A 230,686-nucleotide genomic window follows, 5' to 3' on the forward strand; every position below is an offset into this window, starting at 1 on the left:
CTATTATTCATTCGGGTGTTGCCTACCAACCGGATTTTAAAAGATTTTCCGCCTGATTTTATTGACTTTTAACAGAGTTCATGTTAGCTGATGTATTTTATATAATATAATTTTAATTTTAAAATAGCAAATCTAAATACTTAACCTGTTTAGAAAAGGAATTTTTGACCTGTTTATAGAAAAACAGGTCAAAAAAAAGCCTTTACCTTCCAAAATCCCGCTTTAATGTTAAGAAAATTACTTGGTGGCATCAGGTGGTAGATAAATTATTATAATGAACAGGCCCCCTACTTAATTATCTCCATTTGAGGCCCATAATACAACAGGTAACCCATGGCAGTATTATGCTTAATATTACTAATATACCCTTATAAAAACGAGTTTGTTTAGATTCATTTTTCCAAAAAAATCTATATTTATTGTACTTGCCATTATATTTTTTATTAACGAAGTAATAAATTGCAAACATGGATACATAAATCCCCAGCTTTACAATAAGAGGAATCCCCTTGGGATTATAAATATTTAAAGCATGCATAATAACAATATAAACATTTCCTATTATCCCAATTATACTGAATAAAACAAGAATAATTGACCGATTGCCATTCCTTCCATCTTTTTTAAAGTAGAACTGGTTAACTCTGTAATAAATATAATCGTAGAAAAAATTCATAGGGTAATGACCTAATGTATAAAATTTTAATATATCAGCTAACGGCCTCGTGCATGCATAGCCCGTAGCGAAGCAAGAGTTGTGTATGCATTGTGTTGTAGCACGATTTTATTTAAGCTCAAGCTTATCTATTTCTCTTATATCAACCCCAAGTTCGTTAAGTACCCGTTCTATAGTTACTTTTCTGATGCTTTCTATGAACTTCACTATCTCTTGTCGTTGCAAAAGCCTTTCTATAGCTGCTTCTGCCCATACCGACCTGAATATGTATTTGTCATTTACCTTTTGGAAGCTGAATATATCTTCTTCGTCAATATCCATACAGTAGTACTGGAAATTACTGGTTAACCCAGACTTCATCCATTTTACTAATTGTTCAGTAAATTCTACAAGATTCCAATGCACTTCTGAAAAGACAATATCATCTCCGAGTTTGAAATCAAAGCTGCATTCTAAATTGGCAACAGAATCAAGATAGGCATCTCCAAAAAGTTTGTTGTCGCCAAAAGCCCTTTTAAGCTGGCCAATTTCAAATTCTATCATAATTCAATTGTGCTACAACGAACTAGTATAAAAGACGGCGAGGCCGTCGGCCGAAGCTGACTTTTATACTAGTTCGTTGTAGCTGTTATTTTTATTTAACGCTTTTATATAATTTTCAAAGCCCTCTTTGTCTGTAGGCGTTAATTCATTTCTGCTTGGGTAGGAGTGTCCGATAGGCCCAACGAACAAAGGAATTGGCTTGAGCGGCTCCGCACCAACTTCCGTCACTTTTATTTTCTGAGGCTTAAGAACTTGCCTACTTATTGCTATGCTAAAATCAGACCAGCCGTAGATATATTTTGAATCACATTTCTTACAAGTCCACTCTTCTGACACATTTTCCTCTATTCTGTCGATTTTTCTAACTTTGAAGTGCTCTTTAGCCTGCTTGATAAAAATTTCCGTCTCAAAGCAGGAGAAAGAATTACCGTAATCAGTGCAATCAATTGATACAATTTGCCTGAACCTTGGAAAAGCGCAACAGCAGGAGTAAGTTTTGTAAAATGAAATAGCGTTTTTTACTACTTCTGAAAATTCTTTCAGTTTCCCGTCGAAAGGTGCAGTTTCTTTTGCGTGCTCAACATTAATCTTCTCCTGGTTTGATGCAGGTTCGATTTCCGTACCAGTTGCCTTCTTGCCAAAGATTCTATTGAGTAAGTTCATTTTTTCTAATTGCTGCTAACGTCTTGTGTAATCGACGGGCGAGGCCGTCGGCCGAAGGCTGGCGTTTACACCTTGTTGTGGCAAGTTTGTTTTTCTGCAATGCCTGCCTAGTTTTCTTCTTCTATTTCTGTTTTTGGCCTGTTTTGGGAAAAGTAGCCCGAAAAAAGCCTACCAAAGTTTGGGAAAACTCGCTCTTGTTCGTTTTGAGCCGTTTTCTGAAAGTCAGGCCGAATACGCATTTATAGCTGAAGTTTGCTTTAAAGTAGACTTAGGACTTGAAATAACATGAGTACCCCAAATATGATGGATAAAACTTTAATCGCCTTTTTCAAGCTGGCTCCATGAGTTTCCTGCCATTCCAGGTATTTTTCTTTCTTGTCGCTCCCTTGTACATTGGCTTTTCCGTCTGCATATCGGTAGAAGTACCTTGCAATTAATGAAAATGCAACTATTCCTAAAATCGAAGCAATAAGTAATGTTTGATTGTCCACTTTCTTTATTTGATATTTTAGTTATTCAAATTTGCCACAACTACTGTGTATAAGGAGCTGTTCCGGTTATTTACACCTTGAACAGAGCCAAACTTCCGTTTACCTGACCAACGGTGGTCAAATAAACGGAACTGCTCCCCCGAATGTAATATATATCCCTCTCATTGTATTTTCTATTTAGCGGCTATTTTCTCAAAAGCAACCACTAAACAGACAGCCTTACCTTATTGCCTCATACAACACCTCTATTGGGCGCTTCGCATCTCTGCCGATGCAGCCGGGGATTTGTTTGCGGTAGCTGGTGTCAAGGCGGCAAGGAAGACGTTGGCGTGTTGTTGGCAGATGGTAGAAGTCTTAATGGAATTGTGGCTTTTAAAAACCTAAAACTCGTATTAACCATATAAGCAAAGTAGTGCTTCAGGGTTTAGTACTGGAGGGTAGTCAGTATTAGTTACTAAACTGGGCCTAAACTTCCTGATTCTACTCAATGGTGGAATAAAAATCAGTAAATACGCCTTGGATTTCCTGTTTCGTATATAGTAAGTTAAAGAGCCGGCGCTCTTTCATTCTTATTAGGCCTTTCTGAAAGTAACTGCTTGTTTTATGGCTTTAATAAATGGTACTTCCGTTATACTGTATACTTTAGCCGGATACTTAATTTACAGTTATTCTGTAGAATACATTATTTCTTAGGTCTTTTTAGTCTTTTCAGGCTTCTTGGGTGAACAGATAGCTAGTCAACTAAAACCGCTTTCTGGTTCAGGCTTAACTGCTGGTGCTCTTTTATAGCTTAGGCTTCTTTCATTTACTTCTATGCATTCCACCCCAGATTTTTCTTTGAACCTGCCCCAGGTTTTTGAAGCCCTGCCTGACTGCTACCTGGTATTATCCGCAGACTTTGTTATCCAAGGCGTGACGGAAAGCTATCTTACATCAACCTTCACGAGCAGAGAACAGTTAGTAGGTAACTCTTTTTTTGAGGTATTTACCAGTCAGGAGGATCAGCAGGATGCGGCAATTCTCCGGCACCTGAAGCAATCTTTTGATAGGGTACTGAAAACGAAAAAGCCAGATAGCATGCCGGTGCAGCACTTTAACTTAAAAGATCCGGAGAGGCCCAACCTTAAGCTGGAACGTTACTGGAAATCTTTAAACACCCCGGTACTGGATGACAAAGGCGAGGTGCTTTACATTTTACATAGGGTAGAAGATGTTATAAAAATTATCCGGCAAAGCCATAAACTGGAAAACCTGACCAGGCAGGAAGAAGACACCAAAGCAATTGCTAACGAAAGTCAATTGTTGTGGTACATTGGGCAAGAGAAAGTTAAACGGGCTTACGAAAAACTGGAAGAGGAACACCGTAGGTTTAAGGAAGCCCAAGCTCTGGGGCACATCGGCAGCTTTGAGCGAAATTATAGTGAAGAAACCCTTAATTGTTCTGATGAATTTTACCGTATCTACGGTTTAGAACCTCAGAGTGAGGAAATTACAACTGAAAAATTAATTGCCTTTTCGCATCCGGAAGAACGGGAGATTTTGCGGGAACGCATTTGGCAGGCACAAATCTTTCTGGAACCTTTAGAATTAACCCACCGGATAATCTGGCGCAATGGCACCATTCGTTACGTTCACCGGCGGGCCGTTTTAACCCCAGATGCGCAAGGAAAGCCGCTGAAAGTCTACGGAACCATTCAGGATATTACGAGCCAGGTGATGGCTCAGGAAAAAGTCCAGTCAAGCGAAGCCTTGTTACGGAAAGCCGAAGCAATAGGGCAAACAGGTAGTTATGAAGGAGACTTGATTACCAGGAAATTCCGGTTTTCAGATAACATGTACCAGTTACTTGGCCTGCAACTGCAAAGCCTTGTTCCGGACCTGGATTTTATTGATTCTATATCCCATCCGGCAGATGCTGCTCAGGTACGGGAAATAATTGGTAAGGCTGTTCAGTCTAAACATCCTTACCAATACACGCGCAGAATTTACCGGCCAGATGGTGAAATGCGCTACCTTTTAAGTAATGGAAAGGTGGTTTGTGATGAAGCCGGCAATGCCATCAAAATAGTAGGAACGGCCCAGGACATCACTGAAAAGAAACGGGCAGAAGAAGAAATAAAAGAGACTAAAGATTTACTGGAAGCTACCTTTAATGCGTCGCTAAACGGCATAGAAGTTTTCCAGGCGGTGCGAAATGACGCCGGGGAAATAATAGACTTTGAATGGTTACTGGTGAATCATACCACGGAGCGGTACGCCGGCCGAACGGACTTAAGGGGACATAAATGGCTTGCCACTTACCCTGAGCTCAGACAAACCGGCATGTTTCACCAGTGCAGGAAAGTAGTAGAAACCGGGCAAGTTCTGGATTATGAGCACTTTGACCAGTATAAAGATTTTACTGCCTGGTTTCAGACCATGGGGGTGCCGTATAGGGATGGGCTAATTCTTACCTGGACGGACATAACCAACCGGAAAAAAGCGGAAGCAGAACTAACCCAAAAGGCTGAATTACTGCAAACCATTGTAGATACGGCTTTTGGCGGCATGGAGCTATTGGCGGCTATACGGGATCAGGAGGGAAAGATTACTGATTTCCGCTACCTTATGGTTAACACAGTACAGGCCAGGTATGCGAATATATCCAGGGAGAAAATGGTAGGTAATACGGTGCTTGCCTTTTTTCCATCTTTAAAAAGTACTGGGGCGTGGGAGTGTTTACTCCGGGTAATGGAAACCGGTGAACCTATTCAGCAACTGGAAAAATACCATGCCGATGGGCTAGATGGCTGGTTTGAACAACATTACGAGAAAATAAACGATGGTATTCTGGTTTGGAACGTGGATGTAACTCCCATCAAAAAAGCTGAAATTGAACGGCGGGAGAGCGAAGAACGGACCAGGAAATTTATTGATTCCCTGCCTCAGATGGCCTGGACCGCGGCTACAAATGGGGGCAGTACCTACTATAACCAAAAAACCTACGATTATACCGGCCTTACCTTTGAGCAGATGAAGGAGTATGGATGGGACCAAATCTACCAGGAGGCTGAACGAGCCCAGGTAGAACAGGAATGGAAAACAGCCATTGCCTCGGGGAAAGAATACCGGAAACAGTCTCTCATGCGCCGTGGGGATGGCGCCTATCGCTGGCAGTTAGTCATTGCCCAGCCCGTAAAAGACCACGCCGGCAACATTACTTCCTGGGCAGGTACGGTAACAGACATCCACGAAAGGGTTATTGCCGAACAAGAGTTACAAGAGAACAGGCAGCTACTCAAAGCGGTTATAGATGCTTCCATAAACGGTATTCAGGCTTTCAGGGCCATTCGCGATGAAGAAAACCAGCTGATTGATTTCGAGTGGATTCTTACAAACCAGGTAACGGATAACTTCTTACAGAAAAATGATTTGGTGGGGAAGCGATTAACAGATAAATATCCGGGTACGAAGCCAGTTGGAATTTTTGATAAGATGAAGCAAGTGAACAAAACTGGAAAAACCGCTCACTTTGAAGTCTGGTACCCCTATGATGCTTTACACCATTGGTTTCAGTTTATAGTGGTAAAAATGGGAGATGGTGTAGTACTAACTTTTCAGGATATAACAGAACGCAAGAAACTGGAAGAGCAACGCCTGCAGTGGGAACTCCAGAAGCAACAGGAGTTGCTGCATGCCATCTTAGAAACCGAAGAAAGAGAGAAAAAACGGATTGCTGAAAATTTGCATAATGGGTTAGGGCAAGTTCTTTTTGCCGTTAAGATGCAATTAGACCTGCTCAACCCAGAGGAGTCTGTAAAAAGCGCAGCCCAAACAAAGGCCTTCTGGCAAAGAACAGACCAGCTATTGACCAATGCCATTGAACTTACCCAAACCATCTCCCATGAGCTTACCCCAACCGTGCTGGAAACCTTTGGATTATCTGCCGTGCTGGTGGATATATGCAAGCAATTAAGTACTAAAAACCTCAAAGTGCATTGCAAGATTGATTTTAAATCAGTTTTAGAAAAACACCTCCAAACCGCTATTTACCGGATTGTTCAGGAACTGCTGAATAACATTGTGAAACATGCGCATGCTACCCTGGCCTCTATAACCGTGCTGGAAGAAAAAAGTGGTATTCTCATTATAGCCCAGGACAACGGAAAAGGATTTAAGGCAAAGCCACTTCCAAGTAAGGGAATGGGTTTGATAGGTATAGGTGATCGGGTGAAACTACTGAACGGAACGCTAGATATCTATTCTTCCGGTCCCGGAACAACCATCACCATTAAATTGCCCCTTAAAAACAACCATCCTGGCGTCCGTAAAACAGAAGTTGTTTTATAAAATACGTATAAAATAAGAAGAAGAGGATGTAGCAGCACCGTAAATCATTAAAGGCAGAAGGTGAGTAATGAAAGGTACCTTGATCTTACTTATTTCCATGACCAGGAAAATACCCCGTTTAAACGCCTTTTTTCTGCCGGTTCTTTACTGCCCGGTTCTTATGCTTTGTTACTACTTGTGCTTTATTACGTGGTACTTTATCCAGGGTAACTTTCCAGAAAACTTGAAATGATAAAAGTAGCTATCGCTGATAATCACGCACTTGTAAGAGAAGGTTTAAAAACCATGCTGAACAATTCTCCGGACGCCGGTATAAACCTGGTAGACGAAGTAGAATCAGGAACTGATTTGGTGCAGCTTCTTAAACAAGTAGAGGTAGATGTAGTGCTTATGGATATAAGCATGCCAGATATGGATGGTTTACAGGCCACCCGTCAAATAAAGCAGCAGCACCCCTTGGTAAAAGTACTCATTCTCTCCATGCTGGAAGATGAACGGTTTGTAGTGGAAGCCATGCAAGCGGGAGCAAACGGGTACCTGACCAAGACAGTAAGCCGCAAAGAACTGGTTCGGGCAATTCAAATAACGGCTGGGGGCGAGGTCTATATTGGTACGCACATATCCCTAAAGCTACTCGGAAAAATTCCTTTGGAGGATAACAAAATACCAACGCCCGAGGAAAAAACAGAAAGTAATCTTACCAAGCGGGAGTTGGAAGTTCTAAGCCTGATTGCTCAGGGTTATACCACTACCCAAATGGCGGATAAACTTTTCACCAGCAAACGGACCATAGAAAGTCATCGGCAGCATTTGCTTGAAAAAACAAATTCTAAAAATACCGCTTCTCTTATTGCTTACGCAGCCACCCATCATTTACTCAATTAACCAGGCGGGTAATCCTTCCCCCGTATTTCTAATAGGTTATAATGGTTAAGGTTTGGCTTTACGTATAACCCGTAGTCATCCTGTAAATGCTTATCAATGGAAGCTTATTATAAGTTTACCTGATAGGCCTCTGAGTAAAATCCATACTAAAAAGTACCATTTCTGGTGCAAATATCCGTGAATTCCTCCCGGGTTTAAGTGCTTTCTGCCGTTCCTCCGTGTTTTCATAGAGCATAAATCAGTATAACGCTCCCAACTTTTCAAGCGTTTTCTTCCTTATCATCTCCACCTTACTGAATGCATTCTTAAATCAACTATCACCTTAACCCATCTACCTATGAAAGCTTTAGTATTTCACAAACCCAAAGATGTTAGTGTAGATAATGTTGATGACCCAACAATTGAGGAACCAACCGATGCCATTGTTCGCATCACTTCTACAGCCATTTGTGGTTCTGATCTCCACATTTACAACGGCTTTATGCCCCAGCCGCATGATTTAGTTCTTGGCCACGAGTTTATGGGTATTGTGGAAGAAGTAGGCAGCAGTGTGTCCAAATTAAAAAGAGGAGACCGGGTAATTGTTCCATTTCCAATTGGATGCGGGCACTGCATGTTTTGCCAGCATGACTTAGCCACCCACTGTGAAAACTCCAATGATAAAACCTATAGCCAGGATGGTAACCTGGCAAAAGCGCACGGCGGCGGCCAGTTATATGGTTTCACCGCCACCTACGGCGATAAAAACGGCGGCCAGGCGGAATATGCCCGCGTACGTTACGCCGATTACAACCCTAGGATAGTACCAGATGGTATTCCGGACGAAAAAATACTATTCCTGACCGATATATTTTCTACCGGCTGGGCGGCCTGCGAGTGGGCAAACGTGTCGCCGGGCGAAACGGTAGTAGTATTTGGTTGTGGTCCGGTTGGTATAATGGCCCAGAAAGCTGCCTGGCTTCATGGCGCAGGACGGGTAATTGGAGTGGATATTTATGATTACCGGCTGGCGAAAGCCCGCGAAACCGCCGGTTCCGAAACCATTAATGCCCATCAGGTAGACGCGGTTAAAGCCATTGTGGATATGACCGGTGGCTATGGCGCCGACGTTTGTATTGATGCCGTAGGCATGGAAGCAGATAGAACCACGCTGGAAAAAATAGGCAATGTACTGCACGCCGAAAAAGGCAGCGACAAGGTACTGGAAAATTGTATTGACGCCGTACGGCGAGGCGGCAAGGTATCAGTAGTTGGTGCCTATGGCTACCCCTATGACAAATTCCCCGTGCAGAAATGGTGGGAAAAGAACTTTACGCTTCGGGGCGGCCAGGCCTGGGTACAGAAATATATTGACCACCTGATTACCCTGGTAGCCGAAGGCAAAGTAACCCTGGATGACATTATTACGCACAAGGTGCCGCTGAGTGAAGCTGCCCGCATGTACCAGATCTTCAACGATAAAGAAGACAACTGCGTGAAGGTGGTACTTAAACCCTAGGGTTTCCTCCATGGTAGGTGGACTGTAAGCTTAAAGTAAACGAAAAAGCTACTTGAGCTTAGGCAGACTTAGTTTTAGCAGACTTTTCAAAATTTAGCCCGGAAACAGAAGCTTTCCCGAACGTTAGGGAGAGGCGTTGAAATCCAGAAGGTTCAGTTTGCTACCTAAGCAAAGTAGTGCTTCATGGTTTAGTATTGTAAGGTAGTCAGTATTGGTACTAAACTGTTCCCCATATTGTTTTTATACCGTTTTAGCCAAACCAAGTCCAAAACGCCTCATCATAAACCACAACACCATTACACTGTGTAATAAACAGGTTCTAAAGAATTTGTACTTATCGGTTGCCTAATAGGTGTCTTTTTATGGCTTTCCTCTTATTCAAGAAATGTCCCCCTGTAACCCTTCTATCACGCCAGGGTTTGAAATTCACTTCTGCTTAATTCTTTATGCCTAAAAAAACCGCTTATGCTAGCAATGAACTTTCGCGGCCCTTTTCAAATTAGGGCAGACAGCAACCGACCGGAACCAGAGATCAAACATCCCATGGATGCTATTGTCCGGGTCACCCGATCCCTGGTTTGTGGCTCGGACTTGCACCTGTACCACGGGTTAGTGCCCGACACACGGGTGGGGATGACCTTTGGTCATGAATTTACCGGTGTGGTAGAAGCAGTTGGATCAGAGGTAAAAAAACTGAAAGTGGGCGACCATGTATTGGTACCATTTAATATTGCCTGCGGCTCCTGCCCCCATTGCAAACAGGAATTGTTTGGTAACTGCCATGAGGCTAATTCAGAAGCCACCGCCGTAGGGGGCTTTTTTGGCTATGCCCACACGGGGGGAGGGTATGATGGAGGACAGGCCGAATACGTTAGGGTACCGTATGCCGATGTGAGCCCCACCATCATCCCGGAAGGTATGGACCTGGAGAATGCCGTACTCCTGACAGACGTGGTGCCCACCGGCTACCAGGCGGCAGAGCAGGCTGGCATCCAGAAAGGTGATACCGTGGTGGTGTTTGGCGCCGGACCCGTAGGTCTTTTGGCGGCCCGGTTTGCCTGGTTCTTTGGTGCCGGACGAGTTATTGTGATTGATGAATTAGACTACCGCCTGGAGTTTGCCCGCAAATTTGCGTTCGCCGAGTCGTACAACTTCAGAGAAATGAAAGACCCGGTGGTATTCCTGAAAAAAACCACCGATTACTTTGGCGCTGACGTGTGTATTGATGCCGTGGGTTGCGATGCCACCGGCAGTACCCTGCAAAACATTACCGGTAAAGAATTACTGCTGCAGGCAGGTAATGCAACTGCCTTCCATTGGGCTGTTAATGCTGTTAAAAAAGGTGGTATTGTGTCCATCATTGGGGTATACGGGCCGCCCTGGAACCTAGTCCCCCTGGGCAGTATAATGAATAAAGGCATTACCATTCGGGGCAACCAGGCTTCGGTAAAACGGCTGCTTCCCAAGCTGATTGATCATATCATGAGCGGCAGAATCAATCCGAAGGAAATCATTACGCACAGGCTGCCTCTGGAGGAAGTGTCAGATGCCTATCGCATGTTTTCCAAAAAGCTGGACTACATGATCAAACCTGTGTTGATTCCTCCAAGAGCCAACGTTTAAAACCGTTTTACTATGAAGAATGCATTAGAAAACAGAATAGATGAGTTCCAGGACAGGGTTATCGCCAACCGCAATATGGCTGATCTGGCCTTAAATATACCCGGCTGGGGCATGGATGCAGATCCTGAAAATGATCCCACTTACCCCATGAAGCATTATAACGGGGCTGACCACCAACGCCTCAATTATGAAAAGGCGTCCCAGCAGCCACTGGACATGGAGGTCTTTCATTCCATTGAGCGCCCCGGTGTTACGCGTGTCTTCGGTACTTCTACACCCCCGGCAGGCCTGAGTGGTGCAATACGTAGGTATGCCTATAAGTACAGCGAAGCCACCGCCACGCACTGGATGACGCTCATTCTGGCAGACCGGGTAGACGTAATACAGGGAAAAATCAATGACCTGAAACACGGCGTTATTCCCAACCCCTGGAAAGAAAGGGGCTGGAGTGCTGAATGGAAATATAACCGTTCGGCTTTTCTTGGCAGGGCAGCTACTACGGCTTTGCTTATAACTGCAGGTGTCTTATGGTTTAAAAGAAGATCCTTGAATAAGCAACTTCTGGAAAGGAGGTAGTCTATACAGTATCAACTCAAAAGTTGTCACTGGCTGAACAACTTTTGGGTTGATACCTATAGGGTTGAGGTACGCCTGTGTCCTGCAAGACCACTTAAACTGGTGAGCAGAATAGGAGCGACTTTACCTCCATGCTCAAAGCCGACGCTGCTAATTCTATAGGTTCCAATATTCTATACACCTGCCTGCCTTAGCCATTTGCTTATGGAGCGTCCGTGCCAGAACGAAACAGCTAGCCTTTTAGGGAGGATAAACTTCCCACGTTGCACTATTCACTATTTACTGGTCCTTCTTATTAAATCATCTACTAACTGATTTTTACTCATAATAAATTTTAAACCCTATGGCTAATGCATTTAAAACATTTGGTCCGCCTAATTCAAAACAATCTGCCAGGCAGGGGCAAACGAAAAGCTTCACCAATGTAGGTACATCTGGCAGAGTATTATCAGTGTTGGGTGGTGCGGCTTTGGCCTATTACGGTTGGGGCAGAAAGCAATCTCCTCTCGGGAAAAGCTTAGCCACAGTGGGCGGTTACCTGGTACTACGGGGAACTACGGGTTTCTGCCCGTTCAATGAGGTCCTGCACGTAGATACGGCTCATCCTGAAACCCAGGGATTTGAAGTCACTTCCAGCGTTACCATACTTAAACCACGTGAAGAGGTGTACCAATTCTGGCGCCAGCTAGAAAACCTGCCCAGGTTTATGCAATACCTGGAAGATGTGCGGCGAACAGGTCCCCGGCGCTCGCACTGGGTAGCCAAGGTGCCCAAAAATATTATCTACAAAGAGAAGCTCACTACAATAGAATGGGAAGCCGAAATCACACACGAAGAGGAAAATAGCCTGATTGCCTGGCGCTCCCTGCCTGGTTCTGAAGTTGAAAATTCCGGTGAGGTCCGTTTTACAGATGCTCCCGCTAACCGGGGCACCGTGGTGCAAGCTACCATTTCTTACAGACCGCCGGCAGGAGCTGCCGGGCAGCTAGCCGCCAGATTGCTGAATCCGGCCTTTAAGGAACTGGTAAAACAGGACGTTCGCCGGTTTAAGCGTCTGCTGGAAGCAGGAGAAATTCCCACCATAATTGGCCAACCCTCCGGCCGCAAAGAGGAGAACTACTAAAGACACATTTTCTAAAATTTAATAAGTAACCTATGAAAGCCATCTGCTGGGAAGGAATCAATAAAGTGAGTACGGAACGCGTACCAGATCCTACTATTTTGAACCCGCGTGACGCGATTGTGCGCGTTTTTTTATCATCGGTATGCGGCTCAGATTTGCACCTGCTGGGTGGCTATATTCCCGCCATGCGTTCCGGCGATATAATTGGCCATGAGTTTATGGGCGAAATTGTAGAAGTTGGCCCCGAAGTAAAAAACCTAAAGAAAGGCGACCGGGTGGTAGTGTGCTCTGTTTTAGCTTGTGGCGGGTGTGAGTACTGCGATAGGGAGGAGTATTCGTTGTGCGATAATTCCAATGCCGAACCTGAATGGACCGAGAAGGCTTACGGCTACCCCGTAGCAGGCATTTTTGGTTATTCTCACGCTTTGGGAGGTTACGCCGGCAGCCATGCCGAGTATACCCGGGTTCCCTTCGCAGATAATGTGTGTTTTAAAGTACCGGATGGGGTAAGTAACGAATCCGCCTTATTTACCTCAGATGCTTTCCCAACCGGGTATATGGCAGCCGATTTCGCCGGCATTGAACCGGGCGACACCGTGGTGGTATGGGGTTGCGGCGGCGTTGGCCTGATGGCCATGCACAGCGCCTGGTTGCTGGGAGCCGGCCGGGTAATCGCCATTGACCAGTACCCATACCGGCTGGAGCAAGCCCGTCTCAGGGCAAATGCCGAAGTACTGAACTTTAAAGAAGTGGATATGCTGGAAGCTTTGAAACAAATGACCGGGGGCCGTGGACCGGACCGCTGTATAGATTGCGTGGGCATGGAAGCCAACAGCACCGGAATTGAAAAGGTGTATGATTACGCCAAGCAATACGCCCGGCTACAGAGTGATAGGCCTTCCGTGCTCCGGCAGGCAATTATGGCGTGCCGCAAAGGCGGAACGGTATCAATTATAGGGGTGTACGGAGGATTTATAGATAAATTCCCAATGGGACCGGCCATGAACAAAGGCCTGACTTTCCGGATGGGCCAGCAGTTTGGCCAACGGTACATTCCTAAACTACTGGATATTGTAGCCCGCGGAGAAGTAGACCCAGCCTATTTGCTCACCCACAAATTACCACTGGATAAAGGCCAGGAAGGGTATATGATGTTCAAAGAAAAAGCAAACAATAACATGCGTTCGGTGTTTGCCCCGGCCGGATAAAGCAAGTCAGTGTCTTATTCAGGCAAAAAGTAAAAAATGCTTTTATCCCTCATTTGGGGTACTGGTGCCCTTTAGCATTACCACAGAGTTCCTGCCCGCTTTGGGAGCAGGAACTCTATACTACCTGCCATTAGCCAAATCCGGAGAGGAGAAGAAACTAGTGAAGGGCTAATCGGCTGAGTGAAAAAAGGTAAAACAACAAAATCAAGCATAGGAATAGAAAAACAAAGCAGCCGGTTTATTCCTACCGCTATAATAGACCAAAATAAAGGAGCACATTAATACACTGAACCATGACAATGATTACAAAAGGATTACTCGTTCGGTTAGAGGCGAAACATGGCAAAGATGACGAGGTGGAAGATTTTCTTTCTTCGGCCCTGCCAATGGTACGGCAGGAGGCCGGAACAAAAGCCTGGTTTGCCGTTCGTTTTGGCCGGTCTGAATATGGCATCGTCGATTTTTTCCCTGATGAAGCATCCCGTGAGGCACATCTTAACGGGGCAGTTGCCAGCGCCTTACTGCAAAAGGCAGATGCATTATTTGAAACCTCCCCGGCTATCCAGAGAATAGAGGTACTTGCCAGCAAACTACCCTCCCAACCGCCAGCTGAACCTAATACAAAAGGAATATTGCTCACATTTAAAGCCAAAGAGGGCCATGAGCAGGAGGTGGTACAATTTTTAAAAGATGCCCAGCCTTTGGCCATGGCAGAAGAAGAGACTATTGCGTGGTTTGCTATCCGTCTGCCTAATGGTGAGTATGGCATTTTTGATGTTTTCCCTGACAATGGTGCCCGTTTAAAACACCTCACGGGCCGTATTCCCCAGGAATTAACCAAACATGCGCTTACATTGCTTGGCAGTTTCCCGGATATGCATTTGCTTAACGTTACGGCGGAGAATTTTAATCCCTGATTCAATTAAAAGCTACCGGATAGCTTCGGCTGATAACGACTATATCATTCAAATTCCTGAGGCGTAGGACTTCCTTGTTTCTTGTTCGGAGGATTGTCCTCACAAATATGATATAGTAGAAATATAGGTAGTTCCTATCCTTTGAACCGTAGTTTGCCATCTAAAGGCCGGGTAAATACTATAAATTCTAAAGAGCGTGGGTATAAAAAATCAAAGCTTTTTTAATCCGATACCATTGGGTGGTATGTTAACTTAATTTAATTTAACTATGGAAGGAAATGAAACGCTCCGCTGGCTGCAACAGGGGGTGGGAGCCATAATTCTAATGCTGGTTTTGCTGGACGTTTTCCTTACCGTTCTATATGCGCGGATCGGGAGCAGTGTTTTCAGCAACCGGATTGCCAAGTTGGTATGGGGTGTGTTTCGTTTAATTCCAAAACTGTTTGGCCAGCGGGGGAGCGAAGGGTTGCTGACTTTCTGCGGCCCGGCAATTCTTATCACCCTTTTGGGTTTCTGGTCCTTAAGCCTGACCTTAGGCGTAGCGCTAATTATTCATCCGGCGCTGGGTTCTGCTATTAATAACAGCAACGGCGATACGCCCACCGATTTTATTACGGCCCTGTATGCCGCCGGTAATAGCATTTCTATTGTAGGCGCCGACGACCATACCCCGCAAACAAATCCATACCGCCTGTTTTATATTTTCACTTCGCTGGTGGGTATGTCGGTTACTTCCTTAACCCTTACTTATTTAATGCAGGTGTATAATGCCCTGCAGCGGCGCAATGCAAATGGGCTGAAAAGCTACCTGCTCGGCGATGAAACCGGCGATGCTGCCGAATTGATCTGCGGGCTGGGACCTGAAGGTAAATTTGATAACGGCTTAGATAGTCTGGCCGAAATATCTACAGGATTAAGCCAGACCAAGGAAGCACATCATTTTTACCCGGTGCTATTTTTCTTCCGGTTCCGCGAGCCGTATTACTCCGTTTCTAAATCTTTGTTAACCGCCTTCGATACAGCGAGCCTGATTAAGAGCGCTTTAGACGACAAAGAATACAGTACCGTAAAAGAATCGGCGGTGGTGGCCCAGCTTTGGCGGGCAGCCATCCTTCAGGTAACTTCCCTGGAAAATACTTTTCTGCCGGGTGGCGCCCCTGAAGGCAAAAAGGAGCCCGACGCCCAAACGTATGATCGCTGGCGCCGCCGTTATAAGGCTGCTTTAGAACGATTTAAAGAGGCGGGTATTAAAACGATTGCCGATGAGCAGGAAGGGGCGGAAAGATACGTCGCATTACGTTCCCGGTGGGAGCACCACATTACCGCCCTTGCACCCGTAATGGCCTACCGTATGGAAGATATAGATCCCGCGGGTTTCAACCCGGAAAGCGCTGAAGATCGGCAGGAATTCCGGAAACGGGTGTATGCTTTTGATTGAAAGGTAATTTTTTTAATTAAGATTTTCTTAGTTCAATCTTTCTGAGATTGGTGTAATTAAACTGTTCAGCAGCAATTCATTATAACTTTCATTTTCTTCCTGAACAGCTTTCTAAATAAAAATGCCCCTCCATTCATTGTTGAACGGCTTTTTTGTTGCAAGTCCAGATTTCATTGCCTCCCTTTCCGAGGATAGTTTTCTTTTCGTCCAGGATAGAGTTTTTACCTCCTAATTCAAGTTTAAAATGATAGGCCCTGCTGGTCAATTTAATAATGATAAGAGTGGCCTTGATGATAAGGGACACTTTACCTTCCATTATCAAAAAAGAGCATAAGAACGTATTAACCTGTAAAATTTCTATCCATAACATTTCAATTAAAACTACCTAATCATGAGTACACACAGTGAACAATTGGAACATGTATTTTCAGACAATACCTACCAGCTAACCGGGGTAGCGGTATCAAAAGAGGGGCGTGTGTTTACCTGCTATCCGCTATGGCCCGGTCCGCACAAATGGGACGTGGTTGAAATCACCGGGCCTGATACCTGCAGGCCTTACCCAAATGAATATTGGAACAGCTGGAAAGAAGGGGAGGATGGAAAGAATAAATGGGTTTGTGTGCAGGCGGTGTATGTTGATGAGGAGGATTATCTGTGGGTGGTGGACCCGGCCTGCCCCAAAATGGAGCAAGTGTATGACAATAGTTTTAAGCTGGTAAAGTTCAACCTGGCTACCAATACCATAGAAGAAGTCTACCGGTTTGATGGCATACTAAGCGACAAAAGCTATATCAATGATGTGCGGGTAGATACCCGAAGAAAGGTCGCTTATTTAACCAACTCCAACGAAGGTGGAATTGTGGTGGTGAATCTTGAAACGGGAACCATCAGGGAGTTACTGCGCGACCATTATTCAGTGAAACATGACCCTTCCTTTAAGCTGATTGTGGATGGAAAAGAATTCAAAAAGGAGGGGGAACCGGTGCACCTCCAATCAGATGGTATTGCCTTAACACCAGATGGCGAATGGCTGTACTACAAACCCCTTACCGATAATAAATTATACCGTATCAGAACGGAATCTTTGCGGAATGAGGAGCTGCCGGAAGATCAACGGGAGGCTGCGGTAGAAGATCTGGGAACGTTTGCGGTAACAGACGGGATGATCTTTGACAAGAGCGGCAACCTGTACCAGGGAGATTACCAGAACTACAAAATGGTCAAAATAAATCCGGCCCGAAGCCAGGAAGATGTAGTGGCAGACGAAAGACTCATATGGCCTGACAGCTATTCCATTTCACAGGATGGTTATTTATACATCAGCTGCTCCCAGATCAACAAGCAACCCGATTATAACGAAGGCGAAAACAAAAGAACAAGCCCTTATGCCATTTACCGGATGAAGCTGCCTGCCACCTAAAAAGCAGCGAGGCAGTTTTTCTTAACCCATTCCGATCAGTAAGTAGTTGTGCCAGCCTGAAGGATTCCTATGTAGTTTTGTCTTTTAGAACTTCATTACCACTTTCCCAATGGCTTTGCCGCTTTCTAATAATCGGTGTGCTTCTTTCAGGTTTTCGGCGGTTAAGCCTTCCATGGTCATATGAAGGGTTGGCTGTAAGAGGCCCTCATCCAGCAGTTGCGCAATCTTGTTCAGGATGTGGTGCTGCTGTACCATGTCTTCTGTTTGGTACATAGAGCGGGTAAACATCAGCTCCCAATAAAAGCTGACACTCTTTCTTTTTAGCTGATTTAATTTTACAGGCTCTGTCGGGTCACTGATGGAGCCTACCTTTCCAAATGGTTTGATGAGTTCTGCTATGGCCTCCCAATACTGATTCAGGTCTACAAAGTCTACAATGAAGTCTACCTGTTCAAAGCCGATGTTTTTTACCTCATTCACCAGGTTGGTGTGGTTGACGACATGATCTGCGCCCATTTTTTTGCACCAATCAATGGTAACGTCTCTGGATGCGGTGGCAATAACGGTTAACCCCAGCAGCTTTTTAGCCAGTTGAATGGCCACGGAGCCAACACCTCCTGCACCGCCAATAATAAGCATGGTTTTGCCTGCATCTTTCTCTTTACTCAATTGAAAATGGTCAAAGAACAGTTCATAGGCCGTAAGGGAAGTAAGCGGCATAGCGGCAGCTTGTTCCATGCTGATGTTTTTCGGGGCGAACCCTACAATGCGTTCATCCACTAACTGGTACTCCTGGTTAGAGCCTTCTCTGGTAAGGTCTCCTGCATAAAATACCCGGTCACCTTTCTGGAAGAGGGTCACACCGTCGCCGGTAGCCTCTACGGTACCTATCGCATCCCAACCAATGACCTTAGGCGTATCCTGGTGCTTGTCTTTGAGGCTGTTTCTTCTTATTTTATAATCTACCGGGTTCACCGAAATGGCTTCCACCTTTACCAGAATGTCTTTCCCTTTAGCAGTTGGTATTTCTTTTTCAAACTGGAGAAAGCTATCTGCTTCCTCAATGGGTAATGACGTTTTAAATCCAATTGCTTTCATAAAATCTGTTTTTTTGGTTTTAGCTAGTAGTTCTAGAACCTGTTACCGATAAATTCCTGTGAGGTTGTCAGGAATTCTTCTTTCTCCTATCTCTTTCAGTTCTACTTTTCAGGAAGCTTACAGCACCACCCGCTTTTCAATCGCGAGAACCTCCTGCCACTTGCCGTTTTCCGCCACTTCTTTGATTACCCTGTTCCGCTCCAAAAGCAGGCGCGACATGTACTGCTTTAGAAACAGGTAATCTGCCAGCTTGCCCAGCACACCCAAAGGCGAGAAATAATGAAATACATCTGTCATGCGCGTAGCTTCTCCGGGTAAAGCCTCAAACCTGTGCTCATGCCGGAAGCTTTTGAACGCACCGGTGAGCATTCATCTGCAAAGAAATAGGGCCGCTCAAATGCTGTAATGTGGCTGCTCAACCTTTGCCGAATGCCCTAGTGTTTTGCATCCCACGTGACAGAATCTCCTAACTCCATCAAACCCGCTACTACTCCTTTGATGGCTTTCTCTTCCGTTTGTGTCGTAGATAACTGATGCAAATCAACGCTTCTTGCCAAGTCAAAGCAAACAGCGGTTGGGGCTTGGATGAGAGTTTTGAGATTGATGATAGACATTGAAAGTAAGTGACAAGAAACTGTTGCTAATAGTTTTTCTGACCTTAATATTAGGCTTTACCTGTGATAAATTTATTAGCACTACTGCCTTCTATAGGGCTGCATTTAATTTAAACGCAGATTAATCATAGTAGCAATGCATAATCAATTAAGGCAAACTAATTATAGTAGTAGTCCCTATATATAGTCTTGGCTTACAATTCCATTTTGTCCAATTTTATGGTATTATTATATGCGCTTTTGTGAACTTTTAATTTTGTTTATATTACAATGTTGTCAATATTCTTATTCGAAGAAGTTAACTCCTATGCAACCATCTAAGAACCATTCATTAGTAGAAAGCTCTTGGTACATCAAAGTCTTCCAATCAAGAATACCTAACCCATTTAAACAGCTGTCATATGTTTCTAACAGGTGTGCTTTTAATAGATTCTTATCTTTTGAGTGAAGTTTTTTAAACTGATGCTGCATTCCCCTTAATTCTCTGTCTGCCTCATTTGAAAATAATTGATTGATATTATAACCTTCAAAATGACAGCATGCTCTATCGTATATTGTATCGTCCCACCATTCAGGTTTTATTACTTTATATAGAAAACTAAGAGGTTCTGTTTTTTGCAGTTCAGCACTTATCCAGCTTATATTATCTACTTTATCAAAATACGGATGGAATGTTTGATCTTTTTTGTTGGTTGGAAAGCTTATTTTTTTATCTGTGTTACAATCTCTGCAGCTAGGTACTAAATTAGTTGGAGTAATAGAATAACTTGGATATTCGCTTTTTGGTAAAAAATGATCAACTGTTTTAACTGTTCTTATGGAACAATAGGGACAAATATCGTGGGGGGCTGATAATATGATTTCATCATAGAACTCCCTTCCATTTGGCTTATTAAGAATTCTATATTCATAGTAAGATATGATTTTCGCTTTGTTTACCCTTGATGATATTACTTCTTCTCTTGGGATTTCAAATAGTGTGTTATCATCTACTTTTTTTACGTACAAAGCTTCTCTTTCCCTAAGTATATCTACTACGCTATCAATATCCTGAATTACTCCTTTCCTAGTTGTATCAATTTTTAATATTATCAAAATGTCTAATACTTCTTTCTTAGGCTTATCTATTAGCTTCATTACCTCAGTTCTTATCAAAAAACAAACTTCTCAAAATTGCGCGACCTTCAACTCCAAGTTTATGGTTGATGCTCTCTAAGGCTTCTTCATAGGTTTTATTTTGACGCACAAGTTCTCTTAATAAATTATAAAATCCAGATTCGGTTACTTCAAGACCAAAAATATCATTAGTTAATACACCAATATTTTCTCCAAAAGTTTCTAACTTAGGCCTTTCAAATTTTGCCAAGTTACCCTTCCTGGATAATTTTAAAACACAAGAGTTTGGAACTTCTTGAAGTACAATTGGTGAATGGGTAGTCATAATGCTAACAGCATTCCTGCTAGTTAATAATTCAGAGATAGCTCTGATGAATGAGGATAATAAAGGAGGATGTAAATGAGTTTCAGGTTCATCAAAGAAGACAAGGCTTTTCTCTTGCAGTAGTTCTACTAACTTTGTTATAGTGAGTAAAATTATCTTATGACCCGAACTTAATTTAGCAAATTTTTCTTGGATTGGTTTAATATCATTGGAGGTGTAACTATCAATAGTCCCTATAAAGTCCTCATCTTTAAATATAGGATCACTATCTAATTGTTTTATTGCGGCTTTCCATCTAGATTTTTTTGAGGAGCTAATTATTAAACCAAGACTAGAGGTGAATTCATCTGCAAACTTTATATTTCCTTCTGAGTTCCTGGTAACCTCGTTAATTTTTTCAAGGTTTCTTAAACCTATATAATGATATTTTATTTGTGAGGTTACTTGTTTATTGTGAAATTGGAATTCATCAAATGCACTAAAGGTTACACAGATGAGATTTGTAAAGGATTCTGTCTTAATAAGGTCATCAAAAACAAATTTCCCGCTTACATCTATATTGCTATGGTTATTCAATAAACTATCTACCATCCCATTTAAAAGATGTGATTTTCCAACACCATTTCGACCTATGATGATCTGTATATTTGTTGGTGGGTTGTGCTCAGCAATGACTTCAAAAGTTATTTTTGAAGGATTAGTTGTTACTTTATTTTGTGGAAAGTAATAACTAAAACTATAATCGGTAAGTCTCGCACCACCAGTAGCAATGCGTTTATATTGATTTGTAACGGTGCTAAATGGAATGTCCCTTAAAAGTGAGGTAAGTGTTACATCCTCTTTGATAGCTTTTTCATAGATATTTGAATTTAAAGCTATATCATTTAAACCGTTAAGAATTTGGTCCCTTAGCTCATCACCAAGTTTATTCAAATTTTCATAGTAAATATCATCAGTGCCTAATGAAAAATAATTTTCCTCTAATTTTTCAAATTTGTCGTTGATCTTTAATGCCTTTTCTTTATAACCAGTTTTCTGTCCATAGTATGCAATTCTTACTGCTCCAAGTCCTATGCTTTCTCCTACATTATTTACATAACTAATTCCAAATAATGTATAGTAGGAATAATCATTCCAATCATCCCAAGTGAGAATAATTGTATCCTTTGTTTTATCTGGAATATTGCCAAATCTGTTTGTTACTAAAAAGATAATCTTGTTCATTTAAAAGTATTATATAAAACTGGAGTAGCTATTACAACACACACATATATATTAAATTAGTTTCTGTTTTAGGTCTGTTTTGTGAAAATAGATCTAAAACAGAATGTTCCTACCTCAACGCTTGATACAACACCTCAATCGGGTGCATCGCATCCCTTCCGGTGCCGTCGTGGATTTGGTGGCGGCAGCTGGTGCCTGGGGCGGCGATGATCACATCATTTGCCGCCGCCCGCACGGTAGGGAAGAGTACCAGTTCGCCTACTTTCATGGAGACCTCGTAATGCTCGGCTTCATACCCGAAGGAGCCGGCCATGCCGCAGCAACCTGAGGGAATGACTTCCACCTTGTAGTTGGCCGGTAAGCTCAGCATCTGCTGGGTGTACAGCACGCTGGAAAGCGCCTTTTGGTGGCAGTGGCCGTGCAGTTTAATCAGGCGGGCCTCGGTTTTGAAGAGGTTCCGGTCAATGTTCTTGTTCAGGATCTCGCGGGCAATAAACTCATCAAACTGCAGGCAGTGGATGGACATGTGTTTGGCGTCTTCCAACTGGTCTTCGTCTACCAGGTCCAGGTACTCGTCGCGGAAGGAGAGGATACAGCTGGGCTCAATGCCAATGAGCGGGGTTTCCGCCGAGACCAGTTTGTGCAGCATGGCCACGTTCTTCTGGGCCAATTTCTTGGCTTCGCGCACCAATCCTTTAGACAGGTAGGTACGGCCGCTTTCCTCGTGCTCCGGCAGCACCACCTCATAGCCCAGTTTCTCTAGCAGCAGCACCGCTTTAATGCCAATGGGCGTGTCGTTGTAATTGGTGAACTCGTCGCAGAACAGGTACACCTTCTTTTTGGGCGCGGCGCATTCTTTCACCTTCTCTTCCTGGTGCTTCTTGAACCAGCCGCGCAGCGTGGTTTTGTGCAGGAGCGGGAGGGAGCGTTTCGGCGCGAAGCCCACTGCCTTTTTGAAGGCGTTTGCGGTAAAAGAGTTCTTAAACAGCAGGTTGTAAGCACCTGGCAAAAGCGAGGCCAGCTTGTTTGCGTTGTTGAAATTGCTGATCAGGCGCGTGCGGAACGGAATGCCGTTGGCGTCATAGTAGTGCTGCAGGAACTCGGCTTTGAGCTTGGCTACGTCTACGTTAGACGGGCACTCAGACTTACAGCCTTTGCAGGAGAGGCACAGATCCATGGCCTCTTTGATTTCCTCGTGGTCAAAGCGGTTTTCTTTGGTGGAACGGGTCAGAAACTCGCGCACGGTGTTGGCCCGGCCGCGGGTGGTGTCGCGCTCGTGGCGGGTCACCATGTAACTGGGGCACATGGTACCGCCAGTGAGGTGCGTTTTGCGGCAATCGCCCGATCCGTTGCATAGCTCGGCCGCCCGCAGTACGCCGCCCGCATCTTTGAACTTGAACACGGTGTCAAACTCAGGTGTTTCCTGGCCCGCCTCGTAGCGCAGGAAGGTGTTCATAGAGGGCGTGTTCACAATCTTGCCCGGGTTGAAGATGTTGCCCGGGTCCCACACGCGTTTCACTTCCTCCAGCAGTTTGTAGTTCTCCTCGCCAATCATGAACGGGATGAACTCGCCGCGCAAACGGCCGTCGCCGTGCTCACCGCTCAGGGAGCCGCGGTACTTCTTCACTAGCGTGGCTATCTCCGTAGCGATGGACCGGAACAGCTGGTTGCCTTCCTCGGTCTTCAGGTTGATGATGGGGCGGAGGTGCAGCTCCCCGGTTCCGGCGTGGGCGTAGTGCACGCAATACAGGCCATACTGCTCCAGAATGAGGTTGAACTCCCTTATGAACTCTGGCAAATCGTTCACATCCACGGCCGTGTCTTCAATCACCGCCACCGGCTTGGAATCGCCGGGAATGTTCGACAGTAGTCCAAGGCCCGCTTTGCGCAGGTTCCAGACTTTCTTTGTATCAGCACCGGTCACCAGCGGATAGTGGTAACCCAGGTTGTTTTTCTGCAGGTCCTGGATGAGCGCCTGCGCCCGGGATTCCACGTTGGCCAGGGAATGATCAGAGAGTTCCACCACCAGGATGGCCCCGGGATCACCCTGCACGAAGAAGCGGTTCTGGCTCTGCTCAATGTTGGTTTTGGTGCACTCCAGCACGTAATGGTCCATCAGCTCACTCGCGCTGGGATTGTGCAGCAAGGCCACCAGGTTCGCCCTTAACGATTCATCCACGCTCTCGCAGTGCACGCACAGCAGGCCAATTTCGTTGGGCGGAAGAGGATTCACGTGCAGCTTGATCTCCGTTAAGAACGCCAGCGTACCCTCAGAACCGGCAATGAGTTTGCAGAAATTGAAGCGCTCGTCAGTCTCGCTGAAGGGCTCGGTTTCCAGGAGCAGGTCAATGGCGTAGCCGGTATTGCGGCGCTGAATGCTGGGCTTGGGAAACTCGGCCCTAATGTTCTCTTGGGTCTGCGGATGGCTCAGCATGGCTTTGGTGGCCTGGTAAATGCGAGTCTCCAGATCACCCGAGGTATTCTCACCCCGGCATTTCGCCTCAAATTCCTCCCGCGTCAAAACTCCGAATTCGGCCTCAGAACCATCGCTCAGAATGGCTTTTACGCTGATGAGGTGCTCGCGGGCGCTGCCGTACACAATGGAGTTGGAGCCGCAGGAATTGTTGCCCACCATGCCGCCAATCATAGCGCGGTTCGCCGTAGACGTCTCAGGGCCGTAGAACAAGCCGTGCTGCTTCAAAAACATGTTCAGCTCATCCCTAATCACCCCGGGCTGCACGCGCACCCAGTTCTCCTGGGGGTTTACCTCCAGAATCTGGGTAAACGTGCGCGAAACGTCCACCACAATGCCGCTGCCCACCACCTGGCCTGCCAGCGAAGTACCAGCCGTGCGCGGAATCAAAGACGTGCCTTCCAGTTTAGTGAATAAGATGAGGGTTTTGATATCCTGGATGGAGGCCGGAAACGCCACTGCCAACGGTTTCTCGCGGTACGCCGAAGCATCGGTGGCGTACAGCGTCCGGATGGTGTTGTCGTAATGGAGTTCGCCTTCTAATTTATGGGCAAGGTGAAGTAATTTCTCTGGGCTCATGTACTTGGGGCGGTTCCCAGACCTCCGCTGTGGCGGGGCCGGTAAACCGGATAAATATGCTTCTATTGCTCTTTTACTCCTGAAAACGGCCTACGTTTATCTCAAAACCTGAGAAGGCAGATGGATATTGCGCTATCAGAAAGGAGAAGCTCTAATGTAAGGCAGGATGGGGGAAAGTCAAAAAGAGAATTAGGGCCTGCTACTATTTCAAAGGGGAAAATGGCAGCCCGTTTTTAGGCCGATTTCTTCTAAACAAGCCTTAAACAGCCTGGTTTCTATTCACCGGTCATCTCAATTTTAAAATCTTTTCCCGTTGCAGGAGTGCTTTCCATTGGTTTGATTCGGCTACTTCTTTGATCACCTGGTTGCGGGTCAGGAGCAGGCGCGTCATGTACTTTTCCAGAAACAGGGCATCGGCTAACTTCCCCAGGAAGCCCAGGGGTGAGGTATAGTCGAAGGTGTCAGTCATGTGGGTTTCTTCCGCGGTGAGGGCTTCAAAGCGGTGCTCGTGCCATATGCGTTTAAAGGCGCCTTTTACCATTTCGTCTACAAACCGGTGCGGCCTTTCCAGTACCGTGATGCTGCTCGTGAGTTTCTGCCGGACGCCAAAGTGGGTGGCTTCCCAGGTGACGGTCTCGTGCAGGTTAATCAACCCAGACACCACACCGGCCACTGCTTTTTCATCCGTCTGCTGGGTAGAAAGGGTGTGCAGGTCAATGCTCCGGGAGAGGTCAAAGCAGCGGTCTATGGGTGCTTGGATGAGGGTCTGCAGCCGGATGATGGGCATGGCAATGGGGTTACGGGTAGGGCGCTAAGATAAGGCCTGAAAACAAAAAAGCCGTTTCGGGCTGTTCTTCTAAAAACAGGCCCAGAAACGGCTTTCTGCAAATTGGGGGGATATACTACGAAATTAAAATCCTCTTCCGCCACCTGGGTACCCACCACCCGGACGGTTCATGTCATTATTAGGACGAGCGCCGCTACCACCAAACATGCGCAGGTTGTAGTTGAAGCTCAGCATAAAGTAGCGCTGCAACACGGTTGTCTGCACGTCTTCAATGTAGGCGTTGGCAATGTTCCGCTGGATGCTGGTGTTCTCACCCAGAATGTCAAAAGCTGATAACCTGATCTCGGCCTGTCGGTCTTTCAGGAATTTATAGCCTATGCTGCCGTTCCAAAGCATGAAGGTAGGGTCAATTCCTTCAGACAGACCTCCGTTGTACTGGTGGTTCAGCTCAGAAGTCAGGGTGAGGCCTTTCCACAGAATCCAGTTCAGTCTGAATTGGCTGCTCTGGTTGTAGTAGTTGTTGTTCTGCTCCTTGCGCAGAGAATAAGTGGCCTCGTTGTAGGTAGCGTTGGTGGAGATCAGGAAGTCAAAGTTCTCGCTGATGTTTGAGCTGATCACTATCCCGCCGCCCACATTGGCTGTGGTAGTGTTGTTTTCAGCGTCGTCAATGAGACCAGGGGTCTGGTTGTATGTGGCGTTCAGGTTCAGGTTCAGGTTAGACTTGATGAACGGCAGGGGCAAACCATACGTCAGGAAGGAACGCAAAGAGTACTGGCCGTCTAAGTTCACCGGTCTGTTGAGCTGCTGGTTTCCTCTGAGGGTATCGCCGGGAGAAACAACCACTTCGCCTCTTCTGGCGGTGATGGTCTGTCTGCCTATGTAGTTCTGGGCCGTTGAGCCACCCAACACAAAGAAGAAAGAAGAAGACCGGCCCGGGTTGGCAGACGAGTACCGCATGTTGAAGTTATGGTTGAAACTCTGGCCCAGGCCTGGGTTACCCATGCTCCAGATCAGGGAGTTTGACTTGTCAATGGCGCTCTGCAACTGCTCTACGCCTGGGGTCTGGGAACGGCCGTTGTAGAAGAGTCTGATGTTACGGTCCTGGTTGAAGTTGTAACGCACCATGGCAAACGGTAACACATTGTGGTAGTTGTACTCCGGGTTGATAGGGGTAGGGTACATCTGGTCGGTTTGCATGTTCAGGAACTGGTAGCGGGCGTTCAGCATCACCTGGAAATCACGGGTGTTGTAGCGCCAGCCGGTGCCAAACTCCTGGGTCATGGTTCTGTTCTCCACCGTACTGGACTGGCTGGCCAGCAAATTGTCATACACTTCGCTGTTCTCGGCCCGCTCATAGGTGCGCTTGTCACCGTCTGAGTTGCTGTAGTTGGTGGTATAGGTCAGCTGCAATTGCGTGTTTTTGGTAAGCGGCTCGGTGTAGTTCAGGTTGGCGCCCAGGTTCAGGCCTTTGTTGTCCAGCACCGAGATCTGGTCTTGGATCTGGATATCCTCATCGGTCACTGTTTCTGAGTACAGCTCGCTATTGCCTTTGTTCTGGTTGTAGCCCGTGGTCACGTCCAGGCTGATGGTACGGCCTCTTTTAGGGAAGCTGTGACGATAGAGGATGTTGTTGTTGAAGTTCATCCCGTCCAGGTCAGACCCGAAGTTGTTCAGCAGGCTGGTGAAAGGAGATCCGGCCAGGGTAGCGCCCCGGTCAAAGCTGGTGCCGGTGTTGCTCTGGAAGCTCAATCTCGGGCGGATGATGATGGAGTTGGCCGAGTCAATGTTGTAGGTCAACCGCAGGTTGGCGCGGTGGTTCACGTTCTTAGTGTCTGAGTTGCCGTTCTGGCCGTAGGTGCTTTCCTCTGAGCCGTCAATGCCGTACTGGCGGAAAAGGGAGTAGTTGGCCCCGGTATTGGAGTGGTTGAAGAAGTAGCTGCCTTGAACGTCTACTTTCTTGCCCCATTTGTCAAGGTAGTTCAACCCGATGGCGTTGGTACGGGCAATCCCGTTATTGGAGTTCACCAGGAAATCGCCGGTATTGTTACCGCCGCCCCAGCCTACGCCGCCTGGTCCGCCACCGCCACGGGGACCACCGCCGCCGCCACGGTTTCCACCGCCCCGGCTAGAGGCACTGGCTACGCCCACCAGGTCTTCTGAAGAGAAGTTCTGCTCGTTCACGTTGTTGCTCAGACCTACAATGGAAATGCGGCGGTCGCCCTCAAACTGGTTGATGTTTCCGCTGATTCTGTAGCGACCGTCGGTACCGGCACCCGCGCTGATGCGCCCGAAACGGCCGGTTCTGAACTCAGGCTTGGTCACGATGTTGATCGTTTTCTGCTCGTTTCCGTCATTGAAGCCGGTAAACTGCGCCTGGTCGCTCTGGCGGTCAAACACCTGTATTTTGGAGATTACCTCGGCCGGCAGGTTTTTCAGCACCGCGCTGGGGTCTTCCCCGAAAAATTCTTTTCCGTCTACCAGCACACGCTGCACGCGCTCACCCTGGGCCTGCACCTGTCCGTTCTGGATGGTGATACCCGGCATTTTCTGGATGAGGTTTTCGGCGTTGGCATCGCGGTTTACCTTAAAAGCCGCGGAGTTCATCTCGGCGGTATCTTGTTTCTGGATCACGGTAGCGGCCCTCCCTACTACCTCTACCTCGCGCAGGGTAGTGGCACCGGAGGTAAGGGTAAGCGTGCCCAGTTGGATAGGCGCCCCGCTTGCAGTAATGGAACGGTATAAGGTCCCGAAGCCTAGGTAAGAGATCTTCAGCACGAAGCGGCCGTTCTGGATGCCACCCATCTCAAAGCGTCCTTCCACATCGGTAGAGGCGCCTTTGTAGACGGAGGAGTCCTGCGCGTTAAGTAGCGCCACCGTTGCCCCGATTAGCGGCGAGCCTCCGCCCACTGCTTGTCCTCTCAAGGAGGTAGTCTGGCTATATCCTAGAAAAGAGATTAAGATAAATAGAAATAGTAAAGGTATTCTTCTCATTGCCTCATAGTTTCGATTTAGACCATTACCAGAGGACTTGGTTTAATACAGGCAAAAAAAACTGTTTAAAGGCTGTTTTCTCAAAATCAGCCTTTAAACAGTTTTCATGGTTTTTAGATCAGCAGCGTGCGCCTAACTACTTTTTACCCTTTCAAAAAGGCAAGCAGCGGCTGGAGGAAACGGTTGTAGGCCTCTATGTGCGGCAGGTGCCCCACGTTGTCTAGTTCCACCAGTTTGGCATTGGGGATCTTCTTGGCGGTTTCTTTGCCCAGGGCCGGGTAGTTGCCCAGTTTCTCACGGGCGGCGGCCGGCGCGTTGGCTTTGCCCAGGGCGGTGCGGTCGCGCTGCCCGATGATGAGTAGGGTGGGCATCTTGAGCTGGTCAAACTCATAGACCACCGGCTGCGTGAAGATCATGTCATAGGTGAGGGCGGCGTTCCAGGCTACTTTGGGGTAATCGGGTCCGGTGGTCCAGCCGGCCAGCAAGTTCACCCATTTGTCGTACTCAGGTTTCCATTGGCCGCCGTAATAGTTGTCCAGCTGGTATTTCTTAATGCTTTCCTGTGTCTGCTTCAACTCGCCGGCATACCATTTCTCTACGCTCTGATACGGTACCCAGCGCTTCCAGTCCTCCAACCCGATGGGGTTTTCCAGCACCAGTTTTTCGGTTGTTTCAGGGAACATGAGCGCAAAACGGGTGGCCAGCATGCCACCCATGGAGTGGCCCAGCACGGTGACCTTCTGCACGCCCAAGGTATCCAGCAGACCCTTGGTGTTCTGCGCCAGCATCTGGAAGGAGTATTGGATGTTCTGCGGCTTAGACGATTTCCCAAACCCGATTTGGTCTGGAATGATCACGCGGTACCCGTTCTTGGACAGGTCGCGGGCGGTTTGCTCCCAATAGGCGCCGTTGAAGTTCTTGCCGTGGAGCAACAGCACCGTCTTGCCGTTGGCTTTCTGCGGTTTCACATCCATGTAGGCCATCTTAAAAGCCTGCTGCTGCACCTTCACGGGGTGGAAAGCCACAGGAAACGGATACGGGTAATTGGTGAGTTCAGCATCCAGGGGTTGCACCTGGGCGTGTGCGGCAAAGGCACTGGAGAGGAAAAAGGCAATAAATAGTATTCTGAGGGATTTCATGTTCAATTCGATGGCTAAATGCAGGGAAAACGCAAAACAGTTTAGAACATTGTTTTACGAAATGAGGCCCTAAACGCCCACGGCTCCCTGGAAGAAAAATAGAATGTCAACTGTTGCTGGTTATTTGGTCGCCACCCGCCAGATGGTATTGCTGGAGTCATCGGCTACCAGCAGGGAGCCATCCGGTAGTACGGCTAGGCCCACGGGGCGGCCATATACCTCGCTTTTTGCAGAATCAGCAATGAAACCGGTGAGAAAATCTTCGGGCGGGCCGCTGGGCTTCCCGTTCTGGAAAGGGACAAAAACCACTTTATACCCCACCAGGTCAGACCGGTTCCAGGAACCGTGCTGGGCCACAAATGCGCCGCCTCGGTATTTACCCGGAAAAGCAGATTTCTTGTAAAAGGCCAGACCCAAAGAGGCGGTGTGCGCGCCCAGTTGTACCTCGGGCACCAGGGTTTTCTTCACCAGATCGGGGCGCTGTCCTTTCATGCGAGGATCTTCGTTCTGCCCGAAGTAAGCGTAAGGCCACCCGTAAAAGCCGCCTTCTTTCACGCTAGTGAGGTAATCGGGGACCAGTTCATCACCTAGCTCATCGCGCTCGTTCACGGCAGCCCACAGGGTGTTGGAGCCCGGCGCCCAATCAATACCCACCGGGTTACGGAGGCCGCTGGCGTACACCCGCTCCCCGGACCCGTCGGGGTTTATCTCCAGGATGCTGGCGCGCCTTACCTCGTTTTCCATGCCGTTCTCACCGTTATTGGAGCCTGACCCTACCGCAATGTAGATTTTAGAGCCCTTGGGGTGCGCCAACAGGTTGCGGGTCCAGTGGTTGTTATAGCCACCGGCGGGCAGTTCCAGAATTTTTTCGCCTTTGCCAGTGAGCTTCGGTTGGCCGGGTTGGTACGGGAAACGCCATAAGGCATCGGTGTTGGCCACGTAGAAGTAATTGTTGAGCACCAGCATCCCGAAGGGCTGGTTCTGCCTTTGCAGGAAGGTGTACCGCTCCTCGGGTACGCCGTCCTGGTTCGCATCCCGGAAAAGGGTGATCCGGTTTGCACTTTTACCCATGTTCTGGGACATGGCCTGCCCGGTTACCTTGGCGGCAACTTTCTCAGCGCCTTTTTTCTCCGTCTCGGCCTCTGAGACAAATATGTCGCCGTTAGGGCCCACATAGATCCAGCGGGGATTACGCAAGCCATCAGCGAATTTTGTAACGGTGAAGGAAGCGGGCGCCACCGGCGTTTTATCAGCGGGCCAGCCAATCACCTTGCTGTAGTTCTTCACCGATTCGGTGGCATAGGGTTGGGGCAGGGGCTCTCCCGCAGTGGTTGGGGCTGTTTGCGCCTGGGCGGCGTCACTGGCTTTCTCTTCTTTAGAAGAGCTATTGCAGGCGAACATGAGGCCCCCTAGAAGCAAGCAGACTGGTTGTATCCGTATAATTTTCATAGAAGGTAGAGAATTGGTCCGTATTTATTACGGGTATATACGAAGGTGAGAAGAGAAGTTGACCGTGGGCTTTAGGGTGGGCCTCGGGTGTTGGTTTAGAGGCCGTTTTCAGGAAAGTAGTCCCAAAACACCCGCTCCAGGAAAGCGATACAGAAGGGAGCGGGGCCTTTAACAATACTTTAACTTTTCATTAGGTAGGCCTTAACACCTTGGAATTTAGCCTCCGACTACCTTTACCCAAAAAACAACCTACCTATGAAAATCCTGAAATTCACCCTAGCTCTTTTGGCATTGCTTTGCACTTTATCCCCGGCCTGGGCCCAGGAAGGAGTCATTGTTTACGAAGTGAAAATGAACATGCACCGGGCGCTTTCCAAAGAACGGGAAGCGATGAAAGCCATGATTCCGGAGTACAACGTGAGCAAGCAGGCGCTGTATTTCAGCCCCGAGGCTTCTTTGTACAAGCGTCTGGTGGATGAGGAAGAGGAGGCCACCGCCGGCTCAGGAGGCGTCATGATCAGGATGCGGAACGCCAACGGCGAGCTGTACCTGAAACCCGCCGAGGCTAAACGGGTGGCTCTGCGGGAATTCAACGGCAAGAAATACCTGGTGCAGGACAGCTTAGCCATGTTGCCCTGGAAGTTGGTAGAAAAGACCAAAACCGTGGCCGGTTACCCCTGCAAACAAGCCCACTACTTTGACGAGAAGCGCAAGCAAAACGTGGTGGCCTGGTACACCGACAAGATGAGACCTTTCCTAGGGCCAGATTCCTTTGCTTCTCTGCCGGGTGCCGTGCTGGAGGTAGACATCAACGAAGGAGAGCGGGTGATCAAAGCCCTCCAGGTAGACCTGCGGCCCCTCAAGAAAGGCGAACTGGTAGAGCCCACCAAAGGAGAGAAGATCACGGAAAAACAATTCCAGGCCCTAATGAGTGAGCAGATGGAACGCATGCGGCAGAACGGCGGCAACATGATCATTCGGAACTAAACGGCTTCCCACAAAAAAAACTTCCATTCGGTATGAAAAGACTTTTACTTTTTGCCTTCCTGTTGGTAGGCCAGGCGGCGCTTGCCCAAAAGTTTTCCATCAAAGGAAAGATTCTGGATGAAAAAGATAGTCCGCTGCCTTCTGCCACGGTGCTGCTCCTGCAATCCAAAGATTCTACGCTGGTCTCGTTTGCAGCTTCTGATGCGCAGGGTAGTTTTGAGCTCAAAAACCTGAACCTAGGCCCTTACCTGCTCAAGATCACGTTTGTGAGTTACCAGTCTTTTTACAAACCCGTTCAGCCGGAAACCGCCGCAGATGGCGTTCTGGATGTGGGCACCATCAGGATGCAACCCGCCTCCCATGCCCTGGAGGAGGTAGTAGTGAAAGGCGAGCAGGATCCCGTGACCATCAAGAAAGACACGCTGGAATTCAACGCCGGTTCTTTCAAAACGCAGCCCAACGCGGCCGTAGACGAGCTCCTGAAGAAAATGCCGGGCGTGCAGGTAGAAACTGATGGCTCGGTGACGGTGCAGGGCGAGAAGGTGAAGCGCCTGACGGTAGACGGAAAGGAGTTTTTCGGCAATGATCCTAAAATCGCCACCAAAAACCTGCCCGCCGATGCTGTGAGCAAAGTGCAGGTCTACGACAAGAAATCTGACCAGGCGGAGTTCTCGGGCATTGATGACGGGCAGCGGACCAAAACCATCAACCTGAAACTGAAGGAAGACCTCAAGAACAGCCTGTTCGGGAATGCCATGGCGGGGGCAGGACCTGAGGGAAGGTTCCAGAGCAAGTTCAACCTGAACCGGTTCCAGAAGGGAAAACAATTCTCGGTGCTGGGCATGGCCAATAACGTGAACACCCAGGGATTCGGGATTGAAGAGTATCTGGCGTTTTCGGGGGGCATGCAGCAAATGGCTTCGGGGGGGCAGTTCCGGATTGAGATAGGCGGCAATTCAGGGATACCGCTGAACACCGGAACCCGTACCAACGGCCTGATGAGTACCTACGGGGCAGGTTTGAACTTCAACCAGACGCTGGGCAAGAACACCGAAGTCAACGGGAATTATTTTCTTAACCACTTGAACCATAACGTGCGTAGCACCCAGGAACGGGAGGAGGTGCGCCGAACCGGAGACCTGAACTTCTATCAGGTCGGTAACCAGGACAACACCAATACCAACCATCGGCTCAACCTAGCCATCGAACACAAGATCGATTCCGCCAACTCAGTGAAACTGACCACCTCCCTGGGCTTAAACCAAACCCATGCTTTGGGCAGCAGCCAGAGTGAGACCACCACCGCACAGGGCGAGTTCCAGAACCGCAGCACCAGCAGAAGCAATGCCACCGGGGATAGCCAGAACTTGACCGCAAGTCTGTTGTTTCGGCACAAGTTTCCCAAGAAAGGCCGTACGCTATCCCTTACCACCCAGGCCGGCCTGAACAACAACGACAACGAGAACTATCTGAGCGGGGTGAATGAATACGCCAGCTTACCGCGGCAGGAGATAAATCAGCGAAGGGTAAACGAAACCGAGGCTCATACCTACGGCGCCACCCTGAACGCCACCGAACCTCTTGGAAACCGCCGGTACCTGGAGGCTTCCTATCTCTTCCAGCAGAACCACAATGCCTCTGACCAGCAGGTGTATGACCTGGAAGGCGGGAGCCAGACTTTGAACGAGCGCCAGAGCAACCTGTACAACAGTGACTTCGGGTACCACCGGGCGGCAATCAATTTCCGGATCAACCGCGATGCCTTTAGCGTTGCCGTAGGTCCGGGTTTTCAGCGGTCTGAATTGCTTGGTTACGTGCGTCAGAAAGAGAACCGGGCCGTGCGCAAATCGTTCAGCAACGTGTTGCCCACGGCCCGGTTCAACTATGACTTCAGCAACAACAGGAGGGTGGAAGTGAACTACGAGACTTCTATCCAGGAGCCCAGCGTGCGCCAACTGCAGCCCCTGCCCGACAGCAGCAACCTTTTGAACGTGTACGTTGGCAACCCCCACCTGCGGCCCGCCTACCAGCACCAGCTGCGGGTGAACTTCAGTATGTTCAACCCAACCAGCATGATCAGTTTCTTTGCCTTCGGGCTCCTGAACTACACCACCGATGCCATCACCAACGCGGTTACCTATGATGAGAATCTGGTGCGCACCACCCAGCCCGTGAACGTGAAGTACAGCCGCATGTCTACCCTGAACCTGAATCTGGGGTACCCCCTCCGGAAACTCAAGAGCAGATTCAACATTGGGCTGAACCTGCGGGAGCAACAAGGGCTTTCCCTCCTTGATGCCGTGGCCCTAACCGTAGACAACCGCACCTACTCAGGTAACCTTCGCTACGAGTACCGGATAGACCAGAAATTTGACGTGAGCCTGCGCACCGACTTTAGCCTGCAAACCACCAACTACAACGCCGAAACCAGCCAGGACCAGTACTATCTGAACCAGACCTACACCACCGAGACCAACCTGTACCTGCCGCATAAATTCCATCTGAACTCTATCTTTGAATACCAGGTCTACGAGAACGAACAGCTGGGTTTCAGGCAACGTATCCCTTTGTTGAACGCTTCACTAGCCAAACAGATCCTGAAAAACAACAGTGGGGAGCTGCGCCTTACGGCGGTGAACCTGCTAAACCAGAATCTGGGCGTGAACCAAACCACCGGGCCCAACTACGTACAGCGCGAAACCCTCAACTCACTGGGACGGTATTTTCTGGTGCAGTTCTCTTACAGCCTCAACAAGCACCTGAACCCCATGGCCGGCCGAGGCGGCGGCATCAGGATCATGCGGTAGATTTCAGGCAAAACCTGAGCGCCATGATCAGCGGCATTTCCCTGGAGCAAAGTTCTTATGCAAACGTAACCGAAGCATAATCTTGCCTTAACCCCTGGAAGAGAAGCATTTGGTAGGTTTGCTTCATGGAAAAGCTAATCATTCTTTATTCCCTTCTTATCCTGGGGCTGGTAGTTGTACTGCTGGTTTTAACCAATCAGGAAGAGGAGGCAGAGACAGGGGAGCACCTGTCCAGAAACGAAAAGGTACAGAGCGGATTGGTCTGCCTTATCAACCTGATTATCCTGGATCTCAGCTGGCGGGTATTCCCCTGGAAAGAAGCGCAACCCGAAGGAATCTTTGCTTCGGTTTACCTGCTTTTCTTTACCGTGCTGTGTACTTTGTCTTGTGGTTTCCTGCTCTACCACCTCTTCAAGACACGTCTGATTACCGGATTTAAGGAGCCGACCTGATTTGAACAAAGAAGCCCTGCATCATAGCTGCCGGCCCTTTGTGAATTAAATATTTTTATTCAAAACCCTGCTTCCGAAACGGCTATGAATTTAGGTTTAAGGTAAGTTTAAGGGAAACGACTATGAAACCCTAGAATCAGACTTGAGGCGCAAGGCCCGGGCCACCCCAGAAACGGTGAGGTAAAGGAGGGGCGGGTCATGCAATGGACTGATTTTAAGGAATCCGTCCTGGACCAGCATACGGCTAAGGCTCAAGACTTCTTCCAGTGGCAAACTCATTTCCCCGGCAATTTCCTGAGAGAGGGTGGGATGATCTTCAGGGGTAGGTAAGCCCTTCACCTTGGTTAGCAAAGCCGTTAATAAAGCATCCATCCTCTCCATGTGTTGTTGGGCCGAAAATATTCTATGCTAATAGTACACGTGTTCCCGCCAGATGTTTAATCTTTAAGTGTTAAACACATCTTTTTCCGTACATCCCGAAAGCTCTCTGGCTAGCTTCATCGGTTTTCCTTCAAAAAGGTCAGCTCTGAACCAGCTGATCATAGATGGGTTTCACCTGGGAATCCCCGAAGCCGTAAACGCCCTCTTTTTCTGAAAACGCCTTGAAAACCGCCGAAAAGTCTGGTGCCCCCATACCCATGATTTCCCGCATTACCGCCTCTGGCCGACCTGGTTTTCCGTTGGCAGGAAAGCGATCCAAATGCGCCTTCACTACTTCCGGCAGATACTTAAAACAAGGGGAGTTTTGATGGGAGAGGGTTTCCAGTTGAGGTAGATCTTGCTGTTTATAGGCCTCCCAAAGAGCTTTACCCAGGTGTAGATCAGGTTCGCGCACCGGAGTTCGGTGTTCAAAACAATAGACTAGGTCCTGGGGAGTTGCCCCTCCGAAATCATGCCACCGATCGGCTTTCTTCAGGTGCGAGGGGTAAACCAGGTACAAGGTTTTCTTCTGGGGCAAGTCATGGAGCAGCGATAAAAGAAACCACAGATTCACCTGGCAAAACAAATCATAGCCAAACCACAGGTTGAACTCGGCGGGGGAGGTTGCCTCCGTCACTTTCCTGAATTCACTTACCACCCGATCAAAGTATTCCTGGTGAGACCCTTGGAAACGGGCCTCAATGAACCGGGCTCGTGTTTGGTAAAACTCCTCCAGTGTATCGCCTTGAACATCTCCTTCCATCAGGCATTCGCGGGTAACAACTAGTTCGCCCTGAAGCCCCGTGGCGATAAACCGATCCGTGAGAGCATCTCCGTTCAAAATGTGGTAGACCATGGTAAAACAAGATGTAGGTTAATGGCAAGATTCAGGATACTGGCATCCAATTTTGTCAAGCAGCACGAACAGGTTTCCCGTAGCTGAGGGCAGTACCTGTTTTAGGCCTGTTTTTCTAAACCATGCAAAAAGCCCCGTTTCCTTTTTATGCCCTGAGGCTTTAAGCGTTAGCTTAAGATGACTTCAAACCAAAGACTACTGCCCAGATGACGAACAATAGCCTTTGGTTTGAAGTGGAAGCGAACGAAGGTTGTTAGGCTTCGCCCATGATGAGCCCTTCAATGGTGTGGGCCTGCAAAATGGGTTCAAGTGAATCTACCAACCGGTAGGTAAGGTGGTCTTTGACGCTTTGGGGCAGTTTTGCATAAAAGGCACGGGTAATCTGCAGATCATGGCGCTCAGCGTTGATGCCGCCGGGAGCGTCTACGCCCAACACCAGGGCGGGCCTTGATTTATCTGAGTGGTTAGCGGTTCCGCGGTGAATGGTCAGGGCAGAACGGGCCGAGATGTCGCCCATCTGCGGCATTTTGCGTTGGGCCCGTTCCTCGTACCGGGGATAAAGCGACTTAGGCGGGAACATGCCGTGCTCGAAACCTTCAGGCAAATCCCACTGGGTGCCGGGCGCAATCTCAAACGGGCCCATATCTTCGTGCACGTCTACGGTGGTGAGGTTAAAGGCCAGCGAGTTGAGGCGTCTTCCTTTTATGGTGTCCTCCGGGGCAGGGAAGTCCCGGTGCCAGGGTTGGTTCATTGCGCCGGGGTTCGGCACATCGAACCCAATCTCCACTATTTTATAGTTTGGCCCCAGTACGGCTTCGCACACGGCGGTCACCCACGGGTGCGTAACCAGATCAAGAAAGCCTCTGATGTTTTCGGGGTGAATCTCTACGTAGTGGCGTTTGGGGCCTCGGCCCACCGCACCACCGGGCCTTTGCAGGGCATCTTCGTACAGTTTCAGAATGTCCTCGTGGAGTTGCTGTACCCACTCACGGGAGAAAGCTCCCTTGTACCCGATGATCCCCTCGCCGTAAAGGGCGCCCATGATCTGGGCCACGTCAAATTGGCCGGGGGTGGGTGCTTTTACCGGTTCTTGTAAAGTGTCTGATTCATTGCCTTGCGGTTCTTTCCAACTGTTTTCCATGTCTCCCTCTGCGTTTCTTCTACAATTGATTTAGGCTGATGATGTGCTTTTTTCAAACGGCCGTGGAGGTGTTTTGTTTCGGGGGAGTTCCCCTCGGATTAATGGGAAGGCTTTGGGAAGGATAGAAGCAAGGTCCTGAAAACCCAAAAGAGCCTGCCTTCCTTCTTCTGGGTCGTTTTCCGGAAAACAGGCCATAATCGGGTATAAAAAAAGAAGACTCCCATGAGGAGCCTCCTTTTTACCTAATCCTATTACTCTTTATTACTTTTTACTTTTTGATAAACCGCTTGTAGGTGATTTTCCCGTTCTGCTGCAGCGAAAGCCTGTAGAGGCCGGGTGGCAGCGCCTGCACGTTCACCTTGTTGGCCTTCACTTTAGCTTTCAGGATTTCCCGGCCCGTCATGTCCATGACCACTACCTCGCTGCCTTCCAGGTTTCTGGTCTTGGAGAAGGAAAGCTCCCCAGAAGTGGGGTTCGGGAAAAGGTTGACACTGGCTTTGAGTTCAGCGTCTTCTTTCACGCCTAGCGGCGATGGGCTGTAATAGACATTATCAAAGAAGTACTCTACCCCGGCGGCAGGGGCCGTCACCGAAGCTACCATGAACGACTGGTTCACGTTGTTGAGGTTAAAGCCCGAGGTTGCCATGAACCTGGAGAGCGGAATTATGACCGGGTGCCAGTTGCCGTCCCGTGCCAGGCCAAACTGCTCACCGGAGTTAGGTATCTCTACCCAGCTTTCAACTTCTCCGCTTTTGATGCCCACCTTGAAAGTACCGGTAGAGGTGGTTTTCGCGTTGAACCTAAGCGATCCGTTGGCAGCGAACGCAGAGAGGTTCTTGGGTTTGTTCGAGATCCCGAATCCGAACCAACCTTTGTTTCCGGTTTCTTTGACGGCAATGACCTGGGTACCTTCTGCCGCGGTAGGGGCAGGAGAGGTGATCGCCGATAGGGTTCCTTCCCACAGAAACAGTTCGCCATCTCCTTCAAAGCTGAGTTTGGAGGAGGTTGGGGTAGTCTCAGTGTAGATTCCGTAATTGCCCGTGGCCGGAATGGGGTCAGGACCCGTTGAAATATCGTCTCCCGAGTTCTGATACAGCTTGATGTAATCAATATACATCTTGGCCGGCAAGGGAGCCGTAATTCCGGAGGGCGAGGTAATGCCCGGATAGTTGCCGCCCACGGCCAGGTTGAGCAGTAGGAAATGCGGATTATGGAATTCCTCCAGGTCACTGGCAGCGGCCCCGGAGATATTAAAAGCAAAGAATTCTTTATTGTCTACATAGATTTTAATGGACGAGCTGGTCCAAACCATTTTGTAGAGGTGGTAATCGTTGCTCAGGTCAGCGGCATGGTCAAAGTGGGTGCCGTAGTCGGCTTGCTGGTTGTTGTGTTCCCAGTGCACGGCGGCTCCCACGCGCTTGTTCGTGAGCCCTGCCTGAATGGCGGCATTGATGCCCATTTCCAGAATGTCAATCTCTCCGTTCCGGGGCCAACCACCGCCTACGGTACCCAAGGTCCAGAGAGCGGGCCATAAACCGTTCCGAAGATCGGGGACTTTGATTCTGGCTTCCACCGTGCCGTACTTGAACTGCACTTTGCCCTCGGTCTTGAGCCTAGCCGAGGTGAACTGCCGCGTTTGGTAAGCTTCTCTCCGAGCCTCAATGATCAGGTTTCCGTTCTCGATGCGTGCGTTTTCCGGCCGATCGGTGTAGTACTGCAGTTCGTTGTTGCCCCAACCGCAGAGGTTTTTGTTGCAGCCATCGCCTACCTCAAAGCTCCAGTTGTTCGTGTTGATGGCCGGGCCGTTAAAGTTCTCTTCCCAAACCACCGTCTGCGCCTGGGAGGAACCTGAAAGGGCAAGCAGTAAACCTAAAGACCCGAGGGCATTCAGGGATGCGCTTTTCAAATGTAGAGTATAGCGTTTCGCCATGTAAAAGAAATTTAATGTGAGAAATGGGGGACGTTTTCAAGCCTATTCGGCCTTTGAGTTTCCGGGTTCTAAAGTACTTTCTTTGAAAGGGAAAGTGCCTTTATTTAGGTACTACATAACTACATCAAGGTTTAAAAGACTACTACATCAATTCTACATCAGGCAAACTTGTATGCTTAAAATAGGCTTGTCTAAAACAGGAAAGGGTTTTTCCCTGTTTTGACCGTCTTTTAAAGATTTCGGGCATAAAGCCAGTTGGCTATTTTTTTCGGGTAAGGTCCTTTGATAATTAAGGTAGGTTCGAAGACACCTATGTTAAAATACCTTGAATTTTCTAGGCTAAGAGTTGCCGATAAAACCATCCTGAAGAGGAATGAGGTTGGACACATTAGGTACCTGCCGACGGTAAAAAGAGAACCCCGACCTTTTCGGGTCGGGGTTTCAGGTGGGTTGTTTTAGAGCCGATTTCTGAAAAACGGCTGTAAATCGCTAAGTTCTTATAAGACTACTTTGGAGGTATCGGCAACCGCCTGCACGTGCAGGGAATGTTGGTGTATTTCCTGGAAGATGGCTTTCACGAAAACTTCTTCCAACCCCTCGCGTGCGGCGGCTTTCAGGCGGTGTTCCATCAACTGCTCCCAACGGCCGGTCTGCAACAGGTTCATTTTGTTTTCTTTCTTAAGAATACCGATCTGCTTGGCCACGGACGAACGGCGCGCTAATACGTTGATCAACTCGTTGTCCAGGTAATCAATCAGGTTGCGGAGTTCGCTGAGTTCTTCTTCGTTTTGGGTAGCCGTAGAGGTAAGGCGCTCTACCACCAAAGAAGCCAATAGATCTTTTAAGCCTTCTGGAGTTACCTGCTGGGCGGCATCGCTCAGGGCTACGTCTGGGTTGCAGTGGGTTTCAATCATGAGACCGTCTACCTGAAGGTTCAGGGCTTCCTGGCTGATCTGCTGCAGCAGCGAGCGTTTTCCGGCAATGTGGCTGGGGTCACAGATCAACGGAATCTCCGGCAACAGTTTCTTGAACTCGTAGGCCATGTTCCACTTGGGGTGATTTCTGTACGGGCGACTGTCGAACGCCGAGAAGCCCCGGTGGATGGCGGCCAGATCGGTGATCCCGGCGCGGTTCAGGCGCTCTAGGGCACCCAGCCAAAGCTGCAGATCAGGATTTACGGGGTTTTTCACCAGTACGGGTACATCCACACCCTCCAGCGCATCGGCGATTTCCTGCACGGAAAACGGGTTCACCGTGGTGCGGGCACCCACCCACAGAACATCCACGCCTTGTTTCAGGGCATCGTTCACGTGCTCGGCAGTGGCTACTTCACAGGCGGTGAGCAGGCCGGTTTCCTCTTTTACGGTCTTCAGCCACTTCAAACCAACTTTCCCAATTCCCTCAAAAGCTCCCGGACGAGTACGCGGTTTCCAGATTCCGGCGCGGAAGATGGTCACCTCCGGTACCGACTGCAAGCCCCGGGCGGTGGCCAGCATCTGTTCTTCACTTTCAGCGCTGCAAGGGCCAGCAATGATCAAGGGTTGCCCGTCGGCGCGTTTGAAAACGGTTTTAGCGGCTAGGTTTAGGTGCTTCGTACTCATAGGGAAAGTTCGGTTTTGGCCGAGGTTAAGTGTTTGGAAATTCGATTTGTCGCTTCTTCAATCTTCGATTCGGGGAGGCAGAGGGAAATTCTAAGGTATCGTTCGCCCTGGGTCCCGAAAATCTTGCCAGGGGTAAGAAAAACCCCGGCTTCGTAGAGTATCTCGTTTAGGTAAGCTTCTACATCGGTTACCTTGGCAGGCACCCTCGCCCAGACAAACATGCCCACGGCGTTTTTTTGGTAGGAACAACCTAGTAAATCTAACAGTTCATATACTTTCTGGCGCCGCTTGGCATACACCTGGTTGCGGGCTTCATGCCACTCATCAGAATTGGCGAGCGCCTGGATGGCAGCGTGCTGCACCGCCAGAAACATACCCGAGTCCAGGTTGCTTTTCACGCGCAGCACACATTGCAAATAATCCTGACGACCCAGGACCATGCCCACGCGCCAACCCGCCATGTTATGCGATTTGCTCAGGGAGTTGAACTCCAGGCAGCACTCTTTGGCATGGGGCAGGGAAAGCAAACTCAGCGGTTTTTCGTTGGGAAGCACCAGGCTGTAGGGGTTGTCGTTGGCCAGCAGGAACCGATGGTGCATGGCCAGGTGAAATAACTGCTGCAGCACATCAAAATTGGCCGAGGCTCCGGTAGGCATATGCGGGTAGTTCACCCACATCAGCTTCACGTCTCCTCCTTCCAACAGTTTCTCCAGCTCCGCTACGTTGGGGAGCCAGCCATTTTCTTCCTCCAGGGTGTAGTACAGAGGCTCAGCACCTACCAATTTGGCCGCCGCAGCATACGCCGGGTACCCGGGATTTGGGACCAACACTTTGTCGCCGGGGTTCAGAAAGGCCATGGACACGTGGAAGATGCCCTCCTTGGAACCCATCAGGGGAAGGATTTCCTGCTCAGGGTCTAGCTCTACGTTGTAGGTACGCTGGTACCAGTTGGCCATGGCTGCCCGAAGCGGCGCGATGGAGTTGTAGGGTTGGTAGCCATGCACGCCCGGCTTTCGGCTGGTGTTGACCAACGTTTCAATGGTTTCCTCAGACGGAGCCATGTCTGGGTCGCCAATTCCTAGGTTGATGATGTTGCGGCCCTGGGCATTCAAGGCCCGGACCTCGGCCAGTTTGCGGGAGAAGTAGTACTCCTGCACGTGCTCTAATCGTTGGGCGCTGGAGATGATCATACCAATTCTGTTTGGACGATGAGCAAAGGAGAAAGACAGCCATTCAAACGATCCATGGGGAGCGGAGCCACGGCTTTGGGGTAAACCCCCAGCATTTTGTGGGCAGGTGCCACCGCGGTCAGCAAAGCCACGGCTTGATCAATTTCCTGAGTTGTGGTGCCTTCCAGTTCCATCACCCAAACTTCGGCTTGACTTGGGTTAACTTCCGGGATAGGCTGCACCATGGTCAATTCCAGGGTTCCTTTTTCAAGTTCTTCCTGCAGGCTGTCCAGGGATGCTTTCACCACATTGCTGGGCAGGAGTAGGGTAGCTTTGTTTGCTTCCTGGGCAGGTTTCTCGCGGGAAAGCACCACGAAGCGGGTATAGTTTTCCTCGTCGTTGGCTACGTTGTCGTTTAGTACCTCCAGGCAGTACAGTTCAGCGGCCTTGCGGCTTGCAATGGCGGCCACGCCTTTGATCTGGTCTTCCTGTAAAAGGCGGGCGGTATCAGCGGTGTCTGAGGTTTCTTTGGTTTTTACCTCCGGAAGGCTGTTGAGGTAATCGCAGCACTGTAGCAAGGCAATAGGGTGGGACCAGATTTCCTGGATGTCTTCCAGTTTTTGGCCTGGCAAAGCCATCAAGGTTTGGTCTAACAGCAGCCAGCGCTCGGCGGTTACGGAAAGCCCGTGCTGGTCCATCATGCCGTAGTTCGGCAACAAGGGCCCTGCCAGGGAGTTCTGTACGGCCATGACGGCAAAATCCACCAGGCCAGTTTCCAAGGCTTCGCACAACTCGGGGAAGGAGGCGCAGGAAAGCAACTGAAGGTGGGCCGCCGGGAACAATTGTTTCGCGGCAGTTTCATGGAAAGAGGCGGGGCCTCCCTGGATGGCGATTTTTAGGGCTCTGTTCATAACGAAAAAAGCCCCGCTTTAGGCGGGGCTCTGAGGTTTTTCTTATTGTTTCTTAACGCAAAGTCTTACCTGTGGAGCCCCGGCTGAGGTCCATAAAAGTAAAAACCGTAAAAGTAAGAGTTGCGCTGAATCATGGTCTTGCTGTAAGGATGCTCAAACATACACGCTCTTCGTTTCACTTCCAAATGTTTTTATTAAAATTATTTAAAATTAACAGTAAAACACTTGTTAGTTTGAAAAAATTGCGCTATAAGCAAACACTCGTTAGCAAATTTTAATGAAGTGAATAGGTTTTTAAGGGTGTTTTCACCAAAAGGAACCTTAAACCTCTTTATTACTAATCTAAAGCGGCAGGTTGGCGAGACCTTTCCGTTAAGGTTTTTCGCAGGTTCTGGAAGGTCTTTAGCGGACCAATGGCTACAGTGGCGTTCACCATCCAGGCAGGAACCGAGCCCCCGGGGTTCAGTTTAAAGGTATACTCAATTTTAATGTTTCCCTGCGGAAGCGGGTTTATTTCCCAGATTGCTAGAGAGGCGGGAATCCGGACGAAGTCTTTTTTCTCCGGCACGTACCCTTGCACGCTTTTTACTTCAACCCGCGCCAGCTTCTCTTTACTGGCGGGCAGAAATACCGCTTCTACTACCATGTCGCGGTCGGTGAGGGGCCAGGGCATATCGGCTTCGGTGTAGTAGACGAGCCGGTTCTCGCTTTTCCGTTTTACTAAGCGGGTTTTGCGGTTCAGGTACACCCAATCTGAATGGTGCTCCACGTCTTTCAATAATTGCATGAGTTGTATCGCCGTACCCGGCAACTCACAAACTACTTTTATCTCTTTGAACTGATTTTCTTTTGCTTTGCGGGTATAAACCTCAATCCCGTCTTCGTTTTTCTGCAGTTCCCATTTTCCCTGGGCAAACAAAGGGCTTTGGCTCAAGAAACCCAGTACAAAGGCCAGCACTATAAATTTGTTCTTCATTTTATCAACTCTACTTCCTTCTTCCAGGGCGCCTGTTAATGAAGTACTGCTCTTCGCCCATGGTTCACCCTTCAACGCTGAAGAAGCTCAATTATGACAAGCAAGCTATTTTATTTAGGCTTTTAGTCAGGGGTTTACTTTTCAAAGAAGGAAACCGAGCCAGATTCTACATCATAAATACCGCCCAGCACCTTTATCTTTCCTTCCTCCTCTAACCGGGCAATGATGGGGCTTTCGGTTCTGATTTTTTCTAAGGCCAGGTGCACGTTAATCTCGGTGACTTTGGCCAGGAATGCCGGGTTGTTGCTGGTGCGGTCTTCAAGGGTATCGGTTTCCAAGGCAATGGCGGGCTTGATTTTCTCCAGCAATCCCGTCAGGAAACCCATCTCCACGTGGTCACAGGCCCCAATGATGGCTCCGCAGCGGGTGTGCCCCAGGACCAGGATAATTTTGGATCCTACTACCTGAGTGCCGTACTCCATACTGCCCAGAATGTCTTCGTTCAAAACGTTTCCGGCAATCCGGATGCTGAAGATATCACCCAAACCTAAATCGAAGATGAGCTCCGCCGAAGTGCGGGAATCCATGCAACTCAGGATAGTGGCGAAGGGATATTGCCCCTCCTTGGTTTCGTTTACCTGCTGAAGAAGGTTGCGGTTGGCTTTAAGGTTGCTCATGAAACGGGCATTTCCGTCTTTGAGGATCTGGAAGGCCGTGTCAGGCGTCAATAGTTGTTGTGATTCTTTGGATTGCGTGTGCATGAAGGTGGGTTTAAAGCACGCCTTAAGCTAAAAGGTAAAGCCCAATGCTGCTGTGGGCAATTTCCCGGTGTTAAAAAAGGCTTTTAAATTAATGTTTAAACGCGAAGTAAAGGAACTGGGCGCAATCTCCATAAAAGGCAAGCACAGTTCTTCGCTGGGTTGGTTTAAGAATTTAACTTAAAGCCTTTCGTCCATCCTTATACCCCGAGGGCGGGAGGTTTTAAGCTTAGTTTTCTGAAAACTTATGGAAAACGCAAAGATTGAAGAAGAGGGGCTTAAAAGAAAATAAAAAATCAATGAGCCTGTAAGCCGGGTTTTGTCCTCTGCCCGAAGGCAAATGGCTTATCATTTATCTAGGCCCGTCCTCACGGAGGGGCTCCATCAACCTACCCGCTGACATCGGACGAGCAGCCCTTAGCCTCCCCCGAAGGAGAGGCGCTGTCAGCCTATTTGGTCTTTCAACTCCTGAGGTTTACCCAGCCGGACTAGTCACCTAGCCGCTGGTGCGCTCTTACCGCACCTTTTCGCCCTTACCGGCAAGCCGGCGGTTATTTTCTGTGGCACTGGCTGTCACCTGGCCGTCACCCGCCAGGTGCCTTCCCGTTAGGAAGCAGGATGCTCTGCGTTGCCCGGACTTTCCTCCCCGCCCGAAGGCGCAGCGATAAGCCGGCTCACTGATTTCCTGCAAAGATAACGCTTTATGCCCATAAATGGGGTAAAAAGCCAAAAGGATGCTTTTAGGTGCAGGAAGGTAGTGTTTCTTTAAATCCGGATATAGGAAAGAAAAGGTCAATTATTGGGAAGCCAACGTACGTAAAAGAAGGGGGGCAAAAGGAGAATTGCGGCTCCTTGGGTAAAAGGCCAACCAAACCAAAACAATGGCGTGGCAGAACGTAAAGAGGTAAAACAGGAGCGAACTTATGGAAAAGCTTTCGGAAAAGAAGTTAAGGCAACTCATTGATGAAGTAGAAGGGCTGCTGCAGGATGCCGAAGCTCTGGAGAAGGAATATTCCCCGCAGGTAAGCAAAGTGCACCCGGCTTTTCAGGAAGGCGGCCGCAATTTGCTGCACTACCTGGCTTTCCGGAACCATGACAACCGGAAACTGCAGATGCAATTGTCCAGCCTGGGACTTTCCTCCTTAGGTCGGGCCGAAAGCCACGTAAAAGCCTCTTTGCTAGCCGTAAAAAATCAATTACAGCTGCTGAAAGCCCATCTAACCCAGACATCCCCCGAGTTGGCGCCATTTCCCTCCGTAAAAACGCACTTGAAAGAAAACATTTCAGGTTTGTTGGGAGAGGCCTCACCGCACCGAGAAGGGCGCATCATGATAACGTTCTCCGCTGACATTGCCGACGATTACGAGATGGTTCGGGATCTGCTGAAAGGGGGCATGAACTGCGCCCGCATCAACTGTGCCCATGATGATGCCGCCGTCTGGGAAAAAATGGTGCAGCAGATCAGGAAAGCCGAGAAGGAGGTGGGCCGACGGTGCATCATCCTATTTGACCTGATGGGACCCAAACTTCGGACGGGAGTACTGAAACCGGGCCCCAAAGTAGTGCCTATCCATCCTAAAATTGATGAGATAGGAGAGATGGTATCTCCCGCCAAAGTATGGCTGGCGCCAAAAGGAACTCCCGCCCCAGAACCCGTGGATGCCGCTTTGCCGGTTTCGGTCGAATGGCTGGTCCACGCCAAGCCGGGTGCATCCATCACTTTCAAAGATACCCGCCGCCGGAAACGTACCTTCACGGTGGTTCAGGTAAAAGACGGTGGAGCTCTGGTGCATCTGCGGCAATCGGCGTACCTGAGCACGGGTACGGAATTGAAGTGGCAGAACCCGGCAGGAGAAGTGTCTACCGAGACTTTGGGTGATTTGCCCCCCATGATCAGGCCGCTGAACCTGCAAACCGGGCAGGAACTCCTGCTGCACCGCAAAAACATTCCAGGGGAGCCCGCCCGTTTTGACCCTGAAGGTAAAGAGGTAGAACCCGCGCACATTTCCTGCACTTTGCCGGAGGTTTTCCAGCGGGTGAAGAAAGGGGAGCCCATCTTGTTTGATGACGGAGAGATTGAAGGCGTCATTGAAGAGGTCACCCCAGATTACCTGCGCGTAAAGATCACCGCCGCCGATGAGAACGGCAGCAAGCTCCGCCCGGACAAAGGCATCAACCTCCCCGAAAGCGATCTCAAACTGCACCAACTCACCGAGAAAGACCAGGAGGATTTGGCTTTCGTGGTGAAACACGCCGATGTCGTGAACTTGTCCTTTGTGAGTCATCCGGAGATGGTGGAAGAACTGCAGCAGGTGCTGGAAGAGCATCAGGCCGGGCACATCGGCATCATGTTAAAGATAGAAACTAAGGCGGCTTTCCGTCATTTGCCATTGCTGCTGCTTACCTTGATGCGCAAACATCCGGCCGGTATCATGATCGCACGGGGCGATTTGGCGGTAGAACTGGGTTGGAAACGGTTGGCGGAGGTGCAGGAAGAGATCCTTTGGATTGCGGAGGCGGCGCACCTGCCCGTGGTTTGGGCCACCCAGGTACTGGAAAAACTAACCAAAAAAGGCCGCCCATCACGAGCTGAGATCACCGATGCCGCCATGGCCCAACGCGCCGACTGCGTCATGCTGAACAAGGGCCCCTACATCCTGAAATCCTTAGAGGTACTGGATGATATCATGAAACGGATGCAAGAACACCAGTATAAGAAAACGGCCCTGCTACGCATGCTGCAGGTTTCTGAATTGGAAGGGCAACCCAAGGTATAAAGGCAAATCCCAGAAGTACCACAAAGAAGAAGCGGTGTTTAGGGCCTGTTTTCTGATAAACAGTCCCTAAACACCGCTCTTTCTTTAATTAAGAAAACTTACTTGAGCTGGATTCTGGTTGCGCCGTACCCGAATTTCTCTTTGCGGGCGTCTTCGTAGAACTTAATGTGCGGATTTCGGCTCAATACTTTCTGGATTTCCTTTTTTAGGACGCCGTTTCCCGTGCCGTGGATAAAGATGATCTCGTGCATGTTGGCGGCAATGGCCCGGTCCAGGTTATCCTGAAAAATACTCAGTTGATGGCGCAGAATCTCCGAGTTGCTCATCTGCTTGGGATCCTGGTTGGGCAGCAGCTTTTCAATGTGCAGGTCTACCTCGTGGTTGGGCACGGCTACCTTGGTGTTCTCGGCGGTGGCTGCTGATTCGATCAACTGCTCCTGAATCTGGTCTGGGTTCACCAGGGAGGGCTTGGAATCGAGTTGGAAAACGTACCCTTCTTTCTGCAACACGGGGGCGGTTTTCTTGCTTTTGTAAAAGGAAGAAGCCTTGAATTTGAGTTTGCGGGTGACAGGTTCCAGCAACGTGTTAGAGCCGGTTTTATGTTGCAGGTATTGCACCACCAGATCAGGCCACTTCTCGAAATCGTTGAGGTGCAGGTGCGCCACGGGTTTGGTTTTCTTGGGGGGCAGTTTATCGTTGTTTTGGGCACGATAGCCTTTCTCGGTTTCTTCACCATAGGTGAACAGCAGGTCAAACTCAGAGTTGTTCACGATGTGTACGGCCAGCAGCTCGGGAGTCTGGTGCACCAGAGCCACGTAAATACCGGCCACGGCCGTGGAAGGAACCACGGGTGCTTCTTTCTTTTTAACCGGTTCCGGCGCGGGGGCATTCCGGAACATCTGTTCTTCCTCGGGGGCAATGACAACCACTTCACGCCGCATCACTGGAATGGTGAAATCATTGTCAATGGCTACTTCTACTAGGTTGTTGTCCAGGAAGCGGGTGATCACGCCCTGTTCCTTGCCGTGCATCAGGCGCACGCGGTCTCCTATATTCATTTCGGTTTACTTCAGGTTTTGTAAAAACGGGCCATAAATGAGCAGCCCTCCACAAAGATACGCAAAAGGAAAGGGAGGCGGGTAAGCCGTTCAAATTAGGGGCACTCGGCAGCTTTGTAGGTGCAGCCCTCTGACCAATTTCTTCAAAGTGCAAAGGCAACTGACAGGAAAAGGAAACGTTGGAAAACCTACATCAAAACTGATCTTATGGAGTCCTCACCCTTGATCGTGCCCGCTCCCTGGAAATTGACCGGAGACGGTATGGTCTGGCTCTATTCCATTCCCAAGGCTTTCAACCTTCAATACGGATTTTTATCCGATTTTCAGAAAAACACCTATAAAACAGGAGTAGGAGCAGTGATGCTCATGAACTACCAGACTTCAGATGCGGGCCCTTATCAGGAGTTACTGTACATACCGGCCTTGTTCTCGGTACAAGGAAAACTGGCTTTTTCTATCTCCAAAATTTACGTATCCACGGAAAGCAGTGCCCTGAGGGGGCGGCAGAACTGGGGCATTCCTAAAGAAGTGGCGGAGTTCAGTTTTCTGAATTTCAAAGAAGGCACCCGAACGGTGGAGGTTCGCCAGGGAAGTTCTCCGTTCTTTTCGGCGCAGGTGAAGCCCTGGGGGCCGAAGTTTCCTTTTACCACCCGATTATTCCCTCTGAACCGGATTGTACAACAACAGGGAGGCCGGTTCCTGCTCACCCAACCAGAGGCGCATGGAAGGGCGCAACTTGCCTCCCTGGTTAAAATTTATAGTGAATCCTCCTTCTTCCCGCCTGTTCAAAAGGTAAAGCCTTTGGCCACCGTTAGATTAAGTGATTTTCTGATGACTTTTCCGGTACCGGAGGTTGTTTAGGAAGATATCGCAAGTTTGAACTTGCGGTAAGAATGGGGTAGGTATAGTTTGCTGGTAAGTAATTGGTGTTTTAAAGACTGTTTGCCAAAGACTATTTGCAAGAAACACCTTAAAAGTAGAGCGCATGCGCTTTCCAGCCTTTCCTTCTGTTGTACTCCAAGGCCGGTGCGGGAAATTTGAAAATTGACAGCACATAAAACGTACTCTTCAGAAACTTGCTGTGGGTAGGAATGGCTTGCCAGTTCAGGTCCACGCTGAGGTAATACTGCCGGTACGCTTTCAGCCCGATGGCTCTGTTGGCGTCTGCATCATTATAGACCATTTCCTCAGCCCCAAACCCCACCGCGGGGTTGAGCCACTTTGGGAATTTGCTTTGACTGGGAAGGAACTTTGCTAGGTCTACGCTGAACCAGTACGTGTGTCCGTTGTAATCTTTCAGGAACTCCTCGGAGAAACCTTTTCCTAAAACATTGGGGCGCATTGAAGCATAACTAGTACGGTGGAAGGAATATTTAGGTATGATCCGATTCTCGCCCCAGGCAAGTTGTTGCGTAATGACCGCCAGAGAACCGGCGGCATTAGCCGCGATGTCAGACAGAGAAGCGCCGTAGTCTGGGGAGCGGCCGTCAAAGTATTCAATGGGGGTTTGCAGAACGAAGCCCAAGGCTCCACCGTACCAGATTGCTTTTTTCTCGGGCACGCCGGCCTTCCGAAGCAGGTCCACCCCCAGCCGGCTTTCGTGGAAAGCACCCCATAAATGGCCCGCTTTGTCTATCTGCTTCCACTCCCGTGAATCATCAAACCAATGGAAACGTGTCTGTTCTTTTTCCTGGTACCAGGCTTGGTTAAGCAGTGCCAAACCCCCAACGTAGACCGTGGCAACCCCAGCGGCAAGCAAAGGAAGTCGGCGGCTGAAGGGGTTGAGGGTGTCAGGGGCGGCTTGGGTTTCCTGGGGGTTGGTAGCTTGAGCCTGGGTTTCCAAAGAAGAAAAACCTAGGGTACAAACCAGCAGGAGAGGGAAAGCAAGTTGATTCAAAGTTCTGCGCAACACGGGTTAAAAGTACGGAAAGCAAGGGCATTTTACGTGTTTTAAGGAAAATGCATCTTTTTTGGGTTCTTTATTTGGAAATCATCTTCAGGCTCCTACATTTGCAACATGAACAAGACGCAATTCACGCATAACGCCTGGTGGCACACACGTCAAAACTGATGGGTGAACCGCTTGCTGTGCAGAAATGCAGTTAAATACAAGGCTCGGATTCACCCGGGCCTTTGGTGTTTTTAAACCGTTCAGAAGTAAATAAAGAGAAAATGAAAAAGGTAAAGGAAAGCGGAATGATTTGTTGGTGGCACCAATCGGAAGATTCGTGAACAGCAGGCCATTGCCTACCCTAAACTTGCCCAAACTATAAAAGGCTTGCTGTTCATCTCAAACGGCAAGCCTTTTTTTATACGTTTATGAAGACTTATACCCTACAGACGCAATACCGCCAACTCCTCGCCGACACCGTGACGCCGGTAGGCATCTACCTGCAACTGCGCGACAAATACCGTAACTGTCTGCTGCTGGAAAGCTCTGACTACCACGGCCACGAAAACAGCTTCACCTACATCTGCTGCGAACCCATCGCGGAGTTTAAGTTGAAAGACAACGTGCTACGCCGTTCATACCCAGATGGAACCCTAGACGAGCAAGTACTGGAGCAGAAACGGGATGCGGTGAAGTTACTGCAAGCGTACTGTGAAACTTTCAAGACCGGGGCTGGACCTTTCGGGTTTATTCAGAACGGATTGTTTGGGTACATGTCGTTTGAGGCGGTGCAGTATTACGAGCAGGTGGAGATGCGCCAGAAGGAGACGGCGCACGCTGAGTTACCCGAGATCCTGTACCAAGCTTTCCGGTTCGTCATCGCCATTGACCATTTCAAAAACGAGCTCTACATTTTTGAGCACACTTTCGGAAAACAGCCCTCAAACGAAGGATTGGACGAACTGGAGACGCTCATCCGCAACAAGAACTTCCCGGTATTCCATTTCTCCACCGCCGGTGAAGAAGCCACGAACCAAACCGATGAGGAATTCCTGCGCGTCATTGAAGAAGGCAAGCGCCACTGTCACTTGGGTAATGTGTTTCAAATTGTACTTTCCAGGCGGTTCTCCCAAGCTTTCCAGGGCGATGAATTTAACGTGTACCGCGCATTGCGCTCCATTAACCCGTCGCCGTACCTGTTTTACTTTGACTACGGCAACTTCAAGATCTTCGGGTCTTCGCCAGAGGCACAGCTGACCATTAAAAACGACACCGCCACCATTTACCCCATTGCGGGTACGTTCAAGCGTACCGGCAACGATGCCGCCGATGCCGAACTTGCCCAGAAACTCTACGACGACCCCAAGGAGAACTCAGAGCATGTGATGCTGGTAGACTTGGCCCGCAACGACTTAAGCCGTCACGGCGACAACGTGCAGGTGGAGGTGTTTAAAGAGGTGCAGTATTACTCCCATGTAATCCACCTGGTTTCTAAAGTGACCGCCAACCTGCCGCAGGCCCACGGCTCGGTGCAGATGGTAGCAGACACGTTTCCGGCCGGTACTTTGTCGGGGGCTCCCAAGCACCGGGCCCTCACTTTGATTGATGAACTAGAGCCCACCGGCCGGGGTTATTACGGAGGATGCATTGGGTACCTGGGTTTCGGGGGTGATTTCAACCACGCCATCATGATCCGCTCATTCCTGAGTGTGCAGAACAAATTGTACTTCCAGGCCGGGGCCGGGGTGGTAGCCAAATCTGACACCAGAAGCGAACTTAACGAAGTACACCACAAACTTGCCGCCCTTCGCAAAGCCCTTGAGAAAGCAGCAACTATTTAAAGAAGGAAAGGTGTTTCAGGCACGTTTTTAGAAAAGCAGCCCTGAAACACTCACAAGAGAAGACCCAGACAAACGACAAACCCTTTTTACCATGAAAATCCTTGTCTTAGATAATTACGATTCTTTCACCTACAACCTGGTGCAGCTGCTTCGGGAACTAGGCTACGCCGAACAACTGGAAGTATTCCGCAACGATCAGATCACCCTGGAAGAGGTGGAGAAATATGACGTGATTTTACTTTCTCCGGGTCCTGGTGTGCCCAGCGAAGCCGGTATCATGCCCGCTCTCTTGAAAAAATACGCCCCAACCAAGCGCATCATGGGCGTTTGCTTAGGCCACCAAGCCATCGCAGAAGCGTTTGGGGCGGAGTTGTCTAACCTGAAAGAGGTATTCCATGGGGTGTCTTCCACCATGCGGGTGGTCAACAACAATGAGCCCATGTTCAAAGAGTTGCCATCTACCTTCAACGTAGCCCGTTACCATTCCTGGACCGTAGTGCCTGAGTCGGTGCCAAGTGAGTTGAAAATCACGGCGGTAGATGAGAACGGCGAGGTGATGGCGCTGCGCCACAGCCAGTATGACGTGTGTGGTGTGCAGTTTCACCCAGAGTCCATCCTGACGGATTACGGCAAAGACATGCTGCAGAACTGGTTGCTGAACCCTACCAAGCGCGTAAATCAATGGACAACCTTTGCGGCTTCCCTGATCCTATGAAACAGGTGCTGCAACAATTGATTGAACACAAGGCCCTCTCTAAAGATACTGCCAAACAGGTGCTCATCAACATTGGGCGGGGGCAATACAACACCAGCCAGATGGCTGCTTTCATGACCGTCTACCTCATGCGCAACATCACCGTGCATGAGCTGGAGGGTTTCCGGGAAGCCATGTTGGAACTCTGCCTGGTACCAGATTTGGGTACCGACCAGGTGATTGACCTCTGCGGCACGGGCGGCGACGGCAAAGATACCTTCAACATCTCCACGCTGGCTTCCTTTGTAGTGGCCGGGGCCGGGTACAAGGTGGCGAAACACGGCAATAACGGCGTTTCTTCTATCTGCGGCTCGTCAAACGTAATGGCGCACCTGGGCTACACCTTTACAAACGACAGCACGGTTCTTAAGTGCAAACTGGAAGCCGCCAATATTTGCTTTCTACACGCCCCGCTGTTTCACCCGGCCATGAAAGAAGTTGCGCCCATCCGGAAGGACCTAGGCGTAAAAACGTTCTTTAACATGCTGGGACCCATGATCAATCCGGCTAAACCGCATTTTCAGATGGTGGGGGTGTTCAGCCTGGAGTTGCTCCGGTTGTATACTTATCTGTACCAGCAGACCGGTAAACGTTTTGTGTTGCTGCACGCGTTAGACGGTTATGATGAGGTTTCCTTAACAGGACCTTTCAAAATAGTGACGCCGCAGGGCGAGCAGATTCTTCACCCCTCGGACTTAGGATTGCCTACTTACCAGGAAAGCGACTTGGCAGGAGGAGAAACCGTGGAGGAATCTGCGGCTATCTTCATGAACGTACTGGAAGGTCGGGGAACCGCTGCCCAACAGGATGCCGTGGTGGCGAACGCGGGCCTAGGCATTTACTGTGCCGATGAGCGCCTGACTTTACCAGAATCTATCCAGAAAGCCCGCCACTCGCTCAACAACGGCTTAGCCCTAAACTCTTTTCTAACCTTATTAGCGTAACGTCCCATATGTCATCCACCATCTTAGATAAGATCATCGCCCACAAACGCCAGGAAGTTGCCGACCGTAAAAGCTTGGTGCCAACTGCTTTGCTGGAGCGCAGCATTTATTTTTCTTCACAACCCGTGTCGCTCCGTAAATATGTGCAGCGCCCGGACCTGAACGGCATCATTGCCGAGTACAAGCGGAAGTCACCTTCCAAAGGTACCATCAACGCTTATGCTCCAGTGGAGCGCACCTCCATTGGGTACATGCAGGCGGGCGCCTCGGCTCTGTCAATCCTGACCGATGCTACTTTCTTCGGTGGCAAGAACGAGGACCTAACCACCGCGCGCAAATTCAATTTCTGCCCCATACTGCGGAAAGATTTCGTGGTGGAAGAGTACCAGATCCTGGAAGCCAAGTCCATCGGGGCCGATGCCATTTTGTTGATTGCGGGGGTCCTAACAAAAGAGGAAGTCAGCCAGTTGGCTCAGTTTGCACATTCGTTGGGCTTGGAGGTGTTGTTAGAGGTTCATAACCGCGAAGAACTGGAGCGCACCATCACCCCGCACGTAGACCTGATTGGCGTGAACAACCGTAACCTGCACGATTTCTCGGTTGATATCAAAACCTCCGTGGAACTGGCACCCTTTATCCCAAACGATTTTGTGAAAGTATCGGAGAGTGGATTGAGTGAGGCCGCCAGCATTCTGGAACTTCGCCAGCACGGTTATGAAGGCTTCCTGATGGGGGAGACCTTCATGCGCCAGAGTCGCCCGGAGAAAGCTTGCGCCGCATTTGTAGAGGAACTGAAGAAGCTGAATGTCATCAAAAGCCTTTCTTTTTCGGTTTAAGGCCGAATTCTTAAAAAGAGGCCTAAAGCAGTCGAGATTATCTCTTGATAGTTGAATTCATACCAGTCCTAAACGGACAGCCTAAATACAAAAAGAATGCCCTACCAGAACCTTAAGATAAAAGTTTGCGGCATGAAGTACAGCGAGAACATAACCGAGCTCCTGTTTCTTCAGCCAGATTACGTGGGGTTTATCTTTTACGAAAAGTCGCCCCGGTTCATCTCAACACAGGTGGACGTTTTCTCGTCGGTTTTCCCGAAGGGGACCCAAAAAGTAGGGGTGTTCGTGGACGAGGAAGCTTCCGTGATTCTGCAGAAAGTGACCGATCTTGGGTTAGGAATGGTGCAGTTACACGGGCATGAATCGCCAAAGGAGTGCCAGGAATTGAGAGAATCGGGACTCACGGTGATGAAGGCGTTCAGGGTAGGCGCTGGGTTTGACTTCTCGCAATTACAGGAATACGCGCCTAGCTGTGATTATTTCCTGTTTGATGCCAGCGGGGAAAACCCCGGTGGAAATGGGGTTCGGTTTAATTGGGAACTGCTAAAGGAGTACCAATTAGGAGTGCCTTTTTTCCTGAGCGGAGGCATTGACTTGGAGCACATCGCAGAGATAAAGGCCCTGCGTTTGCCTCAGCTGTATGGTTTGGATTTGAACAGCAAGTTTGAAATTCAGCCTGGCCTGAAGGACATCAACCGCCTGAAACAATTTTTTGAAGAGATTAAAGCATAAGCATTGTCATTAAAGGAGTTATAAAACAATTTGCCTGTTTTCTGGCTTCTGGATTTATACGAAATAGGAATGGAATACGGAGTTAATGAACGTGGCTATTATGGCCAATTTGGCGGGGCTTTCATCCCGGAAATGCTTTACCCCAATGTAGAGGAACTGCGGGAAAAGTATCTGACCATCATCCAGGAACCCGAGTTCCAGCAGGAAATGCAGGAGCTGCTCCGCGACTATGTGGGTCGGCCCACGCCGTTGTACCTGGCCAAGCGGCTTTCAGAACGGTACAACACCAAGATTTACCTCAAGCGGGAAGACCTGAACCATACCGGGGCCCACAAAATCAACAACACGGTGGGGCAAATCCTGCTGGCGAAACGTCTGGGCAAGAAACGCATCATCGCTGAGACCGGGGCCGGACAGCACGGCGTGGCCACCGCTACCGTTTGTGCCCTGGCTGGTCTGGAGTGCATTGTGTACATGGGCAAGATAGATACCGAGCGGCAACGACCCAACGTGGAGAAAATGCGCCTGCTGGGAGCTACAGTGGTGCCGGTGACCTCTGGTTCGCAGACGCTGAAAGATGCCACTAACGAGGCCATCCGGGACTGGATCAACCACCCCGAGGACACGCATTACATCATCGGCTCGGTAGTGGGTCCGCACCCGTACCCGGATATGGTGGCCCGTTTTCAGTCCGTTATTTCAGAAGAGATCAGAAAACAGTTGCTGGAGAAGGAAGGACGCGAGTTACCTGATTACGTGGTGGCCTGCGTGGGTGGTGGTTCTAATGCAGCCGGTGCCTTTTACCATTTCCTGGATGAACCTGAAGTGAAACTGATTGCGGTGGAGGCGGCAGGGCTGGGCGTAGACTCCGGCCATTCGGCGGCTACTTCAGTGCTGGGGAAAACCGGTATCATCCACGGAAGTAAAACCCTGCTCATGCAAACCGAAGACGGCCAGATCACCGAGCCTTATTCAATCTCCGCTGGCCTGGATTACCCCGGAGTGGGCCCTCAGCACGCCCATTTGGCGCAGACCGGCCGAGCCCGCTTCATCGCCATCACCGATGCCGATGCCATGGAAGCCCTGCGTGAGTTGAGCCGCCTGGAAGGCATCATTCCGGCCATTGAAAGCTCTCACGCCCTTGCAGCTTTGAAAGAAATCAAGGCTTGTCCCCAGGACGTTGTCGTTCTGAATTTATCTGGCCGCGGCGACAAAGACCTTAATACCATTCTTACTTACTTTGAACAACAAGATGGAGCACAATAGACTCACGCGCCTGTTTCGGGAGAAAAGCGGAAATCTACTCAACATTTACTTTACCGCCGGTTACCCCAAATTAGAAGACACCGTCACTATTCTGGAGGAGCTGGAAGCAGCCGGGGCAGACCTGGTAGAGATTGGAATGCCTTTCTCAGACCCGCTCGCCGATGGTCCCACTATTCAAGCCAGCAATCAGGTAGCACTGGAGAATGGCATGTCCATCAAGATGTTATTGCAACAACTGGCGCAAGTTAGGGAGAAGGTGACGTTACCTATTATCTTGATGGGTTACCTGAACCCGGTGATGCAGTATGGCTTTGAACGTTTCTGCGAAGACGCAGCTAAAGTAGGTGTGGACGGCCTCATCCTTCCTGATTTGCCTTTTGCCGAGTACGAAGAAGAGTACAAGCCCATCCTGGAGAAACACGGCCTCAGCCTCATTTTCCTCATCACGCCCCAGACCTCAGAGGACCGCATCCGGCAGATTGACGCGCTCACCAATTCATTTATTTACATGGTTTCCAGTGCCAGCACTACCGGAAGCCAGGTACAGACATCAGAAGCCCAGGAAGCGTATTTCTCCAAGGTGAAAAATCTGGGTTTGAAGAATCCTTTACTTATCGGGTTTGGGATTAGCGACAAGCCTTCGTTTGAAATGGCCTGCCTTTCGGCCCATGGAGCCATCATTGGTAGTGCTTTTATCAAAGCCTTGCAGCAACCACAGGAGGTGCGCCAAAACGTAAGATCGTTCCTGAAGACGCTCAGGAATTGATGTGAGAGGGAGAAGAGGCTGGCATTTAATCTGGGTAAACCCCTTTGACTTTGCTTTACCGCTTCTTTGAGCTAATCATTTCGCACTACTTAACTTAAAAAGATGCTCATTCAATTACAACAAGATATACGTCCCGAGGACAAAGCGGCCATTGTCAACAAGGCCAAAGAGCTGAAATACAAAACCACCGAAGTGGTGACCCAGGCGGGCCATTACCTGGTAGGCACCGGAAAAGCCGATTTTGATGTGCGCGCCATCGGGCATTTGCAGGGCATCAAAGACATCCACATTGTGTCGGATGATTATCGGCTGGTTTCCAGAAAATGGAAGGTAAACCCCACCGTCATTGATTTCGGAGACGGGCTGAAGGTGCAGGAGGGAGACCTGACCATCATGGCCGGACCCTGCTCCATTGAGAACGAAGACCAAATTGAGAAAACCATCCAGCACCTGGTGTCCCAGAACGTGCGCTTCATGCGCGGAGGCGTGTTCAAGCCGCGTTCCTCGCCGTATTCCTTCCGCGGGTTGGGGTTGGAAGGCCTTAAACTCTTCTATGACATGTGCCGCGCCCACGGCATCAAGATCGTGACCGAGGTGATGCAGGTGTCGCAGATTGCGCCTATGGAGCCGTACACCGATGTTTTCCAGGTGGGAGCCCGCAATACCCAAAACTTCAACCTACTTGATGAACTGGGCAAGGTAGACAAACCAATCCTGCTAAAGCGCGGCATCTCCGGTACCATTGACGAACTGTTGTACTCAGCAGAATACATCTTCTCGGGCGGAAACGAAAAGCTGATGCTTTGCGAACGAGGCATCAGAACCTACGAAACCGCTAGTCGAAACACCCTTGACCTGAACGCCATCCCCATCCTCAAAGAAAAGACGCACTTACCTGTGATTGTGGATCCTTCTCACGGAATCGGAATACGGGAATATGTGGAGCCCATGGCTTTGGCCGCTATCATGGCTGGCGCCGACGGCATCATCTACGAAACCCACGAGAAACCCGAGGAAGCGGCGTCTGATGGGGCGCAAACCCTCAGCTTCAATGAGTCTGAGCGCCTGATTCAAAAGATGAGAAAGACTTTCGCGCTTCGGAAAGAACTGGTGTAAACTGAACTTGGTTGGACCCCATGTTGGGTGGTTGGCATTTATTTTAAGGCCATTTTACAAAAAGTAGCCCAAAAGCAAGCAAAGGGAAGGATGGATTTATCTTGGTCAAATAAATAGCTGCTGCCAATAGTTTATTTATCAAACCTGAAGGAAAAGTTGTTTTCGCCAAGTTGTTGCTTACTTGATGATTACCATCAGATAACCGGAAAGAGAAATAAAACCGAGGTGTTTTGGTGCATCTTTTTTGAAAAAGGTCAGTATATGGTACCAAAGAAGAATGCAGGAAGGAAGAATCAATAAAGCTCTTTCCACTTGTCTTTCACTTAGAAGTTAAATAAGTATAAAATTTCTTGTGAATATTAGAGAGGTTTTATATATTCGAATCAGTTATGAAAACATTTGCCCTATCTCTCATTATTGTCAATTGCCAACCGTACGCGAAACGTACCGGAGCAGGAACGATATGGGCTGATTTCAAATGATCTAAATTAGCGATTAACAAAATCCCATATGAAGCCTGGCTCCGGAAAACGGAACCAGGCTTTTTTTATATACCCAAAGCCATGTATCAGCAACAGTATCATCAGTACAGCATCAGGGAACAACAAACCTGGAACATCTTGTACACCAAACGCGCAGAAGCACTTTCTGCCGTGGTCTCTGCGCCCTTTTGGGAAGGAGTAAACGCACTGGAACTGAAGGCTTATTTTATTCCCGAGTTCCAGAAAGTGAACTTCCACCTGAGGCAGTTCACTGAATGGGAATTGGTGGCAGTAGAAGAGCCCTTGCGGCCCCGGCAGGTGTTGAGCAGATGGGCCAAACAGAAGTTTCCGGCCATCACCTCGTTGCGCCCTCACGCTGACACCGATCTGCGCCTGCAAGGAGGCCAAGACCTGTTCCAGGATGTTTTCGGTCTATTACCCTGGATTTTACAGCCTGAGGTGGCTGATTTTATGCAGCGTTTAGGCCAATTGTCTTTACAGCACAAAGATCCAGCCGCAACAGATTTGTTATGGCGCCTGGCGCAGCACTTGTTGGGCAACGGCCTCCTGCGTGATGCCAGCGGCAATGTGACTTTGTTCGGAGCAAACTTAATCTCCAATGCCCCAGAAGCCGCAAAAGCCTTGAAAAGCGAGAACGCCTGGCACCCCATTGGCTTAGAGGAAATCTTGGCGCAACCTTACAAAACAGGGGAAAAGCCAGAGGTCTATTTTGTTCTGGAAAGCTTCTCAGACTTAACCCGTTTGGTGGAGCAACTGGAGAAAGAAGGCTTACCAGTTGTGGAGATTCCTGCCCACTGGCAAATGATGGCAAGTTAATTTTATAGTTTACCCATAGACCAAAAAAGGTTGGAATTACCGCGCTTCGCTCTTCTTGTAAGAACGGAGGACGGTAATCCCAACCTTTTACTTTTAAACCCTTAAAGGTTTTTTTAAAGAAAGTAATACTAGAGAACGTCTTTCAGCACCTCCCACACGTTGCTGGCAAGGATTTTTTGGCCTGCGGCGGTGGGGTGAACACCATCGGGTTGGTTGAGGGAACGAACTCCACCCACGCCTTCCAGCAGGAATGGCACCAAGGCCATGTTGTTCTCGTTGGCCAGTTCCCTGAAAATCACCCGGAACTCACCTGCGTATTTTCCGCCCATATTAGGAGGGACCTCCATACCGGCCATGACTAGTTTGGCATTTGGGTATTTGGCTTTCACCTTATCTACGATAGCCTGTAGGTTCTTTTTGGTTTCGGAGGGCGGGATCCCGCGGAGTCCATCATTGGCGCCTAATTCCAGCACAAACACATCCACGGGTTGGCGCAAGAGCCAATCGATTCGGTTTTTACCTCCCGCCGAGGTTTCTCCGCTTAAGCCCGCGTTAATGGCTTTGTAGGGTAGATCCAGCGAATCTATTTTTTTCTGGATCAGGGCGGGGAAAGATTCCGAAGGATTCAAGCCATAGCCGGCCGTGAGGCTATTGCCAAAGAAGAGGATGTTTTTCATAGTTTCGGGCGCCTTTTTAGCTGCTTCTTTTTTTGCCTGGGCTTCGTCTTGGGCATCTCCGTTCCCGGAGCAACCCACCGCCAGCAAGGCAAGGAGCAAGAGGTAGATGAATGAATGCTTATACATGGTTAATGGTTTCTTGTTCACCTGCAAAGAAAGTACTTATAACTTGTTTCAGACGTTTGAGGTTTAAACAAAGGAATTTAAATCCTGTTCTGTAATTTTCCGTTGGCTTTAACAGCCGTAAACCAAATTCCTTTAAACCACCAACTTGCCCGTGACTCCTATTCTGCGCATCCAGGACCTGACTAAAACCTATCAAAGTACCGGCCAAACCCTTACGGTATTGGACAACATCAACTTTACGGTGGAGGAAGGCTCCACCGTTGCCTTAGTAGGCCCATCCGGAAGCGGAAAAACCACCTTGCTGGGCCTATGTGCAGGGTTGGATAGGTCTACCTCAGGGCTAGTGGAACTGAACGGCATCCGGCTGGATACCCTCAACGAAGATGCGCGGGCTCAGGTCAGAAACCAGCACGTAGGGTTTATCTTCCAGAACTTCCAGTTGCTGCCCACGCTAACTGCCCTGGAAAACGTGATGGTACCGCTGGAATTGCGGGGCGAAAAGCACATCAAACAACAGGCGTTGGAACTTCTGGGCAAAGTAGGCCTAGCCGATCGGTCGCACCACTATCCGGCCCAACTCTCGGGTGGGGAGCAGCAGCGCGTGTCCCTGGCCCGGGCCTTCTCGAACAAACCCAAGATCCTTTTCGCCGATGAACCCACCGGGAACCTGGATGCCGAGACCAGCGAGAAAGTAGTGAAGCTCATCTTTGACCTGAACCGGGAAGCCGGAACTACCCTGGTTCTGGTGACCCATGATGCGGAACTGGCTACCAGAACCCAGCGCATTCTGCGCATGAAAGGTGGAAAACTGCTCTCAGACGAGTTGACCGGCCTTCCTCAAATGGAGATCCGGAGAGAGGGCAATCTTTAAAAGAGACAGGTTCATTCCCTAAAAGAACTTTCCCTAATACGGCCTTCACCCGAAAAAATCTTATAGTAAATTTCGCTTTGGTTTAAAAAGGTAGGCATTTACAAAAAGCAGCCCCAAAACACCATGAACAAACTCAATTTTCCGTGGCTGATGCAAATGGCCTGGCGCGACAGTCGCCGGAACCGCTCACGGTTGTTTCTTTTCATATCCTCCATCATCCTGGGCATCGCGGCTTTAGTGGCCATTTTCTCGTTTGGCTACAACCTGCGCGCCGATATAGATAACCAAGCCAAGGAAATGATAGGGGCTGATCTGGTGATTACCAGCAACCGGCCCGTAGACCCCAAGATGCTTCCCCTGCTAGATTCCCTAGGCAACCGCCGGTCAAGGGAGCGGAGCTTTGCCTCCATGATCCTGTTCCCTAAAAGCCAGGGCACCCGCCTGGTGCAGATCAGGGCGCTGGAAGGGCAGTTCCCATATTACGGCTCCCTGGAAACGGTACCTGCGGCGGCCGCGCAAAGCTTCCGGAATGGACAACAGGCCCTGGTAGACAAAACCCTCATGCTGCAGTTCGATGCCCGTGTGGGAGATTCCATTAAGGTAGGGGAGGTCACCTTCCAAATTGCCGGTATCCTGAACAAAGCACCCGGGCAGACGGGCATCTCAGCTACTGTGGCCCCGGCGGTCTACATTCCCCTCAGATACTTACCCCAAACCGGTCTGGAGCAGAAGGGCAGTCGCATCAATTACCTGTTCTACTACAAGTTCCCGGCGAAAGAAGATGTCAAAAAGTTGGTGGATCGTTTAGAGCCCCGTTTGGAAAAAGAGGCCCTAAACACCGAAACCATTGAGACCCAGCGCGAGGACATGGGTCGCTCGTTTAAAGACCTGACCAGCTTTTTAGCCTTGGTGGGTTTTATTGCATTGCTGTTAGGAAGCATTGGGGTGGCCAGTGCCATCCACGTGTACATCAGGGAAAAACTACGCTCTATTGCTATTCTGCGGTGCATGGGCGTGAGCGGAACCCAGGCTTTCCTGATTTATCTGATCCAGATCCTGGGCATAGGTTTATTGGGGTCTATCATTGGAGCGGCCCTGGGAACGGTGGTGCAACAGCTTTTGCCCCAGGTGCTGGCTGATCTGCTGCCGGTAGAGATCACCGTAGGTATTTCGTGGCTGGCCATCTTCCAGGGAATTGGGTTAGGACTGATTATTTCGCTTCTCTTCGCTTTGTTACCGCTGGTGAGCATCCGGAACGTGTCACCGTTGAATACGCTGCGCCTTTCGCTGGAGAGCACCAGTCTGTTCAAAGATCCTCTGAAATGGGGCGTGTATGCACTTATTCTGCTGTTCATCTTCGGGTTCACGTATTTGCAGACCGAGAAATGGAAAGAGGCCGCTTATTTCACCTTGGGGGTATTGGTAGGGTTTTTGGTGCTGGCGGGCATAGCTTGGGCATTGATGTGGTCGGTGCGGCGGTTCTTCCCGGAGTCGTTGAGTTATATTTGGCGGCAGGGACTGGCCAACCTTTTCCGGCCCAACAACCAGACCCTCATCCTCATTGTCTCCATTGGGCTGGGCACCGCCTTCATCAGTACGCTGTACTTCGTGCAAACCATTCTGCTTAACCAAGTCACTTTGTCGGCGAGCGAGAACCAGCCCAACATGGTGTTGTTTGATATCCAAGGCGGACAGCGAACGGCAGTTGCCCAACTCACCAAACAGCAAGGCTTGCCGGTGCTGGACGAGGTACCCATCGTGACCATGCGCATTGAGGAAATCAACGGCAGAACGGCTGAGCAGGTAAAGGAAGACAGTACCTTAGGTGTGTCGCCGAGGGCTTTCCAACGCGAAATCAGGTCTACCTTCAGGGGCAAACTTACGGATTCCGAGAAGATCATTGACGGCACCTGGCAGGGGAAAGTAGCTTCGGCACAAGACACCATCTATGTCTCCTTAGATGACCGGTACGCCGAGTGGATCAAGGTGAAAGTAGGTGACGAGATTGTGTTCAACGTGCAGGGCGCGCTCATTCCCACGGTGGTGGGCAGCCTACGAGAAGTGGATTGGAACCGTATTCAGACCAACTTCAGAGTGGTGTTCCCCGAAGGGGTTTTGGAGGCGGCCCCGCAGTTCCATGTGCTCATCACCCGTGTACCTTCTGCCCAAGCTTCTGCTAGATTCCAGCAGGCGGTGGTGCGGCAATTCCCTAACATCTCCATCATTGACCTGGAACTGATCTTAAGCGTAATGGACGAGTTGCTGGACAAGATCGGGTTTGTGATCCGGTTTATGGCGGCGTTCAGCATCATCACGGGCCTGGTGGTGCTCATCTCTTCGGTGCTCATCAGCAAGTACCAGCGCATGCAGGAAAGTGTGCTGCTGCGCACCTTGGGGGCTAACCGGAACCAGATCTTTGCCATCACGGCTCTGGAATACTTCTTTTTAGGCGCACTAGCCGCTGGTACCGGCATAGTCCTGTCATTGGCCGGTAGCTGGGCATTGGCTAAGTTTTCATTCGAGACCAGTTTTACCCCACAAGTTTGGCCGGTGGTCATCCTCTTCCTTTTAATTTCCGGCTTAACCGTGATTATTGGTTTGTTCAACAGCCGGGCGGTAGTAAACCAATCGCCACTGGAAGTGCTTCGCGCCGAGGGATAAAATGATCTAATGTTTAGGGGCTGTATTAAGTAAAGCAGCCCCTAAACACTGAATCTTTGCCAGAGGAAGAACAGACGACTCTTATCCCTTAACCTCGATTGTTTCAGTGATATTTTCTGAAAAAGAGGCTTAAATCAGGTATACCAATTCCCTGCTTCTAAAATTCTTATCCTTTCTTGTGGGCCGGCACGACCACCTGGTACCAGACTTCACTGTTCTTTCCCTGCTTTTTGGTGTAAGCTACCAGCACATTGGCGCTGGCTAATCCAAGAATGACGGGGTGCGTGGCACTGGTGGTATCTGACGTAAGAAAAGTTTGCCGCACTGGTTTCCCAACCGCATTCCTTACCTGTAGCCCGATTCTGGAGGAAAAGTTACCGGAGTTAGGAACTTGCTCGTCCCATACTAAGGCCAATTGATTTTCCCCGAAACTGGTTAATTGCGGATGTTTGGCCGAGGCTAGGCTGCTCACAGCTTCTCGCGGAGCGAAGGGGGTATTTTCCTTTTTATGGCTGTAGAAGACCCCACTTCCACCTCCCATGGTGTACCAGGCGGCGTGCAATCCTTGCTGGTTCCAGGCCAGGGTAGGACCGGTGTGAGGACACCCTTTGATGGCCCAGTTATCTAAACTGATGCGCTCCCGCGGCGCAAACGTTTTTCCATTATCAGAGGATACCAGGTGCATCATGTCCCGTATGCTGTCGTTGAGGATGGCTCGGTACGCGGTGTGCAGTTTTCCGGTCCCGTCCAAGAACAGATCGGTGCGGCAGCATTGGCAGAGTTGCTGGTCAATTACTTTTTCATAGGTGAAGCCCTGGCGCCCCCCAGTGGAGGAGAAGTAAAGCGAGGAACCTTCTTTGGGAGTGTTTTTGCGGGAATCGAGCCAAACCGCGGCAATCTCGCCGGTGGGCAGCACGGCCATGTCAAAGTACCGCTCGTCAATGCTGTTCTCGGCATCCTGGGCTAATTGCTTTGCCGCGGTCCAGGTCTTGCCTCCGTCAAACGATTGGGTGTATTTCACCAGTCCCGCATAGCTGTTCTCAGGGTTGGGGTTCTGGACCGCAAACATGGCCAGGATGTCTCCATTGGGTTTGAAAAGCAATTTAGACAGGTTTTCGTCATGCGGGTAAACGCCCGCGGAGGTTGGAATGGCCGCCGGCTCCCCGAAGCTCCTGCCCCCATCAGTGGAGCGGGCGTACATTAGCAGGTGATTTCCCAAGGTATCCTGGGCCTGCACCCAGCATAGTACCGGGTTCCCTTTGTGGTCAGAAGTCAGGTAAGGGCAGGAGGCTTTCCTTTGCGCCATAGAGATTCTCTTCTCACCCGTCCCTGATTGGGTGGAATTCTGTCGACAACCTATCAGCAGGGAAAAGGAGATGAATAAAAGGAAAGAAGTAAAAAGTAATTTCATGTATAGTTCAAATGAAGTCAGCACTTGGTTTAGGAATAAGATAAATGGTAAAACCGTTTACGGGCTGTTTTATAAAAAGAGGGCCTAAGACTTAGTACATAAATACTTAGGCTGTTTTGTTTTAAGTAGAAGGACAGGTTATTTGCCTGCGTAAGTAAACTGGTAGCCAAGACCTACATTGAAGGTGCGGGGTATCCCTTGGCGGTAGCTTTTGCCATAGGAGTACTTGTCAACCGTGGTAGCGTAGAGTTGATCTGACAGGTTCACGGCATTTACCCAAGCCTCAAATCCTCTGAAAGCATACCCAACTCTGACGTTGAACAGGTCATACCCGTTGTAATATTCGGTGTTGGAAGGATCCATATAGTATTTGCCTACGTGCTGCCACTCCAGGCTCAGCCGCAATCCTTTGGCGAAAGCGGGTTTGTAGGTCACCTCGGCGTTCCCGATGAAGCGGGGGGCGGTAGCCATTTCGTTGCGGGAGTAGTTGGCGCCCATTTCAACGTAGTCAATAAACCAATGTCGGGCGTTGGTGCCCGATACTCTGAATGATAGTTCCTCTACAGGTGAGTATTGAAGGGTGTATTCCACGCCCCGGTGCCGGGTACGGCCTGCATTCTGGTTTTGATAGGTTCCGTCATCCAGCCTTACCGAGATAATTTCATTCGTTCCTTCCATTTGGTAGAAGCTCAGATCCAAATAGGCCTGGTGTTGCAGGAAACTCCACCAGCCGCCCGCCTCATAGCTGCGGTAATCAGAAGATTTGAGGGTGGGGACCTGGACGCCGCGGTACAGGTCTGTGATTTGCGGCGGGGCAAAACCCAGGCTATAGTTGGCGTACACACCTTTGCTTCGGCCTAAGTCATAGGTCAGGCCCAGTTTGGGGGAAAGTTGCTCATAGCCGTTCTTTTCATCTGGGGCTCCGGTGAAGGAGGAAGGTGGCAGGTAATTGTCAAAAGCATAGTCTAAGCGGTCGTACCGCAGGGCTCCCGTCAGTTTCAGGCGATCTATTGGAGAGACCTCAGCTTGCAGGTAGGCAGCGGTGTTAAGCAGGTCCACTTTGTAATGGGTGAGCAGCGAATCTTCTCGAGTGAAGCCCGTGTACGTGCCCTCCTCATTCCGGTCAACGTCAATGAAATGGGCGGTGTAGGTAGCCGGGCTGTAATCTGCACTAAGCCCTGCGGTGAGGCTGGCGTTCAGAAATAAGAAGGCTTTCCGGTGCTGCGCGATAAACCCGTAACTGGAAAAAGCATCATCATTGATCTCGCCCCTCGCTTTCAAAGGATTTTCCCGAACGTCTGAGATGGCATAGAACGGGTTCTGCCCGATGGAGTTCCGGCGTACAAACAAGGTCGCTTGCGTGTGGTTTGCAGAGTCCCAGGCGTGCTCCAGGGTACTCCGCACGCGCAGGGCTTTTACCTGCCGGTAGGTAAAGGTGTGTGGACTGCTGTATTCCTTCTGGAAGAAGCGGGTGCTGTCTAAGCCGCCGGTCTGGTCGGTTTTATAGTCTACCAAAGTGGCCGAAGAAACCAACTTGCTGCGGGGACTAAGGCGATAATCGGCCCGAAGGGTAAAGGCCAGTTTATTAAAGTCGCTGTGGCTGATGATGCCGTCACGCTGGGCCGCATAGTACCCGCCGGCGTAAATGCCCACCTTGCCTACGGTGCCGGAGGCGCTGAAATCGGTGCGACGGTACCCTTGGTTGCTGGTTTCAACCTGGATTTTACCGGTCGGAACCGAAGCAGGGGCTTGAGTAATAAAATTGACGGCCCCGCCGATGGCCTCGCTCCCGTACAACGACGAAGCCGGCCCTCGGATGACCTCAATGTTTTTCAAGGCCGCCATGTTGATTTCAATAAGGGCATTGTGGTTAAAGTCGCCGGAGGTCCGGATGGGAATTCCGTCTTCCAGGTACAGGAAAAGGCTTTTGTACCCGATGGGTTGCCGAATGGCCATGGTGTGCTGTTCATTACCCAGGTTCACCATGTACACGCCGCTCACTTTGTTCATGACCTGGTCCAGGGTGGTGGCTTTGGTCTCATGAAGGACTTGGCTGGAGATGGTGCTAATGGCCACAGGAGCCTCAGTACGAACCTGGGCGGCCCGGCTCGCCGAGACCACTACCTGATTTACCTGATGGGGTGAGGGTTGTAATTGGGCCAACAGGCTGGAACCTGTCACCGGAAGCTGCAAAGCCGTGTACCCCAGGTAGGAGATGAGCACAGATTCAGGTTGGTTTTTGGCCGACAAGGTGAAGCTACCGTCCGGCCCCGATGTGGTGCCCGAGGAACCCTGATTCAGTTGAATGGAGGCGCCCACCAGGGCCTCTTTGGTATACGCATCCACTACCCGGCCTTTCAGAGTAAATTGGCAATGGGCATAGTGCGCCAGCATCAGGAAAAACAGGATGCCGGTAAGTTTCTTTTGCATAGCAAAGGCTTTACAGAATAGAAAAAAGAAGAAATACAGAACCAACCCACAAAAGGTAGGGTACCGTTTACCGCTTCGGCTGGTTAGCCGAAGGTACTTTTATGCTATGCTGCCTTTTGCGGCGGGTGAAAGATAATATAGCGTACACCCGCCGGTATGCCGGCCGTTAGGGAAGAAATCAGGAACGGTTGTTCCTTTAAATAGAGGTGGGTAATGCGGGTAAAGGGCTGGTAAAAAAGGATAAGGTCTGAGCTCTGCTTGGTTTGCTTGTTAGACGAAGGCGTCTCGGTTTGCTCTGCTTTTTTGAGGTTCTTTTTCAGGTAACACTTCCCGTGGCACTGCATTTTGGGCTTCTCCCGGTTAATGCACAGTACTTGGGCGATGTAGCTTTTATTTGCTTGGTAATCAAGAACAATCATCAATTTGCTGAACACCTGGATCAGCATTATGGTCAAAAGCAATATGGTAATACATCTCTTCAAACGGCAAAAGCAAGGCGTAAAGGTAATTACATGACGTCATTAATTCTAATAAAGGTAAGTGCTGGATTTAAGCCCAAAAAGCAAAACAAAACCCTTCAAGAACTCCCTTACCCACAACAAATCCCTAAAAGGAGGTTTGTCCTTTTAAGCCTGATTTCAGAAAAGTAGGTGTAAACCTTACTTGTAACCTAGTACGGAGTTTATTTGAAAAAAGCAGCCTCTAATATTTTAACCCGATTTTCTGGTAAATAAAACTGAGCAGCCACACCGGCCCGATGAGCAGGAACTGAAGGTCTTTGAGAAAGGAGGGTTTCTTTCCCTCAATTTTGTGCCCGATGAATTGCCCCACCCAGGCTACCACAAAAATGAGGAGGCATAAGGCCCAGAGCGGAAGTCGTTGCACCTGGTCTAGTTGATAGACAATCCAGAGGAAGAAGGAGGTGACCAGGATCATGCCCAAGGCTAGGCTAGGCGAAAGGGCCACGTAGTAGATCATGCACAGGAGCACAAACAAGATTCCCCAGTTGAAGATAAATGGAAGGTTCTCCAGAAACGCAGGGACGGGAATGGACCAGATCAAGCCCACCAAACTGATCATGATGGCCGGAACGCAGATCCAGTGGATGAGTTTATTGGTGCCGTTGCGGTGGCTCTCGGCGTACTCGTCAAGCAATTGATGAATGGCAGGCATACCTCTTTTTTACTTCAAGATACAAAATCATACACAGGAAGTAAATAGGGGAAATAACTGGAAAAGGGGTGGTCTATAGTCGGTACCCAAAGAAGGGCAGGAGGTAAACGGAAGTTCTTTTGAGGGAACAAGCCCGGTCAGTTTATCTCCTTATATCCTGCTGCTTCTTAAGGTATTCTTGAATCACAGTTTTAAGGCTGCTTTTAGAAAAAGGGATTGAAAACGACCTCTGTTCTTTAGCGGCCCTGTATTGAACCTGTTTTCTGAAAAGTAAGCTTAAATCGAAAAATTAAAGACCTGATTTTGGTGGAACGGTGTGGTTTTTGCCAACCATAGGCTAATTCCTTACTTTTAGGTGATTTTACATTCCAAGATAACATGAAGAAAACCCCAATAGCTATATCGGCGATTGTACTGGCTTCCCTGCTTGCAGGAAGTTGTACAAAGAAAACCGTCCCCGCCTCTAAGGCTATGATGCCCGGCGAAGCCAGTGTGGTCAAAAACCAGGAACTAGGTCCTGTAAGCCAGGTTTCGCCTCCGCAGGTAATCGCAGGTGATTCCGCCTTCAACTACGTCTCTGAACAGTTTGCCGATCTAAGAATTCTGCGCTACCGGGTGCCGGGGTTCGAAGACCTTTCGGCTAAGCAGAAAGAGTTGCTGTACTACCTGTACGAGGCTGCTTTGTCGGGGAGGGACATCATCTATGACCAGAACTACAAGCATAACCTGCGCATCCGCCGCACCCTGGATGCCCTGGTTCAGAACAAACGCGACCGCTCCACCTCGCCCGACTGGGAGAAGTTCATGGAGTACACCAAGCGCGTGTGGTTCTCCAACGGCATCCATCACCATTACTCGGCTAACAAGATCATGCCCGGGTTCAGCAAGGAGTACCTGGCCGCCTCCATCCGGAAAGTTCCTGCCGCTAATTTGCCTTTAAAGCAAGGAGAGAACGTAGAGGCTTTCATCCAATGGCTCACGCCTATTTTGTTTGACCCCGCTCTAGATGCTAAACAGACAAACAAAGCCGCAGGCCAGGATCTGATCAAAACTTCGGCGGTGAACTTTTACGAAGGCCTAACCCAGAAAGAGGTCGAGGCCTTCTACGCCAAGAAAGACAACAAGAATGACCCGCGTCCCATCTCGCACGGACTCAACTCCAAAGTGGTGAAGGAAAACGGTCAGGTGGTGGAGAAAACCTGGAAAGTTGGCGGCATGTACGGGCCGGCCATTGAACGCATTGTATTCTGGCTTGACAAGGCCGCAACCGTAGCCGAAAACGACCAGCAGCGGCTCGCTCTCCAGAAACTGTCGGAATACTACCGCACCGGCGACCTGAAGGTGTTTGACGAATATAACATTGCCTGGGTTAAAGACACCAACTCCAAAATTGATGTGGTAAACGGTTTCATCGAGGTCTACGATGACCCCATCGGGATTAAAGGGTCTTTTGAATCTGTCGTGTCTTTCCGCGACGAGGAAGCTACCAAGCGCATCAAAGCCATCGGGGACCAAGCCCAGTGGTTCGAGGACAATTCGCCCTTGCTGCCGCAGCACAAGAAAAAGAACGTAGTAGGCATCACCGCTAAAGTGATCACCACCGTGGTGGAAAGCGGCGATGCAGCCCCGGCCACACCTATCGGGATCAACTTGCCCAATGCTAACTGGATCAGAAAGGAGCAAGGTTCTAAATCGGTGAACCTGGGTAACATCGTGCACGCCTACAATGAATCGGCGAACACCGGCGGAAGCGCCTTGGGTGAGTTTGCCTTCAGCCAGGAGGAAATTGACCGCGCCAAGAAGTTCGGCTCCCTGGCCAGTGACCTGCACACCGATATGCACGAGGTAATCGGGCACGCCTCAGGGCAGATCAACCCGGGTGTGGGCACGCCCAAACAGACCCTGAAAAACTACGCCAGCACCATGGAAGAAGGCCGCGCCGATCTAGTGGCCCTGTACTACGTGATGGACCCTAAACTAGTGGAAATAGGCGTGATGCCTTCCCTGGAGGTGGGCAAAGCCGAATACGACGGCTACATCCGGAACGGATTGATGACGCAGCTCTCGCGTCTGGCTCCCGGTGAGAAGATTGAGGAAGACCACATGCGAAACCGCCAGATGGTAGCCGCCTGGGCCTTTGAGAAAGGGAAGAAGGATAACGTCATTGAGCGCGTGACTCGCCAGGGCAAAACCTACTTTAAGATCAACGATTACGCTAAGCTGCGGGAATTATTTGGTCAGTTGCTACGCGAAACCCAGCGCATTACTTCTGAGGGAGACTTCAAGGCTGCTGAGAAACTGGTGGAAACCTACGGAGTGAACGTAGACAAAACCCTGCACCAGGAAGTCTTGCAACGGTATAGCAAACTCAACATTGCCCCGTACCAAGGCTTCATCCAGCCTAAACTTACCCCCGTGGTGAAAGACGGCAAAGTCGTAGATGTGCTGTTGGTATACCCCAACAACTTTACCCAGCAGATGCTGGAATTCGGGGAGATTTACAACCTGTTGCCCCACTATAATTAAGCAAGGCTCTTTAGGCACTAAATTCCTAAAACGGCCCTAAAACAGAAAATGCCTGATCTATCTCAGGCATTTTCTGTTTTAGGGCCGTTTTGTTCAAAAGAATGTTAAAACGTATTTCAGTGGGGTTTCCTATTTTTTTATACCGCTTACGGAAAGATTAACGCACCTTCAATACTTGTTTTCGGGGATGATCTCAGCCAGTAAGACGCGGGAAGTGACCAGTAACTGACCTACATGGCGTTGGGTGTGTTCTGCGGCATGAAAGAGCAACCCGGCTACGGTGGAGGGTACTTGGGCCCGACCTACGCCTCTGGTTTCGTACAGGGTTCCTGGGTCGGTGTTTTTGAGCTGGTTCACGGCCTTGCCTACTTGGTCTCTAAATGCCTGCACTAATTCCTGAACTGAAATTTCTGTCTGGGGTTTTCCTTCTGCCTGAAGGTAGGCCATGGCTTCTGGTGATAATGTTTGGGCGCGGGCGTAGGTGAAGAGCCGGTCCAAAACGCCGGTGAGGTGCTGAAGGTGGAAACCAACGGAGGCTACTCCGGCAGGTTTTTCCCAAAGCAGGTGATCTGGGAACTGGGTGAGGTGTTGGCTAACTTCTTCCTGTGCCTGAAACAACGCATGGGCTACCGGTTGCAAGGGTGCAGGGACATTGGGCAGGGGGCCTCTGAGCCAGACTTCCAGTTTCTTTTCTTTTTCCATATAGGTAGAGGATTTTGGTGTAAAACAGAAATGCCCGACCAAACGGCCGGGCATTTCTTCTATTCAAGGACTCTTACTCCGTTACTGGATGAAGAGACGGAACTCAGCGCGACGGTTTCTCGCACGTCCTGCGTTCGTGGTGTTTGGTGCCACTGGACGCTCTTCCCCGAATCCTTCGGTGATGATACGGTCAGAAGCTACGCCTTTGGTGTTGGTCAGGTAAGACTTAGCGGCATCAGCTCTGCGAACTGAAAGCTCTTGGTTGTACTCGTTTGAACCAATGTGGTCAGCGTGGCCAGAGATACGCAGGTTGTAGTGCGGATATTTAGACAACATGGTTGACATTCTGTCCAGAGTTGGGTAAGAGGTTCTCTTCAGAACGGCTCTGTTGAACTCAAACTCAATCTTAGGAACACGGGCCATGTACGTGCTGTCTTCCACATCTAAGCCTGGGCAACCCATGTTAGCGGCAGTACCAGCAACATCTGGGCAACGGTCTACGTCATCGTTTACACCGTCATTGTCACGGTCAACTACTACTGGGCAACCGCTGGCGTCTACACGAGTACCGGCTGGTGTGTTAGGGCAAGTGTCGTTTTTGTCAGCAACACCGTCACCGTCCGCATCTGGACAGCCTCTGGTAGCTACTGGTCCGGCTTGGTCTGGGCACTCATCTTCTGAGTCACGTACACCATCACCGTCTTTGTCAGGGCATCCTTCCAGGGCAGCAGTACCGGCCTCAGTAGGACACTTGTCTTGGTAATCTGGAACACCGTCACCGTCCCCGTCTAATGGGCAACCTGTTTTGTCAACCTGTACGCCGGCTGGGGTGTCAGGACACTTGTCACGACGATCAGAAACACCGTCACCGTCTGTGTCAGTGGCTTTTCCTAACCCAAAGGTCAAACCAAACTGGTGCTGTAGGTAGCGGTCGTTCAACTCATCCTCTGATGCTGGGTTGGATACCCCGTCCAACATGTTAGTGGTAGGGTAGTTGAGGGTAGTCTGCGCAAACAGGCTAATTCCTTCGGTGATTTTGAAACCGATACCGGCGCCACCAAAGTAGTTCATGCGCAGTTGGCCTTCGTCATACTTGGTTTCACCCACTCCGCCCGGAGAACCAGCGGCGGGTACTGGCAGGTAAGCCTCTACGCTAGCGTAGTGTGCCCCTATACCACCAATCAGGTACGGCTGCAGGAAGGCAGTTTCGCTCAGGATCTTGCCGTTGTTCAACTTAAGTTTCAAACCTAAGTTAGCAGTTCCTACTTCGTTGTCGAATCTTCCGGGACCGAACCCGGTTACGTTGTATGTAACGTTGTTGGCATCCTGCTTCATGTTGAAGTAGTTCAACTGCAAGGCCACATCAAACGAAGGAGAGAGGAAGCGGTTGATACCTAAACCTCCGCCCCAAGACGAGTTGCTCATGTCCCAGATATCATTTCTGATGTTAGTCCGGGCCTGAATCGCGTTGGCGTAAATGGATAACCCCCAAGGCCTGTCTGCCGACTGGGCTATTGTTTCTGATGGAGCAACCATAGACAGCAGCCACGCGCCGAGTACAGAAGCTTTAAGTAGTGTTTTTTTCATAGTTTTAAAGAGTAGTAATATAGTATTCTGCACATATTTACAGGATTTACGCTAAAATGTTGCCTTAAATGAATAAAAAGGAATTTTAATATTAGTTAACACCCAAAAAGTCAGACGTTTAATTTTTACAAAAGTTCTAATTATGCTACTGAGAATGACATATTAAACGGGTACATGGCTTTTAATATAAAAATCGGCATGAAATAATTTTAAGAAAAGATTATAAAAAAAGGAGAGCGGTTGGCTCTCCTTTTTTTATGAATTGCTTTTATCAATTTACACATTGAAACGGAAGTGCATGATGTCACCATCTTGTACCACGTAATCTTTGCCTTCAAGGGCCATTTTACCGGCTTCCTTTATCTTGGTTTCGGTCTTGTATTCCATATAATCTTTGAGCTTGATTACCTCTGCTCTAATGAAGCCCTTCTCAAAGTCGGTGTGGATGACACCGGCCGCCTGAGGTGCTTTCCAGCCTTTCCGTATAGTCCAGGCCCGTACTTCTTTTACTCCGGCGGTGAAATACGTAACAAGGTCCAGTAAAGCATAAGAAGCCCTGATCAGCTGGTTCAAACCAGATTCGGTTAAGCCGTATTCAGCCAGGAACATTTCCTTTTCCTCGGGCTCGGTGAAATCAGCGATCTGCTCCTCAATGGCGGCGGAAATAACCACAACCTGAGCGTTCTCATCTTTCACGTGCTCCTTTAAGGCATCCAGGAACTTGTTCCCCGTCTGGATAGATCCCTCGTCCACGTTGGCCACATAAATTACGGGCTTGATGGTGAGCAACTGCAGGTCTTCTACAGACTCCAGGTCTTCGGGGGTGTAATCCAGGGAGCGGGCGTTCTTACCACTTTCCAGGTGGTCTTTGAAGCGCTGCAAGCTAGCGAATTCCTTTTTGGCCTTAGCATCACCAGACTTGGCGGTACGCTCCACTTTGGCTATTTTCTTGTCAATGGACTCCAGGTCTTTGATCTGAAGCTCGGTGTCAATCACGTCTTTGTCAAACACCGGGTCCACGCCGCCGGCTACGTGCACAATGTTGGGATCGTCAAAGCAGCGTACCACGTGGATGATGGCATCCACTTCCCGGATGTTGGCCAGGAACTTGTTGCCTAACCCTTCGCCTTTACTGGCGCCCTTTACCAGGCCGGCAATGTCAACGAACTCCATTACAGTAGGCAGTACCCGCTCTGGGTGCACCAATTCTTCCAGAATCTGCAGGCGTTCATCTGGAACGGTAATCACGCCCACGTTGGGTTCAATGGTGCAGAAAGGATAATTAGCCGATTCGGCTTTGGCGTTTGACAAGGCATTGAACAGCGTAGATTTACCTACGTTTGGCAAACCCACTATTCCACAACGAAGTCCCATATGATTAAGATTGGTCTAAATTCAAGGTTGATGTTTGTGCCTCCAGTGTAACCTCTTTAAAGCCTTGGGGCTGGTTTTTGGAAGCGGGTGCAAATATACGTAATCCTTAGGGTACTACCGCCTAAATCATCAAAGCCTTCAGATAAGGAGAGAATAGCTCGTTTTTGGGTTAGTTTAAAGCCATGTGGTTTAATTGTAGAGTAGCTTATCAAGGGGTAAAAGGGGAAAAGCTTATTTTAGGGTCGTTTTCTGAAATACACCCACAAAACGCATCCAAAATCGTAAGGTAAAAGCTGAACTGAGTTTGAAGATTCGGAGGTGACACTTATGCCAAGATCTACAAAGCACCCTTCAGCGGCCTCTTAAAGGAAGGAGAAAATGTTGACTATAATGGAAAAGGAGTAGCAGCTCTAATCTCTGACTTACAAAGAAAGCAGCCTCACCGGTAGCTTTGGGATTATAGCCAATTGATTTACCACCTATAAATATTACTACCAAAGAAATAATACAAACCATGGAAAATAGAAAATTAGGAACCAAAGGGTTAACTGTGTCAGCACTGGGATTGGGGTGCATGGGCATGTCTGACTTCTACAGTAACCGCGATGATCAGGAATCAATTGCCACCATCCATCACGCCCTGGACCTGGGTGTCACCTTCCTGGACACCGCCGACATGTACGGGGTAGGTGCCAACGAAGAATTGGTGGGCAAAGCCATCAGATACAAGCGGGACCAGGTGGTACTGGCTACCAAGTTCGGGAACGTGCGGGACGAGAGCGGCGCTTTTCTGGGCATCAACGGAACGCCAGAATACGTGAAGAAAGCCTGTGAAGCCAGCCTGAAACGTTTAGGTGTAGATTACATAGATTTGTATTACCAACACCGGGTAGACAAACAGACACCCATAGAAGAAACCGTAGGTGCCATGGCCGAACTGGTGAAAGAAGGGAAGGTGCGGTACTTAGGCCTGTCAGAAGCCTCGGCGGCGACCCTCGCCAAAGCGCATCAAGTGCATCCCATCAGTGCGCTGCAGACAGAGTATTCGCTTTGGAGCCGCGATGTGGAGGATGAGATTCTGCCCGCTTGCCGTGAGCTAGGCATCGGGTTTGTGCCTTATAGCCCCCTTGGACGTGGGTTCCTGACGGGCCAATTCAAAACTCTGGAAGATATTCCGGAAGACGATTACCGCAGGCATTCGCCCCGCTTTCAAGGGGAGAACTTCCAGAAGAACCTGGACTTGGTACAGAAGATTGAAGACATGGCCAGAAACAAAGGGTGTTCTGCTTCGCAGTTGGCTTTGGCGTGGCTCCTGGCCCAGGGAGAAGAAATCGTCCCAATTCCGGGCACCAAAAGAAGGAAATACTTAGATGAAAACGTAGGGGCTCTTCAAGTGTCCCTGTCTAAGGATGAATTAGCCGACATTGAAGCCATCGCGCCGAAAGGGGTGGCGGCAGGTCTACGCTACGCGGCTCCACAGATGGGCAACTTAAACGTCTAAATTCAGGCCTTTTCGGTTAACACGTAAGAGCCGTTAAGATTATCCTTCCTGAAACAAGAACAGAAGAACAGCCTTGGTGTCTTTGCCGGTCTAACCCTAACAAAACACATAGGCTGCTCTTCTGTTTTAGGTTAAAACACCGTCCCACCAAACGTTTAATTCACCATGCCCGAAGGACCTCAGATGGTTTTCCTGAAAGAACAAGCGGAACAATTTATTGGTCAACTTGTGCTGGAAGTTAAAGGTAAAACGAAGAACGTTCCTTTTGACTTGATCATGGGGCAGGAATTAACCGAGATCAAGACCTTTGGCAAAGAGATTCTTTTTTGCTTTCAAGGAGCTGTAATCCGGGTGCACCTGATGTTTTTCGGAAAATACGCCATAAACGGAGAAGTAAACCGGCCGCTAGAATTAGGGTTTTCTTTTGAAGACGGCGACCTAAACTTTTATGCCTGCGACTGCCGGTTCATCCAGGACGCCTTAAATACAGTGTATGACTGGCGTGCGGATGTGATGAACGAATCCTTCGACCCTGAAAAAGCCTTAGAAAAACTTCAACGACAACCCACCCAGCTTATCTGCGATGCCATCCTGGATCAGAGTATTCTGGCAGGAGTAGGGAATGGAATCAAGAACGAAGTTTTGTTCCGGACCCGCCTGCACCCCGAGAGCCAGGTTGATCACATACCAGAACCGATCTTAAAAAGCCTTATTCAGGAATGTTTCTTGCAAAGCTTCAGATACCTGGACAGCAAACGGGAGGGAACCGTTAAAGAACACTGGCTCGTGTACCAGCAGAAAGAATGCCCCAGAGACCACATTCCTTTACGCAAGGAGAAAATAGGGAAGGGACAGCGGTCAGGATACTTTTGTGAGAAGTGCCAGGTTTTGTATCATCCAGCCATTTTCTAGTTACCTAAGAAGCACTTAAAGATAAAGAAGGTAGAAATCCTTTCAGTAAATGGCCGAAAAACCTAGGAACAACGGTTGGGGATCCTGCGCGACACAAGTTCGCAGCCTGAATTCATTTACCTACGCTACGGGACAAAAGCTTTAAGGCTATTTTGGTGAAAACAGCTTCAAAATGGGTAAGGAATAAAAAAAGCTCACGCGAGGCATGAGCTTGAGGAGAATTGAGGAGGGGTTATTCCCACTTCAGTTCTTCATCCACCGCAGCTTCTGAGGGAGCATGTTCTAAACGCTCAAGTTCCGCCAGTGCCTCTTCAGACAATAACTCACCTTTTACATGGTTAACGGTATCCTGCAACGCTTCCATGAACTTGGCAAAGTCTTCTTTGTACAAGAAAATCTTGTGCTTCTCGTAAGAGTAGTTGTCGTCCTTAAATTTTCTTTTGCTCTCAGTGATTGTAAGATAGTAATCATTGGAGCGGGTTGATTTCACATCAAAGAAATAGGTGCGCTTTCCTGCCCTTACTCTCTGCGAGTAGATTTCTGCTTTGTCGTTGTTCTCTTCCACCATAACTTGAAGGTTCCTTATTTATTTGAAGTAGCCAATTTAAAGCAACAGATTCACATCTAAAAATTTTTAAGATTAAATTTAATAGTTAAATTAGAATGTACTAATGTTTGTTTAGGACAAACTTACATGAGAATAAAACAAATCTTCTTTCTACCGAGTTTACTTCCATGTTCCAGTTCCGGCTGAATAGTACTTCAGAAAGGAAAGCCATCTTCTTTGCTTCGGCTCATAAAAGCATTAAGCCACCACCATTTAACGCGATAATCGTTAGGGACTTACTTCAGGACCTTCCACTTCTCAGATGCACTCGTATGTGTGGGTACATAATCAAGATGATGGCTGCAGCGTTGAGGTATGATAAATGATAACCTGTGCCGGAGATAAGGCTACATTATTTACATTATTGAAGTATTCAGAAAAACGGCTTTGAAATTGGGCATTATAGGAGCCGGAATGGGGCAGGTGAAGCTCACTAGAAAAGAAAAGCAAACGGCACTCGCCCTGACCAAAGCCGAAAACCAAGACACATGAGCAGAATAACCGTTGATTTAGACAATGTCCGGAACATCCAGAACCTTGAGTTTCTGGCCAAGCGGCTGGTAGAAGGGTTTATTACGGGTTTGCATAAGTCACCGTACCATGGATTCTCTGTGGAGTTCTCTGAGCATCGGTTGTACAACTCCGGCGAGAGTACCCGCCACATGGACTGGAAGGTCTTCGCCCGCACCGAAAAGCTCTTTGTCAAAAGGTTCGAAGAGGAGACCAATCTGCGTTGCCAACTGATCCTGGATGTGTCGGGCTCTATGTATTACCCCACAAATAATTATGGGAAGCTTTCCTATGCTGTTTTGAGCGCTGCTGCTTTAGCCACGCTTCTTCAAAAGCAACGCGATGCAGTAGGGCTCACTACTTTCTCTGACCAGATTGAACTACAGACACCCATCAAGTCTACGGGCGCGCATTTGCATACTTTATTGTTAGCCCTGCAGCAGCAATTGCAGAAACCCGCTCCACCGCAGAAGGAAACCCGGTTGGCATCCATGCTGCACCACGTGGCCCAGCAATTACCCAAGCGTTCCCTGGTAGTGCTTTTCAGTGATCTGTTAAGCCAATATGAGCAGCTAGATGAGATTTTCATGGCCTTGCAGCACCTTCGGCACCAACAGCACGAGGTCCTCTTGTTCCATATTACCCACGCTGAAACCGAAGAAGAATTCCATTTTCCAGACAAACCTTACACCTTTCAGGGGCTGGAAAACGGCGAAAAAATCAAAGTGCAGCCTTCTGAGATCAGGGAGGAATATGTCAAAGCCATGCGCCAGTTCAAAAACGAACTAAAGCTGCGCTGCGGCCAATACCGCATTGACTTGGTAACGGTGGATCTGCGTGAACCCCTCGACAAAGTACTTCAAGCCTATTTGGTAAAGCGCCAGAAAGTACGCTAACGGTTCAAGGCCGTTTTCAGGAAAACACCTCCTAAACAGGCTTGCCTCTTAAGCGCACATAACTCAGAACTCAAGACTCAGAACTCTACCCTGGTGCATTGTCCAGTGACTGCCACAGGTAACGGCAAGCCAAGGTGCGATGCGGGCGCCATGGATCAGAGAGGGAGGTCATGCGGGGTTTGGCGGCCTTCATAGGTTCCTCAAACTGGTACAGGCGCTTCATGGCGTTGTAGATACCCAAATCGTCTAAGGGCATAACATCGGGGCGGTTCAAGGCAAACATCAGAATCATCTCGGCGGTCCAGCGGCCAATTCCCTTGATGCGAACCAGTTGGGAAATCAGCGCCTCGTCTGGTAAATGGGCTAACTGATCGTCTTCCAGTTGTCCGGCGGCTTTGTGCTCCGCGATGTTCTGCAGGTAGCTAATCTTCTGGCGCGACAAACCCACTGCCCGCATTTCCTCGGGTGCCATAGAAAGTACTACCTTTGGATCTGGGTAGTTTCCGGGAAACAAGGCCAAAAACCGGGCCTTAATGGTAGCCGCCGCCTTCACTGATAACTGCTGCGAAATGACAGAACTGAACAGTGCCTCGTAAATAGGTCGGGTTACCGTCTGGATTTCGATCTCCGGAGCCTGAAGAACCAATTGGTGCAGCACCGATTCAGCGGTAAAAAGGGAGGCATGTGTAGCGGCCATGTCGTAGCATAAAGTGGCAGTATATTAACGAGTACTCCTACCCAAGACCAAATATAACCTTAAACCGCGTAGATCATCTTCCGGTGGAAAGCAGAATAAAACGAACCACATGAAAATCATTGAATGCCCCCGCGATGCCATGCAAGGCTTGCCCGAGTTTGTTTCAACCGAGTTGAAGGTTTCCTATTTACAGGCTCTGCTGGAAGTGGGGTTTGACTCCCTGGATTTCGGGTCATTTGTATCGCCCAAAGCCATTCCGCAGATGCGCGACACCGCCCAGGTGCTGGATCAACTGGATACTTCCCGTACCCAAACCAAGTTGCTGGCCATTGTGGCCAACGTGCGGGGAGCAGAGCAGGCCGCTGCTTATGAGCAGATTCAGTACATCGGGTTTCCTTTGTCTTTGTCAGAGGAGTTCCAGAAACGCAACACAAACAAAAGCATTGCCGAGGCGCTGGTAGAAGTGGCCCAGATGCAGGACTTGTGCCAGAAACATAACAAGGAGTTGGTTCTCTACTTATCCATGGGGTTCGGGAATCCTTACGGAGAGCCTTGGCAACCGGAACTCGCCGGAGAAATGACCCGGAAACTAGATCCCTTGGGCATCAAGATCATTTCGTTGTCAGACACCATCGGGGTTTCCACGCCTGCTTCCATCCAGGGGCTTTTCTCCACCTTGATTCCCGCTTTCCCGCACATAGAGTTCGGGGCGCACCTGCATACCAACCCTTCCACCTGGCGCGAGAAAGTGGCTGCGGCCTACGAGAGTGGCTGCCGCCGCATGGACGGCGCGTTGCTGGGATACGGCGGGTGCCCTATGGCCAAAGACGACCTGGTAGGCAACATGCCCACCGAGAAAATGCTCTCTTATTTACAGGAGAAAGGCGTACCTTTGAACCTGGACCAGGAGGCGCTTTCCCGGTCATTGGCCCTGGCGTCCCACGTTTTTCATTCGCTTTAACCACATGCCACAACCGGTAGTTGATATTTTCATTCCCTGTTTCATTGACCAGATGTTTCCGCAGACTGCCTGGAACATGGTGAAGTTATTGGAGTCTCTGGACTGTAAGGTTCGCTACAACACAAACCAAACCTGCTGTGGGCAACCCGCCTACAATGCCGGTTTTCAGAAAGAGTGCCGTCAGGTAGCCGATAAATTCCTGGAGGATTTCTCCTCAGACGAAAGCGATTACATCGTAGCACCCTCTGCTTCCTGTGTGGGCATGATCCGGAATGCCTATTCCAACATCTTCGTGACATCCTCCAACTTTGTACGGTACCGGGCCATGGAACGCAAGGTGCTGGAGTTAACCGAGTTTCTGACCGATGTTCTGCAGGTGAAACAAATCCCGGGAGCACGGCTTGACGCTAAAGTCACTTACCATGATTCTTGCAGCGCCTTGCGCGAGTGCGGCATCAAAGAAGGCCCCCGGCGTTTGTTAGGCATGGTGCAAGGCCTGGAACTAACCGAAATGCGCGAAACCGAGACCTGCTGCGGGTTTGGCGGTACGTTTGCCGCCAAGTTTGAGTCCATCTCCGTGGCCATGGCCGAGCAGAAGGTAGAGAACGCCCAGAGCACCGGGGCCGAGTACATTGTTTCCACGGATACCAGTTGCCTTATGCACCTGGATGCCTACAGCAAAAAACAGAACAAGCCTATTAAGGTACTGCACATCGCCGATGTGCTGACAAGCGGTTGGTAAACTCCAGGAAGTTCTTACACTAATAAAGCCGTTGCCGGTTTTAGGGCTGTTTACATAAATCAGCTCTAAAACCGGCAACGGCTTTATTAGTGTTATGGCTATTTAAGGGAGTTTACATAGGCTACCAGGGCGGGTACCAGGGAAGGTGCCAATGGGAGAGTGGGGTTGGCGTACGTTGCCAGATTGGCGTTTCGGTCTGAGGTGGTTTCTTTTAAGACGTGGTTCATGTGGTCAATCTCCACCAGTTTGCTTTTAGGCGCGGCCGAGTTCAGTAAATAGGCTTCCTGCACGCTCACCTGCAAATCCTCCTTCCCCTGTACCAATAGCACCGGTATAGTCATTTTCCCGATCACTTTCTGCGGATCATATTGAAACCAGGATATAAGATACGGCTGCACGCTGGGGCGGAACAAAGAAGTCAGCATGGGGCTCACCTCAGGAACGGCTTTACCTTGCGAAAGTTGGTCTAAGATAGGGAAGGCGGCATCGGTCACTGCTTTGGGTTGCCCCTGAAGTTGCTGCCGAATGATCTTATCGGCCGACTGCCCGGCGCCGGCTACGGAAATAAACCCATCGGCTTTCGCCTGCCGGGCCGCCATCATCCCGATCAGAGAGCCTTCACTGTGGCCCAGGACCACTACTTTGCTGAACCTAGCATCTTGCTTTAACTTTTCTACCCAAGCAGCGGCATCGTGCACGTAGGTGTCAAAACGAAGATCAAACTCAGAAATAGCTGCGTCCTTGCTCTGGGCAATGCCGCGTTTATCGAAGCGCACCGAAGCGATTCCCTGTGCCTGCAACCCTTCGGCCACCATCTTCAGGCTGTTGTTTCTCATGGCGGGGTTGTTACCGTCCCGGTCAGTGGGCCCGGAACCGGAAAGAATCAGCACAACCGGTACCTTGTCGTTTGAAGAGGGCAGGAGTAACGTTCCTTTGAGGGTACCTTTTCCGGTCAATAACTCTATGGCTTCCCCTAAAGCAGGGTTCAAGTTCTGAGCGCTTGCCGAGTTACACAAGAACAGCAATACTAGGAGAAGCCTTAGGTTTTTCATCTGTTTTCAGGAAAAGGTACCCAAAATAGAAACTTAAGCCAGCAGAGGAACGGCCGCAGCCTTCACCCGCTGCACCAAGCCGTCTGAGGCCGGGGCTAACGGAAGTCGCACAAACGGAGCACAAACGCCAGCTTCCTGTAACGCCAGTTTCACCCCTACGGGGTTCGCCTCTTCGTACATCAACGGGTTGATTTTACCGAAGGAACGTTGCAAAGCACCGGCTTCCCGGAAATTCCCTTCCAGCGCCAAACGCGTCATGCGGCTGAACCGCTCCGGAAACGCGTTGGCCAGAACCGAGATGATGCCGTCGCCGCCCACCGAGATCAAGGGAACCGTGTGCATGTCATCGCCGGAAATCACCAGGAACCCGGCCGGTCTTTCCTCCAAAATGGCCATGTACTGCTCCATATTGGCGCTGGCATCCTTCGTCCCGATGATGTTGGGGTGCTGGGCCAACCGAAGGGTAGTGGCCGCCGTCATGTTGATTCCGGTTCTGCCAGGCACGTTGTACAAAATCACCGGCACCGGAGAGGCATCGGCAATGGCGGTGTAGTGCAAGAAAACTCCTTCCTGAGAGGGTTTGTTATAGTAAGGGCACACCGACAAAATTGCGGCAACCCCGGTAAAATCAATCTTTTTAAGCTGCTCCAGTACGTACTGGGTATCATTGCTGCCCAGACCGTATACCAGAGGCTTGCGGCCGGCAATACGTTCCTTAGCGAAAGCCAGGAGCTGGGTTCTTTCTTTGGGCGAGGTGGTCACAGATTCTCCCGTGGTTCCGTTCACCACCAGGTAATCAACCCCGTTGTCAATATTAAAATCAATCAGTCGGCCGAAGGCCTCCAGGTCTACGGAAAGATCGGCTTTGAAAGGAGTTACCAAGGCCACACCTGTTCCTCGTAATGCTTGCATGTCTGTTGGGTTGTAAGATTTTAAGCCGCAAAGATACTGATTTGCATCCAGAGTGTAGATTGGTTACGAACGTTTGTTCTTTAAAGAAAGAACCACGCCTTTTTAGCCCGCTTTCTGAAAATAGGCCCTAAACCAAAAAGAAGATGCTTGCTTTACGGAAGGCTACAGGTTCTTGCTTTCCACCCACCGCATAAAACTCTCCCGGAAACTGTCCCCGATAGGAATTTCCTGCTCCTTTATCTTGATGCGGCCTTTTTCTATACTTTCAATATGAGCCAAGGAAACAATGTATGACCGGTGCACGCGGGCAAACTCCTGCTCGGGCAGCTTCTCCATGATTTTGTTCATGGATAAAAGGCTGATGATCTTCCTGGTAACTGTGTGCAGGATGACGTAATCCTTAAGGCCTTCGATGAACAGGATGTCTTTCAGATTCACCCGCAGGGTTTTGTAATCAGCTTTTACAAAGATGAAGTCCTCGTTTTCAGAGTAGGCTGGGGCGGGCATGGCCACAGGCGAAGCCGGAGTTTGCAGCTGGGCCCGTTCGTACACCTTGTTTACGGCCCTGAAAAACCGGTCAAAGGGAATGGGTTTGAGCAGGTAATCCACGGCATCCAGGGAGAATCCGTCTAAGGCATACTGCGGGTAGGCGGTGGTGAAGATGATGGCCGGCCTATGCGAGAGCGATTGCGCGAACTGAACCCCGGTAATCTCAGGCATCTCAATATCCAGGAACAGTAGGTCAACCGGTTGGCGCTGCAAAACCGTCATCGCCTCTAGGGCACTGGAACAGGTCTGCACCAACTGTAAAAACGGAATTTTGCTAATGTAGGAGCGCATGATGTCCAGCGCTAGGGGCTCATCATCAATAGCGAGGCAGGTCAGTTGCATCTGGTGAAGGTACGGGTTTAGGAAAGTCAGGACAAGGTGAGCGTGGCGATAAAATCCTGCTCTTCAAGGCAGGTGGTGAAGGTGAAGGCATTCGGGTACAGCAGTTCCAACCGTCTTCTGAGGTTCTGGAGCCCGATGCCCCCAAACGAATCCTTGGCTCCGGTGCCCATCTTCAACCGGTTTCGGGTGGTAAAGGTAAGCTGGCCGTTTTGGGTGCAAACGTGTACCTGCATGGGGGCGGAAGTTAAGCCGTGTTTGAACATATTCTCTACCAGGGGCATCAGGAGCATGGGCGGAACCGAGATGCCGCTGGTGTTTCCTGCCACTTCCATGGAAAGCAAGGTGGGATCTGTCAGCCGCAGGCGGTGCAGGTCCAGTAAGTGGGCCACATGCTCCAGTTCCCGCTCCAGGGGGACAACGGGGGTGTTTGTCTCGTAGAGTTGGTAACGCAACAGCAGGGAGAGCTTCAGGATGGCATCAGCGGTGTGGCCGGAGTTTTGATAGGCCAGGGAGTAGATGTTGTTTAAGGTATTGAACAGGAAGTGCGGATTTACCTGGGCTTTCAGCAGTTCCAGTTCGGTGCTGGTGTGTTGGAGTTCCAGTTCTTTGCGCCGCCGCTCGTTGCGCAGGTACTCGCCCGTAACTTTGAGGGAGGAACTCAGAAAGATGTTCATCAAACCCATGACGCCCAACTGAATCAGCTGGGTTTCATATTCCAGCATGGAAGGATGTTTTGCCACCTGTTCGGCCAATTTAGTTGAGATGGTGGCCTCCTGTTTTATCTGAAAAATCTCAATGGGGCTGCGTACTCCTGAGAACACCGCCAAGGTGACCAGCACAGCCAAGGCATACCCCAACACATTCCCTTTAGCCAAAATGCGGAGGAGCACAAACCAATTAAAGTAAAAGAGGGCCAGGTGGAAGGCAAAGGTTTGCCCCACATCCATCGCTATCCAGGACAAAGGCAGATTGAGCCGATCAATGCGGAAATGCGTCCAGAGGGAGAAACCCAAAAGGGCAAGCCACAGCAAAACGTGGAGCAAAAGCGGAATGTGTTTTTTCATCGTTTTCCGGAAAACAGACCAAAACTAACCAATCCATCGGGCTTCTGATGAAGTTTAGAAAGGAATTAGACCAAGCTGCCAATTGTATCGACGAACAGGTTCAAAGGCACAAAAACCGGGTTGGTCCAGAAGAAAGCAGCGTTGGTATAGTTTAGTTGCGGCAGGAAGATGGAATCAGTTGATTTGGTGCATCCTATTTGTGCTGCTATGAAAGAACCGATCATTTCCACCCATCAACTCACCTTTCGGTACGGAGCCCGGGAAATCCTGCAACGCTTAGACCTGGAAGTACCCGAAGGTTGCATCTACGGTTTCCTGGGCCCCAACGGGGCAGGAAAGACCACCACCATCCGGTTGCTGCTGGGTTTGCTGAAACAGACTGAAGGCAGCGTTCAATTATTTGGACAGGACTTAACCGAGCATCGGGTTCAAATTTTACAAAGGGTAGGGGCTTTGATCGAGACGCCTAGCCTTTACAAACATCTGTCTGGGAAAGACAACCTGGAGGTGATGCGGAGGTTTCTGGGGGTTAAGAAAACCAGGATAGCCCAGGTGCTGGACATTGTTCGTCTGAAATCCGATGCCCATCGTCCGGTAAGGGAATATTCTCTGGGTATGTGCCAGCGGTTGGGCATTGCTCTGGCTTTACTTTCAGACCCCTCGCTTTTGATCCTGGACGAACCAACCAACGGCTTAGACCCCAGCGGCATCAAAGAAATGCGGGAACTGCTCAAAGAACTGAACCAGGAACACGGCAAAACCATCTTTCTTTCCAGCCATTTACTAAGTGAAATAGAGAAAACGGTCTCCCACCTGGGCATCATCCACCAAGGGCAATTGCTGTTTCAGGGCGGAGTGCAAGAGTTGAAGCAGGGCATGTTGCAGGCCAGGACCCTGGAGGTGGAAGTAGATAACGTATTGCTGGCAAAAGAACTCCTGCTTTCTCAGGAATATGCCGTGGAAACCTTGGATCTTCAACGGGTCCGGCTGGCTGTACAGGAAAAAGACGAGGCTGCCGCCATCAACCACATGTTGGTGCTGGGAGGGGTTTCCGTCATGGGCCTGACCTGTGCTACTAGAAGCCTGGAAGAAGTCTTTCTTTCTTTAACCGAATCCTCGGAAGTAACCCCTACTAAAGTTCTTGTTCCCACCCTTCAAGTTTGACCCTGATGAACACCTCTACCACTTACCTCAGCCGGGGAATCTCGGCGGAAGCTCTTAAACTGAAGCACACCTGGGCCTTGTGGCTGGCTTTTCTGGCCCCGCTTTCCATTGTGTCCATGAACTTTATGGTATTCTTCTTTAAGGGTCATCTGATTGTGAAGCCTGGTTCTGACCCTTGGTTTAACTGGGCGGGAAATAACTTTTCGGTCACGGCCCAACTGCTGGCGCCTTTGTTTCTGGCTCTACTAACGGCCTTGGTGAACGGAACGGAGCATCAGTCAGGAGGGTGGAAGCAGTTGTACGCGTTGCCGGTGCCCCGGGCCTGGGTGTTCCTGAACAAATACCTTTTGCTTTTGGGTTTGGTGATCCTGAGCTACGCCACTTTCTGGGCAGGGCTGTTGGCAAGCGGCTATTTGCTGGGGGAACTCCGCCCGGACCTTGGTTTTCAGAACTACCACCATGAGCAGAGCATCAGCCTGAGTGCCTTCAGAATTCTGGTAGGTTCGCTCTTCATTTTTACCCTGCAATTCTGCCTTAGTTACCGGTTCAAAAGCTTTGCCATGGGCATCGGGTTGGGCATCCTGTTTACCCTGGCTTACCTCATCGGGGCAAGGTGGGAGTACATCGGGTACTATCCATACAGTTGGCCGGGGTTTTCGGCCATGGCTTCCCAAGCTCCGGGTGTCGCTTGGTTTGTGCCCCAAATGTGGTACAGCATGGTTTTCAGCGGGCTATTGCTGGCAGCGGCTCTGTTAGATTCTTGCCGGAGGCAGGTGCACTAGGTTTTGGGTCTATTTTCTTTAAATCAGCTTTAAACTGGAACGGAGATGAAAGTATTTTTTACCCTGGCCGTAGGAGTAGCCATGGGATGGATAACCGCGCTTTTTGACACACAGGGACAACTGGCATTGGAGCAGCACCAACAAAAGGTGGAGGCTACCCTTTTGTACCAAGCCGATGCCGCCGAAATAGAGGAAGATCCGGTTTCCTCCATTTTCTTTGTCTGGCCTTGATGAAGGATTTCTGGGGCTGACTAGCTGAGGGTATAAAAAGGCTCCTTTTCCTTGTCATGCATCCTGACCTGCCCCTGAAGCACCAGGTACACCAGCAAGCGGCGCGCCCTTTGCTTGGATAGGTTAGCCATGTGCATGAAATCCTTCAAGGTAAGCTTGCGGTACCGCTTGAGCAGTTCTAAAATGCGCTCCTGCTGATGATCCACCTTTTCTTCCAATGATTCCGTGGCGGGTTCCAGGGTCAGCGACTTCTCCACCAGTTTGCTCGTCTGTACGCTCTCGTCTTTCACCCGGATGTAACTGCGCCAGTCATCTTCCTTTACTTTCGCCATATGGGGCTTGGTGGTGCTTTCGGGGATAATCACCTTCAGGATGGTGCCTTCGTCCATGTCCACTTCCTCGTAGATAACTTCCACCGGAGGCTCGCAGAAGGAGTGAAGGGCTTTGTCAAGCGTATACTTTTCCTCTTCTGGGTCTGCGCCACAGATGGTACCATCATCCTGAACGCCCACCAGGATCTGTCCGCCACGTGTATTGGCGAAGGAAACCAGGGTACGGGCAATGCGGGCAGGGTGGGTGATGGTCTTCTTGAATTCCAGCGTCTCGCCTTCCCCCTGAAGGATCAACAGATACATTTCTTGCATGTCAAGGGGTATTTTGTTTTAGGGGTGTTTCCTTGAAAACGGCTTAAAAACCAGTTTGTTCTGCGCTGATGTCCCACAAACGGCGTGCCACGTGGGCATTATTAGAATCGGCGGCAGAAGGCACCTGTTTCTTGTTTTTGAAGTACTTACCTGAAACGTGTTTGAGGTACGGAGAAGTAGCCAGGTACACCAGAGTCTCCGCGCCTTTCGCCGGCGATTTCATGAAAACACTGGTTAACCGGATCAGGTGCCGGATAAAGAAGTTGCTGTTGCTTCCAAAGCCGCTGGCCACCACTCCCGGGTGCAGGCAATTCACCGTCAGGTTGGTGAACTCGGTGCGGCGGGCCAGCTCGTAGGTGAAATGGATGTTAGCCAGTTTGGAGTCTGCATAGGCGGTGATGGCACTGTATTTCTGGGGCTTGCCGGCGTGCTCAAAGTCAATCTGGCCCAGCCGGTGCGCCTCTGAGGTAACGTTGATCACGCGGCCCTGTTCAGAGGCAAGCAAGGAATCCATGAGCAGGTTGGTGAGCAGGAAAGGAGCCAGGTGATTGGTGGCCCAGGCCAGTTCCCAACCGTCTGCGGTGGTTTGCTGATGTCCCGGAATCAGGCCAGCGTTGTTGAGGAGCACGTCTACCACAGGGTACTGATTTTTAAGCTCCTGGGCCAGTCGCCGAACCTCTTCCAGCGAAGACAAATCAGCCAGGTGCAGGTTCAGTTTAGCGCTGGGTACTTTCCGTTGGATGTCATCCAGGGCATGGCGGCCTTTCTGCTCGTTTCTACATACCATCACCACTTGATGCCCTTCCAACGCCAATGCCTCAGTGGCTGCCTTCCCAATACCCGAGCTTGCGCCCGTCACTACCATTACCTTTCCTTCTTTGTCTGCTATCATGTCCTGTGCTGCTCCAGTTTGCCTGGCTATGGGGGACTACGGAATTTTCACCATTTTAGCTGCCTTCGCAGAGTGGAATCCCGTTAACATAAAAAATGCGACCCTTTTGGGGCCGCATTCTATATTTCATTACAAAAGGATCTGGCTTAGAAAGGAAGATCGTTGTCCATGTCATCGCTGATGAAAGAAGAGCTGGATTTCACCGGCTGCTGGGCGGCATACGGGTTGCCTGATGCCTGTGGCTGAGCCGCGTTGCCGGCATGCTCTACCCTCCAAGCCTGCAGGTTGGTGAAGTACATGGTGGTTCCGTTTTTGGTGAACGGTTTTCCGCTTAGGTTGAAGGCAACCTTTACTTCATCGCCTGTTTTGTAGTTATCAAGAATACCGCACTTGTCTTGGGTAAGCTGAAACTTGGCATATTGCGTATAAGAGCCGTCTGGAATCTCCAAAACGAATTCACGTTTCCGGAATTTGTCGCTCACTTGGGTTTCGTCAAAGATTTCGTGCAATCTTCCTTGTACATCAAAAGACATAGGTGATAATTTTAATAGATTAGTAAAGTAACTATACAAATATACAAAGAATAGGGGGTTTAGATTCCCGCAGCCAGACTTAAATTTATCAACGTTCTTTGCTTCTGAAGGAAGCAGACGGGGCCTGAAAAGAGGCGGTAATTTTAAGTAGCTAACGGCGAACCCCCTACGCAAAGAGAAGGAAAGTATGGAGAATCAGCATCGTTTTGCCCTGGCCCTGCACGGGGGCGCCGGAACCATCACCCGGGAATCACTCACACCGGAAATGGACCGGGAATACCGCCAGGCGCTGCAACAAGCCCTAAAAACCGGGTATGACCTTTTGCGCCAGGGCGGCAGTGCTTTGGCTGCGGTTGAAGCCACGGTAGTTTCCCTGGAAGACTGTCCTTTGTTCAACGCGGGCCGGGGCTCGGTCTTCAACAAACGTGGCCGCCATGAGATGGACGCAGCCCTCATGTGCGGGAAAACCCTGAGCGCGGGGGCGGTGACTGGGGTCAGGAATGTGCGCAATCCTATCCTGCTGGCCAGCCAGGTGCTGCACCATTCAGACCATGTGTTCCTATCCCAGCCCGGAGCCGAGGAATTTGCCCGCAACCACGGCATTGCCTTTGAACCGGATGAATACTTCTTCACCCTGCAGCGCTACGAGCAATGGCAAGCCCTGCGCGATTCAGACGTGTACATGCTGGACCATTCAGAAACCCAGGAAAAGAAATTCGGGACGGTGGGGGCAGTGGCGGTTGATCTGCAGGGAAACCTGGCCGCGGCCACTTCCACCGGCGGCATGACCAACAAGAACTTTAACCGCATTGGAGATACGCCCATCATCGGGGCTGGTACCTACGCCAACAACCGTACCTGCGCAGTGTCCTGCACCGGCCATGGGGAGTATTTCATGCGAAACGTGGTGGCCTATGATATCTCCTGTATGATGGAATACAAGGGGTTGTCTTTGGTTCAGGCCGCTGATTTGGTGGTGCATGACAAACTGAAGAAACAAGGCGGGGAAGGTGGACTTATCGCGGTTGATGCCCGGGGCCAGGTAACTTTGCCGTTTAACTCTGAAGGAATGTATCGGGCCAGTTGGGTGCAAGGGCAGGATCCTTTGGTGGCTATATACCAGGAATAAGGTTGTTTCGGGGCTGTTTTTCGGAAAACAGCCCCAAAGAAATACTGCCTAATTTTGATCGATAATGATCTGTTTCTCCCCAACGCAGAATTTCCGCTCCCTGATGTCATAATAATTCCCGAAGGCCAGCACGTGCATCCGGAAGTTTTCAATGGAGAGCGGGGTGCCCGGAGGGGCATATGACGTGTTGTTGTGCTTGATATGGTGCCCGTCTACCACAATGACCAGGTTAGACCCAATGGTTTCGATGATGTTGCCCTGCGTGATCATAACGCCGGTGTCTTCGCCCAGGCCAATCCCAATTTTAAAAGGATGGGTGGCCACCGCTTCCATCAATCTCCCAAATCGGCCCCGTTTCACAAAATGAGAGTCAAAGATGACGTTCTCCTGGAACGCCAGTCCCCGGTCTAATTTCACAGATCCTTTCAGGAGGGAGCGTTGGCTGCTGCCTCCCTTGATCATGATGTCAGACATGGCCATGGCACCCGCGCTGGTCCCCGCAATCACAAAACCCGCCTCGTGCCAGTACCGGTCCAGCAAGATCTGGTGAAAAGCAGTGCCCGAGAAGATCCTGAAAAGGCGGGACTGGTCTCCACCGGTGAACATGACGCCGCTGGCTTTCTTCAGGCGGTCCAGGTACTCTGGATTCAGGGCGTCTTCCTCTTCCCTGATGTCCATTATGCTGACCTGCTTACAGCCCAGAACCTCAAAGGCATGCAGATAAAGGGCTCCCAATTCTTCGGGGATCATGGAAGCCGTGGTGATGACCTCCACCCGGGCATCGCTTCCGCCCATGGCGTCAATGATGCGTCTGAGAATGCCTAATTCAAAGAAACTCAGATGAAACTGCTTTTTATGCCGGGGGTACGTGCCTTTGTCTTCGTTTCCGCCAACGGCGATGAGAATGCCTTTGGGGGCTAGCTCAAGTTTGGTCATGTATGCAACTGAAATGTGGTATGGGTACTTCGTTTAAACCTGTGCTTATACGGGATTTCCCCTACTTACGGGCCAATTGCCGGAAGATTGCGGAAATACGGGATATTCTTAGGACATCCGTTAAACTACCTATCCCTCGCCTCGTATAAAATTTAACACATTAGATTTTACAACTAAAGATAAAAGCTATGAAATTAACATCCTTGAATGACCTGTTCATCCATCAGATGAAAGATCTCTATAACGCAGAGCAGCAACTCTTAAAAGCCATGCCAGAGATGCTGTCTATGGTGAAAAGCTCAGAGTTGGCGATGGCTTTAGAGACGCACATGCGGGAGACCCAACGGCAGATTCAGCGTTTAGAAGAATGTTTTCAGATTCTGGGCATCAGTGGTGGCGGCGAGAAATGCATGGCCATGGAGGGAATCATCAAAGAAGCCCGCGAGTTCATGCAGCACGACGCTGATCCTGAGGTTATGGATGCCGGTATCATTGCCTGTGCCCAACGGGTAGAACACTATGAGATTGCCGGTTACGGAACCGCCTGCACCTATGCCAAATTCCTGGGCCATACCCAGGTGCTGGATCATTTAAAAGAGATTCTGAACGAGGAGAAAATGACCGATGAAAAGCTTACCATGATTGCGGAAACTGCCGTAAACCGGAAAGCCGAGAACCACTAACACCTCCTGTTTATAAGTCAGAAGAGCCCATCGGTTTTAACCTGATGGGCTCTTCTGTTTCAGGATAGGTGGTTTACCGGAGTAGGGCATCCAGGGAACTGGTGGCTACTGCATGGTAGTTAGGTCGGGCTTTCCCGTAAATCTCTCGGGCCAGATCGGCTCCCCGAGGTGTTTGAAGCAGGGCTTTGTACAAGGGCATCAGGAATTTCCTTCTGCCCACCCGCACCAGGAATGTCTCCAGAGCTGCGAAAGCTTCTGTGTACCCGTGCCGGATGGCAATCTTCAGCCACTCCGCCTGAATCTCAGCGTTCCCTGAAGAGGTAAACCCAAAGGCCTCATCCAGTTCTTTCAATTTATCAAGGGGGAAATTCTGGGGAAGGTTGCTCAGGAAATAGAGCCATTCATGGGTGCTCCAGTTTTGGGTAGACAGTTCCTGAGCCGGGGTTCCTGCTTCCCACTTGTCCCGTTCTGCGGCTACTTTCTCAAAAAGACTTGATTTTACATGCGCCACTCCGGCCGGAATGCCGGGTTTATGAATCCATGCCTCGGCATTGATCTGGTCCCGTAAATGTTGGTTTCCGTTTACCAGCTCTTTTTCCAAAAACAACTCAAAACCAGCTGTGTCCATGGACTTGAATTGGAACGTGCTGAAATAGGTGTTCACGAATTGGTCAAACCGTTCACGGCCCACCAGGCTTTCCAGGTGGCGCAGGAACAGGTTCCCTTTTTCGTAGGCAATCTCCGTCAGGCCTTCGTCTGGATCGCGGTTTTCAAGGTTCAGGTGCAGGCAGGTGTCCTGCGGGGTGTTGCTTAGTTCTTCCAGGGTATGTTGCAAATCCTGGTACCCAAGGGTGTGTAGCATCTGAGCGTATTCCGGTCCGTACAGGGCTTCCATGATGCGGCGCTCAAAATACACGGTAAAACCCTCGTTAAGCCAGAAGTCGTTCCAGGTAGCATTAGTCACCAGGTTCCCTGACCAGGAATGGGCCAACTCGTGGGCCACCAGACTGGTGAGAGACCTATCACCCGCAATGATGGTGGGAGTGGCGAAGGTGAGTTTCGGGTTCTCCATTCCACCGAATGGAAAGCTGGGCGGCAACACCAGCAAGTCGTATCGGTCCCATTGGTAAGGCCCGTACAGTTCTTCGGCGGCAAGCAGCATCCTCTCGGTGTCGGCAAACTCGTATGCCGCGGCTTCCAGGGAGGCAGGTTCAGCGTATACTCCGCATCTGTCGGCAAGAGGAGCAAAGGCCAGGTCGCCTACCGCTAAGGAGAGAAGGTAAGAGGGGATAGGCTGATCCATCCGGAAAAAGTACGTACCGCTGGCCTCCTTTTCTTGCGGATTCTGGGCACTCATGAGGGGTAGCAAGTGAGCCGGAACCTGTACCCGGGCCGTGTAGGTAAACCGAACACTGGGACTGTCTTGACAAGGCAGCCACGTTCGCGCCAAAATAGCTTGCGACTGAGTGAATAGAAAAGGCTGTGTTTTGCCCGCCGTCTGTTCTGGGGTTAGCCATTGGAGCGCCGCTGAACTCTGTGTCGTCTCAAAGCTGATCCTGATCTTCTGTGTGCCCGGTGTAAAGGTCACATGCAATCCTTGGCCCAGAAAAGGTTTTTTATCTGATAACCGGAAATTGACCTCATTTTCCGGGTCTTCAAGCCACACCTGCCTAATGAGTAGGTGATGGGTGTCCAACACGATCTCTGTGGCCTTATGGGTATGTAGATGGTAAACACCGATGCCGGATATCTTCTTCTGATTGAAATCAACGTGGAGGTCCCAGTCTACGTGCTTGATCCGGGCTTCTGCGGGCTTGGAAAAGCTGTGTGGGTCATAGGGGAACGAAAGAGGAGTATTGTTGCTAAAATCCATTTTGTAAACTTTAGTGATACCTTAAGGTTACCCACTGAAAAGGGTAACAAAGTGATTGGTGGACTGAATATCTGGCTTTAAAATATTTATTTACGCAATATTCTAGGAGAAAGCTGGCATAAAATTAGCGGTTTTTAAAAACGAAAGAATGGTTGCAGAAGTGCTGAGGTGAAGTGATTTAAATCCAATTTTTATCCTTCTTTCTTCTTTTAACTTTTTACTGGGTTTGTAAGTATAAGTACCACATCTTAATAAAAGGATTAACCTTTATGAAGCATAATAAACCAATATATTCTTTATTTCTTTTTTTCCTGATGACCATGGCCCTGCTGTCTGCCTGTGCCAAGTCGGGGGATAAACAGGTCAAGAAAGCAGCTCTTGCCGCGGCAAAGGAATTCCCGCCGCAAACCGACAGTGTGTTTGTGGTTACTTTCACCAAAAGCGACCCAGAGTTCAAGAAGCACCTGGACTTGATGAAGCTCTTTTACCGGGAGCGGCAATATCGTTTTGCCTGGTTTAAGGACGGGGAACTTGTTCCCCAGGCATTTAAATTTGTGGAAGTATTGAACAAGGCCCACGAAGAAGGCCTTAACCCCCAGGATTACGCCAGAAAAGACCTGCAGCAGATGTTTCAAAAGGTGGAGCAGGCGAAGGATGACTCGGTACGTCATAAACTTCAGGAGGAGTTGGATGTAACCCTAACTGCTTCTTACTTTAACTACGCCAGCGACTTTTACCGGGGTACCGTTGACCCGCGCAGCCTGGATAACATTGAATGGGAGGTTAAGAAAAACAAAATAAAGCTACACAAGGCCCTGCAAACAATCCTGAAGGAGCGGGAGAGCCGCTACCCTTATTATGAGTTTGAAGCTTTGCACCCTAACTACATACGTCTGCGCGAAGCCTTGAAACAATACCGACTGGCCAAGCAACAGGGAGGATGGCCTAAAATTGAACTAGCCACCAAGATGATTAAACCCGGTGATTCTGCCCAGGCAGTATTAACCTTACGGCACCGGATTTTGGGTAAACCTGCCGAAAACACCCCAGCTAACCGAATCTATGATCCTGCACTGGCAACTGCGGTTAAGAACTTCCAGATCCGTCATGGCTTGAAACCCGATGGCGTGGTTGGCGGCGAGACTTTGGTGGCCATGAACGTGCCTATTGAAAACCGTATAGACCAGATCATTATCAACATGGAACGTTGGCGCTGGGTGCCTAAACGTTTCGAAGATAAATATGTGTTCATCAACATTCCGGAATATATGCTCCATGTGTATGAGAAAGGGAAAGAAGTGTTAAATATGAAAGTAGTGGTAGGGAAGGAGATGCACGCTACCCCCGTTTTCAGCGATAAAATGGAGTACATTGTTTTTTACCCCTACTGGAACATTACCCCACAAATATTAGAGGAAGAAATTGCGCCCGCCCAGGCAAGTAACCCCAATTACTTAGCCCGAAACGACATGGAATTAGTAAAAGACATTGGAAACAATAAAGTGGAAGTGATGTCCCCAAGTTCAGTGGACTGGTACTCGGTAGATAAGAATTTCAAATACCGGGTTAGACAGCGTCCGGGTAAAAAGAACCCCCTTGGGTTTGTGAAGTTCATCTTCCCGAACGAGCATAACGTGTACCTTCATGACACTCCTTCTGACCATTTGTTTAACCAGGCAGAACGAGGCTTTAGCCACGGATGTATCCGGATTGAAAAACCCTTTGAGATGGCCCAATACCTGTTGAAGGATCAGAAGCAGTGGACCCCATCAGCGATTAAAGCAGCCATGCATGGCGGTCAAGAAAAATACGTTAACCTGACCGCTAAAGTACCGGTGTACATCGTTTACTTCACCGCTTGGGTAGATGAGGCAGGTGTTGTACATTTTAGGAATGATATCTACAACCATGACCGTGACTTAGAGATGGCTTATTTTAGATAATGCCGTGATTCTTTAAAAGCCTTAAAGTTTATTTCAGGGGCCACCAAGCTGCTAACATATTTAGCGGTTTGGTGGCCTCACTCTTTTTACACGTTTTTATAAGATAACCTTTCCCTGTTTTGTTTAATAATTAAATCCCTTCCTCTGGGCTGCTCCTAATTAAACCTTTCGTTGTCTTCCAGTAAAATTCACTAATACGAAGACCAAGGGAATGAAAAGGGGAGGTGTTTTGATTTGACGTTTTTGACCAGCTTTTTGGAAATGAATCTAAAAACAGTTGCCTGCCACAATGGCTTACCTTGGCTTTAGTAATGAAAAATAGGAGGGAAAAACAAAAACCATAAAAAGAAAATAAAACGAAAATCTTCCATTAATGAGTTACAAAAATAAACCCTGTTTACATTTGTTAAACAAATGTAAACAGGGTTTATTTTTGTAACTTTAGAAAACGCTTTTTTGAATAGGAGGGAATTAGATCCAGTATAAAGCTGCTATTATAAGGAGGTTATCTTAATTAATTAAAGTACCTCTTCTTTATGGGATGGTACAATAAATCTAAATCCCTTAAAGCCGTTTTGTTTTTAGGCTAGATGTTTCCTGATTGTTATACTTTTAAATTTTAAACACTTGTCAGATCTATTAACAAGAATTCAGGAAATCATTGGTTGGAGCACCTTGGGGCCGGCTGCTTTTGCTGATGAAATTGGAGTCGCGCGACCTGTTGTCAGCCATATACTTTCGGGAAGAAACAAGGCCAGCCTGGAGGTGGTGCAGAAATTATTAACCCGGTACCCCGAGATTTCTGCAAAATGGTTATTAGCGGGTGAAGGTCCAATGCTAATGACTTTAGGAAGAATTTTGGAGCCCAAGGAGGATCAAGGTGTCTTAACTGAAAGCAAAATCAAGAATGTGGTTCCTGAAGGTTTTGTCCAAGAACAAGGAAAAGTACAGAATGTAGAAAAGGGTTCTTCGGAAGAAATTAGAACTACAAACAAAGCTGGAAGGACTTTAGTGAAAGTTGTACTCCTGTATTCAGACGGAAGCTTTGAAAGCTTTGATTCTGTTTGATGGTACTTTATAAAGGAAGGTGTTAGAGAGACTTCATTACAGTTTTTATAAGGTGAATGTGAAAAATTTAAGAGGTGTAGTTCGGTGAGGATTAAGGAAGAGTGCTTTCATTTTTGTCGAACCAGCGTTAATAGGAAGAAGTTGTCTGGAATAATTGATGTAGTCAAACCCTTTTAATAAAGTATATAGCTCCGCTCTTTTGCCTATGGTAACGTTCAGGTAACATTCAATTGCCTTCTTTGTGAATGTTTCACGCAAGCTGGCAAACCCATGCGACTCCTGTTCACAATTCCATTCCGCAGCCCTCTTTCACATTTCCATAAGAGCCTTGCTGGCAAGGTTGGTTTCCTCCTTTTAAGTTTGTGGTTGGTGAGCTTCAATGCTTATTCACAGGCCCGGCAGCAAACGAATGCCTTAACCCAGCACCGACCAGACTCAGCTTTCAGATCGCTCAAGAAGGAGTTGCATTAAGCAGTACAGCGGAAGGACAAAAAGGCCGAAGGGCTCTGCCTTCAGCAAATGGGGCAGATTTTCTACCATCAGGGACGTTACCCCCAAGCCTTAGACCTCCATCTTCAAGCCGACAAAATTTTCAGAGAACAACCCTTTTCGGTGCAGTTAGCCCATAACCTCAACCAAATGGGAACCCTCCATTACTACAACCGGCAAGTGGAGGTGGCGTTGCGGGAGCACAGAGAAGCCCTTGGAATATTGAGGAAGATCGAGGATAAGAAAGGAATCGCCTTCACCTACGGCAATATTGGCCACCTCTTTGAAAAGCGCCAGGCGCACGACAGTGCTTTTCATTACCAACGTTTGGCTTTGGGTCTTTACAAGGAAACTCAAGACAGTAGCGGGATCGCAAAGATCTTTGAGAATCTGGGCAGCATCTACGAGGATTTGAGCCGGTATGACTCGGCGCAGCATTACTTCCGGAAGGCCCTTTCTATAAACCAACTACTAAATGACCAGTTAGCCCAATTGGAAGTGCTCAATAACATGGGCGATGTACCTCGGAAAACAGGTGCGTACCGGGAGGGATTGGCTTACTCCTGGCGGGCAGTGCGGCTGGCGAAGGAATTGGGCGAACTGTACCAGTTGAGCAGCGGCTACCGTGATCTGGCTAAATCTCATCACGCGCTGCAGCAGGATGATAGCGCTTTCCTATACATGGAAGAGAACCGTAAAGCCCTGCTGAAAATCTACTCAGACGAGAACAACAAACAAGCCGCCTTGCTCAGCACTCTCTATGACTTAGAAAAGAAAGACAATGAAATCACCAAACTGGAGAATGCCCGGCAGCAGAACATACTGTTAAGCATTGGAGCAGGTGTAATCCTGATTCTGTTGCTTTCCTTAGGAGCAGTTGCCCTCAGCAGGCAGAAACTGAAACTGCGGAACGAGCAAACCTTAAGGGGACAGAAAGAGAAGATGTACCAGACACAAAAGGAGCTGATGGAAACAGAGCTGAAGAACAAACAGCTTAGGGAGCAGTTTCTGAAAACCGAGCTGGAAACCAAAGGCAAAGAACTCTCCAGCCACACCCTGCACGTGATCCAGAAAAGCCAGCTGCTGGAACAGCTCCGTGATAAATTACAGGAGTTGGTGAAGGAAGATAAAAGGGATCAGAAAAAGCAATTAAAGCAGTTGCTCATGCTCATTCAGCAGAACTTCAGCCAAGACAAATACTGGGAAGACTTCAGGGGAATATTTGAACAAGTGCATGAGTCATTCTTCCAGAACCTGAAACGGCGGTGCCCTGACCTGACCGCGGCAGACCTCCGGCTGGTGGCCCTGCTCAAAATGAATCTTACCTCCACCGAGATTTCTTCGCTCCTGAACATCTCCCTGGATAGCTTGCGGGTTTCCAGGTACCGCTTACGAAAGAAACTAACCCTTCCACAAGGAGAAAACCTGGTATCCTTTATCCAAGGCTTGCAAGAAGCCCCTTCAAAGGAAAAAGTACTGGAAGAATCGCTTGATCTGCCCTAGACCTCGGCTTCTGATTTTGGCCTGTTTTACAAAAAACAGCCTTGAAACGGGAAAGCTCAATCCTCCTAACCTAAGGATAACGGTGGCATAACAATAACATAATGGCTGTTTGTGGCAGGTGTATTGTGTTAATTATCACCTTTATAGCAAGTTGTTGTTAGGGTTGCTGCCTTCTGGTATACGCTGCGCAAGGGCTTGTTCACATTTTGTATACGCCAGTAAATTGCGACTAGCCCGGAGAGGACATCACCTTTACAGCATCAAACAACCAACGCTATGAGGTATAAATTTTTACTCAGCTTTTGCTTTCTGGTTATGGGGCTCTCAGGAGCAGCCCAAGCGCAGCAAGCCATTTTAAGAGGCAAGATCACCGATGCAGTGAACCAAGAGCCATTGGCCGGTGCTGCCGTGGAACTAGCCGGTACAAGCAACGGGGTTTCCACCAACCTGAACGGGGAGTTCAGGTTATATGCCACTACTGGAAATTACACCCTGAAGGTTCATTACCTGGGGTATCAAGACACCACGTTCTCGGTGAACGTGGCCGCAGGTGAGGGAGGGGTGCTTCAGTTGCGTTTAAGAAGTAACTCCAATCACCTAAGCGATGTGGTGGTGACGGGTTCTATTCAGGGCCAGGCCCGCGCCCTGAACCAGCAGAAGAACGCAGACAACATCAAGAACATCATTGCCGCCGACCAGATTGGTCGTTTCCCTGACCCTAATGCGGCCGAGGCTCTGCAACGGGTGCCCGGTGTAAACATTGAGCGTGATCAGGGCGAGGGTCGTTATGTGTTGGTGAGGGGTTTGGCGCCGCAGTTCACCAACATCAACGTGAACGGCGAACAGATTCCATCCCCGGAAGCGGATGTGCGCTTTGTGGCGCTGGACGCCATTCCATCAGACCAACTCGCCTCCATGGAGATTTCCAAATCTTTGACACCAGACATGGATGGTGATGCCATTGGTGGGTCGGTGAACTTGATTACACGAACCGCCCAGAGTGGACGTCCGCAAATTTCAGGTTCGTTGGCAGGGGGCTACAATAACCTCATGGAGAAACCAAATGTGAACGGACAGTTGCAGTACGGGCAGCGTTTCGGGAAAAACGACAGGTTAGGTTTTCTGGTGAACGGAAACTACTACCAAAACAAACTGGGCTCAGACAATTGGGAATTCGCACCTCAGGACAATGAACTGGAACTACGTGATTATGAATTGACCCGTACCCGCACTGGCTTTAGTAGCACCTTAGACTACAAGTTCAACCCCAACCATGAGGTGTTCGTGCGGGGTCTGTACTCCCGCTTCACAGACCGGGAATGGCGCCGTCGTTACGTGTTCATCCCTGAAGACGAGGAGATTGAGAAGCTTACCAAAGACCGTTTTGAAGAGCAATCTATCCTTTCAATCAATGCTGGGGCAAAACACACGTTCAAAGGCTTCTTCCTGAACTATGAGGCGCAATATTCCTATGGAGAGCAGAACACGCCTTATGACAATGAGGTAGGATTCATCGCCGGAATACCCTCTTCTTTTGGTTTTCCAACTCGGCAGTACCCGCAGATAGACATAGAAAGCTTTTCTAATAACAGCCAATATGAGCTGGACGGAGCTGAGTTTGGGCACACCCTTGCCAAAGACCGAAACCTCACGGCCAAACTGGATGTAGGCATTCCGTACAAGCTGGGCGTTAATAGCGGCCTTGTTAAATTTGGCGGTAAGATGCGCCGCAAGCGGAAGAGCTATGACATTACCGCCAATACTTATGAAGGAAGAGACGGCGTGCCTACTTTAGATGCCTTTGCCGGCTCTCCGGTGAAAGACTCGTTCCTGGGCGGCCGTATCAACTTGGGCAATCCCTTAGACGTGACTCAGTTTGTAGACTACTTCAACGCCAACCCGGCACAGTTTGAATTAGACGTAGAAGGCAAGAATATTGATGAAGCATTGGAAGCATTTGAGGCCGAAGAGAACGTGTATGCCGGTTTCGGGATGGTACGGCAACAGATGGGACCTTTGATGGTGCTGGCCGGCCTTAGATACGAGAAGACCCAAGTGGACTACTCTTCTAAAGATGTCATCATTAACGCAGCCGGGGATCTGGAGGCCATTCGTCCGGTCATCGGAAGTTCTACCTATGACTTTTTGTTGCCCCAGCTTCATCTGAAATATGAGCTAAACAAATTCACTAACCTGCGGGCTGCGGCTACTTACAGCTACGCGCGTCCTAACTTCAGTGAGTTGATCCCTGCGCAGGAAATCAACCAGGAAGATAATCTGGCAACTCTAGGCAATGCTAACCTAAAGCCGGTAAGTGCTTTTAACCTGGATGTTCTGGCTGAGCGGTACTTCGGGAATGTGGGCGTGCTTTCCGGCGGATTCTTCTACAAGAAGCTGGATGATTTCATCTACCGGAAAGTGATCTTCGCGAGTCCTTACCCGCTGGTAGGCGCACCCATTGTGGAGAGCATTGACGTAGTGCAGTCGCAGAATGGAAACAAGGCGAACTTAACCGGTTTTGAAGTGGCCTACCAAGGTAACCTTACTTTTTTGCCAGGGTTCCTTCGCAACTTCAGTTTGTACACAAACTACACCTACACGCACTCAAACGCCAAGATCCAGAGCCGCTCGGCCAGCAGCAGCAACCCAAATGCCACTGAAAGCCTTCGTCTGCCCGGGCAAGCCAGAAACGTAGGAAACATCTCTTTGAGCTATGAAGGCCAGAAGTTCACCACCCGTGCTTCCATGAACTTTAACGGCGAGTACCTGAGCGAGATCGGCGGATCTTCTGAGGAAGACATCTACGTGAAGAACCGTGCCCAATTAGACTTCAGCGCCAGCTATGCCGTGAACTCCCGTTTGCGGTTTTTCACCGAGTTCATGAACTTAACCAATCAGCCCTTTGAGCGCTTCATGGGCTACAAAGACCAGTTAATCCAGCGTGAATTCTACTCTTGGTGGAGCCGCATAGGCCTTAAGTTCGATCTATAAATCTAGGGGCTGTTTTTTAACCAAAATCCGAAAAACACATGAAAAACATAAGATTCTGGGCGCTCGCCGGAGCGTTCCTCTGTACCCTGTCTGCTTGTGATGAGAAAGACGAAGATGTGGTAACGCCGCTGATGGGCATCGCTTATCCGCAGGTGGTTTTGTTCTCAGATGAAGGAGACGGGGGCTTGGAAGACGAAGACAAATTCAGCTTCAAGATAACCTTAGCAGACCGGGTAGATCCAGCAGGCGAAGATTTGGGTGGTAAAGTGGTGCCGCTTGAAAAAGAAGTCACCGTTCATTTTCAAATAACAGGAACGGAAGGGTTCACCCAACTTTCAGACTACATCAAAGACTGGACGGCCTTTTATGAAATAGACGATTGCACCACCTCAGAAGACCAAAACATAGACCTTGACCTCACCTTTGACCCCGCAACCGGCCTCGGATCGGTACGGTTCCCGGCCGGAGTAGATGAGATTGAAGTGGAGTTCGAAACCAATGAGGGGCTGTTTGAAGATGACACATTCAACAGCCAGGGAAGAGGTCTGGTGCTGAAACTTATCGGGCTCCATGGCAACAGCCAGAACGTGGTAGCCAACACTACCAGTGAATTTGAATACAAGGTACTTGACGATGAAGGAGTTTACGGGGAGTGGGAGCTAGATGTGGAGGACGCCTCCGAGTTCCAGAACTTCAAAAGCCTGTTCGGGCTCATCAGTGCAGACATTAAAGACTTGAAGGCTGAGGATGTTGAGGAGATCACTATTGCCTTTGGGTACGGCGAATGGAAAGCCGAAGTGAAGCTGCAAGAGACTGAAATGATAGAAGAGTGCGGCAAAGGAAAGGCTGAAAACAAGGTGATTGAATTAGAAGCCGAGTTTGAGGAACTGGAAGATGACAAGCCGGAAGGCAAGGTTGAGTTTGCTGAAAGCATTGAGCAGGAAAACGGCTCTGAGGTTGACTTCACGTATGCCGGTACCTTTCAGGTGATTGGAAAAAAACTCACCCTTACTTTAAAAGGGGAATACGATGATTCTGAAACCAGTGCCCTTACCCTTCACCTTAAAAAATAAAAACCAGGCAGCTTAAGCTTTAAGGCAACTGCATTTTTCCCCATCTACTATAATGTTCAAATCATTCTTTCTAAAAGAAGCTAGCCTCGTTTTTATCTTGGCGGCCTGTTCTGCTCCCAAAGCAGAAACCATTAACACTCCTCCTCTGGAGCAAACCGAAAAACATTTAATTCCCGGTAACATTGTGCAGGCGGCGGTGATTACTGATACCGTTCAGTTTGACTCTGATGATCCCGCTATTTGGGTGAATCCTAGAAATCCAGCGAAGAGCCTCGTCATTGGTACAGATAAAGATGCCAAGGGTGGCTTGTACGTCTTCGATTTAGAGGGCAAGATTATCCCTGAGAAAACCGTAAAGAATCTGCAACGCCCTAACAACGTGGACGTGGAGTACGGCCTTGTGCTGAATGGAAAGCCTATTGATATTGCGGTGGCTACCGAACGCATGACGCACAAACTACGCATCTTCTCGGTACCAGATATGAAGCCAATAGACAAGGGTGGCTTGGAAATGTTTGTAGGCGAAACCGCTGAAGGCTACCGTGATTTAATGGGCGTATCCTTGTACAAGAACAAAGCCGGGCAAGTATATGCCATTGTAGGCCGAAAGGTAGGTCCGCTGGATGGCACTTATCTCTGGCAGTACCTGCTGGAAGATGACGGGACCGGTCACGTTAAGGCTACGCTGGTACGGAAATTTGGCGAGTACAGCGGCAAGAAAGAGATAGAGGCCATCGCCGTGGATGATGCCTTAGGATACGTTTATTACTCAGATGAAGGCTTGGGGGTAAGGCAGTACTTCGCGGATCCGGAGAAAGGCAATAAGCAACTGTCTTTGTTTGCCACCAAAGATTTCACCCGTGACCATGAGGGCATCTCCATCTACGCCTTAACCGATAGCACCGGCTATATTCTGGTGTCAGACCAGGAAGTCAACCGTTTTATGGTGTTCACCCGTGAAGGAACAGCCTCTAAACCGTATGAACACCGTTTCATCAAAGCCGTGAACGTATCCGCTATAAACAGCGATGGCTCTGAAACGGTAGCGGTACCACTGGGCAAAAGGTTTAAGCACGGGCTTTTTGTGGCCATGAGCACCGATAAGACGTTCCACTTCTATCCTTGGGAAGCCATTGCAGGGAATGACTTAAAGATGATCCAGGAATAACTGCTGTATTTTGCAATAATAACAACCTTGTATTAAACACTTACATTGTAATTTTTCCTTGTTGATGTAACAAGGTTCATCCACTTACTTGTGCACAAAGGTCAGCCATGTTCTTATAGCTTAATCTATAGGAATATGGCTGACTTATTTAGTAAAATCTTTCCTGAAGGCAGCATTTTCAGGAGACGTAAAGTTTGAAGCAATTCTATTTCTGAAACCAAAAGACAAATTCGGCCTTGAAATGAGTAGGTGACGTTTATACCTCTAAGTTGAAAAGAGTAGGGGAGCTTGCCCTTGTAAATACAATTTTACTACTCTTGCCCTTGTAAATACAATTTTACTACTTAAGATAGGGAACAGGAAATCGGGGTGCCAATGAATATTCTGCTGGGAAATTTATCACTTCCTGTACCTTATCCATAGAGATATTTAGAGTTCTTTTAAGTATACATTCAGTTATTCGGTACTATGCTGGTGTCCAGTATATTCGCCCTTGCTTTACTGTTTTCTTCAAGCCAAGGGCGGGTAATTCCGACTGGGTAGTGCCCAGGTAAGTAAAATGTGGTAAATCAGAGACCACGGTCTGAAACCAGCCGTGCCGGGCCAGTATAGCACGCACCCCCGCCTGGTTGTATTCGTTTATATCAAGAGCGAGCATGGAGATATGCTGTGAAGCCCCGGGTGCTGAACCTGAGTACAGGACTGACTTGGAGAAATCCTTGCTGAAATACAGTCCTTGGGCCTCAAGGAGTAGAACCTCTTTTACTTGCCCGGCAGGTGCTAACATTCGAATACGGTCTGCCTCTTGTGCATCTAGTTTGCCGCGCCGCTGCCAGTAAGCAAGGCCCGGAATAACGCGGCGGCTCCATATTTTCTCGGTATCGTGGTAGCTGCGCCGTGCCGCTAATTTGCCGCGGGGGGTTATCCGCAGGTTTTTACTTGCGGCTTCTCTACGAGCGGCGAGCAAGGCATTCATCGCCTCGGTTTGAAGCTCGATGGGAATGCCGCCGATTTTTTCGCGCCGGGTACTTACTTTCGCTTGCCAATTGAGGCAGTGGTCTGCGTTGGCGAAAATGATGGAAGGAGGAATGACGCTGCCTTGAGCCACGAAAACTGCTCCGTGGTCTTTTAATATCCTGAGAGAAACCCAATCTTCTGGTTCCGGGTGAGGAAACAACGGTGGCAAGTTCTGCTCAAATAGGGACTTGCCCTGGTTTATTTTAACTGGATTGGAGGTTGAACTTGTAAAGGAGATGAGGGGGGAAGTAGGAAGAGGTAAAGTTGCTGCTGATTTTTTTTCTGGCCCGGAAAAATCTAGTGAAAGCAAGCCACCGCCTGAAAGCAGCAGGGAAACGGTGAGCAGTTTTTTCTTTCTGAATAATTTATTTAGGAGAGGCATCATTAAGCGGACATGTTCAATTACCTGAATAAACCTAAGGAGTTTAGTTGGGTAAACAAGTAAGCAATATAGATTTCTGCTTTTTGCTTCTCAAGCTTCAAAATACGCCTTGTAAGTCTGCCCTCCAACTATGAAAGTAGTGGCACGTTTTCTGGCGGAAGGCATCTGTCACCACCTTGCCTGATGTTTCTTGCTGTATTTTAGATAATGGTAAATCCGCCGAAAGTGTTACCAACGAACCAATATATAAATAATTTCGGCAAGATCTTTTATTCCCCTTATGGTTTAAGTTAGCTAAGATTTCATTACCAAGTTAATCAACTACCGATAGAACCTTTTCAGAATCAAGATATTATAAAAGGACTTACTTAAAAAGTAGTTAGGAACTAGAGGAGTCAGTGGTTCTATTCCATCCGAAGGATCTTCTCCATTTTGCGGTCTTTAGCCAATTCATCCACCGGATTGCCTAATACCAACAACACGCACAAATCAAACTCAATGGAAACCTGGCACAAAGTTGAGCCTGTCAAGGCAAAAGTGAAAATAGAGGAGCAAGGTTCGGGGCTGAGCTAGCAAAACGGTTTGATGAACGTGATTCCTGTTGGAATAACTTAAGAAGCCCTTTACCACATAGACCCATAGAGAGGGCAACGAAAAGAGGAACAACCCCTGGCGGTTAATACCTAAAAAGCTAAAAAACAAAAATGCCTGTAAGTGTTTTCTTACAGGCATTTAAAAAACTGCGGTCCGGACGGGACTCGAACCCGCGACCTCCGCCGTGACAGGGCGGCATTCTAACCAACTGAACTACCGGACCAACATCTTCTGGAGACCTGCTGTCCCCGTTTGATGGTGCAAATATGTAGAGTTAATTTTTAGGATGCAAATGAATGGGGAGTAAAACTTATAAATTTATGAACTTGTGGTTCATTTGTATTAAGCCCTCTCTCGGAAAAACACCCTTAAAACTATAAGGGGATTTTAAAGGCCATGTAAGAACAGGTTTAAATCCGCTTTCTCTAGTACAGCCTAGGTTTCCTCCAATCTTAAGCTAAAACAAATCTGGCTCTTCAGAAACCTCTAATAGGGAAGTTTCCTTTAAGAAGTAAACGATCACAGATTTAGTAAATTCAAGTCCCTCCTGCACGTCTTCGTTTTCAATCTGCTTTTTGGCAAACTCCAACTTCATGATGCAATAATTAATGACGTGGCTTGGCTGCTGCTCGGTGTACCCATCCCTGAACATAAACCGAAACACATCCAGTGTTTGGTGAAGGTATTCTAAAAGGAGAGTAGTTGTTTCGGTTCCATCAAAGGTTAATAATTCAAGTTTAAATAAAAGCTGCTGCAACTCCTCAAGGCTTTCCCCCTGTGTTTTCATGTGGTGTATTCTTCAAAAAGTAAATCCAGGAATTCCCAACATTTGTGGGAGAATAGGTTTTATATAATTGAGGTATAAAAGCAGGGGGAATGCTATACCTATTACAAGTCAAACAAAGATAGCAGATATTCGCTCATCTGAGTACAACCTGAAAGCGGAGAATAAATTTCCATTTTATACTTTGAAAGGTATAATCAACCAGGTACCTCAATGATCGGTCTATTTGACTAACCATTCCTTCTCATTAAGTTCTGTTTAGGGGAGTTTTCTGATTGCAGCCCCAAAACGGGTTATCCAAAGGTTAGCCGATCAAAGAATTCAAATAATAGGCGAATGTTTATGCCAAGGTGGGCTCGTTATTTTTGTTGAATATGAAAGCAGGTGATAGAAAAAAATAGCCGAATGAGGATTGTGAAAGCTTAAAAAAACCTAACCCAGATTAAGCTAATAGATGGTAGGGGATAAGTAGGACCAGAAAAGCCCCTAAGCCTAAAATAAAGTTTCCCGCATAATAAATCTGTAAAGGAAGAACGCCCTTCTTGATCAATTAGCGAATAAGAGCTTAAAAACTCAAAACAGCCTAAAACAAAAGAGTCCCTTCACCAAAGTAAAGGGACTCTTTTAAAAACTGCGGTCCGGACGGGACTCGAACCCGCGACCTCCGCCGTGACAGGGCGGCATTCTAACCAACTGAACTACCGGACCAACATCTTCAGGAGACCTGCTGTCCCCGTTTGATGATGCAAATATGGGGGGCAGAATTTTACTACACAACTACCAAGCCCAAAAAACCGGCTATTAAGGTGCTCAGATAAGGTAACCGGTTCATTCTCAAACCGAAAATTTTCCTAAAAACTTGAAAAAACTCCTGCTACTAAACTTTGCAAGTTTCGTTTACCTTTGTAGTCACACTTTAGCTAAACGTAAGGGGCATAACTATGCTGTTAGATTTTGAACAACCCATTGCTTCTCTGGAAGGAAAACTAGCCGAAATGAAGAAACTGGCCTCTGAGAGCCAGGTAGACGTAAGCGAGGCGGTTCTGGCGCTGGAGGAGAAAATAAAATCCCTGAAAAAAGAAACGTATGCCAACCTCACCCGTTGGCAACGGGTGCAGCTCTCTCGTCACGTAGAGCGGCCGTACACCTTAGATTATATTAAAGGCCTTTCTTCTACCTTCGTTGAGTTACACGGCGACCGTAACGTGCGCGATGACAAAGCCATGGTGGGCGGATTTGGTGAGATCAACGGCAAAACCGTGATGTTCATTGGCCAGCAGAAAGGCAGAAATACCAAAGAGCGACAGTACCGCAATTTCGGGATGGCCAACCCAGAGGGGTACCGCAAGGCCCTGCGCCTGATGAAACTGGCCGAAAAATTCAATAAGCCTATCGTTACCTTTATTGATACCCCTGGCGCTTTTCCGGGTTTAGAGGCCGAGGAAAGAGGGCAGGGAGAAGCCATCGCCCGTAACTTGAAGGAAATGTTCATGCTGAAGGTCCCTGTGATTTGCATCATCATCGGGGAAGGAGCCTCTGGAGGCGCCTTGGGCATTGGCATCGGCGACAAAGTCTATATGCTGGAGAATACCTGGTACTCGGTGATTTCCCCTGAGAACTGCTCTACTATCCTTTGGAGAAGCTGGAACTACAAAGAGCAGGCCGCGGAAGCCATGAAGTTGACGGCAAAAGACATGCTGGGCAATAAGCTGATTGATGGTATCATCAAAGAACCACTGGGCGGCGCGCACGTGAACCCAGAGAAGATGATCAAAACCATGCAGAAAAAGATTCTTTCCACCCTGGAAGAACTGGAAGCCTTTACCCCGGAAGAACGCATCATGCAGCGCATTGAGAAGTTCGGGGAGATGGGCGTGGTGACGGAGTAATTCTGTTTTCAGGCTCTTTTTAGAAAACCAGGCTTAAATCCAGCATTGCATGTCACTTACTCTATACCCAATACCCACCGGTAATTTTAAGTTAGACGGAGGCGCTATGTTTGGCGTGGTTCCTAAATCCATTTGGCAGCGCACGAACCCGGCAGACGAAAACAATCTCTGTTCCTGGGCTATGCGCTGCCTTTTGGTGGAAACCGGTGACCGACTGGTTTTGATTGATAATGGCATAGGAGACAAGCAAGACGCCAAATTCTTCAGCCATTACTACCTGCACGGCGATGATACCTTGGAGAAGTCGCTGAAGAAAGCGGGCTTCGAATACTCAGATATTACCGATGTATTTCTTACCCACCTGCACTTTGACCATTGCGGCGGATCGGTGCGGTACGGCAAAGATGGGAATAGCCTGGAGACAGTGTTCACAAACGCGCGGTACTGGAGCAACCAGGACCATTGGACCTGGGCTACTCAACCTAACCCGCGGGAAAAAGCGAGTTTCATCAAAGAGAACATTCTACCCATTCAGGAAAGCGGTCAACTGGAATTCTTAGCTCAGGGCCAGCAGCAGTTCTTGCCCGGGTTTAATGTACTGTACGCAGATGGGCATACTGACAAAATGATGCTTCCGGTGATAGAGTACAAAGGAAAAACCCTTGTCTTTGTGGCCGATTTGTTGCCATCGGTGGGGCATTTACCTTTGCCTTACGTGATGGGCTACGATACCCGCCCGTTGCTGACCCTGCAGGAAAAAGAGCAGTTTCTGAAAAAAGCCGCCGATGAACAATGGGTGTTATTTTTTGAGCACGACGTCCAAAATGAGTGCTGTACCGTACAGCATACCGACAAAGGGGTAAGGGTAGACCAGGTTTTCCCTTTGTCTGCTTTATAGAGGATGCATAAAATAGGATTATGCCTCTCTGGTGGAGCCGCCAGAGGAGTTGCACATTTAGGGGTACTGCAGGCTTTGCAGGAAATAGGCATTCCCCTCCACGCCATTTCAGGGGTAAGCTCCGGGGCCATTGCCGGGGCTTTTTTTGCGGCGGGTTATCCTCCCGCAGAGATCCTTAGAATTGTCAGCGAATTGGCTTTGCCTAAGTTACTCAAGCCAGCCTTGAACCGTGGAATTTTGCACACCCAGGCCATGCACAAGATCTTTGAAGAACATCTGCATGGCCGTACCTTTGAGGAACTTCCCATCAAACTCACCGTTTCCGCTTTAGACTTGGTAGAAGGAAGTACCGTTTACTTTACCAAAGGCACTCTGGTCGAAGCTTTAAAGGCATCTTCTGCCGTACCGGTATTGTTCAAGCCCTTGCAACTTGAGAAACGGCTTTTGGTAGACGGAGGCATCGTGAACAATCTGCCAGTGGAATGCATTACCGGTGAATGCGACAAAATCATTGGCGTCCATGTAAACCCCACTCCCCACAACGCCGAGATCAACAGCATCAAACAGGTAACCGAAAGAATCTTTCATTTGGCTTTGCACGCTAACATCCAAAGCCGGGTTTTGCTCTGTGACCTGCTGCTGGAACCACCCAAGCTGACGGAGTTCAACATCTATGACCTGAAAAGGGCTAAAGAAATGTATACTATTGGGTATGAACATGCTATGGACCTATCCAAGGAAATTGAAAGTCTCCTGAACTAATACACCTATATATGATTAATCATATGGTATAGTTTGAATAGTGATTACCCTTAGGAGGCGGTATTCGTAATAGTCAAAATAAAGTAAAGGTGTTACCGTTATTTGACTATATGAGAAAGTTGCTCTACCTAAGCTTATTCCTTCTGGCATTTTCAAATGCACGGGCCCAGGAAAACCGCGGTACTTTGGTACCCGCCAAAATTTTTCAACGGACATTCATGGTTGCCGGCGGCGTCTCAGGCGCTTATCGCCGAATCAACACCACGGTAAACAATGAATCCGTCTCGGGGTACCGGCAGCAGTTCGATCTGGATACAAAGGTTGGGTATTTCGTGTTCAGTGACGTGGCCTTCGGGTTAAGGGCGACGGTGAACCAGTACAAAGAGAAAATGTCAGGGCAGATCTCCTCTCAGGCCACCAATGTATTAGCCGGTCCCTTTGTCCGCTATTACCTGGACAATGGAATCTTCGGGGAGGCGAGTGCCGCCGCGGGCCTAAACAATCAGCCAAACAGAAACAAAACCGATTTAATGGAATTCAGGGGCGGGGTGGGGTACGCCATTTTCATCAACCCTAAAGTGGCAATTGAGCCTGCCCTCATGTTCACTTATTACCAGGAAAAAGTACCCGCAGAAGGAAACCGGAAAATTACCGAGTGGGGCCCTTCGGCCAACATAGGTCTGCAGGTGTACCTGTTCCGGGAACGAAAGTTTAAATTAGCCAGTCGTTAAATATAATATCTTCTAAAACCAGCTATACGGCTGGTTTTTTTGTAATATTGTGGTCGTATTCACGTAAACAGTATGTTTGGAAAAGCTTTAGCGAGGGTTATTTTTAAGGTTGCCGGTTGGAAGTTAAAAGGAGGGATGCCTCCCGGAATGAAGCAGGCCATCATGATTGCGGCCCCGCACACCAGCAACTGGGATTTCGTGTATGCCCGCGCGGCGTTCTACCTCATGGATGTTCCGGTTAAACTGACCATCAAAAAAGAAGCTTTCTTCTTCCCCATGGGAGCTTTGCTAAAGTCGATGGGGGCTGTTCCGGTAGACCGTAAAAAGAACAACAACCTGGTTTCGGCGATGATCGACATCTTCAAGGAAAACGAGGAGATGGTGATGATGGTCACCCCCGAAGGTACCCGCAAATACCAACCCCGCTGGAAAAAAGGCTTTTACCACACCGCCGTTGGCGCAGGTGTTCCCATTCTGCTGGGTTACCTGGACTATGCCAAAAAAGAAGCCGGCATCGGACCTACCATTTACCCCACCGGTGACTTTGACGCCGACATGCAAAAGATCCTTGCCTTTTACCGCACCGTCACTCCAAAATTCCCAAGCCAGGGAGTGAGGTAAGTTTCCATGGAATAAACGCAAAAGTGTTTTGAGGCTGTTTTTTGTAAATCTGCTTCAAAACACTTATTTGTTTTTAGAGGGATGGTTTGAGGCTTACATTTTCTGAAAGTAGGTTTTCTAATTTAAGGAAGTATGCTACTCCGTTCCTTGGTAATTTTGGTATTTTTTAATGTATGTGGAGACAAGACATGCCTTTTCTCCACGGTTCCTCAGTCAAAAGAAAGGAAGTCAGGTGGGGCCGATCCCTTGTGGTTGCTATCGCGTCTGCCGCTGGAATACAGGTTGTTAATGAAAAACACCAACAAGGGGTCCCGTCCATGTCCTTCAGAAAGGATCTTGGTAGCAAGCTGCAGTAGCAGTGATTCAAAGTTTTACTAATTCACCCACAAGTTCTTTCCAAGGTAACAACGAAGGGGAGGAAGATCTTCCTAGCAAGGATCATAATGATAGAAAGGAATAGACAAGTCATAACGTCTATCTTTCACCAAAACGGGTCAGCCGTTTAGAGCCTGCTTTCGTGAAAATAGGCTCTAAACGGCTGACCCGTTTTAATTTATACTACTAACCTAAGCCGTCAATGCAGCCTGCGCCTCTGGTTCAGGAGCCAGGTCACGGAGGTCAACCGGGATGACCCTTGACACGCCTACTTCCAACATGGTGATGCCGTAGATCACATCGGTGGAGACCATGGTGCGTTTGTTGTGCGTCACCACGATGAACTGCGAGTCGTTGGAGAACTTCTTCACGATGTTGTTGAACTTGTCAATGTTGGCATCGTCCAGCGGGGCGTCCACCTCATCGAAGATACAGAACGGAGCTGGCTTGAGCAGGTAGATGGCGAACAGCAGCGAAATGGCCGTCAGTGTTTTCTCACCCCCGGATAGCTGGTTGATGGTCAACGGGCGTTTGCCTTTCGGCCGAGCCATGATCTCGATCTTCGATTCCAGCGGGTTGCTTGGGTCCGCGATGTAAAGGTCACAAGTGTCTTCATCGGAGAAGAGGGACCGGAACACGCGCATGAAGTTCTCCTTGATCTGGTCAAAAGCCGCCAGGTATTTCTCCTTAGCCACGGTGTCAATCTCCGCGATGGTGTCCATCAACTGGGTCTTGGCATCCAGCAGGTCATTTTTCTGGGTCAGGATGAAATGGTTGCGGGTGTCAATCTCCTGGTAAGCCTCGGCGGCCATGGGGTTCACCGGCCCAATGTTCTCCAGTTTACCCTTCACGCTTTGCACCTGCTGGCTCAGTTCCTCGTTGCTGATGTCCAGCTTCTCGGTAGGGGCCTCGGCTAGGTCCTCGGGGTTCATGTTGAACTCCGCAGACAGACGCTCAATCACGGACACCAACTTGATGCGAGTATCGGTGATGGCCTGGTTCATGGACTGGAAAACCTCATCGGTGTTCTGCTTCTTGCGCTGCAGCTCCCGGATGCTCTTTTCCTTTTCATCTATCTCACCGCGCAGCATGAAGTAGGTTTTCTCGATTTCCTCCAGCTCGCGGGTCATTTCTTTGCGGGCCACCATGCCTTCTTCCAGCAGGTTGTTCTGGTCTTCCACAAACTGGTCTAGCGATACGGTCTCGTCCTCGGCACGGTTCAGCTCGTCCTGCAATTGCACCAGACGTTCCTGGTGGTTCATGACGGTCTTCTGCTTGTAGGCCAATTCCTGCTGTATGCTCTGCAAACGGTTCTTGAGCTGGTGGAACTTTATGTTCTCCTGGTTGAAGATGCCGCTGACCTCGGTAATGATTTCGTTCTGTTTTTCCAAAACCTGGCTTAAACCAGAAAGCTCCTGCTCGTAGCTTTTCAGGGCCAGGTTCTTGCTCTCGGCATCCGGCATCAGGTCTGCCAGCTTGTCGCCCAGGTCCTGGATTTTCTCGAAGAGCTCATCTTTCTTGCTGGCCTGGTTCTGCTGGTTCAACAGGAACTGCTCGTAGCGCACTTTGTGGCTCACTAGTTCCTGCTGCAGGTTGTTGATGTCGCGCTCCTCCAAACGGATCTGCTCCTGTTGGGTAGATTCCTTCTGGTTCTGCAGCACCTGCTGCAAAGTAGTGATCTTCAACTTGATCTTTTCCTGCTCCTCCTGCAGCTCTTCCAACTCCTCGGCCAATTGCTCCAGGTTCTGCTTGCGGCCTAAACGGTTTCCGTCAAACAAGCCCACGGATCCACCAGCTAAACTCAACGGTTTTTTGATCGCCGATCCATCGGTAAGGATATAGGTGCGGCCATCGTTGAGGAAAAGCTCTGTTTCCGCGGAATCCGTGAGGTAGACTTCGCTGAGCATGAAGCGCAGGAGGGAGTGGTATTTCTCCTCGGCGGCTACCACTTCCAGGGCTGCTTTGTATTTAGGTGTACTGATGGTATCGGGGATCTCCATTTCCTCCACCTCAGAGAGGATGATGAAGCTGGCGCGGCCCTTGTTCTGCTCTTTCAGTAATTCAATTGCTTCCACGGCTTCCTCCGGTGAGTCCACCACGAAGAAGTTCATGTACGGCTCCAGGTACGTCTCAATGAGGTTCTTGTACTCGGGGTCGCAGGCAATAATATCGGAGAGGAGCGGGGCGGGTTTCTCCCAGTTATCTGATTTATAGAGGAATTTGATGGCCTCGGGGAAACCTTCCAGGTTGTCCACCAGCGACTTCATCAGGTTGTACTGGTTTTTCTTAGCGTCGTGCTCGCGGTTCAGGTCAATGAGGTGCTGGCGATGCTCGTGTAGCGTCTCCTCGGTTTTGGTCATCTCTGCCCGAAGCTGGTTCTCCGCATCCTGCAACTCGGCCAGGTTTTCCTGGGCCTCTTCCAGCATTATTTTGGTTTCGGCTAGCGCTGATTCATGCTGCTGCGCTATTTCGTTCTCGTGACCTTCCATCTGCTGCAGGCGCTCCAGTTCCATCCGGTGGCTCTGCATCTGCACCTGCGTGATCTCAATGCTTTTGTTTACTGTGAACGCCTCGTTCTGCACCTGGCGCTGGGCCATGGTTTTCTCCTGCAGCTGGCGGTTCAGATCGGCTTTCTGCTGGTTCACGTGCTCCAGCTCTTTTTTGGTGAGGCCCAGCTGCTCCTCAGAAATGAGCAACTCCTCCTGAATCTGCTCAAGATCATTCTGCAGCTGACCCAGGCTGTTCTCGGTCTGGCTGATGTTGGTAGTATCCTGGTTAATCTGGGTATTGAGCGTTTTCAAGCGCTCCTGCAGGTACATGTTCCGCTCGCTCTTCAGCTTGATTTCGTTTTCCAGCTGGCGCAGTTGCCCGGTATGGTCGTTGACTTCTTTCTGCTTGTTCTGCAGCTCGTGCTGGGTGCGGTCCAGCAGGGTTTTCTGCTCCTGCAGCGTATCTTCCAGCATGGCCAGCTCCTCAGAATAGGAGCCTTTGCGGTCGGTTTCTTTTTGGAGTTCGCTCTCCAAGCGCTCTAAAGCTTCCTGGTGGTGGCCGATGTTCCGGCGGGCGTACTCCAGGCTGAGTTTCTTGTATTCGTCTTTGAGGTTGAGGTAACGCTCGGCGGTTTTGGCCTGGCGCTCCAGACTTTTGAGGTTCTTCCCAATCTCGAACAACACGTCTTCCACGCGCTCCAGGTCGGCATCGGTCTCTTCCAGCTTTTTAAGTGTTTGCTTCTTGCGGACCTTGAACTTAGAGATTCCGGCGGCTTCCTCAAACAGGTTCCGGCGCGAGTTGTCCTTGTCCGTGAGGATGTCGTCCACCATCTTCAGCTCGATGATGGCGTAGGAATCAGAGCCGATCCCGGTGTCCAGGAACAAGTCATTGATGTCTTTGAGGCGGCAGGTGACGTTGTTGAGCAGGTACTCACTCTCGCCGGACCGGTAGTAGCGGCGGGTGATGGTCACCTGCGAGTACTCTGTGGGGAGGATGCCTTTGTTGTTGTTGAACGTGAGCGACACCTCGGCCATCTGCTGCGGCTTCCGGTTTTTGGTTCCGTTGAAAATCACGCTCTCCATCTTGTCTGAGCGCAGGTTCCGGGTCTTTTGCTCGCCCAACACCCACCGGATGGCATCCACGATGTTGGACTTGCCGCAACCGTTTGGCCCTACAATTCCCGTGATTCCGCTGTCAAAATTAATGGTGACTTTGTCGCCGAAGCTCTTAAAGCCTTTGATCTCTAATCTTGCTAATTCCATACACTACCGGCCAGTACTCCTGACCCCAAACCCAAAAATACTAAAAAGAGTTTTCAATTGGGCAAGTAATTAGGGGAGGACAAAGGGAGTTTTCGCCCTGGTTTTCAGAAAACAGGCCAAAAGGGTTGATGCTAAAAAGTACAGAAATCTATTTTCAGGAAGGTGCCGCCCATATTTATGAAGGTTCTGTAAGACATTCCCATTAGAGCTTCAGGTTTTAATACCTGGGCAGAAGGATTAAAAAGGCGCCGAAGTAACTTCAGCGCCTTGAACTTTTTTGGTTTAAGTACTTGGAAGGCCCTAAAAGTTGGTCAAGGCATACGCGATCAGGTTGGCTCCCATGCGTAGGGCTGCCTGATGCTTTTCTATAGGGTCATTGTGCACCGACTGGTCTTCCCAACCGTTGCCTAAATCACATTCGTAGGAATAGAAACACACCAACCGTCCCTGGTAGATGATCCCGAAGCCTTGGGGCGGTTTGTTGTCATGCTCGTGGATTTTGGGGAGACCGCGGGGAAAATCGAATTTCTGATGGAAGACAGGGTGGTTGAAAGGCAGTTCAATGAAATCCAATTCCGGGAAGACTTTCTTCATTTCGCGCCGGGCGAACTTGTCCATGCCGTAATTATCGTCTATGTGCAGGAACCCACCGCCAGTGAGGTATTTGCGAAGGTTCTGAACCTCGGCCTCTGTAAAGATGACGTTGCCGTGGCCCGTCATGTGCACGAAGGGATAATCAAAGATTTCGGGGCTGCCGGGTTCCACCGTTTCTTCCTGCGGCGCGATGTTGGCCTTCAGCTCGCGGTTGCAGAAGGCAATCAGGTTGGGCAGGGAGGTTTTGTTTGCGTACCAGTCCCCGCCGCCCCCGTATTTAAGCCGGGCAATCCGGAAGCTGGGGCGTTGGGCCAACGCGGATCCGGTGAAGACTACCAAAAGAAGACACCAAAGAAGAAGCCGTTTATGCATGGTTTTTCAGAAAAGGAGCGTAAAACGTTAAACGTCTAAAACGACATGAATGGTATGACAGGCAGCCAAAGCGGCAGTTTCGGTGCGAAGACGACTTTGACCTAAGGTCACCGGTTTGAAACCTGCTTCCAACGCCTGATTTACTTCCTCCGGACTGAAATCTCCTTCGGGGCCAATTAGAACCGTATACGTGTCTTCGCCGGAAAGGCTTTTGGCCAGTGAGTGCCGTTCCTGGCCTTCTACCAAATGCGCAATGAAACGCTGACCTTCGTGGGGTTGCTTCAGGAAATCTGGGTAGCGGGTAAGCGGATTCAGTACCGGTAAGTAGGATTTCATGGACTGCTTCATGGCGCTGATGGCAATTTTCTCCAGACGGGCCAGGTTTAGGTTCTTGCGTTCAGAGCGGGCGCACTGCAGGAAAGTGATTTCGTCAATGCCCATCTCCACGGCCTTTTCTACAAACCATTCCATTCGGTCCATGTTCTTGGTGGGAGCCACGGCTATGTGCACCCGGTACTTGCGTTGACCAAAGTCTTGGTGATGTTGTAAGATGCTGATTTTGGTTTTCTTAGGGTTAGGTTCTGCAATCTCTGCTTCAAACCATCCGCCGCGTCCGTCTATCAGGGTTACTGCTTCTCCCTGTGATAACCGTAGCACCCGGGCGGCATGTTTTGACTCTTCTTCAGACAGGGTGTAAGAGGTATCAGAGGGTTGCAGATCAGGGGTGAAGAAGAGGTGCATGCGGTTTTCAGATTAGAAGCTGTTTTCCCAAAAATAAAGCAAAAACGTTCATGACGGGCACTTAACTAAAAAAAGCCTCCCATACCATGGAAGGCTTTATTAAGGTGAAGGAAATAATTAAGTTCTTAGGCTTCCACGGCTACCGCAGGGGCACCAGCCAAAATTTCTTCGTTCGCGTAATCTGCGTATTTATCAAAGTTTTTGATGAAGGCTTTAGCCAAATCATGGGCTTTATGGTCATAGGCCTCCTTGTCAGCCCAGGTGTTGCGCGGGTTCAGGATGTCTGAGTGAACATTGGGGCAAGTGGTAGGCATTTCCACGCCAAATACAGGGTGCTTGCTGAAAGTCACGTCCTGCAACTCGCCGTTAAGGGCTGCCGTGATCATGGCCCGGGTGTAGCTCAGTTTCATGCGGGAACCTACGCCGTACACGCCACCGGTCCAACCAGTGTTCACCAGCCACACGTTCACATCGTTCTCCGTCATCTTCCTGCCCAGCATCTCAGCGTAAGTGGTAGGATGCAAGGGCAGGAAAGCTGCTCCAAAACAGGCAGAAAAGGTTGTTTGCGGCTCGGTTACGCCAACCTCTGTTCCGGCTACTTTGGCGGTGTACCCCGAGATGAAGTGGTACATGGCCTGGCACTTGTTCAACCGGGAGATGGGAGGCAACACCCCGAAGGCATCGGCGGTCAGGAAAAAGATGTTCCTGGGAATATCTGCCCTTGAAGGTTCCACCGCGTTGTCAATGTGGTGGATAGGGTAGGCCGTGCGGGTATTCTCGGTAACCGAGTTGTTGGTGTAGTCAACGGAGCGGGTGCCGGGTTTAAAGCGCGTATTCTCTACAATGGCCCCAAAACGGATGGCATCCCAGATCTGAGGTTCTTTCTCTCGGGTAAGGTCAATGACCTTGGCGTAGCAGCCGCCCTCAAAGTTGAAGACGCTGTCCACGGTCCAGCCGTGTTCGTCATCCCCGATCAGGCCGCGGTTAGGATCGGCGGAAAGGGTAGTTTTACCGGTTCCTGATAATCCGAAGAAAATAGCGGTATCGCCGTCTTTGCCTACGTTAGCTGAGCAGTGCATGGAAAGCGTGTTGCGCTTGTGCGGCAGCAGGTAATTCAGCACCGAGAAAATTCCTTTCTTCATCTCGCCGGCATAACCCGTGCCGCCCAATAAAATCATTTTGCGGCTGAAGTTGATGATGGCGAAATTGCTTTGGCGGGTGCCGTCTACCGCAGGATCGGCTTTAAACTCGGGCACATTGATGATGGTGAAATCAGGGGTGTGCTGCTCAAGCTCTTCTTCCGTCAGACGAAGGAACATGTTATGGCAGAACAGGTTGTGCCAGGCCTGCGTATTGACAATGCGGAGGTTCAGGCGGTACTCCGGATGGGCTCCAGCGTAGGCATCGCGCACGTAAAGCTTACAGCCTTCCAGGTGCGCCAGCATCTTCTGGTACAGGGCTTCAAATTTGGCAGGGTCAAAGGCAATGTTCACGTCGCCCCACCACACTGAATTCTCTGTCTCCGCATCCCGAACTACAAAGCGGTCTTTGGGAGAACGGCCAGTGAAGGTACCCGTATCACACATCAAAGCCCCAGTGTCTGTTAAATAGCCTTCGCCGTTTTTCAGAGCTTCTTCCACCAACTCCGCCGGCGAGAGATTCCAGAGAATCTCCTTTGCTTTTCCTATCCCTAACTCGGTTAACTGCATGGTACCTGACTTTTTGCCAAATTCTTTCATAAAGGAAGCTTTATTTTTTAAATTTTCAAAACGGAAGATGGATTTAGAAATTCGATTCTCAAATTTATAAAAAAACTAACGTATGTTATCTTTTTTGCGAACTTTCTTGAAATAGCCTCTGCCGCTCCAGCCAGGTTTGCCCATTTGGCCCGATAATGGTATATTTACCTCTTATAGGAACTCCAAACCTTTAAAAAAACAAACAATACTTTAATCTTTCCTTTATGTCTCAAAGAGTTCATCCGCTTGATGACCAAGTCAGTAAGCATAACATTCCGTACGGAGAGCATCCGGTAGAACTAGAAAGCGGGCACCCTCCGGGGTTGTTTGTGCTTTTCTTTACCGAGATGTGGGAGCGTTTCAGTTACTATGGAATGCGCGCCCTCTTCGTGCTCTTTTTAACTTCTACGGTTGCTAACGGGGGCTGGGCCTGGCAACGGGATGAAGCGCTTCAGCTTTATGGCGTTTATACCGGGTTGGTGTACCTGACCCCTATTATAGGAGGCTTTATTGCCGACCGGTTTTTAGGATACCGCAAATCCATCATCTTTGGGGCACTGCTCATGACCCTAGGGCACGCCAGCATGGCCATGGAAACGGTTATGTTCTTCTACATTGGTCTTGGGCTCATCATTCTGGGGAACGGCCTGTTCAAACCGAATATTTCTTCTATGGTGGGTCAGTTGTACACCAAGAATCCCGCTAAGAAAGATGCCGCTTACACCATCTTCTATATGGGGATTAACTCAGGTGCTTTCTTAGGGATTCTGCTTTGTGGGTATATTGGGGAGAAAGTAGGCTGGAGCTACGGCTTCGGGTTGGCTGGTATTTTCATGCTGTTTGGCATGCTGCAGTTCGCCTTCTCTAAAAAGCTGTTCGGAAACATTGGTTTGTCGCCAAAGGGTCAGTTAGCCTCCGGCTTACCGACAGAGGAGAAAGCGGCCGAAGAGCCTGCCCATGTGGTTAGAGACAGAATCATTGTGATTTCTGTGTTGGCTTTCTTTGTGATCTTCTTCTGGATGGCGTTTGAACAGGCCGGTGGTTCTATGACCATTTTTGCCGCAGATTATACCAACCGGGTACTGGAAGGCAGCAGCGGAACCATGTTTAAATGGGCCAACGCTATTCTGGTAGTAGTGCCCATGTTGATTTTGACGGTCGTTCTGGGCAACCTTTTCCGGCAGACCTACAAAAACATTCCTTTCTCCAACCTTTTTCTGGGGTTGAGCTTCGTGATTATCTGGGGTATCATCATCTGGATGCTGAACAGAGAATTCACCTCTGATGCCACCGAAGTACCTGCTTCCTGGTTCCAGATTCTGAACTCCTTCTTTATCATTTCCTGCGCCCCAATCTTCTCTAAAATCTGGGAAAGCCGTTTCAACCCATCTGGTCCGGTAAAATTCGCGATTGGCTTGTTCCTGTTAGGACTTGGTTTCGGGATTTTAGCGTATGGCGGCCTCTCCATTCCGCAGGGAGCAAAGACAGCCTCTGTGAGCATGATCTGGCTGATTCTGGCTTACTTTTTCCATACCATGGGCGAACTATGCATCTCACCGGTTGGCTTGTCTTACGTTAGTAAGCTGTCTCCTCCAAGATTGGTAGGTTTGATGTTCGGAATCTGGTTTATCGCCAACTTCGTGGCCAACTATCTGGCTGGTCTAACCGGTTCCTTCATTGACCCGATCATTGAGAACTACTCCATCACGGTCTTCTTCCTGATCTTCACCATACTGCCTGTTATTGCCGGCTTTGTGATGTTGGGCTTGAACGGGACCCTAAAACGTAAAATGCACGGAATCCAATAGGTTTTCTATCTTCATTGCAAAAGCCCCTGTCGATACTTCGGCAGGGGCTTTTTTATTTTGGCCTTCTTAAGGTCCCGAAAGAAATGGTAAATTTGTAGAAGTAGATAAGGCGAAGCATCCTTCTGCCCATCCTTGAAATTTAGAGAAGTCTGTGACCACCCGCAAACCAACAGGAAGAAAAGCTGCTCCCCGCAAAAAGCCCGCTGCCCAACAAGGTACCTGGTGGAAGCCCCTTTCCTTAGGGTTCGTGGCTTTTCTGGTTTTGTGTCTGGGCATTGAGTACTTTAAAGAGGGAGGTAGACTGGCCTTTCTGCGCCATAACCTGGAAGAAGCCACGCAGATCAACACAGCAACTACCTTTAGCCCAGCTGGGTTTGAGGTAAAAGGATTGGACATCTCGCACCACCAGCGGCAGATTGATTGGAAGGCTGTGAAGGCAAATAAGATAAAATTCGCCTTTATTAAAGCCACCGAAGGGATTACCCATCAGGACCGGTACTTTGCCAGGCATTGGCGCCAGGCCAAAAAGCACGATGTCTTACGGGGTGCCTACCATTTTTTTCTACCGGCACGTGATGCCGAGGAACAAGCCCGCAGCTTTCTGAAAAAAGTGAAACTGGAAGCCGGGGACCTCCCGCCGGTCCTGGATGTAGAAGTAACCAATCACCAGCCTGACGAAGAGATTAGGGCGGGGGTGCAACTTTGGCTGGATATGGTAGAGGAGGAGTATGACATCAAGCCCATCATCTACACCAACTACGCCTTCTATGAAAAGCACCTGGCCGGGTATTTTGATGATTATCCCCTCTGGATTGCGCACTACAACCCTAAAAAGAGCCACCAGTTAGCCAACAGCACCTGGGCTTTCTGGCAGCACACCGAGACAGGCCGCATTAAAGGGGTACCCGGAAACTTGGACCTGAATGTCTTCAATGGCACCATGGAGGATTTGTACAACATGTGCTACGAACCCGAAAAGCAATAATATGCTTTTCCTTATATTCCATCTTTTCTGGATCTTTCTTAATCAAGGCCCTAGAGTTTATGGTGTAAGGGAAAATGCATAAATTGCGGGTTCTAATCCTAACCCATGAAACCCTTTGTTACCAGAGTACCATTGCTGAAGGCAATGCCTTTCCTATTCCTGTCCTGTGAAGTTGTAGATGAAGTTGTGGAGCCGAAAACCCCGGAAGTAGAAGAAGGAACAACCTACTCCATTGGTTCTGGAAACCATGAAACTACCAATCCGCTGAAGATTCTAAGCACCAACACCCTCAAGTTTGAAGTCAGGTTCGATTCTACAGCCATTTACGCCACCAAGGACCCAAGCAACCAAGCTGATATCAACAAGCTTTACGGAATGTCAGATTGTGGCACGTTTCACCACGAAAACAGCGCCCGTTTTGGCTGGCGCTGGTACCAGAACAAACTTGAATTGCATGCCTATTCCTATAACGAAGGCAAAAACACCTCTACCTTCATTACGGCCATTGACCTGAAGAAGAACTACACTTGCGAGCTCACCCTCACCGATACCAAGTACGTTTTCAAAGTGAGAGGGAAGACAGTAGAACACGCCCGAGCCTGTACCGGCGAAGGAAAAGGATATCAGCTTTACCCTTATTTCGGAGGCGATGAAACCGCTCCCCATGAAATTAAGATCAAAATCAAAGCACTAAAGTAAGCTACCGTTTAGAGGCTGTTTTGAAGAAAAGGACTTTAAAACAGATCACAAAAGAAAAGGCCCCGGTTCTGCACCGGGGCCTTTTTATTATATCGGCAAACGCGGGGGCAGATTACATCATGCCACCCATGCCGCCCATACCGCCTGGCATTCCGCCACCGGCTGCAGCACCACCTTCTTCAGGCTCGTCAGCGATCACACACTCAGTAGTAAGCAACAGGGAAGCCACAGAAGCAGCGTTCTCCAGAGCAAGACGAGTTACTTTGGTTGGGTCAATGATACCAGCTGCGAACATGTTCTCGAACTTGTCGTCGCGGGCGTTGTAACCGAAGTCAGCTTTACCGGCACGAACTTCGTTCACGATCACTGAACCTTCGCCACCGGCGTTGGCTACGATTGTTCTCAATGGAGACTCCAAGGCAGTGCGGATGATCTGCACCCCGGTTTTCTCGTCTTCGTTACGGGTATCAACATCGTTCAAAGCATCAATAGCTCTGATCAAGGCAACACCACCACCAGCTACGATACCTTCTTCCACGGCAGCTCTTGTCGCATGCAGGGCATCATCAACGCGGTCTTTCTTCTCTTTCATCTCCACCTCAGTAGAAGCACCGATGTAAAGGATAGCAACCCCGCCAGACAGTTTAGCTAAACGCTCTTGCAACTTCTCTCTGTCATAGTCAGAGGTGGTTTTCTCAATTTGAGACTTGATTTCATTTACACGGGCAGTGATGCCGTCTTTCTCACCTCTACCGTTTACGATAGTGGTGTTGTCTTTGTCAATGATGATACGCTCAGCCTGGCCTAAGTAGTCCAAGGTAGCGTTGTCCAGTTTGTAACCGCGCTCTTCAGAGATCACAGTACCTCCGGTTAGGATTGCGATATCTTCCAGCATCGCTTTTCTGCGGTCACCGAAACCTGGCGCCTTCACAGCGGCAATTTTCAAGGAGCCACGCAGTTTGTTTACTACCAAAGTAGCAAGGGCTTCGCCGTCTACGTCTTCAGAAATGATCACCAGGGCTTTACCAGTTTGTACCACTTGCTCCAATACCGGAAGCAATTCTTTCATGGTAGAAACTTTCTTGTCATAGATCAAAATGTAAGCGTTCTCAAACTCAGCTTCCATTTTCTCTGGGTTGGTCACGAAGTAAGGAGACAGGTAGCCACGGTCAAACTGCATACCTTCCACAGTCTTCACTTCGGTTTCAGTACCTTTAGCTTCCTCAACAGTGATGACACCGTCTTTACCAACTTTGTCCATCGCATCGGCGATCATCTGCCCGATTTCGCTGTCGTTGTTGGCAGAGATGGTACCCACCTGAGCGATCTCAGAAGAGTTCTCGATTTTCTTTGATTGAGTTTTCAGGTTCTCAACCACTTTATGAACGGCTTTGTCGATACCGCGCTTCAGGTCCATTGGGTTGGCACCGGCGGCTACGTTTTTAGAACCGGCAGTATAGATGGCCTGGGCCAGAACGGTAGCGGTAGTAGTACCGTCACCAGCCATATCGGCGGTTTTAGACGCTACTTCTTTTACCAATTGAGCGCCCATGTTCTCCACGGCGTCTTTCAGTTCAATTTCTTTGGCAACAGTAACACCGTCTTTAGTGATGCTAGGCGCACCGAATTTCTTGTCGATGATTACGTTGCGGCCTTTAGGGCCTAATGTTACTTTCACGGCATTAGCCAGAGTGTCCACGCCTTTTTTGATTTTATTGCGCGCGTCTACGTCGAAAGTGATGTTTTTAGATGCCATAGTTTCTCTTAAAATAGATTATGGTTGATGATAGGAATTTGTGAGATTAAAGAACTGCCAGGATATCTGACTCTTTCATGATCAGGTAGTCTGATCCGTCCAGAGAGATCTCTGTTCCAGCATATTTACCATAAAGAACCTCGTCACCAGTTTTAACGGTTGGCTTCTTGCCTTCTCCGTCTTCCTCAGAAATAGCTACTACCGTACCTTTCTGTGGTTTCTCTTTGGCAGTATCTGGGATGTACAGGCCAGAAGCAGTTTTTTCTACCGCAGGAGCCGGTTCTACAATAACTCTGTTTGCAGTTCCAGCAATTGGTTTGATGTTTAATGCCATAGGTTTGTTATGATATTAGGTTAAGTTAACGAATATGCCCGGCAGTTCTGGGCCGGTGACGCAATGCCTAATAGCGATTCCTGTGCCAACTCCACTTTTCTGCCAAACTTGGCACATTTTGTCAGTTTTTGAGCGGTCAGAACAGGAGTGGGACTGACAACGTCAGTTGCCAAAGCTAAAATTTTGTCAGGTTTGAACCTGCCAAGGTTCTGCTTCCAGGTTGTTTTAAGGAAAACACCCATAAAACACCTGGTAAAAGAAAGAGCCCGAACCAGTGAAGGGTCGGGCTCCAATAAAGGGTTGTCAGTATCGGCTTTGTTACTGATTTGCTGAGTCGCCGGTAGCAGGTGTTGTAGCAGGAGCCGGAGTAGTAGCACCCGGCGTCGCATTCTGCTGTGGGATAGCCGGTGCTGCTGGGGCGGGGGCCGGAGCAGCCTGCCCAGCGCGTTGCTCGTTGATGGTACGGTTATCTGCACCAGAACCGTTGTTGACAATGGTATGGGAAGCCAGGGTTAAGACAATGATTCCGATCGCGAAACCCCAGGTTAGCTTTTCAAGAAGGTCACCGGTACGTTTAACGCCCATTAACTGGCTGGTGCCACCGCCCCCAAATTGGCTGGACAATCCGCCGCCTTTGGAGTTCTGGGATAATACCACCAACACCAACAGCACGCACAGGAAAATAATAACGCTGATCAGAGCAATGTACATAATTGGACTATTCGTTTCTTAATTTATCAATTTGTTCAGCAAAGTAACTCTTTTTTTCGGGAAACTTCACTATAAGTTGTTCATAAATTTTGATGGCTTTTTTGCCTTTTCCCTGTTTAATGAAGATGAGGGCAAGGTTTTCAGACACAAGGGTTTTCTTAATCTTAGAACTCTTCGCCGATAGATCTTCCTGGGGCTCGTTGTTGAGTTGGGCGTTGGCCAAGGTTTTGCGCTTGGGCGTAGTCTTTAAAAACTGGTTTATGATATCCAACTGCATGTCCAGCTTAGCCGCCGAACTTACTTCAGGTGCCACCACTGGGGCATTTTTCTCCTTTACGTGCTCAATGATAAGCTCGGGCTGGAAAAAGAAGGGGGTAGTGGTGGTGAGGTCGTCTTTCAGCTGAATGCTTTCGCCCAAACGGCTTGATCCCATCCAGTAGGCTAGGTTGTTCTGGGTGAAGATGGAAAGGTACGGATCCTGCGCGGCCTCGTCTGATGAAGAGGTTCCCTGCACTACCTCAGGAAGCTTAAGGGTTGGGAATTCGTAACCCGAGGTGTCATACAAGGAATCAAGCTTGGCGATCTCCAGGTACGCACTCAAGCCCTCTTCCTCCATTTGGGGAGAAGTTTCTTGGTCTTCGACTTGAGCAGATAACCGCTCTGCCACCTTCTCAAAATCGATGGCAGGTTCCTCAAGGTCTTCAATCTCGCTAACCGAGGTTAGCTCCGCCATAATCTCCTCGTGGGAAAGGCTTACGCTAGGGATGGGGGCACTGAAGGAGGAAAGGCTACTAATCTGGATCAGTTCCAGCAGCTCATCCAAGTTGTCTTCTTCCTCAGAAAGGATAACTTCCGTCTCTGGTTCCTCTAGCTCTCCCTGAGATTCCTCGGTTTCTTCTTCCACAAAAGAAACGGGTACTTCATGAGAACCTATCGGTGTTTCTTCAGAGGCTTCTTCTCTTACGAGGGTGTCTTCTAATGATTTTATTTCTTCCCCAAATGGAATTTGGAAATCAACAGGAGGCTCTTCAGAGGTGATTTCTGAAAAAACAGGGTTTTCTTCCTCTTCTAAAGTAGGAACCTCTACAGAAGAAGAATCTTGTTCCTCTAAGTCGGTTTCTTCTAGATCAATTCCATCCGGTTCAAAAGATTCTTCGGGTTCGTCTGTAGAAGAATGGAAATCCTCAGCAGTTGAGGCAAGAGATTCATCCAAATGAGTTGAAACCTGTTCTTCTTCAGGGACTACCTCATAGACTTCATTTTCGGGCTCGTTTTCGGAAAAAGACTCTAAAACGGTAGGTTCAACCTCTTGTTCTTCCTCTACAAGCGCAGGCATTTCCTCTACCGCAGGGGTGGCATACACCAATTGTTTAAGTAACTGCCGGTTTGATACATGGGCGGCGGCTCTTCTCAGCTTTTGAGTGGAGAGCATGCTGCCTCGGTCATAGGCGGCTTTTGCCAGGAGAACATGGGCAGTCTGGCAGTACGGGAAAGACACCACCAAGCGTTCCAGGTCGTCAACTTCCTGGTCCTGGATGGGGGCAACCTGCCGTACAATATTTAAGAATGCCGCTTTGTTCATGGAACACCAATTACCTTGGGTTACCCAAGGTTAATCAAATTACTAGTTATTAGGGAAATACAGGAGAAAGGCACTGAAAAGTTTGTTTTCAGTGCCTTTTAGTTCTGCAAAGATACTTACCAATTCGCTACCGTTTTGGTAAAAACGCTGTAAATAATGCGTTCTGTAATTTGCCTGATCTGCGCCTGGCTTATCTGGTTGATATCCAGGGAAGGAGGAAAGTCTGCGAAGCCCGAGAAACTTTGGTCAAAGTTGTTTGTGGGATTCTTGGTATCTGTGTAGTTGATCTGAATGACAATGGTAAGCCGATTAGCTCCGGCCTGGTCCAGCCCTATGTTACCTCCTGCTGGGGTAGTAGTACGTTGAATAGCCGCGGGGCTAAACGAGTAGCTCATAATCTGGCCCTGTAACTGCAAATCACCGGCTTGGGGGAGTATGCGCAGCGTGGTATTACGTTGAAAGTAGTCCTTGAAGTCTTCGGTGACAAACTGCTGCAAGTTAGATGGTCCCTGGCCCGAAGCGTTGCTGAAGTTGGTGATGGAAATAGTCTTTACATCGGGGGAAAGGTTCACGCCTGAGAAAGAGTAACAACCGCCCAAAAACAGCGGAAGGCAGAGTAGGAGCAGGTACGTTAAGGGTTTACAGGTCTTCAAGGTCGTATTGTTTTAGTTTGCGGTAAAGCGTGCGTTCAGAGATACCCAGGTCTTTGGCGGCATATTTCCGTTTGTTCCCATGCTTCTTTAACGCTTTAAGGATCATTTCCTTTTCCTTGTGCTCCAAAGAAAGACTTTCTTCCTCGGTTTCATGGGAAATGTCCTCCACTTTGTCCTCGTATTCTTCGGGTTCGTCTACGGTGAGCATGTAGCCATCGCGGCGTTCTGGGCTGCGGTAAACGGGTTGCTCAATGGGACGCATTTCCTCAAACAAATGTCGGTTAGCCTTGAGAAGTTCCGCGTCTTCCTGCTGGTGCGACAACAAATCGAAAACCACCTGTTTCAGGTCGTTCATGTCTTTGCGCATGTCGAAGAGGACTTTGTACAGCAGGTCGCGTTCAGAGATCCCGTTGGCCCCGTCAGTTTGGGAGTTCGGGTGGAACAGGGCAGGTAGCTGGTTCTGCTGTTCGTGCGGCAGGTACTTCCGCAGAGTAGCCCCATTAATTTCCCGCTCGTATTCCAACACCGAGATCTGCTCCACAATGTTCTTCAGCTGCCGGATGTTTCCTGGAAACCGGTACCTAAGTAACTCCTGCACTGCTTCTGGCTGAAGGGTAATGGGCTTCACGTGGTACCTTTCAGCGAAATCACTGGCGAACTTTCTGAATAAAAGGTGGGTATCCTCGCCGCGTTCCCGCAAGGGGGGCACACTGATAGGAACCGTGTTAAGCCGGTAATATAGGTCTTCGCGGAACTGCCCGCGTTCTACCGCCTGCATCAGGTTCACATTGGTGGCGGCCACTACCCGCACATCGGTTTTCTGTACCTTAGAAGAACCTACTTTGATGAATTCGCCGTTTTCTAGCACGCGCAGCAAACGGGCTTGCGTTCCGAGGGGCATTTCGCCAATCTCGTCCAAAAAGATGGTACCGCCGTTGGTGACCTCAAAATAACCTTTGCGGGCTTCGGCCGCCCCGGTAAAAGAGCCTTTTTCGTGCCCGAACAACTCTGAGTCGATCGTTCCCTCAGGAATAGCGCCGCAGTTGATAGCGATGAACTGTCCGTGTTTGCGAGGGCTCAGGTGGTGAATAATCTTAGAGAATGATTCCTTCCCGCTCCCGCTTTCGCCGGTGATGAGAACGGTCATATCGGTAGGAGCCACTTGCACGGCCACCTGGATGGCATAGTTCAGCAAAGGTGAGTTCCCGATGATGCCGAACCGCTGCTTCACCGATTGTATTTCAATATCACGCATTCGTTAATGTGCTAATGGTTGAATGTGCTCATGTGCTATTCAGGTTGAGGAATGGCACATTAATAATTTAGTAATTAGCACATTATAAAATGGGTTCCCCGAACAAGGTGCCTACGGAGCAGTCTGTGATGAGCACGTCTACATAGTCGCCTTTCTTGAAGTTCATCTTGGGGAAGATGACCACTTTGTTCTGATCGTTGCGCCCGCTGAGCATGTCATCTGAGCGCTTGGAGAAGTTTTCTACCAAGACCTTAGATACTTTGCCTACATCCAGTTTGTTCCTCTCAAGGGAGTAGTGACGCTGCTTGTCAATGATTTCCTGAAGGCGACGCTTCTTCGTTTCAAGGGGAACATCGTCCTTTAGTTTGCGAGCCGCCAACGTGCCGGGGCGCTCAGAGTAGAAGAACATATAGGCGTAGTCATACTGCACGTAATCAATAAGCGACAACGTGTCCTGGTGCTCTTCCTCAGTCTCGGTGCAGAAACCGGCGATCATGTCGGTGGAGATTCCGCATTCCACGCCCAAAATACGGCGGATGGCGTCTACGCGCTCCATGTACCAGGCACGGTCATAGGTGCGGTTCATAAGGTCCAGCACGCGCGAGTTGCCGCTCTGGGCCGGCAAGTGGATGTATTTGCAGATGTTGTCGTACTTTTTCATGGTGTACAATACATCATCCGTGATGTCTTTAGGATGAGAGGTGGAGAACCTTACGCGCAGCTCCGGACTTATCAAAGCCACCTTTTCCAGGAGTTGGGCAAAGTTTACTCTTTCTATTCCATCTTCTGAGGCCCACTTGTAGGAATCTACGTTTTGGCCAAGCAACGTCACTTCTTTGTAGCCTTGGGCTACCAGTTCCTGGGCTTCTCGCACGATAGAGTGAGCATCACGGCTGCGCTCACGGCCCCGGGTGAAGGGCACCACGCAGAAAGAACACATGTTGTCACAACCCCGCATGATGGACACGAAGGCACTTACCCCATTATTGTTTAACCGAATAGGGTTAATATCAGCATAGGTTTCTTCGCGGGAGAGCAGCACGTTTACGGCTTTCTGGCCGCCGTCTACTTCATTGATGAGGGAAGGCAGATCACGGTAAGCGTCTGGGCCCACTACCAGATCCACCATTTTCTCTTCTTCCAGCAGGTTCTTCTTCAGACGTTCGGCCATGCAGCCCAATACACCTACTACCAAGCCAGGTTTCTTTTTCTTCAGGTGCTGCAACTGGGTTAACCGATGACGCACGGTTTGTTCCGCCTTCTCCCTAATGGAGCAGGTGTTCAACAATACCAGGTCAGCGTTGGTCACTTCTGAGGTGGTGTCAAATCCGGCTTCAAACAGGATAGACGAAACGATCTCGCTATCAGAGAAATTCATCTGGCAGCCGTAGCTCTCAATATAAAGTTTACGCTGGCGACCAGTGTTTGAATCAGTCGTAACTTTGGTATCACACGCAGCAGCTTGCTCCGGCGTGCGGTTGTCAATGAAGTCTAAGTCCAGAATGGGTGCGTGCATAAAGGGCAAATTAAAACACAAAGGTAAGCAAATTTGCGCGTTTGTGACAGAATGGCAGATGGTTTTTTATGGTTAAGGTCCATCGTTTTAGCCCTCTTTTTTTGAAAAGAAGCTGATAACTCAACTGATGGAATAAAGGAGGAAGGGTAGGAATTACCCGCCAATATTCTGCAAAACCTTGGTGATGGCTGCCGCTTTCAACAGGCATTCCTGGTATTCCTGCTCCGGATCTGAGTCATAGGTGATGGCGCTGCCTACTTCAAAGGAAAGGTATCCCGTTTGTGCGTTGTATTGGAGACTGCGGATAACCACGTTAAAATCGAAGTCACCATTGGGTAGAAAGTACCCGAAAGAACCGGAGTAAAGGCCCCTTTTGGTTTTTTCATACTTCTCAATCAGTTCCAAGGCCCTGATCTTGGGTGCACCCGTCATGCTGCCCATGGGAAAGGTTGCTTTTAGAACCTCAACCGAACTTATTGAATCAGATACTTGCCCAATAACCGTGGAGATCATCTGCCAGACATACCGGAACCCGTACAGACCGAAAAGTTCTTCGACCTGCACCGTGCCGGTAATGGCCACTCTGTTTAGGTCATTGCGCACCAGGTCCACGATCATCATGTTTTCGGCCTGCTCTTTCTCGCTGGACGCTAAAAGGTCCCGTTTGCGTTCATCCTCTTCTGGAGTAGCTCCGCGTCTGATGGTGCCTTTGATGGGTTGAGAAATAAGTAGATTGTCTTTCTTTTTTAAGAACCTTTCGGGGCTGGCACACAGCAAAAAATGGTCTTCTACTTTAAGAAATCCTGCAAATGGGGTAGGGGAGGCTTGGTTCAATTTCCAGAAGAGCGGAAGCGGGTATAATCTGGCATTTTCGGCATAAAACTCCTGGCAGTAATTCACTTCGTACACATCACCCTCCAGAATATGTTGGCGAAGTTGCTCTACCGTTTGCAAGTATTCCTCTTGGGTAATACGGGGCTGGGTTTCCACCCTCTTTTCTGAAAAGTGGCCCGAAAACGGAGTAGCTTGAATTACCCCAGCAATGTCTGCAGGATCCTCTGATTGGGAGTGGATGGTTACGGTATCTTCCGTCCAGACAAGCCAAACTTCGGGTCGGAAAAAGTACATTTCTGGAAAACCTACGAAATCAGGGTGGTAGCTTTGCAGGTCTTCAATCCCATTTTTCAGGTCATACGTCAGGAAACCGAGCAGGGGAAAACTCCCTTCTTCCTGGAGGCGTTTCTGAAGTTTTTTCCAGGAAGTTACGTCTTCCTCGCTTTTGTGCCGGCGAACTCCCAGCATGTTAACGAAAGCCCCATGCCGATAAGAAATCTGGTTCGGTTCATAGTAGGCCACTAGTTCGTTCCTTTCTGCCGCCCAAGCCAAAGCTTTCTGCTTCCATACCGAGACAGGAAAAGGCAATTGGGAAAGAAGCAGGGTTACAGATGGCATGAAATAAATTGGATAATACCGAGCGACAAAGATAAAGAGATTCGGTATCCTTCAAGCGAGGAAACGGGTTAAATCAGAAGGGATAACTCTTTGGCTTTTGGCTTGGTTTAGCAAAAGAACCCTGAAACAGGCAAAAGTAAATTGGGGTTTTCGGGCCCAATCAGGAAAAAGAGCATAAAAAAAGGATGGTAGTCACACCATCCTTCTCACTATATAAACGGTTGTTTGTTTATACGATTGCTTTTTGCTCCACGTCTGCCAAAATGCGGCCACAGTGCTCACAAACGGTGATTTTTTTATGGGCGGCAATGTCTGACTGACGTTGCGGAGGAACGGTGTTGAAGCATCCGCCGCAGGCATCGCGCTTCACGGTTACCACGGCCAGGCCGTTACGTACGTTCTTGCGGATACGGTTGTAAGCGAAAAGAAGGCGCTCTTCAATGTGTTTCATCGCCTCTTCTTTCTCGTCGTTCAGTTTGCGCTCATCTTCCTCGCTCTCGTTCACCATCACCTGCAATTCTGCATTCTTAGTGTTCAAGTCTTTCTGGCGCTCTTCCAGACGGTTTTTGGTTTCCTGGATCTCCAGGTTCTTTTGCTCTATCTGGAAATTAGCCTCGCGGATTTTTTTCTCGTTGATCTGGATTTCCAGTTTCTGAAGCTCAACTTCTTTGGTGATGGCGTCAAACTCGCGGTTGTTGCGCACATTCTCCTGTTGCTCTTCGTATTTCTTGATCAGTTTCTCAGCGTCCTTGATGCCTTGTTTGCGGTTAGCAATGGATTGCTGCAGTTCCGCGATCTCATCATCAAATTTGCTTACGCGTACTTGGTAGCCGGCAATCTCATCTTCCAGGTCACGAACCTCTTCCGGAAGGTCGCCTCTAATTTGTAGAATCTTGTCCAATTGAGAATCTAAGCTCTGAAGTCTTAGAAGTGCATCTAACTTACTTGCTACAGTACTTTCCATGTATAATTTAGCTGTGTCTTACGGGATTTGTAGGGGTATTTGACAAATCAACTGCAAAATTAGGAAAAGATTTTGTAAGTATATCATAAAAAAGCTCCTTCGTATAAACTTCGCTTTCATAGTGACCCACATCCACTAAGGTGAATTGCTCGGTGGCCTCAAAAAACTCGTGGTACTTTAAATCGGCGGTGATGAATACGTCCGCGTTGGCGGCTTTGGCATGCCGGGTCAGGAAACTGCCAGCCCCTCCACAGACCGCCACCCGTTTGATGGGTTTCTGGGGCCAGGCCGTATGCCGGAAGGTTTCAATCTGGAGTTTTTCCTTTACGTGCTTTACAAAAGTTTCGGGAGAAAGGGCTTCCTCCAACTCACCCACCATTCCGGCGCCCACTTCCTGGTCTTCGTTTTGCAGCGCCACCAAGTAGTGGGCCACTTCTTCATACGGATGCGCCTGCAGCAGGGCCCGCATGATCTGGTTTTGTTTGAACGTGGGGAAAATGACTTCAATCTTATTCTCGATGGTTTCCTCGGTTTTGCAGGGTTCCCCGATGTGCGGATTGGCTTGGGCTGATGGCGTGAACCGTCCAGTACCCGTGATCCGGAAACTGCAGTCAGAGTAATCCCCAATCTGCCCAGCCCCGGCCTGGTGCAAAGCCGCCAGCACTTTCTCCGTGTCCTCCAGCGGAACGTAGGTTTCCAGTTTAGTGAGCAGCTGGGTTTTGGGTGCCAGTACTTTGGGGTTCTTTATTTCAAGTTTCTCGCACAGTTTGGCATTGACGCCATTGTGAACATGGTCCAGATTGGTGTGACAAGCGAAAATTGCCACTTCGTTTTGAAGGGCTTTTAGCAAAATGCGCTCTACCGGTGTTTTGCCGGTAAGGCTTTTCAGCGGTTTGAAGATAACCGGGTGGTGGGCTACAATCAGGTTACAACCTCGCTCAATTGCTTCCTCCACCACTTCCAGGGTACAATCAAGGGTGACGAGCACACGGGTAACCGTGGTGTTGGGATCTCCTACCTGCAACAAAGCATTGTCATATGATTCCTGGTAGGCGGGAGGGGCATACCGTTCCAGCACCTTTACCACTTCTTTAATCTTGGTCATGCGATAGGTTTAAAGCCGTTGACGGCAAAGAAAGTTAAAATTCGTGTACTTTTGCAGCTTATGCCTGCTAAGCTGCCTGCCCTCCGTTATCTGCTGTATCCTTTCGCGCTGCTGTACGGGGGTATTATGCGTCTACGGAACCGCTTATACGATCTAGAGGTATTCCAGGTCTATAAGGCGCCCATTCCGGTAATCTGCGTTGGAAACCTGAGTGTGGGCGGAACCGGCAAAACTCCGCAGGTTGAGTATTTGGCGCGCCTCCTTCAGTCCCACAAGGTAGCGGTGTTGAGCCGAGGGTATAAAAGGACTACCAAAGGCTTTGTCTTAGCCGATGAACACGCCTCCGCCGCCACCCTGGGCGATGAACCCTTTCAATACACCCAAAGCCTGCCCCAGGTACGGGTAGCGGTATGTGAGAAAAGAGCAGCGGGCATTCAGCGGTTGCTTCAACTTTTACCTGATTTGGAAGTGATCTTATTAGACGATGCCTTTCAGCACCAAGCGGTGAAAGCGTCACGGTACCTGCTGCTTTCTGATTATAACCGCTTGTTTACCCAGGATCACCTTTTGCCCATGGGCCTTTTGCGGGAGCCCAGGAGCGGAGCCAGACGGGCCCAGGCGGTAGTCATCACCAAGTGCCCGAATCTCCTTTCAGCAGACCAACAACAAACTATTAAAAACCAGGTGCAGCGGTATACTTCTCCTAACACCCCTGTTTTCTTCTCGCAAATTGTCTACGCAGCCGCTGTACCGGTTGGACCCGCAAAAACGTTAGGAAACAAACTGATTCTGGTGACCGGCATCGCCAACGCCCAGCCTTTAGTAAGCCACCTGCAAAACGAGGGCTTTGAGTTGGTGCGGCATTTTGACTGGCCAGATCATGCGGCGGTGACCAGGGAGCGGGTAGAGGAAGTGGTGGTTTTTTATTTCGGTTTGCAGGACCCCAGTGTAAGTATCCTGATGACGCAGAAAGATGCCGTAAAATGGCAGGAACCGGCTTTAAGGCTCCTTTGGGGAAAACTGCCTCTTTTCTACTTGCCTATTGCCAATGCTTTTGCCCCGCAGGAACCTTCCTTTGATGAAACCATTAGAGGGTGGGTACCTTCAAAGGGTTCAGATTTAAATTCTTAATTTTGGACGTGACTTATAAGAAACTTTTAGCTGCGGCTATTTTGGTGTGGCTGGGTACTTTCCCCCAGGCGCATGCCCAGATCCTGAACGATTCCACCAAAGCCATCTATGGCTCGGCTACTACCCTTGTGCTTTATGAGGCAGATATCTTCAAAGGAAATCTCACTCCCTCGCGTATAGACACCTCCCTAACCCGGCTCCCCAACTTTCGGTACTGGTACTATGACACCACCTTGCAGCAGAACCTGGGCAACGTAGGCACGGCCTCCCAACCGCTGTTCTGGCGCATGCCCACGCAGTTAGGGAACCGGTTAGGTAGAAACGCCTTTGATCCCTATGCGGTGAATCCCTCAACTATTCCTTACTATGACACCAAGTCGCCCTACACGTTCCTGAACTTCACCCAGGGAAGTCTGGGCGAGCAGATTTTCAGGGCTAAGCATACCCGCAATGTTTCGGCCAACTGGAACGTGGGCATCGGGTACGAACGGGTGGGAGCTGAGCGCCAGATAGGAAGTATAGGCGCTGGTCGTGACGCGTTTGTGAGCCACTACGGATTACAGGCGTTTACCCATTACTACAGCAAAAACAATAGGTACCGGATCATGGCTAATTACAGCCAGACCAGTCATGAGCAAATTGAGTTGGGAGGCATCCAGCCCGAGGGCGATGATCTAATTGACAGCCTTTTTGACTACAAAGACGAAGCCGTTTGGTTACAAAGAGCTTCCTCTGAGGAAAAGCGCCATAATTTCCATGCCACCCAATGGTACAAATTGCTGGGCCCAGGGCTGCAGTTGTACCACACCGTTGATGTGAACAGCCAAACCAATTCCTACTCAGACCAGCAATTACCCTATGAAAGTGCAGACGGAGGAAACGAAGAGCAACAGACCCTGAAGTTTTACCCGCGCGCGCGCCTGGACAACACCCGCACCTATGATGACTCCTACTTCAAGCAAGTGGAGAATACGTTTGGAGTGATGGGCAGCGGCAAGTTGTTCGTGTACCGTGCCTATGCCAAAAGGAGGGATGGATCGTATGAAGTAACCGCTGAAGGTGTGAACCGGGTAAGACGTGTAGGGCAGGAAGATACGTTGGTGTATTATGTACAACGCCAGAAAAGAACCATCGCCGACAACTTCATAGGAGGCGAGGCCCAGTTCCGGCTCAAGAACGACATCTACGTCACCACTGATGCCGAGTTTCAGGTTGGCGGAGGTGATTACCGCATTAATGCCCAGGCACGGTACAGGTACCTTTCCCTACGGCAGACCCGGTCCTCGTATTCACCTACGCTGTTGCAGCGGGTTTTTATCAGCAATCATTTTGAGTGGTACCGGGATTTTGAGAACATCCAGGCTAATCAAACGGCAGCTACTTTGGAGGCAGGTTACAAAAACCACTACCTGAACGGCCAGTTGCAGTTCACCAACCTGCGCAATTACGTGTATTACCAGGACTCCGTAAACAACGATGACTCTGAGTGGGCTACTCCGGCGCAAGTGGCAGGTAATACCAACCTGGTGCAAGCGAGTCTTCGGTACAAATTGAACGTGAAGTCCTTTGTTTTTGACAACACCGTCTATTACAACAAGGTCACCGGCGAAAACGTGATCAGGATGCCTGAGTGGTACGTGAATTCCAAAGCCTATGTACAAGGGCCAATGTTCAAGAACGCCATTTACGTACAGACCGGCCTGGAAGTAAACTGGCACTCTTCCTACTACGCAGATGGCTACATGCCCGTCACCCAGCAGTTCCACTTACAGAACAACTTCCTGGTAACAAGGTACCCTACCTTAGACGTCTTCCTGAACACCGACATTAAAACCGTTAACCTGTTCCTGAAGGCCAGCAATGTGAACACAGTGGTCAGAAGCTGGGAACAGGGCTACTTCGCTACTCCGTACTACGTGGCCAATCCGTTCAGCTTCATTTTCGGGTTGCATTGGAATTTCTATGATTAAATAAGGGCAACTAAAGTAATGGATAGCTAGACCCTGCACCTTACTTTTGCAGAAAGCTGTTTTCTATGTGTTTTATCGAAAGCACCTTGAAAACAGCTTTTGCATTTTGGACTTCGGTCCATCCATCAAACGAACTTTTGAATATAACCTCTCGTGGCAAAATCGATCTTAAAACTGCAGCTTCCCACTGATCCCCGCTGGGTGAACATCGCGGAAATGAACATTCAGGACATTCTGGTAGACCACGCTTATTGCGAGCAGAAAGCCGCCACCTCGGGCATTTCGCTCATTGTCAAGTATCCCGATAAAACCAAATTGGTGGAGGAAATGACCGCTTTGGTGGCTGAGGAGTGGAGTCACTTTGAACGGGTGCTGGACGAGCTGAAGAAGCGGGGTTTTGAACTGGGCCGTAACCGGCCGGATGAATACGTGGTACAGCTGAGCAAACACATCCGGAAAGGCGACAGGCGCGAGCGCCAATTGATGGACCATTTACTGGTTAATGCCTTGATTGAAGCCCGGTCCTGCGAGCGTTTCAAGCTACTCTGGAAAAACCTTCAAGACGAAGGCCTGCAGAAGTTTTACTACGAACTCATGGTTTCAGAGGCTAGCCATTACGTGAGCTTCGTGAAACTGGCTAAAGAATACATGCCCAAAGAAGTGGTGGATGCTCGCCTCCAGGAACTACTGCAGATTGAAGCTGAAATCATCGCCAAACTGGAGCACCGCCCAGACCGGATACATTGATTGTTCATTGTTAATTGCTGATGGGTCTAACCTAAAAGCCTGATGCCGTTTTGGGACTATTTTTGTAAATAGTCCCAAAACGGCATCAGGCTTTATTTATTTAAATTTGATGGTAAAACCACCTAAAACCAACAAAAAAACAATCAGCAATGAATCACGTTTTCTGTTTCTTCTTCTTAGCGGCTGGAAACAGGATGTTATTTAAGATCAACCGATATCCGGGAGAGTTGGGGTAGAGAGACAGATCGGTGGGTTCCTCCTCCACGAAGTGCTGGTAGTCCTCGGGGTCATGGCCTCCGTAGAAAGTCCAGGTTCCCTTCCCGAAGGTTCCGTGAATGTAACGGGCTTCGTCAATGGACTTGGTTTCGCCCATCACCACCACCTCAGACTTGATCAATTTTTTCTTAAAACCGGTAGTCAGGCCCATAAAGCCTTTGATGGTTTTGACGTGGTTCTGGGTAAGCATGGTAGGAATGGGGTCCCACTTGGCCGAATACGTGAAGAGCTGAAAGAAGTCATTGTTCTCCCGCAGGCCGCGCTCTAGTTGCGAGTTGTCAATGTTGGAAAACTCGGGGTGGTAAGGGTCTCTGATGAGGGTGAAGTCCTTGAAGGCAAAGGTGTTCCCGAAGTTCAGCTTCTGTTGGGCTTGAGGATCTGAGGCATCGCCGTCAAACATGCTCTCGGTGATGTCCAGGCCCACAGCCGCCAGGGCAATGTCATAGGTGTCAGTGGCCGAACACATGGCAAACATAAAGCCTCCGCCGGCGCAGAAGTCTCTTACGCGTTGGGCCACGGCGCTTTTCAGTTGGGGTACCTTCGCATACCCGAAGCGCTTAGCGGTGGCTTCTGCCTCGCGTTTCTGCTCTATGTACCACGGGGCGTTCCGGAAGGCCGTATAGAATTTTCCGTGCTGTCCGGTAAAGTCTTCGTGGTGCAGGTGCAGCCAATCGTATTTCGGCAGTTTGTCTTCCAGGATTTCAGGGTCATAGACAATGTCGTAGGGAATCTCGGCGTAGGTGAGCACCAAGGTCACGGCATCGTCCCAGGGCTGTTTTGACTTAGGGGAATACACCGCAATTTTGGGCGCCTTCTCCAGTTTCATCACGTCCATGTTAGATTCAGGGGCCGCGATTTGGCTTAGGATCTGGCTGTACTGCGCATCAGAGATGGCCTGGTAGGTGATGCCGCGTACCACCAATTCGTTTTCAATAGGGTTTGCCTGTTTCATGGCAAAAGCGCCGCCCTTGTAATTCAACAGCCATTCTACCTCCACCTGCCGTTGGAGGGCCCAATATGCCAACCCGTAGGCTTTCAGGTGGTTTTTCTGGGTTTCATCCATAGGCAGGAGCAGGTAAGAGGCCCAACTGGCCGTAGACACCAACTGCAAGACCAGCAGAAGAAATAAAATCCGGGGCAAATTCTTCATCAGGAATGGGTTTGGAACGAATTTAAGAAAAACGGGCAATAAACAGGAAAACCATTACTTTTATAAAAGTAAGAAAGAGCTCACTTGTACGACACATATAGGGTACCGGTACAGGCTTCAGAGATAACATGGATCTTTTAGAAAACACAAAGGAAGGTTTCCGCTCTATCAAGGGCAATTTGCTCCGTACGGTGCTCACGGCCCTTATCATCTCCATCGGGATTATGTCTTTGGTAGGTATTCTAACGGCAATTGAGGGCATCAAGTATTCCGTTTCCAGCACATTTTCTTCGTTAGGGGCTAATTCCTTTGACATTGAGAAGAAATGGGAGGGCGGCGGCATGCAGGGTGGTCGGCAAAACAAGGTGTACCCCAACATCACAGAGTTCCAGGCCCGCCAGTACAAAGAGCTTATGGCCGACAAAGCCCGGGTGAGTTTGTCTACCTGGGTCAGCGGAAACGTTTCTGTGAAAGCAGGCAGTATCAAGACCAACCCCAACATGGGTTTGATTGGCGGCGATGAGAATTACCTGGTGAACGAGAACTATGACCTGGAACTTGGCCGTCCTTTCTCCAACCTGGAGATTGAAAGTGGGGCACCGGTGGCTATCATTGGCGATGAAGTGGCTGAAAAGCTTTTCCCGAAACAAAGCCCCGAAGGCAAAAGCATGATCCTGATGGGCCGCAGGTTCAAAGTCATAGGGAAGATCAAAAGTACGGGCGGTGGTTTAGGCGGAGGCGGAAGTAACCGCCGCATCATCATCCCGCTGGAAACAGCCACCCAAATTCCTACGCCAAATCCTTTGACCTTTGAGATTAAGTCCGCCATCCTGAATGAGTCCAGCCTGGCCTTTGCCATGGAGGAGGCAACCGGCATTATGCGTAAAGTGCGGCAAGACCAGTTAGGACAGGAAGATTCCTTTAAGATTACCCGCAGCGATTCAGTGGAACAAGAGTTAAACAACATCACCGGTTACCTTAAAACGGGTGGTTTTCTGGTAGGCTTTATCACCCTACTGGGCGCCTCCATCGGGTTGATGAACATCATGATGGTAAGCGTAACCGAACGTACCCGGGAGATAGGGATCAGAAAGGCCTTGGGGGCCACCATCAAGCAGATCAGGTTGCAGTTCCTGATTGAGGCTATTGTGATTTGCGTTCTGGGTGGAATAGTGGGTATTTTATTGGGTATCTTGATGGGCAACGGCATTGCCATGCTCATCGGGAAAGGGGAGTTCTTTGTTCCTTGGCTATGGATGATCGTGGGTATGCTCATCTGTATAACCGTAGGGCTGGTTTCGGGCTACTATCCCGCCTACAAAGCCTCTAAACTTGATCCCATTGAGTCACTCCGCTATGAATAGGAGACCCATTCCAGTTCCTATTTTATTCTTTTAACCTTCGGCAATGTTTTCTTAGGTCTTTCATGGGCCAAAGAAAACATTGCTTTTTTACGAATTACCTACAGAACCAGCATGACCCTGTTCAACAAGAAACTCTTCACTGGGGCTCTTTTTTCTAAAAGTTCTTTTCCGCTGGATTTTCTCCTGAACCTGAAGTACCTATTCCGTTGGTTAGGATTGGCTTTTCTGGTGGGCCTAATGGCAGGCAGCGCCTCGGCTTTGTTTCTCACGTGGTTGGATAAAGCCACCCTGTACCGCGAAACCCATCCCTGGATCATTGCATTTTTACCCTTAGGAGGTTTCCTGATTGGGTGGGCTTATCACCAATGGGGCAGAGAAGCCGAAGGAGGCAATAACCTGTTGTTGCAAAGCATTCAAATGCCTTCTTGTAAAAGAATTCCTTTGGTGATGGCACCCCTGGTACTTGGGGCCACCTTAATTACCCATTTGGTAGGAGGCTCGGCCGGACGCGAAGGAACCGCGGTACAAATGAGCGGGGCCCTCGCCGATCAATTACCGCCTTTCTTCAAATTACGACCCCGTGACCGGAAGATCATTCTGATCTGCGGGGTAAGTGCGGGATTCGCCTCGGTCTTCGGGACGCCCTTGGCCGGAGCGGTATTTGCCTTGGAGGTATTCCTGCTGGGGCACATGCGCTACAATGCCTTAATTCCTTCTTTTCTTGCGGCTTTGATAGCGCATACTGTGACTACCGCCTGGGGCGTGGGTCATACTTTGTATCCGGTGGTAGAGGTGCCATCGCTATCGGTTTGGACTATGGGGGCCACCTTGTTGGCTGGTATTTGTTTCGGGATGGCTGCCCGGCTGTTTTCCTGGGCTTCCCATTGGATTGGTAACACCTTCAAAAAGAGCATTGGGTACGCCCCTTTGCGGCCATTGGTGGGCGGAGCAGTCTTGGCTATGATCATCTGGGGATTGGGAACCACCAAGTACATCGGGTTGGGCATTCCTACCATTGTGGCCTCTTTTTCTGAGCAATTGCCGTCCTATGACTTTTTACTTAAACTCGCTTTAACTGTTCTTACCTTGGGCTGTGGGTTCAAAGGGGGAGAGGTGACACCCTTGTTTTTCATAGGTGCTACTTTGGGAAATGCGCTGTTCCCCTGGCTTCCGTTGCCGCTAGAACTATTGGCTGCCATGGGTTTTGTGGCCGTTTTTGCGGCTGCCGCCAATACTCCATTGGCCTGCACGCTCATGGGCATGGAATTGTTTGGCACTGGCTGCGGCATTTACGTGGGGCTGGCGTGTGTAGTGGCGTACTTGTTTTCAGGGCACACAGGCATTTATGGAGCCCAGGTGGTGGAGAGCAGCAAGCACCCGCTTTATGCACGCGAGACGGGTTCTAGGCTTTCAGGGATCAGACGTAGGGTTTTTTGAGGTGTTTTTCTAAAAAGGCCACAAAAAAAGCCTGACGTAAGTCAGGCTTTCAAATTATCTCAAAAAGAAATTACTTCTTAGCAGCGGGTTTGTTTGCTTTGTATTCCTCGTTCAAGCCTTTTACGGCATCTTCGGTGATGTCCAGGGTAGCGTCTCCGTACAGGATGGCGCTGTTACCGCGGGTGTAGGTCAGGACCATTTTATAGCCTTTCTCCTTGCTTACTTTCTTGAGATGGGCCTCTACTCTTTCGTAGATCTTTTTCATCTCATCGTTCTCGTCTTTGGCTAACTGCTGACCAGAGCTCTGTTGCTGGGCGGCTAGTTGCTGCTCTTTCTGGGCCAGGCGTTGTTCCGTGGCGGCTCGTTGCTCCTGGGTCATGCCCGCACCGGCTTGTCTGTATTGCTCCACTTCTCTCTGGAAACCGGTGGCTTTGGTACGCAGGTCCGTCTCCATTCTTTTTCCTTTGGCTTCCAGACGGGCTTTTACGTCTTTGAAGTACTGGTAGCGGCTCAAAAGCGAATCAGAGTTCACGAAAACAATCTCGGGTACTTCAGGAGCAGCCTCGGTGGTTTCTTCATCAGCGGCGGCGGTACTTTCAGGGGCGGTAGTGGCCTCGGTTTTAGTGGCCGTGGTAGGAGTGGTTGCCTTATCTTTATTGCAGGCGGCAAAGGAAGCTGATAACACAGCCAATAAGAGAAGCTTTTTAGATACGCTCACAGTCAATTATTAAGGTTTTAAAATATGATCAGGAGCCACGAAGATCTTTTCGTGGCTCCTGATCAGGGATTAGGGACCCAATTTAAGAAAATTATCGTAAGCCCGGGAATGTAGGGGACAAGAAGATTAATTTCCGCTGGCCCGGTTCACCTCATCTAAACTGCCGTTACGACGCTTCATCTCAAATTTTTCGCCTTTGTTGAAGCGGTAGCGCAGGTTCAGGCGTACGCTTTGTCCGTGGTGGTACATGTCAATCATGTTGGAGCTTCCATTCACGGTTGAGGTGCCTTTCATTACCTGGGTCCTGAAAATATCGGTCAAAGCCAGGTTCACTTCCAGTTGTTCTTTCAGGAAGGAGCGTTTCACCGCCACATCTACCCAGCCGGCTGGTTTGGTGGTGTACACGTTGAAGACTCCTTTGCCACGGTAGCTTCCGTTTACCTCCAGTTTGAAGTTTCTGGGCAGTAAGATGTTGTTGCTGATCTGGGCCATCAACATGGTTTGCGCGTTCCGTAGGGTTTTACCATCCACAAGGGTGTTGTATATCTGGTGAGCTACCGTGAAGTTGTTGTTCATGTTCCATTTAGAGGAGACCGTCACAGGAGCAACCAAGGTGGCGTTTACCGTTTCACTTTCAACGTTGCTCTGCTGGAAAATCATTTTGTTTTCCTCTGGATAGAAAGTAGGAACCTCAGAGATATCGTCTTTGGTATGGGCGTAGCCGATGATCAGGTTGTAGTTCTTTCTAAAGGTCTGGGTCACCTGGAAAGAGTTGGTGTACTCAGGTCTTAGGTAAGGATTCCCCTCGGCGTAGGTGTTCGCGTCAATGTAGAACCGGAAAGGGTTCAGGTTGCTGTAGCGCGGACGGAAGATTCTGCGGCTGTAGTTGTAGCCAATGGTGTAGTTGTCTGAGACCTTCTGCTGCACAAACACGCTGGGGAACCAATCAAGGTAGGAGCGGGGAGTCACGCGCTGGTTCGGGATGGAATTCCCTTTAGAATCTGTGTATTCTGCCCGAAGCCCTGCTTGTAAGGTGAATCTTGAATTCAAAGTGGCGTTGAAGTTGGTGTACCCGGCATAGATGTTCTCGTCGTAGATGAAGTGATCTCCGGGGCGATTGGCATCAGGAACGCGCTGGGAACCTTCTTTAGCGAAGAAGTCAATCTGGTTGTCAGACTCCACGTAACTTACTTTTGCCCCAAGTTCCAGTTTGCCTTTGATGCTGGGGAAAGAACGGGCGTAATCTGCCTTGGCTGAGTAGATCTGGTAAGAAGTTGGGTTCACCGTTTCAAAAAAGTCTGTTTCAGTGTTGGGCTTATAGTCAAAGGTTCTGTTGTTGAGGTAGTCACTAGGGCTGGTGTCTGAGATGCGCGCCACGTCAATATCTCCCGAAAGGGTGGTGCCCAGGGTATCTAATTTTCCGGTGTAGTGCGCATTGAAAGAGATGCTGTTGAACCTACCTCTGTTGTGGGTGGTAGTTTGGTTGAAGATGGCACCTTCTTCTTTGGGGTCTACAATGGTTGAGTTGGTGTTCACACCGGCGTTGGTGCGGGAGTGCGCAAGGTTGACGCTGGCGCCCAGGCTATGGTTTTTGTTTAGATCATAGTCGGTGCCAAAACGGGCCGATGGGGCAAAGGTGGTGCCTTCCTCTTTCCCGGAGGAAGTCAGGTAAGAGTTTTCGCCCTCCTGGTTGTAGATCCGGTTCATGGTGAACGTTCTTTTCTTTGGGCGCTGGGCCACATCTACGGTAGCGAAGGAGCTCCATTTACCTTGTTTCAGGTTGAGGTTCAGTCCGCCGTTCGCGCCGCTTTTGGTGTTGTTCTGGTAACCGCCGTATACGCTGCCGTTCAGGCCGGTCATGGTGTTTTTCTTCAGGTTGATGTTGATGATGCCCGCGGTACCTTCGGCATCAAACTTAGAAGACGGATTGGCGATGATCTCCAGGTTTTTAAGGTTATCGGCGGGCATGCCTTGCAGCATGGTTTGCAGTTGTTTTCCGTTCAGGTAGGTCAGCTTTCCGTCTATCATCAATTTCACCCCTTGCTTTCCGTTCAGTTGGATATTCCCGTCCTGGTCTACCCATACCCCCGGCGATTTGGTCAGCACATCATAGGCGGTGTTTCCGGCAGCCATAGCGGTTCCTTCCACACTCACCACCATTTTATCGGCTTGCACGTCTACCGCCGGACGCAGGTTGTTTATGGTCACTTCCTTTAAAACCTTGGAATCCTGCTTTAAGGCCGTTTTCCCGAAATCCTTGCTAAAGCCTGCACCGGTTACTTCAAAAGGTGCCAGGTCTTGGTTGGCAAAACCCATGGCACTGATGCGCAGAAGGTATTTACCGGGGGCGGGGGCTTTAAGGGTAAATTTTCCTTCCAGGTCAATGGCGGTGCCGGTGAGAAGAGAGGCATCTGAGGCCTTAAGCAAAGCCACGGTGCCGTAGCTGAGGGGAGCGCCTTTGTCATCTACCACCAGGCCGGTCAATGCGCCGGAAGTTTGGGCCAGGGCGGCCTGAGTCAGGAAAGCCAGAGCGGCTAATAAGAGCAGGAAATGATAAAACTTTTTCATAACGGTATGGATTTTATGGGGTGGTGGTTATATACAGTACTAGGTTATGCAAGGTACATGGGTAAAAAAAAAGCCAAAAGGCTACAGCAGAAGATGGTCTTGGCTGGTGAACAGCTTTTTAGAGTTCCCCGCACCATGGCCCGAGGTCAGGAACACATACCCGAAAACAACCGCTGTAAAGGAGCACAGGAATAATAATACCTGAAATAAGAGCTGGAGAAGGGTTAGGTTTTCCATGGTTATAGATTGATTTAGTTGCATTTATTTCTAAGAATGAAACAAAGATATCAGAAGGTACTATGTAAAGCAAGGTACTAGTGGAAATATTTTGAAAATATTTTGTTCCACTATATAAAAGCTGCCCTAAACCTGAATTAGGGGCCTTTTTTCCAAAATGGCCTTAAAAGAACAAGGCAAAAATTACTGTTGACTCCTTTTTCTTCCAGAATAGGACAGCTGATTAAACCTTAAAAGGCAAGAAGCCTAGAGCAGGGTACTTGTTCATTCTCTGAATTAAGTGGTGGCTTTGCCAACTAATATGACTGAAAGAAGGAACAGTTGGGCGCGGTGCTGCTTCAGAGAAATGAAGGAAAGACAAAAGGTAGAAACCCAAAAGAAAAGAGGCGGCTTGGTTCTAAAACTTTACTTAAAGAATACGTACTCCTATTTATAGGTCGATTTTACAAAAACGCGGCGAAAACGGAAGGGAGGATTCTTTCCCGTTGAAGCCTTACTTTATATTTTGGAGACAGAAAGAAAAGGAGTGGCCCTGATTCCCGTGCACGAGCGGGTGCTTACCTTCACCAAACGGTTCGGATTAGACGGTTTCCTGTTGGCCTTGCTGACCATGATTCTGTTGGCCTATGCCTGGCCAGCAATAGGTGCCGAAGACGGTCCGCTGCCCCTTGAGGAAATTACTACCTGGGGCGTGTCTCTCATCTTCTTTTTTTATGGACTTCGGTTAAGCCCCACAAAGCTGAAGGCCGGTCTCAGCGATTGGCGCCTGCACCTGGTAGTACAGTTGAGTACGTTCCTGCTTTTTCCGTTGCTGGTGTACGTGGCTCACCTTCTTTGGCCTGGTAGTGAACACCAACTTTTGTGGCTGGGCGTTTTCTATGTGGCGGCGCTTCCCTCCACGGTATCCTCTTCAGTGGTGATGGTATCCATTGCCGGGGGCAATATTCCGTCTGCTATCTTCAATGCCAGTATCTCCAGCCTCATCGGGGTTTTCATGACGCCCCTCTGGATGGGCTTATATATGAGCACCAGCTCTACCGCCGAGATGAATCTGGGAAGCATCATTCTCAAGCTGATGGTGCAGGTACTTTTGCCGGTGACTTTGGGGGTTTTGCTGCACAAGCGCTTCGGGGCATTTGCCGAGAAACAGAAAAGCAGGCTTCGGTTGTTTGACCAAACCATCATCCTGCTCATTGTCTATTCCTCGTTCTGTGAGTCTTTTGCCCGCCAGATGTTCCAGGGTTTTAGTGCCGGACAACTTTTGCTGCTAGGGTTGGCCATGGTGGTTTTGTTTTTCCTTGTGTTCGGGCTCATCCACGTTTTAAGCTCCTTTTTAGGATTCAGCCGCGAAAACCGGATCACTGCCATCTTCTGCGGATCAAAAAAATCGTTGGTGCACGGAACGGTTATGTCTAAAGTAATCTTCCCCGATGTAAACATTGTGGGGATCGTTCTCCTGCCGCTCATGCTGTACCATGCCCTACAGTTGATTGCCGCCAGCGTTCTCGCCCAGCAGATGGCGCAAAAGGAAAATTCAGAAAGGAACGACGAGTAAAAAGAAGGCCCGGCAATAAGTACATTGCCGGGCTTTCTTATTTCTTTTGGGCTTAGTGAGCCAACAGTTCATGGTAGGTTTCCTCGGCTTCCATTAAACCAGCCGGGGTGATGTTGGTCAGGCGAACGTGTTTCTGCTCGTTCACCAGCACCGGATCATATTTAGCCACCACGCGCACGTAATTTTCGGTGAAACCTTCCATAAAGCCATCGGTGATGTCGGCTTCAAACAGAACTTTCCCTTCGTACCCAATCTGGCTTTCGTAGAAAGCGCGTTTCTTCTTCTCGGATAAAATACGCAGCATGTCGGCGCGGCGGTTCCGTTCTTTCTGCGGCACCACGCCCGGCAACTCGATGGCCATGGTGTTGGCGCGCTCTGAGTAGGGGAACACGTGCAGGTAGCTGATGTCTAATCCGTTCAGGAAGTTGTAGGTCTCCAGGAAATCCTCCTCCGTTTCGCCCGGAAAACCCACGATCACATCAACCCCAATGCAGGCGTGCGGCATAGCGGCTTTGATCCATTCTACCCGTTGGGCATACAGTTCACGAAGGTAACGGCGACGCATCAGCTTCAGAATCTTGTTGCTGCCTGATTGCAGCGGAACGTGGAAGTGCGGCATAAAGCGCTGAGAACTTGCTACAAATCGGATGATCTCTTCACTTAAAAGATTAGGTTCAATGGACGAAATCCGGAAGCGGTTTACGTTCTGCACCTGGTCCAAAGCCTGCACCAACTGGAAGAAGTTTTCCTTGCGCACACCCTCCTGCAACCCGAAATCACCGGTATTAACGCCGGTAAGCACAATCTCCTTCACCCCGGATTCCCCGATTCTGCAGGCTTCGGCGACCACTTTCTCAATGGTGTTGCTGCGGCTCTTGCCGCGAGCCTGCGGAATGGTGCAGAAGGTGCATGAATAGTCACAGCCATCCTGAACTTTCAGGAAAGTGCGGGTACGGTCCCCGAAGGAGTAGGCGTTCACGAAAGTATTGGCCTCTGAAACGGCGCTGGCATGAACCTGCGGTGCGTCTTTCTTCTCAAAACCGTCCAGAATGTCTACCAACTGAAATTTCTCGGCGGCGCCCAAAACAGCATCCACACCTGGGATCTCGGAAATCTCCTTCGGTTTTAATTGAGCGTAGCAGCCCACAATGGTCACGAACGCGTTAGGCGAATGCTTGAGCGCTTCTTTCACCACTTTGCGGCACTTCTTATCGGCGTTGTCGGTGACAGAGCACGTGTTGATGACGTAGATATCTGGGGTATCGGTAAACTCCACCTTCTCGTACCCACGTTCCTGGAAAATCCGGGAGAGGGTAGACGTCTCAGAGAAGTTGAGCTTACAGCCTAATGTATAAAATGCTACCTTTTTCATAATCAAGCCACAAAGGTACGGAGAATAGGGAAATAGTTGATAGTGTTTGGTTCTTAGTGTTTCGTTGTGGCCTGTTCTGGGGAAATTTTAGGAAAATCGGGTTTAAAACAAATCAATTAATTGGTAAGAAGTTGGTGTTGTAGTCAGTTAAACTTTGATTTTAATTGCCAAAGAAAAAGGCACCCACAAGTGGTGCCCCTACCATTATATCATCCCCTGTAAAGTTACGCTGCTTTAAAGCTGGTTTTTAGAAACAATGCCTAAAACAATATTTCACTGTTTACCAGCCAACAGCAACTACTTCTTAAGGAAGTCTCCGAAACTGGTTTGCATGTAGGCTTTTCCTTGCTCTATTTGTTTGTCTGACACACCTTTTTCGCGCAGGATTGGCTTTTTAGAAACATTGTCAAAGGTCACAGCGCCCTGCGGTGAAACCATCCCGAAACCATCGTTGAAGACATAAAAGGCAAAGGAATTAGCCTTGGCATCAAAAAGGTTCTTGCTCCAGGCAAACTGGTGGGTGGGAATTCCCATCTGCTGCAAAAGCGTAGGAACCAGGTCAGTTTGGGAACCGATGTTGGAGACAACGGTATCTTTTACGGCTAAAGCACCCCCCGTGAGCAGCAACGGAATTCTGAATTTGCTTGGGGCATCGTTCTGGTCTCCGCCGGGGAAATGGTGTCCGTGATCTGCCACCAGCACTACAAGGGTGTTTTGCCACCAGGGCATTTTCTTGGCGGCTGAAATGAATCGGCCCAAAGCCCAGTCGGTGTAGTGGAAGGAGTTCTTGAAACGGGTTTCCTCATCGTTTCCCGGGAACTTGGCCTGAACCGGAATGTCGTAGGGTTCGTGGCTGCTTAGGGTGTACACCGTGGTCAGGAAAGGCTGCTGAGGGTTCTGATGATCGGCTAAGACTTTGTCAAAGAGGATGTGGTCATGCACGCCCCATTTGGAGTTGTAATCCTCGCTATTGAAATCAGATTTCTCCAGCAGTTGGTCATATTGCCCATTAATGAGATACGACTTAATGTTGGCAAAGGCTAACTCGCCTCCATAGTAATAGCTGGTTTGGTACCCCCGGCGTTTCAACTCGGAAGCCAGTTGGGGCAACCGCTCCGTCTTTTTAGGGGTTTTGATGATGGAGGTGGTGGTTTGCACCGGGTACCCACTCAGGAGCGCTACCATGCCTTTCTCGCTTCGGTCGCCGGCGGCATAGATGTTCTGGAACAGAATACCCTCTATGGCCAGGGCATTGAAGTTGGGAGTAACCTCTGGTGGTCCGCCTAACACCCCGATGAACTTGGCGGTGTAGCTTTCCAGAATGATGAATAGCACGTTTGGTTTCTTCACCTTCAGCAAAGAAGGAACAGAATCGCTTTTGGGCTGGTAGAGTTCCTGCACCAGGGCCTGAGCCTGTTTTTCGTCTAAATATTGATAAGGGTTTTGGGTGTTATGGTTCTTCTTGATCAGTGAATGCATTACGTTCCAGGGCACGTTGACACCCGCATGGTTCGCGAATAGCTTGGAAGAGAAATACACATCACTCTGGTTTAGGGGAATCTGCTGCCATCCGCCTCTGATAGGAAGTACCAACAAAGCCACCAGAAAAAAGCTCACCAGCAACTCGGCGGCCAGATGTTTCATTCCACGTTTTGGTGAGTTCTCCCACTTGCTTTTGATGAACCGGAACCCCAAAATTCCCAAAACCAGCAACAGCAGGAACATAAGAGCCAATAACCAGACCGGGGCCGATGCGGTAGAGGCCAGCATTTCGGCGGGCGTGTTCAGGTACTGCAGGGGCGTGGAATCCAGCCTGAACCCCCAGGCGGAGTATAGTTCCAGGTCAATGGTGATCAGTAACACCACTACCGGCAGCAAAACATAGGTGAAAACTGAGGCTATTTTCAAAAAGACCTGCTTTCTGAAAGCCACCTCATTTAAAAAGAGCAGAAAGGGGATCACACTCAGGTAGGCAGCAAAAGAGAGGTCCATCCGGAGACCGTACCAGAAAACTTTGGCCAATTCAGCCCCTGTGAGGGTAGTAGCTTTGGTGTGTTGGTAAAAAAGGAAAAAGGCCCGGCATATCTCAAAGAAGAGGGTCCAGAAGAGAAAGTAGCTGATAGATCGTAGAAGGATTCTTTTCACCCGGCAAATATACCGCTTGTAGGGCATCTGCAAAAAAGAGGTATTTTCTATAAAGGGGTTTCTTGTGAAAGGGGGCTATTTGGTTTTATGAGCATCTATTCTGATAAACTACTTCAAAATGAAGGGTGGTTTCTGGTAGTTTTAGCTTTATTTTTCAAAAAGTACCTTAAAAATGAGAGTGACTACTTGAAAGTTGTTTTTCTCTCTGTACATTTGGAGCAGATTCATTAAACCCATAAAAATTCATGGCCATTCTTCGTTTTAAGGCGCTGGAGTTGGTAAACCAACGCGAGCCAGTAGAGGTGAAGCTACCTTCTGACAAAATCTCTGATTACTATGGATGTAACGTTTTCGGTCTGGAGGCCATGCGTTCAACGTTGGCAGGGGACTATTTCAAACGTCTGCAGTTTGCCATCAGAACCGGCAGCAAAGTAGACCGTAACCTGGCCGATGCCGTGGCCGGGGCCATGAAAACCTGGGCGTTAAGCCGCGGAGCTACCCACTACACCCACTGGTTTCAGCCATTAACCGGTGAAACCGCCGAGAAACACGACTCATTCTTTGACCTAAGCTCAGACGGACGTGCCCTGGAAGTTTTTAAAGGTAGCGCCCTGGTTCAGCAGGAGCCAGATGCTTCTTCCTTCCCGAGCGGCGGTATCCGGAATACGTTTGAGGCCCGTGGCTATACCGCCTGGGACCCAACCTCTCCGGCCTTTATTATTGAAAATGCGGGTGCTAAGACCCTTTGTATCCCTACCATCTTCGTTTCCTATACCGGTGAGGCTCTTGACTTTAAAGCACCTTTGCTGAAAAGCTTGAACCTGGTAGAGAGAGCCGCCCTGGATGTTTGTCAGTACTTTGACAAAGACGTAACCAAGGTGACTACTACCTTAGGTATTGAGCAGGAGTATTTCCTGGTAGACCGTGCTTTGTACGAAGCCCGTCCTGACCTGGTGATGACCGGCAGAACCGTGTTCGGTCATGAGCCAGCCAAAGGCCAGCAGTTGGAAGACCACTACTTCGGAGCAATTCCCTCAAGAGTGCACGCCTTCATGATTGACTTCGAGGCGGAGTCGCACAAGCTGGGAATTCCTTTGCGTACTCGTCACAACGAGGTGGCGCCAAACCAGTTTGAGTGTGCTCCTACGTTTGAAGAAGCCAACCTGGCCGTAGACCATAACCAGTTGTTAATGGATATCTTAGACCGTGTTGCCGAGAAGCATCACTTTAAGGTATTGCTACACGAGAAACCTTACAAAGGCGTAAACGGAAGCGGCAAGCACAACAACTGGGCCCTGAGCACCGACACCGGCGTGAACCTGTTCGCCCCGGGCCGTCGTCCGAAAGAAAACCTGCAGTTCCTGACGTTCTTTATTACCACTGTAAAGGCGGTTCACCGCTACGCGGATCTGCTGCGCGCCAGCATCGCCTCGGCCAGCAACGACCACCGTCTGGGCGCCAACGAAGCTCCTCCGGCAATCATGTCAGTATTCGTTGGGAAGAAATTGACTGAGGTGCTGGATGAACTGGAGCGTACCGCTAAATTGCCGCTTGACAAAGGCGATAACGTGTACCTTAAACTGGGCATCGATAAGATCCCCGAAATCCTGTTGGACAACACCGACCGTAACCGTACCTCGCCTTTTGCCTTCACCGGTAACAAGTTTGAGTTCCGCGCGGTAGGTTCATCAGCTAACAGCTCCAACGCCATGACCACCCTCAACGCCATTGTGGCTGATCAGTTGATCGACTTCAAAAACAGCGTGGATGAGATGATGGCCCAAGGCAAGAAAAAAGAAGTGGCAATCATTGACGTGTTGCGCGAGTACGTGATCTCTTCCAAAGCCGTTCGTTTTGAAGGAAACGGCTATTCCAAAGAGTGGGAAGAAGAAGCAGAACGCCGTGGGTTGAGCAACATCCGCAAGACCCCTCAGGCTCTGGACAAATTGGTAGATGAGGTCTCTATGGGCATCTTCACCAAGCACAACATCTTCAGCACACGCGAGTTACACGCCCGTCATGACATTTTGCTGGAAGACTACATCAAGCGGGTGCAGATTGAGGCTCGCGTGATGGGTGACCTGGCCATGAACCACATCATTCCAACCGCCATTGCTTACCAGACCAAATTGGTGGAGAACATCAAAGGTCTGCGCGACATTGGGCTGGAAGACAACGAATACACGCAAACCACGCTTGAAACCATCAAAACCATCTCCGGTCACTTGACTACCATCAAGACGAACGTAGATGCCATGGTTGAGAAACGCAAAGTGGCCAATAAGATTGAAGACACCCGCGAGCGGGCCATCATGTACACCGATGAAGTGCTTCCTTTCTTTGAGACCATCCGGTACAGCGTAGACAAACTTGAACTGATTGTTGCCGATGAGCAATGGCCATTGGTGAAATACCGTGAAATGATGTTCCGTCATTAATCTTCATTACTTATAAATAAAAAGCCCCTGCCGAAACGCAGGGGCTTTTTATTTATAATCTGTTTAGGGCTTGTTTACGCGAAACGCCTCCTAAAACATCATTTCAGTTTAGAACCAACAACTTTAGATAAACAAGGCCTGATCCCCATCGGGCTTTTGGAGACCGGGAGCAAAATTCTTTCCTGCCTGCTGAATTCTGGATTTAATCTTTTCAACTGAGGGAATCTGTTGCCGCCACTCCTGTTCTTGCCACCAGGCCTGCATCTTTGGATTTTGGCGGGCAAGGTCATACACACGCTTCAACACAAAAGGCAGGAGTAAGCCAACCACGTTTGTCGCCAGGGCACCTCTAATGCCGAGGTGCAACATGAGTCGCACCAACAACATGTCTTTTAATTTATTTAGTAGCAACTTAGGGGCTTTCTCCTGAACTTGTCCTTTAAGTACCAGAAGCACATGTTGGGCATTGCCAGATTCCAGTTCTTTTTGAATCCATTGCTCCACGGTGTCGCGGGTAACCTGAATTGCCTTTGGGATCTGACTTAACTTCAACCCGGCTTTGCGCAGCACCTGAACGGCAAACACATGGCTTCTCTGTAGAAAGGGGACGGGCATATGAATCGGTTTTTTTTGATGCTACGGGTAAATAGGGGCTTTGTTCAAGGGCTCTGGCTTAACTCCTTCCAAGAGAAAACGTATCGAGGAAACAATCTTGTACGTTTCCAACCTGTACCCCAATGGACTTTGATATCCCGGAATTTAAAAAGCGCTTAGATGCTGAACGCTTGAAGGGCAGTACCCCAGCCTCGGTAATCCAAACGGAAATTAGGCAAGCCGAAGATGTAAAAGCAGGCTTGTCTGAGGAAAATGACCACGCCAGTGAGTTTGTGTCCGAGGCTATCAACCGCATTGACACCTACATCTTCCAGCTGCATGAACTTGCCCAGGACTTCAACCCGGCAGATTTTGAACTTGACCAGCAAACTTACCTGAAAGATAATGGCATTCACCAACGGATTGCGAACCGGATTGATCGCCTGAAAGAGCAGGGGGAAGCAAACGCTTCCACCGAAGATTCCCTGTTAAGAGAAGGTAACGCAAACCAGGAGTAATCCCAGGGAATTCGGTAGTCTTGGTCTGCTATAAATTTAGGCTTTGGTTTAAAGCCCTTTACGTTTTAACAGGCCTAAAACAGAAAAGGAATCAGGCGAAAGCCCCGTTCTCAGAAGAGGAATTACCGGTAAAAGACTTACCCACCGTCCTGATTTTTGACTTGATTTCTTCTTTGCTGGGCAGGTGCTTGCGCAAGTCCATGGTTTCCCACCACATCCTGAACATGGGGTTTTTCTGCATCAGTTCCACCAGTAATTTCAGGATAAATGGTAAAATCACCTCCGCAGTTTTAGAAGCGGTGTTGTAATCCATTCCCATGCGAATGATGTACTTGGCAACCACCATGTCTTTCAGTTCATCGAAGAGAAAGTGGGAGTCCTTGCCCAGGCAGTTGTCTTTCACCATCTGGGAAACCAGGGGAAGGTTGCCTTGTTCCATTTCCTGGTGAAGCCAGGTTTCGGCGGTTTCACGGGTTAGTTGAATGGTGTCGGGGATGTTGATCTTGTCCATTCCTGCCTTCCGGAGCAAAGCAGTTACCTGGCGTTGACTTTGGGATAAAAACAGTAGAGACATAGTTGGTGTTGGTTTAGGTAAAGTTTTACGCCTTAAGTAACAGGTGTGTTACCCCTTTTTCTGGTTTTTAATGGTGCAGGTAAGATGTAAAACCAACTGGCGGGTTCTAAATAAGGCAAAAACCTTGAACTTACCTATCTCTAAGGCTTGATAATGAGCTAGGTATCCTTTCTGAACCATAGATTTACTTGTTTTCCCAAGGTTTTCAGAAAACAAGCCTAAAAAGGCACAATTCCTTTTTAGACCGGGTAAAAGCTACCTTTTGGGTGGTATGCTGGAGGCTAGGATAGCAGTGCAGCTCAGAAAAACGTTGTACTTTTACAGAAGAAGGGCTGAACAAACTGGTTTAGCCCTTGGTTAAAGAAGTATGGAAACATTATTTCCCATGAACTCAGAATTCCTTTCCCTGGGCGGAATCTATTGTCCAAGTCTCACGAATTATACCCGAAGAATTTCCCGCGAAGTGCGCATCGGGGAGGTTGCCATGGGTGGTGATAATCCCATCAGGGTTCAATCCATGACCACGGTAGACACCATGGACACGATGGGTTCTGTAGAACAGGTCATCCGGATGGTGGAGGCCGGTTGCGAGTACGTGCGCATTACCGCGCCCAGCGTGAAAGAGGCCGAGAACCTGGGCAACATCAAGAAAGAACTCCGCGCCCGGGGCTATTCCGTTCCGCTCATCGCAGACATTCACTTCACGCCCAATGCCGCCGAACTGGCTGCCCGTCTGGTGGAGAAAGTGCGCGTGAACCCCGGAAATTACGCTGACAAAAAGAAATTTCAGACCATAGAATACACAGATGCCACGTATCAGGCCGAGCTGGACCGGATACGTGAACGCTTTACGCCGCTGGTGAACATCTGTAAAGAGTACGGTACCGCCATGCGCATTGGCACAAACCACGGTTCTTTGTCTGACCGCATTCTCAGCCGCTACGGCGACACCCCGCTGGGGATGGTGGAAAGCGCTTTGGAGTTCCTGCGTATCTGCGAGGACCTGAACTATTATGATGTGGTGCTTTCCATGAAAGCCAGCAATACCCAAGTGATGGTGCAGGCTTACCGCTTGCTGGTGCAGAAATTGGAGGAGGAAGGCCTACAACCTTATCCGCTTCACTTGGGCGTGACGGAGGCCGGGGAGGGCGAAGACGGAAGAATAAAATCTGCCGTGGGCATTGGTACGTTGCTGGAAGATGGGTTAGGGGACACCGTGCGCGTTTCATTGACCGAGGCTCCTGAGTTGGAAGCTCCGGTTGCTAAAATGTTGATTGACCGGTACGCCACTCGTGCCGGACATACCCCTATCAAACCCATTTGCAACTTACCTTATAATCCAATTCAGTACCACCGGCGCGAAACGCGCGAGGTATTGAACCTGGGCGGCCATAACGTGCCCCGCGTAGTAGCAGATTTAAGCCGTTTGGAGGAAATCACTTACGAAGACCTTCGGCCGGTAGGCCATATTTATTCGGTGTCGCTAGACAAGTTCCACATGTCTGACCAGGGCGCTGATTACGTGTACACCGGCAGTTCACCCATTTCGTTTATGTTGCCCAACGGCCTGAAGGAGATTGTGGATTATACCGCCTGGCTGGAGGCCGAACAGCGCGAAGACCGCTATCCGCTGTACACCACCGTGCAGTTTGAGACCGCCGGAACCTGGCACCCGCAGCTGAACTTCATTCAGGTGTCCTTGGGCCAGTTAACGAACGATTTCATAGAAACGCTTCATAATCGGCCGGATGTGGTGTTGATCCTGGAAACGGAAAACGAGCACGCCATGCCCGAGCAGCGCAAAGCCTTCATCCGGCTCATGAACCAGCAGCAACCGGTACCGGTGATCGTGAAGCGTTCCTTCGAAGACCTCACCGATGAGCAAGTGCAGCTTTACGCCGCCACCGATGTAGGCGGGTTGCTCATTGACGGTTTCGGGGATGGCGTTCTGTTAAGCACCCAGGATCTGAGTTACCGTACCAAAGAAGAATGGGGTTATACCCTGGAAGGCCTGAACAAACTTGCCTTCGGGATTCTACAGGCGGCCCGCACGCGCATGAGCAAAACCGAGTACATCAGTTGCCCTAGCTGCGGACGTACCTTATTTGACCTTCAGGAAACTACAGCCATGATCCGCAAACGCACCGACCACTTAAAAGGCGTGAAGATAGGCATCATGGGCTGCATCGTGAACGGGCCCGGTGAAATGGCCGATGCCGATTATGGTTACGTGGGCGTGGGCAAAGGCAAAATTGCCTTGTACCGCGGACAAACGGTCATTAAGAAATCGGTTCCTGAGGAGCGGGCGGTAGATGAATTGATCGAGTTGATCCGGGAAGACGGGAATTGGAATGAGCCGGTAGGGGCAGAGATATAAGGAATATATTCGGTCTTGGGTAAATCATTCCGCTCTTAAGATTGTTCTCATACTATAAAGACGTTCACTAACCTGTAGATACAAGATATGAAAGGCCTTTTTGATTTCACTGAAGTGGCAACCTATTTCTTCCGGAAGAAAGACCCTAACCGTAAAACCAACTTCAACCTGCGCACCATGCACACCATCAACAAGGTGTCTATGCTGATGTTCCTGTGCGGTCTGGTGTACCTGGTGATTAAACTGATGACGCGTTAATCTTCTCCTGAAGATTTTTGATACAAAAGAGCCATCTGCCTTTCTTGGGCAGGTGGCTCTTTTTCTTTACCTTCCCACCCATGAACATAGAGGAATTAAGAGAGTATTGCCTCAGCAAACCACACGTAGAAGAAACCCTTCCTTTTGACCAGGATACGCTGGTCTTCAAAGTGGCTGGTAAAATGTTTGCCCTGTGCAGTTTGTCTAATTACGCCGGCGGAGTGGCGCTTAAATGCGACCCAGAGCGAGCCGTTGAGCTTAGAGAGCAATATCCGGCCATTCAGGAAGGTTACCACATGAGCAAAAAACATTGGAATACCATTTTGCCGGAGGCTTTTCTGCCCATGGGACTGATGACCGAACTCATTGACCATTCCTATGACTTGGTAGTGGCCGGTTTGCCGAAGAAGGTAAAGCTGGAGTTAGTTTTTTAAGGAAAACTAATCAACTAGCTTAACGGGTAGCTTTTTTTTGCGGCTTCTTCCTACCAACCCGAAAAAAACCAAACCAAGGCCCAAGGTAGCCAAACCAGCCGTGAAGCCAGCTTCATAGTTAAAGTGCCATTCTTCCCGCCATTTAGTTTTGTTTTCCAGGCCCTTGTAAACGGTGCGGCTTATTTCCTCTCCAGTGGTGGCGTGAAAGTACTGGTTTTTGTTAAAGAAATAACCCGTAGTCACTGCCAGTAACAAGGCAAAGCCCAGGAGAAGATCGTATCGTTTGTTCATGAAGGTAAGATAGGAAAAAGTACGATTCCTGTAAATCCCTTAAAAGAAATCGCCCGGCTCAAGAAGAACCGGGCGATTTCTTTCCCTTTTAGGCCTGTTTTCCAGAAATAGGGCCTGAAACGTTAGATCACTACGTTTACAATTTTACCAGGCACCACAATCACTTTCTTAACCGGTTTGCCTTCCAGGAGTTTCTGCACCTGCTCTGAAGCCAGCACCTCTCTCTCTACATCTTCTTTAGAAGTTTTCAGGTCGAAGGTCAGTTTGGTTTTTACTTTTCCGTTCACCGAGATTGGGTAATCAAAGGTGCTTTCGGTCAGGTATTCCTCTTTCCATTCAGGGAAGGCAGCGTAGGTGATGCTTTCTGAATGACCCAAACGGCTCCAAAGTTCTTCGGAAATGTGCGGGGCGTAAGGCGCCAAAGCGATAGTCAACGGTTCCAGAATAGCCTGTTTTTTCGTTTTCAAAGCGGTAAGCTCATTCACGCAGATCATGAACTGGCTCACGCTGGTCCCGAAGGAGAACCGCTCAATGTCTTCCTCCACTTTCTTGATGGTCTTGTGCAGTGACTTCAGTTCGGCTGGGGTTGGCTGCTCGTCCGTAACCGCCCAGTTTCCTTGTTCGTCAAAGAAAAGTTTCCAGAAACGGCGCAGGAACTTGTACACGCCGTCCATTCCGTTGGTGTTCCAAGGTTTAAACTGCTCCAAAGGTCCCAGGAACATCTCGTACATGCGTAGGGAATCGGCGCCGTATTCCTCCACCAGTACATCGGGGTTCACCACGTTGTGCTTGGATTTGGACATCTTCTCGATTTCAACGCCCACTACATATTTTCCATCCTCCAGAAGGAATTCTGCATCTGCAAAATCTGGTCGCCAGGCTTTGAATTTCTCCAAATCCAGAACATCGTTCTCCACGATGTTCACGTCTACGTGCAGGGCAGTTACTTCGTGTTGGTCCTTCAGCCCCAAGGAAACAAAGGTATTTGAGTCTTTGATGCGGTACACAAAATTAGACCGTCCCTGAATCATTCCCTGGTTGATCAGCTTTTTGAACGGCTCTTCCTGGTTCACTAACCCCAGGTCAAACAAGAATTTGTTCCAGAAGCGGGAGTAGAGGAGGTGACCTGTAGCGTGCTCTGAACCACCAATGTATAGATCCACGTTCTGCCAGTAATCAATGGCTTTTTTGCTGGCGAACTCCTGGTCATTCTGGGCATCCATGTAGCGGTACCAGTACCAGCTGGAACCCGCCCAACCGGGCATGGTGCTCAGTTCATACTCGAATTCTCCACGGTATTTCCAATCATGGGCACGGCCCAACGGAGGCTCACCGGTTTCGGTAGGAAGGTAGGCATCTACCTCAGGCAACACCAACGGAAGCTCGCTTTCTTCCAACAGGGCCGGAATGCCGTCTTTGTAATACACGGGCACAGGCTCTCCCCAATAGCGCTGACGTCCGAACACGGCATCGCGCATGCGGTAGTTGATGCGGGCTTTGCCTACACCCAGTTCTTCGGCACGCTGAATACCTGCTTTAATGGCGTCCTTTACTTCTAAACCGTTGAGGAAATCAGAGTTGATGATTTTTCCTTCTTTGGCGGCGAAGGCTTCTTTGCTTAAGTCACCACCGGCTACTACTTCCGGAATGGGTAGGTTGAATTTCTTAGCAAAGGCGTAGTCACGGGTGTCGTGGCCCGGTACAGCCATTACAGCGCCGGTTCCGTAACCTGCCAGCACGTAATCAGCGATCCAAACCGGGATTTTCTCCCCCGAGATTGGGTTGATGGCGTAAGAACCGGTGAAGGTTCCGGTGACGTGCTTTACGTCAGACATGCGGTCGCGCTCAGAGCGGTTCTTGGCCCAGGATACGTATTCCTCTACCTCGGTGCGTTGCTCTGGGGTGGTGAGTTCCTCCACGTATTCGTGTTCCGGGGCCAAAACCACGAAACTAGCCCCAAAGATGGTGTCAATGCGGGTGGTGAAAACTGTGATGTGTTTGTTCCCGTGGCCATCAAGAGCGAAATGCAGTTCCGCCCCAACCGATTTCCCGATCCAGTTGCGCTGCATCTCTTTCACCGGCTCGGGCCAGTCAATGGTTTCCAGACCCTGCAACAGGCGCTCTGCATAGGCAGTGATGCGCATCATCCATTGTTTCATGAGCTTCCGCTCTACCGGGTACCCCCCACGCTCCGAAACGCCGTCTTTTACCTCGTCATTCGCTAAAACGGTACCCAACTGCGGACACCAGTTCACCACGGCCTCGGACAGGAAAGTCAGGCGGTATTTCAGCAGGAAGTCTTGTTGCTCTTTCTCAGACAGACGAGCCCAGGCATCGGCAGTCACGTGTGGGGTGTCTTCGTCGCAGGCGGCGTTCACCTGGGTGTTGCCGCGCATCTTCAGCTCAGAAATTAGCGTGTCAATGGGCTCGGCTTTGTCTGTGGCGTAGTTGTACCAACTGTTGAAGAGCTGCATGAAGATCCACTGGGTCCACTTGTAGTAGCTGGGATCTGAGGTGCGTACCTCGCGGTCCCAGTCGAAGGAGAAGCCCAGGTTGTTCAGCTGTTCAATGTAGCGCTCAATGTTCTGCTTAGTGGTCACCGCTGGGTGCTGTCCGGTCTGAATGGCGTACTGCTCAGCGGGCAAGCCAAACGAATCGAAACCCATTGGATGCAGCACGTTGAAGCCTTTTAAGCGCTTGTAACGGCTCACGATGTCAGAGGCGATGTACCCCAGCGGGTGCCCTACGTGCAGACCGGCCCCCGACGGATACGGGAACATGTCAAGCGAATAGAACTTCGGTTTAGAGGTATCTATCTCGGTTTTGAAGGTTTTGTTTTCGCTCCAGAAGCGCTGCCACTTCTGCTCAATGGATCGGTAGTCGTACTCTGACATGGATTTTCGTATTGTTTGCGTCGTATGCGCAGGTTAGGTTCTTTATAGTAACAATGAAGGGTACCGGGTACCAGAAATTGTTACCTGCAAAAGTAGGGAATTTCTCTTAAGCCTTACCTACAGAGAAGGAATTGGTGTTTGAAGCCCGTTTTTATGAAAACAGGTCAAAAGCGGGAGATAATTTAATTGACATAGACGCTGGCAGGAGCTGCGCACACTACCAGGTCTTTTGAGCAGGGGTCTGCTGCGAAGTGGGTGGCTAAACCTTTGAAGATTCCAAAAGCTCACAGGATTTTGCGTTTAAGGCCTATTTTCTGAAAAGCAGGTTTAAAACGAAGTTTCTGGCATGGGTGCTGATCCCATGCCCCCGTAGCGTCTGGAGGACCTGCGAGCCTTTCCTCCAACTATAGCAAACCCGCCAGCGGATCTACTCCGTTCCAGGTGCCTTTACTGGAAAGAGGCGTAAAACGGGCAAACAATTCCTCAGAATACCAGCCTTGTGAGCGGGTGCGTTTAATGACCTCACGGTGCGCGGCTTGTCGGTATGCGTACGCCTTCATGCTGGTTTCGTCCCGCCATAGGCTGAAGGTGGCTTGCCTGATGAATGGCGCTTCGCCCAACCCAATGGAAGCAAGTAGTCCTTCGGCATGGTCCAGGCTTTTGCTGGCTTTCGGCACGTTTTTCCAAAAGTCGATGGCTTTCGTCAGTCGGATGGAGGCGCGGGTAAGCACGGCAATAGGAGCATTGGCCGGAGATGGTTGTGTTTCTTGGGTGAAGGGATTCTGGCCGCTCCACAACCCATGCGCTTGCAAAGGCTGCAGGGCCAGGGTGTACTGCTCTTCGGTATGCTGCCTGTAGTCCTCTAAAAGCGGGTGGCCCTGAAAGAAATCCTCGGCGGCAAATGGGCTTTCCCAAGTGGCCATGAGCCCGTACCGGTACCAGTTGGGAGATAGGCTGAAACCACGGCCCTTTCCACTGCCTAGCAACTTGAAAAACTTCAGGCCTTTAACTTTCTGCAACGGCCGTACTGAGGTGCCCATCTGGGCCAGTCCCCAGCGCCAGTGACCAGATTTTATGCCAAAAAGGGTTAAGGTGGTATGGACAGGGGAGGAAGGAGTGGTTGGTGTCAAGCCGTGTGAGATGATTTGTTTAGAGTCTGTTTTTCTAAAAGTAGCCCAAAAGTGGGAGCGGAACAAACTACCGAAAGGGCAAGAAAAAAGGGAGCCGAAACTCCCTTTCGGATCTAAGAACTATAAATTGATCTTTTTGTTTTCCCCGGGTTTGGCGGGCTCTCCGGTCAGGGCTGCCTTAACCACTCCGTAGAGGTGCACTACGGCACTATTGGGGGTATCCCAGTACTCGGCCTGGTCAATGGTAACTTTTATCAGGCCGATATTCGGGTCTTCTTTCCCATCGGGGAACCAGGCTTTCAGGGCAGGATTCCACAGCTCGTCTATTTTCTGTTGATCCCGAAGGATCTGTGCGTGGCCAGACACCGATACATACAAGGTATCATTGGGTTTGGCGTAGCTCAGGTTCACGTGGCTGTCTTGTTTGATCTCATGTGACTTGCCCGACTCGTATCCGGTGAAGAACCAGATGGTACCGTCTTCCTGAACGGTCATGTGGCGCATGGGCCGTGACCGGATGGTGCCATCGGGCTCCACGGTGCTGAACATGGCGGTATCTATGTCTTTGATTTTGCTTATCAGGGCTTGCAGGTCTCCCTGTTTCTGGCTTTGTTGGTTTTCCATAGTTAGATTAGGTCATTAAATGCTTTAAAAGAATACGGGCGGTCCTTTGCTAGGGTTCCTTTTGCCGCCCTTTGATCCTTCATAACCAGAATCCGTACCTTTGGTTTAAACGTTTACTTTGAACTACCTCGCCCACTTATTTCTTTCCGGTAATGATGAAGACCTGCGTCTGGGAAACTTCATTGCCGACAGCGTGCGCGGGGCCCAGATTTTGCTTTACCCATCGCGGGTGCAACAAGGAATCAAACTCCACCGCCAAATAGATGCCTTCACCGATTCGCACCCGGTGGTGGCCCAAACCAAGGACCGACTTCGCCCCAAATTCAGGAAGTACGCCGGGGTAGTCGCCGATGTTTTCTATGATCATTTTCTGGCTTCGGGGTTCCTCCAATACAGTTCTGTTCCCCTTAATTCCTTTGCCGCTGAGGCTTATCACCAGATTTTGAATAGGGACGACTTGCTTCCAGAGCGCGTGCAGCATTTTCTTCCGTACATGGTCAACCAGAACTGGCTGGTGTCTTACGCTCAGATTACCGGTATCACCAGAGCATTAACTGGTTTGAGCCGACGAACGACTTTTGAATCAAACATGGAAAGTGCAGGAGAGGAACTCGAGGTGAATTACCCTTTATACCAGCAAGAATTCGATCGGTTTTTTCCAGAACTGCAAGAGTATGTACGCCAGGAGATTCTTCTTATCAGTGATAGATAGAACTGAAGGATCGTTTTAGGGGTGTTTTTCAGAAAACAAGGTATAAACGAAAAAGGCGAACCTATATGGGTTCGCCTTTTATATTCCAAGATCAGGAAGTCAAGGGAGAAGACTACCTAAATTTTTTTTCTTTCGATTAATGATGATGGCCGCCTTCGCCGTGCACGTGGCCGTGGGAGATTTCCTCTTTAGTGGCTTCGCGTACGCTGATCACTTTTCCTTCAAAGTGCATGTCCATGCCGGCAAGCGGGTGGTTGAAGTCCATGAGTACGTGGTCTTGCTCTACGCTCACAATGCGGCCCTGCATGTGGTTTCCTTCGTTGTCAGACATAGGAATGTAGTTGCCTACCTGTACCATGTCTTCGTCTATTTTTCCTTCTACCTCAAACACATTCTTCGGAACGGGAACAATGGCAGACTCATCTAAATCGCCGTAACCTTCATCAGAAGCTACCGTGAATTTAAAGGAATCGCCGGCTGATTTCCCTTCCAGTTCCTGCTCAAATTTCTCCGGCAGGCCGCTTACACCAAACAAAAAGACCATTGGATTTTCTTCGTCGGCGGTCTCCACCAGGGTGTCTTCGCCTTCTTCGTTGGTAACGCGTAGCTCGTAGGTGAGCGACACCACTTTGTTCTCTTCTATTTTCATTTGGTGATAGGTTTATAAATGATAGAATGTAAAGGTAAATATTCAGTGGTAAGTACCATGCCTTAAAGCAAATTGTTACGAAGAACCAGTTGAAAGAAACCTGTCTGTTCTGTTTTTTAGCGGTTTTTGTAAATTAAAGCCGGAAACAGGAAGCCCATTACCTTATTTGAGATCAGGTCAGCTTTTCATAAAAAACCGTCAAACCACGTCTACTTATAATGCCTCTAACGAAACGGTTGCGGCAAAGGATTTATTCGAGGTCGGTGGAGATCAGTTCCCAGGCGCTTCGGTAGGCTCCAATGTTTTCGGCGTAAGTCAGGAATTCCTGGTAAAAAGGATGTTGCCCCAACGTGGCGCTGTCACCTACAATTACCATTTTCTTTTTGCCCCTAGTCATGGCTACGTTCATCCGCCGGATATCCGCCAGGAACCCTATTTCACCTTCTGGGTTGCTGCGCACCATACTGATGTAAATGATGTCGCGTTCCTGACCCTGGAAGGAGTCTACCGTACCCACTGAAAGTTGTCTTCTTGCCTGCATGGCCGCTAATTTGGGCTGATGCTCTACCTGGTCGTTCAGGTAATTGATCTGGGCGCGGTAGGGCGAGATAATGCCTATACGAAGGGGTTTCTCGAGTAACTCTTCGTCTTTGCCTACAGGCTCGTACGGCATGAGCAGGTTTAGCAAATGCTTGATCAGGACATCAGCCTCCTCTGGGTTTGCCGTACTGCTGCCTTCGCCAATGGTTTGGTCGTTGAAGCCGCAACCAGCCGTATCAATAAATTCTACAATTAGGCCGGGTTCAAACACCGGGTGCACATCTGGGAGGGTGGCGGTGCGCACACTTTCGTGGGCCTGCAACTCACCGCGGTAGAACTGACCGTTTGAAAAGCCCATGATGTGTTCGTGCATGCGGTACTGAGTGGTGAGCATCACGGCGGTCTCGGGTTGGCGTTCAATGCACTTCTCAAACAGGGTCCGGGCCAAGCCGCCCCGCTCAGCGGCAATGGATTTCACCGTGGGCGGTAACTGATGATGGTCACCGGCCAGTACCACCCGGTTGGCACGGGTAATAGGAATCCAGCAGGCTGGTTCCAGGGCCTGGGCGGCTTCATCGATGAATACGGTATCATACTGCAAGTGCCGGATAGCACGGTTAGCCGAACCCACCAGGGTACAGGTAATCACCTCCACGTGGTCCAGTAGATCCTCGGTGATGTAGTCTTCAATGTCGTCTGCTTGGTCCAGGATGCGTTTGCTTTCCTCTTTCATGAACTGACGCTGCTGCCGCTCTTCGTGTCCGAAGTTACGCTTGAACTGCCCCGCCATGGCCTTGTATTCCTGAGCCGTTTTCCGAAGTTTCTTCAGTTGCTTGTAGTCTCGGTGGTGCATGATCTGGGAATCGAGGGTATGCTCCAACAGCACCTCCGATACCCGTGATGGATTTCCGATGCGAATCACATTGACTCCTTGTTCGGCCAGCTTTTCGGTGAGTAAATCCACGGCGGTGTTGCTAGGGGCTGTAACCAAAAGTTTTTTCTCTCCGGCTGCCAAAGTCTGTAGAATTGCCTGTACCAGCGTGGTGGTTTTTCCGGTGCCAGGGGGGCCATGGATGATGGCCACATCTTTGGCTTGCATGATGTTGCGCACGGCTGCATTCTGCGAATCATTCAAAGCAGGGATAGGAGAGAAGTCGCGCTCGCGGCGGAAGATGGCAGGTTCGGCTCCTAAAATAATATCGCGCAGTTGAGCCAGACGGGTCTTCTGGGCTTCCATCACCTTCATGAGGGCAAACTCCATCTCGCGGTAGCTCACCTCGTCAAAGGTCAATTCCACGCCCATGCGGGAGCCGCCTTCAATCCAATCGGGGAGGTCTTCGCGGGAGGTAGCCAGGCGCAGTTTGTTCCGTTTTACTTCCAGCACCACGCCGTTGAGGGTTCCGCCCTCGCCGTTGGTAAACAACGCCGCCGAAGAACCGGCCTGGAACATGTGCAATTGGTCTCGGCCGGAGATGCGCTCCAGTTCCACCACCATCTTGTTGCCAAATCCCACCTGTTGTTTGATCACGTTCACCGGGTACCAGCAGATGCCCAGGCGTTTGCGTTCGGTGATGCTGGTTTGGGCGTTTTTGAGTTGATACTGCTTGCGGTCTTCGTCCTGCTCCAGTTTCAGGAGCGCCCGCACGTCTAGTAATTCGTTTAAAATTTTATCCATTGTTGTTGTGGTGTCACGTAGCACACATCGGTATCAGGAATAACAAAGTACATGAGCCTATCTCTTGAACTGTGCTTCCTGCTTCTAAATACGATTGCTACGCAAAGAATGAATGGCCGCAGTCCTGGCATTTATACACGGTAGTGCCCGCGTAGATTACCTTTTTCCACCAGGGCAATTTGCCTTCAGGCCATACGTATACGGAGCCGCACCTAGGGCAGGTTTGCGCCTCATTTTTGATTTGGGCTTGTTTCTGGGAAAACTCCTCTAAAACAGGTTGGGCCGCGGCTAGGTCTTTTTTCTGAAGCTGAAGTTGGTAATACAGACCATCTCCGAAGGGAAGGCTGGGAGGACCGCAGGTTTTGACTAATGCCATTACGCCTACAAGGGTAAGAGCATTGTACAGCCCGATAGCCTCGGTATAGGTCAGGTACTTGGCGGCCGGTACCAGGCGTTCACTCATGCCTTCACGTGATTCTCATCACGGATGCTGGACAATTGGTTTCTCAGCCGTACAATATAGACCACCAAACCTATGCATAGGAAAGCGAAGAAAGCGGCAATGGCATCGTGCTCGAATTTGGCGTCTTTTGAGGTTTGCAGTTCCTCTTCCAGATCCTTTACCTTGCGGTCTTTGTTTCTAAGCAGATTTTGGGCATTGGACAACGAGGACTTCAGGTCATAGATATTATCGGTGATTACCCGTTTATCGCCTTGTACCTGACTGTTCAGTTTCTTTGATTCGGCTTCCAACTCGGCGGCACGCTTGGCTACAGCCCTACGGGTTTCCAGGTTAGCTTGCTCAACCGCCTGAATGATCTGCTCATCTTTCTGCAGTACTTCTTTCAAGGCTTCCACCACAGCCAGCAAGTCTTCTTTGGATGCTTTGCCCCAAAAGTTGTTTCCCTGGGTTTTTAGGTAGTCATACTTCAATACCAATTGCTCCCGCTCGGTGATGAGCCGATCAACCTTAGATAGTCTTTGCGTTACCTGAGAAGGCTTTTGCCGGGTAGTATCGGCCTTTGCTGGGGTTGGCTGAGTAGTTTCCTGGTTTGCCTGAGCCGCCGTGGTCTTAGCCGGTGCTGGTGAAGGACTAGGAGTGGCAGGTTTCTGCTTTTTTATGAGGGCATTCACCTTCGCGCCCATGTTGGAATCTTGTTTCTTCACAACCGGGGCCGCCTGACTGCCAGCCGGAGGTGTCGCCAAGGTTTGGGCCATTGTTGTCCCATAAGGTAACAGCATACTAAAAGTGAGCAGGGCAGGGAAAACGATCTTCATAAATTTAATAGGCAACTAATAAAACTCAAACAGGATTCTACCCCTATGGCAAACTTCGTACTAAAGAATTAAGTTTTGTAAAATTACGCCAAAAAACGACAGAAGCCTTCCTTTCTTCTTCCAGGTCTACTTCCTTAAGCTTGTTTCTCATGACAGGTACAAAGGTATCTAAAACCTTACACCATCAGCAAACAGGAGGATTGTAGGTAAATAACACTAAGATATGAAAATATTTCAATTTCATGTCTGGTTGATGCGTGTAGTATGGGGTTTACGAAGAAGAAATTTTATCAATAAAGGTTCAGAAATTCTAATTGGGCAAACGCAATAATTTATAAAAAGTAAGGTTGGTTGCTTTTGATTTAGGTTTATAAAAGAAGGTCCAAAAAGCAAATGAGTTAGGACAAAGATTTCGCAGACTAATCAGTTATCCACCATGCACTTAAAGGTTTAACTAGGCAGCCGGCCTCTTTTTTGGCAACCAAAATAAAAAGCCCCAGAAGAATTTCTGAGGCTTTTTATTTTAATTATCGTTGAACCGGATGCGGCTCCTGTAACTGAAGGACCCGGCTGGTGTGGGCCCTTAACTCTTCACATAGCTGAGGATTGTCGTCCAAGTGAACCCCGAAAGAAGGAATCATTTCCTTTATCTTGTTCTGCCACTCAGGAGATTTCGCTTTCTGAGGGAAACACTTGTTGATGAGGTTCACCATGATGGACACCGCGGTGGAAGCCCCGGGAGAAGCCCCCAACAAAGCGGCAATAGAGCCATCGGCCGCACTCACCACCTCGGTTCCAAATTCTAAGACGCCACCGCGTTTCGGGTCTTTCTTGATTACCTGTACGCGTTGACCGGCAACTTCTAGTTCCCAATCCTCTGCCCGGGCAGTTGGCACGTATTCCCGAAGGGCCTCTAAACGATCCTCCGGCGATTGCCTTACCTGATTGATGAGGTATTTGGTAAGCGGAATATTGGTATACCCGGCGGCCAACATCGGCCGGAGGTTGTTCATTTTGATAGAGAAAGGCAAATCAAAGAAAGAGCCTTTTTTCAGGAATTTGGTCGTAAAACCAGCGTAAGGTCCGAAAAGAAGGGCTTTTTCTCCATTGATCACCCGGGTGTCTAAGTGGGGTACAGACATGGGCGGAGAGCCCACGGCTGCTTTTCCGTAGACCTTAGCCTGGTGTTGCGCAATGACTTCTGGGTTGGTGCATTTAAGCCACTGGCCACTCACGGGGAAACCTCCGAAGCCTTTTCCTTCGGGAATTCCTGAAGCCAGCAGAAGGGGCAATGAGCCACCACCAGCGCCAATGAACACGAATTTTGTACGGGCACGGCGTTTTTGGCCGGTAGTCAGGTCTTTGATTCTCACGCGCCACAAGCCATCGTCTTTGTGCCGGAAGGAACGAACCTCATGGTTGCGGTACAGCTCAACGCCGCCCATTTCTTTCAGGTGCTTGAACAGTTGACGGGTCAGGCAGCCGAAGTTCACATCAGTACCCACTTCCATGCGGGTAGCGGCCACTTTCTCCTTGGGATTGCGGCCTTTCATGATGAGAGGCATCCACTCGGTGAGTTGGTCATAATCCTCTGAGTATTGCATCCCCTGGAAGAGGGGAGATGTGGTCATGGCCTGGTAGCGTTTGCGCAGGAAAGACACGTTCTTTTCACCCCAGACAAAGCTCATGTGCGGCACGCTTCTGATGAACATCTTAGGGTCGGCTAGAATGCCTCTTTCAACCAGGTACGCCCAAAACTGGCGAGACTGCTCAAACCACTCGGCAATGACATCGGCTTTAGAGATATCAATAGAACCATCTGCCTTTTCGGGGGTATAATTCAGCTCGCAGAAGGCCGAGTGACCGGTACCTGCGTTGTTCCAGGCATCTGAACTCTCAGAGGCAACCTCGTCTAAGCGCTCGTATATTTCTATTGTCAGATCCGGTTGCAGTTGCTTCAGCATCACGCCTAAAGTGGCGCTCATAATACCAGCGCCAATCAACACTACATCTGGTTCGGTTACTATTTTGTCCATGATTTCCTTTTATGTACTTCCTAGAGTACGAAGAAACCAACAGAAAGTGTTTTGCCCAAAAAGGAAGTTGTAAAATGAACGGAACTTCTGATAATGAACTCCCCTGGGAAGACTAAGAATGATTTTAGCCTTTGACTATTACTTTGATAGGTACACTAGATTAAGATGAGTGGTATACCGCCTGAAAGTTGCTATCTATTTGACTGTGCCTCCGAAAATCCCTTCTTAATGAAAGGCATTAAAACAATTAAAATTGGTTTTGCTTGAAGATGTTTTTAAGATCTAAAGAATGGCCGATTTAATATAGTATTGGCTTAATATTTGTGGTTTATGCAGGTACCCGTTTCTTCAATTTTTAAGGCTGTTTTCTTAAAAACAGCCTTAAAAATGAATTCTGGAAGGGGCCTTATACTTATTGTTCAGTTCAATCCTTCTATTCTCCTCACCTTAAAACCACCTACTATGAAAAAAGTACTGATGGCGCTCTTATTCATCTTCTGGCTGTCTAACATTTCTTTTGCCCAGGATCAACCCGCTAAAAGAACCGAAGAGTATTGCGATGCCTTTATGTGGGAAAAGACCTTCGGGAAGCAGTTTTACATGTCCGTTGACTTTGGCAATGCACAACAGAAACGCGGGGAAAAATTGCTGGACACCTCCGGTAACCCCTTGGAATTTATCTCGCCTATTGATGCTTTGAATTATCTAAACCGACAGGGCTGGGAATTGGTGCACGTCTACGTTCTGCGCGAGGACAAAACAGATTACCGCCACTATGTAATGAAGCGGAAAGTGAGCGTGCAGAATTAAATTATTGTAATAACCTCCTCTTAGTTTTTAGCTTGTTTTTTGAATTTCGGGCGGAAAACCAGGAGGAGGTTATTTACCCTCTTCTATTTCTTGTCTTCTCCATACCTAATGCTTTCTGCAGGGAAGGGGCTTCTTGGCTTTTAATCAGCCACTTCCTCTACAAACTCCCATTCCTCCACACGTTCCTCCTCGAAATAATACACTACGCAGGTGATTTTACTAAAAACTAATTCCCGGAATAAGGCCGCATAGGAGTTTAGGTTGTTCATGTATTCATCTTTAGCAGGTGGTAGTTTGTAGTCAATAAGCGTTACGTCACCGTTCTCCCCGAAGACAATGCGGTCTGGTTTGTAGCGGTTGGTGCGCACATCCAGGACTTCGCGCTCGTTCTCTACCGTCATAGCGCGGCTGAAATACCGTTTCATTTGGGGGTGTTCGAGCACGTGCTGCACCATCTGGGTGAGGGTAGGCAGTTCGCGCTGTGAAATAATGCCCTGGTGCACCAACTGCCGAAGGGCTTTGGGCGCTTCCTCGGCGTAGGTGATGCGGGCGAGGGCGTAATGAAGTTTCCGGTTCCAGCGGCGGTGCTCCTGCTGGGTCTCGAAATCGAAGACGTTGTTGGCGTGCTGCTTCAGTTTCAGGTTCTGAGCCCAATCAGCGGAAGTGAACTTGTCCAGCACGTAAACTTCCTCGGTAATTGGTTTGTGGCTTACGGCTTGCTGCGCGCCTTTGGCCAGCTGATAGCAGAACTGACTTTCCTGCCAAAGTTCCTTGCTTTCCAGGTACCGGTACAACCAATAGCTTACGTTCTTCTGGGCGTTGGCTTTCTTGAAATCCTGGGCCTTGCCAATGAGGTAAAGCCGGTCCACGGGGCGGGTAAGGGCCACGTAGAGCATGTTCAGGTTTTCAATGAAGGTTTTTTCCAACTTTTGGGCGTACTGCTCGTGTAAGGCTGTCTGCTCCAGTTTTTTGTTAAGGGTTACCACTGCCGTCCGGAGTTTTCCGCCTGCAGCCACACTCTCGGGCAGCGTACCCCAGAGCAAGGAAGAGGTTTGCGGTTCCAGGCTCCAGTCACAGAACGGCACAATTACCACGGGGTAGTCCAGGCCCTTGCTTTTGTGGATGCTGGTAATGGTGATGGCGTCGCGGTCTTTGGGTGTATTGATGCTTAAGTTCTCCTTGTGCAAATCCCAATACTGAAGAAAGTTATTGAGGTTGTTGCTGTACTTGAGCGTATATTCCAATATCAGATCCAGGAACCGGAACAGGTACTCGCACTCGTTGTTCTTGCCTAACAGATCAAACACCCTGATCAGCTTTTCGGTGAGTTCATAAATGGACAGGTTCCCTGCATCGCGGTAGGCCAAATCAAAACCCTGTTTCTGCAGAAACCGGAAGAAAGGGTCAATGCTGGGTTCAATGGCCAGCTCCGCAATTTTACCCGTTGTAGCATTATCTGGTAGTTCCTGATGCACCACTTTGTAGACCAGGTACAAGGCCTGAGACCTTGCCAAACTGTTGGCGGGTTGGTTCAGAATCCTGAAGAAGGCAATGATCAGGTTAATTACCTCGGCAAACTGCAGGGAAAGCGAATCCTGAGAGATGATGTCGTACTTTTTTTGTTTCAGGAAGTTGGCTACCAATTTGCTGTTGCGGTTGGTGCGGCTCAAGATGGCAATGTCCCGCGGCGCATAGCCTTCGGATTGGGCCTGTTGCACCATCTGCAGCACCAGTTGCAAGGTGCTTTCCTGGTAGGTGAGGAGGTCATCTTCGGCGTAGCCTTCGTAGATTTCCTCTGTTGGTCTGCAGGTGTCTAAATCATGTTTGTAGGGCGGTACTTCGTCCTTCGTAAACAATACCTGCAGATGGGCCTTGCCTGTTTCTTTTCCTTCCGGCGACTTTTGCCCGAACTGTTCATCATAAATGGCCTGCAACAACGGAAACTGCGGATTGCTCTGGCTAATAAACCCGAACAGTTCGTTGTTAAAGGTGATGATCTCCGGGGCGCTTCTATAGTTGGTGTTCAGGTGGTCTGGGGTGAGGGTCCAACGCAGGGTGTCGTACCGGGGAGCCACGTTTTCCTCGAAGCGCGAGTTCTGGTACAAGTGGTGAGTCTGGTTGCGGTGCAGGTGCAGGATCTGTTCCATCTCGCCCCCGCGCCACCCGTAAATGGCCTGTTTGGCATCGCCCACCACCATGTTGAAATTATCGCCCGCAAGAGCGTTCTCCACTAGCGGCAGCAAGTTGTTCCATTGCAAAACGGAGGTATCCTGAAACTCGTCAATGAGAATGTGCTGGTACCGCTCACCCAACCGCTCATAGATAAACGGAATAGGTTCCTGTAACACTATCTCGGTGATGCGCTTGTTGAATTCGGAAATGTGCACCAAGTTCTTGTCCAGCTTTATTTCCTGGATGCAACGGTCCAGCTCACTCAGCACACTTAGTTTATACAGGTGCGGCAGCATGGCAGAGATGAGGATGTGGTTCTGCGTCTCGCGCTCTTGCAGTTCCTCAATCCCGCGGTAGAGTTCAGCCAGCCGAGGCTTAATTTGATCCAAGGCTACCTTTGCTCCGGTACTGGCTTTGGCACTGGCCCACTTATCATCGTTCACGGTTTTAGCGGCGTTGCTGTTGGCAATGGTAATGTCAAAGCCGCTGTTCCATTTTCTGAAGTAAGAATAGATACCGTTCTTGCCGTAAGACATTTCCTCGGGCATGATGCCGTGGCGGTCAATTAAGTCTGAGGCTTCCTGCGCCAGCGTCTGGATTCGTTTCTCTACTTCTACTTTTTGCGTGTACAGCTCGCTGCGTATCTTCTTGAAATCTTGAAGGGTAAGCTGGCCTATATCAAGCAGATGTTCATAGGTCTGTTCGTTCAACAAGTTACGGGCGAAATCGGCTAGTTCATCGGGGAGAACGTTCCAGCTACGGCCTTCCTCGGCTTTTTCTAAGGCGTACTGTTGCAAGGTCTCGGCGAGCAGGCGGTTCTCTTTTTGGGTATTTACTTTGTTCAGGAGCAAACTAACGGCGGTACTCAAAAGTGTTTGGGCGTCCATGTCCACCTCAAAGTTGTGGGGCAGCTTCAGCTCGGTGGTAAACGCGCTCACTACACGGTTCACAAACGAGTCTATAGTGCTTACCGCAAACTCAGAGTAATGGAAGAGGAGGTGGTCAAACACCCGTGCCGCCCGTCCACGTAGTTGTGCTTCGGTCAGAAAAGGTTGGTCATAAATGCCTTGTATCCCTTTTAATATGTTTAGTAGAAGGTCGTCACTTTCGACTTTAGCCTTTCCAGTTAGGTGGCTTTCGTTGAAGCTGCGCAAAGCACCCAGGATGCGGTTCTTCATTTCCTGGGCCGCGTCGTTGGTGAACGTAATGGCCAAGATGTTCTTGTAATAGGAGGGATCTTCGCTCTGCAAGGCCAACTTCAGGTACTCTTTGGTAAGCTGGTAGGTTTTGCCGGACCCGGCCGAGGAGGAATATATCTTAAAGGTTGAAGGCACTTTATGGAATTAAGATTTGGGAATTAGGAATAAAGAATTTCAGCTGCCCCGAAGGAAATTTGCCGCTTTCAAACTGTTTTGACGAAAATAGGGAAAAAAGAGGAGAGCAGGGGTGAAATGTTCTTTCTGTAGTTTGTGGTTGGTTTCAGGTAGTTGCCTTGGCTTTTTTGTTATTACTTGAGTGTATGCAGTTTACTATTCCCTGGGCTTGTGGCTTTTTGCGTAGGTGCAGGTGCTGGGTTGTTCCATCTTTTCTGGTAAGCGCTCACGGCCGCGAGGCCCCGCCTTTCGCCCTAGCCCTGTGATTTATCCTCGTCCACTTCGCTGTCTCTCAGGGACGGTCAAACTCTAGGCGCTCAGGCGAAAGGCTTGGATTTGTGCGTTGGGGTAGGTCTTTGTGCATGGTACGGCGAAGGAGTCGTGCGGCAGTGAATCTTACACGATCCACTGCCGCGGGGCTCCGGCTCTTGGCCAGAGGTATTGCTGGGAATTTGGATTGGTCTAAAGAAGAGGATCAGAAATGCGTTGAGAAAAAGCAGCGTTAAGTAGATGCTTTTCGATAGTATGCAAACAACTATGCTTCAAGTTTGCAACTTGGAGCTTCACATGCCGAAAGTCAGCAACTTGCGTGTTTACCAAACTGCACAGAACTAAGAATCAACGTAAGTTACAAACTTCCGGTAAAGGCCACAATTTATAAACTTGCGGCATGATCTGTTGAGACAAGTTGTTCGGTAAGCTTTTAGGCAGTCTTGTTTTTAAAATAATCTATAAACCTATAAAACCCAACCAAAGCATCAAACTTCCCCCACGCATTGCCATTTCTAGTCTTTCCCGAGCGCCTCGCTTTTGGCCCTGGAAAGGCAAAACTAAGCGCATGGTACACTTCAGGCCGAAAGGGCAGTGCGCGAGGGGAAGACGAGGCCTCGCGGCCGCGAGCGTTTACCGTTAACGATGAAACAACACAGCACTTGCACCCATGCAAAAAGCAGATAGGCCAAGGGAACATCTTAAGCAAGCGCCTGCCAAGCGAACTACCATCAGCACACCCAAATCTCACAAGCATACACGCTCATGCATGAAGCCTCTATAAACCAGATACTAAAGCGCAGCACAGAACCATCTTGAATTTTACTAGAAAAAAACTATTCAAGCATTATTAAACTATTCAAGCATTATTATAAAGTTAGTTACTTTTCTATATTAGGAAGCTGCTATTTTTTTGCGTACCTTTGCACCACAATACACGCCGAGACTTCGTTGGTCTCAATTTTTGGCAATAAGGCACTTCTCAAGCAAACCTCTGTGCGAATTCTCGCAACGAAATCTTGATAAATGACGAATACCCTAGGGCAGGTGTATTGTCTTTAATCACACTATCAAAAATTAATGGAAAGAATTAAATTCCAGGAGCTTCCGTTGTCGGAAGAAATCCAGCGCGCTATCGTGGACTTAGGCTACGAAGAGGCTTCCCCTATTCAGACCGCCGCTATTCCGATTTTGCTGGAAGGCCGCGACGTAATCGGACAAGCCCAAACCGGTACCGGCAAGACTGCCGCCTTCGCGATCCCTACTATTGAAGGTATTGACCCCAACAACCGCGAGGTGCAGGCGTTGATCCTTTGCCCAACCCGTGAGTTGGCCATTCAGGTATCAGAAGAGATTCAAAAACTAGTTAAATATAAAAGAGGCATCAGCGTAGTGCCTATCTATGGTGGTCAGCCCTATGAGCGCCAGTTACGCGCCCTCAGACAAGGGGTACAGATCGTGATCGGGACACCTGGCCGCGTAATGGACCATATTGAAAGAGGAACCCTTAATCTGGAAACCACCAAAACCATCATCCTGGATGAGGCCGACGAAATGTTGGACATGGGTTTCAGAGAAGACATTGAGTTTGTTCTGACCAAAATGCCTGCAGAGCGCCAGACGGTATTCTTCTCGGCTACCATGAGCAAACCCATCATGGACCTGACGCGCAAGTACCAAACCAATCCTGAGATTGTGAAGGTAACGCAGCAGCAGCTGACCGTGACCAACATTGAGCAGGTTTACTTTGAAGTACGCAGCGGTGGCAAGATGGAAGTAACCACTCGCCTCATTGACATGTACAATTTCAAGGTGGTCATCATTTTCTGTAACACCAAACGCATGGTGGACGAGTTGGTGAGCAACCTACAGGCCCGCGGCTATTTCGCCGATGGTTTGCACGGTGACCTGAACCAAAACCAGCGTTCCAATGTGATGGGCAAGTTTAAAGCCGGTACCCTGGAGATTCTGGTGGCTACTGACGTGGCAGCCCGTGGTATTGACGTAGACAACGTAGAGGCGGTAATCAACTATGACCTTCCGCAGGACGATGAAAGCTACGTACACCGTATCGGTCGTACAGGCCGGGCCGGTAAATCTGGAAAGGCTTTCTCTTTCGTGGCCGGACGTGACCTGTACAAACTGCGTGACATTGAGCGCTTCACCAAAGCGAAAATCATCCGTCAGAACGTACCAACCTATGAAGACGTAGCCGAAGTTCGTACCACCTTGGTATTGGATCAGGTGAAAGAGGTAATTCAGAAAGGTGGATTAGCCAAGCACATTCTCAAGATTGAGCGTCTGGTGGACCAGGATTTCACTACCATGGACATTGCCGCGGCTTTGCTTAAAATGGTAATGAAAGACACCAAAGCCAAAGAGAAAAGCGCCGAGGCTGGTGAAGCCAAAGGTGGCCCGAAAGAAGGTTTCGACCGTCTTTTCGTGACTTTAGGCAAAAAAGACCGTCTGCACCCTAAAGATCTGGTTGATATCTTAACCAATAGCACCAGCATCCCAGGAAACAAAGTGGGCGACATTGACTTGTATGACCGCTTCAGCTTTATTGAAGTGCCCACAGAGTACACTGCTGAAATCCTGAAGGAACTTGCTGTAACGGAAATCAACGGCATGACCGTGAAATTCCAAAAAGCCGAGAAGAAAAACATGGACCCAGCCGAAGGTGGCCGTGAACTGCAGGAGTTGGAAGATCGTCCTAGAAAGAAATTCTACGATGGACCTTTCAACAACAACCGTGGTGGCGGAGACCGTGACAGAGGCGGCGACCGGGGTGGCAGCAGAGGCGGCTATGGCGGAGACCGTGGCGGTGACAGAGGTGGCCGTTCTTACGGCGGTGGCGACAGAGACCGTGGCGGTGACCGCGGTGGCAGAAGCTTCGGCGGCGGCGATCGTGGAGGCAGAAGCTTCGGCGGAGGAGACCGTGACCGTGGAAATAGCGGCGGCGGTTTCCGGGAAAGAAAAAGAAGAGATTTCTAAAAATATTTTTCAAGGACTGTAACCCTAGCTACAAACCTCCCGTTTAAATGAGGGACAGAGCTTAAAAGTTAATAAAGGGTTTAGTATCTGTTTTAAAAAAATCGCGGTCCAGAAGAGACCGCGATTTTTTTTTGTGCCTACCTCCAGGGATTAGGGCCTATTTTTAGGAAAATGGCCGTGAACTAAAATGGAGTTTGTTTCTAAAGATGAGGTAAAATTTAAGTCGATGATCTAATACGCCGGTCAGGTGGATTGTTGTAGGAAAACTTCAAGGTGATAAACCCTATTATGGGGCCTTCCAATGCAGGTGGAGAAGGTAGGTCCGTTCCTGTTGGTGTCCTTCAGGTAAAAGCCGTTTGATGTGGAGGACCCGTTGGAGACAAGGCGTGCCTTGTCTCTACATTATTACTATAAAATTAGGTGAAGCAAGGGCAGGTGGTGTACACCATTTATATCCTAAAAGAAGGACCTCTGCTTTGTAGAAGTTTTTGAAGGAAACATTAGTTTTACAAGCAGGAAGAATTGCAAAAACGGAATCAAGCCTTCTCAGCCATAGCTTTTCCTGCCAAATACCCACCTGTCCAGGCGGCCTGGAAGTTGAACCCTCCAGTGATTCCGTCAATGTCAATTACTTCTCCCGCAAAGAATAGACCGGGCACAATTCTACTTTCCATCCGTTCCAAGTGAAGTTCTTCTAATTTGATGCCGCCACAGGTCACGAATTCTTCTTTGAACGTAGTTTTTCCTTTGACTTCGAATGGAGTCCTAATGAGCAGTTCAATGAGCTTGTTCTGAGCTTTTCCGGCCAATTCAGACCATTTCACGGCTTCAGGCACCTCGGCCAGTTCGCAGAGCCTTTGCCATAAACGGCCCGGAAGCTGAAAGAGGGCGTTGGTGAGAACAGTTTTCCGGGGAGAGGTCTGGCGTTGCTGTATGATCTGCTGACGAACCTGCTCTTCAGATACGTCTGGCACCCAGTTCACCAAAGCAGTGCCGGTATACTCCAAGCCATTCATCAGACGGGCACCCCAAGCCGAAAACCGTAGTACGGCAGGCCCGCTCAATCCCCAATGGGTAATCAGCAGGGGACCTTCGGTTTCAAGCTTTTGACCGGTGAGCTTTACTTTTGCTTTGGGCACCGAAACGCCTTGCAAGTCCTTAAAAGGCGAGGAAGGAACGTTCAAGGTAAACAAAGAAGGAACGGGCAGTTCAATGGAGTGCCCAAGTTTCTTAAGCCAGGCGTAGTTCTCGGGCTTCGGGTTTCCTCCAGTAGCTATAAGTACCTTAGCCGCATGCAATTGCTCTCCATTGCTGAGGTGCAGTTGAAAATGCTCCTTTGGTGATGCGTGACCCTTATAGCTGATTTCATTGACACCCAAACCTGTCTTTACATCAACTCCAGCTTTCCGGGCAGCTTGTAGCAAACAATCTACAATGGTTTCAGAGGAGTTTGATTGCGGAAACATCCGTCCATCAGCCTCGGTTTTCAGGGGAACGCCGCGTTTTTCAAACCAGGCAACGGTGTCATCGGCTCCAAAGAAAGGCAATAGTTTTTTTAGGGCTTTCTGCCCTCTTGGGTAGTGCTGGGAAAAAGCAGATGGTTGAAAACAGGCATGGGTCACGTTGCAGCGCCCTCCGCCGGATACCCGTACTTTGGAAAGCAATTTCGTTGTCTTCTCCAGTAAAATAACCCGTAACCCGGGATTGGTTTCAGCACAGGTAATGGCCCCGAAGAAACCCGCTGCGCCTCCTCCAATAATGATTACTGTCTCTTGCATCTGATTTCTGCTTTCTTTTACAAAATTAAGCAAAAAAAGGAGCAACCGGCCCATGTGTCCTATGAAGAATCCTAGAAGTCTGGGGAGGAAAGACAAAGCAGTGGATCAGGGAACCGGAAAGTGTACCTCAATTCTCGTTGAAGGAGGTCACTGTTGATTTTTTTGAATTGAAGTTCTTGCTGAAGGGCGAAAGAAGGCGGAGTCATTTCCAATTGCAAGGCCGCTTTCGTGTAAAAGTCTTCCCTGGAAGGATGCTCTGGGGCACAGGCGTTAAACGTCATTCCCCATTTCTCCTGTCGAATTATTTCTGTCATTATCCCCACGCAATCTGCCAGATGGATCATGTTAACGGGAGCCTTGGGTTGGGGCACATTTGTCTTACCGGCCAGAAACCTTCCTGGGTGTCGGGTTCCGCCCATCAACCCGCCAAACCGTACGATGGTGGCTTTCTCCCGGGCTTGCTGCACCAGAACCTCAGACCGTAACATCAGGGAGGAAGCCTCTGCTGCGGAAGTCGCATCAACTTCGTACACTTCTCGGTTCAGGTCGGGGTAAACCGAGGTAGAGGATACGAATAAGATGGCCTTCATTGAAGCTGGGGCGGCTGAAAGTACCAATTGAAGTAATTGTTCATAAGTACCAGCTTCGTTGCTTGATCTGGAGGGCGGAAGGTTGAACACCAGCACATCTGCGTCTAAGAAATCTGCCAGTTGAGCTTTAGAACTGTTTTCCGGAAAAGACAGTAAAAACGGCTCTATCCCAGCTTGCTGTAGAAGATTGAGTTTCGCGGAGGTAGTGGTAGAGCCTTTCACCCGGTAGCCAAGTTTCACAAGTTCCTGGGCCAGCGGCAATCCCAGCCAGCCACACCCCAGCACACTGATTGTTTTCTGATGCATACCGCAAAGAACGTGTGAATAAGCCAGCACCGCAACAAAACAGGGCAGATTCGGTTCATGCTGTACATATGGAAACACAACAGGTACAGGTGGCGGTAATTGGTTCGGGGTTTGGTGGGTTGACTGCGGCGGCTCTACTCGCCAAGGCTGGTTTGCAGGTGGCCGTACTGGAGCAAAACAATTACCCAGGTGGCTGCGCCTCTTCATACAAACGGAAAGGCTACTGGTTTGAAACCGGTGCTACCACGGTGGTGGGCCTTGACGAACATATGCCTTTGTGGTACCTGCAAGATCAATTGGAACAACCTTTGCCAGTAATAAAGCTTGAGACTCCCATGCAGGTGCGGCTTCCTGATGGCACACTCATCACGCGCTATCCCCATTTAGAGGAATGGATTCAGGAAGCAGAGCGGGTGTTTGGGGTACAGGGGCAGCGCGGTTTTTGGGAAACCTGTTATGGCATCAGCCAAAAGGTGTGGCGGACCTCTTTGCGGCAACTAAGCTTTCCGTTTAGCTCCTTGTCAGATTTGGGTAAAGCCCTAAAGGCAGTTCGGTGGGAACAGGTGGTGCTGGTGCCCCTGGCCTTTCAGAACATGAGAGACCTTTTAAAGCGCTTCGGATTATTAGATAATGAGGCTTTTGTGTCCTTTATAGACCAGCAGCTTCTGATCACGGCCCAGAATCTCCACCCCGAAGTAAATGTGCTCTTCGGGGCTACCGCTTTGTGTTACACTTTGTATGGCAATTATTACGTGCCGGGTGGTTTACGCCAACTAAATGAACGGGTAGTGCAATCCTTAGAGCAGCGAGGCGGGCAGATGCTGTACCGGCGGGAAGTCAAACAGATTACGCCTCAACCTACCGGTGGCTATAGGATAGATACAGACAAAGGTCCTGTTGTGGCGAAACTGGTTATCTGTAACCTTCCTTTGAATAATATTTCCTCTCTCTTCAACAGCGAAAAAGTCAGGCAGAAACTGAAAAGGTATTTGCTCCCTGCGGAAGAAGTAAACGGAGCCGTTACCTGGGGGATTGTTTTTGAGCGAAACGCCAAAACGCCTCAGGTCCTGCACCATCAACTACATGTTCCCGGTGGGGTTCCTTACCTCAATAGCCAGAGTATTTTTGTGAGTTTAAGCCACACACAGGATTTTCAACGGGCCCCTGAAGGCATATGCGTGGCTTCGGTGAGTACGCACGTGCATCATCCGGCTGAAAATTGGGTGAATCAGAAGAAAGAGCTGGAGACTTGGGTGGTGCAGTTTCTGGTTCAGCAAGGATTCCTGGAAGAACAAGCCGTCAGGTTTGTGCAGGCCGCTACGCCGGGCGCCTGGATTGAATGGACCGGACGGGAGTGGGGACAGGTAGGCGGATACCCGCAGTACCAGCGCATCAAACCCTGGCAAATGAAAGATGCCCGTTTGGATGGAGAAAAAGCCTACGTCTGCGGAGATACGGTGTACCCGGGACAAGGATTACCCGGAGTTTGCCTCAGCGGAATTATCGCCGCGCATAAACTATTGCGCGACCACTTTCCAAGGTTGGTAGATTGTTTACACCAGTGATTCCTGTTCTTCGGGGGAAGGGGTAAAGTTGTCGTCTTGTTCCAGAACCTGGCAGGAAGGAACGGTGAAATGAAAGCGGGTCCCAATGCCTACTTCGCTTTCCACCCAGATGTCGCCGCCGTTCTTTTCAATGAATTCCTTGCAGAGCATCAGCCCCAGTCCGTTGCCTTTTTCGTTGGCTGTGCCTTTCTCCTTGAAGTTATTGGCCCCAAACAGCTTCAACTGGTTTTCAGGACTTATGCCCACGCCGCAGTCTTTTACGGTGACCACCAACTGGTTTTCGTCCAGAGGCTCGGCCATGATCTCAACCACGGCACCTTCGTGACAAAACTTAATGGAATTGGAGATCAGGTTCCGAAATACCAGTTTAAGGGTTTCTTCATCAACCAAGGCCCAAAGCTCCTCAGAAACATTGTTCTGTAAAGAGATTCCTTTTTTCTGGGCCTGCGGCTGAAGCAACCTGAAATTCTGTTCCACCAATTCCCGTAGTTGCAAAGGCTCTGGCTCCAGGCTCACACCCTTCATCTGTATTTTAGCCCAAACCAAAAGGTTGTCCAGCAAGCTAATAGTATTCTGTTGTTGGGTATCCAGTTCCTTGACAAATCGGTCAAGTTTTTCCTGCGGAAGTTTCCCCATGGCTAACAACTGCAGCAAAGATTGAAGCGAGATCAACGGGCTACGCAAATCATGGGCGATGATAGAGAAGAGAAGGTCTTTCTGGTGGTTCAGTTTTTCCAGTTCCTCTTTCTGCTGGTGGATGTCCTGGTTTTTCTCCAAGATGACCAGGTTGAAATCTGAAAGCTGCTTGTTCGTGATTTTTGCTCTTCGGCGGCCTTTAAAGAAAACGTAGGCTAAAACCAGTGACATCAGAAGCAACACTCCGGTGGCGTACTGGATCAGTTCTTTCTGGTGCAGTTTTTCTTCCTGCAGTTCCTGTTCTACCCGCAGGCGGTGGTTCTCGGCATCTTTTTTCTCCAGTTCGTATTTTGCGTGCATTTCTGCCTGAGCCTCGCTCTGCAGCCGGTTCTGCAGGCTGTCTTTGTAGGCAGTGTGCAGCATGAGGTAATGGTGAGCTGCCTGGTAATTCTTCTGGGCCAGGTAAATCTCATTCAGCAGCATAGACGCTTCCTTTACCCCTTCGGGCGAGGGTACCTGCCGGGAGATCTCAAGGCTTTTCTTGGCTTGGTTGGCCGCTTTGGCGTATTCTTTCTCTGATAAATGAATCTGCGCCAAGGCCCGATAGATGTAGAGTTTGTTTATCTCGTTACGTATATCCTCACTAATAGCCAGAGAGTTATACAAATGGGCAAAGGCCTTATCTTTTTTACCCAGCAGAAAATAAATATTACCCAAATTCAGGTCGCTCAAGGCCTGGTCGTATTGATCCCCATCTTTGGCATTGATCTCCTTCACTTGTAGATAATAGTCCAGAGCCTTCTGAGGCTGCTTCATCAATTCATAGGTAGCACCCAGGTTGTTGAGCGACGTGCTGATGGTTTTCTTGCGGTTGATGCGCTGCCCAATGTTCAGGGCCTTCTGGAAAAAGGCAAGCGACTTCTCGTAGTTCTCCTGCCCCCGGTGGATGTTGCCCAAGGCATTGTAGCTTGAGGCCATACCAATAGAATCATGCAGTTCCTCTCTTATCCGGAGGGCCTTGTAGGTGTATTCCGAAGCCTGAATTAGGTTGTTGAGCCAGTAGTGCCCAATACTGATGTTGTTGTAGGCTGAGCCCAGCTGCTTTTTATTGTTGATCTTTTGGGCAAGTTCGGCGGCCTTTTGCCCGTACAGCACGGTTTGTTTAGGATCTACCTCACGGTAATATTCACTGATGAGGTTGTAAAGCTCTAGCTTGCGCTGGGGAGAAGTGGCCCGTTCCAGTTCCTTCATTAAAACCACGGGAGACCGACCCAGAAGGGGGAATGCTGCCAGGCTGAACCAGAAAAAAAGAAAGTATAATTTTTTCATAGCAACGCTGATGGCAAATACACTCAGAAATTTTTTCCAGACAGTTTATGTAAACTGTGATTCTTTTGAAATACTTAGTTGTAAGTATTTTGGAGCCGATCCGGGCACAATTTCAGTGCAATTTCTTCTTTTGATAAAGATATTGTTTTTCGGGGTAATTCTAAAACAAGGCAGAACTATTATCTTTCCCGCAAAGAATTAAAACTATGGCAAGATACACCGAACCAATGCTGCGCGACGGGGCGCTGAACGGGAAAACCATCATCATCACCGGAGGCGGAACCGGCCTGGGGAAATCCATGGGAATTTACTTCCTGCAACTGGGTGCCAACCTGGTAATCACCAGCCGAAAGATGGAGGTTCTGGAGAAAACGGCCCAGGAAATGGCAGAGCAAACCGGCGGCCAGGTATTGCCTGTTGCCTGCGACGTTAGAAAGCCCCTGGAAGTGGAAGCCATGCTGAAAGCCACCCTGGAAAAGTTTGGTTCAGTACACGGCTTGTTGAACAATGCCGCGGGAAACTTCATCAGCCCCACCGAAAGATTGTCTCCCAAAGCGTTTGACGTGATCGTGGATATCGTCCTGAAAGGCAGCTACAACTGCACGCTTACCTTAGGAAAACATTGGATTGACCTTCAGCAGCCTGGTACCATTCTGAACATAGTGACCACCTACGCCTGGACGGGTTCAGGGTACGTAGTTCCCTCGGCCACTGCCAAAGCAGGTGTATTGGCCATGACGCGTTCGCTCGCCGCGGAGTGGGCCAAATACGGCATCCGGTCAAACGCTATTGCACCAGGGCCTTTTCCTACAGAAGGAGCCTGGAGCCGCTTGTTCCCCGAGGCACTGGCCAAGAAACTGGATCCCTTGAACCGAATCCCGGTGAAACGCTACGGTGAGCACCAGGAACTTGCCAATCTGGCCGCATACCTTATTTCAGATTACTCTGCCTACGTGAACGGCGAGGTGGTAACCATTGACGGCGGCGAATGGCTGTATGGTGGTGGAGAGTTCAATTATCTTGACCAGGTGCCGCACGAAATGTGGGATACCATTGAACAGATGGTACGAGGCAAGAAAAGAGAAAACAAGGAATAGACTCCGGTACTTTAAATGAGCCGTAGGGAACGGTACTATATAAAACAAAATAGCCCGGATCGTTTCCGGGCTATTTTGTTAAAAAGGGGTTCAAAACAGCATCAATCTGCCTTAACCTTCATTTTGGCTTTCTTCTTTGTCTGCTTCACTTTTACCTCTGCTTTAGCTTTGGGAGCTGAAGCAGAAGGTTTTTGCGGGCCATTGTTCACCAAGGTCATTTCTTTTACCAGGTGACCGGCTCCCGCGAATTTTTCCACGATGAACAGGAAGTAACGGGCATCCATGCTGATGTTACGTACCCGATCAGGGTCATACATGATGTCTGACATGGTGCCTTCCCAGTTCCGGTCAAAGTTGGTCCCGATGAGCTCGCCACGGGCATTGATCACCGGAGATCCTGAATTCCCGCCTGTGGTATGGTTGGAAGCAATGAAAGCCACAGGCATTTGTCCGTTGAGGGCGTAAGGTCCGTAATCCTTTTTCTGGTAAAGCTCTTTCAGTTTGGCGGGCACCTTGTAATCGGCCACAGCTGGGTCTTCCTTCTCCATGATGCCTTCCAGGGTGGTGTAATAGTCATACGTCACGCCATCGGCGGGTTTGTAGGTGTCAACCTGTCCGTAGGAAACCCGCAGGGTGAGATTGGCATCTGGGTAGAACTTGCGGTCTTTCTGCATCTCGCGAAGTCCTTGCAGGTAAGTACGGTTTAGCAAAGTGTTCTGATCGTTGAGGGCAGTGTAGGTAGGGAGTACTTTGGTCTGGTAAACCGAGGCAAACCCATGCAGCAACTGAATGGCAGGGTCAGCAAGCAGCTTGGTTAATTGCTGCGCCGGGGGCAGTTGAAGCAAGCCTTGAACTTTCTCCAGCGAGGTGAGTTGGCTGTTAGCATACACCTGATCGGCGTAGGCGTTCCAGTCCCCTTTGTATTGTTTAGCAACTACCTGTAAAACCGATGGTTGAAAAGCAGCATCTAAATCCTTGCTGTAGAGCTGGAGCAACGCCGAAAACACCTTTTTATCGGTCGCCAGGTTGTAGTTCTTAAAGAAACCGGCCGCCGATTTCTGCAGCTTGTCCACCTGCTCCTGGGCGGTTCCCTTGCCGGTTGCTGCCGGGTCATTTTGCTGAAGGGTGGAAGCCAGGTTCAGGAAGTTTTGGGCATAGTTTAGCAATTCTACCCCTAAAACGGCTTCGTTGAAATAGTCCCGGGCTAAGGTAATTCCTTTGGCCAGGGTGCCGTAGTTCTGCTCAAACTGCGGCAATACCTGGCTGTACGTAGCCTTGCGGCCGGTTTCCTGGGCCACCCATTGGGCGAACTGCTGTTCCAGAGCCTGCTTTTTGGCAATGGCATCCAACTTGCGGAGGCCGCGCATTTCACCAATCCATTTTTTGTGGGCATTGCTCACGCTGGCGTACTTGGCTGCGTACTGAATCCGCACCTTGGGGTCAGCTTTCATGTCCTGGTCCAGGATGCCCAGTTTGACCGTCCTGATCTTTACTTTGGCTGGATCAGAGATCTCCGCGATCTCGCGAACTGCCTGAGAGGGTAGATACTCCGTGGTTCTCCCCGGGAATCCGAATACCATGGTAAAATCACCCTGCTGGATTCCCGCCAGGGAAATAGGAAGGTGGTGCTTGGGAACGTACGGTTTGTTGTTGGGCGAATAAGCGGCGGGTTTGTTGTCAGGGCCGGCGTAGATCCGGAACAGCGAGAAATCACCGGTATGGCGCGGCCACATCCAGTTGTCAGTATCGCCCCCGAATTTCCCGATGCTTTCGGTCGGGGCGCCCACCAGGCGGATGTCTTTGAAGGTCTCGGTCACGTACATGTAGTACTCGTTGCCATAAAAGAACGGGCGAATACTGGCTTCATAGTGCGAATTGGCGGTGGTTTGGGCCTGCACCTTTTTGATGTTGGCTTGTACCCGCTTCTCGCGCTCGGCTTCCGGTAACCCCGCTGGCACATCGCCCAGAATCTGTTTAGTCACGTCTTCCATGCGCACGATGAAGGTGGCGGTAAGTCCGGGATTGGGTTTCTCCTGGTCGCGGGTCATGGCCCAGAATCCGTTGGAAAGCAGATCGTTTTCCACCGAACTATGTGATTGGATCTGGCCGTAGCCGCAATGGTGGTTGGTGAGCAGTAGCCCCTGATTAGAGATTATCTCACCGGTACAACCCGCGCCAAACTGTACAATGGCGTCTTTCAGGCTAGATTTGTTGATGCTGTAAATGTCCTCGGCGGAAAGGCGCATGCCTTTTTTTTGCATGTCGGCTTCGTTGAGCTGCTTCAGCAACATCGGGAGCCACATGCCTTCGTCATATCGGGCCGAAGCAGAGAAAGAGCTCACTGCCAGCAATACCCAAAGACACAGCTGTTTACTGTTTAACATACGTTTGTTTTGGTTTAGAAAAACCAAAAATAGGCATTAAAAGCATCAGGTAGCTTGTCTCTGATCTCCAGGTTACGCTTTTTTAAAAAGGAGAATGAAATAGGAAGGGCTGAAGGAGCAGTTACCTTAAATAAGTCGTCCCGTTTAGGGCTTGTTTTCACAAAAAGCCCTAAACGGGACGACTTACCTGGTGCGAACCTAAGTTCTAAAATTTCCTGATTAGGAATGGCCTACCGCTACGGAGCCTTGTTCCCACACCTGGAACTTCTGGAGTTCCTCCTGGAAGGCAGATATAAACCAAGCCATCAAACTCAGGTCATCGGCGAAGCCAATAATGGGAATGAAGTCTGGTACCAGATCCAATGGAGTAACTACGTACAAAAGAACGGCAATACCCAAAAGCAAAGTCTTGGTTTCTATGTCACGGTATGTGCCGTTATAGTAGGCTTTCACCAACCGCACAAGGCGCAACCCGATTTCCTTTATCTGGCTGAACCCGCTTTCAGAACTGTTTGAATCAGTCAGTTTCTGATATGCAGTGGTCAGTAGCAAGCCAACCTTCACCGGTTTTCCCATGATACCCGATGCTCTGGAGATCATGTATTTAAAGAAGGCATTTTTGGTGATGTCTAATCCTTTATTTGCAAGTGAACTCATCTTTCAAATGGTTTTGGGTGAATACTGCCACTTATACGGACCTTTACTTACAGGGGATATAACGCAACCGTTTTTGGCTCTCTTTATCAAAAGTACAAGGAAAGCTTTCCTATAAATTTTGATCAATATTTTATTTTCATATATTTCATTTAATCTTTTATCCTATTAAAGCTTCAGTTGTTAATCCTTAACATAAAATATTTAATTATAGCCATTTGTATCCATAAAATCAGTAAAGCCAACTATTCCTTATACCAAATGGAAAAAGCTTTGAAGTATATGCTTTTCTTATCCTGTTGTCTTATTTTCTCCCAGGTACAGGCGCAATTCAAGACATGGCCTGTCATTAATCTATTTTACAAAAACCAGTTTGATCATAAGGGATATCACCACGGCCGGTGGATTTTTCAGACTGGTGAAATCAGCGAAAATGAGATGATGAAAACCAAGGGCCGCTACAAACACGGGTACTTGCTGGGGAAATGGAAAACCAGATCCGCAGATAAAAAACTAAGGAAACTTGAAATAGGAAGCCTGGTAGAGGGCAAGAACCTGATCCAAACTACTGAATACCACGCCAACGGACAGATCTTCAAAAAGGGGATTGCTTTGTTAGACAGATCAGGTAAATCTACCCGCTATTACTATACCCAGAAGTGGCAGTATTATAACGAAGACGGAAGCAGAAACAAGACCGTGCTGTATGAAGAAGGCTGGCCCGTTAAAACCACTTTCGCCGATTGGACCGTGGTGATCTCAGAAGCGCCTCCTAAAACAAAATTTTACAAACCTGGAGAAAAACAGAATCCACCAGTAGTTCAATAAGGCAGTTAAATTACATCTTCTTGTTTTTAACCCCTTTTTTCCAAACCAGCTCTAAACCCTATTTACCCTTTCCTGAATTTTATCACCTATCAAAGACCTTCCACAGACCTTGAATGGTCCCACCACATGAAAAAACTTTTACTTCTCGCCCTTTTAAGTTGCTGCTTTTTTCCTGCTCAAGCCCAAAAGATTCTGGTAAAGCCTTACGTGTTAGGATTGGTTGATGATTTTGAAGGCCGCAACTGGGCCAAGGATAATCCGGAGGAAAACACGTTAGTAGACAAATTCCATTCAACTGAGGTGAGCTTAGTCACGTACCTGGACTCCCTGATTAAAGAAGAAAATAAACGCACCTATGACAAAGTGTTAATCACTAATGTGAAATGGGAGAAAAAGGACTGTTATTACTGTCAGGAATTTAGAAGAATTATGTCTAAGCAAATGGTAGCACAAATGCACGAGGCTTATTCCTTTAAATGGAAAGACCTGGAAGACGAGAAGCATTACAAGATCTACACCGGGGTGCTTAAACCTAAATTCCTGGAGAAAGATCAGGAACGGTACTCTTTTCTGGCAGGCGCTTATGTACGGTACGGCTCCAACGAGGAGGATCTGTATTCCTTTAAACTCAGCAGTTCCAAAAGCAAATTCGATGCTATTTTGCGGGAACTGAAAACCCTGAAGTGCACCATCAAGAAAGTGGACGTAAAAGAAGGGGAAACCATTCTCCAGCAGGTTACTTTCATACCGTCCCCAAATTTGAAAGCTTATCTTGATAAACAGGAAAGGCTTCGGTTAGACATTCTTAGAAGAAAAGAGAAGCACTTTAAGGAACGCAATCAGGGACAAAACGGAACTGATTTGTTTTCGGCCGGTCCAGAGCAGGATTAGTCCTGCCTGGTACCGCTAAAGCTCCACCAATTTGCTAATTAAAGCAGGTCTTACGTACTTAGTTCTGTTTTTAAAGCCCTTGTACCATGATTCCAAAACCTAAACCCGGAGAGTACAACGAGTATTTTCAAAAATACATCCAGAACATCTCTGACCAGACCGATGTGTTGGACTATCTGCAAAAGCAACGGCAGGAAGTAACGCAATTGTTCGGACGGGTGAGTGAAGGCGAGGCCCACTTTGCCTATGAACCCGGGAAATGGACGGTAAAACAGTTGTTGGGCCACATGAACGATACCGAGCGTATCATGAGCTATCGGGCACTTTGCATCGCCCGCGGCGAAAAGAACCCTTTACCCGGCTTCGACGAGAACGAATACGTGGCCAATGCCTTCTTCCAGGAAAGAACCCTGAACGACTTACTTGCCGAGCACCAGATTGTGCGGGATGCCACCTTGTCTTTGTTTTCCTCTTTTCCCGAGGTCAGCTTGAGCCGCCTGGGAAATGCGAACGGGAGCCCTGTCTCCGTAGCAGCCCTGGCATTTATCATTGCCGGCCATGAACGCCACCACCTGAACATCCTGAAAGAGCGGTACCTGGTTAAGCTGTAATTTATGGTTGCCTGCCCGTTGTTGATTGCTTAAAGGAAGAATTGACCTTTAATAAAAACCCTTTTAGGCCGTTTTCCAGGAAACAGCCTTAAAAGGGCTTTTTATATAAACTTATCTTAAACCGATCAACAATCACATTGATCAAAGAAGTTGGTTAGCTAAGTTCGCCAGTTCTGAGCGCTCGCCGCGTTGAAGAGTGACGTGGGCGTACAGCGGATGGTTTTTTACTTTGTCTATAAGGTAAGAGAGTCCGTTACTTTGGCTGTCCAGGTAAGGGGTGTCAATCTGGTAGATATCACCGGTGAAGATGATCTTGGTGTTCTCGCCAGCCCGTGAGATAATAGTCTTTATTTCGTGCGGAGTGAGGTTTTGGGCCTCGTCCACGATGAAGATGATGTTGGATAAGCTTCGGCCCCTGATGTAAGCCAGCGGCGTAATCACCAGGCGGTCGTCTTCCACCATTTCCTTGATGCGGTTACTTTCCTTGCTGTGCTCCGGAAACTGGTTCTGGATGAACTTAAGGTTGTCCCAAAGCGGCTCCATGTACGGCCCTATCTTAGAATTTACATCGCCGGGCAGAAAACCCAAATCACGGTTGCTTAACGGAATGATGGGCCGGGCTAGGTAAATCTGCCGGTACGTCTCACGCTGCTCCAGAGCCCCGGCCAGTGCCAGCAAAGTTTTTCCGGTACCCGCCACGCCTTGAATGGAGACCAGTTTGATGTCCGGGTGCAGGATGGCATGTAGGGCAAAAGTCTGTTCCGCATTGCGGGGTTTGATGCCTACCGCATGCGGTTTGTCTACGCGCTCCAACAAACGGTCCTGCGGATTGTAATAGGCTAGGGCAGAAGACTTCGCGCTGCGCAAGATAAAGTAATGGTTGTCTGACGGCGGATTAGGAAGGGCCTCTTCTACGGGACATTCACCTTCTTCGTACAGCTTGGTAATGACAGAGTGCGGGATGTCTTCTACCAGGTCGTTTCCGCGGTAAAGGTTGGTTACGTTCTGGATCTTCCCGGTCTCGTAATCCTCGGCAGACAAGTTCAGGGCTCTTGCTTTCAGACGAAGGTTGATGTCCTTGGTTACCAAAGTAACCCGATGATCAGGCATTTCATTTTGCAGGGCCAGGGCTGCGTTCAGAATCTTGTGGTCAGCTTTGTCTTCGTTGAAGATCTTTTCGGCATCCAGAGCGGCTCCGTTTCCCATCAACACCTTGAATCGTCCTTTGTTGGAGCCTTCCAATGGAATCCAGGTCTGGAGCATGTGCTGCGAAGAAAGGTGGTCTATGTACCGGATGAACTCCCGGGCCTCAAAGTTCTTGATGTCATTGCCCTTTTTGAAGTTGTCCAGCTCTTCCAGCACCGTGATGGGAATGGCAACGTCATGCTCCCCAAAATGCTCTACGGCGCTATGGTCATAGAGAATAACGGAAGTGTCCAGCACAAAGGCTTTTTTCTGTTTCTGGGCCTCAGCGGTTGCCTTGGCTGCTCGTTTACGGGGTTTGGAAATTGTCTGCACACGAAACGGATTTGAGAGTGGAAGAATTGTTAAGCAAAGACGCGCATCAGTGATACCTAAGTTGGCGATTATTTCGTTTCAAAATAGAAATAATCAATTTAAAATTTTAAATCCCCCGGTTTCGCTTTGCCTCCATAATAATCCCCACAACCTATGGAAAAGACACCTACCCTTTCACGAAATACAACTCGGCTTTGTACGGCTTTGGTCCTGGTAGCTGGGTTCTTACTGGTAAGCCAACCCTCTATGGCTTGGCCCTGGTCCTGGAACCGTTATGATGGAAAACAGCTCAAAAACGGAAAATGGCGGGTGTTCCATGATTACGAAGAGAAAGTGGTGCATTACAAGGGACGGTACCGCCACGGGAAAGAGGTGGGTACCTGGAAAACCTTTACCCCAGACGGTAAACTCTACTTCACTGAAAAGATCAAGCGCAGGCAGAGAAGCTACAAAACCGTGTATTACCACCCAAACGGCGAGGTCTCGCACCGGGGAATGGCGTACATGCAAGATGCCGAGAAAGGCGGCGTGCACTTCTTCTGGGAGGGCGACTGGGAGTATTTCGATGAGAACGGCCAGCTCTTGGGCATTAAAACCTTCGTGAAGGGCAATCCCACCACCGATGCTCCTGTTTTGAGCAGCTCTACTAAGAAAATAAAGTAGGGCTGAACTTCTGATTAAATCGGCAACTCTTTAACTTAATCGCTTTGTTCCTTAAATCTGAAAACCGGTGCCAAAGCTGAGAAAAGGATTACCCGTCTTACTAGTGAGTGTCTGCCTTCTGGTTCCTTTTTCCAGCCAGGCCATCATCTGGCCCTGGAAGTGGAATCAGGTTAACAAGCTGGGAAACCGACAGGGAAAATGGAGGGCCTTTTATGAACATAAGCCCGGGCAACTCATGTACTCCGGCCGGTTCAAGGACGGGCAGGAGCGGGGCACCTGGAAAACCTATTCAGAGAAGGGCTACCTGGAACGGGAAGAGAGATACGAACCCAAACATAAGCGCATCAAGACCACCTTTTACCACCCTAACGGCAAAATCTCTCACAAAGGCCTGGCTTTTCTGTTCGAGGAAAATAACGTGCTGATGTACAAATGGCACGGTGACTGGCAATACTATGACTCCACGGGAACCTCGCGCGGCTGGATAACTTTTCAAAGGGGAAAAGCCTTGACTTCCCAACCCGTACTCACCACCAGCTCTTTGCCATCAAAATAAAGTAACTAAAACCGGTTTAAAGGTTTATTTCCCCAAAATGGCTTAAAAACGCGCTATCCATAAAAAGAGAAGGTCAGGCGTATTGCCTGACCTTCTCTTTTTATGGATAGCGGATGAAATTAACGCTCGTTGATGGAAGTGTAGTCGCGCTCGGTAGCACCGGTATACACCTGACGCGGACGACCGATTGGCTCTTTCGCTTCGCGCATTTCTTTCCATTGGGCAATCCAGCCAGGGAGACGGCCCAAAGCAAACATCACCGTGAACATGTCCGTCGGGATTCCGATGGCGCGGTAAATGATTCCAGAATAGAAGTCTACGTTCGGGTACAGTTTGCGCTCAATGAAATAAGGATCAGTCAAGGCCGCTTGCTCCAGTTCCATGGCGATGCTAAGGATAGGGTCATTGATGCCCAGGGCAGTCAACACTTCATCGGCGGTTTTCTTGATGATGGTAGCGCGTGGGTCGAAGTTCTTGTACACGCGGTGCCCGAAGCCCATCAGACGGAACGGATCGTTTTTGTCTTTCGCTTTCTCAATGAATTTCTTGGAATCACCGCCGTCGGCTTTGATGGCTTCCAGCATCTCAATCACGGCCTGGTTGGCACCACCGTGCAGCGGTCCCCACAAAGCACTGATTCCGGCAGAAACAGAGGAGTAAAGGCTGGCATGGGCAGAACCTACCAGACGAACGGTAGAAGTAGAGCAATTCTGCTCATGGTCGGCGTGCAGGATGAGAAGCTTGTTTAGGGCATCTACTACCACCGGGTTGATCTCGTACTCCTCGGTAGGGTACGCGAACATCATGTGCAGGAAGTTAGAGCAGTAGTCTAGTTTGTTTTTAGGGTAGTTCACTGGGTGCCCCATAGAATTCTTGTAAGACCAGGCCGCAATAGTGGAAAGCTTCGCCATCAAACGAATGATGGTAAGGTCAATCTCTTCCTTGGTTTGGTTTGATTTTACAGATTCTGGGTAGAAAGCGGTTAGAGAGCTCACCAAAGCAGAAAGAATGCCCATAGGGTGCGCCGTAGACGGGAAACCGTCCAGGATCTTCCGCATGTCTTCGTTAACCAGCGTATGTACTTTAATCTGATTTGCGAACGTGTCTAACTCTGTCTGGGTAGGCAATGCACCGTAGATCAACAGGTAGGCTACCTCAATGAAGGAAGACTTTTCTGCCAATTGCTCAATAGGATAGCCTCTGTACCGAAGAATTCCTTCCTCGCCATCCAAAAAGGTGATGGCACTCTCGGTGGCCCCTGTGTTTTTGTAGCCAGAGTCTAAGGTAATGTAACCAGTTTGCGCGCGTAAAGCATTAATATCAATGGCTTTTTCGTTCTCAGTACCCGTAATTACCGGCAACTGGTACGATTTGCCTTCAAGAGTTAGTTCAGCAAAATCAGACATATTACTTCTTTAAGTTTGTATTTAGTTAGGTTGTGCGCCTCGCGGCGAAGTTAGCCAAAAGAGCCAAAATATGAAATGTGGTATGCTATACATACTACTTGCCAGAACCAGCTTAGTTGCACTGCGGTTGCATGGCAAGTTGCACAGGCTTTTCTGTTATGCTCAAGGCTTGGAAACGAAGCTTTAAGAATGAGCATGTTAGCACTTATATCTTCAAATTAAATAACCTGGTTGGCAAAGAAGAATAACGTTGTCAATATAGAAACGTCCATCCTCACGCTCCAATAAAATTTATTATTTTTTTCATTTTGAGTTCTTTTATCCTCAACCGGAAGGAACCTGAAAATTCGATGTAAAATTGTTAAACAAACAACAGTTAGGCTGATTTATGTTTAAAATTTGATAATTAAATTTTATTAATGGAAAAAATTATTAATTAATGGCCTGTTTGTTGAAAAATCGATAAAAGTAAAAATTAAATTTTGAGCAAGGTTCAATAATCCTTAAGATTGGTTTATCACATTGTTCAAAACCCATAACAAGAATGGAATTTTTATGGAAGTAGATGAGAAAATAGGCCAGGTGACGGTGGAAGCTTTAGGATCCATTTTCGGGTCTGAATCAGATGTTCCCGTGGAGTACAGACTGCCTGGTGAGGTGCACCAGCGCGAGTACCTTTCCAACGGGTTCATGAAGGCCTGGAACGGCCCGGCCCATGACGTGTATTCTCCGGTTGCCTTTGTACAGCCCGACGGATCGTACCAACGCAAGCTCATCGGGTCTTACCCGGTTTGTACTGAGAAGGAAGCGTTAGAGGCTTTGGAGGCAGCCGTGACCGCCTATGGCAACGGACGGGGCCAGTGGCCCACCATGGGGGTAGACGAACGCATCAAGTGCGTAGAACACTTCACCCAGAAGATGATCGGCCAGAAAGATCTGGTAGTGAAACTCATCATGTGGGAAATTGGCAAATCATGGGCAGATTCGGTGAAGGAGTTTGACCGCACCGTGGAATACATCTACGCTACCATAGACGCTCTCAAGAACCTAGACCGCCAGAGTTCCCGCTTTGAGATTGAGCAGGGCATTGTGGCACAAGTGCGCCGTTCGCCTTTGGGGGTGGTGTTGTGTATGGGCCCTTTTAACTATCCTTTGAACGAGACCTTCACCACGCTTATTCCGGCGCTCATCATGGGTAATACCATTCTCTTCAAGCCGCCTAAACACGGTACCCTTTTGTTTTATCCGCTGCTGGAAGCCTTCAGAGCCTGTTTCCCCGAAGGCGTGGTAAATACCGTTTATGGCCGAGGACATGCCATCGTGCCGGCTCTTATGAAGTCGGGTCATGTAAATGTGCTTACGCTCATCGGGTCTAGCAAGGTGGCCGATGAACTAAAGAAGCTGCACCCTAAAGTAAACCGTTTACGGGCCATTTTAGGATTAGACGCTAAAAACGCCGCCATTATCACCCAGAACGCAGACCTGAAACTAGCCGTGGACGAAACTGTGCTGGGTTCCCTTTCCTTTAACGGGCAACGCTGCACGGCCTTGAAGATTATTTTCGTGCACCGGTCAAAAGTAGATGCGTTTCTGGAGCAACTTACCCAAGCGGTTAGCAAACTGAAGTACGGCATGCCCTGGGAGAAAGGGGTAGCTTTAACGCCGTTGCCAGAGCCACACAAACCTGCCTATTTAAAAGAATGCATTGATGACGCAGTGGCAAACGGAGCGCGGGTGGTGAACCCAGGAGGCGGAACAGCCTTTGAGTCGTTTGTGTACCCAGGCATCCTGTACCCGGTGAATGAAAAAATGAAACTCTACCGCGAAGAGCAGTTCGGGCCGCTTATTCCGGTGGTGGCCTTTGATGACCTGGAGGAACCAATCCAATACATTATAGAGTCTACCCACGGCCAGCAAGTGAGCATCTTCAGCCAGGATGCCGGCGAGGTGGCCTCTCTTATAGATCCGCTGGTGAACCAGGTAAGCCGTGTGAATATCAACTGCCAATGCCAGCGCGGACCCGATGTGTTTCCGTTCACCGGCCGCAAAGACAGCGCCGAAGGAACCCTCTCGGTGGTAGATGCCCTCCGCTCGTTTTCCATCCGGTCACTGGTAGCCGCCAAACTCAACGATAACAACAAACAGCTCCTGAACCAGATTGTGAGCGAAGGCGAATCTAACTTCCTTTCCACCAAGTTCATTTTCTAGGTCTTTTCTGAAAAACAGCCTTTAAGCCGCTCTGGATAAATCTGGGGCGGCTTTTCTTTTTATGTCTTTACCTAAAGGGAAATTTTTTAGGGGTGCGTTTTGCCTTATTTTTTCTTATAACTCTTTGATTATGAATTTCCTTAGTATAAACACCGCTCTAGGTATAAATATCTGAACTTATACATTCTTGAATATTTCCTTTGTAAAGCCTCATACCTAATTTACAATTATGCGTAGACGGTACGCGATGGAAAATATTCAAACACTTGACCTTGAGCTTGACAAGCCTCAAAAACCCATGAACATTATCACTTATCCGGGTAGCCCTTTTCCTTTAGGAGCCACCTGGGACGGAAACGGGGTGAATTTCGCCCTGTATGCCCATAATGCCATTGGAGTGGAACTTTGCCTTTTTGATACCCCGGAGTCTAAGAAAGAATCTGCCCGGTTCAAAATGGAGGAACGGACTTACGAAGTCTGGCATACCTATGTACCCGAACTGAAGCCCGGCCAACTCTACGGATACCGCGTGTATGGCGAATACGAACCGGAACTAGGCCATCGGTTCAACCCTAATAAATTACTGATCGATCCTTACGCCAAGGCTATTGCTGGTACCATTAACTGGCATGAATCCTTGTTCGGCTACAAGTTTGGCCATGAAGACGAGGACCTGAGTTACAGTGACCTAGACAGCGCTCCCTACATCCCGAAATCCGTGGTCATTGATCCCAGCTTTGATTGGGAAGATGATCAGTTGCCCAAGCTGCCCTATCATAAATCCATCATTTATGAAGCGCACGTCAAGGGCTTCACCAAAATGCACCCAGACATTCCCGAAGAAATCAGGGGTTCTTACGCGGCAATAGGGCATCCCATCACTATCCAGTACCTTTTGGATTTGGGCATCACTGCCATTGAATTGCTACCGGTGCACCACTTTATTACCGACTGGCACCTGCAGGAAAAAGGACTCACTAATTATTGGGGCTACAACTCCATAGGGTTCTTCGCGCCAGACGTGCGGTACTCCAGCAGCGGCGTATTGGGTGAGCAGGTGACCGAGTTCAAGAACATGGTGAAAGCCCTACACAAAGCCGGCATTGAAGTCATTCTGGATGTGGTCTACAACCATACCGGCGAAGGGAACGAGAAAGGCCCCACCTTGTCTTTCAAAGGGGTAGACAATGCCTCTTACTACCGGCTGGTAGAAGAAGACAAACGTTATTACATGGATTATACCGGTACGGGTAATACGTTAAATGCCAACCTGCCCAGCGTACTCCGCCTCATCATGGACAGTTTGCGGTATTGGATCACCGAAATGCACGTAGACGGCTTCCGCTTTGACCTGGCCTCAGCGCTGGCGCGTGAACTGCACGGGGTTGACAAACTGAGTTCCTTCTTTGATATCATCCACCAGGACCCCATAATCTCCCAGGCTAAACTAATAGCCGAGCCGTGGGATGTAGGTGAGGGAGGCTACCAGGTTGGGAACTTCCCGCCGGGCTGGACCGAGTGGAACGGGATGTACCGCGATTGTATGCGTGACTTCTGGCGCGGCGAGGAAAGCATGCTGGCCGAGTTCGCCAACCGGTTCACCGGTTCCTCCGACTTATATTATGATGATTACCGCCGGCCAACCGCCAGCATCAATTTCATTACTGCGCACGACGGTTTCACTTTGCATGACCTGGTTTCTTACAACGAGAAACACAACGAGGCGAACGGCGAAGACAGCAAAGACGGAGATGACCACAACCGCTCCTGGAACTGCGGAGTAGAAGGCCCAACCGAGGACCAGTGGGTGGTAGACCTCAGAAACCGTCAAAAGCGAAATTTCCTCACTACCATGTTCTTATCACAGGGCGTACCCATGCTGGTGGCCGGTGACGAAATGAGCCGCACCCAGAACGGGAACAACAACGCTTACTGCCAGGACAACGAAATCTCCTGGGTTAATTGGCCTGTTGCTGATACTAAATTGATGGATTTCACCAAGAGGCTCATCCATTTCCGGAAAAACCACCCGGTCTTCCGCCGCCGCCGGTGGTTTCAGGGACGCCAAATCAAAGGCCACGGGGTAGAGGATATTGCCTGGTTCCTGCCAAACGGAGAAGAAATGGCCTATGAGCATTGGGAACAAGACCATGCTAAATCCTTGGGCGTGTACCTGAACGGCCGCGGAGTACATTCCCGCGGGCCCAAAGGGGAGGTCGTATTAGATGATTCCTTCTACGTGATCTTCAATGCCTACCATGATTCTATCGTTTTCCATGCGCCAAATGCAAAGTATGGGGCAGAATGGACGGTGGTAGTAGATACTTTCCGGGACCAGGTAGAGCCGGAAAACCCCACCACCTACAAAGCAGGCGAGTCCTTTTACGTGGAGGGTCGATCTGTCTTAGTTTTGAAGAACCCTATTTTTAATCATCCGCATGAATAAAATAGATGTCACCAAAAGGTCTTTAGGCGTCACTTTTACCAGTAACGGACTGGCCGAGGTGCTGGTGTGGGCTCCCAAAGCAGAGCAGGTAGAAATAACCCTGAACGAGGGCAACACCATTATTCCCTTACGCCAGGGCGAGTTCGGCTACTGGCATGAAACCACTGACCAACTCTCGCCCGGCGACACTTATAAATACCGCATTGACGAAGAGCAGGAATACCCAGATCCGGCTTCCATCTCTCAGCCCCAAAGCGTGCACGGCCCTTCACAAGCCTTAGATGTGCTGAAGTTCAACTGGACGGATGATTCCTGGAACAACCTGCCTTTGGAGGACTACGTGCTGTATGAATTGCACACCGGCACCTTCACAGAAAATGGCACCTTTGCCGGCCTGGAAGAAAAGCTGGACTACCTCAAAGAACTGGGGGTAAACGCCATAGAGATAATGCCCGTGGCGCAGTTTCCCGGAGACCGGAACTGGGGCTATGACGGTGTATTCCCCTTCGCGGTACAGGATTCTTATGGTGGGCCCAAAGCCTTGCAACACCTGGTCAATACCTGCCACCAAAAAGGCTTAGCGGTGGTTCTGGATGTAGTCTACAACCATTTAGGTCCAGAAGGCAATTACCTGGGTGTGTACGGCCATTACTTCACTGACAAATACAACACGCCTTGGGGACCAGCCCTCAACTTTGACGATGCCTGGTGCGATGGCGTGCGCCGCTACTTCACAGAGAACCTATTGATGTGGTTCCGTGACTTCCACATTGATGCCGTGCGAATGGACGCCGTACACGCCATTAAAGACTTTAGCCCTAATCACATTCTGCGCGAAATGAAGCAGCACGTGAACGAGCTCATGGAGGCCACCGGCCGCAAACACTACATGATTGTGGAACTGGACCTTAATGATACACGCTTCATCAACCCGCTGGAAGAGCAAGGCTTCGGGATGGATGCCCAGTGGGTAGACGAGTTCCACCACGCACTGCGTGTAACCATGACAGGCGAAGACACTGGCTACTACTCAGATTTCAGCGGCATCGCGCACCTGGCCAAAGCCTATGAAGATGCCTATGTCTATGACGGACAGTTCTCCCCCCACCGGAACAAAACCTTCGGCATCAAAGCTGAACACAACCCCGGCCAGCAGTTCATTGTCTTCACCCAGAACCACGACCAGGTAGGTAACCGAATGCTGGGCGAGCGCTTGGGCGAACTGGTTAGTTTTGAAATGCAGAAACTCGCCGCCGCCAGCGTCATATTTAGTCCCTACCTGCCTATGCTGTGGATGGGTGAGGAGTACGCAGAGCCTAACCGCTTCCAGTATTTCGTAAGCCACACAGACCCAGATTTAGCCGAAGCTGTACGCAAAGGCCGCAAAGCCGAGTTCGCCGCTTTCCACGCCCAGGGTGAAGCTCCAGATCCTATGTCCGAGGAAACGTTTAACAACTCCAAACTGCAATGGGACCTGGTACAGCAAGGCCAGCACCAAATTATGTTACGGTACTATCAGACCCTGCTGCGCTTGCGCCGCGAACTACCAGCCTTGAAAAATCTGGATCGCAAAAACGTGGAAGTTTCCTGTGATGAGGCTAAGAAAACGCTTACCCTCCGTCGCTGGCACGGTGATCAACAGATTCTCTGCCTCATGAACTTCAACGTCTCCCCACAACCCATGAGCCTGCCCACCGGAGGCAAAACCTGGAAGGTGGTGCTTGATTCTGCCGCCCCTGAATGGAACGGACCCCAAGCCGCTGAAGCAATTGTCTCTGGAGGTACGGAAGTAACTGTGCAAGCAGAAAGCATAGTGTTGTACCAGGCTTAATTAAAATGGATAAAGCGTTTATGGGCTGTTTTCAAAGAATTAGCCTCTAAACGCTTTATACCTTCCATACTTCAAGTTTAAGCGCAGCGGTAACTTGGAGTAGAAACAATTGCCAGTTTGCAACTGGCGCCAGTTGCAAACTGGCCATAAAGGAAAGCCACAAGTTACCACTACGTTCAATCTTGCGTCATGTAGGGGCATGTTGGGTAGAAATACAGCCAATTTGTAACTGGCGGACCCCAGCTTCTGGGTAAGGTTCACGGCAGTTACAAACTGGAACCGTAGCCAGCCAAAAGTTACCTCTCCCCTCAAATTTGCTAAAGTATATAAAGTGTAGGGGCAATCCCTTGTGGTTGCCCTTAATAGGCTAGTTATAAGCACATTAGCTAGCAAAATCTTGCTGTGGTAAACGTCCTTTGTTACCTACTTCTCAAAGGCTAATCCAGCATCAAAAGCAAAGGATAAACAAAGCCGGAAATTTATATAACATTTTCTAGCCTGTTTTCCGTAAAACCGGCCAAAACTGCCGTACACCAAATGGCACCAAAAAAAAGACAAGCCACGGAGAATTTCCTATACCCCACTTCCTATACACAACACTTACACACCGTAACCTATGCATAACCCTGTCGCGACGTACCGCTTGCAGTTTCACAAGGAGTTCACCTTTTCAGACTTTGAGCGCGTTATTCCATATTTACAGAAATTAGGGGTGAGCACCATCTACGCTTCGCCCATCTTTGAAGCCACGCCCGGCAGCACCCATGGCTATGACGGTGTGAATCCGCACCGCGTGAACCCCGAGATTGGCACCGAGGAACAGTTAAAAACCGTGAGCGGGAACCTGAAGGAAAACGGCATCAATTGGTTGCAGGACATCGTGCCCAACCACATGGCCTACCATCCCAACAACCCCTGGCTCATGGATGTGCTGGAGAAAGGACCGTTGAGCCAGTACCACAACTTCTTTGACATTGGGTGGACGAGCACGCTCTATAATGGGCGGGTGATGGTGCCGTTTTTAGGGGCGAAATTGGAAGAAGTGGTGCAAAACGGCGAGCTGCAGGTGGCTTTTGACGAGGAGCAGATGCGCCTGGTGCTGAAGTACTATGACAGCGCTTATCCGTTGAACCTGCGGTCGTATGAAACTCTGCTGAAAGGAGAGGGAGAAGGAAACCAGGCCTTAGACCAATTGCTGGCTTCTATGGAAGAAGTCCACAATGAAGAGGATCCGAAAAGCTTTTCCTTGAAGTGGGACGAGTTCCGTCAGCAGCTAACGTCGCTGATGAAGAATGAGGTGGTGCAAGCCTCTGTGGAGAAAAGTCTGGAGGCGTTCAACAAAGACAAAGAGCGCCTGCTGCAACTTACCCAGGAGCAGGTATACCAACTCTGCCACTGGCAGGAAACCGATTCCCAGATCAACTTCCGGCGATTTTTCACCGTGAACGGACTGATCTGCCTCAACATCCAGGATCCCGAGGTGTTTGACACCTACCACCAATACATTAAGCAACTGCAAGACGAAGGCGTGTTCCAGGGACTGCGCATTGACCACGTAGATGGGCTGTATGACCCCACCGGTTACCTGCAGCAACTGCGTGAGTTGGCCGGAGAAGAGACCTACATTGTAGTAGAGAAAATTCTGGAACCAGGTGAGGATCTGCCTAAAAACTGGCCAATTCAGGGCAGCAGCGGATATGACTTCCTGTCGTTGGTGAACAATTTGTTTACTTATAAACCCGGTGAGGAAGGCTTCAACGCGCTGTACCATCAACTAGTGGGCGAGGGTGCTGAAGTGCAGGAGCAAATCCATGAGAAGAAAGCCTACATCCTGAACGAACACATGGGCGGCGAGCTGGAGAACCTGTACCAACTGTTCCTGCACCAGCGCCTGGTAGACGAAGAAGTGCTAAGCAGCGTGGAGCCGCAAACCTTGAAAGCCGCCATTGGTGAGTTCCTGATCCAGTGCCCGGTGTACCGCTACTACGGAAACCAGATGCCTTTGGACGGCGAAGAAGCCGAGGCCGTGCAGCTGATTTTCAACCGGATTCGGGAAAATAAGCCCGAAATGACCGGAGCTGTGGAGTTGCTGGAAAGAACCCTGTTAGGCGTTGCGCCGGAAGGGGAGGACGATACCTACCAGGACCGCGGCCTCAAGTTTTACCAGCGCCTCATGCAGTTCAGTGGTCCGCTCATGGCCAAAGGGGTGGAAGACACCATCATGTACACTTACAACCGCTTCATCGGGCATAACGAGGTGGGCGATGCGCCGGAAGCCTTCGGGATGACTGCTGAGGAGTTTCATACGGCCATGCTGGAGCGAAAGGAGAAGTGGCCGCTGGCCATCAACGGCACCTCCACGCATGATACCAAACGCGGCGAAGACGTGCGCGCCCGCCTGAACGTGCTCACCGAACTACCCGAAGAATGGACCGCCGCCGTGCAGGAATGGCGCGAACTAAACAAAGACCTGAAACAGAACGACGCCCCCAGTGTCAATGACGAATACCTCATCTACCAGACCTTGCTGGGCGCGTTCCCAATGCCGGGCCAGGACGAAGATGACTTTGAGAACCGCGTGCAGGAGTACCTACAAAAGGCATTGCGCGAAGCCAAAGTCAACTCCAACTGGACCACTCCTAACGAGGCCTACGAATCCGCGACCAAAGCTTTTGCTTTGAAACTGCTGGACAAGAGCCGTCCGTTTTGGGCCAGTTTTGAAAAATTCAGGGCTAAAACAACTGACTTCGGGATTGTAAACTCGCTGAGCCAGGTGCTCCTGAAATTCACTACGCCGGGCATCCCGGATGTGTATCAGGGCACCGAGTTGTGGGACTTCAGCCTCGTAGACCCAGACAACCGCCGTCCGGTGAACTACGAAAAACGACAAGCCTGGCTGGAGGAACTCAACGACTATGACCTGAACAAGCAGGATGTCTTGTGGGAGAACCTCTGGGAGAACCGCTATGATGCCCGCATCAAACTGTGGCTCACCCGCACGCTCTTTACCGAACGCAAAAATAATGCGGATCTCTTCGCCAAAGGCGAGTACCTGCCGCTGACGGTAGAAGGCGAACACAAAGACCATGTGCTGGCTTTTGTGCGGAAGCACCTGCAGACCTGGTACGTAATAGCGGTGCCGTTGCACCTGGCGGCGTTGGCCAAAGCACAAGGCGTGGAAACGCTGCAGGACATCGACTGGAAAGACACCAAAGTCATCATCCCGGAAGACGCCCCCAAAGACTGGCAAGACACGCTCATCCGGAGCACCGGCAACTATGCGCATGAACTCAGCGTGGCTGATTTATTCGGGATTTTCCCGCTGGCCATGCTCAAACTGCGGGCACAGAACGAACGCGGCGCTGGTATTCTGCTGCACATCACCTCGCTGCCATCAGCCTTCGGGATTGGCGACATGGGACCTGAGGCGCGTAAATTCGCCGATTTCCTGCACGCCAGCAACCAAAAATACTGGCAGTTGCTGCCGCTTAACCCTATTGAGTCGGGGCAGGGCTACTCGCCGTACAGCTCCATCTCCAGCCGCGCCGGCAACCCGCTGCTCATCAGTCCGGTGGTGTTGGCCCGCGAAGGCTTGCTGCAAGAAGAAGAGTTGGCGCAGTACCATTTGCCGCAGACGGGCAACGTAGATTACGTGGAGGCCCAGCGCGTGAAAGACGAATTGCTGGAAAAGGCCTGGCAGACGTTCAAGGCCGGCGATTTCCCTACGCTGCAGCAGCAGTTCATTGATTATGTAGGCTCTGAAGCGAGCTGGCTCAATGACTTCGCGTTGTTTGTGTTGCTTAAAGAAAAGCACGAGGGCAGCGCCTGGTTCCAGTGGCCTGAGGAGTTCAAGCACCGCCACACCGAGGGCATGGAACGGCTGATTAGTCAAAATGCCGAAGCGCTGGAGAAAATCAAGTGGGTTCAGTTTATCTTCAACAAACAATGGAAGCGCCTCCGCACGTACTGCAACAACCGCGGCATACAGATGTTCGGCGATATGCCGTTCTACATCAGCTATGACAGCGTAGACGTGTGGGCCAACCGCGACATCTTTGCCGTGGACTCAGAAGGTACCATGACCGGCGTAGCGGGCGTACCACCCGATGATTTTTCTGAAGATGGGCAGCTCTGGGGCATGCCGGTGTTCAAGTGGGACGTGCTCAAAGAACAGGACTACAGCTGGTGGATTGGCCGCCTGCGCAAGAACATGGAGCTGTATGACCTGGTGCGGCTGGACCACTTCCGGGCCTTCGCCGATTACTGGGAAGTACCCGCCGGAGAAACTACCGCCAAGAAAGGCGAATGGAAGCTGGGGCCAGGAGCCGATTTCTTCACCTTCGTGGAAAAGGAAATGGGTAGCTTACCGTTCATTGCTGAGGACTTGGGTGAGATCAATGATCTGGTGCTGAAACTGCGCGATGATTTCAACCTGCCGGGCATGAAGATCCTGCAGTTTGCCTGGGGCGACGAGATGCCGCAGAACGCCTACATGCCGCACAACTACGCCCGAAACTTCATCGCCTACACCGGTACCCATGACAACAACACAACTTTGGGTTGGTACCGCAACGAAGGCAAAGAATTCCACCAGCAGATTGAGCACTACGTGGGCCGCTCCCTGGGAGAAGACGATATCTATTGGGTTTTCGCCCGTCTGGCCTATGCATCCGTGGCTAAAACGGCCATTCTGCCGCTGCAAGACGTGTTGGGTATTGACGAACTCGGCCGCATGAACACTCCAGGTAAAGGAGAGGGCAACTGGGGGTGGCGCCTCATGCCGGGCCAAATCACCAAGGATACCGAGCACCAGTTGAAGGAATGGACGAAATTGTATAACAGGGATTAAGCACTAGACCTACTCATTTAAAAAGGGAAAGCCATGGGAAATAAACTTCCATGGCTTTCCCTTTCTGGTGCAGATTGCAATAATCAGTTAAGATTTCGTTTAGAAGTAAAAACCTGTAATTTTAAAGGTGTAACTAATATCTTGTAACTATGAATACCCCAAAGAAAAACTTCTTAGTACTAACAGTTCTTTTCCTGTTAGCCATGACCACCTCGGTGTTTGCCCAGGATGCTCCTAAGCCTAAAGCCAGCCCAGCCGCTACAGCTACCGGGAAAGTGGGTGCCGCCAACATTTCTATTGCCTACAGCAGTCCGTCGGTGAAAGGACGGAAAGTGTGGGGAGAGCTGGTGCCGTATGGCAAAGCCTGGAGAGCAGGAGCCAATGAAGCCACTACTTTCACTACTGACAAAGACATCATGGTGCAAGGCAAAGCCCTGAAGGCGGGTAAGTACAGCTTGTTCATGGTACCTGGCGAGAAAGAATGGCAAATCATCTTCAACTCGCAAACCGGCCAGTGGGGAACCAACCGCGAAGGCGCCAACTTTGATCCTGCTAACAACGTGTTAACTGTAAGCGCAACTCCAAAGAAAGCCGCTAAAATGAATGAGCGTTTGGCATATAACGTTACTCCTCAAGGCTTCTCCCTGGTGTGGGAGAACCTAGAAGTTCCGGTTGCCATCAAATAGAAACCAGTAGAAAGGTAGTACCAGTATCCTTTGTAAAGGAGATTCTGACATACTTAAAAACGAGAAAGCCATAGCATCTTGCTATGGCTTTCTCGTTTTTAGGCCTTTTTACGTAAAAGGGTTCTAAAACGTACGGAGTGATTTACCGGTTCTCAGGCTCATTGGTCCGGCTTTTCAGATCATCCTCGTCCTGTCGGGAAAGGAAACCTTCGTGTCCGGTATTCCCCGAGGAACCGGCATCATACGTAGAGGATGACGCGCTGTTCCGCAGTTCTTCGGTGTCTGGGTTGTAGGTAGCATGCGGATCTGCCTCGCTCTGCTTTCCGGTGGTGGGGTTTGGGTCCTGCTCTTTTTTATCTTGCTCTGCCATGATTTCTTCTGTTTAGTGAGTGTTTTCCCGAAAAGGGTTCTCTTTCTACGAATGTGGTAGGTGGTAGTTGAGGCGAAGCAGCACGAACCCAACGGCAAAGAAACGGAAATAGGCTGATGGAAGTCACCATATTACTGTGCTTCCATCAGCCTATTTCTTAAAAAAGGGAAGGGTTGAGTTCTCCTTCTCTCTATAATGTGATAGTCTCGCCATCCTGAGGGATGATCACTTTTTCGTTCCCGATGTTGTTTTCTTTCAACATCTGTGTCAGACTCTCTCTGGTGGTAAGGCAGTGGTCCAGGGCATCCATGTGCACGGCAATGGCTTTGGCATCTCCGCTTTTTTGGAGCAGGGAAAGCGTTTGCGCTTCATTCATAAGTATGGGAGTGGCTTCAAAACCCGGGAAAGCCGCGCCTCCCGAGTTGATCACAATCACATCTGGGTTGAAGCGCTCGATGGTTTGCTCAATTTCCTCCGTCCAGATGCAGTCGCCCACAATATAGATAGTAGGCTGGTTTTCCGCTTGAAACACAAACCCCGACACGGTGCCCATCTGCTTTAGAATCTCACCGCTACCGTGTTGGCCGCCGGTCCGATGAATGGTAATATTGTTCCAGGCCGTTGACTCCTGTACTGTCTCAGTATTGGTGAACTGCCCTTTCTGGAAGAAGGCTTCGTCGGCTGGTTGGTTGAATAGTTTGATAGACTTTTCTAACAATTCATTTGCTACTGCGTCAAATTGGTCGGGGTGGGTATGCGTGACCAGCACGGCATCCAGGCCTTGGGTTATTTCCTCCACCGCCATGGGTAACTCCACCATCGGGTTTCTGGCTTTACCGGCCAGGGGATCAATGGTGTCTTTGGGCATGAACATAGGATCTACCAAAAGCCTCTTTCCGGCATAGGTTAAGAGGAGGGTGGCGTTTCTGACTAACTGTATGGTGGCACTTGACTGCATGTCTTTCTTTTTATACTAGGTTGTACATCAGGCACAAAGGTAGATCTCCAAATAGAGCCAAGACCTACCAAAAAATCAGGAACTACTACCATTTTGATAAGCACTCAGAAAGGCAGAGGTAGTTTGGCCGGTTTGGTTTTTGAAGAAGCGCATCAAGTGGTTAGCTTCTGAAAAGTGTAGGACTTCCGCTATTTCATTGACAGTCAAGTCGGAATGGATCAGGTAGTTTTTTATCTCGAAGACCAGCCGCTGCTTCAACAAATGCGCAGCCGTGACATTGAACTGGGCCTGCACCGCTTTGTTTAAGGTAATCCGGCTGATGCCAAGAAGTGCGGCATATTCGTTGATTCGTTGCTTCTCCTTAACGTGCTGTTCTATGAGTTTTTTGAACTGGTACGCATAGTTGTTCTCGGGTTTCTCCAGGGGCAGCTTGTTGTGCGTGGCATATTCCCGGTTAAGTTTCAGGAGAAGATAATACAGCAGCGAACGAACGAGGTGCTCGCTGTCCAGTTTTGGGTGCACGAGTTCTGATTTGATCTCAGTCAGTTTCGCGCAGATGCTTTCCAATTCTTCGCTTTGAACCCTAAGGTCTAGCGGATGATCCAGTTGGTAGAAGTAGAGCAGCCGGTAGGTGAACAGTTTATCAGCGAAGAAGTCATTCAGGAAATCTTCCTGGAAGATCAGGAACGTGTAGTTTAACAGACCTGCATCCAGTTTCCACTGCCTTTTCTGAAAAGGGGACATAAACAGAATAGTGTTGTCACGTATCTGAATCTTCCGTTGGTTGAGGACCACATAGCCGCTGGCCTTTTTGAAAAAGTAAATTTCAAAGGAGTCGGTGGTGTACAGGCCAGAATCATAGATATTGAAACTGGGGTTAATCTGCTGCATTTCCTGCCCAGAGCCAACATTTAGCAGTAGCTCAACCCCGCACTCCGTCTTATGAAATTTGATGTTTTTCAAGGCCTGCTGCTTTCCTATACATATGTCAGAAAGACGCAAAACTACTTAAGTTAAGCATCTTCCACTACTTCCTTCGCTCACTAAGGCAATTTAACCTTTGAGGCGGGACATTCTTAGGTTTGGTGTTTTCTGTTCTCAAAATAGGGGCTACTTCATAAAGCCTTTTTTTAATATGAAATGAGTGAAAGTAGCTAAAAGGAGAAGAGGTAATACCGTTTACGGGGTATTTTTTGGAAACCAATTTAGAATCAAAAAAAGTAATTAATAGAGATTTATATTTAAAGCCTCCATTTTACAAAGAGTGCTCCTTTGGGAATTATATATACAGGTAATTGCTAATAGGCTGCAGAACAATTTTAAATAGAGAAATTCTGTAATTTATTCGGGCTTAACCTATAATCCTTCAGGCATAGGCTTAAACCATCCAGAGGAACTCTTGTCACGTAGCCAGTTCCTCAATATAAATTAGAAGAAGCTGGCAGAGTGTTTTTTATCTGTATTTATGGGTTTAGACGTATGCGTGTAGGTGTATGTTCCCCTTTTAAGTGCTTGGTCCCATGAATGACAATATCCGTTTATTTGTAGCTGCCTCCTTACCAGAGAATGTAAAATCCTATTTAGTTCAAGCCAGAGAAGCGTATACAGGCCCTGCTATCAGGCAAGTACCAGAGCAGAACCTGCACCTTACGCTATACTTCATCGGGAACGTGCCCATGACGGAGGATACCTACATTAGGCAAACGTTGATGCAGGTAGCCCAACGGCATTCTCGGTTCACCCTTTCCCTGGAGCAGTTGGAACCCGGACCAAAGCCCAGATCTCCGCGTCTGATTTGGGCTCGGTTTAGCCAAAACGAGGCATTTTCAAAGCTCAGTCAGGAACTAACGCAGGCCCTTTCCCCAGCGCCGCCCAAACAGGAGAAGTTTATCCCGCACGTGACGCTCAGCCGATTCAAAAAGGAAGGAGCTGTACCCAAAGACCTTCCCCTCATCACACCTCCGTCTGAAGTGCTGTACCCGGTTTCTTCCTTCGCTTTGTGGCAGTCGCAATTGGCTTCGCCGCATCCCATTTACACTATTGTTGAGGAGTTTCCCTTAACCCATCCCTAAAGAGTTAAAATTACGTGGCGCAGTTTACGGTCTGATTTAAAGAAAAGTGTTAAAAAGAAACTTGCTAAAGACAGGATTTTCCCTGATTTCTGTTTCTGCCCTATTTTCCCCAAATTAGCGCCATAATTCCTCTTCCCTTGCCTGAACCCGAGATTTCGCACCGCCACTTCATCCTGCACAAACCCTTTGGCTACCTGAGTCAATTCATCGGGAACCCGAAGAACAAGAAACTGCTGGGTGACTTGTATGATTTTCCGGCCGGAACAATGGCCATCGGGCGGTTAGACCAGGACAGCGAAGGATTGCTCTTGCTCACCACCGATGGTAAAATGAGTGAATACGTACGCGGCCGGAAAGTTGAGAAGGAGTATTATGCCCAGGTAGACGGCCTCATCACCCCCGAGGCTATTCAGCGGCTCCAACAAGGCGGCATTGAGATTTCCCACGAAAAGCAACCGTACTTCACGTTGCCTTGTACAGCCTTCCCATTAGAAGCCGCACCAGATTTCCCCGAGCGTTCCCGAAGGGTGCGGAGTGACCGGCATGGCCCTACCAGTTGGGTTTCCATTACCCTAACCGAAGGTAAGAACCGGCAGGTCAGGAAAATGACGGCTGCCGTGGGGTTTCCTACGTTGCGTCTTATCAGGGTGAGGATTGGAGAGATTCGCCTGGATGGTCTGGGTTCAGGGCAAGTAAAAGAAGTTCAGCAGTTTGCCCTACAAGCTGAGTCTACCCTGATCCTAAAAAAATAGAATTAAGCTTACCAGAACTATAATTAATTAGTCAACAGGATCTTCTATTTTAAACCAACACATCCTTTTTGAATAGTGTTGTTATTTAAGTATTTATTCGATAAAACAGGAACTTATACTAATTAAACATTCCTATTAATTGCCTTATTATTGCGGATAAATAAAGTACATTACGTTTAACTATATCACACTTCATAATTTTACTTAATTCAATATTAAATTTATATGGATAACTCTTTCAACTCAGTAGAAGCCTTGGAGAAGCGAGTGCAGGAACTGCAGGAAAGGTGTGCTTATTTAGAGAGAATCATCCATGAAGTGCCCGCCAACATTTATATCTCCGACCTGGAGCAAGGAGTGGTCTGGTGCAATAAAACCAACGAAGAAACCCTGGGATATTCCTTGGAGGAAATCAGGAAAATGGGTGGTTTGGAATACATGCAAAAGATTGTCCACCCAGAGGATCTGAACATACCAGAAAACAGTATTTCCCACTACCAGGAGTTTACCGGTGCTGAGTTCGGGGGGGTGTTCAGGGCCAAGCACAAAGAGAGGCAGGAGTACAAATGGTTTATAGGCTGGGCTAAAGCCTTCTCGCACCATGAGGAGGGAAAGGTAAAGGAAATCCTATGCGTGGATGTGGACATGAGCCCCCGGATGAACACCGAGAAACAACTGATTGCCGCCCTGCAGGAAAACCTGAAACACAAAAACGAGCTTCTGTTTAAAAGCTTAAGCAAGCGGGAAATCGAGATCCTGAACCTGGTGTGCAAGGGGCTTAGCTCCAAAGCCATCGCCGATCAGCTTTTCCTGAGCATCCATACCGTGAACACCCACCGCCGAAACATACAATCCCGCCTGGGAACCGCCAACGTAGCCGATCTGGTGGTACTGGCGAAAGAGGCTGGCTTGGGGTAAGGATTAGTAGAAGGAACCTTCCGCTTTAAGGCTCTTTTTCAAAAAGGCGACTTAAAACACTTTCCAGGTTTTGGGCCTTTTCTACTTTTTGGCGCTAAAACAAGATCATCCGTTTGCCTCTGGGTTCCTTATGGAAAGGCTTACTTGAAACACTTTTCAGGAGGGGGCGTTTAGAAAAATTCAACTAACCCAAGCGGATGATGGACTCTAACATGCACCAAAGCAAGGACAACAAATTCATTCCCATGACATCTATCGCAACGGGCAAAGCCTGGCAGGTGCGCCCAGATGTCTATTACTATACAAACCAGATCGTCAATTTCATTTTGATTGGGGATTCCGCGCACTGGGTATTGGTAGATGCCGGCATGCCAAAGTCATCAGAGGAAATCAAGGAAGTAGCCGAGAGTATCTTTGGGGAAAACGCTAAGCCAGCAGCCATTTTTCTCACCCACGGCCATTTTGACCACGTAGGCGGGCTGGTAGGCCTCCTAGAACATTGGCAGGTACCGGTGTATGCCCATCCGCTGGAGTTTCCTTTCTTAACGGGTCAGCAGGCGTACCCTGAGCCAGATGGCACCGTGGAAGGAGGGATGCTGGCTAAAATCTCTTCCATTTACCCCAACGAACCCATCAACATCAGCGAAGCGAACCTGAAAGCCTTGCCCGAAGACGGAAGCATTCCGGTGCTTCCAGGCTGGCATTGGGTATTCGTTCCGGGTCACTCGCCGGGACAGGTAGCCCTTTTCAGGGAATCAGATAGAACCCTTATCTCTGCCGACGCGGTCATTACCGTTAAGCAGGATTCCTTTTACAAGGTGTTGATGCAGGTAGAAGAAATCCAGGGACCGCCCCGCTACCTAACCATAGACTGGCAAGCCGCCTGGGAATCGGTTAGGAAATTGGAGGCCTTGAAGCCGCAACTCATGGTACCCGGACACGGCAAATACATGGAAGGGGAGGCGCTTACCCAAGGTTTACGGAAGTTGGTGCAGGAGTTTGATACCATTGCTATACCAAAGCACGGCAAGTTTGTGAACGATCAGGAGTAAGGGCTTTGCGGCTAGCTTTGCCATAATAAGCACAAAACAAAAAGCAGCTGGACTTCCTATAAAAGGCCAGCTGCTTTTTTCGTGTTTATGGTAATTCCCGATTTACATCTTCAGGGCTGCCGTTCCCATTTTCAGGGCCAGGGCATCTTCCATCAGAGCAAAAGCTGCATCGGGGAGGCCAGTCGCTTTGCGTAATTTCTTCCGGAGGTAAAAGAACGCATAGGTGGAGGCCAAAGCGCCTACCACTCCCAATAGACCACCCGTGATTTTGCTGTCGCCGTTAGATTCCGCGATAGCTGCTCCCACCAATGCCCCAGAAAATACCCTCGGAATCAATTGCATGGGGATAATTCTTTTGGGGGTGAAAGGCAATTTGTCGCCTATCAATTCGGCCACAGCCAGGACTTTCATGCCCGTTGCCACCCCTGATTTCTGGAAGTAGTTCATATTGGAGCCATCCAGCAGCAGAGAGGGTGATTCAGCAAAGTGGTCAGACAGAATTGCCGGGGCAGTCATGGCCCGCATGCCAGCGACGGCCCCTAAAGCAAGCGCCTTTTGGTTGGAAGTGGAGGGAGTAAGGTTCATATCTTCTTAGTTTTAGTGAAAAGAATCTGAAACAGATATACGTAAGAACCCTGCCTTTGGAACAGGTTCATCTTGGTATAAACACCTTTTTAGGTTTAAATACCTTTCCAAAACGTAGAGAATTTCCTTGCAGCGAAGATCAAATAAGAAGCGCAATAATGAGTTAAGAGAGAAAACCGTACACCTTAAGCCTGACCTTCCTCTAAAAATTGGTTTAGGGAAAGAACCTCGGGTTTGCTCCTTTTTAGGCAGTGGCGTACCTTAGAAGAATATTCACAAAGCGGGGCCAAAAGACGAAGGGTACCTTTGTCGGCCTATTTACCTCCCATGTATTCAAAAGCTTACCAAATCCATACCACCCGATTTCTTCTGACCCTGGTTATGATGGCAGGATTCTCCTGTGGCACCATGGCCCAGAGAAAAGAAAACAAGAGCAGCAAAGAATGGCTGCAGGAGCAACAGGAAGCCGCCAAAAACACGGTTTTGCTTCAAAACCCTGGAAGTATTATTCCGCTTAAAGACCTGGAACAGAAGATGGCCAGCGTGTCCTTGGAGGTGCAGCATGCCGCCCAGTTTGACAGCCTAGCCAACAAATACACCACCGTCAGCGCCTTTCCCGCCGAGCCTTACGCCCAGGAAGCCTCTTTCGCCCGGCTTTTAGAAGATTTAAGTTCTTTTCAGACGGTGATGGTGCAGGCGAGCGCCTCCGCTTTGGAAAACAGGCGTAATCTTGATTTGCTACTGGAACTGCAGCGCCAAAAGAAACTGGTGCTGGTGATTTTCGGGAACCCTGAGTTGTTGCCCCTCGCAGATTCCATTACGGCTCCCATCCTCTGGTCGAGGGAGGAATCACCGGCTGCAGCCAGTAATGCCGCCCAGGTGGTTTTTGGTGGAGTTCCGGCCACCGGCACCCTTCTCCAAACTTATTCAACCCGGTTCAGGAAAGGCATTGGGTTTAAAACAATCGCCACTCGCCTGAAATACAGCGTGCCCGAAGATGCCGGCATCAAAACCTCGGAGTTACATCAGTCCATTGATGCCATTGTCCAGGAGGCTATTAAGGAACAGGCTACCCCTGGGGCTGTGGTCTTGGTGGCCAAAAGCGGAAAGGTGATCTTCCAGAAAGCCTACGGGTCGCACACCTATGACAACACTCAGGCCACGCAGATCACCGACCTATTTGACGTTGCTTCCGTGACCAAGATATCGGCTACCACCATGGCGGTCATGAACTTTTATGACCAGCAGAAACTCGCCCTGGACTCCTCGGTGAACTCCTATGTGCCAACTGCCAAAAATACCAACAAGGCTGGAATGACCCTCCGGGATTTGCTGCTCCATCAAACTGGTCTTCCGGCGGGCGTGTATTTGCCTCTCCCGAAGGAATACGTGAGCACTTCCCCATCAGACCTATTTACCGTTAAAGCTTCTGACAGTGCTTACCTCCGGAAAGATTACTACAAGGAAATCATCTGGCCGAAAATCCTGAATGCGAAAATGACTCCGAAGGGAAAATACGTGTATGCCGACGTGGGAATGTATTTCCTGAAGGAAGTAGTGGAGCGTCAGGCGCACACCACCATCGATACCTTTGTTTCGGAAAACTTCTATAAACCCCTGGGGATGCAGACTGCCGGGTACCTTCCTTTAAACCGATTCCCGCAGGGCCGCATTGTGCCCACCGAGTTTGATGCCACTTTCCGGAAAACTTTGTTGAGAGGTCAGGTGCATGACCCCGGAGCAGCCCGGATGGGAGGGGTTTCAGGTAACGCAGGCCTTTTTGCCACCGCCAACGACCTGGCCATTCTGTACCAGATGCTTTTAAATGGAGGCACCTACGGCGGTAAAAGGTACCTCAAACCCGAAACGGTGCACCTGTTCACCAGCAAACAGTCGGCGGTGAGCCGGCGCGGATTGGGCTTTGACCGCTGGGACCCAGATACCACCCAACGTTACCCGGCCCGCCTAGCCTCTCCTGAAACCTACGGCCATACGGGCTACACCGGAACCTGTGTTTGGGTAGATCCTAAAAACGAGTTGGTGTATGTGTTCCTGTCAAACCGGGTGCACCCTAAAGTTTCCAACAAACTCATCACACTTAAAACCCGCCAACGCATTCTGGATGCCATCTACCTTTCCCTCCAAAAAGCTGATAAAGTTTCTGCCCTGAAATTGTAAAAACAGGCTTAAAGCGGAAGCACCATAGGCGCTGAACCCATTTTCGCTTTGGGCTTGTTTTCGTAAAAGAAGGGGTAAAATGACTTACCCTAAACGGGAAGGAAGTCCCAGATTAAAGGTTTTTATTTGGGGCGGGAGGACTTGGTTTGTCCTGAGGTTCGGGTACCATGGACCTATCATCTTTTGGATCTTCGGAGGCTGATCTTTCCTCTTTCATTTCCATAGCCAGGAAGTAGTTGAGCGCCGTCCGGATGACGGCAATAGCACCCAGTTTACCAATCTGGTCCCAACTGGGCGCAATGGCCGTAGAAAGGATATCGGCACCTAATTGAAATTCAAGGGCCAAGGCCAGGTATCGGGCCAGCACCAGACGTATTTTGTTGTAACTCTCCACCTGCGGAGGCACCAACCCCTTCACAATGTAGAACAAGGCAATCAACACACCCACGCCTATGATCAAAGCCCCGATGGTTTCAATGAAGAGTTTCAAGGCCTGCACTCCCTGGATTATCGTTTCTTCAATCCTGCCAAAGTTTGTTTCTGAACTTGAAGAAGCAGCGGCGGCTTGTAACAGGTAGTACATAGACGTTAAAGGTTTAGGAACCAGGTTTTCTCCTTAAACGGCAATTAAAAAGATTGGCTGCTCCTGCCTTTTTGAACGACTTAAATGGGTAATAGAAAGGCACCATCCTACCGAATACAGGCAAATAGAAAATCTGTTTTAAGGCTATTTTCAGAAAACCGCTTCAAAAGTAAAAAACTACACCTGCTGGATATTGAATGGCTCTTTAAGATAATGGGGCTAAAACCTTCTCTGCAACAAAAGGGCTACGAATGAGTTTACAGGATTACCTTTACTATTCTTAAAAAAGAACTCCATGGAAGATTCTACGCAACAAGATAAAACATATGAACTCGCTACGTTTGCGGGCGGCTGCTTTTGGTGCATGGTAAAACCCTTTCACAAATATGATGGCGTGGTAGAAGTTGTCTCGGGTTACACCGGCGGGCACGTACCTAACCCAACCTACGAACAAGTGTGCTCAGAAACCACTGGTCACTACGAAGCCGTGCAAGTTACCTTTGACCCCGAGGTGATTTCTTACCCCGAAATCCTGAATATCTTCTGGCAATCCATTGACCCAACCGATGCCGGTGGACAATTCGGGGACCGCGGGTCCTCTTACAAGACCGCTATTTTTTACCACTCAGAACAACAGAAGCAGCAAGCCGAGGAATCTAAAAAAGCAATCCAGCTCAACGGACCTTTTGAAAGCCCCATCGTGACACCCATCCTTCCGGCTGTAACTTTCTACCCTGCAGAGGAATACCACCAAGACTACTACAAAAAACACCCGGGGCATTACGGCCGCTATTTTGTAGGATCAGGGAGGGCGGGGTTTTTAGAGCGAAATTGGAAAAAAGACCAAGAATAGGAGTCTTTCCTTCTAGCAAAATTGGGATTTAAGGGAAGGTAAAACCTAACCTTTAAAGATTATTAATGCTTTGTAGTTATATACAAGGAGATGGTTAAATATAAAAGAGGAGCTATTTATTAGCTCCTCTTTTTGTGTAGCCTTTCATTAAAAACAATGCTTACTATTAAGACAGATGATTAAAATATGTTTTGTTTTACGGCTTAATTCAGGAAACAAGTTCTAAAACAAATTAAGCATTGAACTACCGTTAAATAAACAGATCCCATTTTCATCCTTCTGCGGCATTCAGATACAGGTTAACTGGTAAACGTATCGGAACCAACCTGATTCAAGGCTTCGTAGTCTTCTTCAGAAAGGGGAATGGAAGCGGCTTTGTAGTTTTCTTCCAGGTGTTTCACCTTGGAGGTTCCGGGTATGAGCAGGATGTTAGGGGAACGGTGCAGCAGCCAACTCAAGGCTATCTGGTGCGGAGTGGCTTCATATTTCTGGCTAACCTGCTCCAGGGTTTCAATTGCTTTCAGGTTACCACCGCCCAGTGGATACCAGGGGATAAAGGCAATGGCATTGTCTTCGCAGTACATGAGTTCGGCTTCCCATTTACGGTTGTCAAAACTGTAGATGTTCTGCACCGAGACCACTTCTACAAACTTCTGGGCTTGCTGAATCTGGTCAATGGTCACCTCAGATAAACCGATGTGTTTAATCAATCCCTGTTCCTGGGCATCCTGCAGAAACTCCAGGGTCTGTTCAAACGGAATCTCTGGATCTACCCGGTGCAGTTGGTACAAATCTATTCTATCAAGTTTCAGGCGCTCTAAACTTCCTTGCAGTGCCTCCTTCAGGTGCTCTGGTCTGGCATTGATTGGCCACTGATTAGGACCGGTGCGCAGTAAACCTCCCTTTGTTCCGATGACCAATCCGGGGGGATAAGGGTACAAGGCTTCGGCAATGAGTTCCTCAGAGATATTGGGCCCATAAGAGTCGGCGGTGTCAATGAAGTTGATGCCCAGTTCTACCGTTCTCTGAAGCACTCGAATGGCTTCCTCGCGGTCTTTAGGAGGTCCCCAAATGCCTTCGCCGGTGATGCGCATCGCCCCGAAACCCATTCTGTTTACCTCCAGATCTGCCCCAAGGCTAAAAGTAGGCGTGTATGTTTTTGGTGTTTCTGCCATGGTCTGAATTGATTAGATGATTTCCTGATGTACCCTCTTCACAGAAAAGAAGTTGTACGAATCCTGTTACTCAAAGGAAACCACCTGTCTTGGTAGGCTTATACCTGAACTGTTGCAAATCCCTATAGTTTAGGATCTATCAACGTTCAAGTCCTCTGGCTTGAGCCAAAGCGGTTTTGTAGACTTTTAACGCCCTTAAACGCGCCATGGAATGTTCAACAATGGGAGCAGGGTAGTCTGAAGTTCCTACCTCCGGAACCCATTTCTTGATATATGCCTGCTGTTTGTCAAATTTCTTGGATTGTGCCTCGGGGTTGAAGACCCTGAAGTAGGGGGCGGCATCACAACCGGTTCCGGCGCACCACTGCCAGTTCCCGTTATTAGCCGACAAGTCGTAATCCAGCAGATGCTGCGCAAAGTAAGCCTCGCCCCAGCGGTAATCAATAAGCAGGTGCTTTACCAGGAAACTGGCAGCCACCATGCGCACGCGGTTGTGCATGAAACCAGTGGCATTCAGTTCGCGCATCCCGGCATCAACCAGGGGATATCCGGTGGTACCGGCACACCAGCGGACAAACTGTTCCTCGTCGTTCAACCAAGCCAGGTGCTCATACTCCTTGTTGAAAGGCCTGTGCGCCACATGCGGAAAATGGTACAGGATCATCATAAAGAACTCGCGCCAGATAAGTTCGCCCAACCAAACCGCATTTAGTTCCAAAGCCTGCTGAACAAGCTTCCGGATGCTCACCGTCCCAAAGCGCAGGTGCAGCCCCAGTCGGGAGGTACCTGGCAGAAAAGGCAAATCGCGGGTCTGTTCATACGTTTTAATGATGGATTCCTTTATCTCCTTGGAAGGGAAAGTAAAATCGGGGTTTACCTTAAAGCCCATGCTTTCCAGAGAGATTACCTGCTTTGGGGCTGTTTTAATGAAATTGTGCTGCAAACGATCTGTGTCGAAAGAAGAAAGGTTCTCAGCCGACAGTTTTCCCAGCCATTTCCTTTTATAAGCGCCAAACACCCTATAAGGCGTGCCATCATCTTTGGCAACTTCTCCTTTCTCAAAGATAACCTGGTCTTTATAGGTTTTGAACGGAATCCCCTTGGTCTGAAGAAGATCAACCACGGATTGGTCACGTTCACGGGCGGCGGGTTCGTAATCGTGGTTCGCATACACTGCTTTTACCTGAAACTTCTCACTAAGAGAACTCAAAACCTCTAGAGGACGGCCATACTCTACCAGCAGTGATGAATTCAAAGCCAGGAGTTCTTCATGCAAGGCAGTAACGGCACTATGGATGAATTGAACTCGCCGGTCTTGGGGAGAGGAAAGTTGCCCTAAAATATTCTGATCGAAAATAAAGAGGGGTAAAACCGGATAACCTGAGGTAAGCGCATGAAATAAGCCGGCGTTGTCTGTTAAACGAAGATCACGCCGAAACCAGAATACTACAATGGGTTCTTGCAAAGCCAGTAAATAGAATATTAGATGGAGATTAGCATACAACAGCAGGAGGGGTAAATTTGTTTGCTATCGCCTAAGTTTATGATGGCCCTAAACCTGAAAGAATGAAACCAAACCTTCTCCTCTACACGCAGTAGGAGAAAAGAATGGAGCACCTAGCCCAAATCTTTTTTCATGGCAGCCTGAATGATTTTTTGCCGAAAAACCAGAAATCAAAAGGAATACCATATGCCTTCTCCGGTAACCCATCCCTCAAAGATGCCTTGGAAGCCTTGGGGGTGCCTCACCCTGAAATAGGGAGTATCCGACAAAATGGGATGGAGGCTGGTTTTCAGGAGAAGTTACTGGCCAATGCCATGGTAGAGGCCTACCCAGTGGTTCTGGAAGGCAGTGGAAAGACCCTTCCGTTGTTGCAGGTGCCGGCTCAGGTTCCCGCTTCTTTCGTGTTGGATGTGCATTTGGGTAAACTTGCCCGCTACCTGAGATTACTGGGGTTTGACACTCTTTACGAGAACCACTACGATGACCAAACCATCGGTCAGATTGCAGCCCAGGAAAGACGAATAGTGCTCACCCGAGACATTGGGTTGCTGAAGCAAAAAGTCATTCCATGGGGTTATTGGCTGAGGTCTCAACATTTGGAAGCCCAACTTCAGGAGGTACTTATTCGGTTTGGGTTGATGCCACAACTGCAACCATTTACCCGCTGTATTGCCTGCAACGGCCAGATTCAGGAAGTCTCCAAACAATCTGTGTTACCGCTGCTCCCACCCAAGACCCGCCAGTACTTTCAGGTTTTCTTCCAATGCGCGATTTGCCAACGGGTGTACTGGAAAGGTTCGCATTACGAGAAGATGGAATCTTTCCTTCATCATTTGAAGGTGCAGTAATTTTAATTCCTTGTCAGAATCAAAATTCAGGTCCGTTTTAAGGCCTCTTGAAACCTAACTTGCACCTACTCTTTAAGATAGTTATTTCGTTCGTTTTATCCCCCAAGGGCCTGATGCTACTTTGAATTATAATGCTTAATTAGCAGTAGGAAAAGTATGTTGACACCCCATCCAACTGATATTTAACTGATTTATGAAAGTAAGAAAAGCTGTCATCACAGCTGCCGCTCGCGGTGAAAGACTATATCCCGTAGCAGATACGGTGCAAAAAGCCATGCTTCCCGTGGTAGACATTGACGGACTTGCCAAACCGGTCATTCAGATCATTGCTGAAGAAGCGTTTGCAAGTGGCATTGAGGAAATCTGTGTGATCTGTGCCCCCGGCGACGGTCCCCGCTACCAGCAGGCTTTTGCCTCATTACGGACAAACCTATTGGAATCCTTCAAAAATACTGATTGGGCCAAGGAAGAAGCCGAAAAAGTAGACACCCTGCGCAGCCGCATCCAATTCGTAGAGCAGCAGGAACCTTTAGGGTTTGGCCATGCCGTATACTGTGCCCGTGAGTTCGTGAAAGAGGAGCCTTTTTTACTTATGCTAGGCGATCATTTGTATGTTTCGGTGCTTCCAAGCAAGCGCTGTACTACGCAGTTGATCAATCTGGCGGTGCAGGAAGGTTGTGCCGTTTCTGCGGTGAACCCTACGGTGGAGCACCAAATTCATCGGTACGGAACCCTTACCGGGAAACATGTTCCCAATCAGAAAGGAGTGTACCAGATAGACAAAATCATTGAGAAACCCTCTCTTAGTACGGCCGAGTTGGAACTGCAGACTCCTGGGCTACGGGCGGGATATTACCTCTGTTTCTTTGGCATGCACGTGCTCACGCCCTCTGTTTTCAATATCCTGCAAACCCAACTGGAAAGCGGCAGCCAAAACGTGCAGCTTACCCCGGCTTTACAGGAAATAGCCTCTTCTGAAAAATACCTGGCCCTGGAAGTGAAGGGCAACCGCTATGACCTAAGCAAAAAACAAGGGTTACTGCAGGCTCAGATTGCCTTGGGGTTGGCTGGCCAAGCCCACGATGAAACGCTCACCTCCATGGTGGAACTATTGGCCGAGGCAAACCAACGCAAAACAAACTAAACCGTTGCCAGATCATTGTTAACGGTATTTTAGATGGCTTAGAAAGAGGCACATGAACATATTCATACAAACCATTACATCTTCTGATCCCGCAGAACGTAACCGCTCGTTTTTCCAGATGAGCCGGAACATGTCTTCCAGGGAGTTGTTTCGGGCACTTCGGGAGTTAGATGATTTCCGGAAAACCACCCCTAGTTTATACGACAAAGTACGCGCAATCCTTTTCCTGTTTGCCGGCTACCGGTTCTTCCTGATGGAATCTGCGGAGACACCTGCAACCGGCAAGATTCCCTATGCAGGTTTTGAGGATTTATTAGCTCGCCGGTTTGAGCAGGCTATTACCACGTTTCTGAAGGAAATTGATTCCCATGGAGCCAACGCAGCCCTGTTCAGCGGACTAGCCGAAAGCTACCATCATTTATCTTTTCAGATCCTGGCTGATCAGGTTCGGAAGAGTGTGCGCTCCAGCATAGGAAACCAGTGGATGTTCAGGGTAGGGCATCAGGAGGAACACCCTATCAAAATCCACCCGCAGTTATTACAGCGTCAGGAAAACTCCCTGTTTTACCCGGTTCTGGAAGAGCAAACCTCTGTGCGCATGGACCTGACCCACAGCGGATGGTCTGATATCTTTTTCCTGGGCATGGACTATCCAGAAGGTGCCCGCGTTCTAAACATCTCCATTGACCTGGGGGTTTTTGGGCGGGACAAAGACATCCGGCCACCGTTGCAGTCGTATGTGCGGGTGATTCCGGAGCCGGTGCTACGGGTAACTAGCATTGACCTGAATACTTCCAAAGACATCACCGAGCTGGATGACCTTTTTAATTTCGGGAATGATTACCTGAGCTTAATTAAGGCCGGGGTGATTGCCTCGGGCTTGATTCCGCCTTCCTTTGAGGGTACCAATCAGTCTTTGCCGGAGATACTTGCGCGCATGGTAGCCCCGGGCATGGGAATTGAACTGGTGACCAAGGTAAACGATATTCCCAAAGGTTCCCGTTTTGCTGTTTCCACCAACCTGTTGGGCTCTATCATCAGTTTGTTGATGCGGGCAACAGGCCAGACCAAGAACCTGGTTGGAGGCTTGGAAGAAAGCGAAAGGAGATTAGTTGCTTCCCGGGCTATCTTAGGCGAATGGATTGGCGGTTCCGGCGGCGGTTGGCAAGACTCGGGCGGAGTTTGGCCGGGTATCAAAGCCATCCAGGGAACGTTTGCCCAGGAGGGTGATCCGGAATCTGGCATCAGCCGTGGTACTTTGTTGCCGAGGCACCGGGTTCTTCAGGGAGAGGAAATTCACCCCGAAATGGCTCATAAGCTCATGAACTCGCTGGTGCTCATGCACGGAGGAATGGCTTCTAATGTAGGCCCAATCCTGGAGATGGTCACCGAAAAATACCTGCTCCGGGGCGAAAACGAGTGGGAAGCCCGTCAACAAACAAACCAGGTGTTTGACAACATCCTGGAAGCTCTGAAAGAAGGCGACATCCGGAAACTAGCGGCGAATACGGCCCATAATTTCGAAAAGCCCATCAAAACGATTATTCCCTGGGCATCCACGCACTTCACCGAAGAAATCATTAGAAGGGCGAAAAAGGCGTTTGGAGAAAATTACCTGGGGTTCCTGATGCTGGGTGGTATGTCGGGCGGCGGCATGGGTATGTTCGTGAACCCAGATCAGTTCGAGGACTACAAACACCAAGTTCTGGAAATTTTGCGGGCTACCAAAGCGGAACTCTCAGATTCGCTTCCATTTGCCATGGAGCCGGTGGTTTACAACTGGAGCATCAACAACAAGGGTTCCTGGTCATACTTCCACGAAGGCACCGATGCCATGATGCCGGAGCAGTACTATGCCATTCATGTGTCAGACCTGGTGAAGAAAGATCCGCAGTCTATTTCGTATGTACGTCGGGCTGAGATTGATTTCTTTACCACCCAATGTGGCCAGGACAACGTGGCGTACCCGCTGTTGCGCACCATCGTGAGTAACCTGTTCAAAGTATCTGATCCTTCCTCGCAGGGTAGCCGAAGCAGCGAAAACGAAAAGGCTGACCGCATCAAAAAAGAAAACGGCTTTGACTTTATTCAGCACGAAGAAATAAGAGAGCAGTTACAGAAAGGCTACATTGGCTTGTCACGGAACCGCTTGCCCAATGAAACAACCATTGAAGACGTGCATCCTACTGATATTGTCACGCTGGAAAGTGTTTCCAGTGCCCGCCAAACCGGAGAAGCTGCCTTGAAAGAAGGGAAAGTAGGGGTGATGAGCCTGGCTGCCGGGGTGGGTAGCCGCTGGACGAAAGGTGCGGGGGTTATCAAGGCTTTGAATCCATTTGTGGAGGTGGAAGGGCTGCACCGCAGTTTCTTGGAAATACATTTGGCTAAATCAAAGGCAGCAGCCGCCAAATTCGGTTCCCCGCTGCCGCACATCGTGGCAACCAGTTACCTCACCCATGAGCCCATCCGGAAGAAGTTGGAGCAAACCGGTAAGTTCGGTTATGAGGGACCGGTGTATTTGTCTACTGGCCGATCCATCGGACAGCGGTATGTGCCCATGGCCCGTGACCTTCGGTTCCTGTGGGAAGAAATGCCGCAGGAAACCCTGGATGAGAACAAGCAGAAAGTGCGCGAATCTGGTAGAAGGGCCATGATCAACTGGGCCAAGTCAAAGGGCGAAGGCGCTGATTACGTGGACAACATTGCCTCGCAGCGGTTTTCACCCTTAGGTCACTGGTACGAGGTATCTAACATGCTGCGGAATGGCGTTTTGGCTCAGGTCCTTGACGAAAATCCGCAACTGGAAACCATTATGTTGCACAACATTGATACCCTGGGCGCCGACCTTAACCCTGCCGCTTTGGGATATCACCTTGAATCTGGCAACGTGCTTACCTTCGAAGTGGTGCCCCGTCGCATTGAGGACCGTGGCGGCGGATTAGCCCGCGTGAACGGGAAAGTACGTTTATTGGAAGGATTGGCGCAGCCTCGGGAAGAAGACGAACTGAACCTGAGCTACTACAACACCATGACCACCTGGATTCAGATTGATCCGCTTTTGGCTTTGTTTGGGCTAACCCGTAATGATCTGAAAGGAGACGAAGCACTGTTAGCCAAAGCGGTGAGGAGCGTGGCCCACCGGATGCCAACTTACGTCACCATCAAAGACGTGAAATACCGCTGGGGACACGGCCAGGAAGACATTTACCCCGTGGCCCAGATCGAAAAACTCTGGAGCGATATGTCGGCTTTGCCAGATGTTAAATGCGGCTACATCGCCGTACCGCGTCACCGTGGCCAGCAGATGAAAGACCCTGCACAGTTGGATTCCTGGGTAACCGACGGCAGCAAAGAGCACATCGTTTCCTTAGGTAATTTCAACTAAACCAGCCGGCTTTTCTAAGTATTTGGTGGTTATTATCAGAAGCAGCTTCTCTTTTGGGGAAGCTGTTTTTTTTATGCAAATGGAAGCCTGAGAATGCCCTATGAATTAAAAGCATTTTAGGACTACTTTCCGTAAAACACACCTAAAACAAATTAGCCCGATTTATCGCCGGCTTCGGTAGCCAAACCCAAAAAGGGTGTGCAGGGCAATGTTGGGCACGGTAGCTGACCCACCACCGGCAAGGGGCATTCTGGCCCAGGCTGCAGTAAGTTTGGCTTCAGGACGGAAAAACCAATGATCGGCAACTCCTAATTTTGAGCCAACGGCCACTTGAAGGCAAACTCCGGAGATGTGGTAGCCGCCACCCAACAGACTTTTCACCGGGTTGATGGCCTTTCCCCTGATCCGGCCCTCGGGGTGCCCGATTACCATTCCCAAACCTATCCTGAAAATACCCGGCGATTCTCTAAATGGAAAGGCTCTACTCACCATAGCCAGATTATACCCATGGGATACCTCAAAATGCTCAATTTCAGAAGGAGGGTTCTCCAGGTAAACCTTATGGTGGACTAATTCAGCACTCCAGTTTTCATAACCCAGCCGGTAGGCATAGTAAGGTGAACCGGTCCAAGGCCGGGTGGTGTATCGGGCTTTAAACCGAAGCGTTGGCTCGCCCGGTTGTTCAATCCGGAGAGGCATGGGCAGGCTCCAGGAAGTACCGGCAAATACTTCGGCGGTTAAACCTTGACCATGCGCTGCCAGGCTACTGCCGATCACAAACAGCAAAGCCCCGAACATACCGTTTAAAAGGTTCCATTTCCTTTGAGCCATTGATCCGAAACGAAATAGGTGTAATGAAATAAACGTGGAGTGGAGAAATATGGCTTGTTTGACTCAATGTTAGATTTTCCATTGCCGAATCCACGGCTACAAACGGAAGGTATAACTACTTCAAAGAGGGTTTCGGTGCACCTATTTGCTAAGGTAAGCACGCTTATTCTTCACCAATAAGAACCAGGGTTTACCCTTATTCGTGCCCCTTTTCTTAAAACGGTCATAAAGCATTTTCTCCCGACTCCACTTCGTCTGGTTACTTTCGCAAGACAAGGAATACTAAATTGGTATATCTTCTGAGTGGCTTACCCGTTTTAGAGAAGAACGGTACCTTTAATGTTTTAAGGATACTTTTTTGAAACCTACCCCTAAACTGTTTAAGGGTACCTTCGACCATGGAATTCTTGCCATTTACCCGTAGAACAATTACCTATGAATTATAAACAATTGGGTACCTCAAACTTATTGGTAAGCGAAATAAGTTTTGGGTGTATGTCTTTGGCCGGCGAAGAAAAAGGTAACCTGCACCTGCTGCACCAAGCCCAGGAAAACGGCATCAACTTTTTTGACACCGCCGATTTGTATGAGAAAGGTAAAAACGAGGAAATTGTAGGGAAGGCGTTCAAAGACCGCAGAAACCAGGTCATTCTGGCCACCAAAGTGGGGAATCAATGGCGACCCGATGGAAGCGGCTGGGATTGGAACCCTACCAAAGCCTACATTCTGGACGCAGTAGAGCAAAGCCTACGCCGCTTGCAAACCGACTACATTGACCTGTACCAACTGCACGGGGGCACGATCGATGACCCTATTGATGAGACCATTGAAGCCTTTGAACTTCTGAAACAACAGGGAAAGATCAGGCACTACGGCATCTCGTCCATTAGGCCCAACGTGATACGCGAATACGTGAAGCGATCCTCCATGGTCAGTGTGATGATGCAGTACAGCCTTTTGGACTGCCGGCCCGAAGAGCAGATGTTAGATCTACTTCAGCAGCATCAAATTGGGGTCCTTGCCCGGGGAAGTTTGGCCCAGGGCCTCTTGTTGGGCAAAACCCCTAAGCCTTATCTGGCCCACACCGCTTTAGAGGTGACCCAAGCCGCCGAGGCGCTGAAAGCGATTGTAGGCGAAGAAAAGATCCAGGAAGGAGCGGTTCAGTATGTTCTGCACCATCCGGCGGTGACCAGTGCTGTATTGGGCATCAGAACCGGCAAACACCTGGATCAGGCACTTTCTGTTGGGGAGGCACCGGCTATTTCAGATGAAACCATCCGTTCATTGAGGATCCAAATCCCGCCAGCCCTTTATGAGCAGCACCGCTGAAATGGAGTTTAAAGGAAGAAATCGGACCAGTTAAACACCTTTGAAAAGGATCTATTTTAAAGCCTTTTTTGTAAAAAGAGCCTTAAAATGGTTCTAACATAAACAGCCTTAAGAAAACGGAAACAGGTATATCTTTTCGGTATTTACAATAGTACATACCTTTATTGCTATATTAATAAAGCACCAACACATGAACTACAGACTTCTAGGAAAAACCGGATTCAACGTATCAGAAATATCATTAGGCACCTGGCAGGTAGGGGGCCGCTGGGGAGAGCCTTTTAATGAGAAAACCGCCGAGACCATCATCCACTCAGCCATTGATGCGGGAGTGAATTTCATTGATACCGCCGATGTGTACAGTGATGGCCTGAGTGAAGCCGCGGTAGCCAAGGTCGTAAAAAGCCGAAGCGAAGAGGTGTTTGTGGCTACCAAATGCGGCCGGCAAATACAACCCCACATTTCTGAAGGCTACACTCCCGAAAAGCTGACTAGCTACGTGGAGCAGAGCCTGCGCAACACCAAGCTGGAAACCCTTGATTTGGTGCAATTGCATTGTCCGCCCACCGAAGTGTACACCAGACCTGAGATCTTCGGGGTATTTGACCGCCTGAAGGAGCAAGGCAAAATCAGGAACCTGGGCGTCAGCGTGGAATTAGTGGACGAAGCCCTTATGGCTATGCGTTACCCCAACGTAACAACCGTGCAGGTGATCTTTAACATGTTCCGGTTGAAACCCAGCGAGCTATTGTTCACTGCCGCCAGTGAAAATAACATCGGGTTGATTGTGCGGGTACCTCTTGCCAGCGGGTTGCTTACCGGCAAAATGTCGCATCAAACTACTTTTAATCCCGAAGATCACCGTGCTTTCAACCGCAACGGAGAGGCTTTTGACAAAGGCGAAACGTTCTCAGGTGTGGACTTTGATTTGGGCTTGGAGGCGGTGGAAGAACTCAAAACCCTTTTCCCCGGCCAAGAGCTACTGGCTGCCTGGGCACTCCGGTGGGTCTTGATGTTCCCAGAGGTAAGTACCGTTATTCCTGGAGCCTCCCGTCCTGAGCAGGTGTCCTCGAACTTAGCCGCTGCCGGCCTGCCCGCCTTGAGCCAGGAACAGATGAATGGGGTACGCGCCGTTTATGACAAATACATCCGGCCCACGGTACATCAACAATGGTAACCAAGGGGCTTCCCTAAGATGGGTTTACTTTCCTTTTTAGTAAATAAGAATAAATGTAAATGATTGACAATTAGGGAGGTAGGTCAGGGTGTAAAAGCGAAAAGGGGGCGTCCCCCGATGCCCCCTTTTCAATCAAATAAAAACCCTGTTTGAAGCTTACGAATAAGCCTCATGTGGGAACAAATCTCTGTTTTTCTATACTTGAATAAAATACCTAGAAGTAAGTATTTACAGGCTTCATTTTAATAAACCAAGGAGCTAAAAACATCATAATTAGAAACTAATTCTTATAAGATATTAAGGTTCAAAGATATAAAACGCCAACCCAAGAAAAGCTAGTCCCAAACTGATACTTTATTTATCATTTTATTACCGATTTAACCTGAATCTTCCCCCTTTAAAGCGTAACATGTACACCAGAGAACAAGCTTCCCAACTAAGACAAGCCTTTTGGACTACTTTCGGCCAATACATTGCTCCCCATCCATCGGCCGAGGGGTTGAAAATCAATTGGTCTAATTACAAGACGGGGCTCAAGCATGTGTTCTTCCGGATGCGGGCCGAGACGAAATTTGCCTCCATCGGGATTGAGTTGACCCATCCTGACCCAGAAATCCAGGAGCTTTTCTTTGAGCAGTTCCTGGAGTTAAAAGGGTATCTGCACGAAACGCTGGGTGAGGAGTGGGATTGGGAACTGCACACCACCAATGAATTCGGGGAGACGATCAGCCGTATTTACACCGAGATAAAGCCTGTGAATGTGTTCAACCGCGAGGACTGGCCTGCTCTCATTTCTTTTTTCAAACCCCGGATCATTGCCCTTGACGAGTTCTGGAGCGATGCCCAGTACAGCTTTGAGTCATTAAAGTAAATCCCA

At 49.3% G+C, this 230,686-nt stretch carries 180 protein-coding genes, 2 tRNA genes and 1 other RNA gene; 89 read left to right on the forward strand and 94 right to left on the reverse strand.

Going from position 1 to position 230,686, the window contains the following annotated elements:
* Positions 1-784: 784 nt before the first annotated feature.
* Together EFB08_RS03945 and EFB08_RS03950 are read right to left on the reverse strand one after the other, a co-directional pair.
* A complete protein-coding gene (locus EFB08_RS03945) occupies positions 785-1,219 on the reverse strand; it encodes a DUF7878 domain-containing protein (RefSeq protein WP_123125646.1) in 435 nt (144 codons plus the stop codon).
* A gap of 63 nt (positions 1,220-1,282) precedes the next feature.
* Positions 1,283-1,882 carry a hypothetical protein gene (locus tag EFB08_RS03950; RefSeq protein WP_123125647.1) on the reverse strand — a complete coding sequence of 200 codons (600 nt, stop codon included), beginning with the start codon at positions 1,880-1,882 and terminating at the stop codon, positions 1,283-1,285.
* A 1,304-nt stretch (positions 1,883-3,186) separates the two neighbouring features.
* Between EFB08_RS03950 and EFB08_RS03960 the strand changes: the two genes are divergently transcribed.
* From EFB08_RS03960 to EFB08_RS04010, 10 genes are all read left to right on the forward strand, one after another.
* Positions 3,187-6,702, forward strand: a complete 3,516-nt coding sequence (locus EFB08_RS03960) for a sensor histidine kinase (protein ID WP_123125649.1) — start codon at positions 3,187-3,189, stop codon at positions 6,700-6,702.
* Between the two features lie 228 nt (positions 6,703-6,930).
* Positions 6,931-7,587, forward strand: a complete 657-nt coding sequence (locus EFB08_RS03965; RefSeq protein WP_123125650.1) for a response regulator transcription factor — start codon at positions 6,931-6,933, stop codon at positions 7,585-7,587.
* Positions 7,588-7,924: 337 nt separating this feature from the next.
* Positions 7,925-9,085, forward strand: a complete 1,161-nt coding sequence (locus tag EFB08_RS03970; RefSeq protein WP_123125651.1) for a zinc-dependent alcohol dehydrogenase — start codon at positions 7,925-7,927, stop codon at positions 9,083-9,085.
* 465 nt (positions 9,086-9,550) lie between these two features.
* Complete coding sequence (locus EFB08_RS03975; protein WP_123125652.1) at positions 9,551-10,708, forward strand: zinc-dependent alcohol dehydrogenase; 1,158 nt, start codon at positions 9,551-9,553, stop codon at positions 10,706-10,708.
* 12 nt (positions 10,709-10,720) lie between these two features.
* Entirely contained in the window at positions 10,721-11,284 is a 564-nt protein-coding gene (locus EFB08_RS03980) for a hypothetical protein (protein WP_123125653.1), read from the forward strand.
* Positions 11,285-11,627: 343 nt separating this feature from the next.
* The gene (locus tag EFB08_RS03985) at positions 11,628-12,407 is read left to right on the forward strand and encodes a YgaP-like transmembrane domain (protein ID WP_123125654.1); all 780 of its coding nucleotides are present in this window, start codon (positions 11,628-11,630) and stop codon (positions 12,405-12,407) included.
* Positions 12,408-12,439: 32 nt separating this feature from the next.
* A complete protein-coding gene (locus tag EFB08_RS03990; protein WP_123125655.1) occupies positions 12,440-13,615 on the forward strand; it encodes a zinc-dependent alcohol dehydrogenase in 1,176 nt (391 codons plus the stop codon).
* A gap of 293 nt (positions 13,616-13,908) precedes the next feature.
* A complete protein-coding gene (locus EFB08_RS24070) occupies positions 13,909-14,532 on the forward strand; it encodes a putative quinol monooxygenase (RefSeq protein WP_227006206.1) in 624 nt (207 codons plus the stop codon).
* 268 nt (positions 14,533-14,800) lie between these two features.
* Positions 14,801-15,970 (forward strand): potassium channel family protein, encoded by a 1,170-nt coding sequence (locus tag EFB08_RS04000; RefSeq protein WP_123125656.1) that lies wholly within the window; start codon positions 14,801-14,803, stop codon positions 15,968-15,970.
* 391 nt (positions 15,971-16,361) lie between these two features.
* Positions 16,362-17,393 (forward strand): L-dopachrome tautomerase-related protein, encoded by a 1,032-nt coding sequence (locus EFB08_RS04010; protein ID WP_123125658.1) that lies wholly within the window; start codon positions 16,362-16,364, stop codon positions 17,391-17,393.
* Between the two features lie 84 nt (positions 17,394-17,477).
* On the opposite strand, the gene EFB08_RS04015 is transcribed toward EFB08_RS04010, so the two are convergent.
* The 9 genes from EFB08_RS04015 to EFB08_RS04055 all read right to left on the reverse strand — a co-directional run bounded on the left by EFB08_RS04015 (position 17,478) and on the right by EFB08_RS04055 (position 31,140).
* Positions 17,478-18,491, reverse strand: a complete 1,014-nt coding sequence (locus EFB08_RS04015; protein WP_123125659.1) for a zinc-binding alcohol dehydrogenase family protein — start codon at positions 18,489-18,491, stop codon at positions 17,478-17,480.
* A gap of 117 nt (positions 18,492-18,608) precedes the next feature.
* Complete coding sequence (locus EFB08_RS23730; RefSeq protein WP_227006207.1) at positions 18,609-18,788, reverse strand: SRPBCC family protein; 180 nt, start codon at positions 18,786-18,788, stop codon at positions 18,609-18,611.
* 602 nt (positions 18,789-19,390) lie between these two features.
* A complete protein-coding gene (locus EFB08_RS04025; RefSeq protein WP_123125660.1) occupies positions 19,391-20,242 on the reverse strand; it encodes an HNH endonuclease signature motif containing protein in 852 nt (283 codons plus the stop codon).
* Between the two features lie 4 nt (positions 20,243-20,246).
* On the reverse strand, positions 20,247-21,770 hold the full coding sequence (locus EFB08_RS04030; protein WP_123125661.1) for an AAA family ATPase: 1,524 nt from the start codon (positions 21,768-21,770) through the stop codon (positions 20,247-20,249).
* Positions 21,771-21,879: 109 nt separating this feature from the next.
* Positions 21,880-24,822: an FAD-binding and (Fe-S)-binding domain-containing protein gene (locus EFB08_RS04035; RefSeq protein WP_123125662.1), complete on the reverse strand. Its 2,943-nt coding sequence runs from the start codon at positions 24,820-24,822 to the stop codon at positions 21,880-21,882.
* A 286-nt stretch (positions 24,823-25,108) separates the two neighbouring features.
* Entirely contained in the window at positions 25,109-25,609 is a 501-nt protein-coding gene (locus EFB08_RS04040; protein WP_123125663.1) for an SRPBCC family protein, read from the reverse strand.
* 123 nt (positions 25,610-25,732) lie between these two features.
* On the reverse strand, positions 25,733-28,531 hold the full coding sequence (locus EFB08_RS04045) for an outer membrane beta-barrel protein (RefSeq protein ID WP_165864793.1): 2,799 nt from the start codon (positions 28,529-28,531) through the stop codon (positions 25,733-25,735).
* Between the two features lie 212 nt (positions 28,532-28,743).
* Positions 28,744-29,739, reverse strand: coding sequence for an alpha/beta fold hydrolase (locus EFB08_RS04050; protein ID WP_123125949.1), 996 nt, complete (start codon positions 29,737-29,739; stop codon positions 28,744-28,746).
* A gap of 120 nt (positions 29,740-29,859) precedes the next feature.
* Positions 29,860-31,140: a PQQ-dependent sugar dehydrogenase gene (locus tag EFB08_RS04055; RefSeq protein ID WP_123125950.1), complete on the reverse strand. Its 1,281-nt coding sequence runs from the start codon at positions 31,138-31,140 to the stop codon at positions 29,860-29,862.
* Positions 31,141-31,443: 303 nt separating this feature from the next.
* Here EFB08_RS04055 and EFB08_RS04060 point away from each other — a divergent pair, with 303 nt between their 5' ends.
* From EFB08_RS04060 to EFB08_RS04070, 3 genes are all read left to right on the forward strand, one after another.
* Positions 31,444-32,175, forward strand: coding sequence for a GLPGLI family protein (locus tag EFB08_RS04060; protein ID WP_123125665.1), 732 nt, complete (start codon positions 31,444-31,446; stop codon positions 32,173-32,175).
* 32 nt (positions 32,176-32,207) lie between these two features.
* Positions 32,208-34,982 carry a TonB-dependent receptor gene (locus EFB08_RS04065; protein WP_123125666.1) on the forward strand — a complete coding sequence of 925 codons (2,775 nt, stop codon included), beginning with the start codon at positions 32,208-32,210 and terminating at the stop codon, positions 34,980-34,982.
* A gap of 125 nt (positions 34,983-35,107) precedes the next feature.
* A complete protein-coding gene (locus EFB08_RS04070; protein ID WP_123125667.1) occupies positions 35,108-35,434 on the forward strand; it encodes a hypothetical protein in 327 nt (108 codons plus the stop codon).
* A 120-nt stretch (positions 35,435-35,554) separates the two neighbouring features.
* Here the strand turns inward: EFB08_RS04070 and EFB08_RS04075 are convergent, their stop codons facing one another.
* From EFB08_RS04075 to rnpB, 10 genes are all read right to left on the reverse strand, one after another.
* Complete coding sequence (locus tag EFB08_RS04075; protein WP_123125668.1) at positions 35,555-35,806, reverse strand: hypothetical protein; 252 nt, start codon at positions 35,804-35,806, stop codon at positions 35,555-35,557.
* A gap of 148 nt (positions 35,807-35,954) precedes the next feature.
* Positions 35,955-36,710 (reverse strand): DUF1835 domain-containing protein, encoded by a 756-nt coding sequence (locus EFB08_RS04080; protein ID WP_123125669.1) that lies wholly within the window; start codon positions 36,708-36,710, stop codon positions 35,955-35,957.
* Between the two features lie 253 nt (positions 36,711-36,963).
* Complete coding sequence (locus EFB08_RS04085) at positions 36,964-37,851, reverse strand: phytanoyl-CoA dioxygenase family protein (protein ID WP_193553957.1); 888 nt, start codon at positions 37,849-37,851, stop codon at positions 36,964-36,966.
* 268 nt (positions 37,852-38,119) lie between these two features.
* On the reverse strand, positions 38,120-39,757 hold the full coding sequence (locus tag EFB08_RS04090) for a family 16 glycosylhydrolase (RefSeq protein WP_227006208.1): 1,638 nt from the start codon (positions 39,755-39,757) through the stop codon (positions 38,120-38,122).
* A gap of 521 nt (positions 39,758-40,278) precedes the next feature.
* Entirely contained in the window at positions 40,279-41,382 is a 1,104-nt protein-coding gene (locus EFB08_RS04095) for a chorismate mutase (RefSeq protein ID WP_123125671.1), read from the reverse strand.
* Positions 41,379-42,572 carry a pyridoxal phosphate-dependent aminotransferase gene (locus tag EFB08_RS04100; protein ID WP_123125672.1) on the reverse strand — a complete coding sequence of 398 codons (1,194 nt, stop codon included), beginning with the start codon at positions 42,570-42,572 and terminating at the stop codon, positions 41,379-41,381. Before EFB08_RS04100 ends, EFB08_RS04095 begins: the two co-directional genes overlap by 4 nt.
* Positions 42,569-43,462, reverse strand: coding sequence for a prephenate dehydratase (locus EFB08_RS04105; RefSeq protein WP_123125673.1), 894 nt, complete (start codon positions 43,460-43,462; stop codon positions 42,569-42,571). The genes EFB08_RS04100 and EFB08_RS04105 overlap by 4 nt, the downstream gene beginning before the upstream one ends.
* 337 nt (positions 43,463-43,799) lie before the next feature.
* Entirely contained in the window at positions 43,800-44,438 is a 639-nt protein-coding gene (locus EFB08_RS04110; protein WP_123125674.1) for an START domain-containing protein, read from the reverse strand.
* A 134-nt stretch (positions 44,439-44,572) separates the two neighbouring features.
* The gene (locus EFB08_RS04115) at positions 44,573-45,199 is read right to left on the reverse strand and encodes a carbonic anhydrase family protein (RefSeq protein WP_123125675.1); all 627 of its coding nucleotides are present in this window, start codon (positions 45,197-45,199) and stop codon (positions 44,573-44,575) included.
* 289 nt (positions 45,200-45,488) lie between these two features.
* Positions 45,489-45,877, reverse strand: an RNA gene (gene rnpB, locus EFB08_RS04120) — RNase P RNA component class A.
* Between the two features lie 242 nt (positions 45,878-46,119).
* Here rnpB and EFB08_RS04125 point away from each other — a divergent pair.
* Positions 46,120-47,973 (forward strand): pyruvate kinase, encoded by a 1,854-nt coding sequence (locus tag EFB08_RS04125; protein WP_123125676.1) that lies wholly within the window; start codon positions 46,120-46,122, stop codon positions 47,971-47,973.
* A gap of 98 nt (positions 47,974-48,071) precedes the next feature.
* Here EFB08_RS04125 and EFB08_RS04130 read toward each other — a convergent pair whose 3' ends face one another.
* Positions 48,072-49,031: a Smr/MutS family protein gene (locus EFB08_RS04130; protein ID WP_123125677.1), complete on the reverse strand. Its 960-nt coding sequence runs from the start codon at positions 49,029-49,031 to the stop codon at positions 48,072-48,074.
* A gap of 207 nt (positions 49,032-49,238) precedes the next feature.
* Here EFB08_RS04130 and EFB08_RS04135 point away from each other — a divergent pair, with 207 nt between their 5' ends.
* Positions 49,239-49,892, forward strand: coding sequence for an acetoacetate decarboxylase family protein (locus tag EFB08_RS04135; protein WP_123125678.1), 654 nt, complete (start codon positions 49,239-49,241; stop codon positions 49,890-49,892).
* A gap of 109 nt (positions 49,893-50,001) precedes the next feature.
* On the opposite strand, the gene EFB08_RS04140 is transcribed toward EFB08_RS04135, so the two are convergent.
* Positions 50,002-50,928 carry a DUF2279 domain-containing protein gene (locus tag EFB08_RS04140; RefSeq protein WP_227006209.1) on the reverse strand — a complete coding sequence of 309 codons (927 nt, stop codon included), beginning with the start codon at positions 50,926-50,928 and terminating at the stop codon, positions 50,002-50,004.
* A 422-nt stretch (positions 50,929-51,350) separates the two neighbouring features.
* Here EFB08_RS04140 and EFB08_RS04145 point away from each other — a divergent pair, with 422 nt between their 5' ends.
* The 9 genes from EFB08_RS04145 (at position 51,351) to EFB08_RS04185 (ending at position 60,496) form a co-directional block, all read left to right on the forward strand.
* Positions 51,351-52,763 (forward strand): anthranilate synthase component I family protein, encoded by a 1,413-nt coding sequence (locus EFB08_RS04145; RefSeq protein WP_123125679.1) that lies wholly within the window; start codon positions 51,351-51,353, stop codon positions 52,761-52,763.
* Positions 52,764-52,854: 91 nt separating this feature from the next.
* Positions 52,855-53,478, forward strand: coding sequence for an anthranilate synthase component II (locus tag EFB08_RS04150; RefSeq protein ID WP_123125680.1), 624 nt, complete (start codon positions 52,855-52,857; stop codon positions 53,476-53,478).
* Positions 53,475-54,461 carry an anthranilate phosphoribosyltransferase gene (trpD, locus tag EFB08_RS04155; RefSeq protein ID WP_123125681.1) on the forward strand — a complete coding sequence of 329 codons (987 nt, stop codon included), beginning with the start codon at positions 53,475-53,477 and terminating at the stop codon, positions 54,459-54,461. Before EFB08_RS04150 ends, trpD begins: the two co-directional genes overlap by 4 nt.
* A gap of 8 nt (positions 54,462-54,469) precedes the next feature.
* A complete protein-coding gene (gene trpC / locus EFB08_RS04160) occupies positions 54,470-55,297 on the forward strand; it encodes an indole-3-glycerol phosphate synthase TrpC (RefSeq protein ID WP_123125682.1) in 828 nt (275 codons plus the stop codon).
* 96 nt (positions 55,298-55,393) lie between these two features.
* On the forward strand, positions 55,394-56,029 hold the full coding sequence (locus EFB08_RS04165; RefSeq protein WP_123125683.1) for a phosphoribosylanthranilate isomerase: 636 nt from the start codon (positions 55,394-55,396) through the stop codon (positions 56,027-56,029).
* A 69-nt stretch (positions 56,030-56,098) separates the two neighbouring features.
* Entirely contained in the window at positions 56,099-57,295 is a 1,197-nt protein-coding gene (trpB, locus tag EFB08_RS04170) for a tryptophan synthase subunit beta (protein WP_123125953.1), read from the forward strand.
* Positions 57,282-58,061 carry a tryptophan synthase subunit alpha gene (gene trpA, locus EFB08_RS04175; RefSeq protein WP_123125684.1) on the forward strand — a complete coding sequence of 260 codons (780 nt, stop codon included), beginning with the start codon at positions 57,282-57,284 and terminating at the stop codon, positions 58,059-58,061. Before trpB ends, trpA begins: the two co-directional genes overlap by 14 nt.
* 102 nt (positions 58,062-58,163) lie before the next feature.
* Positions 58,164-59,177, forward strand: a complete 1,014-nt coding sequence (aroF, locus tag EFB08_RS04180; protein ID WP_123125685.1) for a 3-deoxy-7-phosphoheptulonate synthase — start codon at positions 58,164-58,166, stop codon at positions 59,175-59,177.
* Positions 59,178-59,740: 563 nt separating this feature from the next.
* Positions 59,741-60,496, forward strand: coding sequence for a hypothetical protein (locus tag EFB08_RS04185; protein ID WP_123125686.1), 756 nt, complete (start codon positions 59,741-59,743; stop codon positions 60,494-60,496).
* 128 nt (positions 60,497-60,624) lie between these two features.
* Here EFB08_RS04185 and EFB08_RS04190 read toward each other — a convergent pair whose 3' ends face one another.
* Positions 60,625-61,299: an arylesterase gene (locus EFB08_RS04190; protein ID WP_123125954.1), complete on the reverse strand. Its 675-nt coding sequence runs from the start codon at positions 61,297-61,299 to the stop codon at positions 60,625-60,627.
* A 151-nt stretch (positions 61,300-61,450) separates the two neighbouring features.
* Here EFB08_RS04190 and EFB08_RS04195 point away from each other — a divergent pair, with 151 nt between their 5' ends.
* Positions 61,451-62,170 carry an ABC transporter ATP-binding protein gene (locus tag EFB08_RS04195; protein ID WP_123125955.1) on the forward strand — a complete coding sequence of 240 codons (720 nt, stop codon included), beginning with the start codon at positions 61,451-61,453 and terminating at the stop codon, positions 62,168-62,170.
* A 123-nt stretch (positions 62,171-62,293) separates the two neighbouring features.
* On the forward strand, positions 62,294-64,831 hold the full coding sequence (locus tag EFB08_RS04200) for an ABC transporter permease (protein ID WP_123125687.1): 2,538 nt from the start codon (positions 62,294-62,296) through the stop codon (positions 64,829-64,831).
* Between the two features lie 166 nt (positions 64,832-64,997).
* On the opposite strand, the gene EFB08_RS04205 is transcribed toward EFB08_RS04200, so the two are convergent.
* The 4 genes from EFB08_RS04205 to EFB08_RS04220 all read right to left on the reverse strand — a co-directional run bounded on the left by EFB08_RS04205 (position 64,998) and on the right by EFB08_RS04220 (position 69,845).
* The gene (locus EFB08_RS04205) at positions 64,998-66,137 is read right to left on the reverse strand and encodes a sialidase family protein (RefSeq protein ID WP_165864794.1); all 1,140 of its coding nucleotides are present in this window, start codon (positions 66,135-66,137) and stop codon (positions 64,998-65,000) included.
* Positions 66,138-66,380: 243 nt separating this feature from the next.
* Positions 66,381-68,672: a TonB-dependent receptor gene (locus EFB08_RS04210; protein ID WP_123125956.1), complete on the reverse strand. Its 2,292-nt coding sequence runs from the start codon at positions 68,670-68,672 to the stop codon at positions 66,381-66,383.
* Between the two features lie 104 nt (positions 68,673-68,776).
* Positions 68,777-69,127, reverse strand: a complete 351-nt coding sequence (locus EFB08_RS04215) for a hypothetical protein (RefSeq protein ID WP_125077644.1) — start codon at positions 69,125-69,127, stop codon at positions 68,777-68,779.
* Between the two features lie 247 nt (positions 69,128-69,374).
* Positions 69,375-69,845, reverse strand: coding sequence for an Mpo1 family 2-hydroxy fatty acid dioxygenase (locus EFB08_RS04220; RefSeq protein ID WP_123125690.1), 471 nt, complete (start codon positions 69,843-69,845; stop codon positions 69,375-69,377).
* Between the two features lie 378 nt (positions 69,846-70,223).
* Between EFB08_RS04220 and EFB08_RS04225 the strand changes: the two genes are divergently transcribed.
* Positions 70,224-72,371, forward strand: a complete 2,148-nt coding sequence (locus tag EFB08_RS04225; RefSeq protein WP_123125691.1) for a dipeptidyl-peptidase 3 family protein — start codon at positions 70,224-70,226, stop codon at positions 72,369-72,371.
* Positions 72,372-72,539: 168 nt separating this feature from the next.
* Here EFB08_RS04225 and EFB08_RS04230 read toward each other — a convergent pair whose 3' ends face one another.
* The 3 genes from EFB08_RS04230 to ychF all read right to left on the reverse strand — a co-directional run bounded on the left by EFB08_RS04230 (position 72,540) and on the right by ychF (position 76,034).
* Positions 72,540-73,073 (reverse strand): DinB family protein, encoded by a 534-nt coding sequence (locus EFB08_RS04230; RefSeq protein ID WP_123125692.1) that lies wholly within the window; start codon positions 73,071-73,073, stop codon positions 72,540-72,542.
* Between the two features lie 81 nt (positions 73,074-73,154).
* Positions 73,155-74,660: an OmpA family protein gene (locus EFB08_RS23965; protein ID WP_317125580.1), complete on the reverse strand. Its 1,506-nt coding sequence runs from the start codon at positions 74,658-74,660 to the stop codon at positions 73,155-73,157.
* Between the two features lie 276 nt (positions 74,661-74,936).
* Positions 74,937-76,034 carry a redox-regulated ATPase YchF gene (ychF, locus tag EFB08_RS04240; protein WP_123125693.1) on the reverse strand — a complete coding sequence of 366 codons (1,098 nt, stop codon included), beginning with the start codon at positions 76,032-76,034 and terminating at the stop codon, positions 74,937-74,939.
* A 514-nt stretch (positions 76,035-76,548) separates the two neighbouring features.
* Between ychF and EFB08_RS04245 the strand changes: the two genes are divergently transcribed.
* The gene (locus tag EFB08_RS04245) at positions 76,549-77,535 is read left to right on the forward strand and encodes an aldo/keto reductase (RefSeq protein ID WP_123125694.1); all 987 of its coding nucleotides are present in this window, start codon (positions 76,549-76,551) and stop codon (positions 77,533-77,535) included.
* A gap of 165 nt (positions 77,536-77,700) precedes the next feature.
* A complete protein-coding gene (locus tag EFB08_RS04250) occupies positions 77,701-78,447 on the forward strand; it encodes an endonuclease (RefSeq protein ID WP_123125695.1) in 747 nt (248 codons plus the stop codon).
* Positions 78,448-78,679: 232 nt separating this feature from the next.
* On the opposite strand, the gene EFB08_RS04255 is transcribed toward EFB08_RS04250, so the two are convergent.
* Entirely contained in the window at positions 78,680-79,012 is a 333-nt protein-coding gene (locus tag EFB08_RS04255) for a DUF3276 family protein (RefSeq protein WP_123125958.1), read from the reverse strand.
* A gap of 530 nt (positions 79,013-79,542) precedes the next feature.
* On the opposite strand from EFB08_RS04255, the gene EFB08_RS04265 reads away from it, so the two are divergent.
* The gene (locus EFB08_RS04265; protein ID WP_123125697.1) at positions 79,543-80,460 is read left to right on the forward strand and encodes a DUF58 domain-containing protein; all 918 of its coding nucleotides are present in this window, start codon (positions 79,543-79,545) and stop codon (positions 80,458-80,460) included.
* An 85-nt stretch (positions 80,461-80,545) separates the two neighbouring features.
* Here EFB08_RS04265 and EFB08_RS04270 read toward each other — a convergent pair whose 3' ends face one another.
* Positions 80,546-81,157: a DNA-3-methyladenine glycosylase family protein gene (locus EFB08_RS04270; RefSeq protein ID WP_123125698.1), complete on the reverse strand. Its 612-nt coding sequence runs from the start codon at positions 81,155-81,157 to the stop codon at positions 80,546-80,548.
* A 109-nt stretch (positions 81,158-81,266) separates the two neighbouring features.
* On the opposite strand from EFB08_RS04270, the gene EFB08_RS04275 reads away from it, so the two are divergent.
* Both EFB08_RS04275 and EFB08_RS04280 read left to right on the forward strand, forming a co-directional pair.
* The gene (locus EFB08_RS04275) at positions 81,267-82,118 is read left to right on the forward strand and encodes a hydroxymethylglutaryl-CoA lyase (RefSeq protein WP_123125699.1); all 852 of its coding nucleotides are present in this window, start codon (positions 81,267-81,269) and stop codon (positions 82,116-82,118) included.
* A gap of 4 nt (positions 82,119-82,122) precedes the next feature.
* Positions 82,123-82,860, forward strand: a complete 738-nt coding sequence (locus EFB08_RS04280; RefSeq protein ID WP_123125700.1) for a (Fe-S)-binding protein — start codon at positions 82,123-82,125, stop codon at positions 82,858-82,860.
* Positions 82,861-82,958: 98 nt separating this feature from the next.
* Here EFB08_RS04280 and EFB08_RS04285 read toward each other — a convergent pair whose 3' ends face one another.
* The 4 genes from EFB08_RS04285 to EFB08_RS04300 all read right to left on the reverse strand — a co-directional run bounded on the left by EFB08_RS04285 (position 82,959) and on the right by EFB08_RS04300 (position 86,779).
* A complete protein-coding gene (locus EFB08_RS04285) occupies positions 82,959-83,912 on the reverse strand; it encodes an alpha/beta hydrolase (RefSeq protein WP_123125701.1) in 954 nt (317 codons plus the stop codon).
* Positions 83,913-83,945: 33 nt separating this feature from the next.
* Positions 83,946-84,824, reverse strand: coding sequence for a 4-hydroxy-tetrahydrodipicolinate synthase (gene dapA, locus EFB08_RS04290; protein WP_123125702.1), 879 nt, complete (start codon positions 84,822-84,824; stop codon positions 83,946-83,948).
* A 162-nt stretch (positions 84,825-84,986) separates the two neighbouring features.
* Positions 84,987-85,715 (reverse strand): LytR/AlgR family response regulator transcription factor, encoded by a 729-nt coding sequence (locus EFB08_RS04295; RefSeq protein ID WP_123125703.1) that lies wholly within the window; start codon positions 85,713-85,715, stop codon positions 84,987-84,989.
* A 26-nt stretch (positions 85,716-85,741) separates the two neighbouring features.
* Positions 85,742-86,779, reverse strand: coding sequence for a sensor histidine kinase (locus EFB08_RS04300; RefSeq protein WP_123125704.1), 1,038 nt, complete (start codon positions 86,777-86,779; stop codon positions 85,742-85,744).
* A gap of 207 nt (positions 86,780-86,986) precedes the next feature.
* Between EFB08_RS04300 and EFB08_RS04305 the strand changes: the two genes are divergently transcribed.
* From EFB08_RS04305 to EFB08_RS04315, 3 genes are read left to right on the forward strand one after another with little or no spacing between them, the layout of a single operon-like run.
* Positions 86,987-87,943: an ABC transporter ATP-binding protein gene (locus EFB08_RS04305; RefSeq protein WP_165864795.1), complete on the forward strand. Its 957-nt coding sequence runs from the start codon at positions 86,987-86,989 to the stop codon at positions 87,941-87,943.
* A 5-nt stretch (positions 87,944-87,948) separates the two neighbouring features.
* Positions 87,949-88,725 carry an ABC transporter permease gene (locus EFB08_RS04310; RefSeq protein WP_125077645.1) on the forward strand — a complete coding sequence of 259 codons (777 nt, stop codon included), beginning with the start codon at positions 87,949-87,951 and terminating at the stop codon, positions 88,723-88,725.
* A 45-nt stretch (positions 88,726-88,770) separates the two neighbouring features.
* Positions 88,771-88,956: a hypothetical protein gene (locus tag EFB08_RS04315; protein WP_123125706.1), complete on the forward strand. Its 186-nt coding sequence runs from the start codon at positions 88,771-88,773 to the stop codon at positions 88,954-88,956.
* 20 nt (positions 88,957-88,976) lie between these two features.
* Here EFB08_RS04315 and EFB08_RS04320 read toward each other — a convergent pair whose 3' ends face one another.
* The 3 genes from EFB08_RS04320 to EFB08_RS04330 all read right to left on the reverse strand — a co-directional run bounded on the left by EFB08_RS04320 (position 88,977) and on the right by EFB08_RS04330 (position 91,025).
* Positions 88,977-89,600: an RNA-binding domain-containing protein gene (locus EFB08_RS04320; RefSeq protein WP_123125707.1), complete on the reverse strand. Its 624-nt coding sequence runs from the start codon at positions 89,598-89,600 to the stop codon at positions 88,977-88,979.
* Positions 89,601-89,643: 43 nt separating this feature from the next.
* Complete coding sequence (locus tag EFB08_RS04325) at positions 89,644-90,492, reverse strand: SDR family oxidoreductase (protein ID WP_123125708.1); 849 nt, start codon at positions 90,490-90,492, stop codon at positions 89,644-89,646.
* A 146-nt stretch (positions 90,493-90,638) separates the two neighbouring features.
* Entirely contained in the window at positions 90,639-91,025 is a 387-nt protein-coding gene (locus EFB08_RS04330) for a DUF3127 domain-containing protein (RefSeq protein ID WP_123125709.1), read from the reverse strand.
* Positions 91,026-91,212: 187 nt separating this feature from the next.
* Between EFB08_RS04330 and EFB08_RS04335 the strand changes: the two genes are divergently transcribed.
* Positions 91,213-92,154, forward strand: a complete 942-nt coding sequence (locus tag EFB08_RS04335) for an isoaspartyl peptidase/L-asparaginase family protein (RefSeq protein ID WP_123125710.1) — start codon at positions 91,213-91,215, stop codon at positions 92,152-92,154.
* 48 nt (positions 92,155-92,202) lie between these two features.
* On the opposite strand, the gene EFB08_RS04340 is transcribed toward EFB08_RS04335, so the two are convergent.
* A complete protein-coding gene (locus EFB08_RS04340) occupies positions 92,203-93,090 on the reverse strand; it encodes a cyanophycinase (RefSeq protein WP_123125711.1) in 888 nt (295 codons plus the stop codon).
* A gap of 188 nt (positions 93,091-93,278) precedes the next feature.
* Between EFB08_RS04340 and EFB08_RS04345 the strand changes: the two genes are divergently transcribed.
* Complete coding sequence (locus tag EFB08_RS04345; RefSeq protein WP_123125712.1) at positions 93,279-93,773, forward strand: YciE/YciF ferroxidase family protein; 495 nt, start codon at positions 93,279-93,281, stop codon at positions 93,771-93,773.
* Between the two features lie 73 nt (positions 93,774-93,846).
* Here EFB08_RS04345 and EFB08_RS04350 read toward each other — a convergent pair whose 3' ends face one another.
* Positions 93,847-95,646: a M1 family metallopeptidase gene (locus EFB08_RS04350; protein ID WP_123125713.1), complete on the reverse strand. Its 1,800-nt coding sequence runs from the start codon at positions 95,644-95,646 to the stop codon at positions 93,847-93,849.
* A gap of 269 nt (positions 95,647-95,915) precedes the next feature.
* Between EFB08_RS04350 and EFB08_RS04355 the strand changes: the two genes are divergently transcribed.
* From EFB08_RS04355 to EFB08_RS04380, 6 genes are all read left to right on the forward strand, one after another.
* The gene (locus tag EFB08_RS04355; protein ID WP_123125714.1) at positions 95,916-97,589 is read left to right on the forward strand and encodes a L,D-transpeptidase family protein; all 1,674 of its coding nucleotides are present in this window, start codon (positions 95,916-95,918) and stop codon (positions 97,587-97,589) included.
* Positions 97,590-98,216: 627 nt separating this feature from the next.
* Positions 98,217-98,657 (forward strand): helix-turn-helix domain-containing protein, encoded by a 441-nt coding sequence (locus EFB08_RS04360; RefSeq protein ID WP_165864796.1) that lies wholly within the window; start codon positions 98,217-98,219, stop codon positions 98,655-98,657.
* Between the two features lie 519 nt (positions 98,658-99,176).
* A complete protein-coding gene (locus tag EFB08_RS04365) occupies positions 99,177-100,649 on the forward strand; it encodes a tetratricopeptide repeat protein (RefSeq protein ID WP_123125716.1) in 1,473 nt (490 codons plus the stop codon).
* A 276-nt stretch (positions 100,650-100,925) separates the two neighbouring features.
* Entirely contained in the window at positions 100,926-103,640 is a 2,715-nt protein-coding gene (locus tag EFB08_RS04370) for a TonB-dependent receptor (protein ID WP_123125717.1), read from the forward strand.
* A 38-nt stretch (positions 103,641-103,678) separates the two neighbouring features.
* Positions 103,679-104,713, forward strand: a complete 1,035-nt coding sequence (locus tag EFB08_RS04375) for a hypothetical protein (protein WP_123125718.1) — start codon at positions 103,679-103,681, stop codon at positions 104,711-104,713.
* Positions 104,714-104,765: 52 nt separating this feature from the next.
* Complete coding sequence (locus EFB08_RS04380) at positions 104,766-105,881, forward strand: phytase (RefSeq protein WP_123125719.1); 1,116 nt, start codon at positions 104,766-104,768, stop codon at positions 105,879-105,881.
* Between the two features lie 466 nt (positions 105,882-106,347).
* Here EFB08_RS04380 and EFB08_RS04385 read toward each other — a convergent pair whose 3' ends face one another.
* The 5 genes from EFB08_RS04385 to EFB08_RS04400 form a co-directional block, all read right to left on the reverse strand.
* Positions 106,348-107,283, reverse strand: a complete 936-nt coding sequence (locus tag EFB08_RS04385) for a hypothetical protein (protein ID WP_123125720.1) — start codon at positions 107,281-107,283, stop codon at positions 106,348-106,350.
* Between the two features lie 401 nt (positions 107,284-107,684).
* Positions 107,685-107,810 (reverse strand): DUF2200 domain-containing protein, encoded by a 126-nt coding sequence (locus tag EFB08_RS23750; protein WP_165864797.1) that lies wholly within the window; start codon positions 107,808-107,810, stop codon positions 107,685-107,687.
* A 213-nt stretch (positions 107,811-108,023) separates the two neighbouring features.
* A tRNA-Asp gene (locus EFB08_RS04390) sits at positions 108,024-108,097 on the reverse strand.
* A gap of 234 nt (positions 108,098-108,331) precedes the next feature.
* Entirely contained in the window at positions 108,332-108,661 is a 330-nt protein-coding gene (locus EFB08_RS04395) for a hypothetical protein (RefSeq protein ID WP_123125721.1), read from the reverse strand.
* A 631-nt stretch (positions 108,662-109,292) separates the two neighbouring features.
* Positions 109,293-109,366, reverse strand: a tRNA-Asp gene (locus EFB08_RS04400).
* A 233-nt stretch (positions 109,367-109,599) separates the two neighbouring features.
* Between EFB08_RS04400 and EFB08_RS04405 the strand changes: the two genes are divergently transcribed.
* The 5 genes from EFB08_RS04405 to EFB08_RS04425 all read left to right on the forward strand — a co-directional run bounded on the left by EFB08_RS04405 (position 109,600) and on the right by EFB08_RS04425 (position 113,559).
* The gene (locus EFB08_RS04405) at positions 109,600-110,547 is read left to right on the forward strand and encodes an acetyl-CoA carboxylase carboxyltransferase subunit alpha (RefSeq protein ID WP_123125722.1); all 948 of its coding nucleotides are present in this window, start codon (positions 109,600-109,602) and stop codon (positions 110,545-110,547) included.
* A gap of 49 nt (positions 110,548-110,596) precedes the next feature.
* Positions 110,597-111,445, forward strand: coding sequence for an MBL fold metallo-hydrolase (locus tag EFB08_RS04410; RefSeq protein WP_123125723.1), 849 nt, complete (start codon positions 110,597-110,599; stop codon positions 111,443-111,445).
* 3 nt (positions 111,446-111,448) lie between these two features.
* Positions 111,449-112,207 carry a patatin-like phospholipase family protein gene (locus EFB08_RS04415; protein WP_123125724.1) on the forward strand — a complete coding sequence of 253 codons (759 nt, stop codon included), beginning with the start codon at positions 111,449-111,451 and terminating at the stop codon, positions 112,205-112,207.
* A 110-nt stretch (positions 112,208-112,317) separates the two neighbouring features.
* On the forward strand, positions 112,318-112,938 hold the full coding sequence (locus tag EFB08_RS04420; protein WP_123125725.1) for a hypothetical protein: 621 nt from the start codon (positions 112,318-112,320) through the stop codon (positions 112,936-112,938).
* 135 nt (positions 112,939-113,073) lie between these two features.
* Positions 113,074-113,559, forward strand: a complete 486-nt coding sequence (locus tag EFB08_RS04425) for a 1-acyl-sn-glycerol-3-phosphate acyltransferase (protein WP_317125581.1) — start codon at positions 113,074-113,076, stop codon at positions 113,557-113,559.
* A gap of 566 nt (positions 113,560-114,125) precedes the next feature.
* Here EFB08_RS04425 and smc read toward each other — a convergent pair.
* The 4 genes from smc to pckA all read right to left on the reverse strand — a co-directional run bounded on the left by smc (position 114,126) and on the right by pckA (position 121,132).
* Positions 114,126-117,686, reverse strand: coding sequence for a chromosome segregation protein SMC (gene smc, locus EFB08_RS04430; protein WP_123125727.1), 3,561 nt, complete (start codon positions 117,684-117,686; stop codon positions 114,126-114,128).
* 300 nt (positions 117,687-117,986) lie between these two features.
* Positions 117,987-118,652, reverse strand: coding sequence for a DUF4159 domain-containing protein (locus tag EFB08_RS04435; protein WP_123125728.1), 666 nt, complete (start codon positions 118,650-118,652; stop codon positions 117,987-117,989).
* Between the two features lie 27 nt (positions 118,653-118,679).
* The gene (locus EFB08_RS04440; protein ID WP_123125729.1) at positions 118,680-119,393 is read right to left on the reverse strand and encodes a 16S rRNA (uracil(1498)-N(3))-methyltransferase; all 714 of its coding nucleotides are present in this window, start codon (positions 119,391-119,393) and stop codon (positions 118,680-118,682) included.
* A gap of 125 nt (positions 119,394-119,518) precedes the next feature.
* Complete coding sequence (gene pckA, locus EFB08_RS04445) at positions 119,519-121,132, reverse strand: phosphoenolpyruvate carboxykinase (ATP) (protein WP_123125730.1); 1,614 nt, start codon at positions 121,130-121,132, stop codon at positions 119,519-119,521.
* Between the two features lie 224 nt (positions 121,133-121,356).
* Between pckA and EFB08_RS04450 the strand changes: the two genes are divergently transcribed.
* From EFB08_RS04450 to EFB08_RS04460, 3 genes are all read left to right on the forward strand, one after another.
* Positions 121,357-122,940: a peptide MFS transporter gene (locus tag EFB08_RS04450; protein WP_123125731.1), complete on the forward strand. Its 1,584-nt coding sequence runs from the start codon at positions 121,357-121,359 to the stop codon at positions 122,938-122,940.
* Between the two features lie 151 nt (positions 122,941-123,091).
* Positions 123,092-123,925: a glycoside hydrolase family 25 protein gene (locus tag EFB08_RS04455; RefSeq protein WP_123125732.1), complete on the forward strand. Its 834-nt coding sequence runs from the start codon at positions 123,092-123,094 to the stop codon at positions 123,923-123,925.
* Between the two features lie 105 nt (positions 123,926-124,030).
* Positions 124,031-124,624, forward strand: coding sequence for a hypothetical protein (locus EFB08_RS04460; RefSeq protein WP_227006210.1), 594 nt, complete (start codon positions 124,031-124,033; stop codon positions 124,622-124,624).
* A 112-nt stretch (positions 124,625-124,736) separates the two neighbouring features.
* Here the strand turns inward: EFB08_RS04460 and groL are convergent, their stop codons facing one another.
* The 10 genes from groL to EFB08_RS04510 all read right to left on the reverse strand — a co-directional run bounded on the left by groL (position 124,737) and on the right by EFB08_RS04510 (position 135,952).
* Entirely contained in the window at positions 124,737-126,380 is a 1,644-nt protein-coding gene (gene groL / locus EFB08_RS04465) for a chaperonin GroEL (protein WP_123125733.1), read from the reverse strand.
* Between the two features lie 46 nt (positions 126,381-126,426).
* On the reverse strand, positions 126,427-126,714 hold the full coding sequence (locus EFB08_RS04470) for a co-chaperone GroES (RefSeq protein ID WP_123125734.1): 288 nt from the start codon (positions 126,712-126,714) through the stop codon (positions 126,427-126,429).
* Between the two features lie 318 nt (positions 126,715-127,032).
* Complete coding sequence (secG, locus tag EFB08_RS04475; protein WP_123125735.1) at positions 127,033-127,425, reverse strand: preprotein translocase subunit SecG; 393 nt, start codon at positions 127,423-127,425, stop codon at positions 127,033-127,035.
* Between the two features lie 7 nt (positions 127,426-127,432).
* Positions 127,433-129,007 carry a hypothetical protein gene (locus EFB08_RS04480; RefSeq protein WP_123125736.1) on the reverse strand — a complete coding sequence of 525 codons (1,575 nt, stop codon included), beginning with the start codon at positions 129,005-129,007 and terminating at the stop codon, positions 127,433-127,435.
* A gap of 116 nt (positions 129,008-129,123) precedes the next feature.
* Positions 129,124-129,660, reverse strand: a complete 537-nt coding sequence (lptE, locus tag EFB08_RS04485) for an LPS assembly lipoprotein LptE (RefSeq protein ID WP_227006211.1) — start codon at positions 129,658-129,660, stop codon at positions 129,124-129,126.
* Complete coding sequence (locus tag EFB08_RS04490) at positions 129,647-130,915, reverse strand: sigma-54 interaction domain-containing protein (protein ID WP_123125737.1); 1,269 nt, start codon at positions 130,913-130,915, stop codon at positions 129,647-129,649. Before EFB08_RS04490 ends, lptE begins: the two co-directional genes overlap by 14 nt.
* 82 nt (positions 130,916-130,997) lie before the next feature.
* On the reverse strand, positions 130,998-132,431 hold the full coding sequence (gene miaB, locus EFB08_RS04495; RefSeq protein WP_123125738.1) for a tRNA (N6-isopentenyl adenosine(37)-C2)-methylthiotransferase MiaB: 1,434 nt from the start codon (positions 132,429-132,431) through the stop codon (positions 130,998-131,000).
* Between the two features lie 153 nt (positions 132,432-132,584).
* The gene (locus EFB08_RS04500; RefSeq protein ID WP_123125739.1) at positions 132,585-133,883 is read right to left on the reverse strand and encodes an anthranilate synthase component I family protein; all 1,299 of its coding nucleotides are present in this window, start codon (positions 133,881-133,883) and stop codon (positions 132,585-132,587) included.
* A gap of 229 nt (positions 133,884-134,112) precedes the next feature.
* Positions 134,113-134,847 carry a zinc ribbon domain-containing protein gene (locus tag EFB08_RS04505; RefSeq protein WP_123125740.1) on the reverse strand — a complete coding sequence of 245 codons (735 nt, stop codon included), beginning with the start codon at positions 134,845-134,847 and terminating at the stop codon, positions 134,113-134,115.
* A gap of 7 nt (positions 134,848-134,854) precedes the next feature.
* On the reverse strand, positions 134,855-135,952 hold the full coding sequence (locus EFB08_RS04510) for a Nif3-like dinuclear metal center hexameric protein (RefSeq protein WP_123125741.1): 1,098 nt from the start codon (positions 135,950-135,952) through the stop codon (positions 134,855-134,857).
* A gap of 60 nt (positions 135,953-136,012) precedes the next feature.
* Between EFB08_RS04510 and lpxK the strand changes: the two genes are divergently transcribed.
* The 3 genes from lpxK to miaE all read left to right on the forward strand — a co-directional run bounded on the left by lpxK (position 136,013) and on the right by miaE (position 139,800).
* The gene (gene lpxK / locus EFB08_RS04515; RefSeq protein WP_227006212.1) at positions 136,013-137,083 is read left to right on the forward strand and encodes a tetraacyldisaccharide 4'-kinase; all 1,071 of its coding nucleotides are present in this window, start codon (positions 136,013-136,015) and stop codon (positions 137,081-137,083) included.
* An 8-nt stretch (positions 137,084-137,091) separates the two neighbouring features.
* On the forward strand, positions 137,092-139,053 hold the full coding sequence (locus EFB08_RS04520; RefSeq protein ID WP_165864798.1) for a putative porin: 1,962 nt from the start codon (positions 137,092-137,094) through the stop codon (positions 139,051-139,053).
* Positions 139,054-139,206: 153 nt separating this feature from the next.
* Complete coding sequence (miaE, locus tag EFB08_RS04525) at positions 139,207-139,800, forward strand: tRNA-(ms[2]io[6]A)-hydroxylase (protein WP_165864799.1); 594 nt, start codon at positions 139,207-139,209, stop codon at positions 139,798-139,800.
* A gap of 154 nt (positions 139,801-139,954) precedes the next feature.
* Here the strand turns inward: miaE and EFB08_RS04530 are convergent, their stop codons facing one another.
* On the reverse strand, positions 139,955-141,226 hold the full coding sequence (locus tag EFB08_RS04530) for an asparagine synthetase B (RefSeq protein ID WP_123125743.1): 1,272 nt from the start codon (positions 141,224-141,226) through the stop codon (positions 139,955-139,957).
* A 128-nt stretch (positions 141,227-141,354) separates the two neighbouring features.
* Between EFB08_RS04530 and EFB08_RS04535 the strand changes: the two genes are divergently transcribed.
* On the forward strand, positions 141,355-142,590 hold the full coding sequence (locus tag EFB08_RS04535) for an ABC transporter permease (protein ID WP_123125744.1): 1,236 nt from the start codon (positions 141,355-141,357) through the stop codon (positions 142,588-142,590).
* Positions 142,591-142,701: 111 nt separating this feature from the next.
* Positions 142,702-144,027 (forward strand): chloride channel protein, encoded by a 1,326-nt coding sequence (locus EFB08_RS04540; RefSeq protein ID WP_123125745.1) that lies wholly within the window; start codon positions 142,702-142,704, stop codon positions 144,025-144,027.
* 70 nt (positions 144,028-144,097) lie between these two features.
* Here the strand turns inward: EFB08_RS04540 and EFB08_RS04545 are convergent, their stop codons facing one another.
* The 3 genes from EFB08_RS04545 to EFB08_RS23425 form a co-directional block, all read right to left on the reverse strand.
* Positions 144,098-144,745: an OmpH family outer membrane protein gene (locus EFB08_RS04545; RefSeq protein WP_227006213.1), complete on the reverse strand. Its 648-nt coding sequence runs from the start codon at positions 144,743-144,745 to the stop codon at positions 144,098-144,100.
* A 126-nt stretch (positions 144,746-144,871) separates the two neighbouring features.
* Entirely contained in the window at positions 144,872-147,313 is a 2,442-nt protein-coding gene (locus EFB08_RS04550) for an outer membrane beta-barrel protein (RefSeq protein ID WP_123125747.1), read from the reverse strand.
* 81 nt (positions 147,314-147,394) lie between these two features.
* The gene (locus EFB08_RS23425; protein ID WP_165864800.1) at positions 147,395-147,550 is read right to left on the reverse strand and encodes a hypothetical protein; all 156 of its coding nucleotides are present in this window, start codon (positions 147,548-147,550) and stop codon (positions 147,395-147,397) included.
* A 505-nt stretch (positions 147,551-148,055) separates the two neighbouring features.
* Here EFB08_RS23425 and EFB08_RS04560 point away from each other — a divergent pair.
* A complete protein-coding gene (locus EFB08_RS04560) occupies positions 148,056-149,105 on the forward strand; it encodes a bile acid:sodium symporter family protein (RefSeq protein ID WP_227006214.1) in 1,050 nt (349 codons plus the stop codon).
* A 52-nt stretch (positions 149,106-149,157) separates the two neighbouring features.
* Here the strand turns inward: EFB08_RS04560 and mtaB are convergent, their stop codons facing one another.
* Both mtaB and EFB08_RS04570 read right to left on the reverse strand, forming a co-directional pair.
* Positions 149,158-150,477 (reverse strand): tRNA (N(6)-L-threonylcarbamoyladenosine(37)-C(2))-methylthiotransferase MtaB, encoded by a 1,320-nt coding sequence (mtaB, locus tag EFB08_RS04565; protein ID WP_123125749.1) that lies wholly within the window; start codon positions 150,475-150,477, stop codon positions 149,158-149,160.
* 297 nt (positions 150,478-150,774) lie between these two features.
* A complete protein-coding gene (locus EFB08_RS04570; RefSeq protein WP_165864801.1) occupies positions 150,775-152,622 on the reverse strand; it encodes an LTA synthase family protein in 1,848 nt (615 codons plus the stop codon).
* A 245-nt stretch (positions 152,623-152,867) separates the two neighbouring features.
* Between EFB08_RS04570 and EFB08_RS04575 the strand changes: the two genes are divergently transcribed.
* Entirely contained in the window at positions 152,868-155,060 is a 2,193-nt protein-coding gene (locus EFB08_RS04575; protein WP_123125751.1) for a glutamine synthetase III family protein, read from the forward strand.
* 123 nt (positions 155,061-155,183) lie between these two features.
* Here the strand turns inward: EFB08_RS04575 and EFB08_RS04580 are convergent, their stop codons facing one another.
* Positions 155,184-155,675, reverse strand: a complete 492-nt coding sequence (locus EFB08_RS04580; RefSeq protein ID WP_123125752.1) for a hypothetical protein — start codon at positions 155,673-155,675, stop codon at positions 155,184-155,186.
* A 122-nt stretch (positions 155,676-155,797) separates the two neighbouring features.
* Here EFB08_RS04580 and EFB08_RS04585 point away from each other — a divergent pair, with 122 nt between their 5' ends.
* A complete protein-coding gene (locus EFB08_RS04585) occupies positions 155,798-156,172 on the forward strand; it encodes a hypothetical protein (RefSeq protein WP_123125753.1) in 375 nt (124 codons plus the stop codon).
* Between the two features lie 91 nt (positions 156,173-156,263).
* Here the strand turns inward: EFB08_RS04585 and EFB08_RS04590 are convergent, their stop codons facing one another.
* Complete coding sequence (locus EFB08_RS04590; protein ID WP_123125754.1) at positions 156,264-156,746, reverse strand: hypothetical protein; 483 nt, start codon at positions 156,744-156,746, stop codon at positions 156,264-156,266.
* Positions 156,747-157,113: 367 nt separating this feature from the next.
* Between EFB08_RS04590 and ispG the strand changes: the two genes are divergently transcribed.
* The 3 genes from ispG to EFB08_RS04600 all read left to right on the forward strand — a co-directional run bounded on the left by ispG (position 157,114) and on the right by EFB08_RS04600 (position 159,815).
* Positions 157,114-159,123: a (E)-4-hydroxy-3-methylbut-2-enyl-diphosphate synthase gene (gene ispG, locus EFB08_RS04595; RefSeq protein WP_227006215.1), complete on the forward strand. Its 2,010-nt coding sequence runs from the start codon at positions 157,114-157,116 to the stop codon at positions 159,121-159,123.
* 87 nt (positions 159,124-159,210) lie between these two features.
* Positions 159,211-159,381, forward strand: coding sequence for a DUF6728 family protein (locus EFB08_RS23430; RefSeq protein WP_165864802.1), 171 nt, complete (start codon positions 159,211-159,213; stop codon positions 159,379-159,381).
* An 80-nt stretch (positions 159,382-159,461) separates the two neighbouring features.
* Positions 159,462-159,815, forward strand: coding sequence for an MmcQ/YjbR family DNA-binding protein (locus EFB08_RS04600; RefSeq protein ID WP_123125966.1), 354 nt, complete (start codon positions 159,462-159,464; stop codon positions 159,813-159,815).
* A 6-nt stretch (positions 159,816-159,821) separates the two neighbouring features.
* On the opposite strand, the gene EFB08_RS04605 is transcribed toward EFB08_RS04600, so the two are convergent.
* The 4 genes from EFB08_RS04605 to EFB08_RS04620 form a co-directional block, all read right to left on the reverse strand.
* Complete coding sequence (locus tag EFB08_RS04605) at positions 159,822-160,106, reverse strand: hypothetical protein (protein ID WP_123125755.1); 285 nt, start codon at positions 160,104-160,106, stop codon at positions 159,822-159,824.
* Positions 160,107-160,228: 122 nt separating this feature from the next.
* A complete protein-coding gene (gene leuS, locus EFB08_RS04610; protein ID WP_123125756.1) occupies positions 160,229-163,000 on the reverse strand; it encodes a leucine--tRNA ligase in 2,772 nt (923 codons plus the stop codon).
* A 404-nt stretch (positions 163,001-163,404) separates the two neighbouring features.
* The gene (locus EFB08_RS04615; protein WP_123125757.1) at positions 163,405-164,130 is read right to left on the reverse strand and encodes a spheroidene monooxygenase; all 726 of its coding nucleotides are present in this window, start codon (positions 164,128-164,130) and stop codon (positions 163,405-163,407) included.
* A gap of 120 nt (positions 164,131-164,250) precedes the next feature.
* On the reverse strand, positions 164,251-164,754 hold the full coding sequence (locus tag EFB08_RS04620; RefSeq protein WP_123125758.1) for a pyridoxamine 5'-phosphate oxidase family protein: 504 nt from the start codon (positions 164,752-164,754) through the stop codon (positions 164,251-164,253).
* A gap of 118 nt (positions 164,755-164,872) precedes the next feature.
* On the opposite strand from EFB08_RS04620, the gene EFB08_RS04625 reads away from it, so the two are divergent.
* Positions 164,873-165,466 (forward strand): acyl carrier protein phosphodiesterase, encoded by a 594-nt coding sequence (locus tag EFB08_RS04625; protein ID WP_123125759.1) that lies wholly within the window; start codon positions 164,873-164,875, stop codon positions 165,464-165,466.
* Positions 165,467-165,602: 136 nt separating this feature from the next.
* On the opposite strand, the gene EFB08_RS04630 is transcribed toward EFB08_RS04625, so the two are convergent.
* The 5 genes from EFB08_RS04630 to EFB08_RS04650 form a co-directional block, all read right to left on the reverse strand.
* Positions 165,603-166,115 carry an FKBP-type peptidyl-prolyl cis-trans isomerase gene (locus tag EFB08_RS04630; protein ID WP_123125760.1) on the reverse strand — a complete coding sequence of 171 codons (513 nt, stop codon included), beginning with the start codon at positions 166,113-166,115 and terminating at the stop codon, positions 165,603-165,605.
* Positions 166,116-166,365: 250 nt separating this feature from the next.
* Positions 166,366-168,330: an AAA domain-containing protein gene (locus EFB08_RS04635; RefSeq protein WP_123125761.1), complete on the reverse strand. Its 1,965-nt coding sequence runs from the start codon at positions 168,328-168,330 to the stop codon at positions 166,366-166,368.
* A 97-nt stretch (positions 168,331-168,427) separates the two neighbouring features.
* Complete coding sequence (locus EFB08_RS04640) at positions 168,428-168,793, reverse strand: hypothetical protein (protein WP_123125762.1); 366 nt, start codon at positions 168,791-168,793, stop codon at positions 168,428-168,430.
* On the reverse strand, positions 168,790-169,608 hold the full coding sequence (locus tag EFB08_RS04645; RefSeq protein ID WP_125077646.1) for a hypothetical protein: 819 nt from the start codon (positions 169,606-169,608) through the stop codon (positions 168,790-168,792). Before EFB08_RS04645 ends, EFB08_RS04640 begins: the two co-directional genes overlap by 4 nt.
* 527 nt (positions 169,609-170,135) lie before the next feature.
* Positions 170,136-171,644, reverse strand: coding sequence for a malate:quinone oxidoreductase (locus tag EFB08_RS04650; protein WP_123125764.1), 1,509 nt, complete (start codon positions 171,642-171,644; stop codon positions 170,136-170,138).
* 462 nt (positions 171,645-172,106) lie between these two features.
* On the opposite strand from EFB08_RS04650, the gene EFB08_RS04655 reads away from it, so the two are divergent.
* Complete coding sequence (locus EFB08_RS04655) at positions 172,107-172,454, forward strand: hypothetical protein (RefSeq protein ID WP_123125765.1); 348 nt, start codon at positions 172,107-172,109, stop codon at positions 172,452-172,454.
* Between the two features lie 140 nt (positions 172,455-172,594).
* On the opposite strand, the gene EFB08_RS04660 is transcribed toward EFB08_RS04655, so the two are convergent.
* Positions 172,595-175,960, reverse strand: coding sequence for a UvrD-helicase domain-containing protein (locus tag EFB08_RS04660; RefSeq protein ID WP_123125766.1), 3,366 nt, complete (start codon positions 175,958-175,960; stop codon positions 172,595-172,597).
* 1,389 nt (positions 175,961-177,349) lie between these two features.
* Between EFB08_RS04660 and EFB08_RS04665 the strand changes: the two genes are divergently transcribed.
* A complete protein-coding gene (locus EFB08_RS04665; RefSeq protein WP_123125767.1) occupies positions 177,350-179,263 on the forward strand; it encodes a DEAD/DEAH box helicase in 1,914 nt (637 codons plus the stop codon).
* A gap of 536 nt (positions 179,264-179,799) precedes the next feature.
* Here the strand turns inward: EFB08_RS04665 and EFB08_RS04670 are convergent.
* Together EFB08_RS04670 and EFB08_RS04675 are read right to left on the reverse strand one after the other, a co-directional pair.
* Positions 179,800-181,041, reverse strand: coding sequence for a BaiN/RdsA family NAD(P)/FAD-dependent oxidoreductase (locus EFB08_RS04670; protein WP_123125967.1), 1,242 nt, complete (start codon positions 181,039-181,041; stop codon positions 179,800-179,802).
* Between the two features lie 71 nt (positions 181,042-181,112).
* Positions 181,113-181,937, reverse strand: a complete 825-nt coding sequence (locus EFB08_RS04675; protein WP_125077647.1) for an SDR family oxidoreductase — start codon at positions 181,935-181,937, stop codon at positions 181,113-181,115.
* A 68-nt stretch (positions 181,938-182,005) separates the two neighbouring features.
* Between EFB08_RS04675 and EFB08_RS04680 the strand changes: the two genes are divergently transcribed.
* Complete coding sequence (locus EFB08_RS04680) at positions 182,006-183,502, forward strand: phytoene desaturase family protein (RefSeq protein WP_123125769.1); 1,497 nt, start codon at positions 182,006-182,008, stop codon at positions 183,500-183,502.
* Here EFB08_RS04680 and EFB08_RS04685 read toward each other — a convergent pair.
* Complete coding sequence (locus EFB08_RS04685) at positions 183,491-185,467, reverse strand: tetratricopeptide repeat-containing sensor histidine kinase (protein ID WP_123125770.1); 1,977 nt, start codon at positions 185,465-185,467, stop codon at positions 183,491-183,493. The genes EFB08_RS04680 and EFB08_RS04685 overlap by 12 nt on opposite strands.
* 206 nt (positions 185,468-185,673) lie before the next feature.
* On the opposite strand from EFB08_RS04685, the gene EFB08_RS04695 reads away from it, so the two are divergent.
* The gene (locus tag EFB08_RS04695) at positions 185,674-186,564 is read left to right on the forward strand and encodes an SDR family oxidoreductase (protein ID WP_227006216.1); all 891 of its coding nucleotides are present in this window, start codon (positions 185,674-185,676) and stop codon (positions 186,562-186,564) included.
* Between the two features lie 101 nt (positions 186,565-186,665).
* Here EFB08_RS04695 and EFB08_RS04700 read toward each other — a convergent pair whose 3' ends face one another.
* Together EFB08_RS04700 and EFB08_RS04705 are read right to left on the reverse strand one after the other, a co-directional pair.
* On the reverse strand, positions 186,666-188,948 hold the full coding sequence (locus EFB08_RS04700) for a S46 family peptidase (protein ID WP_123125773.1): 2,283 nt from the start codon (positions 188,946-188,948) through the stop codon (positions 186,666-186,668).
* Between the two features lie 219 nt (positions 188,949-189,167).
* Positions 189,168-189,605, reverse strand: coding sequence for a YkvA family protein (locus EFB08_RS04705; RefSeq protein WP_123125774.1), 438 nt, complete (start codon positions 189,603-189,605; stop codon positions 189,168-189,170).
* A 435-nt stretch (positions 189,606-190,040) separates the two neighbouring features.
* Between EFB08_RS04705 and EFB08_RS04710 the strand changes: the two genes are divergently transcribed.
* The 3 genes from EFB08_RS04710 to EFB08_RS04720 all read left to right on the forward strand — a co-directional run bounded on the left by EFB08_RS04710 (position 190,041) and on the right by EFB08_RS04720 (position 191,932).
* Positions 190,041-190,430, forward strand: coding sequence for a toxin-antitoxin system YwqK family antitoxin (locus EFB08_RS04710; protein WP_125077648.1), 390 nt, complete (start codon positions 190,041-190,043; stop codon positions 190,428-190,430).
* A 126-nt stretch (positions 190,431-190,556) separates the two neighbouring features.
* Entirely contained in the window at positions 190,557-191,321 is a 765-nt protein-coding gene (locus EFB08_RS04715) for a hypothetical protein (protein WP_123125776.1), read from the forward strand.
* An 86-nt stretch (positions 191,322-191,407) separates the two neighbouring features.
* Positions 191,408-191,932: a DinB family protein gene (locus EFB08_RS04720; RefSeq protein ID WP_123125777.1), complete on the forward strand. Its 525-nt coding sequence runs from the start codon at positions 191,408-191,410 to the stop codon at positions 191,930-191,932.
* 141 nt (positions 191,933-192,073) lie between these two features.
* Here EFB08_RS04720 and EFB08_RS04725 read toward each other — a convergent pair whose 3' ends face one another.
* Entirely contained in the window at positions 192,074-193,441 is a 1,368-nt protein-coding gene (locus EFB08_RS04725; RefSeq protein WP_123125968.1) for a PhoH family protein, read from the reverse strand.
* Between the two features lie 255 nt (positions 193,442-193,696).
* Between EFB08_RS04725 and EFB08_RS04730 the strand changes: the two genes are divergently transcribed.
* Both EFB08_RS04730 and EFB08_RS04735 read left to right on the forward strand, forming a co-directional pair.
* The gene (locus tag EFB08_RS04730; protein ID WP_165864803.1) at positions 193,697-194,113 is read left to right on the forward strand and encodes a toxin-antitoxin system YwqK family antitoxin; all 417 of its coding nucleotides are present in this window, start codon (positions 193,697-193,699) and stop codon (positions 194,111-194,113) included.
* 67 nt (positions 194,114-194,180) lie between these two features.
* Positions 194,181-194,669, forward strand: coding sequence for a toxin-antitoxin system YwqK family antitoxin (locus EFB08_RS04735; protein ID WP_125077649.1), 489 nt, complete (start codon positions 194,181-194,183; stop codon positions 194,667-194,669).
* 119 nt (positions 194,670-194,788) lie between these two features.
* On the opposite strand, the gene EFB08_RS04740 is transcribed toward EFB08_RS04735, so the two are convergent.
* Positions 194,789-196,075: a citrate synthase gene (locus EFB08_RS04740; protein ID WP_123125780.1), complete on the reverse strand. Its 1,287-nt coding sequence runs from the start codon at positions 196,073-196,075 to the stop codon at positions 194,789-194,791.
* A gap of 555 nt (positions 196,076-196,630) precedes the next feature.
* Between EFB08_RS04740 and EFB08_RS04745 the strand changes: the two genes are divergently transcribed.
* The 5 genes from EFB08_RS04745 (at position 196,631) to EFB08_RS04765 (ending at position 208,095) form a co-directional block, all read left to right on the forward strand.
* Complete coding sequence (locus EFB08_RS04745) at positions 196,631-198,283, forward strand: NADP-dependent glyceraldehyde-3-phosphate dehydrogenase (protein WP_123125781.1); 1,653 nt, start codon at positions 196,631-196,633, stop codon at positions 198,281-198,283.
* A 298-nt stretch (positions 198,284-198,581) separates the two neighbouring features.
* Positions 198,582-200,729 carry a glycogen debranching protein GlgX gene (glgX, locus tag EFB08_RS04750; protein WP_123125782.1) on the forward strand — a complete coding sequence of 716 codons (2,148 nt, stop codon included), beginning with the start codon at positions 198,582-198,584 and terminating at the stop codon, positions 200,727-200,729.
* Positions 200,722-202,560 carry a malto-oligosyltrehalose trehalohydrolase gene (gene treZ / locus EFB08_RS04755; RefSeq protein ID WP_123125783.1) on the forward strand — a complete coding sequence of 613 codons (1,839 nt, stop codon included), beginning with the start codon at positions 200,722-200,724 and terminating at the stop codon, positions 202,558-202,560. Before glgX ends, treZ begins: the two co-directional genes overlap by 8 nt.
* Positions 202,561-203,176: 616 nt before the next feature.
* Positions 203,177-207,409 carry a malto-oligosyltrehalose synthase gene (gene treY, locus EFB08_RS04760; RefSeq protein ID WP_123125784.1) on the forward strand — a complete coding sequence of 1,411 codons (4,233 nt, stop codon included), beginning with the start codon at positions 203,177-203,179 and terminating at the stop codon, positions 207,407-207,409.
* A gap of 149 nt (positions 207,410-207,558) precedes the next feature.
* Positions 207,559-208,095, forward strand: a complete 537-nt coding sequence (locus EFB08_RS04765) for a DUF2911 domain-containing protein (protein ID WP_123125785.1) — start codon at positions 207,559-207,561, stop codon at positions 208,093-208,095.
* A 142-nt stretch (positions 208,096-208,237) separates the two neighbouring features.
* Here EFB08_RS04765 and EFB08_RS04770 read toward each other — a convergent pair whose 3' ends face one another.
* The 3 genes from EFB08_RS04770 to EFB08_RS04780 form a co-directional block, all read right to left on the reverse strand.
* Entirely contained in the window at positions 208,238-208,465 is a 228-nt protein-coding gene (locus EFB08_RS04770; protein WP_123125786.1) for a hypothetical protein, read from the reverse strand.
* A gap of 190 nt (positions 208,466-208,655) precedes the next feature.
* Positions 208,656-209,423 carry an MBL fold metallo-hydrolase gene (locus tag EFB08_RS04775; RefSeq protein WP_123125787.1) on the reverse strand — a complete coding sequence of 256 codons (768 nt, stop codon included), beginning with the start codon at positions 209,421-209,423 and terminating at the stop codon, positions 208,656-208,658.
* Between the two features lie 75 nt (positions 209,424-209,498).
* Positions 209,499-210,386, reverse strand: coding sequence for a helix-turn-helix domain-containing protein (locus tag EFB08_RS04780; RefSeq protein WP_227006217.1), 888 nt, complete (start codon positions 210,384-210,386; stop codon positions 209,499-209,501).
* A 557-nt stretch (positions 210,387-210,943) separates the two neighbouring features.
* On the opposite strand from EFB08_RS04780, the gene thpR reads away from it, so the two are divergent.
* From thpR to EFB08_RS04800, 4 genes are all read left to right on the forward strand, one after another.
* Positions 210,944-211,495 carry an RNA 2',3'-cyclic phosphodiesterase gene (gene thpR, locus EFB08_RS04785; protein WP_123125788.1) on the forward strand — a complete coding sequence of 184 codons (552 nt, stop codon included), beginning with the start codon at positions 210,944-210,946 and terminating at the stop codon, positions 211,493-211,495.
* A gap of 137 nt (positions 211,496-211,632) precedes the next feature.
* On the forward strand, positions 211,633-212,247 hold the full coding sequence (locus EFB08_RS04790; protein ID WP_227006218.1) for a pseudouridine synthase: 615 nt from the start codon (positions 211,633-211,635) through the stop codon (positions 212,245-212,247).
* Between the two features lie 225 nt (positions 212,248-212,472).
* Positions 212,473-213,165 (forward strand): LuxR C-terminal-related transcriptional regulator, encoded by a 693-nt coding sequence (locus EFB08_RS04795; RefSeq protein ID WP_123125789.1) that lies wholly within the window; start codon positions 212,473-212,475, stop codon positions 213,163-213,165.
* A 197-nt stretch (positions 213,166-213,362) separates the two neighbouring features.
* Positions 213,363-214,217 (forward strand): MBL fold metallo-hydrolase, encoded by an 855-nt coding sequence (locus tag EFB08_RS04800; RefSeq protein ID WP_227006219.1) that lies wholly within the window; start codon positions 213,363-213,365, stop codon positions 214,215-214,217.
* A gap of 102 nt (positions 214,218-214,319) precedes the next feature.
* Here EFB08_RS04800 and EFB08_RS04805 read toward each other — a convergent pair whose 3' ends face one another.
* Complete coding sequence (locus EFB08_RS04805; RefSeq protein ID WP_123125790.1) at positions 214,320-214,802, reverse strand: DUF4126 family protein; 483 nt, start codon at positions 214,800-214,802, stop codon at positions 214,320-214,322.
* A gap of 327 nt (positions 214,803-215,129) precedes the next feature.
* On the opposite strand from EFB08_RS04805, the gene EFB08_RS04810 reads away from it, so the two are divergent.
* On the forward strand, positions 215,130-216,980 hold the full coding sequence (locus tag EFB08_RS04810; RefSeq protein ID WP_227006220.1) for a serine hydrolase domain-containing protein: 1,851 nt from the start codon (positions 215,130-215,132) through the stop codon (positions 216,978-216,980).
* 112 nt (positions 216,981-217,092) lie between these two features.
* On the opposite strand, the gene EFB08_RS04815 is transcribed toward EFB08_RS04810, so the two are convergent.
* Positions 217,093-217,563: a DUF1622 domain-containing protein gene (locus tag EFB08_RS04815; RefSeq protein ID WP_123125791.1), complete on the reverse strand. Its 471-nt coding sequence runs from the start codon at positions 217,561-217,563 to the stop codon at positions 217,093-217,095.
* 295 nt (positions 217,564-217,858) lie between these two features.
* Here EFB08_RS04815 and msrA point away from each other — a divergent pair, with 295 nt between their 5' ends.
* Positions 217,859-218,416, forward strand: coding sequence for a peptide-methionine (S)-S-oxide reductase MsrA (gene msrA / locus EFB08_RS04820; RefSeq protein ID WP_123125792.1), 558 nt, complete (start codon positions 217,859-217,861; stop codon positions 218,414-218,416).
* Between the two features lie 299 nt (positions 218,417-218,715).
* Here msrA and EFB08_RS04825 read toward each other — a convergent pair whose 3' ends face one another.
* Both EFB08_RS04825 and EFB08_RS04830 read right to left on the reverse strand, forming a co-directional pair.
* Positions 218,716-219,591, reverse strand: coding sequence for an aldo/keto reductase (locus EFB08_RS04825; RefSeq protein WP_123125793.1), 876 nt, complete (start codon positions 219,589-219,591; stop codon positions 218,716-218,718).
* 139 nt (positions 219,592-219,730) lie between these two features.
* Positions 219,731-221,095, reverse strand: coding sequence for a cryptochrome/photolyase family protein (locus EFB08_RS04830; protein ID WP_317125582.1), 1,365 nt, complete (start codon positions 221,093-221,095; stop codon positions 219,731-219,733).
* 104 nt (positions 221,096-221,199) lie between these two features.
* On the opposite strand from EFB08_RS04830, the gene EFB08_RS04835 reads away from it, so the two are divergent.
* The 3 genes from EFB08_RS04835 to EFB08_RS04845 all read left to right on the forward strand — a co-directional run bounded on the left by EFB08_RS04835 (position 221,200) and on the right by EFB08_RS04845 (position 226,472).
* A complete protein-coding gene (locus EFB08_RS04835; RefSeq protein WP_123125794.1) occupies positions 221,200-221,943 on the forward strand; it encodes a Mut7-C RNAse domain-containing protein in 744 nt (247 codons plus the stop codon).
* Between the two features lie 193 nt (positions 221,944-222,136).
* Positions 222,137-223,087 carry a UTP--glucose-1-phosphate uridylyltransferase gene (locus tag EFB08_RS04840; RefSeq protein ID WP_123125795.1) on the forward strand — a complete coding sequence of 317 codons (951 nt, stop codon included), beginning with the start codon at positions 222,137-222,139 and terminating at the stop codon, positions 223,085-223,087.
* 52 nt (positions 223,088-223,139) lie between these two features.
* Positions 223,140-226,472 (forward strand): UTP--glucose-1-phosphate uridylyltransferase, encoded by a 3,333-nt coding sequence (locus tag EFB08_RS04845; protein WP_123125796.1) that lies wholly within the window; start codon positions 223,140-223,142, stop codon positions 226,470-226,472.
* A 162-nt stretch (positions 226,473-226,634) separates the two neighbouring features.
* On the opposite strand, the gene EFB08_RS04850 is transcribed toward EFB08_RS04845, so the two are convergent.
* Positions 226,635-227,303 carry a hypothetical protein gene (locus EFB08_RS04850; protein ID WP_125077650.1) on the reverse strand — a complete coding sequence of 223 codons (669 nt, stop codon included), beginning with the start codon at positions 227,301-227,303 and terminating at the stop codon, positions 226,635-226,637.
* 435 nt (positions 227,304-227,738) lie between these two features.
* Here EFB08_RS04850 and EFB08_RS04855 point away from each other — a divergent pair, with 435 nt between their 5' ends.
* The 3 genes from EFB08_RS04855 (at position 227,739) to EFB08_RS04865 (ending at position 230,680) form a co-directional block, all read left to right on the forward strand.
* Entirely contained in the window at positions 227,739-228,632 is an 894-nt protein-coding gene (locus tag EFB08_RS04855; protein ID WP_123125798.1) for an aldo/keto reductase, read from the forward strand.
* A 190-nt stretch (positions 228,633-228,822) separates the two neighbouring features.
* Entirely contained in the window at positions 228,823-229,809 is a 987-nt protein-coding gene (locus tag EFB08_RS04860) for an aldo/keto reductase (protein ID WP_123125799.1), read from the forward strand.
* Positions 229,810-230,218: 409 nt separating this feature from the next.
* Positions 230,219-230,680, forward strand: coding sequence for a DUF4268 domain-containing protein (locus tag EFB08_RS04865; RefSeq protein WP_123125800.1), 462 nt, complete (start codon positions 230,219-230,221; stop codon positions 230,678-230,680).
* Positions 230,681-230,686 lie beyond the last annotated feature (6 nt).

It is taken from the genome of Rufibacter latericius, from assembly GCF_003721515.1.
In the GTDB taxonomy this organism is placed as follows: domain Bacteria; phylum Bacteroidota; class Bacteroidia; order Cytophagales; family Hymenobacteraceae; genus Nibribacter; species Nibribacter latericius.

Coding starts and splice junctions, on each gene's coding strand:
- EFB08_RS04730 (WP_165864803.1), top strand. CDS start 193,697: ATGGCTTGGCCCTGGTCCTGGAACCGTTATGATGGAAAACAGCTCAAA.
- EFB08_RS04035 (WP_123125662.1), bottom strand. CDS start 24,822: ATGAGCCCAGAGAAATTACTTCACCTTGCCCATAAATTAGAAGGCGAA.
- EFB08_RS04200 (WP_123125687.1), top strand. CDS start 62,294: ATGAACAAACTCAATTTTCCGTGGCTGATGCAAATGGCCTGGCGCGAC.
- EFB08_RS04410 (WP_123125723.1), top strand. CDS start 110,597: ATGTCACTTACTCTATACCCAATACCCACCGGTAATTTTAAGTTAGAC.
- EFB08_RS04380 (WP_123125719.1), top strand. CDS start 104,766: ATGTTCAAATCATTCTTTCTAAAAGAAGCTAGCCTCGTTTTTATCTTG.
- EFB08_RS04500 (WP_123125739.1), bottom strand. CDS start 133,883: ATGCCATCTGTAACCCTGCTTCTTTCCCAATTGCCTTTTCCTGTCTCG.
- EFB08_RS04340 (WP_123125711.1), bottom strand. CDS start 93,090: ATGACCAAACTTGAGCTAGCCCCCAAAGGCATTCTCATCGCCGTTGGC.
- EFB08_RS04365 (WP_123125716.1), top strand. CDS start 99,177: ATGGGGCAGATTTTCTACCATCAGGGACGTTACCCCCAAGCCTTAGAC.
- EFB08_RS04060 (WP_123125665.1), top strand. CDS start 31,444: ATGAAAATCCTGAAATTCACCCTAGCTCTTTTGGCATTGCTTTGCACT.
- EFB08_RS04605 (WP_123125755.1), bottom strand. CDS start 160,106: ATGAACAAACGATACGATCTTCTCCTGGGCTTTGCCTTGTTACTGGCA.
- EFB08_RS04065 (WP_123125666.1), top strand. CDS start 32,208: ATGAAAAGACTTTTACTTTTTGCCTTCCTGTTGGTAGGCCAGGCGGCG.
- EFB08_RS04795 (WP_123125789.1), top strand. CDS start 212,473: ATGGATAACTCTTTCAACTCAGTAGAAGCCTTGGAGAAGCGAGTGCAG.
- EFB08_RS23965 (WP_317125580.1), bottom strand. CDS start 74,660: ATGAAAAAAACACTACTTAAAGCTTCTGTACTCGGCGCGTGGCTGCTG.
- EFB08_RS04000 (WP_123125656.1), top strand. CDS start 14,801: ATGGAAGGAAATGAAACGCTCCGCTGGCTGCAACAGGGGGTGGGAGCC.
- aroF (WP_123125685.1), top strand. CDS start 58,164: ATGCTCATTCAATTACAACAAGATATACGTCCCGAGGACAAAGCGGCC.
- EFB08_RS04105 (WP_123125673.1), bottom strand. CDS start 43,462: ATGAACAGAGCCCTAAAAATCGCCATCCAGGGAGGCCCCGCCTCTTTC.
- EFB08_RS04470 (WP_123125734.1), bottom strand. CDS start 126,714: ATGGCATTAAACATCAAACCAATTGCTGGAACTGCAAACAGAGTTATT.
- EFB08_RS04800 (WP_227006219.1), top strand. CDS start 213,363: ATGATGGACTCTAACATGCACCAAAGCAAGGACAACAAATTCATTCCC.
- EFB08_RS04135 (WP_123125678.1), top strand. CDS start 49,239: ATGGAGTCCTCACCCTTGATCGTGCCCGCTCCCTGGAAATTGACCGGA.
- EFB08_RS04210 (WP_123125956.1), bottom strand. CDS start 68,672: ATGCAAAAGAAACTTACCGGCATCCTGTTTTTCCTGATGCTGGCGCAC.
- EFB08_RS04640 (WP_123125762.1), bottom strand. CDS start 168,793: ATGAGTGAACGCCTGGTACCGGCCGCCAAGTACCTGACCTATACCGAG.
- EFB08_RS04860 (WP_123125799.1), top strand. CDS start 228,823: ATGAACTACAGACTTCTAGGAAAAACCGGATTCAACGTATCAGAAATA.
- EFB08_RS04765 (WP_123125785.1), top strand. CDS start 207,559: ATGAATACCCCAAAGAAAAACTTCTTAGTACTAACAGTTCTTTTCCTG.
- EFB08_RS04050 (WP_123125949.1), bottom strand. CDS start 29,739: ATGAAATCCCTCAGAATACTATTTATTGCCTTTTTCCTCTCCAGTGCC.
- EFB08_RS04490 (WP_123125737.1), bottom strand. CDS start 130,915: ATGCGTGATATTGAAATACAATCGGTGAAGCAGCGGTTCGGCATCATC.
- trpC (WP_123125682.1), top strand. CDS start 54,470: ATGTCATCCACCATCTTAGATAAGATCATCGCCCACAAACGCCAGGAA.
- EFB08_RS04125 (WP_123125676.1), top strand. CDS start 46,120: ATGGAAAAGCTTTCGGAAAAGAAGTTAAGGCAACTCATTGATGAAGTA.
- EFB08_RS04330 (WP_123125709.1), bottom strand. CDS start 91,025: ATGTCTTTTGATGTACAAGGAAGATTGCACGAAATCTTTGACGAAACC.
- lpxK (WP_227006212.1), top strand. CDS start 136,013: ATGCCTGCTAAGCTGCCTGCCCTCCGTTATCTGCTGTATCCTTTCGCG.
- EFB08_RS04700 (WP_123125773.1), bottom strand. CDS start 188,948: ATGTTAAACAGTAAACAGCTGTGTCTTTGGGTATTGCTGGCAGTGAGC.
- EFB08_RS04395 (WP_123125721.1), bottom strand. CDS start 108,661: ATGAAAACACAGGGGGAAAGCCTTGAGGAGTTGCAGCAGCTTTTATTT.
- EFB08_RS04770 (WP_123125786.1), bottom strand. CDS start 208,465: ATGGCAGAGCAAGATAAAAAAGAGCAGGACCCAAACCCCACCACCGGA.
- EFB08_RS04585 (WP_123125753.1), top strand. CDS start 155,798: ATGGACTTTGATATCCCGGAATTTAAAAAGCGCTTAGATGCTGAACGC.
- EFB08_RS04285 (WP_123125701.1), bottom strand. CDS start 83,912: ATGAAAAACCTAAGGCTTCTCCTAGTATTGCTGTTCTTGTGTAACTCG.
- EFB08_RS04620 (WP_123125758.1), bottom strand. CDS start 164,754: ATGGAAAACCAACAAAGCCAGAAACAGGGAGACCTGCAAGCCCTGATA.
- EFB08_RS04530 (WP_123125743.1), bottom strand. CDS start 141,226: ATGAAGAATTTGCCCCGGATTTTATTTCTTCTGCTGGTCTTGCAGTTG.
- EFB08_RS04300 (WP_123125704.1), bottom strand. CDS start 86,779: ATGAAAAAACACATTCCGCTTTTGCTCCACGTTTTGCTGTGGCTTGCC.
- EFB08_RS04070 (WP_123125667.1), top strand. CDS start 35,108: ATGGAAAAGCTAATCATTCTTTATTCCCTTCTTATCCTGGGGCTGGTA.
- EFB08_RS04040 (WP_123125663.1), bottom strand. CDS start 25,609: ATGCCCATCATCCGGCTGCAGACCCTCATCCAAGCACCCATAGACCGC.
- EFB08_RS04250 (WP_123125695.1), top strand. CDS start 77,701: ATGCCCGAAGGACCTCAGATGGTTTTCCTGAAAGAACAAGCGGAACAA.
- groL (WP_123125733.1), bottom strand. CDS start 126,380: ATGGCATCTAAAAACATCACTTTCGACGTAGACGCGCGCAATAAAATC.
- EFB08_RS04650 (WP_123125764.1), bottom strand. CDS start 171,644: ATGGACAAAATAGTAACCGAACCAGATGTAGTGTTGATTGGCGCTGGT.
- EFB08_RS04415 (WP_123125724.1), top strand. CDS start 111,449: ATGCATAAAATAGGATTATGCCTCTCTGGTGGAGCCGCCAGAGGAGTT.
- EFB08_RS04075 (WP_123125668.1), bottom strand. CDS start 35,806: ATGGATGCTTTATTAACGGCTTTGCTAACCAAGGTGAAGGGCTTACCT.
- EFB08_RS04680 (WP_123125769.1), top strand. CDS start 182,006: ATGGAAACACAACAGGTACAGGTGGCGGTAATTGGTTCGGGGTTTGGT.
- EFB08_RS04710 (WP_125077648.1), top strand. CDS start 190,041: ATGATGAAAACCAAGGGCCGCTACAAACACGGGTACTTGCTGGGGAAA.
- EFB08_RS04030 (WP_123125661.1), bottom strand. CDS start 21,770: ATGAACAAGATTATCTTTTTAGTAACAAACAGATTTGGCAATATTCCA.
- EFB08_RS04845 (WP_123125796.1), top strand. CDS start 223,140: ATGAACATATTCATACAAACCATTACATCTTCTGATCCCGCAGAACGT.
- ychF (WP_123125693.1), bottom strand. CDS start 76,034: ATGGGACTTCGTTGTGGAATAGTGGGTTTGCCAAACGTAGGTAAATCT.
- EFB08_RS04815 (WP_123125791.1), bottom strand. CDS start 217,563: ATGTACTACCTGTTACAAGCCGCCGCTGCTTCTTCAAGTTCAGAAACA.
- treZ (WP_123125783.1), top strand. CDS start 200,722: ATGAATAAAATAGATGTCACCAAAAGGTCTTTAGGCGTCACTTTTACC.
- EFB08_RS03945 (WP_123125646.1), bottom strand. CDS start 1,219: ATGATAGAATTTGAAATTGGCCAGCTTAAAAGGGCTTTTGGCGACAAC.
- EFB08_RS04145 (WP_123125679.1), top strand. CDS start 51,351: ATGAAGACTTATACCCTACAGACGCAATACCGCCAACTCCTCGCCGAC.
- EFB08_RS24070 (WP_227006206.1), top strand. CDS start 13,909: ATGACAATGATTACAAAAGGATTACTCGTTCGGTTAGAGGCGAAACAT.
- EFB08_RS04590 (WP_123125754.1), bottom strand. CDS start 156,746: ATGTCTCTACTGTTTTTATCCCAAAGTCAACGCCAGGTAACTGCTTTG.
- EFB08_RS04685 (WP_123125770.1), bottom strand. CDS start 185,467: ATGAAAAAATTATACTTTCTTTTTTTCTGGTTCAGCCTGGCAGCATTC.
- EFB08_RS04305 (WP_165864795.1), top strand. CDS start 86,987: ATGAAAGAACCGATCATTTCCACCCATCAACTCACCTTTCGGTACGGA.
- pckA (WP_123125730.1), bottom strand. CDS start 121,132: ATGAAAGAATTTGGCAAAAAGTCAGGTACCATGCAGTTAACCGAGTTA.
- EFB08_RS04440 (WP_123125729.1), bottom strand. CDS start 119,393: ATGCACCTCTTCTTCACCCCTGATCTGCAACCCTCTGATACCTCTTAC.
- EFB08_RS04635 (WP_123125761.1), bottom strand. CDS start 168,330: ATGGATAAAATTTTAAACGAATTACTAGACGTGCGGGCGCTCCTGAAA.
- EFB08_RS04510 (WP_123125741.1), bottom strand. CDS start 135,952: ATGACCAAGATTAAAGAAGTGGTAAAGGTGCTGGAACGGTATGCCCCT.
- EFB08_RS04230 (WP_123125692.1), bottom strand. CDS start 73,073: ATGGAAAAAGAAAAGAAACTGGAAGTCTGGCTCAGAGGCCCCCTGCCC.
- EFB08_RS04350 (WP_123125713.1), bottom strand. CDS start 95,646: ATGGATTTTAGCAACAATACTCCTCTTTCGTTCCCCTATGACCCACAC.
- EFB08_RS04280 (WP_123125700.1), top strand. CDS start 82,123: ATGCCACAACCGGTAGTTGATATTTTCATTCCCTGTTTCATTGACCAG.
- EFB08_RS04425 (WP_317125581.1), top strand. CDS start 113,074: ATGCCTCCCGGAATGAAGCAGGCCATCATGATTGCGGCCCCGCACACC.
- EFB08_RS04745 (WP_123125781.1), top strand. CDS start 196,631: ATGGAAGTAGATGAGAAAATAGGCCAGGTGACGGTGGAAGCTTTAGGA.
- EFB08_RS04150 (WP_123125680.1), top strand. CDS start 52,855: ATGAAAATCCTTGTCTTAGATAATTACGATTCTTTCACCTACAACCTG.
- EFB08_RS04345 (WP_123125712.1), top strand. CDS start 93,279: ATGAAATTAACATCCTTGAATGACCTGTTCATCCATCAGATGAAAGAT.
- EFB08_RS03980 (WP_123125653.1), top strand. CDS start 10,721: ATGAAGAATGCATTAGAAAACAGAATAGATGAGTTCCAGGACAGGGTT.
- EFB08_RS04580 (WP_123125752.1), bottom strand. CDS start 155,675: ATGCCCGTCCCCTTTCTACAGAGAAGCCATGTGTTTGCCGTTCAGGTG.
- EFB08_RS04325 (WP_123125708.1), bottom strand. CDS start 90,492: ATGATAGCAGACAAAGAAGGAAAGGTAATGGTAGTGACGGGCGCAAGC.
- EFB08_RS03985 (WP_123125654.1), top strand. CDS start 11,628: ATGGCTAATGCATTTAAAACATTTGGTCCGCCTAATTCAAAACAATCT.
- EFB08_RS04100 (WP_123125672.1), bottom strand. CDS start 42,572: ATGATCATCTCCAGCGCCCAACGATTAGAGCACGTGCAGGAGTACTAC.
- ispG (WP_227006215.1), top strand. CDS start 157,114: ATGGAAACATTATTTCCCATGAACTCAGAATTCCTTTCCCTGGGCGGA.
- EFB08_RS04740 (WP_123125780.1), bottom strand. CDS start 196,075: ATGTCTGATTTTGCTGAACTAACTCTTGAAGGCAAATCGTACCAGTTG.
- EFB08_RS04550 (WP_123125747.1), bottom strand. CDS start 147,313: ATGAAAAAGTTTTATCATTTCCTGCTCTTATTAGCCGCTCTGGCTTTC.
- EFB08_RS04055 (WP_123125950.1), bottom strand. CDS start 31,140: ATGTTCGCCTGCAATAGCTCTTCTAAAGAAGAGAAAGCCAGTGACGCC.
- EFB08_RS04220 (WP_123125690.1), bottom strand. CDS start 69,845: ATGCCTGCCATTCATCAATTGCTTGACGAGTACGCCGAGAGCCACCGC.
- EFB08_RS04095 (WP_123125671.1), bottom strand. CDS start 41,382: ATGAGTACGAAGCACCTAAACCTAGCCGCTAAAACCGTTTTCAAACGC.
- EFB08_RS04540 (WP_123125745.1), top strand. CDS start 142,702: ATGACCCTGTTCAACAAGAAACTCTTCACTGGGGCTCTTTTTTCTAAA.
- EFB08_RS04805 (WP_123125790.1), bottom strand. CDS start 214,802: ATGAACCTTACTCCCTCCACTTCCAACCAAAAGGCGCTTGCTTTAGGG.
- EFB08_RS04720 (WP_123125777.1), top strand. CDS start 191,408: ATGATTCCAAAACCTAAACCCGGAGAGTACAACGAGTATTTTCAAAAA.
- EFB08_RS04320 (WP_123125707.1), bottom strand. CDS start 89,600: ATGCAAGAAATGTATCTGTTGATCCTTCAGGGGGAAGGCGAGACGCTG.
- EFB08_RS04675 (WP_125077647.1), bottom strand. CDS start 181,937: ATGCATCAGAAAACAATCAGTGTGCTGGGGTGTGGCTGGCTGGGATTG.
- EFB08_RS04245 (WP_123125694.1), top strand. CDS start 76,549: ATGGAAAATAGAAAATTAGGAACCAAAGGGTTAACTGTGTCAGCACTG.
- EFB08_RS04130 (WP_123125677.1), bottom strand. CDS start 49,031: ATGAATATAGGAGACCGCGTGCGCCTGATGCACGGCAAGGAACAGGGC.
- smc (WP_123125727.1), bottom strand. CDS start 117,686: ATGGAATTAGCAAGATTAGAGATCAAAGGCTTTAAGAGCTTCGGCGAC.
- EFB08_RS04080 (WP_123125669.1), bottom strand. CDS start 36,710: ATGGTCTACCACATTTTGAACGGAGATGCTCTCACGGATCGGTTTATC.
- EFB08_RS04405 (WP_123125722.1), top strand. CDS start 109,600: ATGCTGTTAGATTTTGAACAACCCATTGCTTCTCTGGAAGGAAAACTA.
- EFB08_RS04295 (WP_123125703.1), bottom strand. CDS start 85,715: ATGCAACTGACCTGCCTCGCTATTGATGATGAGCCCCTAGCGCTGGAC.
- dapA (WP_123125702.1), bottom strand. CDS start 84,824: ATGCAAGCATTACGAGGAACAGGTGTGGCCTTGGTAACTCCTTTCAAA.
- treY (WP_123125784.1), top strand. CDS start 203,177: ATGCATAACCCTGTCGCGACGTACCGCTTGCAGTTTCACAAGGAGTTC.
- EFB08_RS03965 (WP_123125650.1), top strand. CDS start 6,931: ATGATAAAAGTAGCTATCGCTGATAATCACGCACTTGTAAGAGAAGGT.
- trpB (WP_123125953.1), top strand. CDS start 56,099: ATGGAATACGGAGTTAATGAACGTGGCTATTATGGCCAATTTGGCGGG.
- secG (WP_123125735.1), bottom strand. CDS start 127,425: ATGTACATTGCTCTGATCAGCGTTATTATTTTCCTGTGCGTGCTGTTG.
- EFB08_RS04205 (WP_165864794.1), bottom strand. CDS start 66,137: ATGGCGCAAAGGAAAGCCTCCTGCCCTTACCTGACTTCTGACCACAAA.
- EFB08_RS04600 (WP_123125966.1), top strand. CDS start 159,462: ATGAACATAGAGGAATTAAGAGAGTATTGCCTCAGCAAACCACACGTA.
- EFB08_RS04575 (WP_123125751.1), top strand. CDS start 152,868: ATGGCCATTCTTCGTTTTAAGGCGCTGGAGTTGGTAAACCAACGCGAG.
- EFB08_RS04225 (WP_123125691.1), top strand. CDS start 70,224: ATGAAGAAAACCCCAATAGCTATATCGGCGATTGTACTGGCTTCCCTG.
- trpD (WP_123125681.1), top strand. CDS start 53,475: ATGAAACAGGTGCTGCAACAATTGATTGAACACAAGGCCCTCTCTAAA.
- EFB08_RS23430 (WP_165864802.1), top strand. CDS start 159,211: ATGAAAGGCCTTTTTGATTTCACTGAAGTGGCAACCTATTTCTTCCGG.
- EFB08_RS04265 (WP_123125697.1), top strand. CDS start 79,543: ATGAGCAGAATAACCGTTGATTTAGACAATGTCCGGAACATCCAGAAC.
- thpR (WP_123125788.1), top strand. CDS start 210,944: ATGAATGACAATATCCGTTTATTTGTAGCTGCCTCCTTACCAGAGAAT.
- EFB08_RS04420 (WP_123125725.1), top strand. CDS start 112,318: ATGAGAAAGTTGCTCTACCTAAGCTTATTCCTTCTGGCATTTTCAAAT.
- EFB08_RS04115 (WP_123125675.1), bottom strand. CDS start 45,199: ATGCACACGCAATCCAAAGAATCACAACAACTATTGACGCCTGACACG.
- EFB08_RS04435 (WP_123125728.1), bottom strand. CDS start 118,652: ATGCATAAACGGCTTCTTCTTTGGTGTCTTCTTTTGGTAGTCTTCACC.
- EFB08_RS04355 (WP_123125714.1), top strand. CDS start 95,916: ATGAAGCATAATAAACCAATATATTCTTTATTTCTTTTTTTCCTGATG.
- EFB08_RS04010 (WP_123125658.1), top strand. CDS start 16,362: ATGAGTACACACAGTGAACAATTGGAACATGTATTTTCAGACAATACC.
- EFB08_RS04505 (WP_123125740.1), bottom strand. CDS start 134,847: ATGGAAAGTACTGTAGCAAGTAAGTTAGATGCACTTCTAAGACTTCAG.
- EFB08_RS04310 (WP_125077645.1), top strand. CDS start 87,949: ATGAACACCTCTACCACTTACCTCAGCCGGGGAATCTCGGCGGAAGCT.
- EFB08_RS03975 (WP_123125652.1), top strand. CDS start 9,551: ATGCTAGCAATGAACTTTCGCGGCCCTTTTCAAATTAGGGCAGACAGC.
- EFB08_RS04630 (WP_123125760.1), bottom strand. CDS start 166,115: ATGAAAATAGAAGAGAACAAAGTGGTGTCGCTCACCTACGAGCTACGC.
- EFB08_RS04645 (WP_125077646.1), bottom strand. CDS start 169,608: ATGAAGATCGTTTTCCCTGCCCTGCTCACTTTTAGTATGCTGTTACCT.
- EFB08_RS03990 (WP_123125655.1), top strand. CDS start 12,440: ATGAAAGCCATCTGCTGGGAAGGAATCAATAAAGTGAGTACGGAACGC.
- trpA (WP_123125684.1), top strand. CDS start 57,282: ATGGAGCACAATAGACTCACGCGCCTGTTTCGGGAGAAAAGCGGAAAT.
- EFB08_RS04835 (WP_123125794.1), top strand. CDS start 221,200: ATGGAGCACCTAGCCCAAATCTTTTTTCATGGCAGCCTGAATGATTTT.
- glgX (WP_123125782.1), top strand. CDS start 198,582: ATGAACATTATCACTTATCCGGGTAGCCCTTTTCCTTTAGGAGCCACC.
- msrA (WP_123125792.1), top strand. CDS start 217,859: ATGGAAGATTCTACGCAACAAGATAAAACATATGAACTCGCTACGTTT.
- EFB08_RS04015 (WP_123125659.1), bottom strand. CDS start 18,491: ATGAAAGCAATTGGATTTAAAACGTCATTACCCATTGAGGAAGCAGAT.
- EFB08_RS04480 (WP_123125736.1), bottom strand. CDS start 129,007: ATGAACAAAGCGGCATTCTTAAATATTGTACGGCAGGTTGCCCCCATC.
- EFB08_RS04460 (WP_227006210.1), top strand. CDS start 124,031: ATGAAACCCTTTGTTACCAGAGTACCATTGCTGAAGGCAATGCCTTTC.
- EFB08_RS04865 (WP_123125800.1), top strand. CDS start 230,219: ATGTACACCAGAGAACAAGCTTCCCAACTAAGACAAGCCTTTTGGACT.
- EFB08_RS23730 (WP_227006207.1), bottom strand. CDS start 18,788: ATGACAGATGTATTTCATTATTTCTCGCCTTTGGGTGTGCTGGGCAAG.
- EFB08_RS04855 (WP_123125798.1), top strand. CDS start 227,739: ATGAATTATAAACAATTGGGTACCTCAAACTTATTGGTAAGCGAAATA.
- EFB08_RS04275 (WP_123125699.1), top strand. CDS start 81,267: ATGAAAATCATTGAATGCCCCCGCGATGCCATGCAAGGCTTGCCCGAG.
- EFB08_RS23425 (WP_165864800.1), bottom strand. CDS start 147,550: ATGGAAAACCTAACCCTTCTCCAGCTCTTATTTCAGGTATTATTATTC.
- EFB08_RS04375 (WP_123125718.1), top strand. CDS start 103,679: ATGAAAAACATAAGATTCTGGGCGCTCGCCGGAGCGTTCCTCTGTACC.
- EFB08_RS04705 (WP_123125774.1), bottom strand. CDS start 189,605: ATGAGTTCACTTGCAAATAAAGGATTAGACATCACCAAAAATGCCTTC.
- EFB08_RS04810 (WP_227006220.1), top strand. CDS start 215,130: ATGTATTCAAAAGCTTACCAAATCCATACCACCCGATTTCTTCTGACC.
- EFB08_RS04535 (WP_123125744.1), top strand. CDS start 141,355: ATGGATCTTTTAGAAAACACAAAGGAAGGTTTCCGCTCTATCAAGGGC.
- EFB08_RS04370 (WP_123125717.1), top strand. CDS start 100,926: ATGAGGTATAAATTTTTACTCAGCTTTTGCTTTCTGGTTATGGGGCTC.
- EFB08_RS04450 (WP_123125731.1), top strand. CDS start 121,357: ATGTCTCAAAGAGTTCATCCGCTTGATGACCAAGTCAGTAAGCATAAC.
- EFB08_RS04670 (WP_123125967.1), bottom strand. CDS start 181,041: ATGCAAGAGACAGTAATCATTATTGGAGGAGGCGCAGCGGGTTTCTTC.
- EFB08_RS04185 (WP_123125686.1), top strand. CDS start 59,741: ATGTATCAGCAACAGTATCATCAGTACAGCATCAGGGAACAACAAACC.
- EFB08_RS04715 (WP_123125776.1), top strand. CDS start 190,557: ATGAAAAAACTTTTACTTCTCGCCCTTTTAAGTTGCTGCTTTTTTCCT.
- EFB08_RS04825 (WP_123125793.1), bottom strand. CDS start 219,591: ATGGCAGAAACACCAAAAACATACACGCCTACTTTTAGCCTTGGGGCA.
- EFB08_RS04695 (WP_227006216.1), top strand. CDS start 185,674: ATGGCAAGATACACCGAACCAATGCTGCGCGACGGGGCGCTGAACGGG.
- EFB08_RS03950 (WP_123125647.1), bottom strand. CDS start 1,882: ATGAACTTACTCAATAGAATCTTTGGCAAGAAGGCAACTGGTACGGAA.
- EFB08_RS04655 (WP_123125765.1), top strand. CDS start 172,107: ATGAAAAAAGTACTGATGGCGCTCTTATTCATCTTCTGGCTGTCTAAC.
- EFB08_RS04315 (WP_123125706.1), top strand. CDS start 88,771: ATGAAAGTATTTTTTACCCTGGCCGTAGGAGTAGCCATGGGATGGATA.
- EFB08_RS04840 (WP_123125795.1), top strand. CDS start 222,137: ATGAAAGTAAGAAAAGCTGTCATCACAGCTGCCGCTCGCGGTGAAAGA.
- EFB08_RS04025 (WP_123125660.1), bottom strand. CDS start 20,242: ATGAAGCTAATAGATAAGCCTAAGAAAGAAGTATTAGACATTTTGATA.
- EFB08_RS03970 (WP_123125651.1), top strand. CDS start 7,925: ATGAAAGCTTTAGTATTTCACAAACCCAAAGATGTTAGTGTAGATAAT.
- EFB08_RS04775 (WP_123125787.1), bottom strand. CDS start 209,423: ATGCAGTCAAGTGCCACCATACAGTTAGTCAGAAACGCCACCCTCCTC.
- EFB08_RS04850 (WP_125077650.1), bottom strand. CDS start 227,303: ATGGCTCAAAGGAAATGGAACCTTTTAAACGGTATGTTCGGGGCTTTG.
- EFB08_RS04110 (WP_123125674.1), bottom strand. CDS start 44,438: ATGAAGAACAAATTTATAGTGCTGGCCTTTGTACTGGGTTTCTTGAGC.
- EFB08_RS04665 (WP_123125767.1), top strand. CDS start 177,350: ATGGAAAGAATTAAATTCCAGGAGCTTCCGTTGTCGGAAGAAATCCAG.
- mtaB (WP_123125749.1), bottom strand. CDS start 150,477: ATGAAAAAGGTAGCATTTTATACATTAGGCTGTAAGCTCAACTTCTCT.
- leuS (WP_123125756.1), bottom strand. CDS start 163,000: ATGTCAGAGTACGACTACCGATCCATTGAGCAGAAGTGGCAGCGCTTC.
- EFB08_RS04190 (WP_123125954.1), bottom strand. CDS start 61,299: ATGTATAAGCATTCATTCATCTACCTCTTGCTCCTTGCCTTGCTGGCG.
- EFB08_RS03960 (WP_123125649.1), top strand. CDS start 3,187: ATGCATTCCACCCCAGATTTTTCTTTGAACCTGCCCCAGGTTTTTGAA.
- EFB08_RS04270 (WP_123125698.1), bottom strand. CDS start 81,157: ATGGCCGCTACACATGCCTCCCTTTTTACCGCTGAATCGGTGCTGCAC.
- EFB08_RS04335 (WP_123125710.1), top strand. CDS start 91,213: ATGGAGAATCAGCATCGTTTTGCCCTGGCCCTGCACGGGGGCGCCGGA.
- EFB08_RS04165 (WP_123125683.1), top strand. CDS start 55,394: ATGCCCTACCAGAACCTTAAGATAAAAGTTTGCGGCATGAAGTACAGC.
- EFB08_RS04085 (WP_193553957.1), bottom strand. CDS start 37,851: ATGGAAAACAGTTGGAAAGAACCGCAAGGCAATGAATCAGACACTTTA.
- EFB08_RS04385 (WP_123125720.1), bottom strand. CDS start 107,283: ATGATGCCTCTCCTAAATAAATTATTCAGAAAGAAAAAACTGCTCACC.
- miaB (WP_123125738.1), bottom strand. CDS start 132,431: ATGCACGCACCCATTCTGGACTTAGACTTCATTGACAACCGCACGCCG.